We start from the raw sequence: 230,062 nt of genomic DNA on the forward strand, positions 1-230,062 counted from the left end.
CTGACGTGACCTTTCACACCCGCGTCCGTGACGAGAACATCGAGGGGTCGAACCCCTTCCGCTGGGAAGACAAGACAACCGCCGATTATTTTGCTGGAAGGCGTGTGATCCTGTTCTCGTTGCCGGGCGCGTTCACACCGACCTGCTCGACCTACCAATTGCCCGGATTCGAGAAAGGCTTTTCTGATTTCACCGCCAACGGAATTGACGAGATTTACTGTATGTCCGTCAACGACAGTTTCGTTATGAACAAATGGGCGCAGGACCAGGGTCTGCAAAACGTCAAAGTCATCCCTGACGGTTCGGCAGAGTTCACCCGCAAGATGGGTATGCTGGTCGACAAAGACAATCTGGGTTTCGGCATGCGTTCGTGGCGCTATGCCGCCATCGTCAATGATGGCGTGGTCGAGGCCTGGTTCGAAGAGCCCGGCCTGATGGACAACTGCCCCGACGATCCTTACGGCGTCTCGTCGCCGGAAAACCTGATGGAACATCTGCAAAAGGCGGTCGAGCCGGAACTGGCCTGAACCACTGTTTGAATATGAAAAGGCCCGCTTTCGGCGGGCCTTTGGCGTTTTCAGTGACGCTAACCAATCATGCGGTCGCGTTCGGCTTGTTCCAGGTAATGCCGTTTGAGCCGCTGTAAGGCGATACGCAGGACAATTTTGCCGGACCGGGCAGACCACCCCATACGTTTCTCTGCCAACTCCAACCCCTCAAGGTAGCAGCAGCATCTCAAGGCAACATCACTTAGCCCTGGACCCAGATCAGACAACGCGCGTGCCACACGATCGCGTGCGTCGCAAAAGCCCCGCCCCCCATGCGCATCGCTGTCGTGATTATTTCGCCCCCCAGCCGTCAGGAAACGATCCCAGTTCTGCGTGACCTGAGGTCCGATTTGCGCCAACTCAAAATCTTCGCGCAAACGTTCGCCCGCTTTGACAAGCGTGTCGTCCAGAAACGGTTTTCCGTCCCTGTCCCTGCGCCGGGCCAACGCAGTCAAGGGGCTTTCCGTGGCGCTATAGCGAATGCGACTGACGCCCTGCGCGGAACTACCGAGCGGTTTGGTCTGAAACCCGCTTTGCGCTTCGGCAAAGCCCGGTTCTGTCCCGGACCGGGCTTTATTCTCTGCCTGCGCAATCAAGTGGCTCAGCGCTGTTCGCCCCGCCGTCGTGATCCGATATCGCGAGATACGCCCCGGATTGTCGCAGGCAATCCAGTCTTTCAAAGCCAGTGCCTGCGCGATTTTACAATCGACAACCGCTGTTCTGGTTGCCGCGTTATCGCCCGTGTCGCGGACAACAACGGCCTTGTCCATTTCCTCAGCCACTGCAAGCACAGATCCGGCCTCGCTCAGACGTCGCAGGATGCGTAGGGCTTCGTGTTCGAACTCCTCTTCCTTTGCCGCCTCGTCTTGCGCAGCAAAGGACCTGCCGCCCTCACACGACACCGAAAAATGCGTTTCAGCAAGCGATTGCAAAGCCGCATCCACCAACGGATCATCGCGACGCATCTCAATACGCCGAATTTGCCTGAGGATCGTTGAAGCATGGCATCCGGCTGACCGCGCAATGTCGCGGATCGAGCGGCCGGTTTCGGTATGGGCAAGGTATCGTTGTGCCCCTTCTGGAACCCATGCCGGAATGGTGAAAGCCATGTTGTTTTCCATCTTTATTTGCCCTCGTCGACAAAACAAACTGTCACTTTTCGCCCTCGGAATGCGGGTTAACCAATTCTAACTAGAGGTCCATTCGTTACTCGTTCGTTAACCGCCCAAGGCACGAACCAGATTTGATTCAAAAAGATAAACAGTCGTGAAACCATCGTTCGGCCAGACTGATACTCAGGCAACACCCGCTTAGGTTGTGTCACAAAGCCCCCAGAATTCTTCACGAAAAGGGATACACCACATGCAGGACCTGATGACGATGATCACAACCCTTCGCCGTCCACGTATGCTGACGCGGGCCGCCAAATTCGGGGCGCAGGATTACAATCGGGACCGGCATCTGCAACGTATCTTGGGATACGGTTCGCTGCCGGGTTCAGGTCAGGCGCTGCTTCGTTTGATAGAGATGGAAAAGGAAGTGAATGCACAACGCAAAGACGACGACGCTGCCTATTCACTGGTGCGTCATCTGGACTTGCTTATTGCATTGTTGGGTGAGGCGCAGCTGTATCAGGCCAGCCGCGCCCACGCTTTTCAGTAATCAGGCGAATGCATCCGGCATGGAAGCTTTTTTCTCAGCAATATAGGCTTCCAACGCCGCAGCTGTATCCGGGTCCATCTGCGGTTGCTGGTAATTGGCCAGCAAATGTTCGACCCGCGCAGTTGCCAGCGTGCGCGTATCCCGTGCGCCCTCTTCCTGCCAGGTTTCATAAGGTTTGTAGTCCAGCAGTTCGGATTTCCAGAAGGCGTCCTTGAAGTTCGCCTGGGTGTGGGCACAGCCAAGATAGTGACCGCCTGGGCCGACTTCGCGGATCGCGTCCATGGCCTGCGCGTTGTCATCATATGCGATACCTTTGGCCAGCGAATGCAGAACGCCCAATTGATCTGCATCCATGACGAACTTCTCGAAGTCGGCCACCAGGCCGCCTTCCAGCCAGCCGCAGGAATGCAACATGAAATTCACACCAGACAACAGGCCCATGTTAAGCGAGTTTGCTGTTTCATAAGCGGCCTGAGCGTCCGGCAGCTTCGACCCGCAGAACGAGCCCGACGACCGGTATGGCAGGTTCAGGCGACGCGCCAACTGGCCTGCACCATAGGTGATGTGGGCTGCTTCAGGCGTGCCAAAGGTGGGCGCGCCCGAGTTCATGTCGATCGACGAGACAAATGCGCCAAAGATTGCAGGTGCGCCTGGACGGACAATTTGGCTGTAAGCCACACCTGTCATAACCTCGGCCAAAACCTGCGTCAGGGTACCGGCAACCGAAACCGGAGCCATCGCACCGCCCACGATAAAGGGCGAGATGATGCACGCCTGGTTGTTGCGGGCATATACCTCAAGCGAGCCCATCATCACGTCGTCGAAGGTCATCGGTGAGTTGATGTTGGTCAGCGAAGTCATCACTGTGTTTTCCTGCACGAACTCCTTACCGAACAGGATCTCGCACATTTCGACCGAGTCCTGAGCCCGGCTGGGGTCGGTCACCGAGCCCATGAAGGGTTTGTCAGACAGCGTCATATGCGCCTTCAGCATGTCCAGGTGGCGCTTGTTCACCGGAATGTCGGTTGGTTCGCATACGGTACCGCCCGAGTGATGCAACCATTTGGACATATAGGCCAGTTTCACGAACTTGTTGAAGTCGTCCATGGTCGCATAACGACGGCCACCTTGCGCATCGCGCACAAACGGAGGTCCGTAGACCGGAGCAAGAACCATGTTGCGACCGCCGATAACCACCGATTTCTCGGGGTTGCGGGCGTGCTGTGTGAACTGGCTTGGAGCAGTCTTGATCAACTCGCGCGCAAGGCCGCGCGGGATGCGAACACGTTCCCCATCAACATCGGCACCGACTTCACGCCAACGTTCAATCGCAGCGGGGTTGTCGACGAAGTTAACACCGATCTCTTCCAACACGGTTTCCGCGTTGTTTTCGATGATTTCAAGCGCCTCTTCATTAAGGACCTCGAAATTCGGAATGTTACGTTCGATGTATTTCGCGGTCTCTATTCTGACTGCGGTGCGCTCGGCTCGGCGGGCGGCGCCACCGCCACCTCTTGCCCTGCGCCGGGTGTTTGCCTCTGCCATGAGAAAATCCCGTCTGGTTGGTTAGATTGAAGCTTTAGATACAGGTTTACCGAATCGCAGGCATCGGGATTGCGGCGCTCTAGGGGGAAAAGCGACATTGCCACCCTACTTGGCGGTGAACATCACGTCAAAGTTCATCAGGCTTCCGAAACGCTATCCCACTCAATACTCTCGATACTCGGTTCCAGCATAAGTGGCGCAACCACCTTGTGCTGAAGCTCTTCGGGGTGGTCTTCCATCGAAACCAAAACCGCGATTGTTTGCGACCCGTCTGCGCCGTCTCCTTTTTCGAACCCCACAATTCGAATGTCATTTTGGGCCAGAGCCTTCAGAACCGCGACACGCGCATCGGCCTGCGTCTCTTCCTTGCATTGCAGCAGAATCTTGAATTCTTGCGTCAACGGAACCCCGGCCCGTGTTGTACGCTTGAGCCATTTTACCAATGGCCTGAGACCCAGGTTCACGAAAATGACGAAGCCCGTCATCATCAAAGCGAACAGCCAAGCCCCCGTCCCCGCCATCATTCCAACCGCCGCCGAACACCATAAGGTTGCGGCCGTATTCAGACCGTGGATCGTGAAGCCGTGACGAAAGATGATCCCAGCCCCTAAAAATCCAATACCGGATACGACCTGTGCCGCCACTCGGGTTGGGCTGACTTCATCCGGAAACAGCGCAGAAAACACAACAAAGGCCGCAGCGCTCAGGGCCACCAGTGCGTTTGTGCGCAAACCCGCCATCCTCTGTCGGACTTGCCGTTCCGACCCGATCAATGCGCCGCAAAACAACGCCAGCGCCAGATTCAACGCAGCAATTTCTATCGAAATCGGCAATTCATGATCCTTATCCAGACGAATCCAGACTAGGATTCCATCCGGTTGTCATATTTTTGTTACAAAACTTTTACAATTGGCTTTTTTCCGGTCCTGAAAATCCACAGGAATTGGATGTCGCCCTTGCGAATTGAGCGGGCTTGCCCTAAGGCGCAGGCATGACCCAGACATCCCATGACCGCCTTCTGATCATCGACTTCGGCAGCCAGGTGACGCAGCTCATTGCCCGCCGCCTACGTGAGCTGAATGTCTACTGCGAAATCCACCCATATCAGAACGTCACGATGGATTTCGTGCGGGAAATGGCCCCGCGCGCCGTGATCTTCTCGGGTGGTCCCGACAGCGTGACACGCGAAGGTTCGCCTCGCGCACCGCAAGAGATTTTCGACTATGGCGTACCAATTCTGGGCATCTGTTATGGCCAGCAAGTGATGATGCATCAACTGGGCGGCAAGGTGGAAAGCGGCCACGGCACTGCTGAATTTGGTCGGGCTTTTGTCACCCCTGAAAACACCTTGGATATTCTGGACGGCTGGTTCGTCGATGGGGATGAGCAGGTCTGGATGAGCCACGGCGATCACGTCAGTGAAATCGCGCCTGGGTTTGAGGTCTTTGGCACCTCGCCCAACGCGCCTTACGCCATCACGGCTGACGCATCGCGCCACTTCTATGCAGTGCAATTCCACCCCGAGGTCCACCACACGCCCAAAGGTGCTAAACTGTACGAGAATTTCGTCAAGCTGGCGGGTTTCAAGGGCGACTGGACCATGGGTGCATATCGCGAAGAGATGATCCGCAAAATACGCGAACAGGTCGGCGATAAGAAGGTCATCTGCGGTCTGTCCGGCGGGGTCGACAGCTCGGTCGCGGCGATCCTGATCCACGAAGCCATCGGGGATCAGCTGACATGTGTCTTCGTGGACCACGGTTTGCTACGTAAAAACGAGGCCGAAGAGGTCGTGGGCATGTTCCGCGACAACTATAATATTCAGCTGATCCATGCAGACGAAACCGAGTTGTTCTTGGGCGAACTCGAAGGTCAGAGCGACCCGGAAACCAAGCGCAAGATCATCGGCAAGCTGTTCATCGACGTGTTCCAGAAACACGCCGACACCATCGAGGGTGCTGAATTCCTGGCTCAGGGTACGCTCTATCCGGATGTCATCGAGTCGGTGTCCTTCTCGGGTGGGCCTTCGGTGACCATCAAGTCGCACCACAACGTGGGTGGCCTGCCGGAAAAGATGGGTTTGAAACTGGTCGAACCGCTGCGTGAACTCTTCAAGGACGAAGTCCGCGCACTGGGCCGTGAACTCGGACTGCCGCAGAGCTTCATCGGCCGCCACCCCTTCCCCGGACCGGGCTTGGCAATCCGCTGCCCCGGCGAGATCACCCGTGAGAAGCTGGAAATTCTGCGCGAGGCCGATGCCGTTTATATCGACCAGATTCGCAAGCATGGCTTGTATGACGAAATCTGGCAGGCGTTTGTCGCCATCCTGCCTGTACGCACCGTGGGTGTCATGGGCGACGGTCGTACCTATGACTATGCCTGCGCGTTGCGGGCCGTCACCTCAGTCGACGGTATGACCGCTGACTACTATCCGTTCAGCCATGAGTTCCTGGGCGAAACCGCCACGCGGATCATAAACGAGGTCAAAGGCATCAACCGATGCACCTATGACATCACATCGAAACCGCCCGGAACAATCGAGTGGGAATAAACCAGCCACATTGAGCACGGGCGTTTTCTACTCAACACTCAGGACCAATAGTGTTGGGAAATTCGGATTTGCAGATACGTTGATCGCTTTGATCCACGTTCTGCAAATCGAATGCACCTGCAACCAGAGCCGATGCGCAGTAGATCGGGTTTTGGAAAACCGCGTAAACTCTGTGAGTTATGCTATTTAACTGCTGTCGCCCAGCGGTATTGTTTTTATTGTAGCGCATTTGGGCTTTTCCATACCTAAACGACCATTGACCCGTTGACATTCGGAATGCCTAAGAGTGCTGTGTAGGCGCACCCGGATCAGCAGATTTATCGTGACACAGCCACAAGCAAAAACACTTCAAGCTGCACTCTGGATGACCGGTGCCATTGCCTCTTTTTCATCCATGGCCGTTGCCGGGCGCGAGTTGAGCCTGACCCACGACACTTTCGAGATCATGATGTACCGCAGCATCGTGGGTTTCTTTACCGTGGCTGTCGTTTTAACCGTCACAGGCAACTGGACGCAGGTTTCAACGGAACGCTTGGGATTGCACGCCATACGCAACACACTGCATTTCACAGGACAAAACCTGTGGTTCTATGCGCTTGCGGTGGCCCCGTTGGCGCAGGTCTTTGCGCTGGAATTTACGCAACCCCTCTGGGTCATTCTGCTGTCCCCTCTGTTTCTCAAAGAACGCCTGACCCCGCTTAAGATTGTAGCAGCGCTTATCGGATTTGCAGGCGTTCTGATCGTCACCCGACCCGGCTCGGCACCGCTGAGCCCCGGCCTTGTTACCGCGGCGCTGTCGGCGATTTTCTTTGCCTTTACAACGATCACCACCAAGAAACTCACACGATTCGCCAGCATTGGGTGCATCGTTTTCTGGTTAACGGCCATGCAGGCTGTATTGGGGGCTGTAGCGGCGGGTTTCGATGGTCAGGTTTCACTGCCGAACGCAACCACGGCCCCTTATCTTGTACTTGTAGGGTTGGCCGGATTGCTGGCCCATTTCTGCATCACCAATGCGCTGGCCATTGCCCCGGCCACCGTCGTCATTCCATTCGACTTTGCCCGGCTTCCCACGATAGCGGTCGTTGGCATGATCCTTTATCACGAACCCATCGACCATTGGGTTCTAATCGGTGCTGCGGTCATTTTCTCTGGCATCTTTTTAAATACTTGGTCTGAAAATCGTAGCAATTTGGCAACAACTTCAAACATGAGTCGAACCAAGTAACGCTCCGTCACCAGTTGACCTTAAAGTAACCAAAAAGAAAGTATCGTGCGGAATACAACGGGCAGGCGATCTATTCACTCACTACAGTCGCCAATAAAACCCGCAGGAGACCTACAGGGAGGACAGAATGAAAAGAACATTACTCACAACCTGCGCGCTGTGCGTTGGGGCCGCGACAGCCCATGCAGGTGGCCTTGACCGAAGCGGTCAGGGGATCAATTTGATTTTCGAAGAAGGCTCGGTCGTGCAGTTCCGTCTTGGATATACCAATCCAAGCGTGACCGGAACAATGCCTGCATTAGCAGGTCCAAACATTGGTCAACCTCAAGACTCTGGCGAGGTGGCGAACGACTTTTTTACGCCGCACCTGGGCTACAAGGCGGCGCTGACCGAACAGCTTGATTTCGCGATCATGTATGATCAGCCTTTTGGCGCTGACATCCAATATGCAGCTAATTATCCACTGTCGATCAACCCAATTCCCGGTGGTCGGTCGGACGTTCTGAGGGCAACGGCGGACACGGATGCGATCACCGCATTGTTGCGCTATAAGTTCGACGGAGGCTTTAGTGCCATCGGCGGCATTCGTGCGCAGCGCGTAAAAGCGTCAGTCACCGTACCACTTGCTGCGGGCTATAACGTAGACACGAACGCCGACACAGCATTTGGGTACGTAATCGGTGTAGCCTGGGAAAAGCCTGAGATCGCGGCCCGCGTCTCTCTGACCTACAACTCGAAGATCAGCCATGATCTTTCGCAGACAGAATCTCTGAACCCACCGCCAATTCCCCCAATTCCTCCGGGAACGGTTGCAACCTTCAACACCAACAGCGAAATTGAAACGCCCCAGTCCATCAATCTGGACTTCCAGACAGGTGTTGCCCCCAAAACCTTGCTGTTCGGATCGGTACGTTGGGTCGACTGGCCACAGCTGGTTTACAACCCGCCAAACTATCCACCGACCAGCAACCTTGTTGACTATGACGATGCCACCTTCACCTACTCGCTGGGTTTGGGCTACCAGTTCTCGGAAGAGTTCTCCGGCGCTGTGACTCTTGGCTACGAGTCGTCTCAAGGTACCCCGGTTTCAAACCTCGGTCCGACCGATGGTTTCTGGAGCATCGGCGTAGGCGGCACCTACTCTCTTGAGAATGCACAGATTTCTGGCGGCATTCGCTATACGGATATTGGCGACGCAACAGCAGACGGCGCTGGTCCCGGTGCGCGCGCAACATTCACAGGCAACAGCGCCTGGAGTGTTGGGTTCCAGATCACATACGCTCTGAACTGATCGCCACCATCTCAGTACATGTCAAAGCCCCGCTGTTTCAGCGGGGCTTTTTCGCAAGAACCGGGTCGCGGTATAAGCCCCTGGATGAGACAGTGACGCCATGAGTGCTCAAAAACACCTCTCACCCCGCGCCTGGGTCGAGCTTTTACTGCTTGGCATCATCTGGGGCGCGTCCTTTGTCTCGATCCGAATCGCGCTGGACACGATTCCAGTCATGACGTCCGTTCTGCATCGCACCTTCTGGGCCATGCTGGTGCTTTGGCTTGTCGTATGGGCCCAAGGGCACAAAGTGCCGCGTGCGCCTCGGGTTTGGGGTGCGTTTCTGATCATGGGGCTGCTCAACAATGCCATCCCCTTCAGCCTCATGGCTTGGGGGCAGCTCTACATCGACACCGGATTGACCGCGATTCTGAACGCAACAACCGCCGTTTTTGGAGTGCTGGTTGCAGCACTGTTTTTTCGCGATGAACGCCTGACAAGGTCGCGTCTGTTTGGCGTATGTCTAGGCTTTATCGGCGTCACGATTGCCATCGGGATTCAAAACTTCATTGGGTTCAGCCTGCAAAGCACAGCGCAGCTTGCGGTACTGGCAGGAACAGTTTCGTACGCCTTTGCGGCCGCGTGGGCCCGATACGCTTTGTCCGACCTCCCACCGATTGTTGCTGCGGCTGGCATGTTGACGGGATCGACCATTTTGGTCCTTCCGCTGACACTTATGATCGACGGCTGGCCAAGTCTGGTTTTGCCAGCCGTCACCTGGGCTGCCATCGCATATTATGCGATCGTTGCAACCGCCGGGGCCTATCTGCTGTACTACCGTGTTCTGGCCATGGCCGGCAGTGGCAATCTGATGTTGGTGACACTGGTTATTCCCCCTGTCGCCATCGTTCTGGGGTCATTACTGCGCGGTGAAGCCCTGCCCCCCAATGCCTATTTGGGCTTTGGCATTCTTGCCACGGGTCTTTTGGTACTCAATCGCTCTGGCCGTCGTGATTGACGTCGTCCGTTGCCCGATTTAGCAAAGGCAAAAATAGGGACGACAGCTCACCATGATTTACACCTCCGCCGAAGACTGGCGCACCGCCCGCCGCAAGAAAGTGCTGTTCTTTGGCATGTCTGGCCTGGGCAAGACCTATGTCTCTAACATCCTCAGGGATTCTGGGAACTGGTTCCACTATTCGATCGATTACCGGATCGGCACACGATACATGGGCGAATACATCACCGACAACGCCAAGGCCGAGGCTATGAAGGTTCCGTTTCTACGAGAACTGCTGTTGTCGGATTCGATCTTTATCGGCTCGAACATTTCGTTCGAAAACCTGACCCCAGTTGCCACCTATCTTGGCAAACCAGGCAATCCGGCTCTGGGTGGGCTTGAGATGCCAGAGTACCGTCGCAGACAGGAACAGTTCCGCCTGGCTGAAATTCACGCCCTTCTTGACACCGAGTATTTCATCGATCGTGCTGAACGTTTGTATGAATACCCGCATTTTATTTGTGATACGGGCGGTTCGATCTGCGAATGGGTCGACCCCGAAGACCCCAAGGATCAGATCTTGTCAGAGCTGTCCCGTCACACTCTTATGATCTGGCTGAAGGGTGATGAAGGACACACAACCGAATTGGTACGCCGGTTCGATAAAGCACCCAAACCCATGTCTTATCAAGCCGACTTTCTGACCCGCACATGGGCCGAGTATCTGGATCAAAAAGGGTGCGCAGAATCCGATGTAAACCCCGATGATTTTGTCCGCTGGACCTATGCACAGGCTCTGGCGCACCGACAGCCTCGCTATGAGGCGATGGCCAAAAACTGGGGCGTGACGATTGCCGCAGATGACATTGGTAAGATCCGCGATGCGGCTGATTTCGATGAGTTGATCGAGCGCACCCTTGAGACCGAGCCCAAGAACGCCTAACTAGCAGTTTTCCTTATTCTCTTCGAAGTCTAACACATGCCCATCAAAATCCCATCTGATCTTCCTGCTTTTGACGTCCTGACGAAAGAAGGCGTCATGGTCATGGATGAAGATCAGGCCATGCGTCAGGACATTCGACCTTTGCGCATCGGGTTGTTGAATCTGATGCCCAAGAAAATCCAGACGGAAAACCAGTTCGCCCGCCTGATTGGTGCGACGCCCTTGCAGATCGACCTGTCCCTGATCCGCATGACGGAACATCGTACCAGGAACACTGCGGCAGAACACATGTCGGAGTTTTACCACCCCTTTCAGGAGGTCAAAGACCAGAAGTTTGACGGTCTGATCATTACGGGTGCGCCGATCGAGCATCTGGAATTTGACGACGTCACCTATTGGGAAGAGATCAGCAAGGTCTTCGAATGGACGCAAACGAATGTTCATTCCACCTTTGGTGTCTGCTGGGGCGGTATGGCGATGATCAACCATTTCCACGGCGTGCGTAAACACATGCTGGATGCCAAGGCCTTTGGTTGTTTCCGCCACCGGAACCTGAACCCGGCCTCGCCGTTCTTGCGTGGGTTCTCGGATGATTGTGTGATCCCGGTCAGCCGCTGGACGGAAATGAAACAAGATGAAATTGATCGCGCCTCTGGTCTGAATACTCTTCTGGGTAGCGATGACGTGGGCCCTTGTCTGGTCGAAGATCCCGAGCACCGTGCACTCTATATCTTCAACCATTTCGAATATGACAGCGATACGTTGAAACAGGAATATGACCGGGACGTTGCCAATGGCACGCCAATCAACGTGCCGGTCAACTACTACCCGGATGATGACCCTTCTAAGACGCCACAGAACCGATGGCGCAGCCATGCGCATCTGCTGTATGGCAACTGGATCAACGAGATCTATCAGTCCACACCTTTTGATATGAGTAAAATTGGCAAGTAAAGCTTTGATATCCATTGGTCTTATCGTTTTAGGCCTGGCCGTGTTGACCGCTTGGCGCAGCGCCAGGAATGAGGCGATGGCCGAGGCAGCCTTTCCGCCAGAAGGTCATTTCCTGGATGTCGACGGCATCGCCGTTCATGCCGTTGTCATGGGAGAAGGCCCGGATGTCGTTCTGATCCACGGATCCAGCGGGAACACACGTGACATGACCTTCGCGCTGGCCCCCATTCTGGCGCAGAACTTCCGTGTCATCGTGTTTGATCGTCCTGGTCTGGGTTATTCTGAAAGCTTTAACCCCAACGGTGAAACTATCATCGAACAAGCAGATATTCTGCAACGTGCAGCGGCTCAGCTTGGGGCGGATAAACCCATCGTTGCAGGCCAAAGCTATGGCGGGTCGGTCTCGCTTGCCTGGGCTGTGACGCGTCCTGATAACATCTCGGCCCTTGTTCTGATCGCCCCCGCTGCTATCCCGTGGGAAACACCTTTGGATGGGTTCAACCGGCTGGCCTCAACCACCGCAGGCAATGCGCTGGCCCTGCCCCTGATCAGCTCGTTCATACCCGACTGGTATGTCACCCAAGCGCTGGACAAAGTGTTTGCACCGCAATCAGCGCCCAAGGGATATGCCGAACACTTCGGTCCCGGGCTAACGATCCGGCAGGGTTCGATGCACGCAAACGCCAAACAGCGCGCCAATCTGTTGGATGAGATCACACGCCTACAGCCAAGATATAGCGAGATTTCCGCGCCGACGGAAATCGTTCACGGAACCGCCGACGACACGGTTGGTCTTGAATGGCATTCAGAACGCCTGATCGACCAGATTCCCGGGGCCGAACTTATCGAGTTGCCCGGTATCGGACATATGCCACAGGTGGTCGCCGCCCCGGAAGTTGCAGCCGCAATAGATCGTGCGGCACAGCGCGCAGGTTTGCGTTAGTCAGGGCTCTAATCCATAGTAAGATATGGATTTTATCGCGAGGTGACATATGGCCCGGTCCGAAAAAGGTTCAATCGAAAGATATTATCAAAAAGACGCTCCCAAAGCGGTGCGGGAAGAAATCAAAAAATCAGGAAAAGGGGATATTCTGAACGTCTCTTACCCCTATCGCGAGAAAATGAAGACCAAGGACTATGACGATCAGATGGATCTTCTCCAGATCGAGCTGGTCAAGATGCAGTCCTGGGTGAAAGAAACCGACCAGCGGGTGGCGATCATCTTTGAAGGTCGTGACGCCGCCGGCAAAGGTGGCACCATCAAACGGTTCCGTGAAAACCTGAACCCGCGCGGCGCGCGCAACGTAGCACTTGCCAAACCTTCAGACGCGGAACGCAGCCAATGGTATTTTCAGCGTTATATCTCTCACTTGCCTGCTGCGGGCGAAATCGTGTTCTTTGACCGAAGCTGGTACAACCGGGGTGTCGTCGAGAATGTTTTCGGGTTTTGTACACAGGAGGAACGTGAGCGGTTTTTCCGTCAGGTTTTGCCGCTGGAAATGGGTCTGGCGAATGACGGCATTCAACTTTTCAAGTTCTGGCTCAATGTCGGGCGTGCAGAGCAGCTGAACCGCTTTTTGGCGCGTGAAACAGACCCTCTGAAACAGTGGAAGCTTAGCCCGATCGATGTGGCGGGGCTGAACAAGTGGGATGAGTATACACAGTCGATCTCGGAAACGCTGACCAGATCGCACACCGACGTATGCCCTTGGACGATTGTACGTTCAGACGACAAAAAACGCGCACGTCTCGCTGCCATTCGCACCGTGCTGCACGCGTTGGACTATGATGAGAAAGACAAAAAGAGCATCGGAAGGATTGATCCAAAGATTTGCGGTGGCCCGGATATTTGGGATGCATAAACCCTCGTTTCATCGCGTCCATATGGTGGCAAAGGTTGGACGGTCGCACATGTATGCGCTATCTCGTTGCTTTTTAACACTGAATCAAAACAACTGAGGGCTGGATGACGAAACGCGGTTATCACCACGGGAACCTGAAACAGGCTTTGGTCGAGGCCGCCTTGTCCCTGATCGAAGTAAAAGGCCCGACCGGTTTCACTCTGTCCGAAGCCGCAAAAACCGCCGGAGTGACGCCCGCAGCTGTATATCGCCATTTTCAGGGGCGCGAGGACCTGATTGCCGAGGCCGCGCGGCAAGGGTTCGAGATGTTCGCTGACCTCATGCAATATGCCTATGACAAGGGGCAACCGTCAGCGCTGGCGGCATTCGAGGCAACCGGACGCGCCTATCTGGCCTTTGCCCGCAAGAACCCCGGCTATTACATCGCCATGTTCGAGAGTGGGATTTCGTTAAACCGGACGACCGAGCTCTCGCTGGCGGCCAATCGCGCCAAATCGGTTTTGGAAAAAGCAGCGGCGGACCTGTCTCAACATATTCCGCCAGAAAAACGCCCACCTGCATCAATGTTCAGCGCTCATATCTGGGCGATGAGCCACGGTGTTGTTGAACTGTTCGCGCGCAACACGGGCGCGACTTCACCTTTCCCACCCGAAGAATTGTTGGAAAGTGGAATTGGCATTTACCTGCGCGGTCTTGGCCTCATTCCGCAGGACGACTGAAACAGGTCAGAGCAACCTGTTGCCCTGTGGCATGCTCAGACCTGAGGTCACATTGATCAGGTCCATCTCGCCGATACCCTTGATGTCGACACACCCAAGGTCAGAAACCTGAAATTCGTCGATCAGCGCATATTTCATCTCTTCCGGGGCCACGATATTCATCGGGTTGGCAAATACTTGCAAGCGGGAAGCAATATTCACAGCCGGACCAAAAACGTCATAGACATATTTTTGAATACCGACGACCGATCCGACCGCAGCCCCCATCCCCAAACCGATCCTGGCCTGCCATTTATGCGGGTGGCTTTCGTTCCGGCGCTCCAGATAACGCAGAAAACGTACGGCACAATGTGCAACGGCCGTGGCGTGATCCGGGGTTGGGTCAGGCATGCCGGACACCGCCAGATAAGCGTCACCAATTGTCTTTATCCGCTCGCACCCGAATTGCTCGACGATGCGGTCAAAGGCTGTGAAAATATCGTTCAGCTCACTAAGGGTCACGGTCGGATCCGTTTTGGCAGCAAAATCGGTGAACCCGACAAAATCCAGCATGACCACCGAAACCTGCTGGTACAGCTGCGGTGTCACGACACCAAAGGTCTTAAATTCTTCATACACAGCTTTTGGCATCAGGTTCAGCAACAGACGCTCCACCCTCTCCTTTTCGCGCTCAAGTTCTCGGGTATTGCGCTCGACCATAGTGGAATAGCTGTCGATCATGCTTTCCAACTCGCGAATGCGCGTGATGTTTTGACATTCGACAATCAGCACCTGTTCAGAAAGACCATTGGCCAGAGACACTGCCACCGCAAAGATCAACGTTCGGCGTTTTGGTTTGATCTGAAGTTCGACGGAATACCTAAGGCCAGATTGTTTGACATCCTCCAGCTCTTTGGAGTCGAGGTCCGGCAGAATGTCTGTAAGCGTATTGCCTTCTTCTGGTACCCCAAACCATTCCGCGAAAGGTCCGTTGTGAAACACAAACTCCAGATCCGAGGCACGAACCACGGCGACACCAACACCAATGGCACGCAACAGTTGCTCATTGATTGCCAGTATGCTCATGCCGCTGTCCGGACGACGATGATGGACCGTTTGCCCTCAATTGCAGCCAGCGCTGTTTTGATGTCATTGTCCGACATGCCATGAACGCTCAGCGCATCGCCGAACAGTTCCGCCATGACGTCGAATTCATCGTGCGAGATGTTCAGATGCCGATGAACAGCTTCAATTCTGTCGTCGTTGAAGGATGCAGGACCGCCGATTAACGAAGACACAAACTTCGTCTGATGGTCGATCAGACGGGGCATATCGATGTCTTCGAAGTAATGGCCGATTTCGTCAGAATCCAATGCCATCTCATAGAAGGTCATTACTACGCGGCTGATTGTTTTGAAGCCGCCATACTTTTCATAAAGTGTCTGTGCCACACGAATACCCGCGCGTTACTGATCAATAACACCACAAGTCTATATCAATTTGATATTTTTGTTAACGTTTATGATCTACCCGATCCGGCCGACGGAGAACTTTTGGGGAATACAAACCAGAACCGCCACAGGTTTCAGCGGGTGAACAACTTCAAGGGATCAATGCAGCAGATGTAGCAAACGCAAGCGCCGAGATTTAATGACCGCTCCCACCCGTTCGTTCATCACGAAAGTTTCGAAGTTTGCCAACAGTGAAACAACTCGACCAGCACCAGTTCGCCTACTGCCGTCAATTTTAGGAAGGTTATGGCGGAGAGACAGGGATTCGAACCCTGGAGACGGTTTCCCGCCTACACACTTTCCAGGCGTGCGCCTTCGACCACTCGGCCACCTCTCCGTGTCGGCGTTATTTGGACCAATGCGGTTAGATTTGCAAGGCCCCAATGTGGCGAAAAATCGGGAACGGAACAAATAAGTTATTCAGTTCTCACGCGGCTTTCACAACGCAAATACCTGCCCGTTCAGAGGCAGCAGTTACGCAATCACACCTCATCCCCGGTATCGGGATCCAAATCAGCCTCTGTCATATCCACGGGCCTGTTCGAAAGAGTGTTTGGCGTGCTTGGCTCAGGCTTAACAGGCCCCTGCTTTTCATTTTCAGCAGGTTGGAGAGCTTCAGGATTGCGCAACCAAACATCTCGCTGAGCAAAGGGAATCTCAATCCCGGCTTCTGCGAATCTGCGGTTGATTTCATGGTTCATGTCCGATTTCACGGACAATACCCAGTTCACATCACGCAAGATTGCGCGGATCTCGAAATCCAGGGAATCCGCACCAAACCCTTGGAAAACAACGCTGGGTGCAGGGTTGGCCAAAACCATCGGGTGGTTATTAGCAACCTCGCCCAGAATGGTTTCAACCTGTCGCGTATCAGTGCCATACGCTACGCCCACAGGAACGATGACGCGTCCGATCGTGTTGCCACGTGTATAGTTGGTCACCACGCCGCTGATCAAATCCGAGTTCGGAACGATAACATCGGTTCGGTCAAAGGTTTCAATCGTGGTCGACCGAACCGAGATGTCACGGACATAACCCATCATCCCGTTCACATCGATCCAGTCCCCCTTCGAGATCGGGCGCTCGACCAGAAGAATGATGCCCGACACAAAATTGGACACGATCGTTTGCAGGCCAAAGCCGATCCCAACAGACAGTGCACCCGCAACAATGGCCAGCGATGACAAATCAAAGCCTGCCACCATGATTGCGATCAGCGCGGCTATCGTGATCCCGACATAACCAGACCCGGATACAATTGCGTTCTGACCACCGGGGTCGATTTTGGTTTTCGGAAGAAGCGAATTGCGCAAGCCGCTTTGCAACAGTCGCGTCAGGGTGTAGCCGATCGCAAAAACAGCAACAAAGGTCAGGAAATTGGTGGGAGAGATTGTGACGCCACCAATGTCAAATCCAAGCAGCAACCGCGACCATGCTTCCAGCAGATCAGTTTTACGCGCGCCCCAGTATATCGCCAGAATAGGCAACGCGATGATGGCCAGTGCAAATCCAACCAATACCGAAAACAGCGAATCCCGCGCCGCGTCTCCTTGCCCGGTGATCCAACCGTAAACTTGACTGATAAATCGTTGCAGGATGACCAGCGCGCCGATCAGCACAAGTGTTTTCACCGCTGGAAACACGATGGCTTCAGAGGCATTGGTGTACCCGAAGATCGCAAGGACAGGAGAACTGATGCCCAAGAGGAACAACGCCCGACGCAAGAACTCTACGACTTGACTGAAACCCGCAGAGCCGGTTGCAGCAGATTGATCTGAGCTGTCTGTTGATCGAATCTGGCGTATTCGCAAAAGCAACAACGCTGTTGCGACGATAATCGGAAAACTTACGACGGCACGGGTCGCGTCGGAAACGTTTTCAATACGTTCAAACAAAAGCGCCATTCCGTGCAGAACCAACAGCACAGCGAGTAGATCGATATACACGCGAAGTTCGGAAATTCGCGCAGCAGACAACCTTTTGAACCCTTGTGACGCCCCAATCACATATGCTTGACGACCAATCCAGTCATAAAACAAAATGATCGCTGCCCAATAAGGGACGTTTTCCAGAAGCAAGCTTCCCCTCAACCCGGTCACGCCGGTGAGGCTGATTGCTACGACCACGGCCAACACCCCAACCCAAGGCAGCAGAATGCGAAATAGGGATATGGCAAAAGACCATACACCCGTACCGGCACCAGCCAGGGACCTCAAATAATCCCCACCCCGTTCAGACCAACGTTTACCAAAGATGAGCAGTACAGCCGCAATGACCAACAATACAAAGATCGCCAGTCCGCGATCACGAATCTGTTCACGTACGACGTCTGATCGCAGATTGGTTACCGTTTCATTTGTCAGGCTCTGGATTGCTTCTTTGATATCCACCCATGCTGGGCCCCAGTGTGACGGGTTTATCGGCGATGGACCCTGCTCAAAGAATTCTTTTTTTTGCCGTGTGCGCAGGATTTGGTCTATTTCGCTGATCAGCCCATTTGCACGGCTGTAAGCCTCTTCAGATATGATACGCGGCACACGGAGGCTGTTTAGCTGTTCTTCAAGATGGGCCCGAAGCTGAGCTATGTCTTCAGGCTCGGGCGCGTCCCCTTCGGGTTTTGGACCCAAAGCCTTGATTTGACTTTGCAACGTGTTGATACGGTCAGTATTTGCTCCGCGTGCTCGATTGAAGTCGTCCCTGTAATTGTTTATTTCGGAACGTAAATTCTCTAACGCCGCGTCCGAGGCGCGGTTCGCCTCGATCACGGATTCAGCTCGGTCCGCCGTTCTTAGCCACCCCTGGTAGTACTCGCTTTGCCGATCGGTCAACTGCGCATTCGCGCTGCTTGTGAACCCAACAAGGCACAAAAATACCAGGACCAAAAACAGGCGGACCTGTGCCAGCATCACACGTCCTCGAATACGCCGGGAATACTACGGGGGGCCTCTGTCATCCAATCCGGCACAGGCAATTCTTTTTCACGCAGGAATTCCGGATTAAACAGTTTGGACTGATAGCGTGTGCCATAGTCACAGAGAATAGTAACGATGGTATGGCCCGGCCCCAATTCTTTGGCCAGACGTACCGCACCGGCCATGTTGATCGCGGTCGAGCCCCCCATGACCAGACCTTCTTCGCGCAGCAGGTTAAAGATATACGGCAGCGCTTCGTTGTCGCTCATCTGGTATGCGAAGTCCGGTTTAAACCCTTCCAGGTTCTTTGTGATGCGAACCTGACCGATGCCTTCGGCAATCGAGCCCCCCTCCATCGCGATTTCGCCGGTGGTATAATAGGAATAAAGCCCTGCCCCCATCGGATCGACCAGACCGATCTTAACACCCTTGGGCTGCAGCGCCTCGGCCACGCCGGCCAACGTTCCACCAGATCCTACGGCACAGACAAAACCATCGACCTTGCCGTCCGTCTGTTCCCAAATTTCAGGGCCTGTTGTTTCCACATGCGCCTGACGGTTGGCCACATTGTCAAATTGGTTGGCCCAAATCGCGCCATTGGGTTCGGTCTTGGCCAACTTCTCGGCCAAACGGCGCGAGTAATGCACGAAATTGTTGGGGTTGCGGTAAGGCGCGGCAGGAACCTGCACAAGCTGAGCGCCTGCCAGACGCAGCATGTCTTTCTTTTCTTCGGACTGGGTTTCAGGGATGACAATCACTGTCTTGAACCCCATCGAAGCTCCGACCAGGGCCAGGCCGATCCCCGTGTTGCCTGCTGTCCCTTCGACAATTGTTCCGCCGGGTTTCAATTCGCCCCGCGCAATCGCATCCCGGATAATATACAGCGCCGCACGGTCCTTGACGGACTGGCCAGGGTTCATGAACTCGGCCTTCCCCAGGATTTCGCAACCGGTTTCTTCACTGATGCGCTTTAACCGGATCAGCGGTGTTTTCCCGACTGCGTCGGCAAGGTCTCGTGCAATGCGCATGGCGCCCTCTTGTCGTTTGGTATCGAAGAAGATTTACAGCCGCGCCGCCGTGACCACAAGCGTGATAGTCATACACGCAGCCTGTCGCGATGACGGGCCAGCCAGTAAGCCAGAGCAACCAATTGTACGTCCTTGAAAACATGACGGTCTGCCATGTCGATGAACGCGTCGAAAGGCAGGATCTGACTGCGAATGTCTTCGCCTTCGGTATCGAGACCGCCGGTGTTTGTCGTATGGGTCAAATCTCCCAATCCGACATACAGATACATGAAGCCGGTGGATGACCCGCTTGAGGAATAGGCCCCACCCGCGTATTCCAACCGATCGAATTTTACACCGGCTTCCTCCATCGCTTCACGATGCACGGCCTGTTCGGGTTCTTCGCCCGGGTCTATCATCCCTGCCACGGCCTCCCAAAGCCACGGTTCGGGGTCGTTAATCAAAAAAGCGGGTGGCCTGAATTGTTCGACCACAAGCACCGTATCCCGCGCCGGGTCGTAGGGCAGAACGGACACGGCACTACCTTGCATCAAGCTGCCCCGATGCAGCACAGGCCCCATTGAACCATCATGCTGGCGGTGTTGAAGGTCGACTTCCTCCATCCCGAAATAGTTGACATAGGCGCGATCGTGACGATGCACGATGACATCCTTATTTGTATCTCTTGGGTCGCCTGTGCGCCGTTTGTCCGCAAGAATTTTGGCCCAAGCCCGGGTTTGAATGGCGCGAATGTTACCTGCCATCACCTCTGGCTCGATCCTGCCAAAATACGCCATCTCTTCTTCAGCGGCCAAAGCCGTGATGTCACCCAGCCTGTCTGCCCATCCCTGCAAAGACCATTGTCCATCCGGTTCCCAACTACCGGGTGCGGGAAAAAAGACCTTTGCCTCACGCTTGTTTCCGTCGTGCAGATCAACTGTCACAGGGGTCAGGTCGTAGTCGAACGCTCCTTCATAAAATGCCAACCTGGCCAGATCCTCAGACGACAAATCCTGAACAAACACGCCATGCGCGCTGTCGCCAGACAAAGGCAGGATCATCGGGAAATCCTGCCCTTTCACTGCGTGAACAGCGTGATCAGGCAGAACCGCCGATTGAACGGAAATATCTTGTAGCGGACGTCCCAGAACGCGTTCAAGCAAGGGTAAATGCCGAAGCGTTCCGTAGAAAAACAAATCAGACAAATTCAATCTCTCAGGTGGCAGTTCGCATCAGCGCCATTGGCGATGGGCCTGTTCAGTGGCCAGACCAGCGACAACTGCTCCAACGGCAAATGCGATCAAAATTTCGGGGACCATCAGCAACTTGCCATACTCGATACCAATCTGGAAAATGGCCATGACCGCCTCAAACGGACCGCCATATCTATTGCGCATGGCAAGGCGGAACATCTCGTAGCAGCCCTGTACGAACAAGGCCCAAAATACCAACGACGCCACACCTGTCAGGCCGTTGTTGATGCCCGCCGTCCATCCTCGTCCGGCGCGCTTGCCCATGATTGTCCAGCCACAGGCCGCGCCAAGCGCCATGTTTACATAGGTAAAGTACCCATAGTCCTTACCCTCTTCACCATTGTCGATGATCATCCCTGAGACGATGAAGGCCAGCACGACAAGGCAAACAGCGGCAACAAGACGCGAGGCAGTGGGCATATGACGGTCCGTTCGTTAACTTGGTTTTGCTATGGTGATCTGTGTCACATCACAATTGCTTGTGTCAAAGGCCGCGCCACATGCGGTCAAATAATAATTCCACATGCGGCGAAAACGCTCATCAAAACCCATTTCAGCGATCTGGTCCCACTTGGAATTGAACGTCTCGTACCAGCGGCGCAGTGTCAGGTCATAGCTTTTGCCAAACTCTTTGGATTTAACCACGCTCAATCCGGCTTGGTCGATCTGCTGCCGCAGGATCGAGGGGGACGGTAACATACCCCCCGGGAAGATATATTTCTGAATGAAATCAACACCGTTCTTGTAATAGTCCCAGCGATGATCGCCCACGGTGATGATCTGCAATGTCGCTTGTGCGCCAGGCTTCAGCCGGTCACGAACAGTTTCGAAATAGACCGGCCAGTACTTTTGACCCACTGCCTCGAACATCTCGATTGAAGCAATACCGTCATACAAGCCCTTTTCGTCGCGATAGTCTTGCAACTTGAACTCCACCTGACCATTTAATCCTGCGTTGTCAATGCGTTCCTTGGCGAATTTAAACTGTTCCTGGCTGATGGTCAGACAGGTCACACGCAGACCACGCTCTTTGGCCGCATATTCCGCAAACCCACCCCAGCCGCAGCCGATTTCCAGAATATGATCGCCGGGTTTGACGCCCATCTCATCCACAAGGCTTGCATATTTGGCGGTCTGTGCCTTTTCTAAACTCTCCTGCCCGGTCTCGAAAATCGCACTGGAATAGGTCATGGTTTCATCCAGCCAAAGGCTGTAGAAATCATTGCCCAGATCGTAGTGGTACGAGATGTTCTTTTTCGCCTGCGTCCGGTTGTTACGGTGCAACCAGAACCGAAGCCGCTCGTAGGCTTGCACTAGGAATTTGCCGGTAAACCCGTCATACACGGTCTCGGATCCCAGATGCACAAGGTCCATGAACGAGCGCAGGTCGGGCGTGCTCCAGTGGCCATCCAGATAGGCATCGGAAAAGCCCAACTCGCCCTCTCGTACCAGGCGCGCAAAGATATCGCCGTCATGAACGTGGACCTCAGCAACCGGCCCCGGCTTGGCTCCTTCGGCGCGGAATGTGCGACCATCGGGTAAAACGATATCAAGCCGCCCGTATTCCATTTTGGTCAGCATCTTGAAAACTTGAGCAAAATATCTGGGCAAGTCTTTTTGCCCTTCAGTCGTCGTCAGGATCATCCGCTCTCCCCTTTGCGGTGTCGATATTAAGCTAGGCCGCGATTTTGTTTCTGGCAAGTTTTCAATTCCTTAGTGGGTTTTTCGGCTTTCATAAGCGCCAAGCGCGCGGCTTCGACCCTCTGCCAAAGCAACAACTGGCGCTGGGTAGTCTGCGTCCTCGTGCAGGTTCCAGGACCGGGGGACCGCTTTAAAATAGGAACGGGCCGTTGCGCTGGGTTTTCTATGGCCTTCGGCAATCCAGCGCCTCAGATAAGCGCCGTCCGGGTCAAATTTCTCAGCCTGCGTCTGAGGGTTGAAAATCCGGAAAAACGGCGCGGCATCAGGGCCAGAACCCGCCACCCATTGCCATCCCATCGCGTTGCAGGCCGGATCCCAGTCGATCAGGCACTCCTCGAACCATTGCATCCCGATTTTCCAGTGTGTCATCAGATGCTTGGTCAAATAGCTGGCCACGATCATCCGCGCCCGGTTGTGCATCCGGCCTGTCACATACATCTGGCGCAAACCAGCATCGACCACAGGGATACCGGTTCTGGCCTGTGTCCATGCAATAACGTCCGGATGTTCGGGGTCCGTGTTCCACGGAAAACTATCCCATTCTGGCTTCCAATTGTCGCTTAGCAGATGCGGCGTGTGGTACATAAGGTGATAGGCAAACTCACGCCACACCAACTGACGCAAGAAAGCCTCGGTGCCCGAAACCCCCATCAAAGCAGCTTGGTGGACCCGGTGCCAAACCGTGCGCGGGCCAAGCTCGCCCAGCGACAGGTATTCAGATAAGTTCGATGTTCCGTCCTGATCCAGCCGGTCACGCTGGCTGGAATACTTTGAAACGCGGTCCAGAAACTCGTCCAGATGATCGCGGGCGGCCTGCTCGCCAGGTTGAACGAAAGGTCGCACAACGGCTGCGCCCCGGTTCATTGCACGCCCCATCTGCCACGCGTTCAGATCCTCAGTTGCAGGCCAGGTGTCAGGTGATTGCAAACGCGTCACCTTCGCAGCGGGCGCAGGAACGTCCCGGCCCTGAACCGCGCGCCACATGGGGGTGTAAACGCGAAAGGGCTGACCGGCCTTGGTTGCGACTGTCCAAGGCTCAAACAGCAAATGCCCGGCAAAGGACTTGGCTGTCACACCTTGCTCGGTCAACGCGGCCTTGATCTCTGTGTCACGCTCAATCGAGGCCAGATCATAAGAACGCGACCAATAGACCGAAGTGGCGCCGGTCTCTGCCACTATGTTTTGCAATTGAGCCAGCGCATCCCCGCTTCGCAGGATCAAACGGCTGTCCAGTCGCGCCAATCCCTCGGCAAGCGCGCCCAATCCTAACTCAAGACGCCATTTTGGTGCCGAACCCAGGCGTCCAACAAGGTCATCGCAAACAAAGACCGGAATAACCGGGCGACCACTCTCAGCCGCTGCTGTTAAGGCTGGATGGTCCGACAGGCGCAGATCCCGCCGGAACCAAATAATGATCGGAGTTTGCCCGTGTGCCATGTTTGCCCTGCTGTTTTCTTCGTATACGAAGGCTCAGGGATAATGGATCACAAAACGCGTTCAAGCGCCTCTAAAAGTTGATCAATTTCCTGTTGCGATGTGTAATGCGTAAAGCTGACCCGAAGCACGCCCTGTGCCGGGTCAACCCCCATGGCTTGCAACGGGCGCACGGCATAGAAGTCTCCGCCACCTGCCATAACGCCGTGTTGCGCCAACTCTGCGGCAACAGTTTCAGCCGGTCGATTTAACGACATCGCAACTGTTGGCGCGCGCCGAGTGGCGTCAGATGTGCCGATCAAACGCACTGCGTTGCGATCCTTGACCGCGTCCAGCACCGGCTGCAGCAAGGACACTTCCTGACCGCGCATCAGGTCATGTACAAAAGCGCCTTGTGCGGCGGCATCAGAGATCGGCCCGCCATGGTGCGCACTCAGCAATTCCACATAATCCGCCATGCCCGCACAGGCAGCGATCTGCGCGTGATCCGGACCGGCCGGGGTGAACCGTTTATACAAAACGTCACCGTTAAAATAATGCGCCTGATTGGGAAGCAACTCTCCTATTGTGCGTCGGATGACCATGCAGCCCTGATGCGGGCCATAGGTTTTATAAGTCGAAAACAGGTAGATATCTGGCCCAAGGTCACCAACATTCGGAAAACCATGCGGGGCGTACGAAACGCCGTCAACGCAGACAAACGCGCCTGCCGCGTGGGCAATTGCGGTGATTTCCGTCACTGGATTGATCTCACCTACAACGTTTGAACAATGCGGGAAACAGACCAGACGCACCCTTTCGTCCAGCATATTTTCAAGGTCTTCGGGCTTTAACGAACCGGTTTCAGGGTCAATCTGCCATTCGCGAATTTCGATCCCCTCATCGGCCAATCTACGCCAAGGGCCAGAATTTGCCTCATGATCCTGATTGGTCACGACGATGGCTTCGCCGGGCTTCATCCATTGCCGGAACGCCTGCGCCAAAACATAGGTATTTTGCGTGGTCGAAGGGCCGAAACTTAGCTCATCGGTGTCGACCCCCAGGATTGCGGCCATACGCGCTCGTGCTTCATACATTTCGGCCCCTGCCAAACGGCTGACCTCGTAAGGCGCATAAGGCTGAACTTTGCGTTGCGTGTAGAACCGCGTCAGTCGGTCAATCACCGGTTGACACGTGTACGACCCACCGGCGTTTTCAAAAAAAGCCTGACCTTGCAAGCTGGGTTCGGAAAAAGCTGGGAATTGCGCCCGAACAAAATCGATATCAAGAGAGCTCATGCCTCTTTGCTCCTTAGTTTTTGCAGTCAGATCAATGAGATGCCCGCTCATGTTTCCAGACACCTCAGAAATCATGGCAGGTCTTCCAGCCCAGCCTGTCGTTACGCCGAAGAAAGGCGCACCACACGGCAGCTCTTTGATAAGAAAGAGCAGTAGTACTTAGACAGCCGCTTCCATAACCGTCAAGTCGCTGCAAAAAAAAGAAAACCCCGGAAAGAACCCGAGGTTTACATCGCGCGTTGGAACGGGATTTAGCCCTGAACTTTGGTGTACGTCCCCTCGCCCGCCAAAATGCCACGGAAACCACCGGGCTCATCCAAGCCGAAAACGATCAGGGGCAGGTTGTTGTCCCGCGCCAGCGCAATCGCCGAGGCATCCATAACACGCAGTCGCTTAGCCAGCACATCATCGTATGAGACGGTATCATAGCGTACCGCGTCAGCATGTTCTTTGGGGTCTTTGTCGTATACGCCATCAACACCGTTCTTGCCCATAAAGATCGCCTCACACGCCATTTCATTGGCACGCAGGGTGGCGGCGGTGTCCGTAGTAAAATACGGGTTACCGGTTCCGGCTGCAAAAATACAGACCCGCTTTTTCTCAAGGTGGCGCACGGCGCGGCGACGAATGTAGGGCTCGCACACCTCATCCATGCGAATGGCCGAGATCACACGCGTGAACACCCCGATTTCTTCCAGTGCCGACTGCATTCCCAGCGCGTTCATAACCGTGGCCAACATGCCCATATAATCTGCCGTGGTTCGTTCCATGCCCTGAGCTGATCCGCTCAGGCCACGGAAGATATTGCCGCCGCCGATGACCATGCAGATCTCAACGCCCAGATCGTGAACCGATTTCACCTCTTGCGCGATGCGCTGAACGGTTGGTGGGTGCAAGCCGAATCCCTGATCCCCCATCAATGCTTCGCCCGAGATTTTCAGCATAACTCTGTTATACTTGGTTTTCGGGGTTTCTGCGGTTTCTGATGAAGGGGAAAGGCTCATATTGCGCTCCGGGCTGGCACGGGGTTAATTTCCGGCGCAAAATGAAGCAAAAGCTCCGCAGGTTCAATGCGGTTGGTGAGGATCGAGGCAACCGCACATGGCCCAGCAATCAACAGCGCAATTATTTCGACACTTACCCGCCATCCCCGACGACAAACCGGTGCTGATTGCGGGCCCGACGGCGTCAGGAAAGTCTGCTTTGGCGCTTGAGATTGCCGAACGGTTTGGCGGTGTGATCGTTAACGCGGATGCCAGCCAGGTTTATGATTGCTGGCGCGTTGTCTCTGCCCGACCATCCGCCGAAGAAGAGGCCCGAGCCCCGCATCGCCTTTATGGTCATGTCGCATATGATCAGGATTATTCAACAGGTCATTGGCTGCGCGAGGTGATCCCTTTGCTGACCGGGGACAAGCGCCCAATCATCGTGGGCGGCACCGGTTTGTACTTTACCGCGTTGACCGAGGGCATGGCACAGATCCCGGCCACACCCCAAGCGATCCGGTCTGAGGCGGACCAGATACCGCTGCAAGAGCTAATCGACGGAATTGACAACGACACGCGATCCGGTCTGGACACACAAAACCGGGCTCGCGTGCAACGCGCCTGGGAAGTCCAACGCGCCACCGGACGAAGCCTGCTGTCTTGGCAGGCCGACACGCCACCACCGGTTTTGAACCTAAGGGACACCGTGCCAATTGTCTTCGACGTTGATAAGGCTTGGCTTTTGGCGCGAATAGAGCGTCGATTCGATCAGATGCTGGATCAAGGTGCCATCGAGGAAGTGCGCGCCATGCAGGATCGTTTTGACCCCAGCTTGCCCGCGTGCAAAGCCATCGGCGTACCCGAGCTCAGGGCCTACCTGAACGGGTCAATGACCTTGGATCAGGCTCGTGAACGCGCAACGATTGCGACACGGCAATTCGCTAAGCGTCAGCGCACCTGGTTTCGGGCGCGCATGAAAGAATGGAATCACGTCGAAATCTCACCATGATACTAAGCACATTAACGTTGCTGGGATGATCTCCTTAAGCGCCGTCAAGACACTGTTTTTAATGATTTTATTTCAAATCCACAAGTGACCCTTAACAACGGCCGCGCTCGAATCTTTACCGTCTAATGACGACAGACCACGTGTTCAACTTGGCGAGAATGTCGTTTTTGAACGTTTAATGACGAATTCGAACATTGACGTTGGCGGAATTCTGGTGCCGAATACCGTCATGGGGATGCACAGAAACCAAAAATCAAAACCCTTCAATCTGGCGACCGGTAAAAACCGGGTCGCGTAGAACCATAATCAATCAACAAAATCTAATGTCACAGGGAGACATCTATGACGAATGACGTAACCACCAATGACAAGGTACACTGGGCGGCCGAGATGCACGCACAGGAATACCGTGACGGCAAGCTGAGCCGCCGTGAGTTCCTGACCCGTGCCACCGGTCTGGGCGTTACCGCAGCCGCTGCATATGGCATGATCGGCCTTGCCGCTCCTGCTCAAGCCGAAGGCGAAGACGCCAAGAAAGAAGGCGGAACCATTCGCGTTCAACAAGAAGTACGCGCACTGAAAGATCCGCGCACTTATGACTGGTCGCAAATCGCGAACGTCTCACGCGGGACGCTGGAATATCTGGTCGAGTACAACTCGGACGGGACATTCCGCGGCATGTTGCTGGAAGGCTGGGAAGTCAACGAAGACGCAACGGTCTACACTCTGAAAGTCCGTTCGGGCGTCAAGTGGAACAATGGCGATGATTTCACCGCTGATGACGTGGCCCGCAACATCGCACGTTGGTGTGACAAGAGTTCGGAAACCAACTCGATGGCTGGTCGTTTTGCTACGCTGGTTGACGCAGATACAGGTCAGGCCGTGGAAGGCGGGATCGAAGTTGTCGACGCCAACACCGTTAAGCTGAACCTGCCTGCTTCTGATATCTCGCTGATCGCAGGTATGGCTGACTATCCGGCTGCGATCGTACACAGCTCATTCAGCGAAACTGACCTGCTGAACAACGTCGGTACGGGCCCCTACCTGATGAGTGAGCTGGAAGTCGGTGTGAAAGCGGTTCTGACGCGCAACGAAGATCACACCTGGTGGGGAGAAGAGGTCTTTGGTCGCCCTGCTTTGGACAGCATCGTATACACCGACTATGGAACCGACCCGTCAGCGTGGCTGGCGGCACTGGAGTCCGACGAAGTCGACATGCTGTATGAATCAGTTGGCGAGTTCATCGACGTGATGGACGGACTTGGCTATGTGAAGTCCGAAGTGGTCACGATGAACACCATTGTTATCCGGCCGAACCAGCTGGCCGAAATTGATGGCAAGCAAGTCTACGCGGACAAGCGCGTGCGTAAGGCTTTGCAAATGGCCGTTGACAATTCGGTCTGCCTGGAATTGGGCTTTGGTGGCCGCGGCACGCCTGCCGAAAACCACCATGTCGGCCCGATTCATCCAGATTATTACGAACTGCCACCGCAGAAAGTGGATCCTGAGGGTGCACGCGCCCTTATGGAAGAGGCCGGAATGGCCGATTTCGAACATGAGCTGATCTCGATCGACGACGACTGGCGCCGGAACACAACCGACGCCGTGGCCGCGCAGCTGCGCGACGCGGGGATCAAGGTCAAGCGGACCGTTCTGCCGGGCAACACCTTCTGGAACGACTGGGCAAAGTACCCCTACAGCTCGACCAACTGGAACCACCGTCCGCTTGGTGTTCAAATCTGGGCACTGGCCTATCGGACAGGCGAAGCGTGGAATGAATTTGGCTGGTCCAACGCCGAGTTCGACTCAATCCTGACGGAAGCTCTGGCGATCGCAGATGCGGACAAGCGCCGCGAAGTCGTCGCCAAGGGCGAGGCCTTGATCCAGGAAGAAGGTGTAACCATCCAGCCCTATTGGCGTGCGCTCTATCGCCATATGAAAGATGGTCTGGTCGGTACTGACATGCACGTGTCGTTCGAACATCATCACTACAAGTGGGGCTGGGCCGCTTAACGCCAGCCTGCTTCTCACAAGGGGCGCCTGATTGGGCGCCCCTTTCCAGCCGCAGACCTGCCGACACGGGGTCGGATGTCCGAGGCCAGAAAATGGTCCACTGATCTGCGGAACACCCGAACAACAGGGGCCAACATGGGACTTTTTATCCTCCGACGGTTTGGCGTGATGCTACTCACAGCACTCTGCCTGACTTTCGTGGTCTTCTTTTTGACCAACCTCTACCCGAACCTTGAAAAGCTTGCCAAAACGCAAGGCAACCAGCGGATGTCTGACGAGCAGGTCGAAACATGGCTGGGGAATCGTGGCTACCTTCAGCCAACGCTGATCAAGTATGGTCAGTGGCTTGGCGTGATGCCGGGCTTCACCAAAACACTGGAAGACGGCACATTCCAGGGCACCTGTGTGCGTCCCGGTTTGACCGAAGAAGATACGCCCCGCTATTGCGGCGTCCTGCAAGGGGATTGGGGGTATTCCACTGTCTTCAAGGATGAGGTCGGAAAGATCGTCAGCGTCCGTCTTGGCAACACCGGCTATCTCATGTTCTGGGTTTTGGTCCTGATGGTTCCGTCTGCACTTTTAGTCGGAGTTCTGGCTGGGATGCGCGAAGGATCCGCGTTGGACCGGTCGCTGTCGACATTCTCTATCATCACGACCGCGACGCCTGAATACGTGTCGGGCGTGATCTTCATCGCGATTTTCACCTCGTCGACCGTTGGACTAAAATGGTTCAAGGGAACAGCGACATCAGCGATGGAAAACCCGACTTTCGAGAACTTCTTCCTGCCGGTACTGACCATCTCACTTTACGGGATGGGCTATATCGCCCGCATGACCCGCGCCTCGATGACCGAGGTGATGACCGCGCAATACATCCGGACCGCGCGGCTCAAGGGGGTGTCCTTCAGCAACATCGTCATGAAACACGCGCTGCGCAACGCGCTGATCGCGCCCTTCACCGTCATCATGCTGCAGTTCCCGTGGCTGCTGAATGGCGTCGTGATCGTCGAGACCCTTTTCAACTACAAGGGCTTTGGCTGGGCACTGGTTCAGGCGGCGGGCAACAACGACATTCAGCTTCTGCTGGCGATCTCGGTCGTGTCGGTCTTTGTGGTTCTGTTGACTCAGCTGATTTCGGATATCGGCTATGTCTACCTTAACCCGCGCATTCGCATTTCTTAAGGAGGGATAGATTATGGAACCACTTACCTGGACCGGCTCTATCGCCTTCCTGAATCCAATCCTGTTGCTCGCACTCGCCGCACTGGCGCTTTCGATCATAGTCTGGATCGTCGCGAGTATCTTTTTGCCTGAACAGCAGATCACCGTAAACTCGGATGGCTCTGTCAGTTCAAGCGGTGGGCTGCGAGGCCTCATCCAAACGGCGCTTCACTACAGCTTTCTGGCCAGCGTCGGATTGTCGGTTGCGTATCTGCTGCTGGGCATTTTTATGGGGACCAATGCAGGGATCATCGGCGCGATGTCGCAACAGTTCCTGCCTGTTTGGGTAGCACTGATCATCATGTTTGCGTCGTCCATCGCCTTTAAACGGCGTCTTGGATTGTACGGCAAACTCTATGACAGCCCCATCGGCATGATCGGTTTCGGTCTTGTGATGTTCTGGGTGTTTACCGGCATCTTCGGCGCAATGGACATGATTGTGACGCATGACCCGCTGACGCAGCTTTCGGGCATGAAGAACAAGGTACCTGGCACGCCTCTGCCAAATCTGGAAGACGGGCAATATGCCTGGTACCTGCTGGGCGGTGACAATCTGGCCCGCGACGTCTTCAGCCGAATGGTAAAGGGCGCGTGGATCGTGGTGCAAATCGCGCCGCTTGCCACGATGTTTGCCTTCATGGTCGGCATCACTCTGGGTCTGCCCGCAGGATATTATGGCGGTCGTCTGGACACGTTCCTGTCGTTCTTGGCCAACCTGATCCTTGCCTTCCCAGTGATCCTGCTGTTCTACCTTCTGGTAACGCCCGAGATCGTCGCGACTGGGGTACCGAACTATATGGCCGCGGTGCTGTTTGTATTCCCGATCCTGTTCCTGGCAGTTTTGCTGAACTCTCGGTTCTATACACGTCCGAAATTCCGGACGCCGCTTCTGGTGGCGGTGCTGGGGATCACGGTCTGGCTGTACCTATCGCTGATTTCGACCGGTGGGTATGTGATTAATACCGATGACTATCGCATCTGGGGCCTGCCGACATATCTGGATCTGTTCGACATTCCGGGCGGTATTCTGGTGGTGTTCGTTTCAGTGGTCTTTGTGAACTCGCCTACGGTGTTCCGTATCGTGCGGGGTCTGGCGCTGGACATCAAAACCCGTGATTACGTCGCGGCGGCGCAAACTCGTGGCGAAGGACCGTGGTACATCATGCTGTGGGAAATCCTGCCCAACGCTCGTGGTCCACTGATCGTCGATTTCTGTCTGCGTATCGGTTACACGACCATCCTGCTGGGAACCTTGGGCTTCTTCGGACTGGGCCTTCCACCTGAAAGCCCGGACTGGGGTTCGACGATCAACGAGGGGCGTAAGCTTCTGTCGATCTACCTGCACCCTGCCCTTCCGCCTGCCTTTGCCCTGCTGTCGCTGGTTCTGGGTCTGAACCTGCTGGCTGACGGTCTGCGCGAAGAAAGCCTGAAGGACTGATGTGATCGAGGCCGGGGGCTCTGCCCCCGGACCCCCGAGGTATTTTTAGCCAGATGAAGGGGATCCCCGCATTTGGTGAGGAGTAAACAAGATGAGCAAAATGGCGGATTATGACGGCCCGATCCTGGAGATCGACAAGCTGTCTATCTCATTCTTTACCCGCCTGCGGGAAATTCCCGCCGTGATGGATTTCTCAGTCAGTGTGCAGCCCGGCGAGGCTGTGGGATTGGTCGGTGAATCCGGGTGCGGTAAGTCAACCGTGGCGTTGGGTGTCATGCAGGATCTTGGCAAGAACGGTCGGATCGTCGGAGGGACGATCAAGTTCAAAGGCAGGGATCTTTCAGAAATGTCGGCGGAAGAGTTGCGCGATGTTCGCGGCAACGAAATCGCGATGATCTATCAGGAGCCGATGGCATCGCTGAACCCGGCGATGAAGATCGGCAAACAGCTGATGGAAGTCCCGATGATCCACGAAGGCGTCAGTGCGGAAGAAGCATATTCACGAGCACTGGAAGTGGTGACGGATGTGCGCTTGCCTGACCCGGAGCGAATGCTGAATTCTTTCCCGCATCAGCTTTCTGGCGGTCAACAGCAACGCATTGTGATTGCGATGGCGCTGATGTCGAAACCGGCGCTGCTGATCCTGGATGAGCCAACAACCGCTTTGGACGTGACAGTCGAAGCCGCCGTTGTTGAGCTGGTCAAGGATCTGGGCAAGAAATACGGCACCTCTATGCTGTTCATTTCGCACAATCTCGGGCTGGTTCTGGAAACCTGCGACCGGCTGTGTGTGATGTATTCGGGCGAAGCGGTCGAACGTGGCTCGATCAAGGATGTGTTCGACGAGATGCAGCATCCTTATACACAGGCGTTGTTCCGGTCGATCCCGCTGCCGGGGGCCGACAAGAATTCGCGTCCGCTGGTGGCCATCCCCGGCAACTTCCCCCTACCCCATGAGCGGCCTCCGGGGTGTAACTTTGGCCCGCGCTGCGACTACTTCGAAGAGGGGCGCTGCGACGCAAAAGACATTCTGATGGAGGCTGTGCCAGGAAATGACCGGCACCATACGCGCTGTCTGAAATTCCAAGAGATCGACTGGAACGCACCGATCACGGTAGGCGAACAGAAAGAGAAAGGCGAAATCGGGCGGACTGTTTTGAAAATGGACAACCTCAAGAAATACTATGAGGTTGCGGCAAACGCTCTGTTCGGTGGCGGCGAGACGAAAGTTGTGAAAGCCAACGAAACGCTCAGTTTCGAAGCACATGAATCCGAGACGCTGGCCATCGTGGGTGAATCCGGTTGCGGCAAATCTACTTTTGCCAAGGTGCTCATGGGGCTGGAAACGGCCACGGATGGTCAAATCCTGTTGGACAATCGGAATATCGAACAGGTGCCCATCGAAGAACGGGATGCCAAGACGGTTGGCGAAGTTCAGATGGTGTTCCAGAACCCGTTTGACACCTTGAACCCCTCGATGACCGTCGGGCGTCAGATCATTCGAGCGCTCGAGATTTTTGGGGTTGGAAACTCTGAGGCCGAGCGCAAGAAGCGGATGCTGGAGCTTCTGGATCTGGTGAAGCTGCCGCGTGCATTTGCGGATCGGATGCCGCGCCAGTTGTCCGGTGGTCAGAAACAGCGCGTGGGCATTGCGCGCGCCTTTGCGGGTGATGCTCGTATCGTGGTTGCGGACGAGCCTGTCTCGGCCCTGGACGTGTCGGTGCAGGCAGCTGTGACCGACCTACTGATGGAAATCCAACGAGAGCATAAAACCACCTTGCTGTTCATCAGCCACGATCTGTCCATCGTGCGGTATCTCAGTGACCGGGTCATGGTCATGTATCTGGGTCATGTAGTCGAACTGGGCACGACCGATCAGGTTTTTGCCCCGCCCTATCACCCCTACACCGAAGCTCTTTTGAGCGCTGTTCCAATCGCCGATACTTCGGTCGAGAAGCAGCATATCGTGCTTGAAGGTGATATTCCCTCAGCCATGAACCCGCCGCCAGGCTGCCCGTTCCAGACACGATGCCGCTGGAAAACCGAAGTGCCGGATGGGCGTTGCGAGTCGCATGTTCCGCCGGTGCAGACCTTGGCAGATGGGCATCAGGTGAAATGCCATCTGGCCGAAGACATTCTGGCGCGGATGGAACCGGTGATCAAAGTCGCTGCGGAGTAACCTTGCCAATAAGACTTAGAAAGGGCCGGTCATTGACCGGCCCTTTCTGGTAGTGCCGCGTTTTGCGGGGAGACAGGCGGCGCTTAGGAATATGCGTGAGTGGTGTCCCGATTTTCCTCAGCCTGTCATGACATTGTTGCCGAAATGCATGAACTCTTGGTTCATTCCGGCAACGTCACCGGCCTCTAGCTGCAAGCTGGCGCTTTCGAGCATTTTGTAGCTTTGCTGCCCCTTCACCCAATCGTCAGCCGATTGCAACGTGGTCAGTGTGTAGGATGTGACTTCGTTCAGGTAATGGGTGGGAATGATAACCTTGGGCTTAAGTTTAGAAACGATATCATTGCCTTGCTCAAAGCTGAGAATATGTTCCGATCCGTCCACCGGCAATGTCAGAACATCCACCTGTCCAATGGCATCCCAAAACTCCTGCGGCGGGTTGTGACGATTGTCGCCCCAGATCAGCGTGCGAATTCCACCGGTTTCCACCAGATAGACCACCATATCCATGTGACCCACATTGTTCGGCGGACAGGCTTCTGCCCCGAACTCGGCCAGCGCATTGGTCCAATCATACCACCCGGGTGCAACGCAGGCGTGCTTGTCTGCAAAACCAGTGATCTTGAGATCGGCGAACTCAAATTTGCCAACCATCCGGTCCAGCACCATGGTCGAGCTTGGCCGTTCGATGGCGTCATGGTCAAAATGCGCGTGGGTCGACAACGTGATATCCACCGGGATCTGAGGAAACTCGTTGCGGAACCACAAACCCCACGCCCCTGATGGATCATCGCGCCACGGGTCAAACAGAACGGTCGCCCCGTTGGGTGACGTGATTTTGATGGCGCAATGACCGTAATAGTCGATCCCTACCGTTCCGGTGCTGGCCTGCCCGGTCGATCCCTGCAGATCGATGACGTGGTTATTGTTTCCCGGTTGCAACCAGGCTTGAGACTGCGCCTCAGCCGGTTTTGCGCCCAGTACTGAAGCCGTCGCACCAACGCCGGCAGCCCCTGCGGCCATAAAAAATGATCGACGTGAAAGCCCAGGTGCCAGGTGATCCTTGTCCCCGTTCAGGATGGTCGGTTTCAGATCTTTGCGATCCATTTAATGTACCTCTCTGTTGGACGTGTGCGATTTGCCCGCACCCCATCACAGAGGGTAACAAGCCAAAGCATGTTGGCTCAGACCGGAAAATTAGGGGTGGAATATGGGGGCAATCCCCATATTCCACCATCACGAAATTGAGAGAAGATGGCTGCGCAGGTTCTGGTCGCGCCCATCAAGGCCTAATTTGCGGCGAATGTTGTTGCGGTGAAAGTCGATTGTCGAAGTCTCGCGCGACAGCGCCTTTGCGATGTCCTTGGTAGTCTTTCCAAACATCACCATCTGGGCAATTTCCATCTCGGTCGGGGTCATCGCCGCAAACGCATCTGTCAATTTGTCGGACAGCGACGACGTGATCTCGTTCAGGTTATTCTCAACCAGGTCGAGGTAAACACTCTGCGCCTCATCACCTGCCAACTGCGCTCGAACCTTATCCAGATAGGGCAGCACCCGGCTACGCACCTGTTCGACAATCTCCATGTCACGGCTCTTGCGATCATCTTCAAGACTGGACAGCAACACGCGCAACGCCGTGTTGGCTTCCTGTAATTCACGCGTGCGATCCGAGACCCGCGTTTCAAGCTGCGCAAGTGTTTCATTCAGTTTCTCTTCCAACGCGCGGCGCAGATAAACCTCTTGCAACAAAGCCAAATCCGACTCGACCATGCGCGCAAACTGCGTCAGCCCTTCGCGGAACAGCAATGCCCGGCGGTTTTGTTTGCGATCTAGAACGCAGATTGTTCCGAACACGGATCCATCGGGCCATTTCAGCGGCAGACCGATGTAAAACGTCATGCCGTGTTCCAGATCGTCATTGTCCGACCAGACCGGGTCACAGGTGGCATCCTCGACCACCAGCTCTCCGTCCCGCTGCAGAACGCCCTGACAATAGAGTTTGGGATTCAACTGGAAGGTCAATCCGACCGGATAGGGGTTTTCGGGATGATCTGAGGTGATAAGAACCGCATGGTCAGGCGCATCGGTTTTCATGATCAGGCTCGCGGGCACATCTGCCAACTCGGCGACCAGATCAACCAGTTGCTGCCAGTTGGCCAGTGTTTCTTTGGGAATTTGCGGGTGGTCAACAGGCATGAGGGGCCTCACCAGTTACTGGGCGGTACCCTCTCAGGTTAGTTGGACGAGCCGCACGGAATCAAGAATTGGACGCTCTGCGTCGCAGCATCCGGGCTTACCCGCCCCAGATGACCTTCACATAGTTCTGCGTTTCTTTATACGGCGGAATACCACCATGTTTTTCAACCGCTTTGGGACCCGCATTATAAGCAGCCAAAGCCAGTGGCCAGGATTTGAACTTGCGATACTGCCAGGACAGATATCTGGCCCCGCCTTCCAGGTTTTGTTTGGGATCGAGCGGATTTACACCCAAAAGCTCGGCGGTCTGAGGCATCAGCTGCGCCAGTCCCAGCGCGCCTTTGTGAGATTTCGCCTGCGGATTCCATCCGCTTTCCTGTTGTACAAGGCGCAGGAACAAGTCCTCGGGGATGTTGTGAAGCCTCGCAGCTTGCTTCGCCAGGTCCAGATACTGACCCCGGTACTTTCCGGTATAGCGTTTGCTGACCTGCGCGCGGGACGTTTTGGGTTTGAGACGCTCAGAATCCCGATACTGAGTGGCCGCGCGTGAATCCAAAACTTTGGATTGCTTCAGAAAAATATCCTTACGGCTTTTGGTGGACAGCGTTTGCGCCTGCACGGGCGCAACAGCCAGCACAAGGCAGACAACAGTAAACCCAGCAACCCAAGAACGCATCAATGCCAATCCTGCTCGATCAGAAACCAGTCGGAGTATAGGTATTCCCGACAAAAATGAAAGCTTGGTAAACATCAAAGTAAGACTCTTGTTGAACACTGTTGTATCAACTGTGTTTCAACCACGATGCAGGCCGTATAGGGTCACACGAAACAAGCCGCGCCGGATTCGGTGCATATACGCGAAACAGAACGAGGAATTACATGGCGGGTTCAGTCAACAAGGTCATTCTGGTAGGTAATCTTGGCCGCGACCCCGAGGTTCGGTCGTTTCAGAACGGCGGCAAAGTGTGCAATCTGCGCATTGCCACCTCGGAAAACTGGAAAGACCGCAACACAGGCGAGCGTCGCGAACGTACAGAATGGCATTCGGTTGCCATCTTCTCAGAGCCTTTGGCCCGCATTGCCGAGCAATATTTGCGCAAGGGCAGCAAGGTCTACATCGAAGGTCAGCTGGAAACCCGCAAGTGGCAGGATCAATCCGGTCAGGATCGTTATTCCACCGAAGTTGTCCTGCGCCCCTATCGAGGTGAACTGACCCTTCTGGACAGCCGTGGCGAAGGTGGCGGCGGAAGTGGCGGTGGTTATGGCGGCGGCCAAGCTGGTGGCGGTTACGGCGACCCTTACGGTGGCCCGTCCAGCTCACCAGCGCCTGCATCAGGTGGAATCGACGACGACGAGATTCCGTTCTAATCGAAACGGAGACACGACATGACATGGTCCTTCTCTCTCGGCCGGTTGCTCGGGTCCGAACTGAGGGTCCATGTCACTTTTCTTTTGCTTTTAGCATGGGTCGGCTTTGCAGCCTATTCCGCGGGCGGTCTGCCCGCCGCCATAGACAACCTTATTTTTGTTCTGGCGCTTTTTGCTTGTGTGGTTGCGCATGAATTTGGCCATGCCCTCATGGCCCGGCGCTATGGTATCAAAACCCCTGACATAACTCTGCTGCCAATCGGTGGACTGGCTCGGCTGGAACGCATGCCGGAAAAACCCATGCAAGAGGTCTATGTGGCGCTTGCGGGCCCTGCTGTGAATATTGTCATCTGGATCGTACTTGTTGCCCTTGGCGCAGGGACGCCATTTGAAACTTTTGCGCAGATCGACTCGCCCGGTACCGGGTTGTTGGACAGGTTGGCCTATATCAACCTGCTGTTGGCCGCTTTCAATATGATCCCCGCCTTTCCCATGGACGGAGGGCGGGTGTTCAGGGCCCTGTTGTGCTTGCGCATGGACAGGGTCAAGGCAACGCGTTTGGCCGCAATAGGTGGCCAGATCGTCGCCATCGGCCTTGGCTTTCTTGGTCTTAGCACCGCAAACCCCATCCTTGTCCTGATTGCGGTGTTCGTTTTCATCGCAGCCAACGCAGAAAGCCAGGATGTTGCATTGCGGTCCGCCGCCCGCCGCGTCTTGGCCCGGGACGCGATGATCACCGAGTTTCACGCCTTATCCCCCAGCGACACGCTCAGCACGGCGGCGCAAGCCGTCATTCATACGACACAGCACGAATTTCCTGTCCTGGAGGATGATCGTGGCCTGCTGGGTTTCGTAACCCGGGATCGCCTGTTCGCCGCTCTGGCCAGCGATCAGCCCCGATCAACCTCTGCGCTTTCGGTGATGGATGCCGATATTCCCTCAGTCACCCTGACCACTGGGCTAGAAGAGGTGCTGGAGCATCTTCACAAAGGCGCTCCGGCCATCGCTGTTGTCACCCATGGCGGGCGCATGGTGGGCTATATCACGCGTGAGAATATCGGTGAACTCATGGTGATTCAGGGCCGCTAGGACCCTGTTTCACGCCGCTGCCAAAGCGTCTGACAGGACTGAGAGAACGGCGTCTTTCGGAACATCAGACGTAACAAAAGCCTGACCGAGGCCGCGCGCGAGGATGAAGCGCAATTGCCCATCCACAACCTTCTTGTCCTGCCCCATCAGTTCCACCAGCGCGTTGGCACTTGGAAGGTCTCCAGGAATATCAGCAAGATCGGTTTTCATCCCCATCGCGCGTAGATGCGCCCGCACCCGGCTTGGGTCTTCCTGCGAACACAGGCCAAGACGCGAGGACAGTTCAAACGCAAGCGCACAGCCGATGGCGACGCCTTCGCCATGCAGCAACCGGTTGGAATACCCTGTTGCCGCCTCAAGCGCGTGGCAGAACGTATGCCCCAAGTTCAGCAAAGCACGATCACCCTGTTCGGTTTCATCCCGAGCAACGATATCGGCTTTCATCTGCACTGAACGGGTGACGGCCCGCACGCGTGCCGCCATGTCTCCGGCGGACACGCTTGGGCCGTTTTGCTCGAGCCATTCAAAGAATTCCGCGTCACCCAGCAGACCGTATTTCACGACCTCGCCATAGCCCGACAGAAAATCCCTCTGGGTCATGGTTCCCAGGACCGAGGTATCGGCCAAAACCAGCGATGGTTGATGGAACGCCCCAATCAGGTTTTTTCCCTGAGGCGCATTGATCCCGGTTTTGCCGCCAACCGAGCTGTCAACTTGCGCCAGCAGCGAGGTAGGGATCTGCACAAACCTGACCCCGCGGCGCAGGACAGCCGCAGCAAAACCTGCAAGATCACCAATGACCCCACCACCCAAAGCCACAACCACATCCCGGCGCTCGACTTTCTCTGCCAGCAGCCATTCAACCGCGCGTTCAAAATGTGGCCAGCTTTTGGTGGCCTCGCCCGCAGGCAAGGCCAAGGCAGTCATCTCGACACCGGCGGCGTTGAGACCCGCACGCAGAGCGTCCAAGTGCAACTCAGCCACGTTCTCATCGGTCAGGACGGCCACTTTGGGGCGCGGCAATAGTGGGGAAATCCACTCTCCTGCCCGCGCCAGAAGATCCGGGCCGATCTCGACATCATACGAACGGTCGCCCAGATCCACATGTACTGTTTGATGCATTACTTCTGTTCCAAAACATCGGGGCGCGCCAGCAACGCTGCGACAACCCTGTCCACCATATTCTCGATCGAGGTTTCGCCATCGGACTCGACCGTCAAATCCGCCTCGGCGTAAACCGGTACGCGCGCCTCGTAGAGGGCTTTTAATGTCGCATACGGATCTGCGGTTCGAAGCAACGGGCGCGTGTCCTTGTGGCGCACCCGGTTCCACAACACGTTCAGGTCAGCCCGTAGCCATACCGAGGCGCCCTGCTGGCTGATCGTTCGCCGGTTTCCCGGTTGCAGAAATGCCCCGCCGCCAGTGGACAGGACACCCTTCTTCTCTTCCAGCAAGCGGCCGATAACCTGCGCTTCCTTTGCCCGAAAAAACGGTTCTCCGTCCCGTTCGAAAATTTCCGGGATGGTCATGTTGGCCGCTGATTCGATCTCGGCGTCGCTGTCCAGAAACGGAACGCCCAAGCGCGCCGCCAAAGCGCGGCCCACAGCAGTCTTGCCTGCCCCCATCATCCCGACCAAAACCACGGTTTTGTGCAGATCAAACCTGCCCTGTGCGTCTGCGATGTGCGTGTTATGCTTAATTTCGCTCATTTCTCTGTGAATGACGTGATCTTAGGAAAAATGCCAGTTATAACTTGGCCAAAATCAAAAATTGAGGCAGCGTGGGGCCATGGGCCGTCTGATCAAATTCGTGATATATGTTCTTTGCCTGGGTTTCATTGGGCTGGTGGCTTATGCCTATGTCGGTCCTTTCTTTGGCGCGGATTTCTCAGCACCCCAAAGTGAAATCCGCGAACCGGTCGTGCTGGATGTCGACTAAACAGGCGCTTTTTGCCGTCTTTCTGGCAGGATCGGCACAGGCGCAGGACCCTTTGTCAGCCATCGATTGGCTGTCGAATCCGCCCGAAAACCTTCCCGGAACCGTTCTGCTAGAGCCCCCGGTCGCCCAAAACGGCGCATTACCGGACATCGAGGTGACGTCGCTTGAGGCTCTGTCGCGGCCGTTGGGTCTTGTTTCGTCCACCGTTACGGGACTGCCGATCGACCTTTGGAAAGGCAGTGACCCCGCTCGCCTGGCTGAGCTAATCTCCAAAATCCCTGTTCGTGACAATCCTGCCATGCAGCGCTTGCTGTTCACGTTGCTCTTGTCCGAATCCCGCGCCCCGTCCGGGCCTGATGCGCAAGAGGTGCTGCTTTTGGCCCGCCTGGATCGGCTGATGCAGTTGGGTGCAGCAGATCCTGTACAATCCCTTGTGCAATTGGCAGGACCGACGGATACCCAGGAGCGGTTTCAACGCTGGTTTGACGCAACTCTGCTGACCGGGGACGAAGATCGCAGCTGCACCGCCCTGATTGCCCAACCTCATCTGTCGCAGAACTATGCGGTGCAGATATTCTGCAAAGCACGTCGCGGGGATTGGGCGTCTGCGGCGCTGACACTCGAAGCGGCGCACGCACTAGAACTTCTGCCGCCCGAAGAACTTGCTGTTCTTGATCGGTTTCTAAGCCCCGAGCTTTATGAGGGCGCAGCCTATTTGCCGCAGCCCGAAGACCCGGACCCGCTGAGTTTCCGGCTGTTCGAAGCCATCGGGGAACGCCTGCCATCCGCCCCTTTGCCGCGTGCTTTTGCCAATGCAGATCTGCGGGACGTCGCGGGCTGGAAGGCTCAGATCGAAGCCGCAGAACGGTTGACGCGGATCGGTGCTTTGACCCCAAATCAGCTCTTGGGCCTGTATACCGAACGTGATCCCGCTGCTTCTGGTGCAGTCTGGGATCGTGTCGCAGCCATCCAACAATTTGAAAGCGCGCTGAATACGGGCAATGCCGACGCCATCGGAAAGACTCTGCCTACAGTCTGGCAACAGATGCGCAGCGTGGGACTTGAAGTATCCTTTGCCGACCTTTTTGCCGAGCGCTTGTCGCAGGTAACTTTGCCGGTGCCCGCCACCGAAAACCTGCGCTGGCGCATCCTCATGTTGTCCGACATGTATGAGCGTGCAGCCCTTGCTACGCCCAACAACGGGACCGACACATTGTTCCTTGCGGCACTTGCGCAAGGCGATCCCGGACGCGCTGTTTCCCCTTCCCCCTTGGCAGATGCCGTCGCGCAGGGATTCGAGTGGTTGGCACCTGTGCCCAGCGACATCGACGCGTTGTTAGCCAACGGTCAGTTGGGCGAAGCCATTTTGGAAGCGATGCAACTGTTTGCCCATGGCGCGCGCGGCAATCTGGTGGATCTGGCCGGAGCAATCGCAACCTTCCGAAAGGTGGGGCTTGAGGACACGGCCCGCCGTGCCGCGCTGACGCTGCTGATCCTGCAAGAGCGGTGACCATGGGCGGCCCAGCATCCAACGAGCTATGGATCTCAACCTTCCTGCAAGCGCAGGCGGCTGAACTTGGCGCGGCGACAAACACGTTGCTGGCTTATGGGCGTGATCTGAAAGATCTTGCCGCGTGGCTGGAGCACCGAGCCACAGGGTTTGAACAGGCCGACCGCGACCAAATCGAAGCCTACCTAATCGACTGCGATGCGCAGGGCTTGTCCCGTTCCACCCGAGCGCGACGTCTTTCGGCCATCAAACAACTCTATCGATTTGCCTTCGAGGAAGGTTGGCACGATGTGAACCCGGCCATTCAGATCAAAGGTCCCGGGCGACAGAAACGTCTTCCCAAAACTTTGGGTGTGCCCGAGGTGGACCGCCTTCTTGAAGCAGCGCGCCAAACCGGACGCACCCAGTCGGACCGGTTGCGTAACACTTGCCTGATGGAACTGCTTTACGCCACGGGAATGCGCGTGACCGAACTTGTGTCCCTGCCCGTTTCCTCGGCGCGCGGCGATCCGCGTATGCTGCTGGTGCTGGGCAAAGGTGGCAAGGAACGCATGGTGCCATTGTCCCCACCTGCGCGGAATGCATTGGCCGATTGGCTGACCGAACGGGATGAAGCCGAAGAGCAGACCGTTGAGAAAGGTGGCCAAAGGTCCCGCTTTTTGTTCCCGTCGCGCGGGAAATCGGGCCATCTGACGCGACACAGGTTCTTTCTGCTGGTCAAGGAACTGGCCGTGCACGGTGGTGTTTCACCCGAAAAGGTTACGCCGCACACGTTGCGACATGCCTTTGCCACGCATCTTCTGGCAAATGGCGCTGATCTGCGTTCGATCCAGACCCTGTTGGGTCACGCCGACGTCGCAACAACCGAGATTTACACCCATGTTCTGGACGAACGTCTGGCGGAACTGGTGTTGCAGCATCACCCGCTGAGCAAAGACCCCAAGAAAGACGAGGGCTAAGCCCTTGATCCGGCGGGGTCGCATCCCCATAACGGATGCAGAACTCTAGCTCTCAAGGACCTATGGAACCCTCACCTTCTCTGATCGACAGCACTTTCTGGTTTACCTCTGGTGCTATCCTCCTTTTGCTCGTCTTGTCCGGCTTCTTTTCTGGCTCGGAAACAGCGCTTACGGCCTCTTCTCGCGGAAAACTCAGGGCGCAGGCCGACAAAGGATCACGCGGGGCAAAAAAGGCGCTCGAGATCACCGATGACAACGAACGTCTGATCGGATCGGTTCTACTGGGCAATAACCTGGTCAACATTTTGGCGGCGTCGCTGGCGACGGCGTTGTTCACACGCTTGTTCGGCGAAAGCGGCGTGGCCTTGGCGACACTGGTGATGACATTGCTGGTTCTGATCTTTGCCGAAGTGCTGCCGAAGACCTACGCCATCACCAATTCTGAAAAAGCTGCATCTGCGGTTGCACCAATCATCAGCGTGGTTGTGACGGTGTTTTCGCCCATCGTTGCCGCTGTGCGATTGCTGGTGCGCGGTGTCTTGCGCCTGTTTGGGGTGCAGATCGACCCCGACAGCAACATTCTGGCTGTTCGTGAAGAAATTGCCGGCGCCCTGCAACTGGGCCATTCCGAAGGCGTGGTAGAAAAGGAAGACCGCGACCGTATTCTGGGCGCACTGGATTTGGGTGACCGCGCGGTGGAAGAGATCATGTTGCACCGCTCGAATATCGAGATGATTGACGCCGACGCCGCGCCCGAAGCGATCCTTAAGCAATGTCTGGAAAGCCCGCATACGCGCCTTCCCGTCTTTCGGGATGAGCCGGAAAACATTGTGGGTGTTGTGCATGCCAAAGACCTTTTCCGCGCGATGTATGCGCAAGCCGGTGGCAGCGATGGCGGCACTGACCGTCTGGCCAGCTTTGATATCGGTAAAGTTGCCAATGACCCCTATTTCGTGCCGGAAACCACCACTCTGGACGACCAGATGCGTGAATTCCTGCGGATGCACAGCCATTTTGCACTGGTGGTCGACGAATACGGATCTTTGCGCGGACTGATCACGCTGGAAGACATTCTGGAAGAGATCGTAGGCGAAATCGCAGACGAATTTGACATTGATGAAGAAGTGCCTGTCACCCGCACCGAAGACGGGCAGTACCTTGTCGAAGGCGCAATGACCATCCGTGATGCCAACCGGGCGCTGGACTGGTCACTGCCGGATGAAGAGGCCAATACACTTGCTGGGCTGGTCATACACGAAGCACAAATGATCCCCGTCGTGGGTCAGGTGTTTTCGTTCCACGGGTTCCGCTTCGAAGTGACCGATCGCGAAGGCAATCGTATCACCGCTTTGAAAGTCCGCCCGCTGTAAGGCGTCGCGAAAACCGGTGCCCCAAATCAGGGCACCGGTCGCAATCTCTACCTCAGGCGAACCAGGTACGGCTGGCGACATAGCCGTCCATAAGGTCGCCATTGGCGTGCGCGCCCCAGCCGGTCACCTTATCCGAGTAGCCATCGATGAACTGGTTGAACATCGGGTTGATCAGACCACCTTCTTCCCAGACGATCCGGGCCATCTGACCATAGAGCTCTTTGCGCTTGGTCTCGTCCAACTCGGAACGCGCCTTCAAGAGCAACGCGTCGAACTGTTCGTTTTTGAAACGCGTATCGTTCCAGTCGGCAGTGGAAAGATAACCAACCGACCACATCTGATCCTGCACCGGGCGACCACCCCAATAGGACGCGCAGAACGGCTTGTTGTTCCACACTTCGGACCAGTACCCATCTGCGGGCTCACGCTGAATCTCCAGCGGGATACCCGCCTCTTGCGCTGACAGTTGGAACAGTTGCGCGGCGTCAACGGCACCTGCAAAAGCGGCATCCGAGACATGCAGTACGATAGGCGAGCCATCATGGCCCGACGCTTTGTAGTGCTCGGAAGCCTTGGCCAGATCAAAAGCGCGCTGTTCCATCGTATCATCGAACAAAGGATAGGCTTCATTGATCGGTATATCGTTCCCGACCGAGCCGTAGCCGCGCAATACATTCTCGACCATCTGTTCGCGATTGATCGCGTATTTCAGCGCCAGACGCAGGTCTTTGTTGTCGAACGGAGCGGTGTCGCAATGCATAACAAAGATGTAGTGCCCGCGGCCCGATGTGGCGTTGATGTTGATGCCAGGCGCGCGCCCGAACAGTTTCGCGGTCCGTGGTGGGACGATGTTCATCGCGTGAACCTGACCTGACTGCAAAGCCGCCGAACGAGCGGTGTCATCATTCAGAACCAGAATCTCGTGGCTGTCATAATGGCCGACGCTGTCATCCCAGTGGTTGGCGAATTTTTCGAACCCATAGAGTACGCCCGGTTCGTCCGCGACGACCTTGTATGCCCCGGTCGAAATGCCTTCGGCCGGATTGTCCATGCCGCCACCCGGTTGCATGACCAGGTGGTAATCCGACATCAGATACGGCAGGTCCGCATTTGGAGTGGTTAAGGTGACGACCACATAGTCACCGTCGACCCGGATATCCTCGATCCCACGCATGATCCCTAACGCACCGGATTGAGCATCCTCGTTCGAGTGACGCGCCAACGTCTGTTGAACATCCTCTGGCGTCAATGTCTTTCCGTTGTGGAACTCTACTCCCTTGCGGATGCGGAAAGTCCAAACCTTGCCATCCCCGGACGCTTCCCAGCTTTCAGCAATGCTTGGGGCAATGCCGCCATCTGCGGTGACAATCGTCAAAGTGTTGCCAAAGGCGCGCAAAGCCTTCGCAGTCACGTGCGACGTCGACAGGGCCGGGTCCAGAGTGTTGGTGCTTTCTCCTCCTTTCAGACCCAGAACAAAGTGCCCCCCTTTCTTGGGCGTATCCGCCAGCCCGGATTCAGCCCAAATGGTGCTGGCTACAGCCGCGCTCAGGCCCAGGGCCGCAGATTTCGCCATGAACTCACGGCGGCTCAACGCTTGGGGGTTGAGTTCGAATTTACTCATTTCATTTCCTAACTGAGAGTCTCACGAAGGTGCAGTCGCAGCGCCTTTAGATTGATTCTGTAACGGGCGCGTGACCGACCTTGGGTGCGTTTATCCAGCCTTGCGCATGACTTCCACGACAAGTTTTGTCGCGTTTGGCATTGCGCTCAGTAGCGCCCTGCGCACACTGGCGGAAATCAATCGGAGGTCTTTATGAAACTGCAAACCCGCGTGGTGGTCATTGGCGGCGGTGTCGTCGGTTGTTCAGTCCTGTATCACCTGACCAAGCTGGGCTGGTCGGATGTCATGCTGCTGGAACGCTCCGAGTTAACCAGCGGATCGACCTGGCACGCGGCGGGCGGGTTTCACACCCTCAACGGCGACACCAATATGGCCGCGCTGCAGGGCTATACCATCCGACTGTATAAAGAGCTGGAAGAAATCACAGGCATGTCCTGCGGGTTGCACCACGTCGGCGGCGTGACCCTGGCCGACAATCAGGACCGTTTTGACATGCTGCTGGCCGAGCGCGCCAAGCACCGTTTCATGGGGTTGGAAACAGAAATCGTCGGGCCGGACGAGATCAAAAAAATCGCCCCGATCACCAATACCGATGGCATCATCGGCGCGCTCTACGACCCTCTCGATGGGCATCTTGACCCCTCGGGCACCACACATGCCTACGCCAAGGCGGCGCGGATGGGTGGGGCCACGATCGAAACCCATTGCATGGTGCGAGAAACCAACCAGCGCCCGGATGGCACATGGGATGTGGTGACCGACAAGGGGACGATTCACACGGAGCATGTGGTCAATGCAGGCGGTCTCTGGGCGCGCGAGGTGGGCGCGATGGCGGGTATCTACTTCCCTCTGCACCCGATGGAACACCAATATCTTGTCACGGACTCGATCCCTCAGATCGAGGCGATCATCGACGCCGGTGGCGAGCATCCCCATGTGATGGACCCGGCGGGCGAAAGCTATCTCCGGCAGGAAGGGCGCGGCCTTTGCATCGGGTTTTACGAGCAACCCTGTAAACCCTGGGCCGTCGATGGAACACCTTGGGAGTTCGGCCATGAACTGCTGCCTGATGACTATGACAAGATCACCGACAGCATCGAATTTGCCTACAAACGTTTCCCAGTTCTCGCCGAAGCTGGTGTGAAGTCTGTAATCCACGGGCCGTTCACCTTCGCACCCGACGGAAACCCTCTGGTCGGGCCGGTTCCCGGAATGCGCAACTACTGGTCGGCTTGTGGCGTGATGGCCGGGTTCAGCCAGGGCGGCGGTGTTGGCCTGACGCTGGCGCAATGGATGATCGAAGGCGAGCCCGAACGCGACGTGTTTGCCATGGACGTGGCCCGGTTCGGCGACTGGATCAGCCCCGGTTATACCCGCCCCAAAGTGATCGAGAACTATCAGAAACGCTTCAGCGTCGCCTACCCGAACGAGGAACTGCCCGCAGCGCGTCCCAACCGCACAACGCCGATGTACGACATCTTCAGTGATCTGGGCGCGGTTTGGGGCCAGCAATACGGGCTCGAAGTCGCCAACTACTTTGCCCAAGGAGAGGAGCCGGGGTTCGAGACCCCATCGTTCCGACGGTCTGACGCGTTCGATGCGACAGGTCGCGAAGTGCGCGCTGTGCGCGAGAACGTGGGTATCAACGAGGTCCACAACTTTGGTAAATACCGGATCACCGGACCATCGGCGCGGGATTGGCTGGACCGGATCATGGCTGGACGTATGCCAAAACCCGGCCGCCTGTCCCTGACACCGATGCTCTCGCCCAAAGGCAAACTGATCGGCGATTTCACCGTGTCGTGTCTGAGCGAAAACGAGTTTCGACTTACGGCCTCATACGGCAGCCAAGCGTTCCACATGCGCTGGTTCTTACAAAATGTGCAGGAAGGTGTATCCATCGAGAACATCAGCGACCGCTTGAACGGGTTTCAGATCGCAGGCCCCAAGGCAACACAGGTGCTGGCCGCCTGCACGCGTGACGATCTGAGTGATTTCCAGTTCCTCGATGTCCGCCGTATGACAGTTGGCATGACCGATTGTATCGTTCAACGTGTCAGCTATACCGGCGATCTTGGGTACGAGATCTATTGCGATCCGATGGCCCAACGACAACTCTGGTGGGCATTGTGGGAAGCCGGGCAAACACATGGCATGGTTCCCTTTGGGATGCGCGCGATGATGAGCCTGAGGTTGGACAAGTTTTTTGGCTCGTGGATGCGAGAGTTCTCGCCTGATTACACCGCTGCGGAAACCGGGTTGGACCGCTTCATCTCCTTCCGCAAGAACAGCGACTTTATCGGCCGCGCCGCCGCCGAGGCAGACCGCGCGGACGGAAGCGCCCGCACATTGGTTGCGTTTGAAGTCGATGCACAAGATGCAGACGTCAACGCCTATGAGCCGATCTGGCTGGACGGTTCGGTGGTTGGCTTCTGCACGTCGGGTGGCTTTTCTCACTTCGCGCAGAAATCCATTGCGATGGGGTTCTTGCCTTCTGAGCGTGTGTCAGACGGGCTTGAGGTCGAAATCGAAATCCTGGGGCAGATGCGTAAGGCCCGGGTGATCTCGACGCCCTTGTTCGATCCGGACGGGGCACGCATGAGGGGATGACACTGCGCTTTACCGGCGGCATGGTGGCTGCATGACTGATGTTCCCATCATACTGCTGGCCGCCGGTCAATCCAGCCGCATGGGCGGCGTGGACAAGTTGATGCAACCAATCGACGACACCCCGCTGCTGAAGCGATCCGCACGCACGGCGCGAGCTGTAGGTCCCGTATTAGTCGCCCTGCCCCCAAAACCGCATCCTCGATATGAGGCGCTAAAGGGTTTGGACGTTCTTCCGGTGCCGGTCGCTGAAGCCGCAGAGGGAATGAATGCAAGCTTACGGGCGGCGATGCGACATGTTCCGCCGGGTGCAGAAGCTGTCATGGTATTGCTCGCAGATCTGCCTAACCTGACTCAGGTCGATCTGCGCGCGGTTTTACAGGCACGCGATGCCCACCCGGAAAACCTCATCTGGCGTGGGGCCACTGCAAATGGCAAGCCGGGCCATCCAGTCGTCTTTGACCAATCGCTCTTTGATCAACTCTCGGGCCTACGGGGCGATGAAGGCGCGCAAAAGGTGGTCCAGGCACATGCACAAAAAGTGTACCTGCACCGCCTGCCCGACCGAAATGCGTTGCTGGACTTGGATACACCCCAAGACTGGGACGTTTGGAAAAAAAACCGTGCCCCGGAATAAACTCGGCCCGGTCTGTTAAGACCGGGCCGTTGCCCAAAACAGGACTACCACTTTTCTCAATCCCAAAAGTCCGGCCAGTGCGCCGTCAAAGCACGCTGACTAAATAGCCGCCAAACCTAAACAAGACCCCCTCGTTAACACGCCGCTAAAACTCTCGGTGATCGAGTGAACCAGCAGCGCCCCCTAGCGCTTTTGGCTCCCCCTCACTTGGGCATGTTCATCCTCACTGATCTGATCGTTCAAAACAATGTAAAATTGGAGGGAATGGTTAACTTGGCTCAACTCTGAATGGTTTTTGGGCAACAACGCCATTTACGACGATCAACCCTAGGGCGATTTCGAATTTATGCACAAGATAACGATTCGAGATTATGCGCAAACTTATTCGCGATTTCACCTCGCACACGTTACATTTTTGGTGTCAAGGCCGACCAGCAGCCTTCAAACACACAACCATTGAGGGAGCAGCTATTTTCCCCATCCTGCTGACCAATCATTGTCAACAAAACAAAAATAATTCAACGGTTTTGAGAGTTTGACGTCGATTTCAGCAACAATCCTCCGATTCGCACGACTCCGACCCGTCAATTTCGACGAATCCAGTCTGACGTCGACCGTCACAGAACATCGCCTTTGTGGCGAAATTAAGATTTCTTCACGTATCCCTCAGGAAAGACCAATCCTGGTGCTGCATCTCTTGCTTTAACGCGCAGTCGAATCTGCGCGACACATACAGGAGACAGAAATGAGCATCCGCAAATCATCGCTTTTACTTCCCCGAACCTCCAACTGGATGGGCATCAGCGCCCTAGGGGCCGCGCTGTTGGCGACAACAGCCATTCCGTCCGTGGCGGACGAGGCACTGGCTGATCTGGTTGAAACCGTTTCCCCTTCGGTGGTGACCATCATCGCGGAGCAGGACAATGTACCTAGCGCAGCGCCTGGGCAAAACTTCGACTTTGACGGGCACCCATTTGGCGAGTTCTTCAAGCGATTTGGTGCGCCCGAAGGTTTCAATGCACCCCAGCGCGGTCCGGCACAGGGCTTAGGCTCGGGCTTTGTGCTGGATGAGGCGGGATATATCGTCACCAATCATCATGTCGTAGACAACGCCTCTACCGTTACCGTTCGGCTGAGTGATGATCGCAGCTATGAAGCCGAGGTGGTCGGCACCGACCCGCTGACCGACATCGCCGTTTTGAAAATCGACCCGGACACCGCGCTTCAGGCCGTTGAACTGGGCGACAGCGATGTCATCCGTGTCGGCGAAGACGTCGTGGCCATCGGCAATCCCTTTGGCCTCAGCTCCACAGTGACCACCGGCATCGTCTCGGCAAAAGGTCGCAACATCTCTGAAGGCCCCTATGCAGAGTTCATTCAAACCGATGCTGCGATCAACAAGGGCAACTCGGGCGGCCCCCTGTTCAATATGGAAGGCGAAGTTATTGGCGTGAATTCAGCCATTTATTCGCCCAGCGGTGGATCCGTTGGATTGGGCTTTGCCGTGACTTCGAATATCGTCCAGCATATCGCAGCCGACCTGCGTGACGATGGCCAGGTCAGCCGTGGCTGGTTGGGCGTTTCGATCCAAAACGTCAGCCCACAACTTGCTGCCGCTTTGGGTATCGATGCCTCCTCTGGCGCGCTGGTGTCCGATGTTGTTTCCGACAGCCCGGCGGATGGTGTTCTGAAGCAAGGCGATGTGATCCTGACGTTCAACGATGAAGCCGTAGACTCAAGCAGTGACCTGCCCATTCTCGTCGGCACGACCAAAGTTGGCACGGACAGCACTCTGACGGTTTTGCGTGATGGTAAGCAGGAAACGCTGACTCTGACCGTCGGTCAGCATCAGGCAGCGTCTGCCCAACCTGATACACCGGTCGAGGCTGAGGTTGCAGGTACGACACTGGGTGTCACTGTAGCCCCGCTGACTGAAACGGTACGTGCCGAGACGGGCATTCCCGAGACTGTCGACGGTGTTGTCGTCACGGATCTGAAACCCGATAGCCCCGCCGCAAAGGCCGGTCTGCAGCGTGGTGACGTGATCGTCAAACTGGGCAACCAAGAGACGTTCACACCCGATGCTTTGAAGGCGGCGCTGGACAGCGAAAAGACCGATCCGGCCCTGGTGCTGATCAATCGCGGCGGTAGTCAGATCTTCGTCGCAGTCGAACTCGCCTGATCAGGAAACCGGGCGCGCCGCTTGATGGGGATTTTCGGCGCGCCTCACCCGGCAGATCAGAATTGTCCACTGTCTGCCGGGCTTGCCGGGTGCGTGCCCAGCACCCGGCAAGATCCCCCGAATTCAATGTGCATCACCTGAATATTGTGTTTAAATCCCGATAGAAAGGAGCCAGACCATGAGCCGCCGCCTGTTGATCGTGGAAGATGACGCTGACACCAGGGACTTCATCGCCAAAGGGTTCGGCGAAGAAGGCTATGTGGTCGAAACCGCCGCAGATGGGCGCGAAGGGTTGTATCACGCCACAGATGGCGGGTTTGACGCCATTGTACTGGACCGGATGCTGCCGGGCTTGGATGGGCTGTCCTTGATCAAGTCACTGCGGGCAGCCGGTTTGAAAACACCCGTCCTGATGCTGACAGCCATGAGCGCGGTGGATGAACGGGTCAAGGGCCTGCGCTCGGGCGCAGACGATTACCTGGTCAAACCGTTTTCCTTTCAGGAGTTGCACGCCCGCATCGAGGCTCTGCTGCGTCGTCCTCAGGAATCCGAAGAAACACCGACACTCACCTGCAAAGACCTTGAGATGGATCTGTTGACCCGCAAGGTTACTCGCGCCGGGCACGAGATCACCCTCACCCCGCGCGAGTTCCAGATCCTCGAATATTTTCTGCGCCGTAAGAACCGTGTGGTGTCGCGCACCATGCTGCTTGAAGGCGTTTGGGATTATCACTTCGATCCAAACACAAATGTTGTCGACGTCCATATCTCAAAGCTGCGGCGGCAGTTGGATGAAGGCGGCGATGCCCCCCTGATTGAAACCGTTCGCGGCGCGGGTTACATGATGTCCGATGGATAACCTTTGGCTTTCCCTAAACAATTCCAGAACACGGCTGGTCGCGACCAGCATGTTTCTCAGCACCTTTCTGACTGCGTCGGTACTGGCCGTGGTGTACGTCACCGCAAACCGAAGCATTGAAGCCGAGACACGCTCGGTCGTCTCGGCCGAGCTGACCGGGTTGGCGGATGAATATGAACGGCGAGGTCTGCTTGGGCTGATCACCGCAATCGAACGTCGCCTGCCAAGCGCCTCTGAACGCGACGCGCTTTACCTGTTGACCGACCGGCTTGGGGTCAAGCTGGTGGGCAACCTGAAATCCTGGCCTGTCAATGTTGCAGCAGGCAGTGGTTGGGTCGATCTGGAGCTTCGCCGCGCCGACAATGACCAGCTTGTCCCGGTCTCTGCTGCATCGATCCGCCTGCCCGGCGGAGAGCGTCTTCTGGTTGGGCGCGACGCCGCCACGCGTCAGCAGTTTGACCGCGTCTTGTTCCGATCCGTTGCACTGGCGCTGGGGATTGCCTTTGTGCTGAGCGTGATTACCGGCTGGCTGTTTACACGCCTGGTCTTTGCACGCCTCTCGGACATAGCTAGCACAGCAGAAAACATCGTATCAGGCGATCTATCCAAAAGAATGCCCCTGCGCGGAACCGGCGACGAATTCGACCAGGTCTCGGGCACTTTGAACAACATGCTGGATCGGATCGAAGAATTGATCAGCAACCTGCGCACCACGTCGAATTCCATCGCGCATGACCTGCGGTCTCCATTGTCACGCCTGCGCCAGCGCGTTGAAGCCCTGTCAGAGCCGGGAAAAACCGATTTGGAACGAGAAATCGATGTCGCCCGCGCTACGGCAGAAATTGACCACGTGCTGCGCGTGCTGGCACAGCTGACCGAGATTTCGCGCGCCGAAGCCGGGCTTGGGCGCGAACAGTTTGAAACCATCGACTTGCAGCACCTCGTCGGCGATGTTGTCGAACTTTACGACCCGGTGGCTGCCGATCAGGGCATAACACTCGAGGTGACTGGCTCAGCCCCCCCAATCGAAGGGCACCGCCCTCTATTGTCACAGGCCCTGTCCAACCTGCTTGAAAACGCGATGCGATATGCGCCTGCGGAGTCGACCATCACGATTTCGCTGGATACCGAAAACGGTTTTGCATGTCTGCACGTGCGCGACCAAGGCCCGGGCGTCCCACCTGAAGAACTGGATCGCCTGCAACTGCCTTTCGTAACGCTTGACCCTGCGCGTACGGAGCGAAACGCCGGGCTGGGTCTGGCATTGGTCGCAGCGATTTCGCATATGCATGGCGGAAGGTTTGCAGCCCAAAATTGTGATCCTGGGCTGAAGGCGACGATCTATCTGGCGCAGAATCCCTAAATCGGGATACCGTTTGTTGCCATCGTCTTGTTCTTAAAGCGTTTGTCTTCTGTTACATCCGCCCCGAACCAATCAGGTGGTACAAAAGCTTCGGCATCATCCTCCGAGTCGAATTCGACCTCAACCAGGCGTAACGGCGCCAGATCACCGGAAAAAATATCCAGCTCGAACATGAGCCCATCCGGCAAACGCCCGGTGTAACGCTCTTTCTCGACACGGCGGCCTTCTGTTTCGGGCCAGAAGGTTTCAAACTGTTCCGCTGTGATTTGTGCCTCGCGCTCAACACGGACCAGACCACCGCCGCCTTTCAGTGTCAGGAAAAACGCATCGTCCTTCTGCCTCAACCGCAACTCAGTCGAGTCGTCAGGCGCGGTCAAGTAACCCTGTCGCACAACGGATTTCTGCGCGTTGCTCAGGTCCGGCGCGGCTGCCACCAGAAACTTGCGCTCGATTTCTTTGCTCATTGGGTTGAAACCACTCCGTTTTCCAGTTCGTCGAACAGCGCCCGATAGGCCACACAGGCTGCACTGCGCCCGGCATAGGTGCTGACGGGCGCTCGATGCTGACCCATCTTTTCAATATCCGCAGCAAATGGAACCGCCGTTTGCAAAAACCGTTTAGGATATAGCTTGCGCATCGAGGCCATTGTCTCCTGATGTAAAACCTTTCGTTTCTGCACCATCGAAAAGAACGCACGCAACTTCTTCTTGCGCAGCTTGTGTTCGTCGAAAAAGCGTACCAATTGATCAAACGTTCGCTCGGACAGAGTCGTGGGGATGACGGGAACAACGATTTCATCTGCCGCCTTGAAGATGTTTTCAGACAGGGTGGAAAAGTTCGGCGGACAATCCAGAAGGACCACGTCATAATCGCTGCCGGCGGACACCAGCGCCTTTTTCAAGCGTGAGCGCTTGTTGCGCATTCGGGACAAGAAAACATCGAAATCGCGGAAGGTCAGATTTGCGGGCAACACGTCCAATCCTTCGAAATCGCTGGCCCGGATCGCTTTGGTAAACCGTTCCACGTCCTCGAAAAACCGCGCGTCCGTCAACTTTTTGGACGGCTTCACGCGAAAATAAAAACCCGACGCGCCCTGAGGGTCTAGATCACACAGCAAAACCTGCTTGCCTGCCTGTGCATATGCATGAGCCAGGTTCACCGAGGTCGCGGTTTTGCCGACACCGCCCTTGTTGCTGTAGCAGGCAATGATCTTCATTCCTCACTCCTCTTTGTCGTGAAACAAACTGCGGAACAGATTTCGGGTTTCGGGGCTGTCAAAGTGTTGGAAACTGGCGATCACACGGCTGCGTTCGGATTTTTGGCGTTGATCCAGCACGGCAATCAATCCACCAACGGCCAGGCCAACCTGGGCGTCCACACGGCCCTGCGTGTTGCTTTGCTGAGAGACAAAGGCCAGCAAAGCCTCTTGCTGGACGGAATAGTCATTAAAAAGACCCAGATTATCCTGAAGCTTTTTCAAAGGCTTGAGGATCAATTTAAATCCCTTTGCGTCAAAGAGAGGTGCAAAGAATTCCATCAGATAGCGCAGTTTCTTACAGTCGATGCGCAGGTTATGAACCGTTTCGTCCGGGGTGTCATCGGTGATGCCGCGTGCGATTTTGCATACCTTGCGATAGCGTTTCCAGATCAGCGCGCAGGCATAGTCGTACGCGCCCCGATCCGCATTTGGCCCGGGTTGCAGTTGACCGATGCCGTCGAACGTTTCGATCAAATGCTTCATCGAGGTGGCATAGGCTTTGCTGCGCAATCTGCGAGACAAGCGCGACAATTCTTGCCCGCGCTCTGACTGGAACCGGTCGAACATCGCTTGCAAACCAGAATGAAGATGCTCTGGTATTAGATTGAAATACATATCTTTTTCCAAAAGATACACGTCCAGATCACGCATGCGCCCGGTCGGTGCCATAATATCTGAAAACACTCGTTTAAGCTCGACGGTTTGATCTTCGGAAAAGACGCCTTTGAACAGGCTGATCACAGACCGGATCTTACGTAGCGAAACACGGTAATCGTGCAAAAACTCTGTATCAATGTCGGCAACCATACCGCTTTCGTTTTGCCGGGCAACCTTCAGATATGTGTGAATAATATCTGCTGCGACTTCGATGGACGGTTCCGCTCTTCCCAATTGGATATCGGGCTTGGCGCGATAGGTCTCCATGCCAGGAAACAACCCGGCATACAGCGCTTCAACATCCTTCGCGCAGTCTGGCAGATCGGCAAAGGCTGTACTGACCTTTTGATATGTCCGTTCGTACCCGCGCAACCTCTGAAGCCGGACAAGCGTGGCCTGCCCCGAGGTTGAAGTCATTGACCAGATCACCCCTCTGACCTGGGTCTTTTGCAATTCATCCAGCACAACAAAGTTTTTTTCTTCTAACTTACCGGCCCCAATCTGCATGAGGGCTCTGAGCTTTGGAAAATCACGCAACGCCGCCTGCACTTCACCGCTCGGCAGATCCTGAATGAACCGCCCCTTGCCTGAGCAGTTCTGGAACAATGGGCGCTGTTCCTTTTGCAGCAATTGCAACGCATCACCGATTTCGATCAGCATCCAACCCTTGGCCCGCAAAGATTGATCATGGCAATCCAGCAATGAAAAAGGTTTGGCCTCGCTGTCCTGTTCAACAACAACAGAGAACCCCGGCAAGGCGGCTTCAACAGCGGACGTGTCCATCACAGAGGGCAGAAAAAACAGGTCTTCAAACGCCCCGGGCATCCTCCTTGCGGTTGATCCACCTCTGGTCTTTTTGTGTTCTGACACTCGACCCTCCGCGATAGCATAGCCTTATGCAATCTCAAGCTTGGAAAAACTTCAAGACATTCCGCTTTGACCATGCGTAATCCCCGGGTGACAGGGGTCAGGGATAAACGTAAAACGAACGAATGAGCGACCCTGTTTCATCGATCCGAAACCTTGGCCCGGCTTTCGAACAAGCCTGCGCCCGTGCGGGTATTCACTCGGCTGAAGAATTGCGTGATCTCGGGCCGGATGAAGCCTATGCCCGCCTGCTCAAAGCAGGCACTAAGGCCCACTTCATCGGTTACTCCGTGCTGGTGATGGGCTTGCAGGGCCGTCCGTGGAACGATTGCAAGGGTGAAGAAAAGAAGGCCCTGCGTCAACGCTTTGACGCCATAAAGTCAGGCAACAGTGCCGCGCCGGAAAATAAGATGATCGCCGATCTGGATGCCATTGGCGTGCGCGTTGCACCACAAGATCTAAAGCAAATCTGAACAAAAAAGGCCGCCCCAGTTGGAGCGGCCCAATGATTTGGCAGAAGCGTTGGCTTAGCCAACAAGTTCGATGCCCGAGAAGAAGTACGCGATCTCAACCGCTGCGGTTTCCGGAGCGTCCGAACCGTGGACCGAGTTTTCGCCAACCGATTCCGCGAACTCGGCGCGGATGGTGCCAGCGGCTGCGTCTGCGGGGTTGGTTGCGCCCATGACTTCGCGGTTCTTTGCAATGGCGCCTTCGCCTTCCAGAACCTGAACAACGACCGGAGCCGACGACATGAACTCGCACAGTTCGTCATAGAACGGACGCTCGGCGTGCACTTCGTAGAACTTGCCAGCTTGCTCTTTGGTCATGTGGATGCGCTTTTGCGCGACGATGCGCAGGCCGGCCTCTTCGAACTTGGCATTGATTTTGCCAGTCAGGTTGCGGCGGGTTGCATCGGGTTTGATGATCGAGAATGTGCGTTCCAGTGCCATATCGGCCTCTCCTTACAATGTGGCGCGGGGCCCGCGCCGAAATCCATCGCGCGCCGCGTATCACGGTCTTTGGCTTATGAAAAGTGTTATGATGGCCCGTTCGCCGCTTTGGGGTTCAGAATGTGTCAGGCAGCGGGTCGATCCAATCCAGACGACGAACATAAACTACGGCCAACAACCCGGCAAAGCTGCACGCCCACATCATGCCCAGAACCAGAAAGGGCCCGTTTTCAGGGCTGACAAATGCACCCGTCACCGAGGTCAGGATAGCCCCAAGCGCCACGATCATTGCCCCAGACAGCCCGGCTGCGCTGCCCGCCAACTTAGGGCGCACGGACATGATCCCTGCAGTGGCATTTGCATTGGTCAGGCCATTGCCGAATCCAACGCAGATGGCCGATCCGAAGAACACCCAGACTGACCCCAGGCCAGTGAGAAACAGAAGTAATCCAAGGAATGGCCCGGTCGAAGCCACAACCCGGCCGATCAGGATCATCGTGGTCAGGCGTGTCCGCGCCGCTATCCGACCGGTGACGAAGTTCCCGACCATGTACCCACCGGTTATGATGCCAATCCCAAGACCCAACATCGCCGGGCTTAGATCGAACCAGGCAGCCGCGACCAGAGGCGCGCCAGTGATAAAGCTATAGAATCCACCAATCGAAAACGACGCACACAAGGCGTAACCCCAAAACCTGCGGGCGCGAAACAGATCCGGATATTCGCGCAGTTGGGCAGTAAAGGTAGAAGAACGGTTCGTGTTGGTTTCGCCCATGTCAAACCACAGCAGAACCAGCACCCCTGCACCCAGCAACGTGTAAAGCACAAACCCCGAGCGCCAACCAAAAAGCACATCCAGCCCGCCGCCCAGCATCGGCCCAAGCATCGGCGCCAAAGCCATGGCCATCGTCACATAACCCAGTTTGCTGGCCGCCTCGTTCGGCGGATACTGGTCTCTGATTGATGCGCTGGACAGAACCGACCCGGCCACCACTGCGGCCTGCAAAAGACGGAACCCCAGGAACACCCAGATCGACTGGGCCAGTGTGCATCCGATTGAGGCGATGACGAAGAAGGTCATGCACATCAACAGTATCGGTCTGCGCCCGAAGCGATCAGACAGCGGCCCCATGATCAGTTGCAGCACGGCTGAAACCGCCAGATACCCGGCAACTGACAGGTTCATCAGGCCGTAATCCACGCCGAAATCTTCGCTCATGTGGGCCAGCGACGGCAGGAACAAGTTCAGCGACAGCACCGACAACGCAGTGGCAAAGATCAGCGTGATCAGATGAGGGGGCGTTTGGGCCGCGCGCATTGGAAAAACCGATCAGAAAAGCAAACGACACAGCGCTAACACATTGAATGAGGCTTGAACATGCCAAGCCGCTGGCGGCGGCATCACGCCTCTGCTAAGAGCGGCCCATGCTACGGATCGAAGACATCACCTATGCCGTTGAAGGCCGCCCTTTATTTGACGGCGCAAGCGCGACCATACCAGACGGGCACAAGGTTGGCCTTGTGGGCCGGAATGGTACCGGCAAGACCACTCTGTTCCGCCTGATCCGGGGGGAACTGGCGCTGGAGTCCGGCAATATCTTGGTCCCCAAACGCGCTCGGATTGGTGGTGTGGCGCAAGAGGTGCCCTCGTCTGGCGTCTCGTTGATCAACACGGTTCTTGCCGCTGATACAGAACGCAGCACCCTGATGGCCGAGGCTGAGACGGCGGATGACCCGGCCCGCATTGCCGAGATCCAGACCCGCCTTGCCGATATCGACGCTTGGTCCGCCGAGGCGCGCGCAGCCTCAATCCTCAAGGGGTTGGGTTTTGACGACGAAGACCAGTTGCGCCCGTGTTCCGATTTCTCGGGCGGCTGGCGGATGCGTGTCGCTTTGGCGGCGGTGTTGTTTTCGCAGCCCGATCTGCTGTTGCTGGACGAACCGACCAACTATCTGGACCTTGAAGGTGCTCTGTGGCTGGAAAGCTATTTGGCCAAATATCCGCACACGGTGATCATCATCAGCCACGACCGAGGGTTGTTGAACCGTGCTGTCGGCTCGATCCTGCATCTCGAGGACCGCAAGCTGACTTATTACGCGGTGCCTTATGACAAGTTCGCCGAACGACGCGCCGAACGTCTGGCGCAGGCGGAATCCGAGAACGCCAAGGCGAAGGCACGCATCGCGCATTTGCAAAGCTTTGTAGATCGCTTCCGCTATAAGGCGTCCAAGGCCGTTCAGGCCCAATCCCGCCTGAAGATGATCGAGCGCATTCAACTTGTCTCGACCCCGCAAGAGGCCGCCCTGCGCGCGTTTTCCTTCCCCGAACCCGAAGAACTGTCGCCGCCGATCATCCAGATCGAGGGCGGTGCGACAGGCTATGGCGAGACTGAGGTTCTGCGCCGCCTGAACCTGCGGATTGACCAGGATGACCGGATTGCCCTGTTGGGCAAGAACGGTCAGGGCAAATCAACCTTGTCCAAGCTTTTGTCTGACCGCCTGCCCCTGATGGCGGGCAAGATGAGCCGTTCCAACAAGCTGCGCATCGGCTATTTCGCACAGCATCAAGTGGATGAGCTTTATGTGGACGAAACGCCATTGGACCACCTGCGCCGTCTGCGTCCTGACGAAGCGCCGGGCAAGTGGCGCTCTCGGCTGGCTGGATTTGGACTGAACGCGGATCAGGCCGAAACCGAGGTTGGTCGTCTGTCCGGTGGCCAAAAAGCACGCCTTTCGCTGCTGATCGCCACGATTGATGCGCCGCATATGCTGATCCTGGATGAACCGACCAACCACCTCGATATCGAAAGCCGCGAGGCTCTGGTCGAAGCACTGACCGCCTATTCCGGTGCAGTCGTGTTAGTCAGCCACGACATGCACCTTCTAAGCCTTGTCGCGGACCGGCTTTGGTTGGTCTCGGACGGGACAGTCAAACCCTTCGACGGCGACCTTGAAGCGTACCGATCTTTGTTGTTGGCGCGGGACAAACCGGTCAAAGAAAAGCCGCAAGTCAGCAAGTCCAAACGCCCCTCGCGCGAGGCTATGCTGGCCTTGCGGGCCGATTTGCGCAAATGCGAGGATCGGATCGAGAAGCTGACGGATATGCATGACAAGCTTTCGGCCAAACTGTCGGACCCGGCTTTGTATGAAGACGACAGGATCAACGATCTGGAAACCTGGAACCGCAAATTCGCGGAAGTGACCGAGGCGATGCAAAAGGCCGAAGCACTATGGGTTGCTGCGGCAGAACGGCTGGAACAGGCAGAAACAGCATGACAACACCGATCAAGGATACCAACGCTATGATTGCCGGTATGCATCCTGTTTTACAGCCTGGTGAGTTTGCCTTTGTTGTCTGGTCAGAAAACGAACCCTGGCCAGAAGGCACGCGTGCGAGCTGTGTCGAGGCTGAGGGGTTGTCTCTCATCGTGCCAACCGCACAGGCGCCGCAGGATGCCGTCGCAATGCGTTGCATCACATTGCAGGTTCACTCTTCGCTGGAAGGTGTCGGTTTGACCGCAACCGTATCCGACGCGCTGGCTCAGGCTGGCATTCCTGCAAACATGGTCGCTGGGTATCACCACGATCATGTCTATGTGCCTTCAAACCGGTCGAAAGACGCCCTGAAAATCCTGCAGGCACTGCAACGGAGCAGCAATTAAAATGGACAGTGCATTCTTAATTACCGCGTTCACAACGCTCTTCGTTGTCCTGGACCCACCTGCGCAAACACCGATCTTTGTGGCGTTGACTCAGGGGATGGATTGGCACACGCGCCGATCCATTGCGATCCGGGCGTGCCTGACGGCAGGCTTCATTCTGGCTTTGTTTGCCGCTTTCGGTGAAGCTCTTCTAGGATTTGTCGGCATCTCGATGGAGGCGTTTCGCGTTGCGGGGGGCGTTCTGCTGTTCCTGACCGCGCTCGACATGCTGTTTGAGCGCCGCACCAAACGCCGTGAAAGCAGCGCCGAAGAAGAGGAGCACCCGGACCCATCAGTCTTCCCACTGGGCATTCCGCTGATCGCTGGCCCCGGCTCGATTGCAACGATGATCCTGCTTGCGGGCCAGCAGCCCGGCATTCAGGGTCTTGCCGTTGTTATTGGCGTCATGCTGGTCGTTCTGGCGATGGTATTCGTGATGTATCTGACATCCGGCGCAGTGGCGCGCGTTCTGGGCAAGACCGGTCTGAACGTTCTGACCCGGCTGTTGGGGATGTTGCTGGCGGCGCTTTCGGTACAGTTCATTCTGGATGGCCTCAAAGCCTTTGGTTTTGCCGCATAAACCCCCATATACCGTAGTACTGACCGAAGTGGGGATACCCGAATGGAAGACGTCAACATAGGACAACTGGTCTATCTGGTCGTGCTTGGCCTGGCGGTTGCTTTCTGGTTCGTCTCGCAAAACCGCCAGTCCCTGAACAAGACGTTGCAGCAGGTAATGGCCTGGGTGTTCATCTTTGTCGGAGTCATTGCCGTCATCGGCCTGTGGGAGGATATCCGGTCCTCGGTTGGCCCCGCCCCGCAGATGACCGTTTCAGGCGAGACGATCGAGGTGCCCCGCGCCTATGATGGCCATTATTACCTACCCGTTTTGGTGAATGGTGAGCCGATCAACTTTCTTGTCGACACCGGTGCCAGCCAGATTGTTCTGAGCGCGCAGGATGCGGAACGTGCAGGTATCAATCCTGATCAACTGAATTATTTCGGGCGCGCCCTGACTGCCAATGGCGAGGTGCGCACGGCTCCGATCCGGCTGGAAACCCTGACGGTTGGCCCCATCACCGATCAAAACGTTTCGGCCTGGGTCAATGAGGGTGAGCTGCACAAATCCCTGCTGGGGATGGATTACCTGCATCGGTTTTCGAACATCCACTTCGCAGACGGGCGCATGATCCTGTCACGCTGACCTCTTCAGGGCTGCATTCGATCATTGAGAACAAAATAAGAACATGCTAATCTGCCCGCATGTCTGCCCATCTTCTCGATCAAAAACCCGCGCGTGCTGCTCCGGGGTTAAACCTGCATAATCAGATCACCCTGCAACTGGGCCGCGTGCACGAGGCATGCGGCCCCGCCCGGCGCAGCTTTGCTATGTGGCTGGCTGGCCAGGCGCAGGGGCCCGTACTGTGGATCTCTCCCGCGTGGGAGCCCGGCCAGCTGAACCCGGACGGGATGATGCCCTTTGCCGATCCGGCCCGGTTCATCTTTGTCCACCCCACCCGCGCCGAAGATCTGTTGTGGTGCATGGAAGAGGCGCTGCGCAGCGGGGCGATCCCGTTGATCATCGGCGACCTGCCGGGCGCGCCGGATCTGACACCGGTGCGCCGGATGCATCTGGCCGCCGAACAGGGCGGCACGATGGGGCGGGCTCCGCTTGGCCTGCTGCTGACACCCGGTGACGGTGGCGCGCAAGGGGTCGAGACACGCTGGCACATGGCTGCCGCCCATCAGGGCGAAGCAAGACGCTGGACCCTGACCCGCCGCCGGGCCCGCGCCCTGCCCCCGGTCACATGGCAGGCCACCATGACTGCGGCCCGCGCCGGTTTACACCTGAAGCGCACCGAAACAGAAGACGCTGTGACGTGAACACAAATAGCTCACGCAAGATGTGACTGGTCAAAACACCTACCGCACCCTAGCGTCACCGCATGAGCCACCCGATCCACGACAGCCGCTATTCCTGGCTTCGCCTTCTGATCACACTCGCCATTGCAACAGTGGCGAATGTGGGGATGTGGGCGGTGATCGTGGTCATGCCCGCAGTCGAGGTTGAATTCGGCGCTGGTCGCGCAGAAGCTTCAATGCCCTACACGCTTACGATGATCGGTTTTGCCCTGGGCAATATGTGGTTGGGTCAGTTGGTAGACCGGCTGGGCGTAACCATGGCCCTGATCGGCGCAGCCATCTTGAGTGCCCTAAGCTATGTGCTGGCAACGCTGGCACCAAATATCATGCTGTTGTCTGCCGCGCATCTTCTGCTTGGGTTAGGCACGTCAATTGGATTTGGCCCACTGATCGCCGATATATCGCATTGGTTCATGAAACGACGCGGTATTGCCGTTGCGTTGGTGGCCAGCGGAAATTACCTGTCCGGAGCTATCTGGCCCACCATGCTGTCGGGCATTCTGGCGCGCGATGGATGGCAACAGGTCTATGTGACATTAGCCGTTCTAACACTGCTCGTCGTTATCCCACTGTCCCTACTCCTACGCCGCCGGGTCCCGGTCGAGGCACACAGTACGGCCGAAGCCTCTGCCCAGATCAACGCACGCAGTGCAGGTGTATCACCTCGCACACTGCAATATATTCTTGGCTTGGCTGGCATTGGCTGTTGCGTAGCTATGTCCATGCCGCAGGTCCATATCGTCTCTTACTGCGTCGGGTTGGGATATGGCCCCGCGGTGGGCGCCGAGATGCTGTCACTAATGTTGTTGGGTGGTGTCGTAAGCCGCTTGGTCTCGGGCCTTCTGGCCGATCACCTTGGTGGGGTCATGACCCTTTTGATTGGCTCAGTCCTGCAATGCATCGCGCTGTTCTTGTTCCTGCCCTATGACGGGATGGTCTCGCTTTATTTTATCAGCCTGATGTTCGGGCTGGCCCAGGGCGGCATCGTGCCCAGCTATGCCTTGGTTGTCCGCGAGTACATGCCTCCGCAAGAGGCAGGCGCGCGGGTCGGATTTGTTTTGATGATGACCATTCTTGGCATGGCCCTTGGCGGCTGGATGTCGGGCTGGATTTACGACCTCACCGGAAGCTACCAACTGGCATTCGTGAACGGTATTCTCTGGAACGGGCTGAACATCGCGATCGTTCTGATGCTTCTCAAGCGATCCCGCCCCAGACGGGAAAGGGTCATGGCATGACGTTTGTAAACCGCCGTACTGTCCTTGCCGGGCTTGCATCCCTGCCCTTCGCCCGACCGTCGCTTGCCGCACTTAGCCCCTATGTTCTGTCGACAACGGACACCAGGGTTGGCTTCAGTTTCAACCTTTCAGGCGTGATGCAGTCGGGATCCATGCCGATACGCTTCGCCAACGTCCAGGTCGATACGCGCCAACTACAAAACAGCCAGGTCACCGTAGTGCTGGATGTCAGCAAGGCCAGAACTCGGTTGCCCTTTGCCCGAATGCCCATGCTTAGCCCCAGCGTACTGGACGCCAAACAGCACCCGACGATCCGTTTTGTCTCAACAAAAATTGAGCTTGGCGCGCAAGGGCGTATCTCGGACGGGGCCCGCATAACCGGCGATTTGACCGTCCGCGGTGTAACGCGCCCCATCACGCTGAACGCCAATCTCTATCGCAAGGCAGGCACTACGGTTGACGACCTGACAAACCTGTCTATCGGTCTGACGGGGGCCTTGAACAGGCATGATTTTGGCGCGTCGGGTTATCCCGATCTTGTTCGGGACAATGTCGGTCTGAACATCCACGCCGAGATCAGTCGTGCAAGTTGATCCACAAAGCGCAAAAACGACTCGATAAAGTCGAATAGGTGCGCGCATTGTGCGGCAATGACGCCAATCTGAGATCACTATGCGTACCATTATTTCCTTTGCCGCCCTTTTCCTTTCAGCCATTCTATTGCAACTGTCGACAGGCGGGGTTGGCCCGCTTGACGCCATATCCGGCATCACCCTGGAATTCACGACCGAACAGATCGGTCTGCTGGGATCGGCTCATTTTATCGGCTTTTTCGTAGGGTGTTGGTGGGCCCCACGACTGATGGGCAGCGTCGGACATTCCCGCGCCTTCGCCGTCTGTACTGCATTGGGCGCGATGGGGCTGATCGGCCACACCCTAACCAACGATCCCTATATCTGGGCCATCCTCAGGATCGCATCAGGAACATGTATCGCAGGCTGCTACACTGTGATCGAGGCTTGGCTGAACGCAAAGGTCACGAATGAAACACGCGGACGGGCGATGGGCACCTACCGGCTTGTTGACCTGGGCGCCTCGCTTGGCGCACAGATGATCATCGCGGTTCTGCCGCCAGCATCTTACGTGTCTTATAACCTGTTGGCGATCCTGTGCTGTGCCTCGCTGCTGCCGCTGACGCTGACCCGAGCGAACCAGCCGCCAACACCCAACACACAGCGCTTGCGGCCCAAGCTGGCTTGGGCCTGTTCCCCTCTGGCCGTCGCGGGTGTGATCGTTTCAGCGCTCAGCTCTGCGTCCTTCCGAATGGTTGGCCCGGTCTACGGGCAAGAGGTTGGTCTGGGCATTGACCAGATTGCTTTCTTCCTTGCTTCGTTTGTTTTGGGCGGAGCCCTGGCGCAATACCCGTTAGGCTGGCTGGCTGACAAGTATGACCGACGCTGGGTTCTGATCTGGCTGTCGGCCGCTGCTGTACTGAGCTGCGGGATCACGATGGCCGCCAGCGGCGCTGGGACGGTTGGGGTGATGCTGGCCGCCGGGTTCTTTGGTCTGACGACCTTTCCGATCTTTTCGCTGTCTTCGGCCCACGCGAATGACTTTGCCACCAGTGAAGAACGGGTCGAGCTGTCCGCTGCATTGATGTTCTGGTACGCTTTGGGCGCTATTGCATCGCCCTATATTTCCTCGACACTGATCGAACAGTTCGGCCCCGGCGCTTTGTTTGCATTTGTGGCCGTCGGACATCTGGGATTGATCATCTTTGGTCTTGCGCGGATGCGCTCTCGCCCAACGCCAGAAGAGCGGACGAACTATGTTTACGCTCCGCGCACATCCTTTACCGTCGGGCGCCTTCTGAAACGCTCACGGGAAGAATAATAAAGGGCCGGGAAATCCCCGGCCCTTTTGTTGTTTGTTCGCATATTATTGAGTCGGCAGCGTTTCTTCCTCGACAACATCGACCATTTCTGCGGGTTCCGGCGTCGCCTCTAGCGCGCCGTTCACTACTCCGCCGACACCGTTTTCCATCGACAGACCCAGCTCCTCGCCCAGCTTCTTGAGCGCGGGCATCTGCACAGCCATGCCCATGATCGAATCCAACGCTTGATTGACCACCGGCTTGTCGCTGTTGGCCGCGCCACCGCCTGAAGCACCGGCACCGATCCCACCAACCTGATAGATTTTGATCGAATCGATCTTCTCGGCCGGTTTCACCATTTCCGAGATGATCGACGGCATGGTTTCAATCCTGGCCATATCGACCTTCATGCGGATCTGCGCAGCAGAAAGAGCGTTGTCGGCTTCAACAATGGCGCGCTTACCTTCCGCTTCGGCCAGCATGTCATTTTTCTTCGCCTCGGCACGGATGTTCAACGCATCTGCTTCGGCCTGAGCTTCTTCACGACGCGCTTCGGCACGGTCTGCGGCTGCCTCTTTCTCGGCCTGCGCGGCCAGACGGATCGCGGTCGCCTGACGTTCCGCTTCGCGCGTCGCTTCGATCAATACGATCTGTTTCTGGCGTTCGGCCTCGGCCACTTCGCGGGCGGTCACGACGGCTTCGGTCGCCTTTGTCGCCTCGGCCCGGGCGAGGTCAGCAGATGCACGCGCACGGCTTTCCTCTTCGGATTTCTGCGCGATGATGATCTGACGCTCCTGCTCGGCCACTTCGATCTCACGTTCTTTCGCAATCTCAGCATCGCGGATCTTGCGCTCGCGCTCGATCTCGGCCCCGCGGATGGCTTCTTCACGGGCGATCCGGGCACGTTCGGTTTCGCGCACCGAATCTTCGGTCCGCGCCGCAATCTCGGCCTCTTGCGCCACGCGCAGGGTTTCAACCTTCTGAGTCTGCTCGATCCGCGCCTGTGCCTCGTCCTGCTCGATCAGCAGTTTCTGACGCTCGGCCTCCATCGCGGCCCGGCGTACTTCAACCTCGGCATCCGCATCAATCTGCGCGCGCTCTTTTTTCGAGGCTGCAATCACCTCGGCCAGTTTGCGCATACCCACAGCGTTAAAGGCGTTATTCTCGTCCAGTGCTTCGAACGGCGTCTGGTCAAGCGCAGTCAGCGACACGGATTCCAGCGACAGGCCGTTCTTCAACAGGTCTTCGGACACTGCGTTCTGCACCTCTTGCACAAAGTCAGCGCGGTTTTCGTGCAGCCCGTCCATGGTCATCTGCGCGGCCACGGCGCGCAAACCGTCGATCAGTTTACCTTCGATCATCTCGCGCAGTTGTTCGACGTCAAACGTGCGTGAGCCCAGCGTCTGCGCGGCGCGCGCGATTCCCTCTTCCGTCGCCATGACCGAGACGTAGAATTCGACACCCACGTCCACGCGCATCCTGTCCTGAGTGATCAGTGCAGCCTCGCCGCTGCGTTGCACTTCAAGGCGGAGGGTCTTCATGTTGACGGGGCTGACCTCGTGCAACAGCGGCACGATGACCACACCGCCGTCCATGATAACTTTTTTACCGCCCGCCCCGGTTTTCACCAGGCTCACTTCGCGGGTCGCGCGTTTATAAAGGCGGCCAAGTACAAGGCCGATGAATAGCAGGACGGCCAGAATGGTGACGACCGTAATCGCCAGGAATGAAACTTCCATGCAAAATCCTTCGATTTAAGAGTTGATAATTTGGTTAGTCCGACAAGCCGACCAGAACGAACCGGTCCCGCCGTCTGTCGCGCAGCACCAGAACGTCAGTGCCTTGCTCAAGGATGTCTTTGTCTTGCAGCGGCTCGGCGCGCAGGTGATGGGTGTTTCCGAACCGGTCCATCACCCTCACCTCTGCCGCGCGTCCGCGAGACGCCGTCCCTTGCGAGATCACGCCGCGACGGCGGGCCAGCATCCTTTCGGACATCGCCTCAGTCTCGGTCTTCGGCAACAGGCGGGCGAACACGGTACCAAAGCCGCGCGCAAACCACAGACCGAATGCAGCTGCCGGGATCGCAGCCATCCAGCTTGGCAGATCAAAACCCAGCAAATCGCGCAGCGCCAATTGCAGGCCGATGCCCGACAGACCAAAACCCGCCAGCAGGACCACAAGCCAAATCATGAATGGCACTTTGCCAATCCCCAACCATGCCATCGACCCGGCAGCGGCGGCATCAGGCACGTCCGTCTCAATCTCGGCCAGTTCGAATTCGCCCAGATCAATGTCAGCATCTATGTCGAGATCGAAGTCTGCAACATCCAGATCCGGGACGTCCACGGCATCCAGATCGACCTCGCCCTCGCCTGCCAGCAGGCTTCCACCCAGCACCAGAGCAATCAGCTCTAGGGCCAGCAGGCCAAACAGCAGCGCAAGCGCCATGGTAAAGGGCACAAATGCACCCTCAAGCAAGAAGTCGAACATTAGGAATATGCCCTCGTTTTTGTATACCTTTGTATACACTCAATATGGGTAGTCATAATAAAAATACAAGAGATCGTGATTCTATTTTCAACCTATGGGTAGTGTAGACACCTGTTTAACTGCAATCGCTACTCAATTGATAAAGCGTTTTTTGACTGGATCGTGGCATTTCAGGACATCCACGCAAAACCCGGCCTTTTGCTGGCGGGTTACATAAGGTAGACGAGCGCGCAGACAGTTACGTGGACACGCAAAATGGCTCGGATTCTCATCACCTCGGCGATCCCTTACATCAACGGGATCAAGCACCTCGGCAACCTGATCGGCTCGCAACTGCCAGCCGACCTGTACGCACGCTACCAGCGTGGCCGGGGGAATGAGGTCATGTTCCTGTGTGCCACGGATGAACACGGCACGCCCGCGGAACTGGCGGCTGCCAAAGCCGGTAAGCCCGTGGCCGAATACTGCGCTGACATGTACGCGGTTCAGGCCGATATCGCCAACCGGTTCGGCCTCAGCTTCGATCACTTTGGCCGCTCGTCCAGTGAACAGAACAAGCGCCTGACCCAGCATTTTGCAGGCAAGCTGGACGACGCCGGCCTGATCCGTGAGGTCAGCGAGAAACAGGTCTATTCCAACGCGGATGGTCGGTTTCTGCCCGACCGCTACATCGAAGGTACCTGCCCCAATTGCGGGTACGACCGCGCACGCGGCGATCAGTGCGAGAACTGCACCAAGCAGTTGGACCCGACCGACCTGATTGAGCCACGCAGCGCGATAAGTGGCTCGACCGATCTTGAGGTGCGCGAGACCAAGCATCTGTATCTGCGCCAGTCGGCGATGAAGGATCAACTGGATGCGTGGATCGACAGCAAGACCGATTGGCCGGTCCTGACCACATCAATTGCCAAGAAATGGCTGCATGATGGCGACGGTCTTCAAGATCGTGGCATCACCCGCGATCTGGACTGGGGCGTTCCGGTCAAAAAGGGTGACCAGGACTGGCCCGGCATGGAAGGCAAGGTCTTCTATGTCTGGTTCGACGCCCCCATCGAATACATCGCCTGTGCCAAGGAATGGGCGGATGCCAGCGGTAGAACCGATGCCGATTGGGAGCGCTGGTGGCGCACCGACAAAGGCGCAGAAGACGTGCGTTATGTGCAGTTCATGGGCAAGGACAATGTCCCCTTCCACACCTTGTCTTTCCCGGCCACCATCCTGGGCACGAACTCGCACAATGAAGACACCGGATCATCCGAGCGCTGGAAGCTGGTCGATTACATCAAGTCTTTCAACTACCTGAACTATGATGGTGGCCAGTTCTCGACCAGCCAGGGGCGCGGCGTGTTCATGGATCAGGCGCTTGAGATCCTGCCCGCCGACTATTGGCGCTGGTGGCTGCTGAGCCATGCGCCTGAAAGCAGCGACAGTGAGTTTACGTGGGAAAACTTCCAGCAATCGGTGAACAAGGACCTGGCGGATGTACTCGGCAACTTTGTCAGCCGCATCACCAAGTTCTGCCGCTCGAAGTTTGGCGAAGCAGTGCCGGAAGGCGGCAGATTTGGCGAACGCGAAAACGCTCTGATCGACGAGTTGACCCGCCGCGTCCGCGCCTATGAGGACCACATGGAAACAATGGAGGTTCGCAAATCCGCTCAGGAATTGCGGGCGATCTGGGTTGCGGGCAATGAATATCTTCAGGCCGCTGCCCCATGGTCAACCTTCAAGGAAGATCCGGAACAAGCTGCGGCTCAGGTGCGTCTGGGGCTGAACCTGATCCGCCTTTATGCTGTTCTCAGCGCGCCGTTCATTCCCGATACCTCGGCCCGAATGCTCAGCGCGATGAACACGCTGGACACGGGATGGCCCGATGACTTGGCCGCCGCATTGGACGCGCTGCCTGCGGGTCACGCGTTTACTGTGCCTGATGTACTGTTCGCCAAAGTCTTGGATGAGCAGCGTGAAGACTGGCAGGAAAAATTCGCTGGCACACGCAACTAATCTTGTTGCATGCTGACAGTATTCGGGGGGCCGCGTGGCCCCTGTTTTGCTTTTGGGCATGATCAAAGTGAACACCTAACATGGTCAAAGCGAAGTAATTTTTCGCACCAGTGCCAACAGGTTCAGGCGTCATCACGCTTGAGAAACCATGTCAAAAAAGTCATCCTGATGCGAAGTTCTTCCGACTCGGGCCTCCAATACGGCGGGCCCGGCATCATTTGTTTCTGTCACGCACGAGGCTTTCGCCATGTTCCCAACACGTTTCTCATCCAACCGGATCAGCAGGCCTCTGGCCACAGCGTCCCTGCTGTTGTCTCTCGGATTGGCGTATCCGGTTGTCGCACAAGAGGAAGGCGCACCCCCCAAAGTCTCAATTGCGGCAGCCTATACCCAAGAAATCACGGATGAAGCCTCGTTCATCGGGCGTGCTCAGGCAATCAACAAGGTCGACATCGTGGCCCGAGTGAACGGGTTTCTCAACAGCAGGGAAGTCGAAGATGGCGCTACAGTCAAAGAGGGAGACCTGCTCTTCACCATCGAACCCGACCTGTATGAAGCGACGCTTGAAGCTCGCAAGGCCGATTTGAACCGGGCCGAGGCCAATCTGGAACTCGCTAAAGTCGATCTTGCGCGCAAGGAAGAACTTTACAAACGCGATGCCACACCAGAGTCGGAACGCGACATCGCGCGCGCCAACGAGTTGGTTGCAGAAGCAGAGGTCAAGGCAGCGAATGCCGCGATCCAACAAGCCGAGCTTGACCTGAGTTATACGCAGATCCATGCGCCATTTGATGGGCGTATCGGCAGCATCACGACCAGCGTTGGTGACGTGGTCGGTCCAACCAACCCTCCATTGGTCAATATCGTTAGCGAAACACCAATTTACGTGAATTTTTCCCTCAATGAAAAAGTATTCACGACGGTTTTGGAATCTTATGGCGAAAACTCGGCCTCTTTGGCGGAAAGCCCGCAAAGCCCCAATGTTCACGTGATCCTGCCAAATGGAAGCGAGTTGGATGAAACCGGAAAAATTGTCTTTGTCGATAACCGCATCGACCCTTTGACAGGCGCAATCAGGGTCCGGGCGCAATTCGACAATGCCGCCCGTCTGATCCTGGACGGCGCCTTCGTGACCGTACAAATCGAAGCGCTGGAGCCAACCTTGCAAGTTCTGGTGCCTCAGGCCGCCTTGCAGCGTGATCAGCGCGGCGAGTTCGTTCTGGTGGTCAACGACAAGCAGATGGTTGAGCAACGCTACATCACCACCGGCGACGCTGTTGGCACAGCCATCATTGTAAAAGAAGGCCTGCGCGAAGGTGAAAGTGTGATTGTTGAGGGCCTTCAACGCGTTCGCCCCGGCGTGGCTGTTGACGCGGTCGTTGCCTCTGAACAGCCAGGAGAATAACTGATGTTCTCAGCCCTGTTCATTAGCCGGCCAAAGCTGGCGCTTGTCATCTCGCTTGTGCTGACCATCATGGGCGGCATTGGCTATTTGGTTCTTCCGGTGGCGCAGTTCCCGGATATCACTCCGCCCGTGGTCAACGTCTCTACCACTTACACCGGTGCAAATGCGGAAACGGTGGAAAACACCGTCGCCGCGCCCATTGAGGCACAGGTCAACGGTGTGGACGACATGATCTATATGACGTCCAGATCGTCTGATAACGGATCTTATTCGCTGGATGTCACCTTCGAGGTCGGCACCGACCCCGACATCGCATCGGTCAACGTACAAAACCGGGTGGCGCAGGCAATGTCTTCGCTGCCAGCCGAAGTGACATCGTCGGGTGTGGTCACACAGAAATCATCGACCAACATGCTGATGCTGGTCACGTTGACGTCGCCCGATGGCACCTATGACAGCGTATTCCTGTCCAACTACGCCTCGATCAATCTGCGAGACGCGCTGGCGCGTGTGCAGGGCGTTGGTAAGGCGGACGTTCTGACCAACCTGGAATACGCCATGCGGATCTGGATGGACCCGGACAAGATGGCCGCTCTGTCCATCACGCCGGGCGACGTGATCAATGCGATCCGCGAACAGAACATAGAAGTATCGGCGGGTTCGATCGGCGCCCCTCCGGTGCCCGAAGGGCAGACGTTTCAATACACGATCAAGTCCAAGGGTCGCCTCACATCCGCCGAAGAGTTCAGCGATATCGTAATCCGCACAGGTGAAGATGGCGCGATCGTGCGCGTGAAAGACATCGCCCGAACTGAACTTGGCGCGCAGTTCTATTCGGCCTCGGGCTATTTCCAGGCCGTTCCAGCTACTGTGATCGGTATCTATCAGGCACCCGGCGCGAATGCGCTGGCCGTGTCCGAGCGCGTGGAAGCCGAACTGGAACGCCTGTCTCGCTCCTTCCCGACGGACGTGGAATATGACGTGCCCTTCAACACCACCGATTTTGTCGAGGCATCGCTGAGTGACGTGGTCTCGACCTTGATCCTGACCTTTATTCTGGTGATTTCGGTTGTATTTGTGTTCCTGGGCAGTTGGCGCGCCACGATTATCCCGGCCGTCGCAATCCCGGTGTCTTTGATCGGGACCTTTGCATTCCTTTTGGCCTTCGGCATGTCGTTGAACACGATCTCTCTGTTTGCGCTGGTTCTGGCCATTGGAATCGTGGTGGATGACGCCATCGTCGTGGTCGAGAACGTAGAGCGCATCATCGCAGACGAAGGTCTGCCCCCTGCCGAGGCAACGCGTAAGGCGATGGGCCAAATCACCGGTCCAGTCATTGCAACCACACTGGTGTTGCTGGCCGTGTTTGTACCGGTAACTTTCATGCCTGGCATTTCGGGGCGATTGTATTCGCAGTTTGCTGTCACTATTTCGACCGCGGTTGTGATTTCGTCCATCAACGCCCTGACTTTGTCCCCTGCACTCTGTGGGCTGGTTTTGCGTGCGCGCTCGGGCCCGCCCAAGGGGCTGCTGGCTGTCTTCGAAGGTTTTATCGGCACAATGCGCAACGGCTATGTCGCCATTGTGCGCAAACTGCTGGTTTTTCCGGCCATTGCGCTGGCCATTGTGGTTGGACTTGGCATGGGTACAGGGACGATCATGTCGAACACCTCGGCCGGGTTCATTCCGCTTGAGGATAACGGCTATCTCTTTGTTGATGTCCAACTGCCCGACGCCGCCACGCTGGAACGGACCGAGGCCGTGACTGCACGCCTTGACGATCAATTGCGTGAAATCCCAGGTGTGGCCAGCACGGTTCTGGTCAATGGCTTTTCGCTGCTGAACGGCACGATCACCAATGGCGCTGCGATCTTCGTGAACCTCGACAACTGGAGCGAACGGCAGGAGGAAGACCTAAGCGCCGATGCCATCCTGGCCAAGGTCCTTGCCATCTCCAATGCCGAATCCGCGGCCTCGATCGTGGCCTTCAACCCACCGCCTATTCAGGGCTTGGGCATGTCGGCTGGTGTCGAGATGGAGGTACAGCAAACTGGCGGCGGCTCGCCTCAGGATCTGGCCTCAGCCGTGGGATCCTTTGTCTATGCTGCGAACCAGCGGCCCGAGATTGGGCAGGCTTACACCACCTTCAGGGCCAACGTTCCACAGCTATTCGTGGATCTGGATCGTGAAAAAGCCAAAACGCTGGATGTGTCCGTCGCCGAGGTATTCCAGACGATGCAGGCACAGCTTGGATCGTATTATGTCAACGACTTCAACCTGTTCGGACGCGTCTATCGCGTCATGATACAGGCTGATGGGACCTATAGGGACAATGTCGATGATATTGCGAACCTTTATGTCCGCTCGCAAAAGGGCGATATGGTTCCGTTGGGCACACTGATTGACGTTGAAAACGTGTTGGGGCCGGTTCTGTTGAAGCGACATAACCTGTTTCGCTCGGCCACAGTGACGGCAGTGCCCGCACCAGGCCTTTCCAGTGGTGACGCTATCACAGTGATGACTGAGGAATCGGCCACCGCCCTGCCCCCTGGTTACACGTTCGAATGGACCGGTACGGCGCAGCAACAGCTGGCCTCAGGCAGTCTGGTGATCATTATCCTGGGCCTCGCAATCCTGTTCGGATACCTGTTCCTGGTGGGGCAGTACGAAAGTTGGACATTGCCGGTTTCGATCCTGTTATCTGTGGTCGTGGCCCTATTTGGGGCGGTTGCGGCTGTCGCTATCGTCGGCAGTGACATCAACCTTTATACGCAGATCGGTATGATTATGCTTGTTGGGCTGGCCTCAAAAAACGGTATTCTGATCGTTGAGTTTGCAATGGAGCAACGCGCCAATGGCCTGTCAATCAAAGAGGCTGCAACCGAGGCTGCGCATCAGCGGTTCCGCGCCGTGATGATGACCGCCCTGTCCTTCCTCTTGGGTGTTGTGCCCCTCTTGGCGGCGAACGGAGCCGGTGCTGCAAGCCAGAAAGCGATTGGCGTGGCGGTGTTCGGCGGCATGTTGGCGGCGACGCTGATTGGTGTGATCGTGGTTCCGGTGCTGTATGCCCTCATGCAAAGCATGAGGGAATGGCTGAAGGGCAGCAAAAACGATCCCGGCCCGACCGAGACTGCCACCTGAGCCTCAAAAACCCCGCCTCAACGGCGGGGTTTTTTCTTAGGGTGATCTTGCGCGACGACGGCTGGTAACCTCGTGGATCACATGTTTCGCATCGGCTGGAGGTTCCTGCTCGATTCTGCGATATTCTGATCCATCCCTGCGCCGTGTAAGCAGCCCGCAAGAAATCATCGTGCGCCGCAAGGTGGCCGGATCGTCAAAGGAATGTTCAGCGTTGAGGCACGCGTTAACCTCGGCCTCATGCAAGGATGCACCTGAGGGTAAAGCGGCCCAAACAGCCCAGAGTGCAAGGTTTTGCACCGAACGTTTCGAAGGCCAAAGCTGCAACCTGCCGTTTGAATCGAACAAACGCAGTGCGCGTTCCACTGCTCGCGCATTGGGTGGTGGTGGGTCCGAGCGCGCCTGTAATCGGCGACTGGCGGCGCTGTCGGCTCGCATATGTTGCACATTCTGATAACCGGCTGCGCGTGCCACCATGTTCATCAGTTTTAAGTGCGAAGGGCTGGCCCCTCCCAACTGGATGGCCAGGGTACGAACAAACGGGGTTAGATCATCCACATGCAAAGGTACTGGTGTCTTGCTCATCACACATCCATATCGGGCGTTCTGCGCATTCGTTGGCCGCTGACCTGACGAAGCAACGCCCTGAGTGTTGCGATGTCAATCCTGTCCTAAAGGCAGGTTTAGCGCTCTGAAACAGAGCAGCGGCGCCTCGGTGTCTGCCGACCGTGCCCGATGGCTAGCATAACAGCGGTCGATCGCCAAGGGGCATGCGCCCCTGTTACGCGGCGCGGCGCTCGGCCATCCAACCATCGATCCGCGCGATCTGTTCGTCGTTTAGCCGAAGCCCCAGCTTGTTGCGTCGCCAGACGACGTCTTCGGCGGTGCGCGCATATTCCTTGTCCATCAACCAAGTAACCTCTTGCGCGGTCAGGGTTGCGCCAAAATCTTCACCCAGGTCAGACGCTAGTTTAGCGCCAGCAATAACTGCGGGCGCCTCGGTCCCATAGGCGCGGATCAACCGAGCTGCCCATGCTGCGTTCAGAAAAGGATACTCCGCCAGAAGTTTGCTTTTCAGGGCATCTACGGCATCCACCGGAAAGTCGCCGCCGGGCAAGGCAACTCCGGCAGTCCAGGGTTTGGGCAGGTCTGGAAAGAACTCAGCCACCTTTTCCAACGCGCTTTCTGCGAGCCTGCGATAGGTGGTGATCTTACCGCCAAATACGTTCAGGACCGGTGCCCCACCCTGAGCGTCAACTTTCAGCGTGTAGTCGCGCGTCGCTGCTGTCGCGCTGCTGGCCCCATCGTCATACAGCGGGCGCACGCCGGAATAGGTCCAGACAATATCGTCGCGGGTCACGGCGCGTTGGAAGTATTTCGAAGCGAAGGCGCATAGATACTCCTGCTCGGCCTCGGTACATACCGGCGCGGTGGACGGATCCGGATGATCCTGATCGGTTGTGCCAATCAGGGTGAAGTCCTGTTCATAGGGAATGGCAAAAATAATACGGCCATCTTCACCCTGAAAGAAATAGCACTTGTCGTGATCGTACAGCCTGGGCGTCACGATATGGCTGCCACGTACCAGCCTGACGCCCTCGCGCGAGTTCACGCGGATCTTCGTCTGTATGATGTCGCCGACCCACGGGCCACCGGCGTTGATCAGCATTTTGGCCTGAATTACACGGGTCTGATCGCTGTCACGATCCCGAACAGTTACCCTCCACAGATCGTCCACCCGCTCGGCCGAAATCACCTCGGTCCGCACCATGATCTGCGCACCACGCGCCTCAGCGTCGCGTGCATTCAGAACCACCAGGCGGGAATCCTCGATCCAACAATCGGAATACTCATAAGCCGTTTCGAATCTATCCTGTAGGGGGGTTCCTTCTGCGGCCGTGCGCAAGTTCAGCGACGTGGTTCCGGGCAGAATTTTGCGCCCGCCCAGATTATCGTAGAGGAACAACCCCAACCGGATCAGCCAAGCCGGACGCCGCCCGCGCATCCACGGCATAACTGTGCTAAGCAATCGCGATGTCGGTGTCTCGGAATCGAACCGCATATCCGCGTGGTAAGGCAATACAAAGCGCATCGGCCAGCTGATATGAGGCATGGCCCGCAGCAGGGTTTCACGTTCGATCAGTGCCTCGCGAACAAGCCGGATTTCAAAAAACTCCAGATATCGCAGCCCGCCATGAAACAGCTTAGTCGAAGCAGAAGACGTAGCAGACGCCAAATCGTTCATTTCCGCAAGCATAACGGACAGGCCCCGCCCAGCAGCGTCCCGTGCGATGCCACAGCCATTAATGCCGCCACCAATGATGAAAAGGTCTGTGATCTGATTATCCGTCGGCTGCATATCCCTTGATTCCTCGCAAGGCCTGATCAGGCGTATTAGCCAGAATACCATTCGTATGGTCAATGTTTATGTTCGTTTATTTTCTTTTTGCAACGCTGATATGAAATTTTCACAGCCCTTCTTGCCAATTCCCTAGAAAAGAACAAAAACGAAAGAGCGCATTGCTTTGGATCTGCCCCATGTCTCTTTCGTTCCGCCAATCCGACATTCTGGACATCGCCAGCATTGAAGGGCGCGTCACGGTCGAAGGGTTGGCCGAGCGGTTTGGCGTCACCGTACAGACGATCCGGCGCGACCTGACGGAACTTGCGGATGCCGGGAAACTTGACCGGGTTCATGGCGGCGCGGTTCTACGCTCGGGCGTGTCCAATATCGGTTATGACGACCGGCGCGCGCTGAATGCGGATGCCAAAACCCGCATCGCGCAGACCTGCGCCTCTGATATTCCGGATGGTGCCTCAATCTTCATGAATATCGGCACCTCAACCGAGGCCGTAGCACGGCAATTGCTGAGCCATAAGAATCTGATGGTCGTGACCAATAACATGAACGTCGCCAACATCCTGATTGAAAACCCCGACTGCGAGATCGTCGTGGCGGGCGGCGTCTTGCGACGTTCGGATGGCGGGCTGATCGGCAATCTGACTGTTTCGACGATACAGCAGTTCAAGTTTGACCTGGCCGTCATCGGATGCTCGGCACTGGATCGAGACGGAGATCTGTTGGATTTCGACTTCCAAGAGGTTCACGTCAGCCAAACGATCATCGCACAAGCCCGGCGTACCTTTCTGGTGGCAGATCATTCAAAGTTTCAACGTTCAGCCCCTGCGCGGATCACATCGATGTCCGAAATCGACAGGATTTACACAGACGTTCATCTGCCGGGTGATCTGCCGCAACACTGTCGGGAATGGCAAACAGAGGTCGTTCTCTGCGCGCAGTAGCTTTCACGCTTCAACGTTTGGGTGAATTGCGCAGCTTGTCAGATGCCGATCGACCTGACACTATTCACTGTAATTACAATGTGCACGGGAAGGAAGGACCGGGCCATGATTGCGTTATTGTTTCTGCTGTTTACCGTCACAATGGGGCTCAACTATTTCAACCTGACGAAGACCGGGGGTTTGCTGTTTTTCGCCACGTTGGCGCTCAGCATCTATTGGTTGAAATTCCACGCCACCAGCCAATTGACCATTCAACTGTAAAGGGACCGTTATGACACCTGAACTGTCCCGAACCCTCAATGCGATCGGAATGCTTGCTGTCAGCCTCGTTCTGGTTCTGGCATATGTTTACCAATTTGCGCTCTATGAACTGCCCTGCCCGCTTTGCCTGTTGCAGCGGGTCGGTTTTGTGGCCGTGGGGGTTGGGCTTGGCCTGAACCTGCTATACGGCGCAAGACCCCACCATTATGCGATTGTTCTGATCGCTGCGCTGTATGGGGTCTCGGTTTCGATCCGTCAGATCCTGCTGCATATCGTACCCGGAACAGGCCATTACGGATCACCGGTTCTGGGGCTTCACTATTACACATGGGCAGCAATCGCCTTCTTCCTCGTCTTGCTGGGCACGGCAGTCATGCTGTTTTTTGAGCGTCAGTACGACCACGACGCGTCTGCAGAGCCGAAATTTGGAGGCAACAAACTGGCCAAAACTGCCTTTTTCGTCATGCTGGCGCTGGCTGTGCTGAATGCCGGGTCAACCCTTCTGGAATGCGGCCCCGGCATCTGCGCTGACCCGCCTACAAGCTACAAATTGATTGACGAACTGGACGCGGACGACGGAGGATAAGACAACCTTCGCCCGAAGAGGAGGCACGAGCATGGGACTATTGGGGCAGCCGTTAGGCTATTACGACTATCTGACATTTGTTGCGCTGATCCTGCTTCTTGCAGCGGTGATGGGTGTGTTTCTGTTTCTCATGGGGCTTCCGGGGCGGATCGCTATCAAGCGCAATCACCCGCATGCCGAAGCCGTCAAGATCATGGGATGGATGGGGTTTTTGGCCGTGGTTCCATGGGTTCACGCCTTTATGTGGGCGTTCCATGATGGCGTTACAGTGGACATTCGCCGGGGCCCGGATGAAGAGAAAGACGCCATTCGCGACGAAATCAAACGTCTGGGCGGCAAGGTCAGACCTGAGTATAAGGATCGTCTGGAGACAGACAACACGCAGAAAAGCTAAGGCCGAAGGAAAGAAATACCTATGTTCGTTGCCCTCGGCATCACGCTTTTTTACATCATTTTTGTCTGGCTCATCTTCTTCAAGCTGGAACTTCTGAAATTCAATATTGCCTGGGGCATCGTCTCGTTCTGGGTGGGCGCGCATCTGCTGCTGATCTTTCTGGTGGCGCTTCGGTTTTTTCAGCCCTTCTCGGCAGACAGCCACGTGGTGCGTTCGACCATACAGATCGTGCCCAAACTGACGCAGCCAACAATATTGACCGAGGTACTGGTCGAGCCGAACACTCAAGTCACAAAAGGCGATCCGCTTTATCGCTTTGATGACACGGTGTTTTCTCTGGCGGTGGACAATGCAAAGGCCCAACTGGTCGCGGCCGAGCAGAATGCCAAAATCCTGGAACAGGATGTGATCGCGTCGACCGAAGCTGTAGAACGCGCAAACGCGCAACTAGCCTATGCGCAGACCCAACAAGCCCGCTATGAGAACCTGGTGCCCGCTGGCGGAGCGCGGCAAGACGATCTGGACCGTTGGAACGAGCAGGTGACCGAAGATCTGGCTGCCGTCAAACAAGCGCAGGCCAATCTGGAAAAGGCACAACTGGCTGTGGAATCGCAGATTGACGGCGTGAACACGGGTATTCTTCAGGCTCAGGCCCAATTGGCCGAGGCCGAGTACTTTCTGGAAAACACCACCATCTATGCGCCTGAAAACGGGATGATCGTGTCACAGCAGGCACGTCCCGGTCTGGTTGTCGGCGACGTCCGATTGGGCGCAATCGCGAGCTTCGTGACCGAAGACAACCCCTATATCCTTGCCACCTTCCGTCAACAGAACCTGAAATTTGTCGAACCAGGACAAGAGGTTGAAGTAGCGCTGGACCTCTATCCCGGTGAAATCCTGACGGGCAAGGTCGAGGCGATCTGGTGGGCCACCCGGCAAGGGCAACTCATCCCGTCGGGCCGCCTGCCGGGTTTTGAACTGCCCAAACTGCCCGGTCGGATTGCCGTACAGATCACGGTCGACTTGCCTGAAGGCCACACTTTCCCCGCTGGTGGCCATGCGGCCGTAGCGATCTATACCGGTATGGGCAAAAGCTTTGAGTTCCTGAGGCGCATCAATATCCGCCTCTATTCCTTCGCCAACTTCATCCGCCCGCTGGATATCTGAGGATGCGCGCCATGACACTCCGCCGGTTGCTGGGAACTGCCCTTTGCGCTGCTAGTCTGGTGGCTTGTGCGCCAGTGGGGCCGGATTTCGTGCGCCCGAACTCTCCGGTCGTGAAGCAATGGATCGAGGTGAACACCCCCAGCACCGGCCAAAGCGGCCTGACATCGCGCAGCGCGCCCGTGGTGAAATGGTGGGAGACGTTCAATGACCCCACCCTCAACAAGCTGATTGCGGAAGCTTATGCGCAAAACCTGACCCTTCAGGTTGCGGGTGCACGTGTGTTGCAGGCCCGTGCACAGTTGGGCATCGCATTTGGTGAGCTTTACCCGCAATCCCAGGCCATTGGCGGGTCGTTGCAGCGACGGCAGATCAGCGACAATCTTGGACCCATTGCCGATATCAACCGCATCATTCCGCTGGATACCGAATTCTCGACCTCGCAAGTCGGCTTCGATGCCCAGTGGGAGCTGGACGTCTGGGGCGCACAGCGGCGCGGGGTGCAGGCCGCGCGGTCTAATCTGGCACTTCAGGTGGCCAATTACGACGACGCTTTGGTGACACTGACCGGGGATGTGGCGGCCTTGTACGTCAATATTCGTGCGTTACAGGAGTCGCTTGCGGTCGCCCGCGAAAACATCAAGTTGCAGCAGGAATCTGCAGATCTGACCCAATTGCGTTTCAACAACGGTGTCACCACCGAGTTGGACGTGCAGGAGTCTACCGCCCTTCTCAACAACACCAAAGCTTTGGTGCCCGAGCTGGAAAGTGACCTGCAACAAACCAAGAATGCCCTGGCCGTGCTGCTGGGTGTCACGCCGTCCCGGATGACCAGTTTGTTGGGGAACTCGGGCCGCATCCCGTCCGCGCGGACAAATGTGGCTGTGGGTGTACCCGCCGAACTGCTGCGCCGCCGCCCGGATGTGCGGGCCGCGGAGCTGGCCGCAGCAACGCAATCCGCGCAAGTTGGTATCGCGATGGCGGATCTGTATCCGCAATTCGTTCTGTCGGGGGCAATTGGCCTACAGGCTTCGGGCGGGCGCGACCTGTTCAGTGGCAACAGCACCACCGGTCTGGCCAGCGCCGGTGTGGTCTGGAACGTGCTGAACTATGGCCGCATCAAGAACAATGTCCGCGCGCAGGATGCCGCCTATCAGGCGCTGATCGCCAATTACCAGAACACCGTGCTGACTGCGTATTCCGAGGTTGAAAGCGCCATGGTCGCTTATGCGCAGGCACGCAAACAGGTTGGGTTCTATCAGCAAAGCGTCGACGCTTCGCGCAAGGCGGCTGAGATTGCAGTCAGCCAGTACACGGACGGCATTGCCAGCTATTCGCGCATTCTGAACACGCAAACCGCGCTGCTACGCTCACAAGCCAATCTAATCGAAGCGCGTCAGCAAGTGTCCAGCAATCTGGTCGCGGTTTACAAAGGTTTAGGCGGCGGTTGGCAGATCCGTCAAAATCAGGAGTTTCTGCCCGAGACCGTCTTGGCCGAAATGGCCTATCGTACCGACTGGGGGGATCTGCTGCAGAAAACCCCAACCGGTGCCAGCCTGAACTGAACCTACTTTGTCAGACCGCGCAGCCCGCCTGAGATCAGGATATTGACCTCATAAAGGATACGCGGCGCGGCCAACCCGCCGGGGCTGGCCAGATAATTCGGGCTCCATTCCGGGTCGAACTTCTGCTTGAAGCTGCGCAAGCCTTCGAAATGATAAAACTGTTCGCCGTGCTCATAAACGAACCCGCCGATCCGGTTCCAGAGCGAGGCATGTTGCCGGTTTTCTATGCCTGAAAACGGAGCGGCCCCCAGCGAGAACCAGTGAAAGCCCTGTTCCGCGCCCCAAACCATCATTTCGGCAAACAGTGCATCCATCACAAAGCTGGGGCTGTCCGGCTCATACCGCATCAGGTCCAGCGACAGTTCGGATTTGTTGCCGCCTTGGAATAGGTTGGCGAACGCCTTGATCTTGCCTGTGTTTCCATCGCGCAATACCGCGTGGTCGAAATAAGACAGGTACTGATCGTCAAAGCCTCCAAGCGCAAATCCTTTTTCGGCACCGGCCTTTTGCTCGAGCCAATGATCTGAAATCTCGCGTAATTCCGGCAGAACCGGTGCCAGTTTTTCTTTTGGGATAATCTCGAACACATAGCCTTCCCGCTCGGCCCTGTTCTTGGCCTGCCGGAACCGTTTGCGCGACTTTCCGTCCAGCGAGAAATCTTGCAGCGGCACCCGCGCGACCTCACCAATTTTCAGGATCGACAGGCCCAAATCCAAAAAGGTCGGCAGGTATTTGGTCGAGACACTATAGAACGCGCACAGCTTTCCTTCACGGTCCGCCATTTCCCGAAGCTGCCAGATCAATTGGCGGCCAGCGGCCTCATCCCCTACTGGCTCTCCTTTTGAGATCACCGCGTTGCCCGTATCGGCGTAAGCGATGAAGGCCGTTTCATCCGGTGAGATCAGGAATTGCTTGTCACCGGTCAACGAGATCTGGGATTCAGTATCATCACTCTCCATCACCAGACGCTCGACGACCTCGGGAATTTCGGTGCGTTGCGGTGTCGGGATCTCACGCCCAAACAATGAGTTCACAGCGACCACGCCAACGATCACGGCAACAACGAGGCTCGAGCGTAAAAAGCGAGAGGCGTCGCCATTCCATGCAAACTCCCACCACAAAGCGTTTTGGTATTCCACATGGGAATACGCGAACAGCCCGATCCAGAAGATCACGGCAAGCAGCACCACGACACTGATCAGCCATGGGATGTTCAGGCGGAAAATTGATGCCCCACTGACCCGGTAAAACACGCCACGGAACAAGGCCAAAACGCCTATCGTTCCCAACATCGACACCGCTTCGTGCATGTCTAAGCCCTTGGCAAGCGAGGCAAAGAATCCTGCCACCATCAGCAACATCGCAACTATCCAAGCGCGGTAGAGCTTGCGGAACAATCCGCGTGACACCAGCAAAAGCAGAACTCCGATGGCGCTTCCTACCAGATGCGAGGCTTCGACAAAGGACAGCGGCAAAACGTCTTTCAAAACACCAAGGTTCTGTGAACCGGCAGGCAGCGCCCCTGACACCAGCAGGATCACCCCGGCCACCGCTGCGACTCCGGCGGCAACAATGGGCACCATGGGGCGGATGGCCCGGTATACCCAGGTCGCGGCCCCACTTATCCTTTGGCGTTGCGTCAGCGCCGACGCTACCGCAATTGACAGGCTCGCAACAACAAACGGGACAAACGTGTAAACCACACGATAGAGCAGCAGCGCGGCAATAACATCCGACCGCCCCGATGCACCCAGCCCCGCGATCAGCGTAGCCTCGAACACGCCAATCCCGCCCGGAGCGTGGCTGAGGATGCCCACAGCAATGGCCGCGATATAGATTGTGAAGAAGTACGGATAGCCAACCCCCAGATCGTCCGGCATCAGAACATAGAGCACCATGGACGCGCCAAACAGATCGCCGATCGCGGCCAGCGTCAGAAGGCTGGCAAGCTTTCCACCCGGCAAATCGAAACCAACGCCTGCGAAGGACAACCGCCTGCCCCCGCGCGACAGCCAAATAAACAGGACGACCAATGCCCCCAGCAGCGACAGCCCGATGGCTGTTTCCACCGTCGGGCTGACCGGCACCACCTTGGATATGCCGTCAGGATGCAGGGTCAACAGCAGGCCCAGTATCAACACCAGCCCCATCCAGAACGCCACCCAAGAGGTCGCGATTACTCCGGCCACACGTCCCAGATCCAGCCCCAGCGACGCATAAATCCGGTACCGGATCGCAGTACCGGTGATGTAGGAAAAGCCAAGGCAATTTGATACGGCGTAACCACTTGCCCCTGCCATTCCAGCCACAGGCAAGGGCACTTTGCCCTCTGCCACGCTTTGCACCGCAAAAACATCATAGAGCGACAGAGAAAGAAAGCTGAACGCCGTCCAGCAAAGCGCGAATAGCATCAGCTTCCATGACGTTCCAGCGATATCGGTCTGCACATCCGACCATTTCACATGCGCCGACAGATCGTGCAAAACAGTCAGGGCGATTGCGGTGATCACAACGGGTATTGCGATGCGCAGCCAAGGCTTTTCCAGCATCGCCGTCATACGTTCCGCCCAATGCACAGCCAGAGGTTCGTCAGTTTTCTGCGAAGTGGTCATCCTGCACGTCCCTGCCTGTTTGCCGCGCCAGACAGTCTGCTGAATATTCAGACATCATCTGCCCTAAAACTCTGACACAAATTGTTTTCATCTCAAAGTGCTAGAGCCGCCCCTTGCGCGTGGACAGCAGCAAATTCGTCTCGGATCGCGTGATACCGTCAAAGCGGCGGATTTGAAACAGGACCTCATCCAGCTCGGCCAAGGTTTCGGTACTGATTTCTGCGATCAGATCCCAGCTGCCATTGGTCGAATGTATTGCTGTCACCTGCCGCAAGGCTGCTATCCGCGCCATGACGCGTTCTGTCCCGCGCCCTTCAATCTCAAGCATCATCAAACCGCGTACCGGGCTTTGCGCCAGATCCCTGCGAGTCAGGACAGTGAAACCGACGATTTCTCCGGATTGTTTCAGGCGCTGCAACCGACTGCGCACCGTGGTGCGCGTTACACCCAGCGTTTCCGAAAGCTCGGACAGACTGGCACGCGCATCACGTTGCAACGCATTGAGCAGTCTATTATCCAAATCGTCCATATCTTTTTCTCGTTAAGGATTTTCTCGACCCATTTTGAGCAATTTGCTGCCTTCACGCAAGACACTCTGCCAGCCTAAATGGACACATGGACATGAAGAAAATAATTCTCATCGGCGCGCCAATGGACGCTGGAAAACGTCGTCAGGGATGCCGGATGGGTCCGGACGCTTATCGTGTGGCCGGGCTGCAAGAAGCTTTGACCGATCTTGGCCATTCTGTTCAGGACCAGGGCGACGTGACCCCCGAAGAAACTGGCATGCCCGAACACCCGCATCTTTTTGCCCTGCCGGAATGTGTCGGCTGGACTCGGGCTCTTAGCCAAGCTGCACAAGCGGCCGCTGGTCGGGGCGTGCCCATCTTTATGGGCGGTGATCACGCGCTGTCCATGGGCACTGTCGCGGGCATGGCAGCCTACGCCGATCAGGTGGATCGGCCTTTGTTTGTGTTGTGGTTGGACGCGCATAGCGACTTTCACACACCGGACAGCACAGGCAGCGGCAACCTGCACGGAACTCCCGTGGCATATTTTGCTGGAAGACCGGGTTTTGACGCTTTCCCGCCCTTGCCTGCGGTGGTCCCGACGGATCGCGTTGGCATGATCGGCCTACGCTCTGTCGATCCGGCTGAGCGGCTGGCGTTGGAACAGAATCACGCGATGTTGGCCGACATGCGCAGCATCGACGAACACGGGATCAAGGCCCCTTTGATGGCCTTTCTGGAACGTGTGCGCGCAGAAAACGCTCTGCTGCACGTGTCGCTGGACGTCGACTTCCTCGATCCCGCTATAGCTCCAGCCGTAGGTACAACGGTTCCAGGCGGAGCGACCGAGCGCGAAGCCCATCTGGCGATGGAGCTGCTACATGAGAGCGGGCTGGTCAGTTCGCTGGATCTTGTTGAATTGAACCCGTTTCTGGATGAACGCGGTCGCACCGCCAAACTTATGGTCGATCTGGCCGCCTCACTTATGGGCCGCCGCATCTTTGACCGCCCCACCCGGAGTTTCTGATGACCCAACCTTCTGACAAGGCCCTCGTGCCGTTTGTATCCGTCGACAACATGATGCGATTGGTTCATCACATCGGCGTCGAACAGATGATCACGCAGATCGCCGCACAGATCGAAGCCGATTTCAAACGTTGGGAGAGCTTCGACAAAACCCCACGCATTCCGGCGCATTCACCGCATGGTGTGATCGAGCTGATGCCAACCTCGGATGGTGAGGCCTACGGCTTCAAATACGTGAACGGCCATCCCAAAAATACTTCGGAAGGTTTGCAAACGGTCACGGCCTTTGGTCTGTTGGCGGATGTTTATACCGGCTATCCAACACTGCTGACCGAAATGACGCTGCTGACCGCACTGCGCACAGCGGCAACCTCGGCACTGGTCGGGCGCTATCTCGCCCCGACAAACGCAACCACCATGGCAATGATCGGCAACGGCGCGCAGTCTGAATTCCAGTGTCTGGCATTTAAGGCAATGTGCGGCATCAGTACAGTCCGGCTCTACGACACTGACCCTAACGCAACCGCAAAATGTTCGAAAAACCTGCGGGGCAAGGGTTTGACTGTTGTTCCCTGCACGACGCCAGAAGAGGCCATCGAAGGTGCCCAGATCGTCACCACCTGCACGGCAGACAAAAAATACGCAACCATCCTGACCGACAACATGGTTGGCCCCGGTGTTCACATCAATGCCATCGGTGGCGACTGTCCGGGCAAAACAGAACTGCACCGCGATATCCTGCTCCGCTCGGACATTTTCGTTGAATACCCGGAACAGACCCGTATCGAAGGAGAAATTCAGGCGCTGGACGAGGATCATCCGGTGACCGAGATGTGGCAGGTCATCAACGGTACCGCCAAAGGGCGCGTAGATGATCGCCAGATTACGTTGTTCGACAGCGTAGGTTTCGCGATCGAAGATTTCTCGGCCCTGCGCTATGTGAAACAAGCGATTGAAGGCACAGGTTTCTTTGAGCCTTTGGACATGCTGGCCGATCCGGATGATCCGCGCGATCTGTTCGGAATGCTGATGCGAGCCGGGTAAAACGCAGTCATGGGGGCTCTGCCCCCGCCGCGCTGCGCGCGCCTCCCCCGAGGTATTTTCGGCCAGATGAAGATCGGATCCCTTGCTTCATCTGGCCCAAAAATACCTCGGAGCGCGAGGCAGAGCCTCGCTCCCCTGCTAACCCGCAAGCGACGGCAGGTAGAGAACAATCCCCGGGAATGCCACAAGCAATGCGATGGTCATCGCATCGGCGATGAAAAACGGCGTCACGCCTTTAAACACATCCTGAACGCTCAGGTCCGGGCGCACCCCGGCCACGACAAAGCAGTTCAGCCCAATGGGCGGCGTGATCAGGCAGAACTCGGCCATCTTGACCACCAAAATACCAAACCAGATGGCGCACATCGGGCCGGACATGCCAAAGGCGCTGTCGGCTGCGCTCACAGTTTCACCTCCGTTCAGCGCCATGACCGCTGGATAGACGACGGGCAATGTCAGCAACAGCATCCCGATTGCATCCATGAACATGCCCAGCACCGCATAGGCCAGAAGGATGCAGATCAGGATCATCATCGGGGACATCTCAAGCCCGGTAATCCAGTCGGAAAACGCACCAGGAAGGTCTGCGAAGCCAAGAAACCGCACATAGATCAGAACGCCCCAGATGATCGAGAAGATCATGGCCGTCAGCTTGGCCGTTTCCAAAAGCGCGGATTTGAATTCCTTCCAGCGCATTCCATGAAACAGGGCGAAACAGAACACAATGAAGGCCCCGATTGCGCCGCCTTCCGTAGGGGTGCCCCAGGCTTTGTCTCCGAACGGGTTGTAGACAAAGCAAATGATGATCAGGATCACGGCCACAATCGGAATGGCGCCTGGTAAAGCGGAAAAACGCTCTTTCCAGGTGAAGCCAGTAACAGGTGGACCGACGGTTTTGAAGATCACTGCAATCCCGACAATCAGCAGGCCATAGATGATTGCAGAGAACGCACCCGGTATGAATCCGGCCAGCAGCAGCTTGCCGACATCCTGCTCGACGATGATGGCGTAGATCACCAGAATGGCCGAGGGTGGGATAAGCGAGGCCAGTGTTCCACCCGCAGCGACAACACCCGCTGCAAAGCGTTTGTTATACCCCACCTTCAACATCTCAGGGATAGCAATGCGAGCAAAGACGGCAGATGTGGCAACCGATGCCCCGGATACGGCAGCAAAACCGGCGGTGGCGAAAATTGTGGACACGGCGAGCCCACCCGGAACCCAGGCCACCCAGCGTTTGGCGGCTTCGAATAATGCGCGCGTCAGGCCAGCATAGTAGGCCAGATAGCCAATCAGGATAAAGGTCGGGATCAGGCTGAGCGTATGAGCTGCAACCTTAGAATGCGGAACCTGCCCCGCGGTCTTGACCGCAACCGTCAAGGCTTTGCCAAACCGGTCCGGGTCATAGCCAAACTTGGCCCAGAATATCCAGACCAGCCCAACCAATCCCGCCAGCCCTGCTGCGAAAGCCACTCGCATGCCGGCAACGACCAGAACCAGCAGACCGCCTGTGACCCATAGGCCAATATCAATCGTGTCCATGTTCTAGTCCTGCCCTTCGAACTGTTCGGCCTCAGCCGCCGCTTGGGCCGCAGCATCCTGAAGAAGCGGTACCGCCACAGGGGTCTCGAGTCCCAGCACAAATGCACGCCCATAGCCCCACACCTGAAGCACCAGCCGCGCGCACAACACTGAAAACGCCACGGGCGCTAACAGCTTGGCCGGCCACAAGGGAATACCGATGTCGATGGAACTGTCTCTGCTCCAGAGCGGCGCACCAAAGTCGAAGGACCGGTCGAAATGGGACCAACTGCCCCACACAAGTGCCAGCATCAACACCAAGATCAGAAGGACCGAGATCAGCTCGAACAGCCACAAGGCCCGGCCGTGAAGCCGCGAGATGACGATATCCATGCGGATATGCCCGCCGTCGCGCTGCACAAAAGAGATGCCCAGGAAAGCAATCAGTGGCATCGCCTGTTCGATCCAGTCGACATAACCGGGCAACGGCGCGTTGAACGCGTTGCGCCCGCTGACCGAAACGACGGCCAGAACCATCAATCCGAAAACCGCTATGCCGCTGATCAATGCAAGAAAGCGTTCAAGCTTTAACAAATGCCGGTCCAGCTGGCTTAGACGGCTACCGTCTTCCAGCACCGTGGCCTGTCCTGCCATTCCGGTGGTTCCTTGTTCTTGAAAGTGAACCGGGCACCCGACGGGGCACCCGGTCTAAAAGATCAGTTACCGCCGCGCTGCTGCTTCAAAGTGGTTTGAACCAGATCATACAGGTCTTGCGCCGGCAGCCCCTGTTCCGTCATGTCTGCAATCCATTTCTCTCGGATCGGATCTGCGGCTTTGGTGCGGAATTCCTCGATCACGGCGTCGTCGATCATCACCTTCTGCACACCCTTTTCTTCGAGGACACTGTCCCACTGTTCGAGCAGACCGCCATAGTTCGCCAGGTAGTGATCAATCGCCTCGTCAATTGAGCTGTCCAGCGCTTCGCGATGCTCGGCAGGCAGTGCTTCATAGGCGTCGATATTCACAACCACGGGACAGTTCACCGTGCCAGGGTTCAGGTTGGCCGTCCACCAATCAGCCTCGTTGATCGTGCCGAAAGACAAGTGTGCATGCTGGGCGAAGGCCACTGTATCCACAACACCCGATTCCATTGCATTATAAGCTTCGGTTGCCGGGACTGAAGTTGGCACACCACCCACAGCCTCGAACGCTTGGCCCAAACCGCCCGTTGCACGGACACGCATTCCGTCGAACTTAGCCAATTGGTCGCGGGGTTCGCCCGTACCCACGATATTATACTGCGGCATGGGCGAGGTCATGATGATACGGGCATTCCACTGCGCCATCTCATCTTTGACCGCCGGGTGATCATATACAGCGTGGCTTACAGCAACCTCTTCTTCAAGATTGTTTACACCAAGGAACGGCAGTTCCAGAACGGTGATCGCCCGGTTCTTGTCGCGGTGATAGCCAGCGCAGAACTGAGCCATTTCAAAGGCCCCGATTTCGATACCATCCAGGTTTTCGCGTGGCTTGGACAGGCCACCATAGCTGACATTGATCGTGAACTCTCCATTTGTCTTTTCGCTGACAAGCTCGGAAAGCTTTTCGACATGTTCCGTAAATGCGCGGCGCTTGCCCCAGACGGATGCATTCCACTCGGTCGCGGCAGCCTCGCTGACAAACGCAAAGCTCAAGGCGGCGACGGCAGCACCGCTCAACATATTTTTCATGATTTTGTCTCCCTTTGGTGCGCCTCTTCCCGAAGCGCTTGCAACGAAGCTAGCGCCAACATTCGGATGTGCCAACCCTCAGGGTCGCATGTGTTCCTAGATCCGAGACCACAAGGAACACCTGGCCAAGTTTGCCGACCGTAGAAACGCGCGAAACCACCAGGAGTAATCGTTACATTTATGTCTCTGTTAAATAGTAATTTATTCAATCTAGACCGAAAATTTTTACAAAAATAAGCAACGCGCCGAAATTTCTTTACAAACAAATCCAAAGATTACGGCAATTTATTTATTTATTTTCTGAACCCGGTAATACTTTGACCGGGGAGGAACGGGATCGACTTTGCTGAACAATCGGGCAAAAACGACCCAACGTAATCCAGTCCAGAGGGAGGAGCCTCAAAGATGACCACCGCTGCCCAGGCAGATGCCAAGACCTATCCGCCATCCGCAGACACTGTTGCTCGTGCACATGTCGATGCTGCGAAATACGCAGACATGTACGCCGCCTCAATCTCTGACCCCGACACGTTTTGGGGTGAGCAAGGCAAGCGCGTCGATTGGATCAAGCCCTTCTCACAGGTAAAGGACGTCAACTACGACTTCGGATCGGTCAAGATCAACTGGTATGCCGATGGCACGCTAAACGTTTCGGCCAACTGCTTGGACCGCCATCTAAAGACACGTGGCGACCAAACAGCCATCATCTGGGAGCCGGACGATCCAAATGATCCGGCGCAGCATATTTCTTACGCCGAACTGCACCGCCGCACATGCCGGATGGCCAATATTCTGGAATCGCTGGGCGTGCGCAAAGGCGACCGTGTTGTCATCTACCTGCCGATGATCCCCGAGGCCGCTTATGCAATGCTAGCCTGCGCACGGATCGGCGCCATTCACTCGATCGTTTTCGCTGGCTTTTCGCCCGACGCGCTGGCGGCGCGGATCAATGGCTGCGACGCCAAGGTTGTGATCACAGCGGATGAAGCGCCACGTGGCGGCCGCAAGACACCGCTTAAGTCAAACGCCGATGCCGCCCTGCTGCACTGCAAGGACTCAGTGAAGTGCCTTGTCGTCAAGCGCACTGGCGGACAGACCACATGGATCGACGGACGCGACTATGACTACAACGAAATGGCGCTTGAGGCGGACGACTACTGCGCGCCCGCCGAGATGAACGCCGAAGATCCGCTGTTCATTCTTTATACATCCGGTTCAACCGGACAGCCCAAGGGCGTTGTGCACACCACCGGCGGCTATCTGGTTTATGCCTCGATGACGCATGAGATTACCTTCGATTACCACGAAGGCGACGTGTACTGGTGCACGGCGGACGTCGGCTGGGTCACCGGACACAGCTATATCGTCTATGGCCCGCTGGCCAATGGTGCGACCACGTTGATGTTCGAAGGCGTTCCGACCTTCCCAGATGCTTCGCGCTTTTGGCAGGTCTGTGAAAAGCACAAAGTGAACCAGTTCTACACCGCGCCAACCGCGATCCGTGCGCTGATGGGACAGGGCAACGAGTTTGTCGAGAAATGCGACCTGAGCGATCTGCGCACACTGGGCACTGTGGGTGAGCCGATCAACCCCGAAGCCTGGAACTGGTACAATGACGTCGTCGGCAAGGGCAAATGCCCGATCGTTGACACATGGTGGCAAACGGAAACCGGCGGTCACTTGATGACCCCCCTGCCCGGCGCACACGCAATGAAGCCCGGCTCGGCCATGAAGCCCTTCTTTGGGATTGAGCCTGTCGTTCTGGACCCTCAGTCGGGTATCGAGATCGAGGGCAACGGCGTCGAGGGTGTTCTGTGTATCAAAGACAGCTGGCCCGGTCAGATGCGCACCGTCTGGGGCGATCATGAGCGGTTCGAGAAGACCTATTTCTCGGACTATAAAGGCTACTACTTCACCGGTGACGGCTGCCGCCGTGACGAAGATGGTGACTATTGGATCACCGGCCGCGTCGATGACGTGATCAACGTGTCCGGTCACCGCATGGGCACTGCCGAAGTCGAAAGCGCGCTGGTCGCTCATGCCGCAGTCGCTGAGGCTGCCGTGGTCGGCTATCCCCATGAAATCAAAGGACAAGGCATCTATTGCTACGTCACCTTGATGAATGACCGCGAGCCTTCGGATGAGCTGCTGAAAGAGCTGCGCACCTGGGTCCGCACGGAAATCGGCCCGATTGCCTCGCCGGATGTGATCCAGTGGGCCCCTGGCCTGCCCAAAACACGTTCGGGCAAAATCATGCGCCGTATCCTGCGCAAGATTGCCGAGAACGACTTTGGCAGCCTGGGTGACACGTCGACACTGGCCGACCCGTCGGTTGTCGAAGACCTGATCGAAAACCGTGCGAATAAGTGAGGACGTGATGGACGCTGCCACGATCACCACTCCCGCCGTTCTGATCCTTCTCGGCCCTCCGGGCGCCGGGAAGGGCACACAGGCGCGAATGCTGGAAGAGAAATTCGGGCTGGTTCAACTCAGCACCGGTGACCTGCTGCGCGAGGCCGTTGCGGCGGGTACAGAAGCTGGTCTTGCTGCCAAAGCCGTCATGGAAGCGGGCGATCTGGTCAGTGACGACATCGTCATCGCCATCCTGCGTGACCGCATGGCGCAACCAGATTGCGCCAAGGGTGTCATTCTGGACGGCTTCCCTCGCACTACGGTTCAGGCCGAAGCGCTGGACGGACTGCTTGCGTCGAACAATCAGAAGATCAACGCCGCGATCAGTCTTGAGGTCGAAGACGCTGAAATGGTGATCCGCATCTCGGGTCGCTACACCTGCGCCGGCTGTGGCGAAGGCTATCACGACACGTTCAAAAAGCCTGTCGAAGACGGCAAATGCGACAAGTGCGGTCACACTGAATTCAAGCGCCGTGCGGATGACAATGCCGAAACCGTGGCATCAAGGTTGGCAGCCTATCACGCGCAAACAGCGCCATTGATCACCTATTACAAAGGCCATGGCGTGCTGCAACGCACCAACGCCATGGGCAAGATTGAAGACATCGCCCGCGACCTGGAGGAAATCGTCAGCGGCGCGATGAAGTAAGGGGAGGAGATCGGCCGCAAGGCCTTGATCCTTAAAAGAATACTTCAATGAACCGCCTTGGCGGAACAGAGAAGTTTTGCCGGACGTCACGGGGCGTTTGGTACAATCGAGAAGCGGTCCGCGTCACTGGAGGAATTGGGCACGGGCCGCCCAACGAGGAAGCGAAGGAGGAACCCGCGATGGCGGATCATTCAACAAACTCCGCGCAGGCGTCCGAAGCCGATAAGGGCTATTGGCAAGCCAACCTGCGCCTCATTTACATCAGCCTCGCAATCTGGGCGCTGGTGTCGTTTGGATTCGGCATTCTGCTGCGTCCATTGCTGTCGGGGATCGCCGTTGGCGGAACCGATCTGGGCTTTTGGTTCGCACAACAGGGATCGATCCTGGTCTTCTTGGTGCTGATCTTCAACTACGCCTGGCGCATGAACAAGCTGGACGCCGAATTCGGCGTAGACGAAGAATAAGGGAGAGCGGGGATTATGGATCAGTTTACCATCAACCTGCTGTTTGTTGGCGCATCATTCGCGCTATACATCGGCATCGCGATCTGGGCCCGCGCGGGTTCCACATCGGAGTTCTACGCCGCCGGTCGCGGCGTTCACCCGGTCACCAACGGTATGGCGACAGCGGCGGACTGGATGTCTGCGGCCTCGTTCATCTCGATGGCGGGCCTGATTGCCTTTACCGGCTATGACAACTCGACATTCCTGATGGGTTGGACCGGTGGCTACGTGCTGCTGGCTCTGCTGCTTGCGCCTTACCTGCGCAAGTTCGGCAAATACACTGTCTCGGAATTCATCGGCGACCGTTTCTACAGCCAGACCGCACGCGTTGTTGCGGTGATCTGTCTGATCGTTGCGTCGGTGACCTACGTTATCGGTCAGATGACCGGTGTTGGCGTGGCCTTTGGCCGCTTCCTTGAGGTGTCGAACACGTCCGGTCTACTGATCGGTGCTTGTGTGGTCTTTGCCTACGCGGTGTTTGGCGGGATGAAAGGTGTGACATACACCCAGGTTGCTCAGTACTGCGTGCTGATCACAGCCTACACCATCCCGGCGATCTTCATCTCGCTGCAGCTGACCGGCACGCCGATCCCTGCTCTGGGTCTGTTTGGTGACACCGCAAGCGGTGAGCCCCTGCTGACCAAGCTGGATGCAATCGTGACCGAGCTGGGCTTCAACGAGTACACCGCCCACCATTCGAACACGCTGAACATGGTTCTGTTCACGCTGTCGCTGATGATCGGTACCGCCGGTCTGCCGCACGTGATCATGCGCTTCTTCACCGTGCCGAAAGTATCTGACGCACGTTGGTCGGCTGGCTGGACTCTGGTCTTCATCGCGCTGCTGTACCTGACCGCCCCTGCGGTTGGCGCAATGGCACGTCTGAACATCACCGACATGATGTGGCCCAATGGTGGCATCGAAGGTGGCGCTGTCTCGGTCGAGGAAATCGACACCGATCCGCGCTATGACTGGATGAAAACCTGGCAGAAAACCGGTCTTCTGGATTGGGAAGACAAGAACGGTGACGGCAAAATCCAGTACTACAATGACAAGTCCGAAGCCATGGCTTCCATTGCGGAAGAAAACGGCTGGGTCGGTAACGAGCTGACCAAGTTCAACCGTGACATCCTGGTTCTGGCCAACCCCGAAATCGCCAACCTGCCGGGTTGGGTGATCGGTCTGGTCGCTGCCGGTGGTCTTGCGGCTGCTCTGTCAACCGCTGCGGGTCTTTTGCTAGCGATTTCGTCAGCGGTGTCCCACGACCTTGTCAAAGGTGCGATCAACCCGCAAATCTCTGAAAAGGGTGAATTGCTGGCTGCTCGTATCGCAATGGCCGTCGCCATCGTTGTCGCAACCTACTTGGGTCTGAACCCACCCGGATTTGCGGCGCAAACCGTGGCCCTGGCCTTTGGTCTTGCGGCAGCCTCGATCTTCCCGGCGCTGATGATGGGGATCTTCTCGACCCGCATCAACAACACCGGCGCGGTTGCAGGTATGCTGGCTGGTCTGGTTGTGACCCTGGTCTACATCTTCCTGCACAAGGGCTGGTTGTTCATTCCGGGTACCAACTCGTTCACCGATGCTGACCCGCTGCTGGGTCCGATCAAGTCGACCTCGTTCGGCGCAATCGGTGCGATGATCAACTTTGCGGTTGCCTACGTTGTTGCAGGCGCGACCAAAGAGACTCCGCAGGAGATCAAGGATCTGGTCGAAAGCGTACGCATTCCCCGTGGTGCGGGCGCAGCTCAGAACAAATGAGCTTGATGCGGTCGTTGGTTCTTGCCTTCGACCGCGTCTTTCGATCCACTGTTCCCGCCCAGCACATCACTGGGCGGGATTTTTTAACCAGAACACCGGAGACGACACATGCCCCTGTCCCATGACGAAATAGCCCGGTTTCTGAAATCCGTTCATCCCTATGACGCGTTGCCTTCCGACGCCCTGGATCAGATCGTCAAACAGATCGAGGTCTGGGAAGTTGAGGAAGACGCCTCGGTCTATGAGCTGGGCCACAAGTTACCCGGGGTGTTCGTGATCTATGAAGGACAGGTCGAAATTACCGATGAGAACGGTGCCATCGTCTCTCATCTGGGTCTGCGCAATTCCTTTGGCGAAAGGGGCCTGCTGAAAGACGGCAAAGCCGCCACCAAAGCCCGCGCGCATACGCCGTCAGTTCTAATGGTTCTGCCACCGGATCTGGTCCGGAGTTTGATCGATAACCATGATGTTGTGGCAAAGTTCTTTGACCGCACACGTGGCGACCGCAGTGGTCCGCAAAGCCTGGCTACCAGTTCGATCGACGTATTGATGGCGCATAACCCGGCCACCTGCCCCGCTGACACGTCGGTTCAGGACGCCGCGCGGATCATGCGCGACAAACATATTTCGTCGCTCTGCATCACGGACGGTGAAAGCTTGCAGGGCATTGCGACCCTGCGGGATATCTCGGGCAAATACGTTGCAGACGGCCTACCCGCCTCCACGCCCATTTCTGAAATCATGACCGCGAACCCGGTTACATTGTCGCCCAGCGATATCGGGTCGGATGTGCTGCACATCATGATGGAGCGCGGCATTGGCCATATCCCGATCTCCGAAGGCGGTCGGCTGGTCGGGATCGTGACGCAGACCGATCTGACCCATTATCAGGCCGTGAACTCGGCCGAGCTGGTGCGCCGCATTGCGCAGGCTGACACGGCCGAAGAAATGGCACGCGTGACCGAAGAAATCCCGCAGCTTCTTGTGCAACTGGTTGCTGGCGGAAACCGGCACGAAATTGTCACCCGACTGATCACCGATATCGCGGATACAGCCACGCGGCGCCTATTAGCGCTCGCCGAAGCTGAACTGGGCCCGCCCCCGGTTCCGTATCTGTGGCTGGCTTGCGGATCGCAAGGTCGGCAGGAACAAACCGGCGTATCGGATCAGGACAACTGTCTGATGCTGGATGACAATGTGACCGACGCAGACATGGCCTATTTCACCAAGCTGGCGAAATTCGTCTCGGACGGGTTGGACATTTGCGGGTATTTCTACTGCCCCGGCGACATGATGGCGACCAATCCGCGCTGGTGTCAGCCGGTGCGCGTCTGGCGCGATTATTTCACAGGATGGATCGCCAAGCCAAACCCAGAGGCGCAGATGCTGGCCTCGGTTATGTTCGATCTGCGCCCTATCGGCGGCGCGTTTGAGCTGTTTGCCGACCTTCAGGCCGACACACTGGCAGCGGCCAGAGCGAACTCGATCTTTGTGGCGCATATGATTTCGAACTCGCTGAAACACACGCCCCCGCTTGGCCTGCTGCGCGGGTTCGCCACCATTCGCTCGGGCGAACACCGCAATACGCTAGACCTCAAACACAATGGTGTTGTGCCCGTCGTAGATCTGGCCCGGATATACACGTTGCAGGGCGAGCTGACCGAAGCCAACACCCGTGCCCGCCTGAAAGCGGCCGAGGCCAGCGGTGTCCTCAGCCCGTCTGGGGCTCGGGATCTGCTGGACGCTTACGACCTGATCGCTGAAACCCGGCTGGAGCATCAGGTTCGGCTGGTTAAATCAGGTGAAAAACCCGACAATTATCTGCCGCCGTCCGATCTTTCGGACTTTGAGCGAAGTCATCTACGCGATGCATTTGTTGTGGTAAAAACAATGCAATCGGCGGTTGGCCACGGCAAGGGTATGCTGGGCTAAGACCCCCTAGAACGGAGAGACCACATGTTTCTGGAATTGATCGGCACTATCTTTGCGGGCTTCGCGTTTGCGGGCGTCGTGCTTGTGCTGAACAAGCTGACCGGTGGGCGCTTGCCGAAATGGACCACTCCGGTTGCGGCGGGTCTGGGCATGATCGGCATGACCATTGCCAGCGAGTATTCCTGGTATGACCGCACACGCGATCAACTGCCGGATGAAATGGCCATCGTGCAAGAGGTCGAAAGCCGTGCTTTCTATCGCCCCTGGACATACGCGGTGCCCTTCGTCGATCGTTTTGCCGCCATTGACACGATATCGGTTCGCAGCAATGAAAATGTTCCAGATCAAAGACTTGTCGACCTATACTTTTTTGGCCGCTGGGCTCCAGTTTCAAAAGTGCCGGTAGCTGTCAACTGTGTTGAAAATAGCCGCGCCAATCTAGCAGACGGTGCTGAATTCGCTGATGACGGTCGGTTGATTAACGCGGACTGGATTTCAGCCGAGGCCAACGATCCAATCATCGAGACCACCTGCGGGGTCTGATCATGCTCACCAATTTGAGCCTTAGGCTCAGGATTTTTTTATTCTTCTGCTTGCTGGCATTCGGCGGGATTGCGATCAGCGCAGTTGCGCTGTGGATTTCCTATGCCCGCGCAGGAAATCCCGACCTTTTGGGTGACTTCATTTTTGCAGAAATCCTAATCGCGTTTGGGCTGCTGGCTTTGATCGCAGGTGTCTGGCTGCTGTTTGACGACAATATTGCCAAGCCAATTGAACGCCTGTCGGCCCAATTACGGGCCCGAGCGCATGCCGGGGTCAGTACGGATCTGGACATGCAGGCTGCGCGCTATCTGGGGGATCTGGCCCCCGCAGCGGCAGGTCTGGCGGAACAACTCGCGTCAAACGCCATGCGAACCGCCGAAGCCGTAGCATCGGAAACTGCGTACTTAGCAGCAGAGAAACAACGTCTCACCGCCCTGCTGACCGAGATACCGGTCGCTATGTTGCTGGCCAGCCCAAAGCATCAGATTGTGCTGTATGATGGTCAGGCCGCCGAGGTTCTGGCCCAGATTGCACATCCTCGACTGAACGCGTCGCTTTTCGAGTACATCGAGGCCACAGGCCTGACGGATGCCTATGCCAAAATGGGAAAAACCGGCAAAGACGTGTATTGCACGCTGAACAGCGTAGATGGCCGGCAAACCTATTCTGCGCGGATGAAGCCCTTGGGCGACGCGCCCGGCTACATGCTGGTCTTCGAAGACAGTGCCGCCCAAATGTCCCCTGATGAGGCGCGGCCTCTGGTTTACGATTTTGAGCTGCTCGACACGCCAGGGGATGACGCGTTTGAAAATCGCACCTTGTCGGATCTGTGTTTCGTCGTCTTCGACACCGAGACCACCGGACTGCTTCCTCATAAAGATGAAATCGTTCAGATCGGCGCGGTGCGCGTGCTCAACGGCAAGATCGTTCAGGGTGAACATTTGGACATGCTGGTGGATCCCGGCATTCCGATACCACCTGCTTCGACCAAAGTGCACAAGGTCAGTGACCGTATGGTTCAGGGCGCACCCGACATCACTGAGGCCGGGCGCGTATTTCATCAGTTCGCCCGCGACGCGGTGATCGTGGCGCATAACGCACCCTTCGATATGGCGTTCCTGCGTCGTCACGCCAAGCGGATGGAGGTCGAATGGGATCACCCGATCCTCGACACGGTTCTGCTGTCTGCCGTGCTGTTCGGAGCCAGCGACACACACACGCTGGACGCGCTGTGTGAACGGCTGGAAATCACGATCCCCGAGGCCCTGCGCCACACTGCGCTGGGCGATGCGGTCGCCACGGCCGAAGCGCTGGTCAAGATGCTGCCGATTCTGCAGGCACGCGGCATGACGACCTTCGGTGAAGTCATAATCGAAACACGAAAACACGGGCGCTTGCTGGAAGACCTGAACTGACAGCTTAAATTGCAAGCAGCAGTCAGCTTTTCATGGACAATCCGAGCCTCGCGTGGCACCTGATGCGCGGCCAAGGAATACGCGCGCAATGACCGAAAAGACTTTCATACCCACCCCGGAACAAAGCCCGGCCTTTCGCGAGGCCCTGGGGTGTTTTGGCACCGGTGTCACTGTGATTACCACGCAAACCGAAGGTGGACCGCGCGCGATCACCGTGAATTCCTTTGCCTCGGTCTCATTGGACCCTCCGCTGGTGTTGTGGTGTCTGGCCAAGGAATCGTTCCGTTTCGACGCTTTCAGCAGCTGCGAACACTATTCGATTCATGTGATGGCACAGGATCAGCAAGAGCAGGCGCTGCTCTTTGCGCGTGACGGCACAGACTTCTCACATGCAGATTGGACTGAGGATGAGACCGGTCGCCCGCAATTGACCCAATGTTTGGCGCGGTTCGATTGCCGTTTGCACGCCCGTCATGATGCCGGTGATCATCTGATCATCGTGGGACAAGTGGAACAGGTAATGTACCGCACCGGCAAAGGCTTGATCTTCAAACGCGGCCAGTTCGGCGGATTTGTCGATCTGATCTAGTCGTCGAGGGATCCATGAACTGCCAAAGCCTCAAGCTGCGCATCCTGCGGCGTGATCACACGATAGGCTTCGTGCACGCCAGTTTCAGACAGTTCTCTGGCCACGGTCAACAGCGTGTTGGGCGCATGATCTTCGCACAGCTCTGACATATGATCGACTTCCGCCTGCGCCACGCCAAGCGCAGCCTCAACTGAAGGCGCACCATAGAACTGCACAAAATGGTCGGCCAGATTGCGGGCGATCTGATCTTTCTCTGCCGGTTCGATCTGCGTCACGGCCACAAATGTCACGCGGCCAAAGGTTTCAAGACCCAGCCAGCCATTCGCAAAGGCCTGACGCGCCTTGCCTTCAAGATCTGCATCGCTCCAATTCGAGAACTCGAACCCGCCAGACACACACCATTCCCCGGTGCGCGCCGGAGAATGAAACACGTTCATGTCGCTTTCGTCGAAGTGAATTGCTCGGGCCAGTTTCATCTTCCGTTCTCCAACACTTCGGTCAGGGGACGCAGGTGCGTTTCGGATCCGTCCCGGATCAACATTCCAAACCGTTCATCCGTACCCAAAAAAACACCGCCATGATCCAGCGGATCTCCTACACCGCGCAGCAAACCCATCCATTCAGCGTGCAGCGGCGCGTTACCATCTTCCTGCCAGCGGTTCAGCCAGGTCAAAGTATGACGCGACCAGCTTTCTACCAATTGTGTGGCGGATACGTCTGCACATCCCTCGTCGTAAAGCGCGGTGACATCTGGTGTTTCACCCGGGGCCTCGCTGGTTTGCAGCAGCGCCAGTTCCCAACCTACGATCAACCAGTCCGGCTCCTGATCAGCGGATACATCCGAAGAGGTCACCCGAAACTTCCCGCATTTTGCGCCATTCACGCAGATCAATCCGTCCCAGCCCAAATGCACAGCAACCTCTGGCGGGGCTAGAGCGCCCAGCGCGTTCTGAAACCCTACGGCACACAGTGGCAGCATTGCCATCGCGTCCTGCAACGGCACCTCAGGCGCAAAGACGATGGCAACGCGCAGACGGTCGGCCTGAATGTTGTAAACGACCGTTCCCGCGTCGCATCCCAGCGCGGCCATTGCCTGCGCCATGTCAAACGGGTCTTCCCCACCCTGAACCGGGTGACCCGTCAACAAAGGGGGAAAGACCGGCTGGCTCATGCGAAACCGTTTGAGATCAGGTCGCGTGCGATCTTGCGGAACGACTCGGCCTGTGGACTATCGGGCTTGCTGACCACGATGGGCGCGCCTCCGTCAGCGGCCACGCGGATGTCCAGATGCAGTGGGATTTCACCCAGCAGCGGTACACCCAGAGATTCCGCCTCGGACGCAACACCGCCATGACCAAACACATGTTCTTCGTGCCCGCAGTTGGAGCAGATATGGGTCGACATGTTTTCGATCATGCCCACGATCGGGGTTTTGAGCTGATTGAACATATCGATCCCCTTGCGGGCGTCGATCAAAGCCACGTCCTGCGGGGTTGAGACCACGATGGCACCGTCCACCTGGAACTTCTGGCTCAGCGTCAGCTGCACATCGCCCGTTCCCGGTGGAAGGTCGACGATCAGAACGTCCAACGCGCCCCACTGCACCTGCCCCATCATCTGTTGCAATGCGCCCATCAACATGGGTCCACGCCAGACAACAGCCTGACCTTCGTTGGTCATCAACCCCATGGACATCATGGTCACGCCGTGATTGCGCAAAGGCAGAATGGTTTTGCCATCGGGGCTGGCCGGGCGACCGGACACACCCAGCATCCGGGGCTGCGACGGACCGTAAACATCCGCATCCAGCAGACCGACGCGCCGTCCTTCAGCGGCCAGCGCACAGGCAAGGTTTGCAGAGACAGTGGACTTACCGACACCGCCCTTACCCGAAGCAACAGCAATAATCCGATCAACACCCGGAACGGCCTGCGGCCCGGTTTGCGACGGTTTGGGTTTCGGTTTCAGATCCGGCGGAGCCTTGTCGGAATGCGCGGTCATCATCGCCGATACATTGGCCACACCGGCGACCATCTGCGCGGCTTTCTCGGCCGTCGCTCGCACGGGCTCCATCTTTTCCGCGTGCTTTGGATCAATCTCAAGCACAAATCGTACGGTATCACCTTCGACATTCAGCGCACGCACGATACCTGCGCTGACAATATCTTGACCAGACACCGGGTCAGTGATCTTTTTCAGGTTCGCCAGAACCGCGTCACGAACACTCATGCCTTGCCCCCTTCGATATGCCCGTGTGACAGGGGCGTGCGTGTCACCAAATTCTGGTCGCCGCTCATTGCATGTGTCTCCGTCTCTTTCAGTTTATTTGACGCACCGCGCCCTGCCCCGTTAGGCTGAGCCATGCGCTTTGTCCTCTTGTGCCTGAGCCTCACGTTCTCTGCCACCCCCTCCTTGTCTCAGGAGGCGATTGGCCTTGCGGCCCCGGCCGAGGTGAAAGACTCGGGTCTGTTGCAACATATTCTTCCTCGCTTCTCTCTCAAGACCGGGATTCGCGTTATTGCGGATGACACAGGTGTTATGGTCCTGAATCCCGCTCCGCCCGGCGATCCGGTCTTTGCCCGCGATGATGTGATCTACCATCTGACCATCGAAGACAATAAGCGGCAGGCCCGCTTTCGCGATTGGCTGCGTTCGGATATTGGAAAGCGCACCGTTGAAAGTTTTGCGCCAGCACAAGGCGCGCCCTTTACCGCCAGCTTCGATCTGACGGTCACTGAGTCGGAGGAAACCGTTGACGGTAATTCCGTGCTTGGCGAAGAACTGTCGATGACCCATTGCGGACGATGCCATGTGATCGGACCCAAAAACCGAATGAACGGGCTGGGCTCGACCCCATCGTTTGCCGTCCTGCGCGCGATGCCGGACTGGTCCGAACGGTTCGAGGCTTTCTTTGCTCTCAACCCCCATCCTGCGTTTACACAGATCGACGGACTGACGCCGCCATTTGACCCCGAGCGCCCTTCTCCGATCCATCCTGTTGAGATGACTCTGGACGATCTCGATGCAATCCTCGCGTTTGTCTCGCGGATGAAAGCCGCAGATTTGGGGGCTCCGCTGCAGCTTCAATGATCTTTTCTATCTGAATAATAATCGTCAGTCGTAACGACCCGTGGTTTAGGCTTTGACTGGAAGGGATTGTCCTGCTGCTGAAACTGCACCTTAACCCGGCAATTGTCGCACATCTGGATCATCCGCGCCTGATCCGAACTGGCAAACATCGGGTGTGTGCCCGAAAGCTTTTCCATGATCCGCTCCACAGTGGATTTCACCCCAAACAACGCACCGCATTCAACACAAGCGAAAGGTTCTTCTTCGTTGAGTACCTGCTGGGACAGGGCCGCATCGCTCAGATCAAGCTGTGGAACCAAAGTGATTGCCTCTTCGGGGCAGATCGTCTTGCACATTCCGCATTGCAGGCAGGCATCCTGCTGAAAGTTCAGCTGCGGCTTGTCCGGATTGTCGATCAAAGCCCCTGATGGACACAGCGACACACAGCTGAGGCACAGGGTGCAACTGTCCGTGTTCACCGCAACCGCACCATAGGGCGCGTTATCGGGCAGTGGCAATGGAGTGTCTGCCTGCGGATTTAGCGCCTGCGCGGCCAAGCGTGTGATCTGTCGACGGTTCCCCAATGGAAGAACCGGTTCGGCCAAAGGTTGCGGCACGTCTTGACCATAGAGCAGATCAGACATGGCGTCCGGATCAGCCTCATCAATCAGTCCAATCCCATCAGCGCCTGCGATCGCGCGCGCCAGAGCAATCTCGTGGTCCAGCGAATCCCGTTCGGTTGTGGGTGCAAGCAATACATCCACACGGACAAAACCATGCGCCAAAGCGGCAAGCATCTCGGCGTGGCCAAAACCGGATATAACATTTAGTTCCAGCGGGATAACATCCGAAGGCAAACCACGACCAAAGCGCGCAGCCAACCGGATCATCTCTGCCCCATGCGCATCATGAATCAAAAGCCGGGGCGCGGCCCCTCCTGCTCGTCGATAGGTGCGCGCCAGGACGTGCATCCGGGACAACAGCGCCGAAACGGTCGGATCCTCGTAAGTGATCGCCGTCGACGGACACAGTGCGGCACACGCACCGCATCCGGCACATACCATCGGGTCGATGCTCACATGCTCACCCGCTGGTGTTATCGCCCCGGTCGGGCAGATATCCAGACAGTTTGTACAACCCACCTGTTCCGCCCGTGAATGCGCACACAAGGATTCTTCCAATCTCACGTACAAAGGCTTTTCAAAGGTACCAACAAGCTGAATGGCCTCAAAAGCCAGGCGTTCAACGGCCACCACGTCTTTTGGATCAGCCCTCAGATACCCTTCGCGCTTGTTGGGGGCCTGGACGAACGGCGCGCCGCCTGTCAGGTCCAGAATAATGTCGCAGGCAGATTGTGCTCCGTTCCTGGGCTCGGTCCAGGCAAAGGCACCACGCCCGCCCGGCACGACCTGTTGCACGGCGTCCAGACGCAGTGAAAACCCGCCCAGCGCCCCTGACACGGACTTCACCCGTCCGCGTACCACATCGAAAGCGCGCGAGGTCGGCTCTGCCTGATCCGTAGCCAGAACAGTCACGGCCAAAGTTCCCACCAACTTCTCAGCCAGATCAAAACCCACCGCGCCGGGGCCAACGATGAAACAAGTTCCTTCGCTGATAACATCGACGCTGGGTGTGACGGGCTGCGGCAACAGCGCCTCAGCCGCCAGTGCAGCCATCTTTGGCGTTGCATCCGTACCCTGTTCAGACCAACCCGCACGGTCGCGTAGGTCGAAGAAGCCAGGCACGTCGATATCCAAATCTTCGGCAAGGGACTGGAACACGTCCTGCTCTTGCAGGCAGGCGATCACGGTATCTCCGTCTTGCATCAGTTCGGCAGCAGATTGCAGTTGGGTCGTGCAAAGCGCTGTATGCACCTTAGAACAACTAACACCACAGGCGCTTTCGATCCTGTCGGGATCCAATTCCTGAGTTCCTGCGCAATCGCATAGCAGTAGTTTGGTGCCCATTTTCCCTCCCGCGGGATGCTCTCCCCATCCCATGAACCTTAGGCTGTACGCACATCCCGGCAACTTCAACCCCCTGCCGTGCGCAGTTATTTACCCCTCATTCGCGCAGAAAATCGAAGGAAACAAACGCGTTTTCGGCTCCGTTCACGCAGTTGCGACCAAAACATACGACCAAAGTCTAAGGACACAGGCTTGGCACAAAGACACAATGTGTACCATAGTGTTCATGCAAAGGCAGGGGAGAGCCTTTCGGGGAGGAGCCAGTGGCCAAGGCCGCAAGCCAGATCGAAATGCCAGTTGGCGTCATCGTGCGCAAGAAACCCGGGATCACACGTTGGGCCCGATGGAGTTGGCGTGCCATAGCCGTTTTGCCGGGTGCTGGTCCTGCCGATTGGCAGGAATTGCGTCGTGAAGGCGATGCGGTTGAATACCATGCAGCCACCCTGCCCCTGACCCTTTGGGCGGATGAGACCGAAGCCTACATGGTCAACCTGTCAGACGGACAACCCTCGCTTTATCTGGTGTTGCGGGATGAATTGAAGGGGGACGTCCCTTTGAACGCGGTGCTTATCACGGCCTCGCCTTTTGAGGGGCAGGACTATGCCGACACAGGTGAAGAGATCGTCGAAAAGATCCCCATGACCGAAGGGCTGATTGCCTGGGTGCGGGATTTCGCGCTCAAACATCATAAAGACGAAGTTTTCATCAAGCGCCGCCGCGACAAGAAACGCACGGATTTGGTCGAGGACGGCAAGGGCGACCCACGGATCAGACAGGCCTCGGATGTCTACCGCGCACCTCGGAGGCTTGTGCAATGACCCAGGCGCGCGATTTCTGGTCCCGTCGCAAGGCCGCCGTACAGGCAGAAGCCGAGGCTGAGGTCATAGCGGCAGAAGAACACGTCATAGCCGCACAACACGCCGAACTGGAAGAAAAGACTGACGCCGACATTCTGGCCGAGTTAAACCTGCCTGACCCGGATAAATTACAGGCGGGCGACGATGTCACGGGGTTCATGGCCAAGGCGGTGCCTGATCGGTTGCGTCGCCGGGCCTTGCGCCGGTTGTGGCGACTGAATCCGGTTCTGGCCAACGTGGACGGTCTGGTTGATTACGGCGAAGACTATACCGACGCAGCTTGTGTGATCGAAAACCTTCAGACCGCCTACCAGGTGGGCAAAGGGATGCTGGCCCATGTCGAGGCCTTGGCCGCAAGTGAAGACGACACCGAAGAGGAAACCCCCTCGGAGGATGAACCAATGTCCGAACCCTCGGTCGCCATGGAAGAAACAGAAGCCGCCCCCACAACACCTGAAGTGGATTTGGCCGAAGCCTACACGCAGGAAGAGGTCGAACTGCCCCCGTCCCCGCGCCGCATGAGATTTGAATTCGAAGGATAACCCATGACCGCAGATAACGCGCAGACTTTAGACATTTCAGCCGAAGACCGGCTGCGCGCGGATTTTTACAATTTTCTGGGTTTGCTTTTGGCCGGCCCGCCTGATCAGTTGCTTCTGGACCAGATGTCGGGGCTGAGCGGAGACGACACTGATCTGGGCCAAGCCATTCAGGCTATGGCGCGTGTTGCCAAGGTGACCAAGCCCGCCGCTGCCGAGCGTGAGTTCAACGCGCTATTCATTGGTTTGGGACGTGGCGATTTGCTGCCTTACGCCAGTTTTTATCTGACCGGGTTCCTGAACGAAAAACCTCTGGCGCAATTGCGCAATGACATGGCTGTACGCGGGATCACCCGTGCGCAAAACGTGTTTGAACCCGAAGACAATATCGCCTCGCTTATGGAAATGATGGCCGGGATGATCGTGGGTCGCTTCGGATCACCGGCCACACTGGAAGATCAAAAAGCGTTCTGGAACAAACATATCGGCCCCTGGGCCGCGCATTTCTATTCGGATTTGGAAGCCGCCGAAGCGTCGGTTCTCTATGCCTCGGTCGGCACCGCCGGTCGAGTGTTCATGGAAATCGAACGCGAGGCCTTCCGAATGACGGCGGCATAACCCGCCACTCGCCAGCGTCTGAATTGGCGCTAAATCGCAAATGGGAGAGGAGAAGCCCATGAGCAAGACCAAGGAAGAAGGCGCAACGCGCCGCGACTTCCTCAAACTGGCCGGAACCGCAGCGCCTGCTGCCGTTGCCGCCGCCAGCCTGAGCGGTCAAGCCGAAGCAGCCGAGCTGCCGACGGATGAAACCCGCATGCAGGATACAGCGCATACCCGCGCCTATCTGGAAAGCGCGCGCTTCTAAGCCGCCTCGACTGCGCCCGGCGTACCAGCCGGACGATGTCACTTACCCGACTGACGGTTGCGATTGGCCCTGAAGTCGGTTTCGCAGTTACCAAGCCAGCCGTGATCCTCATGGCGAGCAAGGGAGGAAAACAATGCTTAGGAAAAAGACCAACGGGGTTGCGAGACGCCCCCAGCGGACAAGTATCCTGTCCCAGATCGGCGAGAAAACCGTCGATCGCCGCGCATTCCTGCGTGGCTCGGGCCTGACGATCGGCGGCCTTGCCGCGATCAGCGCCACGGGTGGAACCGTGACGCCTGCCAGCGCCCAAACAGCGGCCAACACCGCCGTTGAGAATATCAAATCCGTATGCACCCACTGTTCGGTCGGCTGTACCGTTGTTGCCGAAGTGCAGAACGGCGTCTGGATCGGGCAGGAACCCGGCTGGGACAGCCCGTTCAACCTGGGTGCACACTGTGCCAAGGGGGCCTCCGTCCGCGAGCACGCCCATGGCGAACGTCGTCTGAAATATCCCATGAAAAAGGAAGGCGGAGAGTGGAAGCGCATCAGCTGGGAAGAGGCGATCAACGAGATCGGCGACGGCATGATGAACATCCGTCAGGAATCCGGGCCGGACAGCGTGTATTGGCTGGGCTCAGCCAAGCACAATAACGAACAGGCCTATCTGTTCCGCAAGTTCGCCGCCTACTGGGGCACGAACAATGTGGACCACCAGGCCCGTATCTGCCACTCCACCACTGTTGCGGGTGTTGCGAATACATGGGGCTACGGCGCCATGACCAATTCGTACAATGACATCCACAACTCACGGGCCATCTTCATCATCGGCGGCAACCCGGCCGAGGCGCACCCTGTCTCGCTGCTGCACGTTCTGCGCGCGAAAGAGCAGAACAACGCACCGCTGATCGTCTGCGACCCGCGCTTTACGCGCACCGCGGCGCATGCGGATGAATATGTCCGCTTCCGTCCCGGCACAGACGTTGCTCTGATCTGGGGCATTCTGTGGCACATCTTCGACAATGGTTGGGAGGACAAAGAGTTCATCCGCACCCGTGTCTGGGGAATGGACCAGATTCGCACCGAGGTTGCCAATTGGAACCCGGAAGAGACCGAGCGTGTAACCGGCGTGCCCGGCTCGCAGCTCAAGCGCGTTGCCCGTACCATGGTCAACAACCGTCCCGGCACCGTGATCTGGTGTATGGGTGGTACGCAGCATACCAACGGCAACAACAACACCCGCGCTTACTGCGTGCTCCAGCTTGCTTTGGGCAACATGGGCACTTCGGGGGGTGGCACCAACATCTTCCGTGGTCATGACAACGTGCAGGGCGCAACGGACCTTGGTGTTCTGTCCCACACCCTGCCTGGCTATTACGGCCTGTCCAAGGGTGCATGGGGTCATTGGGCTCGTGTCTGGGGTGAAGATCCCGAATGGCTGGCGGGCCAGTTCGCCACGATCAAGGACAAGGAAGGCAAGGATAAACCGCTTCAGAACGAGCGCGGCATCCCGGTCTCCCGCTGGATCGACGGTGTTCTGGAAGACCCGGCCAACATGGATCAGGACAACAATGTCCGCGCCATGGTTCTGTGGGGCCACGCGCCCAACTCGCAGACCCGCATGACGGAAATGAAGACGGCGATGGAGAAGCTGGACATGCTGGTCGTGATCGACCCGTATCCCACCGTCTCGGCCGTGCTGCATGACCGCACCGATGGCGTCTACCTGTTGCCCGCCTGTACGCAGTTCGAAACCCGTGGCTCGGTCACGGCATCGAACCGGTCGCTACAATGGCGCGACAAGGTGGTTGAACCGCTGTTCGAAAGCCTGCCGGACGAGGTCATTATGGCCAAGTTCGCCAACAAGTTTGGCTGGGCGGATCGGTTGTTCCGCAATATCGAGATGGACGATCCGGAAACCCCCAATGTTGAAAGCATCACGCGTGAGTTCAACGCGGGTCTCTGGACCATCGGATATACCGGTCAATCGCCAGAACGTTTGAAAAGCCATATGGCCAACCAGCACACGTTCGACAGAACCACGCTGCAAGCCATTGGTGGGCCCAACGACGGCGAATATTACGGTCTGCCCTGGCCCTGCTGGGGAACACCGGAGATGGGTCATACGGGGACACCAAACCTCTATGACATGTCCAAACCGGTGGCCGAAGGTGGCCTGACCTTCCGTGCGCGCTTTGGCGTGGAGCGGGATGGCGACAACCTGTTGGCCGAAGGGGTCTATAGCGTTGGATCGGAAATTCAGGATGGATATCCCGAGTTCACGATGCAGATGCTGATGGACCTTGGTTGGGATGGCGATCTGACGGCCGAGGAACGCGCAGCCATCGACGCCGTTGCGGGACCAGAGACCAACTGGAAAACCGACCTGTCCGGCGGTATCCAGAGGGTCGCGATCGAGCATGGCTGTGCGCCCTTCGGGAACGCCAAAGCCCGCGCGGTTGTCTGGACCTTCCCGGATCCGATCCCACTGCATCGCGAGCCGCTTTATACGAACCGGCGCGACCTGGTGGAGGACTATCCGACCTACGAGGACCGGCACGCATATCGCCTGCCCACCCTTTATGCTTCGATTCAGAAGAACGACTTTTCAAAGGATTACCCGATAATCCTAACGTCAGGTCGTCTGGTCGAATATGAAGGCGGCGGGGATGAAACACGGTCGAACCCGTGGCTGGCCGAGCTTCAGCAGGACATGTTCGTCGAGATCAATCCACGCGATGCCAACAACCTTGGTATTCGCGACGGATCACAGGTCTGGGTCGAAGGTCCTGAAGGCGGCAAGGTCAAGGTGATGGCGATGCTGACCAACAGGGTCGGTGCCGGCGTGGCCTTCATGCCGTTCCACTTTGGCGGCCATTTCCAGGGCGAGGACCTGAGGGAGAAATACCCGAAAGGTGCCGATCCCTATGTGCTGGGTGAAAGTACCAACACCGCCCAGACCTATGGCTATGATTCCGTGACCCAGATGCAAGAGACCAAAGCGACTCTTTGCAAAATCTGGTCAGCGTAAGGGAGGAGAAGAGAACATGGCAGCAAGAGCAAAGTTTCTCTGCGACGCCGAACGCTGCATCGAGTGCAATGCCTGCGTCACCGCGTGTAAGAACGAACACGAGGTGCCGTGGGGCGTGAACCGCCGCAGGGTGGTAACGATCAATGACGGTGACCCGGGCGAACGCTCGATTTCGGTGGCCTGTATGCATTGCTCGGATGCGCCCTGCATGGCGGTGTGCCCGGTCGACTGCTTCTATCAGAATGAAGAAGGGGTCGTACTACACTCCAAGGACCTGTGCATTGGTTGTGGTTATTGCTTCTACGCGTGCCCGTTCGGCGCGCCGCAATACCCGCAGGCGGGCAACTTCGGATCGCGTGGAAAGATGGACAAATGTACCTTCTGCGCTGGTGGTCCCGAGGAAACGCACTCGACCGCAGAGTTCGCCAAATATGGTCGCAACCGGATCGCCGAGGGCAAACTGCCCATCTGCGCCGAAATGTGTTCCACCAAGGCCCTGCTCGCTGGTGACGGCGACGTTGTGTCGGCCATCTACCGCGAGCGTGTTGTCGCCCGTGGCTTCGGGTCCGGCGCATGGGGTTGGGGCACCGCCTACGACCAGAAAGACGGCTAGGACCGTCTTTGATGAACCAAACAGGCGACCCGCATCCGTGGGTCGCCTGATCAGGGATTTTGACCGAGGTTCAGATGTTCCGCTTACTCATCGCATTGCTGTTCACCATTGGGCTGGCACAGGCCACCGTTGCGCAAACAAACGAAGCTGGGGAACCAGCCACCACGAATGAGCGCGCCTCGACCGGTGGTGCGACCACGCTTGAGGATATTCAAGCGCGTCAACGCGGCGAAAAAGTAGATAACACCTATCGCTCGGAAAACACTGGCCAAGGCAATGTCGAAGGCCTTCTGGGCCAGTTTGGACCCAGCGGCGTATCGTCCGACAGTGATGTATACCGCGCGCTGCGCTTTGGCTCGGCGGACGTCACCGTGTCCTCGCGCGGACCTGCCGACAGTGTGCTGATCCAAGACGGCGGCATTTGGTGGTGGGAATTCCGCACAGGGCCGTTACGCGAATATGGCGGTTACATCATCGCTGGAATGCTGGCCATCATCGTTCTGTTTTTCCTGATCCGAGGCAAGATTCGCATCGACGGAGAAAAGACCGGCCGTACCGTTCTGCGCTTCACCAGTTTTGAACGTTTCGGGCATTGGCTGTTTGCAGGATCATTCATCGTGCTTGCGATCACCGGCCTGCTGACACTCTATGGCCGCGACTTCCTGATTCCGATCTTCGGCAAGGAAGGTTTCGCAACCATCGCGCAAGGCTGCAAATGGCTTCACAACAATCTGGCATGGGCCTTCATGCTGGGGCTGATCATCATCACGGTGAATTGGATTGCCCATAACATCCCCAACCGCACAGACCTGAAATGGCTGGCTGCCGGTGGGGGTTTATTCAGCAAAAACAGCCACCCACCCGCCAAGAAATTCAACGCAGGTCAAAAAATCATCTTCTGGGCCTGCATACTGCTGGGAGTCTCGATCAGCCTGTCCGGCCTGTCGCTGCTGTTTCCGTTTGAATTGCCGATGTTCGCCAAGACCTTCTCGGTTGCCAATGCCACCGGCATTCCACAGGCGCTTGGTCTGAACCTGCCCGTGCAAATGTCGCCTCAGGAAGAGATGCAATACGCCCAAGTCTGGCACGTGATGGTCGCTTATGTCTTCATCGCCATCATCATCGCGCATATCTACCTCGGCTCGGTCGGGATGGAGGGCGCGTTTGATGCAATGGGTACTGGTGAAGTCGAAGAGCAATGGGCGCGCGAACACCACTCGTTGTGGCTGGAAGAGGTGCAGGAAAAAGAGGCTGGCAAGGCAGCGGCCTCACCCGCCGAATAGATGCGCTGGCTGATCCTTGCCTGTGCGTTGATCCCCCTGCCCGCATGGGCGGAGTTCTTCACGCTCAAAGGTCATGGCGGGCCGATCATGGGTATCGCAACGGCCCCTGATGGACGGATCGCAACAGCCAGTTTCGACAATTCTGTCGGGCTATGGTCGGACCAGACACCCGAATGGCTGGAAGGTCACGAAGCAGCCGTCAACGCGGTCGTCTTCAACGGTACAGCAATTTATTCCGCCGGAGACGATTTTACCCTCCGCCGCTGGCCGGGCGGAGAGATCGTCGGCCAACACAAAGGCAAGATCGTTTCTGTGGCTGCCTCAAAAACGCATGTCGCAACGGCCAGTTGGGACGGAACAATCGGATTATGGCCCGTCGATGGCACTGCCCCCGCCCTGTTCGGCCCCACGGGCAGTGGCGTGAATGCGGTCACTTTTTCACCGGATGGATCAAAGCTTTTTTCCGCTGGCGTCGATGGGTCCTTACGCGTGTGGGATGTCGCAACCGGCGAAGAAACGGACCGGCTGGTTGAGCACGGATTTGGCATCAACGAATTGATTTTCAACGCGCAGGAAAACTGGATCGCCTATGGCGCGGTGGACGGGGTGACGCGCATCCTCGATCTGACAACCGGTGAAGAACGCGACTTCACTCTGGACCGCCGCCCGATCCTGGCCCTTGCGCTCAGCCCGGACCGAAGCCTTTTGGCGGTCGGTGACGGCGAAGGCTATATCATGATGATCGACACGACCGAATGGCGCATCACGCAGGATTTCCGCGCAACGCTGCGCGGACCGGTCTGGGCGCTGTCATTCTCTGATGATGGCCAGAACATCCATGCAGGGGGCATAGACGCGGCGATGTACAGCTGGCCCGTGGGTGCGCTGTCGGATCAACAGCAAATGGCTTCGACCGAGCCCAGTTTTCTGAAAGATCCCGACGAAATGGAGAATGGCGAACGTCAATTCGCCCGCAAATGCTCGATCTGCCACAGCCTGACACCCGAAAGCGAACGTCGGGCGGGTCCAACACTGCACGGTATCTTTGGGCGACCCGCCGGATCGCTGCCGGGATATTTGTACTCGGATACGCTGCAAGACTCTGATATTGTTTGGAATGAACAAACAATAAATGCCCTTTTCGATAAGGGGCCGGATCATTACATTCCGGGGTCGAAGATGCCGATGCAACGGATTACAGAACAGCAGGACCGGGACGACCTGATCGCTTTTCTGCGCCGTGCGACGGACGACCAGAACTGAACCGGAGGAGACTATGAAAGCCTTTTTAGCCGCGGTTGTCGCGATGGTCGTGATTACAGTTGCAGCCCCGACGACGTTGGACCAGATCGGGTTCAGCGCCGCGGACAGCACATCTGGTTCTGCGGTGCGCCTGGACTGAATGTCTCAATACCTGACCACCCGCGAACTGGCCGATCTTTTGCGCATTGGCGAGCGTAAAGCCTATGACCTTGCCTCATCCGGCGAGGTGCCTTGTGTGCGCGCCATGGGCAAGCTTTTGTTCCCACGGGCCGAGATCATCGCCTGGCTCAACGCGTCACGGTCTGGGCCTCAAGTGGCGGAACCGCCCCTGCCCCCGATCGTTGCTGGCAGCCATGATCCCCTTCTGGACTGGGCATTGCGCGAAAGCGGATCGGGGCTGGCAACGTATTATGATGGCTCTTTCGACGGATTGACACGATTGAGCGAGCGCAGCGCGCAGGCCGCTGTGCTGCACATCCACGAGGACGGAGGGTTCAATACCAAATCCCTGCGCGACTCATTGGGCGAAGCCCCGGTGATCCTCTATGAAGTCGCCCGTCGAGAACGCGGTTTGTTACTGGCACCGGGCGCATTGGACATCAGATCGTTCCAGGACCTCAAATCGCGACGCATCATCCTGCGGCAAGACAGTGCAGCCAGCCAGCACTTGTTCAATGCGCAACTTGAAGCACATGACCTAACTTACGACGATTTTAACATTTTTCCCGGCCGCGCACGCACCGAGGAAGAGCTGGCCATTGCCCTGCACGATCAAAAGGCCGAAGCAGGCTTTGGACTGGGTGCCTTGGCCGGGCTGTACAACCTCGGCTTTGTCCCCACCCATTCCGAAAGGCTTGACCTGGCGATCTGGCGCAGATCGTTTTTCGATCCGCCGATGCAAAAACTGATGTCGCTGCTACGCTCGGATCATTTCACACAACGGGCCCGCGAATTCGGCGGTTATGACCTGTCGGGCCTCGGTACGATCCATCACAATGGTGCCAGCGGCTGATCCTCCGCCAACCGCTTCATCTTTTCAGAAATACTCGCCCCGCAGGTGTTGGCTGCAGGCCAACTTATTGGGCATTGGGGAAAAACACCTGCTGTCCCTCCAGCCTGAAGGACGCGATCGCCTCCTGCCCGTCCGGCCCCGTCAACCAGTCGATAAAGCGTTGACCGGATGCCGCCCGCACATGTTGGTGCTTTTCCGGGTTCACAAGGATCACACCGTATTGATTAAACAGGCGCGGATCGCCTTCGACCAACACCTCTAGATTGCCTCTGTTGCCAAAAGACAGCCACGTGGCCCGGTCTGTAAGTGTATAGGCGTCCATGCCCCCGGCCACGTTCAGGGTCGCGCCCATACCCGATCCGGTTTCACGATACCACGTGCCGGAAGCACCCTTTGGATCAAGCCCGGCAGACGACCAATGGCCCAGCTCGGCCTTATGCGTCCCACTGTCATCGCCACGCGATGCAAAAGGGGCTTCGGCCTCTGCAATGGCCGTCAGAGCAACCAGTATATCGGTGCCTCCACGAATACCGGCCGGGTCAGATTTTGGGCCGACCAGAACAAAATCGTTATACATCAGGTCTTTTCGCTCAACGCCCCAGCCGTCCGCGACAAATTTCTCTTCGGCTGGTTTGGCGTGGACCAGCAGAACGTCCCCGTCCCCGTTGACTGCATTGCGAATGGCCTGACCTGTTCCAACCGCGACAACGCGCACATCTATGCCAGACTCAGCCTCGAACCACGGCAATATGTGTTCCAACAGTCCAGAATTCTGCGTCGATGTCGTGGATTGAACAACAATGAACGGCGTTTCTGCTGAAACCCCCCCTGCCGATAGGCCAAGTGCAACTGCTGCTGCCCGAATAAATGCCCGGAACATCATGTTCTCCGTCTTTTCTTATTAAGTAACCAACCCACCCGCCAGATAGCGACGCGATGCTTCGCTTTCGGGGGCATCCAATACCTGTTTCGCGGGCCCATGTTCTACCACTTGACCGCCCTGCATCATGACAATATCCGCAGCCAAACGTCGCGCCTGTCCGATGTCATGTGTCACCATAACGATCCGCACCCCACGTGCCGAGGCGCGCCGGATCATCCGCTCGATCATTTGTGTGGCGCTCGGGTCCAGGGCACTGGTCGGTTCATCCAGAAACAGAGTTTCGGGCTCAGTCGCCAGGGCGCGCAGGATTGCCAGCCGCTGCGCCTCACCCCCGGAAAGTGAGCGAGCCGGCTGTCGCGCCTTGCCGTCCAGCCCCCCTTCGACCAGCAATTCGGCGATGCGTTTTTTTCTGTCTGTGCGCCCCATACTCTGACGCTTTAGAACAAAGTCCAGATTTGCAGAGACCGAACGACGCAACAAAACCGGTTGCTGGAACACCATAGCCTGGCGCGCCTTTTGTGCCGTGCTCAGCGGAAGTCCGTCCTGGACGACGCGCCCACGATCCGGTGCGATCAGACCATGCAAACAACGCAACAGCAGGCTTTTGCCTGCGCCGTTCGGACCAAGGATGAGGGTTGGTCCGGGACCATCCAGAACCAGCGACGGCACATCCAGCAACGAACGGCCTTTGCTGCGAATCCGAAGATCTTTGACCTCAAGGCGGCTCACCAAGTTGCAGATGCCATCACGCATGGCGCAACCCCTCTTGCTCGGCCTTCAAGCTTACGGCGCTGACCATTGCGTTCACCGCCACAGCAATCCCGATCAGGATCGCCCCCAATGCCAACGCCAATGCGAGGTTTCCCTTTGAAGTTTCCAACGCGATGGTTGTGGTCATCACGCGCGTCACGTGGTTGATGTTGCCCCCGACAATGATCACCGCGCCAACCTCGGCGATGGCGCGTCCGAAGCCTGCCAGCAAGGCCGTAACCAAGGCCAGCCTTGCGTCCCACAACAAAACCGGAACCGAAGCCAGCCTGGACACGCCTAGGGATCGCAACTGTTCCGAATACTCCTCGGCCAGCATCTCGATCACCTGCCGCGTCAATGCCGCGACGATTGGTGTGACCAGCACCACTTGCGCGATAATCATCGCAGTCGGCGTGTACAAAAGTTGCAGTACACCCAAAGGGCCTGAACGGGACAGCATCAGATAGACCAGCAGGCCCACGACCACGGGCGGGAACCCCATCAGTGCATTCATCAGCACGATCAAAATGCGTCTTCCAGGAAACCGGGCAACGGCCAAAGCAGCCCCCACAGGCATCCCAATCAGCGCGGAAATCAGCACGGCAAACAGTGAAACCTTCAGAGACAACAGCACAATCGCCCAAAGCTCTGAGTCCCCATGCAGGATCAGAGAAATTGCAGAGTTGAATTCTGATGCAAAACTTTGCATTTTCTACCGTGATGCCTGCGTTTCGTACGAAATGCGTTTATTTTCAGATAAATACTACTCTGTTTTTCGAATGAGTACAGACACAAATCCGGCATAGGAAATATGAAACGCGGCCCCAATCGGGACCGCGTTGAAATTGTTCGGATTGACAACTTGGATCAGTTCAAGGCTGCATCCGTGATCTGGTGCGTCCAGGCACCTTCGGGCTGCTTGGTAATTGCCGGGTTCTCTGCAGAAACGGCCGAGAGCAGTGTTTTCACTGTCTGCTCGTAGTCAGCGGGATCCAGCGCACCGTCTGATCCTTCAATCAGTTTTGCGACCTCACCCATCATGTAAACCTGATGGTCCAGCTCCTGCGCGCCGGTCTCATCGAATTCCAGCACGATTTCGGCGGCCTCTTCCTGATTTTCAGCTGCATATTTCCAGCCCTTCATCGAGGCACGAACGAACCGTTCCATCTTGTCGACAAATTCAGGATCACTCAGGTTCTCTTCCATGACATACAGGCCGTCCTCGAGCATCCCAAAACCCATCTGAAGATAGTTGAAAGTCACCAGCTCTTCGGGCGTGATACCGGCCTGAAGGATCTGGCGGTACTCGTTGTACGTCATGGTGGAGATGCAATCCGCCTGCCCCTGAATCAGGGGATCTGCGGAAAACGCCTGTTTTAGAACAGTAACCCCGTTCTCGTCCGCGCCATCCGTTTCGATGCCCAAGGACGCCATCCAGGCATAGAAGGGATACTCATTGCCAAAGAACCAAACACCCATGGTGCGGCCGGGGAAATCCTCGGGCGTTTCAACGCCGGTGGACTTCAGGCAGTTGACCTGAAGCCCTCCGGTTTTGAACGGCTGTGCAATGTTTACCAGCGGAACACCGCGTTCACGCGCAGCCAAACCAGCGGCCATCCAAGTGGTGATGACGTCGGCACCACCTCCAGCAATAACCTGTTCCGGTGCGATGTCCGGACCGCCCGGTTTGATTGTGACATCAAGCCCTTCTTCGTCGTAGAAACCTTTCGCTTCTGCTACAAAGTAGCCAGCAAATTGCGCCTGCCCGACCCATTTCAACTGCAACGTCACTTCGTCCGCCGCAAGCGCCGTAGTGGCTGCCAAACTGAAGGCGGCAACCGCCCCGCTAAGTAGCTTGTTCATCTTCATATCTCCTAGTTGCTTTTGGTTGCCCCGTTTTCGAGGTCTGTTGAATTATTCCTTTTCTTATCCACGTTGTGACGGATGCCAAAACGTCACGACCTTCTCGATGCCTGCGACGAGGCCATAAAAGGCGGTGCCGGCAAGCGCTGCCACCACGATCTCGGCCCAGACCATATCAAGCGACAGCTGGCCTACGCTGGTAGAAATCCGAAAGCCCATCCCCACGATTGGCGAGCCAAAGAACTCTGCCACAATGGCTCCGATCAAAGCCAAAGTTGTTGAAATCTTCAACCCATTGAAAATGAAAGGCATCGCCGCAGGCAAACGCAGTTTCACAAAACTCTGCCAATAGGTTGCGGCATAAGTCTCCATCAGATCGCGCTGCATCGCCGTGGCTTCACGCAACCCGGCCACGGTGTTGACCAGCATCGGAAAGAACACCATCACAACGACCACCGCCGCTTTGGAATGCCAATCAAACCCGAACCACATGACCAGGATCGGCGCCGTTCCAACGATGGGTAGAGCTGCTACGAAATTCCCCACAGGCAAAAGACCGAGGCGCAGGAAGTCCCACCGATCCACAGCAATGGCCATAAGAAATGCCGATCCACAGCCGATGACATATCCGCTGAGCGCACCTTTCAGAATTGTCTGAACAAAATCCGCCCACAGAATGTCAAGGCTACCGGCAAAGCGCAGCGCGATGGCGGAAGGTGCTGGCAGGATGACCAACGGAACCTCTAGTCCGCGCACCAACAGCTCCCACGCACCTACGACGGTCAGCCCGAAAATCACCGGCGCCAGAAAGCGTACGATCCGACTGTCCGCCTGCGGTCCACTGGCCAGGCGGCTGTTCAACCACCAGCCAAAAGCCCACAGCAGCAGAGCAAAGATAACCAACATCATTGCGCCATCCCCATCCGCTTCAGGACCATCCGCTCAACCAATCCGAGCAATCCAACCAGACAGGCAGCCAGAATGGCGGCCGCGAACAAGGCCGACCAAATCTGCACCGTCTGGCCATAGTAACTGCCAGCCAGCAAACGAGCACCCAGCCCGGCGACGGCCCCTGTCGGCAGTTCCCCCACGATTGCGCCGACCAAAGACGCCGCGATACCGATTTTCAACGACGTGAAAAGGTAAGGCATCGACGCAGGCAAGCGCAGTTTCCAAAAGCCTTGCGACCGGCTGGCATTATAGGTTTGCAACAGGTCCAGTTGCATCGCATCGGGGCTGCGCAGCCCTTTGACCATACCAACGACAACCGGGAAAAAGCTAAGGTAAGCCGATATGATGGCCTTGGGGATTATCCCCTGAACGCCAACCGAATACAGGACAACAATGATCATTGGTGCCAGTGCAATAATGGGGATCGTCTGGCTCACAATGGCCCATGGCATGACAGACAAATCCATCACGCGGCTATGAACGATCCCCACAGCCAGCAAGATGCCCAACCCCGTGCCGATCACAAAGCCAAGCATCGTCGCGCTGAGCGTCACCCAACCATGATAGATCAACGATCGTTTCGAGGTGATTTTCTTCTCGACAGTCGTTTCCCACAATTCAATCACGACCTGATGGGGCGAAGGCAAACGGGGTTTTTTCTTTTCCCACGCGGCGGGGATCGCAAACGTGTTGTTTACCACCAGCCCAAACTCGCCCAAGTCGCGGCGCGCGCTTGCAGTGGGCGGCTGAACCTCGGCCCCGCCACGCTCAAGCTCACTCAGAACACCTTTGATATTCATCGGAACACAAGCCGCGTACCAAATCAGGGCGATTACAGCGACAACTGTGAGTATGGCAACGACCTGCTTCATGCGTGCCACTCCATGCGATAGACGGGCACAGTGTCTGGCGGTACCGGAGGCTCCTCTACGGTCACTTCAAACCCTTCGCGGCGGTAAAAGCGCTGCGCCGCGGTGTTGGGCCTGTGGGTCGTCAGCCAAAGAAACCCTCTTCCCTCTTTGGCGATATCGATGAACCGCTTGCCGATGCCTTGCCCCGTTCGGCTGCAATACAGCGCGCCAATCTTCTGCTGCTCGGGATCAACCGACATATAGCAATCGACCGGATCACCGGCGACCCAGATCTCACGACTTTCGAATGCATCCCGGATCAGGTTCGCCAGTTCTTCCACCGGCAATTCCTCGGGCATCCAATCTGTTTGCGTCGCCCAGTCGTGAACGACCTTGGCGCAGGACTTGACGTCACTTGGCACGGCGCGTCTGATCTTATCTGCGTTCAGTTCAGTCGTCATAGGAATGCCCCGCCCGCAGCCCATCCCTCACGCGATGCGCGACCTCGATGAATTCCGGCGTGTCACGAATGTCCAATTGCCGTTCTCTGGGTAAAGGGCTATCGATTACATCCGTGATCCGCCCCGGTCTTGGGCTCATGACCACAATCTTGGTACTAAGATACACCGCCTCGGGGATCGAGTGTGTCACGAAGCCAATTGTCTTCTCGGTCCGTGCCCACAGCGCCAAAAGCTGTTCATTCAGGTGATCGCGCACAATCTCATCCAACGCGCCGAACGGCTCGTCCATCAGCAGGATGTCGGCATCGAATGCCAAGGCCCGCGCGATGCTTGCGCGTTGCTGCATCCCACCGGATAGTTGCCAGGGAAACTTCCCCCCAAAGCCAGCAAGATCAACGAGTTCCAGGACTTTATTCACCCTCTCATCCTGTTCGGCGGCGGAATATCCCATGATCTCAAGCGGCAACTTGATGTTCTTGGAAATGGTACGCCACGGATACAAACCCGCCGCCTGAAACACATACCCATAAGCCCGTTTCCGACGCGCCTCATCGGGGGTCATGTCATTTACAGTCAGCGTGCCACCCGTAGGTGTTTCCAACGCCGCGATACAGCGTAGAAACGTGGTTTTGCCGCATCCGGACGGCCCGATAAAACTGACAAAGTCACCCTTGTCGATTGTCAGGTTCACGTCCTTGAGCGCGTGAACTGGCCCATCGTTGGTCTGGAACGTCAGGTCCAGCTGCCTTGCCTGGATGACGGGCTGGGTCGTGCTTTCAGTGTTCATTACTTTGCCTTGAAAAGAGTGGTGTCAGGGCCGCCTGCAAAGCGGCCCAAACAGATCAAACACCGGTGGCCGGTATACCCGTCCGCTCAACGGGCCGTGGTGCCGTCAGCTCTTTCCAGGTGCTCAGAGCCTTATGGACATGGGTGTTGGCGTCACGCGCCACAAACTTCCCGTGACCTTCCTGAGTCCTGATCTCTCCATCATGCACCGCTACCGCACCACGGGTCAGCGTGAACCGCGGCAACCCGCGCACTTCCTTACCCTCAAAGACGTTGTAGTCGATCGATGATTGCTGCGTCTCAGCCGAAATCACCTTGGCCTTGTTTGGATCCCAAACCACCAGATCAGCATCAGCGCCGACCAGAACCGCACCCTTTTTAGGGTAGCAATTCAATATCTTGGCGATGTTTGTTGATGTAACAGCGACAAATTCGTTCGGCGTCAGTCGTCCCGTATTCACACCATAGGTCCACAGCATGGGCATTCGGTCTTCCAACCCTCCGGTCCCGTTCGGAATCTTGGTGAAATCCCCTACGCCATAACGTTTTTGCTCAGTCGTAAACGCACAATGGTCCGTCGCAACAACGCTCAGCGTTCCAGATTGCAAACCGTTCCACAGGCTGTCCTGATGCTGCTTGTTGCGGAACGGAGGGCTCATGACCCGCCGCGCAGCGTGTTCCCAGTCGTGATGGAAATACTCGCTCTCATCCAGGGTCAGATGTTGGATCAGTGGTTCGCCCCACACCCGCTTGCCCTGCATCTTGGCGCGCCGAATAGCCTCATGTGCCTCTTCGCAAGAAGTATGCACCACATAAAGCGGAACCCCGGCCATATCGGCAATCATGATGGCCCGATTGGTAGCCTCACCCTCGACCTGCGGCGGACGGGAATAGGCGTGCGCTTCGGGTCCTGTATTGCCCTCAGCCAACAGCTTGGCGCTCAACTCGGCCACAACGTCGCCGTTTTCGGCATGAACCATTGCGGTTCCACCCAATTCGGCCAGACGCTTGAACGACGCAAACAGCTCATCATCATTCACCATCAGCGCGCCTTTATAGGCCATAAAATGCTTGAACGTGTTGATGCCACGCGTCTCAATCACAGTCTTGATATCGTTGAACACCTGCTCGCCCCACCAGGTGACCGCCATATGGAACGAATAATCACAATTCGCACGCGTCGATTTGTTGTCCCAGCGTTTCAACGCATCCAGCAGACTTTCACCGGGGTTGGGCAGAGCGAAATCCACCACCATTGTTGTGCCACCAGCCAAAGCCGCACGCGTGCCGCTTTCGAAGTCATCGCTGGAATAGGTGCCCATAAAGGGCATCTCGAGGTGAGTATGAGGATCGATCCCACCCGGCATCACATAACAGCCGGTGGCGTCCAACTCCTTGTCGCCCTTCAGATCCATTCCGATTTCAGTGATCACACCACCTTCGACCAGCACGTCCGCTTTGTACGACAAATCCGCAGTGACGACGGTTCCGTTCTTGATAACAGTGCTCATTTCAAACTCCCTGATGCGGTCTGCGCCGCTTGCTTCATCTGGCTAAAAATACCTCGGGGGAGTCGCCCATCGGGCGACGGGGGCAGAGCCCCCTATTCCACGATTTCAGCCGTCTCGACGACGGCGTGCAACAGAACATCCGCCCCAGCCGAAGCCCATTCCTTGCTGATCTCTTCAGCCTCGTTATGGCTTAACCCGTCCACGCATGGGCACATGATCATCGCGGTCGGGGCCACGCGGTTGATCCAACAGGCGTCATGCCCCGCACCCGAGATGATATCCGTATGCGAATATCCCAACCGCTCGGCCGCGTTGCGTACGGCGGACACACAACTATCATCGAATTTCACCGGATCGAATCCACCAACTTTTTCGAATTCGATCTGCAAGCCCATGTCTTCCACAATGTCTTCGGCCGCCACCCGCAGACGGTTCTCCATGTCCGTGATCACATCCAATTCGGGCGAGCGGAAATCGACCGTAAACACTGCCTTTCCCGGGATCACGTTACGTGAGTTCGGATGGACATCGATATGACCAGCCGCTCCCACTGCGTGCGGCGCATGAGACCACGCGATCTCGTCCACTTTCTCGAGAATACGCGCCATCGCAAGGCCCGCGTTCTTACGCATCGGCATCGGGGTTGACCCGGTATGGGCATCCTTGCCGGTCACGGTGATTTGGGTCCAGCTCAGCCCTTGCCCGTGCGTGACAACGCCAATATCCTTGCCCTCGGCCTCCAATATCGGGCCCTGTTCGATATGCAGCTCAAAAAACGCATGCATTTTTCGCGCGCCGACTTCCTCATCGCCGCGCCAGCCAATGCGGTTCAGTTCATCCCCAAACTTTTTGCCCTCGGCATCCTCGCGATCATACGCCCAATCCTGCGTGTGCATTCCTGCAAACACGCCCGAAGACAGCATGGCGGGCGCATATCGCGTGCCTTCTTCATTGGTCCAGTTGGTCGCCACGATTGGATGCTTTGTTTTGATCCCAAGATCGTTGAGGGTCCGGATGATCTCGAGCCCCCCCAGAACACCCAAGACACCGTCATACTTCCCGCCGGTCGGCTGCGTATCCAGATGCGAACCGACATAGACCGGCAACGCGTCAGGGTCCGCCCCTTCGCGGTGGGCGAACATATTGCCCATCTGGTCCAAACCCATGGAGCACCCAGCTTCCTCGCACCATTTCTGGAACAAAGCACGGCCTTCGGCGTCCTCGTCCGTCAGGGTTTGGCGGTTGTTACCTCCGGCCACACCGGGGCCAATCTTGGCCATCTCCATCAGGCTGTCCCACAACCTGTCGCCATTGATCCTGAGATTCTGCGCCGGAGCTGCCATGTTCATCTTCCCTGTTTGCTTGCGATTTGGCTCGCTTTTGGTGTCTTGATTTGACCATCTGGTCAAACTCACGCTATCACGGGTTCGAGATCAGTCAAGAAATTGCGCGGCACAGCTTGAATTTTCACTGAATTCCGCGCCTATAGTCGAAAAAAGAGACACGCTGAAAACATGCCGAAAGACCGCGCACCGACTCGCATTCAGAAAAAGAACCGTGCTGCGATCCTCGAGGCCGCCCTGAACGTGTTTTCAGCACACGGGTTTCGCGGATCGACCGTGGATCAGATTGCCGCCGAAGCCGGACTGAGCAAACCAAACCTGCTGTACTATTTCCCTTCGAAAGAGGCGATCCATACTGAACTGCTATCGGGTCTTCTGGAAACCTGGCTGGCCCCTTTGCACGATCTGGACGAGGATGGCGATCCGATGGAAGAAATCCTGGCCTATATTCGGCGCAAGTTGCAAATGAGTCAGGAGTTACCACGCGAAAGCCGCCTTTTTGCCAATGAACTGGTTCAGGGCGCGCCACGTATCCACGAGGCTTTGTCCAAGGATCTCAAGGAACTGGTTGACGAAAAAACCGTGATCCTGACGCGCTGGATGGATCAGGGCAAAATCGCGCGGGTGCACCCCTATCACCTGATGTTTTCGATTTGGGCGCTGACCCAGCACTACGCAGATTTCGAAGTTCAGGTGCGTGCGATCTTGGGGGAAGAGGATCCGTTTGAAGGGGCCGACCCTTTTGTGGACACCCTGTACCGAAAGCTTTTGACCCCTTGAAAAAAGGGGCCGCAAGAACGGCCCCTTGATGATCTTTCCAAATCGGTTCATTCGGCTGCCTTGGCCATCGGATTGTTCGGATGCGTCGTCCAGTTCGCATAGGTCGGCTGCACCTCTTTACCTGTGCGCGGATCTACTTCACCCGGTGCCATCGGCACCATCGAGATACAGTCTTCAACCGGGCAGACATCAACGCACAGGTTGCACGCCACGCATTCTTCGTCGATCACTTCGAACACGCGGTCCTCCGACATCGAAATCGCCTGGTGGCTGGTATCTTCACAAGCCGCATAGCAACGACCACATTTGATGCACTGGTCCTGGTCGATCTTCGCCTTGGCGATGTAATTCAGGTTCAGATACTGCCAGTCGGTGACATTGGGCACGGCTCGACCGATCACCTCGTCAATGCTGCTGTACCCTTTTTCATCCATCCATTCGGACAGACCGGCGGTCAGTTCGTCGATGATCTTGAAACCATAGGTCATCGCAGCGGTGCAAACCTGCACTGTGCCACAACCCAATGAGATGAACTCGGCCGCGTCGCGCCATGTGGTGACGCCGCCAATACCGGAAATCGGCAGGCCATGCGTGGCCTCGGCCCGCGCGATCTCGGACACCATCGACAGTGCAATCGGCTTCACCGCAGGGCCACAATAGCCACCATGGCTGCCCTTGCCGTCGATTGAGGGTTCGGGGCTGAACGTATCCAGGTTGACGCTTGTGATCGAGTTGATCGTGTTGATCAGCGACACCGCATCGGCGCCACCGTTCTTTGCCGCAGCTGCCGGTTTACGGATATCGGTGATGTTCGGCGTCAGCTTCACGATGACCGGGCGGTCGTAGTACTGCTTACACCAGCGTGTGACCATTTCGATGTATTCCGGCACTTGTCCCACAGCCGAGCCCATTCCGCGCTCGCTCATACCGTGCGGGCAGCCAAAGTTCAGTTCGATCCCATCCGCGCCGGTTTCGGCAACGCGCGGCAGGATGGCCTTCCATGCCTCCTCCTCGCAGGGCACCATGATCGAAGCGATCAGTGCGCGATCCGGGTAATCCGCTTTGACCCGCGCCATTTCCTCGAGGTTCACTCCCAATGGCCGGTCCGTGATCAATTCTATGTTGTTAAGACCAAGCAACCGCCGATCCGCGCCGTATATCGCGCCATAGCGCGGGCCGTTCACGTTCACGACCGGAGGACCCTCGGCCCCCAGAGTTTTCCAGACAACACCGCCCCACCCGGCCTCGAAGGCGCGGCGGACGTTGTATTCCTTGTCGGTGGGCGGCGCAGAGGCCAGCCAATACGGGTTGGGGCTGGAAATGCCCAGAAAGTTTGTCGTCAGATCGGCCATGGCTTCTCCCTTCCCGGCTCAGCCGGATTTCTTGAAAATCATTTCGGTCGGGCGAATGCGCCCGGCTTTGAGGTTAGTGACGTAGTTTTGGAATTTCTCGGGCGCCGTCTCGCCCATCATTAGGTGGATCCCCAGCGGCGCGGGGCCGCTTTCAGCGATCTTGGCAAAGACATCTTCGAAGAACTGAAGCGCGAAATCGGTGCGGTCGGTTTGGGTCTCAAGTTCCAGCCCCGCCGCCACTGCTGCGTCTTTGTACACATCCGGCGCGTGCACGAACGAAGTCTCCGGCAAAGTGGACCAAGGGAGTGGGAAAGCCAGCGGCTCGTCCACGTCTCCGCCCATAACATCGAACAAGGCAAAAGTTCCGCCCGTGGCCAGCACCCGCGACACTTCAGCAAACAGTCCGGCCTTGTCTTCGATGTTCATGCCCACATGCATCATGACTGCAAGGTCAAAACCCGCATCCGGCACAGGCATGTCCAAGGCACTGCCCACATGAAAAGTGGCCTTTTCCGAATGCCCGACCAGATCGCTCAACACGGTGGCCGTTTCCACAAATTCAGGCGTCAGATCGACCCCGGTTACCGACGAGTCAAAACGATCCACGATATAACGCGAGGTGCCACCTATACCGCACCCCACATCCAGAACGCGGGTTGCATGGGTCGGCGACAATTGAGCAAACAGGTTATCGGTCGCCAGAACACCGCCCGTGTGGAACTCATCCCCTGCCTTCAGATCAGCAACGGTGGCCGCGTCCGGGTCAATACCGCTGGCCTCAAGCGCCGCGCGGACGCGTTCGGTCAGGGCACCGGTGGTGTAGTGTTGAGCAACAGCTTGTTCGATCTGGGACATGAGAATACCTCAGCAGCGAAAGGAATGGGGTGAATACCCCACCCTATCACGAAACGAGTGTCGCGTGGATGTCCATCGCTGCATCCCGCCCTTCGGCAACCGCTGTCACGGTCAGGTCTTCACCCCCCGCCGCACAGTCCCCACCAGCCCAGACACCCGACATTGAGGTGCGTCCAGCCCCGCTGACAGCAATCTTATTGCCGTCCAGCGTCAGCCCTTCAGGCGCGCCATCCAGCGTCTGACCGATGGCTTTGAGCACCTGATCTGCTGGTAGGCGGATTGTCTCGCCGGTTCCAGTGAGTTGACCGTTCTGGCTGGAGGTATATTCCAGTTCGATCTCAGCAGCAGTTCCGTTTCCATGCACGGCAACCGGCTGCACATTGGTCAGGATTCGAACGCCGTGCGAGGCGGCAAGGTCCTGTTCATACCGGCTGGCGCCCATAGCGTCGCGATCGCGACGGTAGGCAATGGTGACATGTTCAGCGCCCAACAGCTTAGATTTCACAGCAGCATCTACCGCTGTCATGCCGCCGCCAATGACGACAACGTTGCGACCAACGGGCAGGTTTACCAGTTCATCTGCCTGCCGCACGTCCGAGATGAAATCGACCGCAGCACGAACGCCATCCTTTTCAACACCGCCTGCGCGCAGGGCGTTCACCCCAGCCAGGCCGATGGATAGGAAAACCGCGTTGTAATTCTCAAGCAGGCCATCCAGCGAGATACTGTCGCCCAGCACCGATCCGGTCTCGATCGCAATCCCGCCGATTTTCAGCAGCCAATCCACCTCGGCCTGCGCAAAATCATTGGTCGATTTATAAGCGGCAATCCCATATTCGTTCAGCCCGCCCGGCTTGGGCTTGCTTTCATGGATTACGACGTCATGGCCCAACATGGCCAGACGGTGGGCGCAAGCCAGCCCTGCAGGCCCTGCCCCAACAACAGCAACAGTCTTGCCCGTAGGTGCCGCCCTTTCGAATGGGTGCGCGCCAGAGGCCATGATGTCATCGGTCGCAAAACGTTGCAGTCTACCGATCTCAACCGGCTTGCCTTCTGCAGCCTCGCGCACACAGGCTTCTTCACAGAGCGTTTCGGTTGGACAGACCCGAGCGCACATGCCGCCCAGAATGTTCTGTTCCAGAATGGTCCGCCCTGCCGACTGTGGCTGCCCCGCCTGAATTTGGCGAATGAACAACGGAATATCGATATCCGTCGGACAGGCTGTCACGCATGGTGCGTCATAGCAGAAATAGCATCGATCAGCGGCAACGGCGGCCTCATGCGGGGCCAGTGGCGGATGCAGATCGGTGAAATTCGAGGTCAGCTCATCGCTGGAAAGCCGCCCAGCGACGATGCCGGGTGCCATCTGGCCCTGTGCCATCACTCTACTCCCTGTAGATATGTTTGTTATGACCTCAGCTTGCCACAAAAAAATTTTTTATCAATTGGTAAAATTTATCAAAAGGTCAAAAAAGTGAAAAACCCGGGCAAAAAGCCGGTTTTCCTCCGGCTTTGTGTAATTTTGAGACTAAGAAACCTCAGTCATTGTGATGAGATGATCGGACTCGGTCCCAACCCGCGCGCCGCGATGGCCGGCGCTTGCGTACCAGGCGGTAAGTGCAACCGATCCATTTCTCGAATATCTCGTCATTTTCGGTTGATCTGCCGTCAATGACAAAGGCCTTTGTGCCTTGGTCAGCGCTCAATTCAGCTGTTTCACATGACCACCTTGAAAAAATGAGATTACCCGGCAGTGCATTCAGCTTTCGGCTTTTGACGGTTCGGGTCAGGTGTTGTACTCCGGGACGAAGGGTGCCGGATCGCGCACACATCAGGAACGGGCGCAGATGCAGGCAAATACACAGAAATTTAACATTGCTGTTGTCGGACAAAATAATCGCCTGCAATACGAAGCCCTGCTGTTTGCCGCATCATTGCGGCACAGCTCGCCGCGATTTGAAGGCAAACTGTTTATTGCCACGCCCAATTCGGGACCACGTTGGAACCAGAACCCCAGCATTAAGGACGAAGACGTTCTCAAAGCGCTGACGCAATTGGATGCCGAAGTTCTTCCCTTTGATTCGCATGTCTTTGGCGAAAGCTACCCATACGGCAACAAGATCGAGGCCCTTTTGGCCTTGCCCGAAAATGAGCCCTTTGTGTTCTTTGACACCGACACGCTGATCACCGGTGACATCACAACTGTACCCTTTGACTTCGACCGTCCTGGCGCATCGTTGAAGGTTGAGGGGACATGGCCAAAACCAACGCTCTACGGCCCCGGCCTCGACGGCATCTGGCGAGCGCTATATCAGCGGTTCGGGCTGGATTTTGAAAGCTCAATATATGTCAGCCAACCCCATGATTACTGGCGGCGGTATCTGTATTTCAACGCAGGCTATTTCTTTTACAAATGCCCGAGGGTTTTTGGTGAACGCTATCTGGACTATGCCAAAGCGATCCGAGATGAACACATACCCGAACTGACGGGCCAAAACCTTGATCCATGGCTGGATCAAGCTGCCCTTCCGCTTGTGATACATTCATTCGGCGGAGGTCGGGATGCGCTGCCCGAAGGCCTGCTTGATGGCTCTGTCAGTTGTCACTACCGCTTGTTCCCACTGCTCTACGCCCGCGAAAGTGATCATGTGATCGACGTTCTGGAGGCCGTTGTGGCTCCGAACAAGGTCAAGAAGGTCCTCAAACAGTATGACCCGCTGAAAAAGTTGGTCCTGCAAGGGAAAGGCGCAAGAATCCGGGCTCTGTTTGATCAGGACAATCTTCCGCGGCGCGAACAGGCCATTCGCAACACGATCAAAAGCAAAGGGTTGTGGCTGCGCTGACAGGATCGTTGTGCGCAAGCGCGCATTCACCTAAAGATTCAGCAACACAAGTTCCAACAGGAGATTTTCAAGATGTCTGACGGCCCCACCTACGGTTTCGACACGCTGCAGATTCACGCGGGCGCCCGCCCCGACCCGGCGACCGGAGCGCGCCAGACACCGATCTATCAGACCACGGCCTATGTCTTTCGCGACGCCGACCATGCGGCGGCACTGTTCAACCTACAAGAAGTGGGCTTTATCTATTCGCGCCTGACCAACCCAACCGTCGCGGTTTTGCAGGAACGCGTGGCCACGCTTGAGGGTGGTGTTGGGGCCGTGTGCTGCTCATCTGGTCACGCGGCGCAGATCATGGCGCTGTTCCCCTTGATGGGACCGGGCTGCAACGTTGTCGCCTCAACCCGTTTGTACGGTGGAACGGTCACGCAATTCAGCCAAACCATTAAACGCTTTGGCTGGTCAGCCAAGTTTGTCGATACAGATGATCTGGACGCGGTGAAGGACGCAATCGACGAAAACACCCGTGCTGTATTCTGCGAATCCATTGCCAACCCAGGCGGTTATGTCACCGATATCCGTGCCTTGGCGGACGTAGCTGATGCAGCTGGCATTCCGCTGATCGTCGACAACACCTCGGCCACGCCCTACCTGTGCCGTCCCATTGAACACGGTGCGACACTGGTTGTGCACTCGACCACCAAGTATCTGACCGGCAACGGAACTGTCACCGGTGGGTGCGTCGTGGATTCGGGCAAGTTCGATTGGTCGGCAAATGACAAGTTCCCCTCGCTCAGCGAACCGGAGCTGGCTTATCACGGGCTGAAGTTCCACGAAACCTTTGGTCCGTTGGCATTCACCTTCCATGGTATTGCCATCGGTCTGCGCGATCTGGGCATGACAATGAACCCGCAAGCCGCGCATTATACGCTGATGGGGATCGAAACCCTATCGCTGCGCATGGAACGCCACGTTGAGAACGCCCAGAAGATCGCGGCCTGGCTGGAAGCGGATGACCGCGTGGAATATGTCACCTATGCGGGTCTGCCCTCGTCTCCATATCACGACCGGGTCAAATCGCAGTACAATCGCGGTGCCGGTGCGCTGTTCACCTTTGCCGTCAAAGGTGGCTATGACGCCTGCATCAAACTGGTCAACGCGCTCGAGATTTTCAGCCACGTGGCCAACCTGGGCGATGCACGCTCGTTGATTATCCACTCGGCCTCGACCACCCACCGTCAGCTGACCCCGGAACAGCAAGAAGCCGCTGGCGCAGGTCCGGGTGTTGTGCGCGTGTCCATCGGAATCGAAGATGCTAACGACCTGATCGCCGATCTTGATCAAGCTCTGGCTAAGGCAAGCGCCTGACGATGGCCGGGCATGACACTAACGACCTTGGCCAGCCCATCGGCCTGCCGGTTTCGGGCGAGTTTCCGCGCCCGACCCCGCCGTACACTCCGATGGAAGGACGGTACTGTTCTGTCGTGCCTTTGGACGTGAACAGGCATGCGCCCGGACTTTTCCGGGCGTTTGCCAATGACAGGGATGGTCGAAATTGGACGTACCTGCCCTATGGCCCGTTTGACAGTGAGGCAAAGTTCGAAGACTGGGCGCGCACCAACTGCATGGATGCGGACCCGATGTTTCACACCGTTCTGGACGGCGAAGGCGTACCGGTCGGCATGGCCTCATACCTGCGGATCGAGCCCGCTGCAGGCGCAATTGAGTTGGGGCATATCCACTTCTCACCTCTGCTTCAGCGCAAACCACAATCCACCGAAGTCATGTATCTGATGATGAAGCGGGTGTTCGATGAATTGGGCTATCGCCGCTATGAATGGAAATGCGACGCACTCAATGCGCCATCGTGCCGTGCGGCAGAGCGGCTGGGCTTTAGCTTTGAAGGGATTTTCAGGCAAGCGACCCATTACAAAGGACGCAACCGTGATACTGCGTGGTATTCGACTATTGATAGCGAATGGCCGCGCATTCGGGATGCGTTCGAAGCCTGGCTTTCACCGGACAATTTCGATGCAGCGGGCCAACAACGCAAACCGCTGATGGCCCGTGCGAAGGCACTATCTTAGTCCGAAATCTCGAATTCCATCGAGACACTGACCGAGACTGAAACCTCTCCGCCTGCAACAGGGACCCCGCCCGCATCAGCCATGCTCATGGCGCGCATCTCGGCCATCGGGCGGACACCAGCCACACGTTCCGAGATTGTCTGGACCGCGCCAAGCGTGACACCGGCCGCCTGCGCCAACTGCTCGGCCTTGGCGGTGGCTTCTCCTACGGCTTGCGCACGGGCCTGCGCCTCAAGCGGTTTGGGATCCTGCACACCAAAGCTCAGCCCGCCGAAATCATTGGCACCGTCCTGAATGACCACATCCATGATCGTCCCCAACTGTGTCAGATCGCGAACCCGCACAAAAACCCGGTTCGACGCGGTGAACCCTGTAATTTCGGGCTTTTCGCCATTCTGCCCATGCCGTCCCGACCAAACTGGTGACAGCGACAAATCTCGGGTTTGAACGTCCCGGTCTTCGATGCCCATATCGGCCAGCCGCGCAAGGACTTTGGCAACCGCGTCCGAGGTCGCCTGCATGGCCGCCCCGGCCTCGGCATTTTCGTTTGTTACACCCAAGGTAATCGTCGCCATATCCGGCGCGATTTGCACCGTCCCGCTGGCGTCCACGGTGATGCGACGTTCTTCCGCATGGGCTGCGCCTGCGGCTGTTGCTGCCATCATCGCGGCCAGAAAAGCGAATGTCTTCAAGGTTATCACTCCAATTTGTTCTACTTTAAGATGGGTTAGCGGACCGTCGCCATACAAGAGCAGACCCAGCCTTTTTCTTTCCCTCGGCGGGTTCCTGCTTTAATGTCGGTCTGCGAATGCAAAGTCGTTTGCATTGACGATGATAATTATGGTTCCTCCGGATTATGAAACCCGCCTTTGCGCTTTCTTTTTCTACAACCGGAATAACTCTGCATCACCAATCGGATGACGATTGGTATGTTGTCGGCTCGATTCCGCTGGATGCTGAGGACCTGCCCGAACAAATGCAGGCGTTGCGGGAAAAGGCCTTTGCGCTGGAAAACGATCTGAGTTGCAAAGTCGTATTGCCAGCAGATCAGGTGCGCTTTCTGGACGTCGAAACCGGAGAGTTACCGCCCGACGAGCGAGAGGCACGTATTGAGGCTGCATTGGCCGATTCGACCCCGTATGCCCTGTCTGATCTCAGCTACGACAGCCAAACAATCGGCAGCACAAGCCATATCGCTGTTGTCGCCAATGAGACTTTGGCCGAAGCGCGAAGCTTTACCGCAGGCCATGGATTTGTGCCGACACTGTTCAGCGCCGAAGAAAGCGCTGGGTCTTTCCCGCGTGAGCCAGTGTTTACAGAGCAACCTGATCAGCCGCATGCAACACTGACCTCAGAGCCCGATGAAGCGGATTCGCACGATGAGGCAGACACCCCCGGCCTGCCCGCTCATCCTATTGCGGGCACAGTTGCGCCGGAAACATTTCGAGCGCCTGACACGTCCCCCGCAGCACATGCCACCTCAAGCCCTGCCTCCAAGCGGTATGCCATTCCAGCTTTTGCTGCCGTAGTTCTTCTGAGCGGAGCTTTTGGCGCATGGTTGGCTTCTGGACCCACGGATCAACCAGAGCAGGCTGAACTGAGTCCTACTGCACCGGAAGTCTCATCGTCCGAGGCCCCTCCTGAGCCGGAGCCAGAGATCGCGGTCGTCCAGCCAGAACAAACCTTCCTTCCTGAATCGTCAGAGGAAACGTCCGAGCAGGCTGAGCTGAATTCAGATGCACCGGACCCCGAGGTCGCCCCTGAGCCAGACCCTGAGGTGGCAGCTGTCGACGCCCAGCAAAACACGCCCCCCGAACCACCAGCGGAGGAGGCTGAGGCACAGCCAGAGTTGTCACCTACGGACGCGGCGATCCTTGAGGCGCTCAAGGTTGCTCCGACACCGGTCGAACCCATTGCTCAAGACCCCGACGCCCCAAAGGAAATCCTTGCCGAGACTGGCATTGACGTATCACCCCCCGCACCTCTGCAAGAACCGGAAATCGCTGAGCATGAAGACCTGTACCTGACATCCATCGACAAGTCTGATCTGTCCACAGATGCTGTCGCGTTACCACCCGCATCAAGTTTCGACACGGACGAACCATTTCAGAGCGACGATTTACCCAGTGTTGCAGGCTCACGTTTCGATCTGGATGACCGGGGACTTGTTGTTCCCACACCCGAAGGCGCGTTGAATCCCGAAGGGATCACTGTGTACCTGGGCCGCCCTTCCAAAGCGCCGCCTCAGGCACCGCTGCGGTTCGAAGAAGAACCTGTTGTTGAAGAAGTTGATCAACGGCTGGCTGGTTTGCGCCCCAAACCGCGCCCCGGCGACATTGAAGAGACCTTCGAACGTCAGCAACTGGGCGGCCAATCGCTGGCGGAACTTGCCGGAAAACGACCCAAAGCGCGCCCTGCAGGCCTGGAAGCCCCAGAAGAGGTCGAAGTTCCTGTTTCCGAGCTGGCCATTATGCGCGTTCCCCGACCTAAGCCGCGACCGGCTGGACTGGTTGCTGCCAGACCGACCGTCGCGAAGCCGTCCACTCTGGCATCAACAGCGGCACTTGTTGAAAACTCTGACGACGCAGAATCTTTTCAACCCAAGACCGTGGCACCCAAGATACCTTCGACCGCATCAGTCGCCCGGCAGGCTACTATCGACAACGCCATCAATCTGCGCAGGCTGAACCTGATTGGCGTTTATGGCACGCCTGCCAACCGCCGTGCCTTGGTCCGCCTGCCCAGTGGCCGGTACAAGAAACTGAAGGTTGGAGACCGCATCGACGGTGGCAAGGTCATCGCCATAAGCGATAGCGAACTGCGGTATCAGAAAAAAGGCCGTAACGTGACGCTTTCGATGCCCCGCAGTTGAGCGTCAAAACGCCGGAGATTACCCCGGCGTTTCGCGTAAGTTTCAGGCTGCAGAGATCTCGCCACTTTCGATCTGCTCGCGTTCGATGGATTCGAACAGAGCCTGGAAATTGCCTTCACCAAAACCGTCATCCCCTTTGCGCTGGATGAACTCAAAGAAGATCGGGCCGATCACGGTCTTTGAGAAGATCTGAAGCAGAATGCGGGTCTCACCGCCGTCCACAACCCCTTCACCGTCGATCAGGATGCCGTGCTTCATCATGCGATCAAGCGGTTCGTCATGATCCGTCACACGATCTTTCGACATCTCGTAATAGCCCCGGTTGGGTCCGGGCATGAATTTCAAACCATTCTCGGCAATCGCGTCGGTTGAGGCATAGATGTCCTCGCTGCCCACAGCGATGTGTTGAATCCCTTCGCCCTTGTACTTCTTGAGGTACGACACGATCTGCCCGGTCTCACCCCGGTCTTCGTTGATCGGAATTCGGATGCGACCGCAGGGTGATGTCAATGCGCGGCTGAACAGCCCCGTGAACTTGCCCTGAATGTCGAAGAAACGAATTTCACGGAAGTTGAACAAGTCACCATAGAACTTGAACCACTTGTCCATGTTACCCTTGTAGACATTGTGGGTCAGGTGATCGAGATAATAGAACCCTTCGCCACGCGGCTTGGATTCCTTGATCCACTCGAATTCCTGATTGTAGGGCGAAGTGTCGTAATACTGGTCGATGAAATAGATCAGCGATCCACCAATGCCCTTGATAGCAGGAACATCCATCGTTTTGTCATCTGCGTCATAGGGCTCGGCCCCTTTTGAAACAGCGTGTTCATATGCTTTTTGCGCGTCGACCACGCGCCACCCCATCGCCGGGGCGCAAGGGCCGTGTTCGGCCACGAACTTGTCCGCAAAACTCTCTGGATCAGCATTCAGGATATAGGTGACATCCCCCTGCTGCCAGAGTTCGACCAGCGGCTTGTCCTTGTGCCGGGCCACCAGATCGAACCCCATCTTGGCGAACAGATCGCGCAGTTCTTGCGGTTCGGGATGGGCAAATTCAACGAATTCAAACCCGTCGGTTCCGGCGGGGTTTTCTTCACTGATCACTGATTTCGGGGCGTTGTGCGGGAAAGGACCCATGGCGCGTCTCCTTTGAAGACAGGAAGTTTTTTTGCTGATTCAAAAATATGACTTTCCAGACGCTGTTTCTGCGCATTGTTTTCGTGTAAACTCAAAGTAGACGCGTAAAACGCGCATGAATCGCAAAAAATTCGGGATTCCTCCGCACGTGCTGGATGCTACTGACAAACGTCTTCTATCTGCCTTGCAAAAGGACGCACATCTGACCGCGCACCAACTGGGTGAAATGCTGAATCTCTCACCCAGCCAGGCAGGTCGACGCCGACAACGGCTTGAGGCCGAGGGCTATATAACAGGTTATGCCGCCCGGCTCGATCCGCTGAAACTTGGCTTGCAGGTTCAAGGCTTTGTTCAGGTTCATCTGGGTACACATGGCCCCGAACAATCCCAGAGCTTTGCCCGCATGGTCGATACCCGCCCCGAAATTACCAGCGCCTGGACGATGACAGGAGAGGCAGATTACCTGCTGCACGTCTATTGCGACGATCTTTCCGCCCTCAACAGCTTGCTCCATCAGGTCATCCTGCCGCATCCTGCTGTTGCCCGTGTCCAAAGCCAGATAGTGATGGACCAACTAAAACGCGACGCCCCCCTGCCCACCTGAACGGGCTCACGAGGAGACTCATGGACGATTTTCTATACCAGGCTTCGATCTATCTGGCTGCGGCTGTGATTGCGGTGCCTCTGTCCGCAAGGCTGGGGCTTGGGTCGGTGCTGGGCTATTTGGCCGCCGGGATTATCATTGGACCGATGCTGGGGCTGGTCGGGGCCGAAACGGAAAACCTTCAACATGTCGCCGAGTTTGGTGTTGTGATGATGCTGTTCCTGATCGGGCTGGAGCTTGAACCTCGTGCCCTTTGGGACATGCGCGACCGATTGTTGGGTCTTGGGGGGCTACAGGTCTTTCTTTCAACCGCGGTGATTGCTGCGGTGGCGATGTATGCAAACCACCCGTGGTCCGTTGCGTTGGCCGTTGGGTTGACCCTGTCGCTGTCGTCGACCGCTATCGTCCTTCAGACCTTGTCTGAAAAAGGTCTGATGCAGACAAATGGTGGTCGCGCGACGTTTTCGGTGCTTTTGACGCAAGACATCGCAGTCATTCCAATATTGGCCATGCTTCCGTTGCTCGCCCTACCTGCGATGCCTCACATCGAAGCAGACGGTTCGATTGATCGGGGGGCGGGTGATCTGCATGACGCGGGTCATCACAGTCTGTCCTTGGTTGAAGGATTGCCGGGCTGGGCTGTCACACTGGTCACGATTGGCGCAATTGCTTTTGTCATTTTGGCAGGCGTCTATCTTACCCGACCTCTCTTTCGATTTATACACGCTACGCGCCTGCGCGAAATGTACACCGCTCTGGCGCTTATGATTGTGGTCGGTATTTCTTTCCTGATGACGCTTGTTGGGCTGTCGCCCGCTTTAGGCGCGTTTCTGGCGGGTGTCGTGCTGGCCAGCTCAGAGTTTCGCCATGAAATGGAAAGCGACCTTGAACCGTTCAAAGGGCTGTTTCTTGGGCTGTTCTTTATCACGGTTGGGGCCGGGATCGACGTTGCCTATTTCTTCGATGACCCGCTTGACCTGATCGGCTTGGCACTGCTTGTGATCCTTGCAAAAGGCATCATCCTGTTTCTGGTCGGTAGAGCCTTTAAGCTGCGAGGCCGAGATCATTGGCTGTTCACATTGGGGTTGGCACAAGCCGGTGAATTTGGTTTCGTTCTGCTGGCCTTTTCGACGCAGCAGAACGTTATCCCGCCTGACCTGTCACAGAAACTGCTGATGATCATTGCCCTGACGATGCTGATCACCCCGCTTCTGTTCATCATCTATGACCTTCTGTCCCGAAAAATAAGCGATACGTCCAAAGAGCCTGAACCTGATGAGATCGACGAAAAAGGCCCAGTGATCATTGCTGGCATTGGCCGGTTTGGTCAGATCGTGAACCGGCTGGTGCGGGCCAGCGGCTTTAAAACGGTGGTTCTGGACCATGATATCGAAACCGTCCAGCTGATGCGCCGGTTTGGTGTAAAAGGCTTTTTGGGCGATCCGACGCGTCCTGAACTGTTGCGCGCTGCGGGGTTGGAAAAAGCCTCGGTCCTCGTGGCGGCGATGGATGACCACAAGCAAGTCACGCGACTAGTCAGTTATGCCAGACGACAGCGCCCTGACCTGCACATCATCGCCCGCGCCCGCGACCGGACCCACGTGTACGAGCTGTACCAAGCTGGTGCCAACGACATCGTGCGCGAACTGTTCGACAGCTCGTTGCGCGCAGGCCGTTATGTACTGGAGAATATAGGGCTGAGTGAGTATGAGGCCGCGCAAGCTGAACAGACCTTTTACCACCACGACAGGACGTCTGTTCGTGATTTGGCTGAATTGTGGGTTCCTGGCCTGCCAACAGCCGAAAACAAGAAATACATCGAGCGCGCTCAGAAACTGGAAAAGGATCTGGAAACTGCGCTGCTCGAACTGGCGGAAGAACACGCCAAGAAATCTGCCTGACCCAAAACCCCGATTGGGTCAGGCAAGTCATTACCCGTCGGATACCCCAGCCTCGGCAAAGGTGGCCATACCTGAATGGCAGGCCACGGCGCTTTTGAGGATGTTGATCGCCAATGCCCCGCCAGATCCTTCGCCCAGCCGAAGACCAAGGCTTAACAGCGGGTCTTTGCCCAGCCGAGACAATACGGCACCATGTGCCGCTTCCGCGCTTTGGTGCCCCGCGACAGCGTGATCCAGCGCGCTAGGCGACAGCTTCCAAAGGCACGCCGCAGCAGCAGAGCAGATGAACCCATCCAGAATGACCGGAATGCGCAACACGCGCGCGGCGGCAATCGCCCCGGCCATCGCGGCAATCTCACGCCCTCCAAGGCAGCGCAGAATCTCCAGGCCATCTTCTGACGCATGTTTCGCGACGCCCTCTGCTACGACACGGGTTTTATTGGCCAGCCCTGCATCGTCGACACCGGTGCCACGCCCGGTCCAATCCTCGGCATCCCCACCAAACAGTGCGCAGGCGATAGCCGCTGCTGGAGTGGTGTTGCCAATACCCATCTCGCCCACAACCAGCAGATCGGCCTTCGGATCAACGGCCTGCCAACCGGTACGCAAGGCACTCAGCAGATCTTCTTCGCTCATGGCCGGGGCCTGGGTGAAGTCCACAGTGGGTCTGTCCAGCTCAAGTGCATGCACATTCATTGTCGCACCTGCTGCCTTGGCCAGCTGATTGATCGCCGCGCCGCCATGTTCAAAGTTCATAACCATCTGGACGGTCACTTCCGGCGGAAAGGCCGATACGCCCTGTGCCGTAACACCATGATTTCCGGCAAAGACGATGACCTGTGGTGCGGTAATTTGCGGGCGGGCATCCCCACGCCAACCCGCATACCAGATCGCCAAATCCTCAAGCCGACCCAACGCGCCGGGCGGTTTAGTCAGTTGTCCGTTACGCTCACCCGCGCCATGCACCGCAGCGGCATCCGGACCCGGAGCTGCAGCTAGTGCAGCACGGAACGCATTCAAATCATTCAGTTCAGGCAACATAAAAGCCTCATTGCATCAGAGTGGTGCAGTGTGTTTAACCGAAGCACCGAAACCGACAAGACCCCGAAAGGCACGGGCGTGCATAAAAACGACACGAAACCCTTTTCTCTGCGGGATATTCGGCTGGCGCTGGTCCTTCTCACCCGCCTGCCCCTGCCGCGTTTGCCGGATCCAGTGTTTTCTCGGCAAGCTCAGGCAACCTGGGCCTTTCCGATTGTCGGTCTGCTGGTTGCAGGACTCGCATGCCTTGTGGGCTGGGGCGCGCTGGCGCTGGGTTTACCTGTTCTGGCGGCGGCCGGTCTTTTACTGGCCACGCTGATCGCAACAACCGGGGCGATGCACGAGGATGGCCTGGCGGACACGTTCGACGGCCTGTGGGGCGGGTTCACCCGCGACCGCCGGTTGGAGATCATGAAGGACAGTCATATTGGGACTTTCGGCGTGCTTGCCCTGATCGTGTCTCAGCTGGTTCGAATATCGGCTATCGCTGCTTTGCTGACGGCTGATGCGGTGGGCGCAGTTTTAGCCGCCAGCATTGTCTCGCGGGCGTTGATGCCTGCAGTGATGGCTGGATTACCTCACGCGCGCAAATCGGGCCTGAGCCATTCCGTCGGAAAACCCCAGACGATTTCCGTCATCGCTGCACTTGTTCTGGCGGTGGCACTCGCCCTGCTTCTTATGGGTGTGGATGCAATACCTGCGATGGGTTTTGCGGCAGCCAGCGCAGCAGTTTTGGCCGTTGTCGCCAAGAAAAAGATCGGCGGCCAGACCGGCGATATTCTTGGGGCCACGCAATTGGTGTCCGAGATAACCTTTCTGCTGGTCTGCGCCGCGCTGGTTTAAGACGCGCCCCCGGTCTCGATGCGCAAGGTGCCGCCGCAATGTTTGCAATGCACAGCGTCCGGGTCATGTCGGAATAAGCCGCAGCTTGGGCATTTGTGGCGAACCTTTTGAGGCATGAAAATCGCCTGCGCCAACCGGACAAAAAGCGCCACACCCACCACCATGATAAAAACCGAGAACAGCTTACCCCCTGGCGTAGGCAAGGTGATATCGCCGAACCCGGTGGTCGTTAGGGTAGCCATGGTGAAATAGAGCGCGTCAATATAGGGCGTTTGCGAATCTGCGGGAATAAAGAACACCAGAACGGCGGTCGAAGTTGCGAAGACAAAAACCATCAGGTTGATGGCGGCGATCACCGCGTCTTCGTGGGTGCGGAAGAAATTGCTGTCGCGTCGTAAGTCCCGCAGCAGGTGGTAGGAATGGATCAACCGCAAGGCGCGTAGAATCCGCAAAAACGCAAGGTTGCCCGTCAGGAACGGATCAAGCACCAGAGAGACGATAACAACGATATCCGCCAGCGTGTAAATCTGGCGCAGCAGCTTCCAACGGTCCTTGGCGATCCAAAGCCGCGCTGAGAAATCCAAAAAAATCACAAAGCCAATCAGCAGGCTTGCGACCGTGACGCCCGACCCCTGAGGAAAATGAGCGGTGGCGACAAAGAAGATGATCGACACAATATCGAAAAGGATCAGACCATAACGAAACCAGACCGAAATCGGGTCGTGCCCGATATACAGGTATTTCACCGTCTGCTTCATATCCACCCTGTATCATGCTGCATACACAGTGAAATTAACGACAGTTGTGCAAATCACCAAGCCACGAAAAAGGCCGCCCCAATTAGAGCGGCCTTAATCACGATTCTCTTGCAATCAGGCGGCGCGCGAGGTCAGGACTTCGTCTACCTGCTTGGCGGCCGAAACTTCGCCAGCACCGGAAACAGCTGCAACCTCACGTGTCAGGCGTTCCAGAGCAGCTTCGTAAAGCTGACGCTCGGAATAGCTCTGCTCGCGTTGATCGTCGGTGCGATGCAAATCGCGGACAACTTCGGCAATCGAGATAAGGTCGCCCGAGTTGATTTTCTGTTCATATTCCTGGGCGCGGCGGGACCACATGGCGCGTTTTACCTTGGCCTTGCCCTTCAATGTCTTCATCGCCTGGCTGATGACATCTGGCGAGCTGAGCGACCGCAAACCGGATTCGGTTGCTTTGTTGGTCGGCACCCGCAGTGTCATTTTGTCTTTCTCAAATGAGATGACGAACAGCTCGAGCGAGAAACCCGCAACTTCCTGCTCCTCAATCGAGATGATCTGACCCACGCCATGGGCGGGATAGACAACATAGTCGTTGGGGCGGAACTCAAGCTTTTTCGACTTTGTCATTCAGTTTTTTCCTTGCTTACGGACCGGGACACAGACAACAAAAGCACCACGTGCCGGGACTGTCTCAGCCCCGTCAGGCGGCGTTTCTGTCATAAATTCAGTACTCCAAAGCGAGCATACTTACGGAGCGCATCCCAATCTCGGTCATCATATGAAAACTGAGTATATCACAAAAATACGACACCCGAAAGTTTACCCAAAGGAAAATATTCGAATTACCTGCGCGCACAATGCTTTATTTCAAGATCTTCGCGCTGTGCCGTGCGCTTTCTTCGCGAATCGCTTAGCCGCCTTCGCCGGGTGCTTCAGAGAAATACTTCTCCATCTTACCCTCTTCACCGTCGCGCTCTTCAGCGTCGGGAAGCGGGTCTTTCTTTGTAACAATCACCGGCCACTGTTCCGAGAACTTGCGATTGAACTCAACCCATTGCTCCATTCCCGGCTCAGTATCCGGGCGGATTGCGTCTGCCGGGCATTCCGGTTCACAAACACCACAGTCGATGCATTCGTCCGGGTGAATAACCAATGTATTCTCACCTTCATAGAAACAGTCCACCGGGCACACTTCGACGCAGTCTGTGTATTTGCAGGCGATACAGTTTTCGGTGACAACATAGGTCATGAGCGGATTCCCGTTTGCGGTTCGTTCGACTAGCTAATTCAGTCTGGCCCGCTCTTCAAGATGGGATCAGCGATCTTCTGTGCGAGAAAGATCAAGAGCGCGCCGATCCTTCTTGGTTGGACGACCTTTTCCTTCGAACCCCGGATTTTTAGGAGGCACGTCCTGTTTTTCCGTCATATCGAAGTACAGCGTTTGCGCCTCGGGGGCCGGACCGCGGCGTTCGCCCAGTTTTTCTACACGCACAACCCGCACGATACGGCCCTGGGGAAAGGTCAGAACGTCTCCGGATGCCACGGCTTGCGCCGGTTTGAGCACCCGGTTTCCGTTCAATCGGACATGGCCGCCACTGACCTGCTTGGCTGCCAGGCTACGGGTCTTGAAGAACCGCGCCTGCCACAACCATTTGTCGATCCGCAGCTTGGCCTCGGCCATCTTGTGTCAGTTGCCGTCTTTCAAACCCATAAGCGCCGCAGCGAATGGGTTGTCGGGATCAATGGCCTTTTCCTTTTTCGGAGGCCGTGACGAGAAGGTCTTGGCACCCTGAGGTTTGCCGCCCTTCTTGCCGTGCGGCTTGCCGCGACCGTCCTGGGGTTTGCCACGGGGCTTGCCTTTGCCCTGCCCCTGCTCGCGGCGCGGGCCACGGTTTTGCTGGCGTTGACGGCCCCAGGTGAAGGTATAGAAAACCTCAACCTCGGGCTCATCCGGTGCGGCGTCAGGCGCTGGTGCCTCGGCTGCCGCCTCGGTGCTTGTCGTGGCCTCGTCTGATGCCTCGGCGGGTGCTGCAACCTCGTCGGTTGCAACTTCTGCAGTTGGCGTTTCTTGCGCGCTGGCTTGATCAGAAGACTCAGTCGCAGATGTTTCCACCGGCGCCTGTTTGAGTTTTTCGCGCTCGCCACGCTCGGCCTTGTAGCCCAGGCCCTGCATCAGGTCTGCGAATTGTTCCAACGTCATGCCGGTGATCGACAGCATGTCCGGCTTGGCTTCGAACCCTCCCCGGCTGTCTTCGGCACGCAGCATGTCAGCCAGACGTTCCAACATGTCGATCCGGATCGAACGTTCGCCCGCATCGCGGTAGCCGCACATAGTGTCATAGCCCTGCGGCGCGTCCTTGGCGACGGGCACAGTGACCAGACCCGGAGGCGGCGCTTCGGGGAATTCCTGCAAACCGCTGGACAAGCCCCACAGCACCAGACGCAGGCGTGTAGGCGCGGGTTTCAGCAGCAGCGGCATGAAGATCGTGAATTGGCCAAACCGGATGCCATGCTTGCGCAGCGCGCCACGGGCATCCTGATCCAAATCCTTGACCTCTTGCGCGACTTGACCGCGTGGCAGAACGCCCAAGGCTTCTACCATGCGAAAGGCAAAGCCCTTCGCCAGTCCCGTCAGTTCTTCGTCGCGCGACAAGTTCAGCAGCGGCTCGAACAGCGCAGCGACCTTGCGGTCGATGAAATGCTGCAACCGGCGCTGCACTTTCTGTTCGACATCCGGCCCTGCGGCCTCATCCACAAAAACCTCGACCATTGGCTTGAGAGGCTCTGCCCCGGCAACCAGCTTGCCGACGGCGTATTCGCCCCACATCAGGCCACCCTGATCCGTGAAATCAATTTCGGTATCGGGCGCATTGTAGAAGCGATCGGCGCGCAGATGGAATTGCGGCGCGAGTGCTTGCAAAGAAGCCGATTTCAAAGCTTTTGCCTCGGTCCCTTGCGCGCTTTTGTCCGGTGTAAACCGGAACCCTTCCAGACGACCGACGAATTCGCCTTCGACGGTCACTTCACCCTTGTCATTTACTTCGGCCAAAAGGGCCTCCTTCTGTTTGAGCCGGCGCAGCAAAACAGATGTACGCCGGTCCACAAATCTTTGAGTCAAACGATCATGCAACGCGTCTGACAGTCTGTCTTCTACAGTGCGTGTTTCGTCACGCCAATGCGATTCGTCACGGACCCAGCCGTTTCGTTGCGCAACATATGTCCAAGTGCGAATATATGCCAACCTTTTGGACAACGTATCAATGTCACCCTGGGTCTGGTCGATACGGCGAATCTGCCGCGCCATAAAATCATCCGGGATCGATCCGCGCTCGTGCAGGTGACCATAGATCACTTCAAGCAAGCTGGCGTGTTCTGCGTGGCTGATGCCGCGAAAATCGGGGATTCGGCACACGTCCCACAACAAACGGATGGATTGCGGATCGCTGGCGCGGGCTACGACCTCGGTCACTTGCGAAAGAGATTTGAGCGCGTTCAGGTCATCCGCAGGGCGCGCTTTGATCAGATGCTCATCATTTGGGCTGACCTCAAGCGAAGTGATCAGCGCGTCGATGGAGCCGAACCGCAAGGCGGCATTCCGCCAGTTCAGCTTTTTCATCGGCGTAAAGCGGCTGTCCATGATGGCCTGCGCCACACCTTCGTCCAGCGGCAGGGCCTCGCCCGTCACACCAAAGGTGCCATCAGACATCCCGCGACCGGCCCGGCCCGCAATCTGCGCCAGTTCATTCGGGGCCAGTGGGCGCATCCGGCGGCCATCAAATTTGGTCAGAGATGAAAACGCGACATGATTCACATCCAGGTTCAGCCCCATCCCAATGGCGTCGGTGGCAACCAGATAATCGACTTCGCCGTTTTGATAGAGGTCAACCTGAGCATTCCGCGTTCGTGGGCTGAGCGCCCCCATTACAACGGCCGCCCCCCCTTTCTGACGGCGCAGCAATTCCGCGATGGCATAAACATTGTCGACCGAAAATCCGACAATGGCGCTGCGTGCAGGCATCCGGCTGATCTTCTTTGACCCAGAATAGACCAGTTGAGACATCCGTTCGCGCCTTACGAATTGCACTTCGGGAACAAGCGCCGCGATGGGGCCGCGCATAGTGTCAGAGCCTAGGAAAAGCGTCTCGTTCGTGCCACGGGATCGCAGCAGACGATCTGTAAAGACGTGGCCGCGTTCGGGATCGGCACAAAGTTGGATTTCGTCGATCGCAACGAAATCTGCCCCCATGCCTTCAGGCATGGCCTCGACCGTGCAGACCCAATACTGGGTGCGCGGCGGCACGATGCGCTCTTCACCCGTTACCAAGGCCACAACCGACGGGCCACGAATGGCAACGATCTTATCATAGACTTCGCGCGCCAGCAGACGCAGCGGCAAACCAATCACGCCGGTGCGGTATCCCAGCATCCGTTCGATTGCGTAGTGGGTTTTACCTGTGTTTGTCGGGCCCAATACGGCCACTACTCGGGATGACCCGCTCACCATTGCCCCCTGCCCCAGACCTTACAGCGCTGCGCCTTCAACCTGAGGCTTCAGTCGATTCACCGCATTGGTTACTTCTTCATGATGGGGATGTATAGCCAAGGCCCGCGAATACGCGTCATAGGCTTTCTGAGGCTCTCCGATAATCTCAAAGATCAAACCCAGCCCATATATTGCCTCATAGTGGTTGGGGTTGAGGGTCAATGCATGCTCCAGATCAGCAGCCGCCATTCCGAACCGTTCAATTCCGAAAAAAGCCGAGGCACGTACATGCCAGCCTTCCGCAAATTCGGGTGCGTGATCTGTCAACGCTGTCAGATGATCCAATGCGGCGTCTACGTCTCCGTTTTCAAGCGCTTCGCGCCCTCGTTCCAACAACAGATCCGCCGAAGCTGAACCGGACTGTGCCCACAGCGCCTGCAACTGCCGATCCAGAGCCATAGCCTGTTCGGGCGTGGATTGGGCCAGTTGCTGCAGCAGCGCGTCTTCATCCCGCAAATCCGCCTGTTGCGCGAAGCAACTGGTGGAAAACGTGACTAGGACAACAAGTGCCGCAACGGTACCTTTGAGATTGTGGATTGCAATGCTCATAACAATCGTCAGTGTAGCGTTGCGACCGGGGATGTCCATTCACGGCGCACTAACAAAATGAGGAAAAGCATGAGCGAGATTCTTGAAAAGGCGGCAGCCGCGCTGAATGAAAAACTGGAAGGCGGCGCATTCGACGCCTCGGCCAAGTTTGCTATCGCCGATCTGGGCGCAATCGTGTTGGACGCAGACGGCGCGCGCGTCAGTGACGATGATGCGGACGTTACAATGAGCGCTGACGCCGAAACGTTCGAGCAAATCCTCAGCGGTGAGCTGAACCCTACGGGTGCGTTCATGTCGGGCAAGCTGACCATTGATGGCGACATGGGCGTTGCTATGAAACTCGCATCGGTGTTGGCCTGATGGAATTGACGCCGGCCCCTTTTTTTGAAGACGTGGCCGGCGGTCCCGCCGGTGGGAGCGCCCACTGGCTGATGACTTCTGACCAGATTCGAATCCGTGTGGGTCATTGGCGACCCGAAGGCGATGCGCATGGCACGGTGCTGATGTTTCCCGGTCGAACCGAATATATCGAGAAATACGGAAGCACCGCAGCCGAGTTCATCCAACGCGGCTTTGCCATGCTGGCGGTTGATTGGCGCGGTCAGGGCCTGGCGGACCGTTTGCTGGACAACCCTCGTATTGGCCATGTCGATCAGTTTACAGACTACCAGCATGACGTTCAGGCGACGCTAGATCTTGCCCGTGCGCTGGATCTGCCGAAACCCTGGAATGTGATCGGACACTCAATGGGCGGTGCTATTGGGTTACGCGCCGTGATAGAGCAGAAGTGCTTTGCCGCCTGTGCTTTCACCGGACCGATGTGGGGTATTTTCTTCACCCCGGTTATGAAACCCCTCAGTCGTGTGACAGCCTATTGGGGTACGGCGCTTGGTCTTGGTGAAAAGACACCTCCGACCACAACCCTGGAAAGCTATGTCCTGTCGCAACCGTTTGAAGGCAACATGCTGACCCGCGATGCGGCGATGTTTAAGATGATGCAGGATCAACTAAAGGCCCATCCCGAACTGGCGCTTGGTGCGCCTTCAAACCTTTGGCTGCGCGAGTCGCTGGACGAATGCACCTGGCTGATGGAACACCCCGCCCCAGACACACCTTGCCTGACCTTTCTGGGCAGCCACGAACAGATCGTCGACCGCAAGGCGATACGCACACGTATGGAAAACTGGCCAAACGGCACGCTTGTCGAAATCCCGGATGGCGAGCATGAAGTGTTGATGGAGGCACTGGAAGTGCGCGGTCCGGTTCTGGATCAGCTGGCCGCGCATTTTCAGTCCAACCCAACCGGCTAGGCCGTGGGCTGAAAAGATCGGCCCCTTTGCCCACTCAAAGGACTGTCCGCTTGTGATCCGGTCGCGCCGGCCCTAGATGTTTGCAAAAGATATCTACAAAAGGTGATCCATGCGCGACCTTCCCTTTCCCGTCCGTGACGCAAACGCAATGGGCGGTGCCGACAACCTTGGTAACCTTCCGGAATGGGATCTGAGCGATCTCTACACCTCGGAAGAAGCGCCCGAGCTTGAGCGTGACCTGGGCTGGCTGGAAGGCGAATGCGGCGCCTTTGCCGCGGATTACGAAGGCAAACTGGCCGAGCTGGACGCAGCCGGCTTGCTGAATTGTGTACAGCGCAATGAAAAGATCAATTCCATTGCCGGACGCATCATGTCCTTTGCTGGTCTGCGCTATTATCAACTGACCACGGATTCCGAGCGCGCCAAGTTCCTGTCAGACATGCAGGAAAAAATCACGATTTTCACCACGCCGCTGGTTTTTTTCACTCTGGAACTCAACCGTATCGACGACGATGTGCTAAAGGCTCATTTCGACGCCAATGCCGATTTGGCACGCTACGAGCCCGTTTTCCGCCGCATCAGAGCGATGAAGCCTTACCAGCTGTCCGATGAGCTGGAAAAATTCCTGCACGATCTGGGCGTTGTAGGTGATGCGTGGGAACGTCTGTTTGATGAAACCATAGCTGGACTGACCTTTGACGTTGACGGCGAAGAGCTGAATATCGAAGGCACCCTGAACCTGTTGACCGAGCAGGATCGCTCTAAGCGCGAAGCGGCTGCGCGGGAACTGGCATCGGTGTTTCAGGACAACATCAAAACCTTTGCCCGTGTTCACAACACACAGGCCAAGGAAAAGGAAATCGTCGACCGCTGGCGTAAAATGCCCACCGCGCAGACCGGGCGTCACTTGTCAAACGATGTAGAGCCCGAAGTGGTCGAAGCGCTGCGCGAGGCAGTTGTGGCCGCCTACCCCAAGCTGAGCCACCGTTATTATGAGCTGAAGCGCAAATGGCTCGGTCTGGATGTGATGCAGGTCTGGGACCGCAACGCGCCCTTGCCCATGGAAGACACGCGCGTCGTCAATTGGGACGAAGCCGAAAAGACCGTCATGGACGCTTACAATGCCTTCGACCCACGCATGGGCGAGATCGCATCGCCGTTCTTCTCAAAGGGCTGGATCGACGCGGCGGTGAAGCCTGGCAAAGCGCCAGGTGCTTTTGCGCACCCGACAGTCACTGATGTCCACCCCTATGTGATGCTCAACTATCTGGGCAAACCACGTGATGTGATGACCCTGGCGCATGAGCTGGGCCATGGCGTGCATCAGGTGCTGGCCGCCGATCAGGGTGAGATGCTGTCCTCTACCCCGCTGACGCTGGCTGAAACAGCCTCGGTCTTTGGCGAAATGCTGACCTTCCGCAAGATGCTGGATCAAGCCGAAACCCCGGAACAGCGCAAGGTGCTGCTGGCCGGTAAAGTTGAGGACATGATCAACACCGTGGTCCGCCAGATTGCATTCTACGATTTTGAATGCAAGCTACATGCGGCCCGTCGCGAAGGCGAACTGACCCCGGATGACATCAACGCATTGTGGATGAGCGTTCAGGCCGAAAGCCTTGGCCCGGCATTTGAATTCATGGACGGGTACGAGACCTTCTGGGCCTACATCCCGCATTTTGTCCACTCACCCTTCTATGTCTACGCCTACGCCTTCGGTGATGGCCTCGTGAACGCGCTTTATTCGGTTTACGAAAGCGGAGCGGACGGGTTCGAAGACAAGTATTTCGAAATGTTGCGCGCGGGCGGATCGAAGCATCACAAGGAACTGCTGGCCCCATTCGGATTGGACGCGAGCGACCCGAAGTTCTGGGACAAGGGCCTGTCGATGATTTCTGGCTTTATTGACGAGCTGGAGGCGATGGAAGGCTGATCATTTTTGGTTCTTGGTTGTAAGGAATATGGCCAGGATAATCAAAACAGCCCCAAGGGCCGCAATTGGAGTGATTGTGGCCCCCAAAAACAAGGCTGAGTTGATGAAAGTAAATACGACGGACGCCGCGAACATCAACGTGGCTGTCAAGGTTGAAACCCGAGCGGCCGCCTCATACCAAAGGTAATAGGCCAATGCGGTAGGCAGGACGCCTAACAAGGTCAAAAACAAGACGTCGTTGGCTGTTGGCAGCTTAAACAAAAAAGCTGCCAACGGCAGCAACAGCACGCCCGCGCACAGGAAAATACCGAAAAGGAAGTTCAACCGCTCTTCTGTTGATTTTGAGCTGCGCATTGCACGGCTGCTGGAAACTAGAAACACTGCCCAGCTTAGCCCGGCTCCGATTTCCAGAAGATCGCCATAAAAAGGGTCTCCGCCGCCCTGAAAATCCCGGTAAACTGTTAGGAAAACTCCCAGAATTGCCAGCGCCGTGGCCAAGACATCTGCACGTGTCACCTGCGTGTCGGAAAAGAAATACAAGAAAATCAGAACAAAGAACGGAGCAGTATTCTCCAGTACCATGGCACTTGCCGCGCCTGTGTATTCAAGGCCAACATGGAATAGGATGTAGTTGATCACCGTCGACAAGACTGCGAGCCGAAAGTTCCAATCGCCCAACTTAATCGATACTGAAACCCGCATCACACGTAACATGCAATAGATCGCCAGAGCGGCGACAAACAGACGTGTTACAGCGATTTGCAGCCCGCCCAGATCGCTGGTCAGATAACGTACAATAACGCTGTGCGTGCCCCAAAGGAGCGCTGCCAGGAATCCCAGAACCAGACCATTTTGCGTCAGTTTGGTGCTGAGCATCGCTTTGTTCCGATTACTTCAACTGACTGTCTTTCGAACCTCGACGATTCACTCCACCCCTCAATTTGAACGCGCCATCGCGTTCTTGCTGGCAATCGAGGCAAAGTTTGACGCCCGGCAGTGCGATGCGTCGCTTTTCGGGAATGGGTTCTTCGCATTCCGCACAATGTGTCAGGCTTTCCCCCAAAGGCCGCTTTTGTGCCTGCATCCGCGCCAGCTCATCCGAAATCGACGCTTCGATCTGTTCGCTTACCGCGCCGTCACGCGCCCAACCTCCGGCCATGGCTCACCTCCTGAAACACAGGAGGATACGATAGCCGGTGCTTGAGCCGCTTAGCAAGTTACAGCGGCTCTGCGCCGACAAATACGCGGTCGATCATCTCTTGCGTGCTGCGCGAAAACTCCAGTGGACAGGGATAGTCCACCCCTTCGCGGACCGAACGGCAGAACGCCTCGACCTGTAGTTTGTAGTGGTCCGCACCGGGGAAACGGGTGATCTGAACCTCTAGCCCTGGACGATGCAGTTCGACTCGTGCCTCGCCGAACACTCGGGCATTGAAAGGGGTTGTCAGGCGGATCAGGCCCTGCTCGCCATGGAACACCATTTCCTGATGAGGGTGCGCGCGAATGGATACGTAGGCGGAATAGGTGAACCCCGGGAACTGGGCCCGGATTTCCGTAAAGACATCGATGTCATCCTGCCAACGGATTGCAGATTGTACGGACACGGGCTCTTCCCTGGTGGCAAAGCGTGCACCGCCGATCACATAGACGCCGATATCCCGCAAACCGCCGCCGCCGGTTTCAGCGCGGTTACGGATGTTCCCGGTATCCGCCCGATTGTCAAAACTGAACGCACCGGTCACATGCACCAAATTCCCGATGGCCCCATCCGCGATCAGATCACGGGCCAATTGCCATTGGGGGTGATGCACGATCATGTAAGCTTCGGCCACAAGCAGGCCGGTTTGATCGCGTTTGGCGATCAACGCGTCGAACTCATCTGCGCGCATAGTCATCGGCTTTTCGCATAGCACGTGCTTACCAGCGTCAAGGGCCTTCAGGCTCCATTCGACGTGCAAATGATTGGGCAGAGGGATGTAGATTGCGTCTATCCCTGGGTCCGCCAACAACGCGTCGTAACTGTTGTGAACTTGGAGGTCAGGGCAAAAAGACAGAAAAGGGTCCGCCTTTGCCGCGTCAGAGGTCGCCAGGGCCGCCAACTGCGCGCCGTAGGCGGAATGGATCGCTGGCGCCATATATTCCCGCGCAAATTTCGCGGCCCCCAAAACGCCAAACTGAACAGGTCTTTGCATCGCGCCCTCCCTATTTGTCCACGCCAATTTGTTCAATCATCGCAAGAATAAACGATGTGACGCTTTCAAAATGTCATCGAAATAAAGCACGCCTTTCCCGTAGCATGCAAGCTGGCCCGCCGCCACTTATTCACTTTTCCTGATCCGTTTCCGTGTCTGCCCGTAGCAAACATATCGACAAGTGCGCAGCGCAATTATGTCTGCCGCTTGTCTTGATCAGACGTAACCAATTGGGTGGGAGAAACCAAAAACGATGGATATGCAGACGACAACCAAGGATCAGCAAACCATAACCGGGATTGTCCTGAACAGCGGCGCGCCGGGCACCTTTGACGAAAACCCGGATGACTTTGACATATTGCGTGAAGCAGCGATTGCAGCAGGGCTTGTCGGAACATTGGATAGCCCTGAAGTGGATTTGACGGTCTTCGCACCGAAGGATTCAGCGTTCATAAATTTGGCCCAAACCCTTGGCTTCGCGGGCGATGACGAGGCGGAAGCGCTGAATTTTATCGTCAAGGCACTCACGCTTCTTGGTGGCGGAGATCCTTTGCCCTTGCTGACCGATATCCTCAAGTACCATGTGGTTGACGGAGAATTCACCAAGGACGCCGTGGTTGCGCTGGGTAACGGTGCTGAGATTAACACCCTTCTGGGATCATCTCTTGAACTGAACCTGGAAACGTCACCACCGAGCTTGGTTGATGCGGACGCTGCTATTACTGACCCAAACCTGGTTGCATTTGACGTGGATGCGTCCAATGGGATCATTCACGTGCTGGACGGCGTGCTGCTTCCGGTATCGGTATCAAGCATACTGGGTCAGCAAAATACCGATTTCATTCTGGGTGATGACACTGACGAGTTCATTTTCACCGGGAAGGGTCAGGATTTCATCCATGGCGGTGGTGGTCGCGATGTTATCAAAGCGGGTAAAGGCAATGACGTAGCTCTTGGCGGCGACGGGAATGACATAGTTTTTGGCGGGCGCGGCAAGGATATTTTGCGCGGCGATGATGGCCACGATAAAATCTATGGAGGTCGCGGCGCTGACCTGATCGATGGCGGTGCTGGCGATGACATCCTGATCGGCGGACGCGGCAAGGATACTTTCGTCATGGAGAACGGAGGTGGGGACGACTTGATCCTCGATTTTCGCGCTGGCAAAGACAAGATTGATCTGTCCGGATATGACGGGATTACCAGCTATGAAGATATCGAAGACGACATCTCTGGTGGGTTCTTGCGCACAGAGATTGAATTGGACGATGGCGACAGCATCGTACTGACTGGTGTTCGCCCAGGTCAGCTCTCTGAAGACGATTTTGTTTTCGTTTGAAGCGAAACAAACCAGCCCGCAGAGATTGCGGGCTGGTTTTTCGGTCAGCTGGTTGCCAGCATGCCTTTTTCACGGGCCAAATCCCGCATTTTCTTTTGCAGTTTTTCAAACGCGCGCACCTCGATCTGACGGATACGTTCGCGGCTGACGTTGTACTGCGTGCTCAGCTCTTCCAGTGTCACCGGCTGATCCATCAACCGGCGCTGGGTCAGGATGTCCTTTTCCCGATCGTTCAGAACATCCAGTGCTGCGGTCAGCAACTCGCGGCGGGCTTCCAATTCATCGCGCGCCTCATAGTCACCCGCCTGATCGGCATCTTCATCTTCCAGCCAATCCTGCCATTGCATCGTGCCCTCGCCTTCGGACCCAACGGTCGCGTTCAGCGAGGCATCCCCACCGGACATACGGCGGTTCATGCTGATGACTTCCTCTTCGGTCACACCCAGATCATTGGCGATTTGAGCGACATTTTCCGGTCTCAGATCGCCTTCCTCCAACGCGCCGATACGAGCCTTGGCCTTGCGCAGGTTGAAGAACAGCTTTTTCTGAGCCGAGGTTGTACCCAGCTTCACCAATGACCACGACCGCAGGATATATTCCTGAATCGAGGCGCGAATCCACCACATGGCATAGGTCGCCAACCGGAAGCCTTTTTCAGGATCAAACCGTTTGACCGCTTGCATCAGGCCCACATTTGCCTCGGAAATCACTTCGGCCTGCGGCAGGCCATAGCCGCGATAGCCCATGGCGATCTTGGCTGCCAGACGCAGGTGAGATGTCACCATCTTATGCGCGGATTCGGTGTCCTGCTCTTCGACCCAGCGCTTGGCCAGCATGTATTCTTCTTCCGGCTCCAGCAGGGGAAACTTGCGGATTTCCTGCATATAGCGATTCAGGCCGCCCTCGGGCGTCGGTGCGGGGAGATTTGCGTAGTTTGCCATTATGATGTCCCTCCGACAAATGTTTAAGTCTTTAACATAGGATATGGGTAAGGAACCCTGCCTATTCAAGAGGTGCTGTTATCAGTCTGAAATTAAACTTCTGTTAAGGGAAGATAAGAAACTCTTTCTCACGGGACTTTGCTTATTGTGACACTGGTTTGCGCAGCCCTGCAATCAGGGATTTCATATCTTGCGGCAGGTCAGCCTCGAACCGCAGGTTTTCGCCGGTCACCGGGTGTTCGAAGCCCAAAACCGCTGCATGAAGGGCCTGACGCGGGAAATCGCGGACAGATTCAGCAGCCGAAAGCGAAAACGCCTTGGCAGACAGCTTGCGCTTGCCGCCGTAAACTGGGTCTCCGACTAGCCCATGCCCTGCATGAGCCATATGCACACGGATCTGATGGGTGCGTCCGGTTTCCAGCCAGCATTCGATCAAGGCCAGCCCTGCGGGTGTACCAAAACTCTCAACAACCCGTGCACGCGTTACTGCGTGGCGCCCCCCGTGAAACAGAACCGCCTGCCTCTGACGGTCTGTCTTGTGCCGCGCAAGCTGCGTGGTCACGCGCATGATGTTGCCGGGTTCGAAACTGACGCCTTTGACACCGCGCAAACGTGGATCGTTTGCGTCCGGCACTCCGTAGCACACGGCGCGGTAATACCGTTCGACACTATGGGCTGCGAATTGCTCGGCCAGGCCGTGGTGTGCAGCGTCCGATTTTGCCACCACCAAAAGGCCACTGGTTTCCTTGTCGATCCGATGCACGATGCCCGGACGTTTTACCCCACCAACACCTGACAGATCATCCCCGCAATGGTGCAGCAACGCGTTCACCAGAGTGCCGCTTGGCGAACCCGGCGCGGGATGCACGACCATGCCTGCGGGCTTGTTCACAACGATTACGTCCGCATCTTCAAAGACAACCTCAAGCGGGATGTCTTCGGGGCCGATATGGCTGTCTTCGGCCTCGGCCACGACGATGGTAATATGTGCTCCTTCCGAGACTTTTGCCTTAGGGTCACGTGCTTCGCGCCCGTCGATCTGAACCGCACCCTCTTCGATCAGACGCGCCAACCTGGTGCGCGACAGGTTTTCACCGTCTGGCACATCCCTCGAAAGCGCCTTATCAAGGCGTGACGGCGGATCAGCCGCGATCTGAAACTCAATCTGGCGGGTGCCCATGACTGTCCCTTCCGAACCCCAAGAACCGCAGGAAACACCGCAGCTGCGATTGCTGCGGCGGATGGTCATGTTGTTGACCGCGGTGATGATTGGCGGGGTTCTAGTGACATTCGCCCTGATTGTCATCCGCCTATCGGACCGCACCCCCACCCTTCCGGATCAGATCGAGTTGCCGGACGGCGCGAAGGCCCAGGCGCTGACCATCGGCTCTAACTGGTATGCAGTTGTCACGGATGACAACCGTGTTCTGATCTTTGACAAAACGACCGGAAAGCTGCGCCAAGAGATTGCTGTTGAATGAGCCTGAGCAACATTTGATCCGCCTACTGGATCTTTAACGCAGGCTAACTGGCGTTTGGAAACAAAGATGTTCCGACCCATGCAGCGCCCAATTGCTGATCCAGCGCATCTGAGCGTATCTTCTGCTTTCCCGCAGTTGGAGACAAAGCAACTTCGCGCAAGCAGATCTTTTCCCCGACCAAGCACAAGTTTATTCTGGCGAATTCGACATCTTTTGCCAGGGTTTCAGCGATCTGAATCATGTCATTGAATTGCGCAGGCTGCGGCTCTGTATCCGAACTGCTAGGGAAAAAAAGCTCTTGGGCCAGATAATTGTATTCGCGGTCGTGTAACATCTGAATGCGTCCGCGCGCGCTGTCTCGATCTACCTGCACCAAAGTCACGCGCCCGGCAATTACCCAGAACTGCCATTCAGTGACAGACTGTTCACCAACAGTCTGATCTTGTTCGATCCAATAGGATGGCTTGCTGGTAACGCGCCACCAATCACCGGTCCAAAAACCCTCTGGCGTTTTGGTCTTGTGCCACGCCGCCATCTGAGCGTTCGCCTCATTACGCTTAGCATCGTCCATTGGAAGCGACAGAGAAATCTGGTGCGATGCGCTGGCTGAGCCTTTCAGGCTATACTGCCCAGGCTCGCATTCAAGCTTGTCCGGCAAGCCCGGAACATGTGCATGCCACACTCGATTAGGCACGGTCAGGCGATCCGGCAGCCTTTCAAAAGCCATGTCGTTGTCGGCGATGAACGCTTGTGGGACAGCCCCCAAAAGCTTCATGACCAACAGCTTTTCCATAAATGTGCTTGGGTCACAGAGATCGGGTAGATGGCGATGGCTTTCGGCGAAATTGAACATAGCCAACGCGAGCGCATTCAGCCGCGCTGCATCGCTGCGGTAGTGATCCCAGCCTCGCAAAAACCCCTGAGGCGGTGGGTCGTTTACACCAAAGAGATTGCCAGCAGTGATCTTGTCCAACTCGGCCTGTGCTGCCTTCAGATAGTCTTCCCGGTCGGACAGCAAGGCCGTTGACATTGCCCCACCCGTAGCCTTTCGAATATCTTCGGTTGTTGCGCGAAGCCCAGGCAAATTTGCCGGAAACTCGATCGGCTTGGGTCCTTTTCTGCCATGGCGCGGCAAAGGCGCATCGCTGGCGCGGATGCCTAAGTTCCGCAGGCGCCTGTCGAGGAAGGAATGCCGTTTGATCCCATTGGCGATCCACCACCGCATTCGGCGGCCCCACAAATGCACGGCAAGAGTATTTTCCTTGATATAGGTCTCTCTGAATTCTCGAACGTGAATGTCGTTGGCTTGCCCTGCCTGACGGAACGGTAGCGGATAAAACACGGGGATTGGGCTGGCATGCTTCAACTCATCGTGTTGACGCAGATACCAGGTCATAACGCCCGGACCGTAAACACTGTGTTCCTGATCTGAAGCGTGCGGCAACTCTCCAGCACTCTTCATGCGCTCCAGCTCTTCCCGTTCTTCTCCTTCAACCCAAGGGCGGATGGGGTACGGGTCCTTGCTGTAGTCGATATACGCGTCTAGCGCCGGACTGTCGGCTGGCAGCCGCATCACAGCATTGCAAATCGTGTCTCGGTTGTAATAGCCAAAGATATGATCTATTTTTGGGATCGAAGCCAGCGCCACAACATCCGTGTCACACCACAGGAAGTCCGTCTTTTTCATCAACTGAAGTCTGAAAATGTCAGATTGCGGTACAGGTGTTTTGAATTGATTGTTCATAATGAACTGTTTCGGCTCATGCACCTCGTTGGCAGATACCAATTCGACACCAGAAGGCACGTTTTCCACCTGACCGTAGTGAAACAGAACCACTCTGTGCCCTTGTTCGACAAAGGACAACATGCACATCTGTTCCAGAAAACTCAGACGCCCTTCCATCCAGAGCATCCCAATCGTCGGCAGAGAGCGATCCGCAGCCATTTCAATATTCTCCGAGGGGGGGTCTGTTAGGATTCTGATCGATGTTCATCGGGCACAGGAATGGGCTTTGCTGAAAGTCGTTCCCGCACAGTACGGTCCTTCTTGACGAATTCCACAGCCGGTTTGGCGAGCAGTTTCTGGTACAGTTCATGATAGTCAGGTTGCTTCAGAAGATCGTTAATCAGTGCCTTATGCCAACGGAACGATTTTCTGTGTAACCGTTTGAGGCGGTCATCTGCGCGGAACTCTTCCAACACGGCGTCTACCTCATCCTTGTATCGCAAGATCGTTGCGTCCTGCGCACCACCTCGGTTCCAACGATCCCAATAGTCCGTTCCAAGGGTCTGAGACGAGTGGTTCGCCCTGCCCCGGCTGCGCTTGGCCAGATAAGCCTGGGTGGACCGAACCGCATAATGGTTGATTTGCGCGACTTCGAAACCAAACGGAGGTGCGACGTGATTGCCGAAGGGTGCCGGTTCCTTTGCGTGGCCACCTGGGACCGACCTGAAGACGGCCGCCTGAAACTCGGCTCTGGGATGAGGGTTGTGCAATCCATAGCGTAGATACACATCGCCCTGTCGAAACATGGATTTTACAAATCGGCGCCCGGCCCCGCCCTGTTCATAGTCCAACTCACCATCAAAGAACTGCTGCGTGATGGGCATATCGCGCAACACATGTCGACCGTTGTTGGAAAAAATCTTCCACGGGATCGAGATGACGTCGACACCGGGCGTTGCTTCGATCAGATCATCAACTTTGTGATTACCAACGTGGATATTCAGAAATTCATCCGCATCGCCCACGTGAATCCATTTGGCGTTTTTCACCACTGGCAAACGGCGCGCCTGCCTAAGGGCGGAACGATGAATACCGCCTGTTCCAACGCGATTTTTGTGAAACTCGACATGGCCCAAGTCTTGTAAACGGCGCAGTATTTGGTTTGTGCCGTCCGTACAGTCATTTGTGTAGACGATTATTCTGTCGAACCCCAACACCTTGTGATGGGCGACCCATTCCAAAATATAGGGCCCTTCGTTCTTCATCGCAGTGATGAGAATTTTTTCAGGCTTGACCATCGTTGTCACTCGATCCTACCGCTTAGCCAGTTTGCCCTTTACTGTCATCCTGCGGCACAATCTTTTCGATGGCGATCTGAGCGCCGGCAATAGCCCGGATACGCAGGGCACGTGGATGTTTGCCCAGAAACTCATTCACCGCACGGATCACGCCGTCACCCCACCATCCGCGACGGTGGTAATCGTCAAAGGCCATGATCCCGCCGGGCTTGATCTTGGGAAACAGCGCCACGAGGTCGGCAGTCACGCCTTCATAGGAGTGGTCGCCATCGACATAGGCAAACGAAATGCTTTCGTCATCGAACAATTCGAGCGCAGGGACAGAAAAGTCTCGGATAATGCCAACCTTGCCTTCTTCGATCTCTTTTTCAAAAGATTTGACCACCTTCTGGAAGATGGCCTCCATCTTTTCATCTTCGGTTCGGCCGACAAACGCAGTGGTGTGCGACTCTTCCCCGATGTGTTTCCACGGATCGATAAGAAACAGCTGACTGGGCTCAAGCAGTTTCAAAATGGTCGGAGAGAACTCACCCTGCCAAACACCGATCTCAACTGCTACGCCCCCTTTGGGAAGGCGCGACAAGAACGTGCGGCGGATCGCTTCCTTGGTATTCTTGCGCTTGGTAACCTTGTCGGCTTTAGGCTTTTCCTTATGCCCCGGCACGGCACCGATGATTTGGGGTTCGTTTGCCATCTCAACCTCGTTCTGCTTATGCGGCGGGCACTACCGAACAGCGTCCATCCAGCCTTATTCTTTTTTTGATCGCTACCATGTCAGCCGCGCAAGAGCCAGAAGCTTGGCTTATTCTTTATTGAGCGGAGGTAATTTGTCGATCCCAAGCCACGGTGGTTCCAGGCTGGTGATCCTATAGCTGGCAGCGTTGCCCGCAAGAAACCTGTTAATTGCTGCGGACATGCCCGAGTACGAACCTTTGCCGCGTCTATAAGACGTAAAAGCAATGCTTCCACCTGGTGCCAAAACCCTGTCTATTCGCCTCAGTAGCTGCAGCATCACACGCTCTGCCCGGACGCCGCGAATGATCACGACGCCAACGCTTTGATCCTCGAACAGTTTCAGCATCAAGGCTGGCATCGCCCGGTATACACGCAGCTTTCCCGACAGAATGGGTTCGCGGAAATACTCGAGAAATGCATAAAATGCACGGTCAAGCGCCTGCAAATCAGCGTCTTGCGTTGTGTCCACACAAGCAAACCCGTTCCACGACAAGCCCCAAGGCGCAATAATTGTCAGTTGCGCCACAGTTCCCAAATCCAGGATTTCCTGCACGATTTCTGTTTCGACCTGACCAATCAGCACCCAAGACTTCTTGCCGCTGATCGACTTGAGGAATTTCTGACGTTGCTTCGCCGTTCGCTCGACTTCTTTGGCGGGCGACGGCAACAAATCAGTATCTTTGGGATCAAACGGTAGATCGACCTGCTTTGGATCTGTGATCTTGGAATGTTCTGCTGCCGCTTGTTCAAAATCCAAAGGCGTTTCCAGGGAATCCAGGCGAACAAACCACGGATAATTCATCGACTTGGCGTTTCCGGCAATTGCCATTTGACCAATCCGGTTCCACTTGGCGACCTGAGCAAAACTAACCGCTGGGTCTTTGTACATCTCAATGTCAAATGAAGCATTTGCTTCTTCCAGAACACCAAGATCCAGAGCTTTTAGATACTGCCCGCTGCGAAAGTTCCGATACCTCTGAACAAAGCCCTTGGCAGCTTCTGTTTCACGGATCGTGGCAATCTTGGACTTGTGAAACTTCACTGCGTTTTCATGAAGGTCTCTCAATACGTTGTCTTCATACAAACGTGTGTGAAACTCACGTAGGCGGCTCAGCTTTGTCAGGATCGACCGCTCTTCGACCACATTAAAGCAGTGCATGTGCCAGTAGGCCCGCCCCGTCGCTTCCATCTTTGGGTGAAAAGCCGTTGTGTTCACATCCCCTCGAAGCCGTTTCATCAAATAGCTTTCGATAGATCTGACGGCATAGTGGTTCATTCGGAACAACGTGGTTCCGAAGGCTGCTCCTGTTGTCGTGTACGCCCAGCCTCGCCGACGCATGGCAGGCGGCAGAGGATCTCCGTCACCATCCACCCATGCAAAATTTTCGGCCTTGCCCCGAACAGGACCGCGCGGGCGGTGTGTATTGATCGCGTGATAGGACCCGTTGTTGCGGGTCAAAGACTTAAATGCGCGCACATTCTGCGGCATGACCATTCCCAGCTCGCCCGCACGCGTGAACTGCTCAACAACGAACCGGTCCTCGAATTCAACAATCCCGTTGTGCCCGAACATCTGCCACAGTGCCGCAAACCCATCAGCATGTGGCAAAGCGCGAAACAAGTCGTCCAGCGTACCGTCCCCGATACGGATATCCAGAAACTCGTCTACGTCACACACGAGAATCCACTCGGCCTCGGACGACCAGGGATGTTGCATTGCGTTGGCATAGGCCGATGCCTGAGGTCCAAATTTCCACGGAGCCGGATTATCAATATGCGCCAGGAACCCAAGCTCTTCGCACCTTTTCAGGATGGCATCCGTCCCATCCGAACAATCATTCGAGTTAACGATAAAATGCGTAAAACCGATCGAGAGATAGTAAGCGATCCACTCAAGAATAAACGGCCCTTCGTCTTTCATCGTGGATACGACAAGTCTCATTTTCATTATCCCGTGACTGTTGACCGCAAAACCTCGGTACGATTTAGCTTGCTGCGACCGAGCGCAGATCCAACTAAGCGCTTGGTTTTGTTACGTCCCCCAACAGCCCTTTTCAAGAGCGTCAGAGAAACCGCTCAAGCGTCGATCTACTTGGCCTCCACCATTCAGATCGCACGAAAAGAACTGCCCGCCCCGGCGCAGTGAAGTTTTTACACAGCTTCACACTGATTGGGTACGAAGCATTAAGCACGCTGACGGTTCAGCCGATGGTGACCGGATGAGCAAATGTGCGCGCGATGGTACGGTATTCAACGCCTTCAATCGGAACAGGGCTTTGGGCGTCACGCAACAGCAAGTTTGTGACACCGCCTGGCAAGGCATCGTCAAATGTCGAAGCGCTATAACCTTTTGGATTGCTCGCCAGCGTAGCAAACAGCGCTTCATCATTTGCAAACGGCCGCATCGGTTTTTGCCGCATTGCGTCTGCATATTTCTTGCGGAATTCGTGAGCACTTTCCACAAGTCGACGGCTTGCCCGCAATATCCCGAAACGACAGGACATCTTTTGAGAAAACTGATCAAACATCTCATGCTGCATCGACGCCATTCGACGCGGCCCTGCTCCGACCAGTACAGATGTCAGCAAGTCCTGATCACAGGCCTCAAGCTCGGCAAAAAAGTCCCTGAGGTCCGGCCAGTTCGGAAGCAGATCGTTGTCAGAAATCAGAAAGTAATCAATGTCAGGCGCGGCCTGCATCGCTCGATACAGCGCGTAGTCACCAAACCGCCAACCAACCTTGTTTATGTCGAGCAGCTGATTTTCTTCAATCCAGGTCTGGTCGACGCGTAAAACCTGTTCATCGGGTAAATCAGGCGGTGCAGAATTTGTGGCATCATATACAACACAGACAGGTCCCGGAGCCGCTTTCTTCCAGATAGAATAAAGCCGGGCTTCGTTCTCGGTCCACTTATGAGTGCGAAACACGAACATCGTCCGTTTTTTGTGTTCTGGATGGATCTGTTTGCTCAAAGCTTGCGTGGCAGCACTATCTGCCCATGCACCTACACCGTACAGAGCACGTTCTTGCGGGCGCGCCAAAAGGTTAAGGTTGACACCATACCGTCGTATCGAATGCAAAACGCGGTACCCGTGCGAATGCAGTAATTCAAGCGCATCCTCGTAACTACCTTGAAGAACTTCAACCAGAATATCCGGGCGGCTTGTCGAGAGAGTTTCCCGTAACCCCCTGAGAACGTTTAACTCCATTCCCTCCACATCGGTTTTAATAAAATCGACTTTCTCTGGCATCATGTCGTCGCCTGGGCGAAGACGGATACTTGGACCATCGCTTTGAGAACTCACCCGGCCCGCACCCAGGTTGTTGACTGGGTAGTCAATTGTGAAGCCAACTATGCCGTCATCAGACACGCAAAACTCGACACAGGACAAGTCCGACACTGACTCGAGTTCATTTAATACAATGTTTTTTTTGAGGATGTCGCACGCAACCGGGTTCGGTTCGAATGGCACAATTTTGGAAGGATTCAGAAATTTCCCAACGAAAACGGAATGGTTTCCGACGTTTGATCCGATATCACAAAAAACGCCCCGGCCGGGAAATTCTTCTCGATGAGAAGCAGTTCTTCCAACTCGTACAGATGGCCAGAAAGATGTCGACGCTGGATATGATCACGGGGATTAGAGATGTGAAATCTTAGCGCCGTATCCCGAAGTTTGACCTCGCCAACTTGATCAGTTTCCATCCAGATCACCCTTTCATCTAGTCATACTTGCATTGAACCATCAAGGACTCTTTGCGGCCCGCAATGCGCGCAGCAAGCGCCTTAGACAAAGCAGACTGCCAAGGAAAGTTCTACGCCCAATTAACACCACGCCTAATATCTGATGTTCGGATCATCACGCGAAACATCCCAAGGAAACCATCCAACAAGGATAGTTTAGCCGACGGAGTGATTATCAGACTGACGTGTTTTGTGAGTTTGGTGCGGTCGAGATGCGTTGACATGTTTTCTTAAGCCACCTCAAATCTTCTATATTTTTACATATTATCAATGCAATAGGTCTATCACCTAATCCAAGCTATTGCATACAATTCTACCCTATTCTACGTTTCAAAGGTGGATAATCGGGTGGATACTATGGGTGCCAGAAACAAACTCACTGCTACCCAGATCAAGCATTTTGGTCCGGGCAAATACAACGACGGCGCAGGGCTGTGGCTACACAAGCGGCACGACGGAGGCGGTCAATGGTTCTTGCGCGTAACGATTCATGGACGCCGCAGAGAAATGGGTCTGGGCGGATTGTATGATGTCAGCTTAGCTGAAGCACGAGACGAAGCGGACCATTGGCGTAGCGTTGCCCGATCCAACAAAGACCCGATAAAGGAACGTGCTCGTATCAGACGAGAACAGGAACGTGGTGACCACACTTTGGCTAGTGTCACGGAGGAAGCATTCAAAGCTCGTCAGGCTGAGTTGAAGGGTGATGGTAAAGCGGGGCGTTGGCTTTCACCCCTGACACTGCATGTTTTACCCAAGCTTGGTCGTGTGCCGATAGAGGAGATTGATCAACAAGATATCAAGAACACCCTCGCTCCGATTTGGCACACGAAAGCCCATACGGCCCGAAAGGCAATCGATCGCCTCGGGATCGTGTTGAAGTATGCAGCTGCGCTTGATCTGGATGTGGATTTACAGGCGACTATGAAGGCCCGTGCGTTGCTGGGCAAACAGCGCCATGAGACACAAAACATCCCGTCAATGAAGTGGGAAGACGTGCCAGCCTTCTACAGCAGCTTGGACGAACCTACTGTTGGCAATCTTGCCTTGCAGTTCCTGATCCTCACAGCGGCTCGTACAAGCGAAGTGCGGTTCTGTCAGGAGGAAGAGATTGACGGTGACATCTGGACGGTCCCCGGTAAGCGCATGAAGGCGGGAACGGAACACAGGGTTCCCCTGCCCCAGCAAGCGCAGGACGTGCTCGATCAGGCTCGCACATTGTGGCAACGGAATGGGTTTTTCTTTTGGAGCCGCAAGACCGTGATCTCTGACGCTGCCATGTCAGGCATCATGAAACGGCGCGAGATGACGGAAAGACCGCACGGATTCCGGTCCAGTTTCCGGACGTGGTGTGCAGAGGCAACAGACACGCCCCGCGAGATCGCCGAAACTGCTCTAGCACATAAAGTGGGTGGCAAGGTCGAAAGGGCCTATCGCAGGACCGATTATATCGATCAGCGCCGCGAACTGATGCAAAGATGGGCCGATCATGTGGTGGGGGCTAAGTGATGGCTGATAAACCTTGGAAACCAACTCCGTGGGAAGAAATGGACCGCAAATCGAAGGCTGGTCTGATGGGACTAATAGCAAATGACTACAAGACCACAGGGGACATGATCTGCCTTATATACGCATTGGAAAAAGCAGATTTTTTTGGGCATGATGAGTTGCCTAAGGCGATAATAGACCTCCTAATGGATCGATTCCATCCAAAGGGCCAGAAACTGCGCTCAAATCAAAAAGACCAAGTCTTCACAATGGTATTCAACCTCGAAATGGCCAAGAATGGTGGGAATAAATCGGCAGCTTACCGAAAGATTGCCGATCTGTTCAAAGAAGAGCCTGATGCGGTAAAAAAGAGACTCAAGCGCTACAGTAAAAGGCTCTAAAAATACCCGAGTTCTGACAATGAATTTTTTCCGAAGGGACAGAAATAGTAAACTTGTCCCAAGACAACTCTCAGCTAGCTCATTCAAACTCCAGTCAGTCTAAAAAAACTACTGGAGAGGTCTGTTATGCCCGCAGAGTATCTAAAAGATCAGGAAGTTGCTGATTTGCTAGGCATCGGCAAGTCCACAGTGTGGAAGTACATTCACGAGGGAGTGCTTCCCAAACCGGTGAAAATCGGAGGATCAACTCGGTGGCGTCGCTCCGAGATTTTTACGCACCTCGAACAACAGCCTTAAGCCCCCTGAACTGAAACCGGCCCGCTGACCAGTGTCAAACGGACCGACCTCAATCACTCTCCTAAAAGTGTGGTATTATGATACCTTATCCGCATCCACAGTGCAATAGCGCCTCGCCGTTGGCTGAACACAATCAATTCATTCTGACAAACCAGAATAAGGAACCTGTCGGATCTGACGGCAAGAACATCAACCACCTCAATCCGGACAATTGGATGTCGTGGCAAGAAGCGACCGACAAGGCCGCTCAGACGGGGTTCGAGCTTGCCTATGTCATCACCGAGGACAGCCCGATTGTCTGCGTAGATATCGACAAATGCATCGATCCGGTGACGCGACAGTACGATGAGCGGGCAATGAGGTGGTTCGGGATCTTTGGTGATCGCGCCTACTGCGAGATGTCGAGATCCGGCCTCGGTCTGCACTTCTGGGGTATGGCCGAGCAAGGTCTCGGCAAGGTGTTCTATAATCGGATCAAGGATGAGTATGAGTTCTACGAAAAGGACCGCTACATCATTCTCGGTCAGGCTATTCAGGGGCAGATGACCGACATCACCCCGGATCTCAAAGCGAACCTGAAACCCCGCCCTGTGGCCACAGCGTTGCCTGAGACCGGCGCGGTGCCGGAATATACCGGGCCGACCGACGACAATGAGTTGCTGAGTATGGCAATCAACAGTCGCGGATCCGCTGCGGCTACGTTCGGCGATGCACCTCGGTTTGTTGATCTCTGGAACGGTACGGGTCTCGACAAATGGTATCCATCCCAGACCGACGGGAAAGAGATCGACTATTCTCGGGCCGACAGTGCGCTCTTGTCACAGCTTGCCTTCTGGACGGGCCGAGACACAGCCCGGATGGAACGTCTGTGGTTGTTGTCACCAATGGCACAGAACCGCCCGCCGCTGTCGATGAAGAAGCTAGAACGGACAGACTACCGTACAAAGAGCGTCACAGGGGCCGCTGCGCTCGCAAATGCGGTGTACACCAAGCCACGGGCCGTTTTACCCGGCACGGAAACAGATCTGCTTCGTTCTTTTCCAGCAAGTAGCTTTCACGGCAAGCCAGTTCCAGAACGTTCGTGGCTCGTCCAAAACTGGATTCCGGGTGACAACGTAACTCTTTTCTCCGGATCCGGCGGCGGCGGCAAGAGCACCATCGCACTACAACTCGCGGTGTCCACAGCGACCGGTTCACCGTGGCTGGGAAGGCCGGTTCGGAGGGGCAAGGTCTTGGTGCTGTCAGCCGAAGATCCCGCCGACGAACAACATCGCCGTTTGTCACCTATTGCACAGCAATACGGTCTTTCGTTGGATCAATTAAGCGATCTGCACTTAGTTGATCGGGCTGGTGAGGATGCGGTTCTCGCCTCACAGTGTGGCAACACAGGTTTACGTGAGACATCTTTGTTCTCGAACCTGGTTAGCCTTGTTGAGTCGATTAAGCCGGTTCTGGTCGTGATCGACACTCTGGCTGACACATTCGGCGGCAACGAGAACGACCGTGTTCAGGCACGCCGATACGTTTCGATGCTGCGTGACGTAGCGATGCGCAACAACGCGGCTGTGGTTATCTTGTCCCACCCATCCTTAAGCGGAATAAGCTCCGGTTCTGGCTTAAGCGGATCGACTGCTTGGGACGGTTCGGTCCGATCCCGTCTCTATCTGGAACGAATTGCTCAGAACGAATACGAACCCGATCCTGACATACGCAGGTTGAGCAACAAGAAGTTGAACTACGGGCGTTCGGGCTCCGAGATCACGGTTCGATACGTCAACGGGGTTTTCGTTCCCAATCAAACCCACAGTGCTGACCACGAAGTTGCCGCAAAACAAAAGTTTCTGGAATTGCTCAATTGGCACATCGAGCACGGCATCGAAGTTGGTCCTAACAACGGACCGAATTTCGCCCCAAAGAAATTCGCTGAACACTCTGAAAGCCAAAGTTTCACTAAAGCTGTGTTCCGCGATGCAATGAACTCGCTTTTGAGTTCAGGTCAGATAATCGTCGCAGAAGTCGGACCGCCCTCCAGAAGAAAGAGCATCCTCGCACTTCCGGAACCACAGGGGCAAGCGTGATGAGAGTGTTTTTGAGCCTTCGAACTCGCTTCGAACACCATTTATCGACCTTCGAACGGACTTCGAACACCCCTTCAAACTTGCTTCGAACACCCTTCGAACGGTGTGTTCGCACACCCCCATACCCCCGAGTGTTCGAACCCGCCCCTTCAGGGGGCGGTTCAAACGAAACCACAGTTCGTGCCGCAACTGTGGACATCAACGTAACGCGGCAAAACATTCAGAAGGAACTTCAAAATGAGTAACGAAGAGAAACCAAAAATGAACCGCGATTATCGTGATGCGAAGTTCGATAAAGAATACGAACTTGAATGCTTAGGAATCGATATAGCCGCCGGGTATTGGGAAAAAGAAATCTGCGGGTACATGGACGGCGTAGTTAGTAGGGTTCCGGTTGAAGACGTAATCACCGCGCAACGGATTTGCGAAACGCTGACCAGAATCTCGGTTTTCATTGCCGGTCAATACCGTCTGGATCCGAAGGTCATCCTTATAGAGACCCTTACACAAGTTCCATCAATGATCCGTGCAATGGAAGTAGATCCGGGAATAATCCCCGAAGCCGTTCCGAACCCGCCGCGTCCGTTACGTGAACTAAGCCAAGAGGAAATGATTGAACTGGCAAGGCCGCTGGTCGAAACAAGCCAAGGTCTGGAACTGACAGGAAGTGATCTGCAACACATTGCTATGGTGCATCTGCGGATTGCTGCTGAACTGCTGTTCAGGGTCGCAGGCAATGCCCGTTCCGTTGCGATCATGATCGGCGTGTTTGGTCTGGGTGTAGATCATTGGGTTGATAACTCGATCATGAAGCCGACCGATCACTGACGTGGAAGAAGGACCAAAAGGGTGTGGTATCTAGCGATCATCTGCGGTCGCGCGTTACCCACCCCTCCTCACAACTCTCAGAGGGACCCAACTTGCGAGCCGTCAGACCAATTCCATTGAGCTACATACCTTGCGAACAGACCGTCGACAAATATTGATAATGATTGAGTAAAACCCCCATTACATGACTTGAACTTCTAACCCAAACGGTAGATCTTCGCTAAGATTTTTAGACTTTTTTGATCCCATGCGATACTGAGCCGAGGGAAAACTCTTATGGATGATGATCTCAAACGCCTTCAAAAAAGGATTGCGGGCGATGGCCCGGCAGAACGGCAAGTTCTTCTTATGAAGCTTATGCACGAATTTGAAAACGCACCGAAATTTGCTGGGAGTTATGTTTCTGATGCCAACTCACAGGAGCAGCGTTGGATTGCACGTATTGGAGCCTTGCTTAGTCGCGTTAGCCTTGAGCACAAGATAGCATTTCAGGGTACACGCAGCACAATGGTCTCGTACTGGATGGTTGTGGGAGAGCAATTTCGGCAACACTTGCTTGCAGCTGCCGAAGAAATAAGGCTTGAACTCGAATTGGATGGGCACGAAGAAATCGGCCAAGTCTACGAAGCACAACACCAGTACAGTTTTTTGCGTGACCTAAAGGGCATTATCTTGGGTGCACAAGACGAGGTATTCATTGTCGATCCGTACTTAGACGGCAAAGCATTTGATACCTACCTGAGCCCCGTCGGAAATAGCTGTAATATAAGGTTGCTTTGCAGCAAGTATTCGAAAGATGTTGTCGGCCACGTCGAAGCTTTCAAGGCTCAGTACATAACTTGTCCGGAGATCAGGAAGGGTAAAGACCTTCATGATAGGCTTGTGATAATTGATGGTTCGGACTGTTGGGTTGTTGGTGGTTCGATTAAAGATGCAGGCAAAAAACCAACATACCTTTTGCCTCTACAGCCGAGCATCGCCCCAGAAAAGATCTTAATTTACGAGAATATCTGGTCAAAATCACAGCCGATGAATTAGCATTCACCGTCAATTCATCATGGGTAAGATTTCGTTGGTAAGCACGAACAATATCGGGATGAACGTAAGTACCGAAACAGTGAAAGCTTTTAGCGCGGAACGATGAACAGGTGACGCCTTGCCACATAGATTTTGCACGGTGATGTTCACCAATAGAAAAGGCCAAGCTAGAATTGCGAAAAGGATGAACAAGATTGCTATTAGTGCTTTTGCAACAAACAACGTAGCAGAGGTCATTTCCTCCGATTCTGCGTCGGCTTCTTCAAGAATCTTTCTAATGCTTTTTAACGGTGTGTAGTCGTCAGCGGATAAATAAGAGCGATTAAAAACTGCTGACAACACAATGTAATCAACAAACCAAAACGGTACCTTGAATGGTACCCACTGAAGCAACCAAGTCTTCAACGCTCTCCAATGGTTCATTACACCAAATTCAAACCAGTCTTTCCACTCAACAAACGCATCTGACAACCCCGCCAAACCTAACCACGAAAGAAGTATCGCGACGATCACGGATGGCCGCCAAATTGGCTTTTTTTGTTCAGTCACTCAATGCACCCAGGAAATGTCGTGTGATGCATCGCAAAAATTTTGCATAAGGTCAAATAGAACAGACCGGCTCGCGCCGGTCTATTCCAGTGCTTAGATACCTGTGATTACACAGAAGCTCTCTGGATGGCGCACCGCCACGTCAAACCACGCATAGGCGTAGATGTTGACCACACCGGTGCTTGCGTTTGTCACCTCGTCGATCACGAAGTCGACGCCGCCCCACTGACCAATAAAGACGTCTGAGAACTTACCGAGCAAAAGCTTGTCGGCTGGCATATGCGTCGTCTCATACGCTGCCGAGTTCATGATCCGACCAGCAGAGATCGTGTTCATGTCGCCAACTGATGGCTCGTCCCCAAGAACGAACTGGCCGGACCCAGCATCCTTTAAGGTCGTCCTCAGTATCTTTGCTACGTCAGGATGCGCGAGCCACGCCATATTGCCGTCTGGAACCACGTTGTCGGTCATAATACGAGACCAAGCGTCAACGACCTCACCCCACGCGACGGCACCTGCACTGGCGGCAGCAAACGAGTTAATAGCTGATGCCTGCAAGATACCTTCTGGTTCCGGTACGACGCCCGACCCGTTGATGACCGCTGCGTCCAAGGAAATGGCGAACTGCCGGTTGATGCCCTGACGGACCAAATAGTCGAGCTGAGGCAACCCCTGCATCAAAGCCTGACGCGTGAACGAGACACGCGCGGCTAGCATTGTCGCGGACAGTGTCACGTTGTCAAACGTCGGATTGCCTTCACTGATCGAACCACCCTCCGCTATCCACGCCGCGCTGGGACGGCCCGTCTCGCGAGGGATGCTTATATCGCGGGACAGCCCACCCAACACCGTAGCGCCCGCCTGAATGGCTGTGGACGCTGCTCCAAGCGACTGCACGAACAGGTCCGGACGGTGCTCGATATCCACAAGGGGGCTCGCGCCTGTAGTGGTCATCATCGGAGCCCGCACAGCAAGCGCTTCAGCCGGCACAACCGTGCCGCGCGAACCACGGGTTTCCCGTGTCAGTTCGGCAGATATCCGGCGCTCCGTTTCAGCTTCGCTCCAATCGTTCGACAGCTTGCCACGAATGAACCGACCTAGGTCAAAGTCACGCTTTGACTCGTGACCGTAAGTTGGTGGAGCATAGCTGTTGGAAACCGGCTCAGCAGTCTCAAGCTTATCCAGTACCAGGTTACGGAACTCCGTAAGTGAAGTTCCCTTCTCCACGGCGCTTTCGGCTTCCTGCGCCATGTCGTGACGCATACCGAGTTGCATGATCTGAGCGGCATCCTTGGCCGACAGTTTTTCCTGAGTAGTAGTGTTGCCCATGTTTCTCTTCTCCAAAATGGGCAAAGTTTCGGTTGCGTGTCGCCCCACACCGACGGTCATGTCAGCCGGGATACTCACAATCGAAACTTCAATCGGACGCCACTTGGTAACGCGGATTTCCCCTCCGGTTTCCTCGACCTCCTCGATAGCGTAGCCGATTGAGACGTTCTGGCGGATGCCGTCACGAATATCGGCCAACACATCGCTCGCCTTCCCGCTCTTACCGAGCCGGATGTTTGCGCGCAGCGTCGATCCGTCGAGCCACGCGGTTTCAACCACTCCGATCTGCAATTCGGAATTGTGGTCAAGAAGCACCGGTGCGCGTCCGGAAGTAATAAATTCGAGATCCACTGCTTCCTTGGAATGAACAAGCACCTCTTGATACCCACCTCGTGCAACTGGCGTTTCACTCGAAACGGCCATTGCCACGCGGCGATCATCCACTTTGGTCGAATTTTCCACGACCAATTCAATGGAACGAAAATGCTTTGTCATCTTTGCACCTCAAGCAACCTCCATGTATTATGTTAAATTAATACTCATATGTTCTCAATAGGTTAGACATGAAACACACTCTTCCGACGGTCGAGGGACTGAACCAGAAAGACGCTGCTAGATTAGCTGGGATGCATGTAGATACATTTAGAAAGCTGCTGAATGGCGAATATCCACCACCAAAGAACTCCCACGGGTACTATGAACTCGAAGCACTCGGTCAGTGGATACGGGACAAGGCCTATCGGGACAAAGTTTTACCTGTGCTGACGGCTGAATCGGATCAAGCCAAACTTGATCCAGCGCAGGAACGGGCACGCAAAGACCGCGCGTTGGCTATTCGTACGGAAACGGAGAACATGGTCCGGTCTGGTCAATTGTTGGAATTGGACACTGTAACCGCAGCCGCGTTCGACATGGTTTTCCGGGTGAAAGCCCGATTGCTAAGGATACCCGCAGTCGCTGCAAACCTGCTAACAGGCATCACCGACAGAGTGGACATTCAAGAAATTATCGAGCGTGAGATTCGGAATGCGCTCGAAGAAATGTCCACGGACTGGACCAGCCCAAAGGTGGATAAATAGGTGGTTAATATTCAGATAATATGCTCTAAAACTTTGATTTTAATATAAATTTATGGATATGATGGTGCGGTCGAGAAGACTCGAACTTCCACGGGTGTTACCCCACAGCGACCTCAACGCTGCGCGTCTACCAATTCCGCCACGACCGCACTACCTGTGACTTGGTAGAGCGGCGTATAGACGTTGGCGCGCACGATGTGAAGAGGCAAAAACGCTCTGGTTTAAATTACTCGGAAGCAGACCTATCTAGCTGAATGATCACCACACATCCGATCTGACAGGAACCGCAAATGACCTCAACCGAGAACCGCCCCATTGTACAGATCGACATCGTTTCAGACGTGGTTTGCCCGTGGTGCATTGTTGGCTTTAAACAATTGGACACGGTCTTGCAGCAAATGGGCGTGTTGGCCCGGCTGCGCTGGCATCCGTTCGAACTGAACCCGAATATGCCACCCGAAGGTCAAAACCTGCGCGAGCATGTCATGGAGAAATACGGAACCACCGCCGAACAAAGCCAGCAAGCGCGGGACAGACTCACTTCGATTGGCGCAGAGCTGGGGTTTACGTTCAACTTCGGCGACGAAAGCCGGATGGTAAATACGTTTGCCGCACATCAGTTGCTGGATTGGGCAGAAGGGCAAGGTCAGCAACACCCGCTGAAGCTTGCTCTGTTTGATGCGTATTTTACCCAGCAGAAGGACGTCTCGGACTCCGAGGTTTTGCTGGATGCCGTTCGATCAGTCGGGCTTGATGCGGAAGCTGCTCGGCAAGCGCTTGAGAGTGGCCAACACACGGGCCCCGTGCGCGAGAAACAGCAATTCTGGACCAGCCGGGGTATTTCCGGCGTGCCGTCCATGGTGTTTGGCGGAAAATACCTGCTGACTGGGGCACAAGGGAGCGAAACCTATGCCCAAGTCTTGCAACGATGTCTGTCTGAGGCCGCCTGACCCCTTTCCCTGACCGCTTTGCACAGATATGAGGCCGGCATGGAATGGAAAATCACCGATGGTCTGACCAGCTATGACGACGCCGTGGCCTTCATGGAGGCCCGCGTTGCCGAAATCGCACGCGGCAACGCTGAAGAATGCGTTTGGCTGCTGGAGCATCCGCCATTGTATACTGCCGGCACCTCAGCCAAGATCGAGGACCTAACCGATCCTGATCGGTTTCCGGTCTATGAAAGCAAACGTGGCGGTGAATACACCTATCACGGACCGGGTCAGCGTGTGGCTTATGTCATGCTGGATCTCAACAAACGCGGACGGGATGTGCGCCAGTTTGTAAAGCAATTGGAAACCTGGGTGATCTCGGCCCTGGCTGAATTCAATGTACACGGCGAGATCCGCGACGGACGCGTTGGAGTTTGGGTTCGGCGGGACGACAAGCCGCTCACGGTGACGGGCAAGCCGGCGGAAGACAAGATCGCAGCCATTGGTCTGCGCCTGCGCAAATGGGTCAGCTTTCACGGCATCTCGATCAACGTCGAGCCAGACCTGGAGCATTTCTCGGGAATCGTCCCCTGCGGGATCAGCGAATACGGCGTGACCTCTCTGGTCGATCTGGGGCTTCCTGTGACCATGGCTGATCTTGATGCCGCGTTAGAGAAGACATTTTTGGATGTCTTTGGTTCGAATGACGGGTGAGTCACCCTGTATCTCAGCAAAGCGAATCGGTGATATCATGCGAGCTTCAAAACAATACGCTCAAGCGGTTAGCTCTGTTTCCGACACCTGAAGCAATTAACCGTGTTTAAGCCGGGTTTATCGTTTTTTTTAGACATTATTTAACTCAACTAGATACAAAGGGGCCGTTAACGAGTAGTATGAAACTGCCAATCAAGAGTGAGTGGTATGTTAACCGGTGATCCAGGGCTCGCCCTCGAAATCCGAGAAGTGTTTGGTTACGAGTCTGCCGTTCCGACCCCAAATCGGAACGGCAATTCTCTTTCCCCTGATTGATACGCGCTTAAACGCCGCGCCCTTTGATGGGGTGTAGGTCCGAAATTCGTTACGGCGGATAACTGAAACTCAGCTTTACAATGCGGCTTTGATCTTTTCGGCGTGCTGCGCGATCTGGTCGAAATCACCCATCTTTCCGGGCGGGCGCATCGACACGTCTTCATGACGCGGCAGGACATGGAAGTGCAGGTGGAAAACTTCCTGCCCGCCTGCGGCTTCGTTGAACTGTTGGATCGTCACTCCGTCTGCATCAAATGCCGCCTTCGCTGCTTGTGCCATTTTCTGCACCGTCTTCATCACGGCAACCAGTTGCTCGGGCGTGGCGTCCAGCACATTGCGGCACGGCGATTTGGGTATCACCAGCAAATGACCGTCCGAACGCGGCATGATATCCATGAAGGCCAACGTCTCATCATCCTCGAACACGCGGGTCGAGGGGATCTCATTGCGCAGGATTTTGGCAAAGATGTTGTCGGGATCGTAGTCAGCCATATCAGGTCTCCGGATTGCGGGTGTTGGCGTAGTTCTGAGACGCCTGCCCATGACGGTCAAGGCGGAACTCTGCCAAACGCCCTTGCGGGCCACCATCTGCGGCTTGAAAACCGGGCAGACATACCCAGATAAGCGCTGTTCGAGACACAAAAACAGCGTGACAGCCCCCTGCCCGCGACAATTAATCTTGATCCAGATCAAACTCGGCCATTGAAGGTACCCTCTTCGCAATCTAAAACCAGCAGGAATCCCGCGCGTTGGAGAGGTCCGACTGCGCGGTGCAGTTGCAACAGGAGGCACCTATAATGGCAGACGCAGCCATTCATGGTCACGACCATGAAGACGAGCGCAGCTTTTTCCAGCGCTGGTTCATGTCGACCAACCACAAGGACATCGGGATTTTGTACCTGATCGTTTCGGCCCTGGCCGGTCTGATCTCGGTAGCGATGACCGTATACATGCGGCTTGAACTGATGCACCCCGGTGTTCAGTACATGTGCCTGGAAGGCTTCATGGCCGACCCATGTACCCCCAACGGACATTTGTGGAACGTTATGATCACCTACCACGGTGTTCTGATGATGTTCTTCGTTGTCATCCCGGCGCTTTTCGGCGGATTTGGCAACTATTTCATGCCGTTGCAGATCGGCGCGCCGGATATGGCGTTCCCGCGGATGAACAACCTGTCCTTCTGGCTTTACGTCGCCGGTACTTCTCTGGGTGTGGCCTCGCTGCTCAGCCCCGGTGGTAACGACCAGCTTGGTTCAGGCGTAGGCTGGGTTCTGTACCCGCCGCTGTCCACGACCGAGGGCGGCATGTCCATGGACCTTGCGATCTTCGCCGTGCACGTATCGGGCGCCTCCTCGATCCTCGGCGCGATCAACATGATCACCACCTTCCTGAACATGCGTGCCCCGGGCATGACCCTGTTCAAGGTGCCGCTGTTCAGCTGGTCAATCTTCGTCACCTCTTGGCTGATTCTGCTGTCGCTGCCGGTTCTGGCAGGCGCGATCACCATGTTGCTGATGGATCGCAACTTTGGTTTCACCTTCTTTGACCCTGCTGGTGGCGGTGACCCGATCCTGTATCAGCACATCCTGTGGTTCTTCGGCCACCCGGAAGTGTACATCGTGATCCTGCCCGGTTTCGGCATCATCAGCCACGTGATCGCTACCTTCGCGCGCAAGCCAATCTTTGGCTACCTGCCGATGGTTTGGGCGATCATCGCGATCGGTGTTCTGGGCTTCGTTGTGTGGGCGCACCACATGTACACCGTTGGCATGTCGCTACGTCAGCAGGCCTATTTCATGCTGGCAACGATGGTTATTGCTGTTCCGACTGGCGTTAAGGTCTTCTCGTGGATTGCGACCATGTGGGGCGGCTCGATCGAGTTCAAAACTCCGATGCTGTTTGCCTTCGGCTTCCTGTTCCTGTTCACCGTTGGTGGTGTGACCGGTGTGGTTCTGTCGCAGGCCGGTGTCGACCGTGCTTATCATGACACCTACTACGTGGTGGCACACTTCCACTATGTGATGAGCTTGGGTGCCGTCTTCGCAATCTTCGCTGGCGTGTACTTCTACTTCTCGAAGATGACAGGCCGTCAGTATTCCGAGTTCTGGGGCAAGGTTCACTTCTGGATGTTCTTCATTGGCGCCAACCTGACCTTCTTCCCGCAGCACTTCCTGGGCCGTCAAGGCATGCCGCGCCGCTATATTGACTACCCCGAAGCGTTCGCTCAGTGGAACTTCGTATCGTCGATTGGCGCGTTCATCTCGTTCGCTTCGTTCCTGCTGTTCTTCGGCATCGTGTTCTACGCTTTGTTCCGTGGCGCGAAAGAGACGCGTCCGAACCCGTGGAACGAATACGCCGACACACTGGAATGGACCCTGCCCTCGCCGCCGCCCGAACACACGTTCGAGCAGCTGCCCAAGCAGGAAGACTGGGACAAGGGCCACGCGCACTAATCCCAACATGATCCAAAGAAACCCCGCCCAAGTGGCGGGGTTTTTCTTTGCGCGGACCCGACGTTCGCCAATCAGGACAAAATCGGGTATTATATCAGTGCAAGACAGCCGGAGGGTCGTCTATGCCTGAAATCGACTTTTGGTACTCGATCGGCAGTACTTATAGCTACCTAACCGTGATGCGTCTGGACGAGTGGTGCGCCGAACATGACGCCACAGTGAACTGGCGGCCGTTTAACGTGCGTACCGTGATGTCGACCCAACAGAACATTCCGTTTACCGGAAAGCCGGTCAAATCGGCCTATATGTGGCGCGATATCGAGCGCCGTTGCGCCAAGTACCACATTCACGCCAACCTGCCTGCGCCCTACCCTGTTTCAGACCTGGCTCTGGCCAATCAGGTCGCCGTGCTGGGAATGATCGAAGGTTGGGGTAAATCCTTTACCCAGGCGCTGTACCGTATCTGGTTCGAAGAAGGGATTGAAGCCGGAAGCGAGAACGCCTTGTCCGAAGCCCTTTTACGATGCCAGCAAGACCCCAGGTTGGCGCTGGGACGGGCGCGCAGTGATGACGTCACCGCAGCGCTTGAAGCCGAAACAGAAACAGCTATGAAGCTGGGCGTATTCGGCGCCCCAAGTTTTGTCGTCCGCCAAGAAGTGTTCTGGGGAGATGACCGTTTGGACGATGCCCTGTCCTGGGCGCGTGTCGGTCACGTCATCTAGTCAAAACCCGTCGACACAAGACAGTCCTGCGCTATGTTCCCGATATGCCGTATACATGGAATCAGACATCCGAAACGGAACAAGAGCTGCGCCTTTGGCCGCATAACTCTCTGCCTCCGCGCGGAGCTATGATCACTATACTTTCGGTGTTCCTGTTTGGCCTTATCCCTTTGCTGGCCATGCTGGGGTCCGTGGTTCTGTGGGGGCTATTACCCTTTCTTCTGATCACGGTATTTGGCCTTTGGCTGGCCATTCAGACCAACTATCGCGCACGCAGCGTTTTCGAGGTTCTGACGCTGTCTGATACGCAAGCGCATCTGGTGCATTACACACCCGGCAAAGACCAACAGGAATGGTCCTGCAACCGCTTTTGGGCGAGGACAGAAATGCACGAGAAAGGTGGACCCGTCCCTCACTATGTCACGCTTGTCGGTGATGGGCGCGAGGTCGAGATCGGTTCGTTTTTATCGGAAGATGAGCGGATAACGCTTTATGACGAACTAAGCACAAGACTGCGCGAACGGGTCGCGCAGTAGGTCATCGTTCATTTTGTTTTTTCAGCAGTTGCCGTTTGACGCTGCGCAAAGGTGATCTTTGACCATCGGGCCCACTTTGCCAAAATCCATCTGTCCGGTGTAACGAGTCTTCAATTCGCCCATGACTTTACCCATGTCTCGGATGGATCCGGCCCCGGTTGCGGTGATCGCAGTCTGAATCGCCTTTGACACCTCGTCATCATCCAGCTGCTTGGGCAGAAATTCCTCGATGACCGCAACTTCCTGCATCTCGCGTTCGGCCAAATCCAAACGGCCGCCTTCTTCATAGGCACGGGCGCTTTCTTTGCGTTGCTTTGTCATTTTACCAAGGATTTCAAGTACCTCAGCATCGCCGCAACCCTTGGCCTCTTCATTGTCCAAGGCGCGCGCGGCGATGTCACGGTCCTTGATAGCCGCGTTGATCAACCGCAACGTCGACAGACGCTCGGCCGCTTTGTCTTTCATTGCTTGCTTCAGGGCTGTGTTCACCCGTGATCGCATGTCCATTTGGTTTGTCCATCCCCATGACAACGGAACCCCGACCATATCTAAACAAAAAGCCTGATACAACAGGAAGCCATTACATCTAAGTCTTTGAAAAACAACAATAGCCAAAAATTTGAACAGGCTTGACCCACGCGCCTAACCCCCTTAGGTATGCGCCGGTTTACCTTGAAGGAGAGTCGCGCCATGGCCCAGAACGCCCCGTCCAAGCCCACCGCATGTCTGGCATTGGCCGATGGTACATTGTTTTATGGCAATGGCTTTGGCGCCACCGGGCAGACTGTGGCCGAGCTGTGCTTTAACACAGCCATGACAGGCTATCAGGAAATCATGACAGACCCGTCATACGCCGGTCAGATCGTGACGTTCACCTTCCCGCATATCGGCAATGTCGGCGTGAACCCCGAAGATGATGAAACCGGCGACCCGGTTGCTGCAGGCATGGTTGTAAAATGGGATCCGACCGAGCCCTCGAACTGGCGATCGGCCGAGGAGCTCAAAGGCTGGTTGGCCCGTCGCGGACGGATCGCGATCGGCGGCGTCGACACCCGCCGTTTAACACGTGCTATCCGTCAACAAGGCGCACCTCATGTTGCTTTGGCCCATAACCCCGAAGGCAATTTCGACATCGAGGCACTGGTTGCAGCCGCCCGTGGGTTTGCCGGTCTGGAGGGCATGGATCTGGCCAAGGATGTGACCTGTGCTCAAAGCTATCGCTGGGACGAAATGCGTTGGGCCTGGCCTGACGGGTATCAGCGTCAGGAAGCCCCGGTGCACAAGGTTGTGGCCGTCGACTATGGTGCAAAGCGCAACATCCTGCGTTGTCTTGCGTCAGCTGGGTGTGATGTAACGGTACTGCCCGCAACAGCCACTGCCGCCGAGGTGCTTGCCCATCAGCCTGATGGAGTGTTCCTGTCGAATGGCCCCGGCGATCCGGCAGCGACCGGAGAATACGCTGTGCCTATGATCAAAGAGGTACTGGAGACCACCGATCTGCCTGTTTTCGGCATCTGCCTCGGCCACCAAATGCTGGCACTGGCCTTGGGCGGTCAGACAGTCAAGATGAACCACGGCCACCACGGCGCCAACCATCCGGTCAAGGATCTGGATACCGGCAAGGTTGAGATTACTTCGATGAACCACGGCTTTGCGGTTGATGCTCAGTCTCTGCCCGATGGCGTTGTGGAAACCCACCAATCTTTGTTTGACGGGTCGAACTGCGGGATTCGCATGACAGATCGGCCCGTTTATTCGGTGCAGTATCACCCGGAAGCATCCCCCGGGCCTCAGGACAGTTTCTATCTGTTCGAGCGTTTCGCTGACGCCATGGAAAAGAAAAAACAGAGCGCATAACTCTCAAGCTTTGCAGTGTTAACGGCACGTTAACCTTGATCGAACAACCCTGAGCACGGGTAACTGTGCCAGGGTTCTTTTTATGGTTGAGCTTAATCTCCAAAATTTCACAGCCGCTTCTCCGATCCCCGCTCCCGGATTTCGAAAACCGCTGGGCACCTGTCTGGTAGAAGCCGAAACTCTGACGCAGTCGGAACTCGACCACGCCTTGCATTTGCAATCCCAGCAAAACGCGCCTTTGGGCGAAATTTTGGTGGGTGAAGGATTTGCCACCCGGCAAGACATCTTGCATGCCCTGTCTGTCCAGTCCGGCTGGCAGATTGCGAACTTGGAACAGATCCCGCCCATGCCGGGGCTGTGCGACCTGAAACCAGTTGGCTTTTGGTTGAAACACAACGTCATTCCGTGGATGCGCGTGGGCCCGCTTCTGTTGGTTGCGACAGCGCGTCCGGATCGGTTTCCAGCTGTCACAAACAACATGCGGGATTGCGACTACACGATCATTCCAGTTCTTGCGGCTTCTGATCAGATCGACCGCACTATTGCCCGACAGTTTTCGCGCCCTTTGGCAGAGGCTGCAGAAACACGGGTTGATGCGGATCAGAGTTGCCGCAACTGGACGATTGGGTCGCGCATCGTACCGTCTGTTTCAGCGCTTGGAATTATTGCGTTGTTTTTTGCTTTCCCGTGGTTTGTGTTGGCGACCCTGCTTGCCGCGGCTGTGGGAACTTTAATTCTCTTTGCTGTTCTTCGCCTTGCCGGTACTTTTGCCTATTTGCGCCACAGCTTTCGTCAGAAGCCAGAAGCGTCTGATGCAGCTGTCACCCTGCCACAACCCTGCGTTTCGATCATGGTTCCCCTTTACAAAGAACGCGAGATTGCGAATGCGCTTGTCCAACGGCTCAAACGCCTGACCTACCCCAAGGCGCTCTTGGACGTTATCTTGGTGCTGGAAGAAAAAGATGAGGTCACGCGCGCAACTTTGGCGAAGATTGACCTGCCCAGCTGGATGCGGATTGTCGAGGTGCCAGAATTGGACGGGCTGACCACCAAGCCGCGCGCCATGAACTATGCCTTGGACTTTTGCCGCGGCGACTATGTGGGTGTCTGGGACGCCGAAGACGCACCGCAGCCGGATCAGATCGAACGGGTCGTCGCGCATTTTTCCCAGGCTCCGCCCGAGGTCGTGTGTCTTCAAGGCAGTCTGGATTACTACAACCCACGCACAAATTGGCGTTCACGCTGCTTCACCATCGAATACAACAGCTGGTTTCGCATCATTCTGCCCGGAATTGCGCGCTTGGGGCTTGTCGTCCCGTTGGGTGGGACAACGTTTTTCTTCCGTCGAGACAAGCTGTTGGAATTGGGAGGCTGGGATGCACACAACGTGACCGAAGATGCTGACCTTGGCGTTCGGCTGTGCCGGGCCGGATACCGAACCGAACTGGTGGACACTACAACTTATGAAGAGGCAAATTTTCGCGCCTGGCCTTGGGTGAAACAGCGCTCACGCTGGCTCAAGGGCTTTATGGTGACGTATCTTGTGCACATGCGCTCAGCAAAAAGACTATTGCGCGATCTGGGCGCCGCGCAGTTTTTGGGGCTTCAGGCGTTTTTCCTAGGCACGCTGGGTCAGTTTTTGCTGGCCCCTGTTCTGTGGGTATTCTGGCTCTCAACGTTGGGGCTTTCCAATCCGCTGGCACCCGTTTTGCCACAGAATCTGACTACGGCGCTGGTGCTGTTGTTTTTGACGACTGAGGCGTTGAATATCTGCGTTGGCTGTCTTGCCGTTTCGGCACGAGAGCGGCGTTTTTTGTTGCCCTGGGTTCCCACCATGGCTTTGTACTACCCCTTGGGCGTGGTTGCAGCCTACAAAGCTCTGTGGGAGCTGGCAACGAATCCATTCTTCTGGGACAAAACCCAACATGGGCAAGCCAGCGAAGATCAGCCGCTGGCCTGATACTTATTTGTCGCGCAGGCTTGCGTCCTGTTTCAGGCGCGTCATGAACGCGATCGAGATATGATCCTTCAGCGCTCGAGCCGCTGCCTCTTCATCCCTTGCGGCAATGGCTTCGACAATGCCCTTATGCTCACTTTGGGCGATTTCACCACGCCCCTGCACCGCCAGAGAGGTGGTTGCCATCAACGCCATTGTGCGATGCACAAGATCAAGTTGCTGCACCAGATAGCGATTATGAGACGCCAGATGGATCTGTTCGTGGAAGCGCCGGTTTGCACGCGACAATGCCGACGGGTCATCAATCAGCTTGTCATCTTCGACGACCATCTCCTGCAGAACCTTGATCTCTTCTTCGGTCGCATGTTTGGCCGCAAGGCTTGCAGCCAACCCCTCCAGTTCCCGACGTACGATGTAAAGCTCGGCCATCTGGTTGTGATCCAGCGACGCCACGATCAGCGACCGGCCGTCCCGTTCCAACAGTGACTGTGTCTCGAGCCGTTGCAACGCTTCGCGGATCGGCGTGCGTGACACTCCGAACCGTTCGGCCAGCTCGCTTTCCACCAGACGATCACCGGGTTTGTAGACACCCACGTCGATAGCTTCGAGTATCAGGCTATAGGCATCCTTGGTTGGGGATCGGGTCTGGCTCATGGGGTTCATTATCTCCTCGTTCGGACATGTCTATCCGTCCAAAGGGGGAACGATCAAGTAGAGCATTGAAAACACCGCGCCCGCGCCCTACACCCTGCTTATGGTCAAACCGGCTTTTTCTCATGTCACACAGTGGGTGTTCGATCTGGACAACACCCTGTACCCGCCACACATGCGTCTGTTCGATCAGATCGAGGTGCTGATGACGGATTATGTCATGCGGGCCATAGGTGTGGATCAAGCCGAGGCGGACCGTTTGCGGGCGCATTACTGGCGCGAATACGGCACCACGCTGGCCGGTTTGATGGCCGAACATGATCTGGACCCCGACCCGTATCTGCACGCAGTCCATCAGGTGGACATGAGCCATATGGACCCAGATGAAGACCTGGCCGATCACATACGCGCCCTGCCTGGGCGGCGCATTGTCTACACCAATGGCAGCGCCCCTTACGCTGAACGCGTGCTGAATGCGCGCGGCCTTTCCGGGTTGTTCGATGCAATCTATGGCGTTGAGCATGCAGGCTATCGGCCCAAGCCCGAAAAAGCAGCCTTTGAGGCCATCTTTGCCCAGGATGGTATCCAAGCTGAAAAAGCCGCCATGTTCGAGGATGATCCGCGCAATCTGGCGGCTCCGCACGAGATGGGAATGCGCACAGTGCACGTGGCGCCTGACCCGCATGACGCAGATCACATCCACCATCACACGGACGATTTGACCGCGTTTCTGGCTCGCCTGCGATAGGCTGTCACACTGCGACGATCCGCACATTCTGCACCTGCATCCTCGTCCCTATATGCACGTCAGCGACGAACAGATGGAGACCTCAATGACCGCGATCGAGATGACCGGCCGCCTGCCGATTTGGCAGCGCCTTTTCTTTGCAATCCCTGTATTCGGATGGCTGGCCCGCGATGCGGTCAATGGCAAGGCAGAAGATCTGTATTACACCGCCGGTGCGATTTTCAGCATGTGGGGCTGTTCCATCATGTTGTTCGGCCTGCCCGGTCTCTTCATTCCTGCCTTGATGATGGTGCCGGTGATGTTTTTGATTCTCGTCCTGATTTCTCGGGGCTGAGGCACGGGACAGGATGTCACTTGGCGCTTGGGGTCGAACCGAACTAGGTTCTGCCCAAACCGATGAGAGGCGCCATGACTGACAGCTGTGACATCCTGATTTCCGGCGGCGGCATCGCTGGCCTGACCGCAGCAGCGGTTTTCGGAACAGCAGGCTTTGACGTGATCTGCGTGGACCCGACCCCTCCGATCACTGAGCGGGATGTGGACGGATCGGACCTGCGCACCACTGCCTTTCTGCAGCCCGCGCACGGATTGCTCGAACAGTGCGGGCTTTGGGCGCGTCTGGACGCTCATGCAGCGCCTTTGCAAATCATGCGTATCGTAGACGCAGGCGGTGACGTGCCCGAACCGCGCGTTGTGCGCGATTTCAATGCCGCCGACATTTCTGATCAACCCTTTGGTTGGAACTTGCCCAACTGGCTGCTGCGCCGGGAAATGGTGGCGCGACTGGCAGAACTTCCCAATGTCGATTTCCGCCCCGGCACAGGTACGACCAGCCTATTCACCCGCACCGCCGAAGCCCGCGTTGGGCTGAGCGATGGCAGCCGCGTTCGGTGTAACCTGGTGCTGGCCGCCGATGGCCGCAATTCGCCCATGCGCGATGCCGCCGGGATATCGGTTCACACAACACGGTATGGCCAGAAAGCGCTGGCTTTTGCCGTCACCCACCCCATTCCGCATGAAAACGTTTCAACCGAGATTCACAGATCGGGCGGGCCGTTCACGCTAGTCCCCTTACCCGATTGGCAAGGGCAGCCGTCCTCAGCCATTGTCTGGATGGAGCGTGGTCCGAAGGCAATCGACCTTCTGAACCTCGAGCCTGAAGCATTTGAGGCCGCAATGACCGAACGATCCTGCGGGTTGTTTGGCCCCTTGAAGTTGGCGTCGCGCCGGACGATCTGGCCTATTATCAGCCAGTCTGCTGAGCGGCTGGCTGGCGAACGCATTGCCCTTATGGCCGAAGCGGCGCATGTGGTGCCGCCGATTGGCGCTCAGGGGTTGAACATGTCTTTGGGTGATCTGCGCTGTCTGCTGGATTTGGCACAGGCCCGTCCCGAAGGATTGGGCGATGCTCAGATGCTGGATGCATACCACAAGGCCCGCCATACCGAGGTCGAAATGCGCGTCAGGGGCATCGACCTGTTGAACCGCGCCTCGATGATCGAGGCGCGTCCGTTGCGTGACGCACGGGCCATGGGGCTGAGCGCGCTCTATTCTCTGCCGCCCGTACGCAAGACACTGATGCAGATGGGCCTTGGCGTCCGCTAAGGCCCGGTTCGTTTACAGAACCTGATCCAGCACCCGTTTCAAGCGCGCAATGGTTGCGTCCACATCATAAAGCTTGTCGAGCCCGAACAGACCCAGGCGGAAGGTGCTGAACCCCTCGGGTTCATCACATTGCAGGGGCACGCCAGCAGCAATCTGCATCCCCAGCGCTGCAAATTTCTTGCCGCTCTGAATGTCGGGGTCCGAAGTGTAGCTGACCACAACGCCGGGCGCGCCAAAACCGTCAGCAGCTACTGAAACGATGCCCTTGTCCTTCAGCATTGCCCGCACACCATCTCCCAACGCCCATTGCGCCGCGCGCAACTTTTCGAACCCATAGTCTTTGGTCTCAGCCATGGTATCGCGGAAAGCCAACAATGCGTCCGTGGGCATGGTTGCATGATAGGCATGACCACCGTTTTCATACGCCTGCATAATCTGACGCCACTTTTTCAGATCAACCGCAAAGCTGTCGGAGTTGGTCTCTTGCAACCGGGCTTCGCCCCGCTCGGACAACATGACAAGGCCAGCACAAGGCGATGCGCTCCACCCTTTTTGCGGGGCAGAAATCAGAACATCGACACCGGTCTCCTTCATATCTACCCAGGCGCAACCGGATGCGATGCAATCCAGTACCATCAATGCTCCGACCTCATGCGCCGCATTCGCCAGCGCGGCCACGTAATCATCCGGCAAAATGACTCCTGCCGATGTTTCGACATGCGGGGCAAAGACAACACCCGGCTTTTGTGACCGAATGGCTTCGACAACTTCGTCAATGGGTGCGGGCGCAAACGGCGACGGGCTGGAATTGCCTGTCTGACGCGCCTTCATAACCGTGGCACTCTGCGTCAGGGCCGCGCTTTCAATGATTTGACTCCATCGGTACGAGAACCACCCGTTCCGAACCACCAAAACATCCGTCCCCCGCGCAAACTGACGGGCGACGGCTTCCATGGCATAAGTACCGCCGCCGGGAATGACCGCAACGCCGTCTGCGTTGTATACCCCCTTCAACATGTCCAAGATGTCCCGCATGACCTGCTGGAACTTCTGGGACATATGGTTCAGCGAACGATCGGTGAATACCACCGAAAACTCTTGAAGTCCGTTCGGGTCAACGGTGTCCAACAACGCAGGCATTCTTGATCCTTTCCAAAACTCTTCCGAGAACCTGATCGTTTTGCCTTTGCCCGTAAAGTACTTTCACGACAAAAAGTGACGTTACGGCATGTCACACAGATTTGTACAAATCTGCGCCAAATCTCGCCAACACCACCACATTTGACGCCAACTAGTGTCACCTTCCCCTTTACACTTCTAATTGCTTCTGAACAGATGCACACACTTTATACTTGAAGGGATAATTCTACCCGTGACTATACAAAAGCGGATCAGCTTCCAGTCCGTTCGAGACGAAGTTAAACGACGTATTGAAAGCCGTGTCTGGCCACAAGGGTCTCTTTTGCCAACGGAAACACAGTTGGCAGACGAATTTAATTGCGCGCGTGCCACAGTGAACCGCGCCCTGAGGGAATTGGCCGATCAGGGGTTCGTCGAACGCAAGCGTAAAAGCGGAACGCGGGTCAAGAAAGAACCCAGCAAACACGCCAAGCTTGAATTCTCACTCGCACGACAGACGATCGAAAGCCAGAACGCAACCTATCGGTATGCTCTGGTCGAGCGGAACGTGGTGGAAAGCCCTCGCTGGCTGTCTTCACAAATAGATATTTCTCGTGACAAGCGCGTGTTGCATGTCACCTGTATGCACTACGCGGACAACCGACCGTTTCAATTGGAAGAACGCTGGATCAATATCGATGCAGTTCCAGAAGTGGAAGATGCCGACCTGTGCGCACAGGGCCCACATGAATGGTTACTGAATGCCGCGCCGTTCACCGAAGCTGAAGTTGCATTCTGCGCCATTTCTGCCGATGCAAAACTGGCAGAGTTCATGGGGACGACGACCGGCACATCGATGATTCAGATGGAGCGCACCACCTGGAAAGAGGACAAGCCGCTGACCTTTGCCCGGATGACACATCATCCCGGCTACTGTATCCGCACCAAATACTGAGGCGTTTCAGCCAAGGGGCCCAGGCAAGCGTTCTTCGCTGAGCAAAACGTTTGCTTCAACATCCCCTGCACCGGGCAACGTCATGATTCGACGTCGTAATACGCGCTCAAAGTCAGACAGGTCCCGCGCAACTACGCGCAGGCGATAGTCATATAGGCCCAACACGTGCTCGACTGTCTGGACCTCGGGGATGGCACTCACGGCGCGCTCAAAGTCCTCAAGATTGATCTGCCCTTTGCGGCCAAGTTTGATACCCAGAAACACCGTCACCCCGAAACCCAACGCCTCGGCGTTCAGACGCAAGCGCCGCCCCTTGATAACTCCTGCTTCCTCCAGTCGCCGGATTCGGCGCCAGGTGGCCGGTTGCGACAATCCAAACCTGCGACCCAAGGCACCGGCACTCTGTGTCGCGTCCTGTTGCAGGACACGCAGCAGGCGTCGATCAATTTCATCCAACTCGATCATACAGGTAACACCTCATCGCTTTTGACCCGCGCGATGTGCATCAGCGTCTCGATATCGGCGATATGGGGCAAGGTCAGGATACGGTTGCGATACAATAGTTGGTAATGGTTCATATCCTTCGCAATGACCGACAGTCGCACGTCCACCCGACCCAGAAAGGTCTGGATCTCGACCACCTCCGGTACATTTCGCGCCGCTTCGGTGAAATCGTCAAAGGCACGCGCCTGTGTCTTATCCAGAGTAACGCGAAGCGAAACTTCGACCGCATAGCCCATGGCAGCCCAGTCAATCACGACCTCTTGTCCTTGTATGATCCCGGCAGCCTGCATCTTTTCAATCCGCCGCCAACAGACCCCAGCGCTGATCCGGCACAGATCGGCCAATTCCGCAGTGGTCAGGCTTGGGGTAGCCTGAAAATGACGCAAGATGCGACGATCAATGTCATCAAGCATGATTTTTTCACATTTTGTAGTTCTGAAGAATTATTCTTCACCTTTTTCACAAAAACTCAAGCTCAACACTATCGCCAATACGCGATCAGGCATGTAAAACCGCCGCAATCTAACCAGAAAGGACCGGCGAAATGCGCGTCTATTACGATCGCGATTGCGATATCAACCTGATCAAAGACAAAAAAGTGGCCATCCTGGGCTATGGCTCGCAGGGTCACGCCCACGCGCTGAACCTGCGTGACTCGGGTGCCAAGAATCTGGTCATCGCCCTGCGCGAAGGTTCGCCTTCGGCCAAGAAAGCCGAAGCGGAAGGTCTGGAAGTCATGGGCATCGCCGAAGCGGCGGCCTGGTGCGACGTCATCATGTTCACCATGCCCGACGAGTTGCAGGCTGAAACCTACAAGAAATACGTCCACGACAACATCAAGCCGGGTGCTGCGATCGCGTTCGCTCACGGCCTGAACGTCCACTTCGGCCTGATCGAGCCGAAAGAAGGCGTCGACGTCATCATGATGGCCCCCAAAGGCCCCGGCCACACCGTACGTGGCGAATACACCAAAGGCGGCGGCGTGCCCTGCCTGGTCGCCGTTGACAATGACGCGACAGGCAAAGCGCTGGAAATCGGCCTGTCCTACTGCTCGGCCATTGGTGGCGGTCGCTCGGGCATCATCGAAACCAACTTCCGCGAAGAATGCGAAACCGACCTGTTCGGTGAACAAGCCGTTCTGTGCGGCGGTCTGGTCGAACTGATCCGCTGCGGCTTTGAAACGCTGGTCGAGGCCGGTTACGCGCCAGAAATGGCCTATTTCGAGTGTCTGCACGAAGTGAAGCTGATCGTTGACCTGATCTACGAAGGCGGCATCGCCAACATGGATTACTCGATCTCGAACACAGCCGAATACGGTCAGTACGTCACCGGCCCGCGCATCCTGAAATACGACGAAACCAAAGCGCGTATGAAAGAGGTTTTGAACGACATCCAGCAGGGTAAATTCGTTCGCGACTTCATGCTGGAAAACGCTGTTGGCCAGCCGACCATCAAAGCGTCGCGCCGCGCGAATGACGAGCATCAAATCGAAGAAACCGGTGCCAAGCTGCGCGGCATGATGCCGTGGATTTCGGCCGGCAAAATGGTCGACAAAGAAAAGAACTAAGCCTGACCTCTGTCAGCACAAGGGCGGCCCCGGTGGTCGCCCTTTTTCGTTTGCACAAAAAAGCGGCGCAGCACATAAACACCCGGTCAGATTAACCTTTTTTCAGTTTCACGCAGCCCCGACAGGAAAACCGATGGTGCAACAGCCAACAAAACAGGATTGGAGCGGTGTCTTCACGCTGGGCCTGATCTGGGGCGCGACCTTCATGGTCGTGGCCATGGCGCTTGAAGGCTACGGCCCGATCACGGTCGCGACCTCTCGGACAACTCTGGGCGCTGTGACCCTGCTGCTTTTGATGTGGGTGACCGGTCGCAAACTGCCGGTTCTGACACCCGCTCTTAGCACTTCGATTGTGCTTATCGGTGTCCTGTCCACGGCCGTGCCTTTCATGCTGCTGAGTTGGGGGCAGCAGTTTGTACCATCCGCCTTTGCAGGGCTGTCTATGGCAGCTGTTCCGCTGATGGTGCTGCCGCTGGCCCACTTCTTCTCGGATGAACCCCTGAATCTGCGCCGTTTTCTGGGGGTGTGCCTTGGGTTTTCAGGCGCATTGGTGCTGATCGGCCCCGGCCTTGCACAATTGGGCCAAGGGGCAGAGCCCCTCGCGCAGCTGGCCTGCATCACGGCAGCCCTGTGTTACGCAAGCTCATCTGTGCTGACCCGACGCTGTCCACCTGTCGACCCTTTGGTTTTGGCTGCCCTGACGCTGGTTGTAGGAGCTATGCTTCTTCTGCCCATAATGCTGGTCACCGAAGGTCTGCCAACGTGGCAAGGGCCACGCCCGACGATCGCTTTGATTGTGTTGGGATTGGTCCCAACCGCTTTTGCCACCCTCTTGCGCGTGTCGATCACCCGCAGCGCCGGATCGGTCTTCCTAACATTGGTGAACTATCAAGTGCCGATCTGGTCGATGGTGTTCGGCGCATGGATCCTGTCCGAGGCCCTGCCCCTGCGCTTTTACATTGCCTTGGGTCTGATCCTGACCGGCATGGCGATCAGCCAATGGTTCAGCCTGCGCAAGGTTTTGCTCGGACGTTAACCCGTAGCAGCTTCGACCTCGGCCACGATGCTATCGACAACTTGTGTCAGCAGCCTGTCGTCTTCGCACTCGGCCATGACCCGGATCAGAGGCTCGGTCCCGGATTTGCGGATCAGCAACCGGCCCTGCCCGTTCAAACGCGCTTCGGCATCGGCAATAGCAGCCTGGACGCTCTGAACCTCCAGCGGGGTTTGACCGCTTGCATAGCGCACGTTTTTCAGCAACTGCGGCACCGTTTCGAACTGTTTCGACAGATCCGACGCCTTACGCCCCGATAGAACCATTTCCGCCAGAAAATGCAGACCGGCCATAAGTCCGTCACCGGTGGTGGCATAATCGCTCATCACGATATGGCCGGATTGTTCACCGCCAAGGTTGAACCCGCCTTCCCGCATCCGCTCAACCACATAGCGGTCGCCAACGGCCGTGCGCTCCAGACGCAGCCCCTGCCCTGTCAAGTGGCGTTCGAGGCCCAGATTGGACATCACCGTCGCCACCAGGGCATCGCCCTTCAGCTGGTCCGATTTCTTCCATGCCGTCGCCAGCAATGCCATTAGCTGATCGCCATCGGCCACTTGACCAGTTTCATCAACCACAACAACCCGGTCTGCATCGCCATCCAGACAGATGCCGACATCTGCCCCATGGGCCACAACCGTTTCTGCGGCCAGTTGCGGCTTTGTCGATCCGCAATTGAGGTTGATGTTCTTGCCGTTGGGCGCAACACCAACTGGAATGACATCAGCACCGAGCTCCCACAGGACCTCGGGCGCAGTGCGGTGGGCCGCACCGTTTGCGCAATCGATGACCACTTTCAGACCATCCAAACTCACGTCACGGGGCAAGGACGATTTCACACGCTCGCCATAACGAAACCGCGCATCATCGACACGACGCGCCCGGCCGATATTCTGCGCCTGCGCGGGCCGGACGCCTTCGTCGATCAGTTTTTCGATCTCGATCTCTGCCTGATCGGACAGCTTATAGCCGTCGGGTCCAAAAAACTTGATGCCATTGTCTTCAGCCGGGTTGTGACTGGCCGAGATCATAACCCCAAGATCAGCGCGCATGGACCGCGTCATGAGCCCAACAGCAGGCGTTGGTACGGGCCCCAGAAGCAGCACGTTCATACCCGTCGAGGTCAGACCCGCCGTCAGCGCGTTTTCCAGCATGTAACCGGACAGACGTGTATCTTTACCGATGACAACCCGGTGCACACCTGTCGCGTCGCGGCGAAAGTAACGCCCAACCGCAGCCCCGATGCGCAAGGCCATTTCCGCCGTCATCGGATGCGTGTTGGCGGTGCCCCGCACCCCGTCAGTTCCGAACAGCTTGCGCATACGTGTCACTCCGTGATTTGTCGTGAGACCGGATTACCGGACAGCAGCCCACAGGCGCAAGGCCTGAGAGGTCTCGGCCACGTCGTGCACGCGAATGATTTGCACGCCCTGAGACAATCCTGCCAAAGCCACCGCAATTGATCCCGGTGTACGCGCTGTCTTGCGCGGCTCCTGCCCGATCGAACCAATGAAACCTTTGCGTGACACGCCCAGCAGGATCGGGCAGCCCAAACCGTGAAACAGGCTGAGATTGCGCAGCAAGGTCAGATTGTGGTCTTCGGTCTTGCCGAAGCCAATCCCTGGATCAACAATGATCAGATCGCGGCTGAGGCCAAGGCCCTCCAGCACAGCAATCTGGTTCTCCAGAAAGTCATACACATCCAGCAATACATTGTCGTAGTGCGGATTGTCCTGCATCGTGGCCGGGTCGCCCTGCATATGCATGACACAAACAGGTGCGCCCTGCGCCGCACAAAACGGTGCCAGATCAGCGTCAAAGGTAAAGCCTGAGACATCGTTCACCAGCCCGGCCCCGGCATCGCAGGCAGCTTTGGCCACACTGGCCTTGCGCGTATCGATTGAGATCAGAGCGTCCGTTTCTGACCGTATCGCTTCGATCACAGGGCGGGTGCGGGCAATCTCTTGTTCGGCCGGAACAAAATCTGCACCTGGGCGCGTGGATTCCCCACCGATATCCAGAATGGTCGCCCCTTGCGTAACCATTCCAGCGGCGGCCATACGGGCGGCTTCCGCCGAGCTGTGGACGCCGCCATCCGAAAAACTGTCTGGCGTGGCATTCAGAATGCCCATGATATGCGGCACCTGCATGTCCAGACCTGCAATGTCTGCCCGCGCCTGGGTCAAACGGTCCAGATGGTCTGAAGGAACCTCTGATACCGCAACAATCTCACGGTCCCCCCCGCGCCGCAGAGCTTCAACATGGGTAAACCAGAGCGATTGCCCTGCCAGCGGAACGGCACCTGCAGGGCGGGCCGGGCCATTTTGAACCAGTGGCCTGTAGTAGATGCTCACAGCTGGGCCTGATCCACGGCAACGGCGCGCAAAGGCGTTTTGGGCTCTGTCGGCAATGCGCCGCCGATCACCATCATCTCGCTCGCTTCAAAGGTCGCAGCGAACCAAGCCGCAAGGGCCACTGCATCCGATGGTGCGGCAGACGGGCCATCCACAGCGTCCAAAACGATCTTGGACGGGGCCCAGACGCAAATCTGGCCGTTCTTCATCGCCCAATCCAGTTCCGTCCGGGTCGAAACCACAACACAACGGTGATCTCGTGCCGCCAGAACCCAAGCATTCTGCTCAATGGCCAGCAAATCAATACGGCGCTGCGTCATCGCGTGGCCAGTTTGGGGCGCAGCCAAATCCGACGCCCCAACGCACAGGATCAATGGACGCTGACGGTTTTCCAACTGGTCAATCCAACCGGTCAGGTTGTCCGAAGAAATGGCTTCGTTCGACAGGTACACAAGGCGCGGATGCGGGCGTTCTTCCTCGACCACGTCGTGATGAACCGAGTCCTTTCCGCGCACGATTTCGACCCCCAACGCCCCCGGACCACGATCCAGCTTTTCGATGCGAACAAAAACCCTTACGGCTTGGTGTTCGAGCAAGATGCGTTCGGCCACACGCTCGGCCAGCGTCTCAAGCAGGTTCAATCTTTCTGCGGCCAACTCAAATGCAATTGCTTCGGTGACGCGATCATAGGACAGGATGCGGTCCACGTCGTCGTCAATATCGGCGGCCAGCGGGCGCACCTCGACCACGATATTAAAACAAATCCTTTGGGTGGTTCCTCGCTCAGCCTGAAAAGCACCGATCTCAACTTCGACGATGTGGTCGCGCAGCGAAATCCGATCCAGCGGCCCCCGGGGTGAGGTTGCCTCGGATCTCTCGGACGGGTGTGCGAATGCCAGGCGGATTTCAGAACTCATAGGTCAGGCCTTTTTGGGCTCGTTGCAAAGTATGCCTACTATAGGCGTTGCGGGGGCCTATAGCACTTATACAAACGCCATTCCAACCGCCGATTGCGGCGTCAGGTTACCCGAAACCAGCTCATCATACCGGATGCGGCGTGTCCTAGCATATGGCAATGCAACAGCCAGCCCCCCGGATTGTCCGCGACCAAAGCGATCTGACGAGTCTGCCCTCGTCCAACCAAAACAGTATCCCTCCAGGGGCCAAGCGACCCATCACCCAGAATCAGCCTGAAGTGATGACCATGCAAATGCATCGCGTGCGGAAATGCCGTTTCATTTACGAATTCAACACGGTGTAGACTGCCGATTTCTGCATCCAGAAACGGATCCTCAGGGCGTTCAGCACGGCCATTTAGCGCCCAGAACCGGCCAAGCTGCGCCAACTCTTGCCCCGACAATTCAGTTTCACCAAGTCTGGCGCTTTCCAACCATCGCATCGCGCCGCCTTGCAAAACCATTCTGTGCAAAGGCGCGTCTTCAATATTATTGATTTCCGGCAAAGGATTAGGCGGCAATGCTGACACGCTCTGCCTTTGCGCCTTTGCAGCATCGCCTGTAACGTCGAAACGCGCCAGACCAAAGGCACCGTCCCTTTCTACACTAACGAGACTTGCTGTATCACCTTCGGTGACAACGTCGACAATCAGATCCGCACGCTGTGCAGGCGCCAGTGGAAACGATCCTGACAGTTCCAACGGAGTTTCCAGCGGCATTCCGTCCAAAGCAACGATCCACCCGGACAGACCATCAATATCCAGATCATAGATCCTGGCGTTAGAGGCATTGATCAAGCGCAATCGAAGCCGTTGATGTCTTTGCACAGAAAACGCTGGATCAAACGACCCGTTTACGGTGACGATATTGCCAAGCCGACCTGCGTGGCTCAGGTCATGGCCGTTGCCGAAATCGTCTGTTATCTGAGCCGTTTCCGGGTCTAACCGCCAATCATCCAGCATCAGTATCAGGTCCTGATCGACATCTGGCGTTTGTGCCTCCTCGACGATCAGCGGCCCGTAAAGGCCCCGTGCAACCTGCTCCATTGACCTGTTGTGCGCGTGATACCAATACGTACCCGCATCAGGAACGACAAAGTCGTAATCAAATGAACGGCCCGTTTCGACCACATCCTGCGTTAGGCCCGGCACACCATCCATCGAATTGTCTATTCGGATTCCGTGCCAATGGACCGAAGTCGGCTGAGGTAGCGCGTTCAACAGTTGGCGCTGAACGCGCGCGCCCTGCCCGACCCTTATGGTGGTTCCCGGAACAGTGCCATCGAAGCTCCAAACTGTGGTGTCAGGAAACCCGTCGGGCGCAACGCGCTGCTGCGCCTCGCGCGCCTCGAGCATCGGATATCCGGCCCGGGCCGCAAACGGCAACAGAGACGCTGCCGCCGCAGTTTTAAGTATGTGCCTTCGAGTAAATAGCATTACGGGCCTCCTGGCCCGTAATATAGACTGCAACTTGCATCGCGCCACCAAGCTTCCAGCGCGGGTGCGTCAATCAGTTGCTCGCTGTCCGGTAGTTGTGGCGATAGAAGATATGCACACCAATCCGCGCGGTCTGTTTGTAGACACGTGACCACGATGGACGAACTGCAGTGGTGTGGTAATGGGTTGCCCCTTCGGTCAGTTCTTTTGCGACGCCATCAATCGCCGCACGGGCCACTTTCGACACGCGCTCATAGGCTTTCTGTTCGTGGATGACCTCTTTGCGGCCATCGCACGTGTATGTGAATTGGCACTGGTATTTTTTCCCTGTGCCTTGGCGGATGACACCGCACAACGAATCCGGGAAACGACCGCTTTTGACACGGTTCAGGATCACTTCAGCCACAGCGAACTGACCGCGGACGCTTTCACCACGCGCTTCAAAATACAACGCCTCGGAAAGGCACTTCCAGTTGTCGTCACCAGCTGCTTTAGGTTGCTGATCAAGCCAATCCTTGGAATAGGTCACTTCAACAGGCTCAGCGGCTTTACGCGGCTGGAACAGCTGGAAATAATCGCGAAACCGTTGGCCAGGCAATTCGTTACGGGCCACAAGCTCTTGCTTTGCGGTTTCGGTTGCTTCCCTCTCGGCGAAGGACGCACTTGGCAGCACGGTTGCCGCCAATGTGGCAGCAGCCAGTATATAACGTAGCATCAGATAACCTCGCACAGGCACTTCACGCGCCATACCCTCCCCCGGCGGGCGCGACGAGGCATCTAACGCAACCAGACGCAAAGGTCCAGCCTTTTGAAAAAAGCAAGTGGAAAATCGCCCGTCGCGAAGAATTACTTCGCCCACGAGTGACCATGTACCCCACTAATCCTTGGGATACCTGGTCCTGTCAACCCCCAAGTCTGGACGAAATCGCCAGTTGAGCGGCAGCCAGCCGAGCCACCGGAACCCGGAACGGAGAGCACGACACGTAGTCAAACCCCAAATCCCGGCAAATGGCGATTGATTCGGGGTTTCCGCCATGTTCGCCGCACACAGACAGGGTCACGTCAGGTTTTGCAGCGCGCCCTCTTTCCGCCCCCAGTTTCAACAATTCCCCCACCCCATCGGGGTCAAGGACATGAAACGGGTCTTCACCAAAGACACCCTGTTGCACATAGGCCGACATGAATCGACCGGCATCGTCCCGCGACAGGCCATAGGTCATCTGCGTCAGGTCGTTTGTACCAAAACTCATAAATGCCGTTTGTGGGGCGATCTCTTCCGCGCGCAAACAGGCGCGTGGGGTTTCGACCATTACGCCCAGCCGATAGTCGAACTCCTGCCCCTGTTCCGACGCAACAGCCGCCGCGACCGAGTCGATGCGGGATTTGACCAACTCAACCTCGCGCTTTGCCGAAACCAGTGGGATCATCACCTCGGGCACGACCGCGGCACCGTTCTGGCGGGCCTCCAGCGTGGCTTCAAATATTGCGCGCGCCTGCATGTCATAGATTTCGGGAACGGTCACACCCAGTCGGACGCCACGCAGGCCCAGCATCGGGTTGTACTCGCTCATGGCCGCAACCCGCCGCTCAACATCCGAGACTGGTAAGTCAAGCGCTTCGGCCAGTTCCCTTTGCCCGCTGCGGGTGGTGGGCAAAAACTCGTGCAACGGAGGGTCGAACAGTCGAATGCAGACAGGCTTACCTTCCATGATCCGGAAAAGTTGCACGAAATCTTCGCGTTGCATTGGCAGCAGGCGTTCCAGCACTGCCGCCCGACCGGACGAGGTTTGTGCAAAAATCATTTCGCGCATCACGATCAGACGACCAGGATCAAAGAACATATGCTCGGTCCTGCACAGGCCGATCCCCTGTGCCTCGAAATTCCGGGCTGTTTGCGCATCCGCAGGCGTGTCAGCATTGGCGCGAATATCAATGTCACGCTCTGCATCGGCCCAGGCCATAAGCGTCTGAAAACAATCGTCCAGCGCCGCCTCGAGCATCGCAGGCTGCCCTGCCAGAACCTGGCCCGAGCTGCCATCGATGGTCAGAACATCGCCGGTCTTGAAGACACGCCCATCCTGAGCGGTCAGCATCTTTTTCTTTGTTTGAAACCGCATGTCGGACGCGCCGACGATACAGGGCAAACCAAGGCCGCGCCCGATCACTGCCGCGTGGCTGGTCATCCCGCCTTTTTCCGTCAACACAGCCACGGCCGCATGCATCCCGCGTACATCCTCGGGCGAGGTCTCGCGGCGCACCAGAACACAGGCTTCACCACGCGCGGCACTGGCCTGCGCCTCAGCCGAGGTGAACACGATCTTGCCGGTCGACGCACCGGGACTGGCCCCGATGGCCGTCGTCAGCACGTCGCGCTTGGCGTCAGGGTGCACCTGACGGTGCAGTAATTCGTTCAGCGCATGAGGGTCCACACGCATGACCGCCTCTTGCTGCGGAATTATGCCATCCTCGGCCAGTCGCACTGCGATCCGCATGGCCGCACGGGCGCTGCGCTGCACCCTCACGCCGTCCAGAATGTGTACGTCACCATTTTGAATGACGAACTCAACCTGCATCTCTTCGCGCAGCTTTTCGCGCATCAAAGCGGCTTGTTCCTTGAGTTCTGCAAAAGCCTTTGGCGCCACTTCCTCAAGCGATGGTCCGCGCGGGTCTTTCTCCAAGAACAGCGCGGCAACGTCTTCGCCCAGAGCATCCCGACCCTGACTCTGGCTCAGGTAGCGTCCGGTGATCTGCGGCATCCCGGTTGTGGAATCGACCAGTTGCAAGACACCGGAACCACATTCCCCTTGCCCTACACCGGGGATCATCTCTTGAATGACCAGCCCAAGCCCGGCATCCGCCGGAGCCCCTTTGGCCTGCCGCAACAAGCGCGCCGAGGTTCCATCCCATGCGCGCGCCATCGACCGCAGAACACCGATCAATTGCTCTCCGCGATCCTGTGGAAAGGCTTCATCGGTTTCGTCTTCATAGGCCCGCAACGACTGGCTCAGACCTTCACTCCCGTCCAATTCGATGTCATCGAACAGATCGGGGTCCAGACGCGCCACGTGGATTGCATAGCTTTGCACAAATCTCAGATACAGCGCCGCTGCAGCCTCGGCCCCCATGGTTTCGGAAAGGTCCACATAGCACGCATCGTTCATTCCGATGTTTAGAACCGCACCGGGCCCGCCCCAATCCGGGTCTTCGGAACTGGGCCGAACGCATAGCAACGTCGTCGGGTCAAACTGTTCCAGGATCGCGGCCAGATCCGGAATTTCGCCTTCGGCGATTTGATGTACGGACTCAAAAGACAGGGCAACCGTGCGCGGCACCGGTAGGTCGAGGCGGACCAGCCGTTGCAAACACTTGGCCCGCCCGCCATGAGTGTTCGCCATGACAGGAGCGTCGGACGTTATGAGCGTAGTATGCGGATTATTCTGCACTGCAGCACCTTTTGGTTTGCGTGCAGCATAAGCGGTTGCGCCTTTCGCGCAAGGGTGTTGTGGGCGCGCATTTGCAGCGCGCCCAGTTATTTAGCCCTCAATCCGGGTCAGATCAGCCACGCTGGAACAGACCTGCCGGATCTGGCTAAGTAGGTTCAGACGGTTACGCCGGACAATGTCATTGTCGGTGTTGACTTGTACATCCTCAAAAAATGCATCTACCGGTCCGCGCAGCGCAGCCATGGCGGCCATTGCGGTCGGGAAATCCTCGGCCTTCAACGCCGGTTCGATCTGCGCCTGCGCCTGATCCAACGCCGCGAACAGCGCCTTTTCGCTGTCTGTCTCGGCAAATTTCACATCCGCACCATAGGAGTATTCGACCCCGTCCTTCTCTTCGGCCTGCGTCAGAATGTTGTTGGCGCGCTTAAAGCCCTGCACGAGGTTTTCGCCGTCCTCGGTCGCGATCACCGCGTTCAGAGCACGGGCGCGTTTGACCAACAGGTTGAGGTCGTCATTGCCATCCATCGCGATACAGGCGTCGATGATGTCGTGACGGATGCCCTCGTCGCGGAGGAAGACTTTGAGGCGATCGTGGAAGAAGGAGAGGAGGTCGTCTGACGTGTCAGGTATTTTCTTTTCCAGGCTCAGGAAATCGCTATTGGGCAGCTCTCCCAGTTTCTCTTTAAACGTCTGGAAAGCCGCGCCAAATACGCCATGCTCTGCAATTTCGTCCAACAGATCATTGATGCTTTCAGACCTCAATGCATTGTTTGAGGCGCTTTCCGCCCGCACCAATTGACTGTCAAAGTATCTGTCCAAGTGAAGTCGCAAATTGTTATCCAGCACCAACCGAATAATCCCCAACGCCGCACGGCGCAGCGCAAACGGGTCTTTCGAGCCGGTCGGCTTCTCATCTATCGCCCAGAACCCAGTCAACGTGTCCAGCTTGTCGGCCAGCGCCACGGTCACCGACGGCGGTGCAGTCGGTACGTCGTCCGATGGACCCAGCGGCGAGTAGTGTTCCTGCGCCACGGCGGCCACGGCGGCGTCTTCGCCTGCGGCTTCGATGTAATAGCGTCCCATAAGCCCCTGAAGCTCAGGGAATTCATAGACCATCTCAGAACTCAGATCGGCCTTGGCCAGACGCGCGGCTTTCTCGGCCTGATCGGTATCCGCACCGGTCACCGGGGCCAGTTCGCGGGCTAGCGCGGCGATACGGTCGATCCGTTCGGCCTGTGTGCCCAGCTTGTTGTGGAAGGTTACATTCTCAAGCGCACGGGTCCATTGGGCGATGTCCGATTTGGCGACACGCAGGTCGTTCTCCCAGAAGAATTTCGCATCCGCCAAACGGGCCGACAGCACCTTCTGGTTCCCTGCCAGAATGGTCGCGCCATTGTCGGCGGTTTCGCGGTTTGCAACCGTGATGAACCGTTCGATCCGACCCGTTTTAGGGTTCTTCACGGAAAAGAACTTCTGGTGTTCCTTCATCGAGGTTTGCAGCACCTCAGGCGGCAGGTCGAGGAATTCGTCGTCGATCTGCCCCATCAGCACCACCGGCCATTCAACCAGCCCGGCGACCTCTGCCAGCAGGCCCCTGTCTTCGACCACCTCCAGTCCGGCGGCAAAAGCCATGTTCTGGGCGTCGTTCCAGATATGCTCGGCCCGTTCGTCGGGCGACAGCAGGACAAAGGCGCGTTTCAATTGGGCGGCGTAATCGTCAAACGATGATACCGAAAACCGGTTCGGCGCCATGAAGCGGTGGCCTGCGGTTGTGTCCCCAGATGTGATGCCCTCAACCTCAAGCGGCACGACCTGCGCGCCTGCCTCATCATTCAGGATGCACAGGATCGAATGTAACGGACGGACCCAACGCAAAGGGCCATTGCCCCACCGCATGGATTTGGGCCAGGGGAAGTTGCGGATGGTGGTTTCCAGCACCTCAGCCACAATGTCAGCCGCCGGGCGACCCGCCTTTTCGATGGTCGCAAAGTAAACTGCACCTTTGGGCGTGTCGCGCTCTTCCAACTGATCGCGGGTCAGGCCAGCGCCACGCAGGAACCCTTCGATAGCTTTGTCCGGCGCGCCAACTTTAGGGCCTTTGCGTTCCTCGCGGATCGTTGGGCTTTCCGCCAGCAGGCCTTCGACCGCCAGCGTCAGGCGACGCGGCGTGGTCAAGGCAGCGGCCCCAGCATAGGTCAAACCACCCTCAACCAAACCATCGGTGATCCGCTTTTTCAGGTCCTCACCGGCGCGGGTCTGCATGCGCGCGGGGATCTCCTCGGAAAACAGTTCGATCAGCAGGTCAGGCATTGTCGGTCCTTAGAAATTGACGATCGTCTGAATGACGATGGCATTAGCGATATCCACAAAGAAGGCGGATACAAGGGGGAGCACGATAAAGGCAATAGGAGATGGGTCATATCGCCGTGTCACACCGGTCATATTTGCAAAAGCGGCGGGTTTCAGGACCAGCCCAGCAAGGTTATTCAGCTGTCAGGACGCTCAGGACACTCTTCTCCGACGACGGTGCCGTCATAGGCCTTTTCGCCACAATTGTTCAAAACGTGCCAAACAAAGCCTTTGCCTTCTTGGGTAACAGCCACGATGCGATCCACACCGTAATGCACGTTTTTCTGACCAATGAACGCCTGCGCCTTGCCTGATTTCAAGTCATCAGCCAGGGCCACTGCATCGTAACAGTCAAACCAGCCCGGAGCCGTCAGCGGCTTTGCCTCATCCGCTGTCAGGTAGGTGGCCCGCAACTCTTCCAGCGCAGCATCGGTTTCAAAACAGGCGCGATACCGGATAGGAGAGCTGTCTGCGTCGATGGCCTGAAAGGATGTATACGAAATAGCCACCGGGGGCTGGGCCGCGTCGATCGACAGAAACACATCCTCACCCGGAATGGGCTCAACTTCATAGTAATACCCGTAGACCTGAAGGTAATACATGCCAGTGCCTGCAACAGCCGCAGACATGAGCAGGATGATTGCCAGAATTTTTCCAGTCATCTTTCGATGCTTCCCCTTATGCAGGTACTTCCAAGTGTTTCAGAAATAGGCCACGTTTCTCCGCAGAACAGAACGAACCGAGGCGAACCTTATGGAATCCACTCTTGCCGTTGGATTTTTCGGCGCACTTTTTGCCATTATGAACCCAGTGACGAACCTGCCCGTCTTTCTGAGCGTGACGCAGAATCTGTCGGCATCCGATCAGCGCAAGGTTGCGGTTAAGACGTCCCTCTATTGCCTGATCCTTGGCGGGGCGTTTGCAGCTATCGGCAGTCAGGCGCTGGGCTTGTTCGGAATAACGGTTGACCATTTGAGAGTCGCGGGTGGTCTGGTCGTCTTGATGATCGGTTTGAACATGTTGAACGGCAACGAAAGCAGTTCGCACCATGGAACCGATGACGAGAAAGAAGAATATCCCGCGGCTGAAACCGTCGCCTTTTACCCTTTGGCCTTTCCCATTCTTGTTGGCCCCGGAACCATCACGACCTTGATCCTGTACGCACACCACGTGAAGAAACCTGTTGAAGCAATTGTTTTTGCAGGTGTATTCCTTGGCGTCGTCGCCCTTTTGCTGATCACGTTCTGGAATGCGGCATGGCTGGCTGAACGCCTTTCTGGCAACGCGCGCGTGATCATGAGCCGCTTCATGGGCATGATCTTGTCGGCCATCGCGATCAGTATGATCGCTGACGGCCTGAAAGCGTTGTTGCCGGGGCTGGCCTGATTGGCCCATCAGGCTTGGAACCCAGCCGCCTCGGTCTGAACGAACGCATCCGCACATTGTTTCGCCAGTGCTCGTACACGGCCGATGTAGGCCTGTCGTTCCGTCACCGAAATCACGCCCCGCGCGTCCAGCAGGTTAAAGATATGGCTGGCCTTGATGCATTGATCATAGGCCGGGTGCGCCATGATGATGCGCTTTCCGGTTTTTGGATCGTCATGCTCTTGCGCCAGAATGGCGGCGCATTCGGCCTCGGCCTCTTCGAAATGACGCAGCAGAACTTCGGTGTCGGCCACGTCAAAGTTCCAGCGGGCGTATTCCTCTTCGGTTTGCTTGAAGATGTCACCGTATGTCAACGGGCTGGGGGACTGCGGATCATTGAACGGCATGTCCATTACGTGGTCGATGCCCAACACATACATGGCCAGACGTTCCAAACCATAGGTCAGCTCGCCCGAGACGGGCGCGCAATCATGCCCGCCCACCTGTTGAAAATAGGTGAACTGGCTGACTTCCATTCCATCACACCAGACTTCCCAACCCAATCCCCAGGCACCCAAGGTGGGGCTTTCCCAGTCATCCTCGACAAACCGGATGTCATGCAGGTCCATGTCGATGCCGATGGCCTCGAGGCTACCCAGGTAAAGCTCCTGCAGATCGGGCGGGCTGGGTTTGATCAGAACCTGATACTGGTAATAATGCTGCAACCGGTTGGGGTTTTCGCCGTAACGCCCGTCGGTCGGACGGCGCGACGGCTGAACATAGGCCGCGGCCCAGGCCTTGGACCCCAGCGCCCGCAGAGTGGTCGCGGGATGGAACGTCCCTGCCCCGACCTCCATGTCATAGGGCTGCAGAATTGCGCAGCCCTTAGAGGCCCAATAGGTCTGAAGCCGCAGGATAATCTCCTGAAATGAACGCGGTGCGCTGTTCGGTTCGGTCATAGCATTCCCTCTGGGCATCCTTGCGCCCGGTTCCGGTCGGTTTGGCCCTTCCTATGCAAGGGGCCAAGGGGCGTCAACGGGGCTTTGGTGCTTGGTTGTATCTGCGCGGCCACACCGCAAATTCCCCGTATTCGCGGCATGGCAATTGGCACCTGAAATCGCGTATTCTGCGCCAAAGCACAAACATTGCAGAACACAGGCAGACAATGACACGCGTATTTAAAGCATTTCTATTATTTCTTGTGGTCGGCCTGCGCGCCGCTTCCGCGCAGCAAGACCCTGGCGTATGGGTTCAGATCGAAGCGCAGCCGACGCTGCAAGAGGCTCAGGAACGCGCGCAGGCTTACGCCCGCGCCTTGCCGGATGTGAACGGCTTCAGACTGAACAGCGGATGGTATGCGGTCGTGATCGGCCCCTATGCGCGGCCGGATGCCCAACAGGTGCTGAGGGTCTATCGATCCGAGGGTCAAATCCCCCGTGACAGCTTCATCGCCTTTTCCAGCGGACTGGGGCAGCAATTTTGGCCCGTCGGCGCAAACGTACTGAATCGCGGCACCATAGCGGCACCCGTCGCGCCGATTGCTCAGGCCGAAGACACCCTGACAATCGCACCCACTCAGGATGCGGATGAAACCCGCGCTCAGGCCCTGCAATCCGAACGTTTGCTGACCGCGCAAGAGCGCAAGGATCTGCAAACTGCGTTGCAGGCAGCAGGGTTTTACAACTCGACCATCGACGGGGCCTTCGGTCAGGGAACACGCCGCTCAATGGGCGATTGGCAACGTTTCAATGGGTACGAGGCAACCGGCGTTCTAACAACTGCGCAGCGCAAAGCCTTGATAGACGACTATAATGCGCCACTGACAAGCGTTGGGATGGCCCAATACAAGGATGACGCGGCTGGGATCACGATGGACCTGCCTTTGGATGCTGTCCGCTTTGATCGCTATGAAGCCCCCTTTGCCCACTTCAACAGCGCATCTGACCTGAACGCAAAGATGCTCTTGATCAGTCAGGACGGCGACAAGCGCACGCTGCGCGCCTTGTATGAGGTCATGCAATCGCTGAAAATCGTTCCGCTTAACGGCCAGCGCGAGCTGAGAGGAGACCGCTTTACCCTTGAAGGGCGCGGCAATGGTGTTGTGTCCTTTACGCAAGCGCGCCTGACAGACGGCAAGATCAAAGGCTTCACTTTGGTCTGGCCCGAAGGGGACGAGGCGCGCCGCCTGCGGGTTCTTTCGGCTATGGCCTCCAGTTTTACCACCACAGACGCGGTGCTCGACGCTGCTGCAGGTGCAGATGCCGCACAAAGCATTGATCTGATGTCCGGCCTGCAAATCCGTAAACCGCGCCTGTCTCGTTCCGGTTTCTTTGCGGATGAAAAGGGAACCGTTCTGACAGTTTCGGAAGCCGTCGAGAATTGCACGCGGATCACTCTGGACGGGGATCAGGAGGTGCAGCTTGCCAAGGCCGATAACGACATTGGCGTTGCGGTTTTGCGTCCGACCAAGGCGCTGGCGCCGATGAGCGTGGCCGCTTTCAGCGCTGCCCTGCCGCGTCTTCAATCCGACGTCGCGGTTTCGGGCTTCTCATATCAAGGGGCTTTGGGTGCCCCGACTCTGACATATGGGCAAGTCGCCGATGTGCGTGGCCTGAATGGTGAGACAGGTGTTAAACGCCTGGCCTTGAACGCGCAGCCCGGTGATGCAGGCGGCCCGATCTTCAATGACAGCGGCAATGTGGTCGGGATGCTGTTGCCCACACCATCCGAAGGGCGCAGCCTGCCGGCTTCGGTCAGTCTGGCGGCCACGGGCGAGCGGCTGACAGAAATCCTAACTCAGGCTGGCGTGTCCGGTCAGTCCAGCGAAGAAACCACACAGATTTCGCCCAATGAATTGAGCCGTCGCGCAGCAGGCATGACAGTTCTGGTGCACTGCTGGGAATAAACCCCAGCCACCAGCAAGTTTCCAAGCGCCGCGCACCCGCGCGGCGCTTTTTCACAGAATGTCTGGCGTCACATGGATAAGCGTCGGGACCGGTGCGTCGAAGGCGGCGCGGGTGGCGCTCTGCATTTCTGCCAATGTCGACGGTGCCGCCGACAAGGCTCCGAAAGCCTCAGCCAATTTGCAGAAATCCGGGTTTCGGGCCACGACTGCATTCGGCGCGATCTGGCTGCGCACCATGCTGTCTTCAATCTCTTTCAGCTTGCCATTGTCCCACAAGATGATCGGCAGTGACAAACCCAGCTCAACCGCAACGCCCAGTTCCTGCATCGTGTAATGGAACCCATAGTCCCCCGCGATAACTGCCGTTGGCTTTCCGCGTCTGGCCACGGCCCCACCGATCCCGGCAGGTAACCCATAACCGAGGGTGCCAAACCCCGTTGGATGATGCCAATGATGAGGATAAGCCATATCCCAAACCTCTTTCGCGACATAGGCGAACTGGGTCATATCTGAATAGATCATCGAGTCGGCCGGCATAACTTCGCGCAAAGCATCCGCGATCGGCACGATTCCGGGCCGTTCCGCGTCCACCTCGGCGCGCCAGCTTGCACGGGCCTCGGCTACTTCCTCGGCCGACCAGCCACGTGCAGGCTTCTTGTCCTCGGTGGCCTGCCACAACGCACGGGCAAAACTCTGGCTGTCTGCTTGCAGCTTGATGGCGGCGCGGTGGTGATCAGACAAAACCTCCGGATCCAGATCCACACGGATTAGCGGTGCTTTATGCCCCAACTCATGCCGCCATAAATCGACTTCTCCAAGCTCCGCCCCAACGACAATTACCAGATCAGCCGAGGCAATGACCTCGGCGCTTCCGGGACGTGGCAGCATGGATCCGAAGTCCAACGGATAGTTCGCCCCGACCAACCCGCGCCCAGCATAGGTGGTAAAGCACGTAGCCCCCAGCTGCGTCAAAATCTGCCGCCAATCGTTGGACTTGCAGCCCCCACCCAAGATGAACAAGGGCCTGCGCGACTGATTCAGCATCGAGACAACGGACGAAACGTCTGGCGGCAAAGCCTTGGTGCGCAACGCAGGCTGGTTGGGGAACGGTGCAGGTTCGGCATCCGCCTCCAACTGCGCGATTGGCACCTGAATATGTTTGGGACGTGGCCGTGACAGCTCGAATTCCTCAAAAGCGCGTTCCACCAACCCATATGCAGCGGTCGCGGAGTCGGCCTGTACTGACCAATCAGCAACCGTTCCAGCTGCTGCGCGTTGGTCTTTCATTTGATGCAACTGACCCCGCGCTGCGTGCGTTTCATCAAGGCACGATGACAGCACCAGCATCGGGACGGAATCGCTGTAGGCCTGACCGATTGGAGTCATGATGTTGCACAGACCGGGCCCGGTGATGACATAGGCGACACCCGGCTTACCGGTTGCTCGCGCGTAGCCATCAGCCATGAACCCAGCGCCTTGCTCGTGCCGGGCCAGAACATGAGTGATACCAGCCTCTTCGATGCCGCGATACATTTCCTGATTGTGGACGCCAGGAATACCGAAAATCACATCCACGCCACGATCCTTGAGCATATGCGAGATTTGCGCGCCAAGGGGTCTTTGCATCAGTTTCTCCAAAATTGAACGGTGAAGATCGCGTAAACGGCCAGGAGTTCGAGACGCCCAACCAGCATTCCGATTGTCAGCAGCCATTTGGCCGTGTCATTGAGACCCCCGAAATTGCCTGACGGTCCGATCTGACTGCCCAGACCGGGGCCGACATTGGCCAAAGCGGTCGCTGCGCCGGATACTGAAGTGATGAAATCAAGCCCGGTCAGGGCCAAGGCCCAGGACAACACGCCCATCGACAGAACGAAAAACATGAAAAAGCTCATCACCGAGGTCAAGACATCGCGCCCCACGGGCCGCCCGTCATAAAGCGGTACAAACACCCCGTGCGGGGACCTGATCCTTTTGATCTGAGTTTTGATTGATGCAAGTAGCAGTTGGTAACGGAAGATCTTGATTGAACATGCCGTGGATCCGGCGCAGCCCCCGATCAGTCCAATCAAGAAAAATAACATGACGGGAAAACTGCCCCACCCCATGTAATCGACGCTGGCATATCCGGTGCCCGAGATGATCGAGGTGATGTTGAAAAGAGATTCGCGAAACGCCTGTTCCCAATGTTGCGGAAAGACCGATGTCAGAAAGACGGTCATGATAATGACTAGCACCAGAACAGTCGCCAAGAAGGCGCGGATCTGGCTGTCTTCCCACAAGGAAGAGGTGTGACCATTGGCAAGCTGTACATACCGCACGAAGGGAAGAGCTGCCAAAATCATGAACACCGCTGCCGCATATTCCACCGGACCCGCAAATGTCGCGAATGAGGCGTCATAGTTAGCAAACCCACCCGTCGCGATCGTTGTCATCGAGTGGACCGTGGCGTCGAAAAAACTCATCCCAAGCGCGGCATAAACCAACCCACACACCACGGTCAGAAACACATAGATCAGGGAAATCTGGCCAGCGATCTCTTGCGCACGTGGAAGGATTTTTCCCATGGTTTCAAACCCTTCCGAACGGAAGATTTGCATACCACCAACCCGCAATTCCGGCAGGAAAACCATCGCAACCACGATGATGCCGATGCCGCCTAGCCATTGCAGAATACCACGCCACAGCAAAAGCCCCTGCGGCAGCGAATCAAGCCCGCTTATGACCGTTGAGCCTGTTGTCGTAAGCCCCGACATGGCCTCAAAATAGGCATCGACAAAGCGCAGCTCGGTTTCACCAAAAAGGAACGGGATCGCACCAAATACCGGCAGCGCAACCCAGACGCCGGTCGTCAGCAAAAAAGTCTGCCGGATGGTCAGCCCCTCGCCCACGCCGTTGGAACAGCTCATCGCCAGAACTGATCCGGTCAGCGTCGTGATGATCGCGCTTTCCAAGAACACATGCCATTCGCCACGCCCTTCGATCATGTCGGCAAGCATAGGAAACAGCATGGTCGCCCCAAGAATGGCGACCAGCAAGCCAATCACATATCCGACCGGGCGAAGATCCATCATGACGCGCAGCGTTGGCGCGCCAACCCGACGGTGTCAAGCAGATGATCCGAGTTAAGTGTCGGATTTCGTCTCTGTCCCAGGCATCGCCGGAGGTTTGGACGGAGCCCGAGTTCTGCGCGTCTGCGGTTTAGGTTGCTCAGCCGCCGGTGCCGGTTTCGTTTGAGCCGCAGAAGGCGCGGGTTTCGGCGCGGCGGCTTTGCGCGTACGCGATGCAGGTTTCGCCTGTGTCGAAACGGCTTTTTCAAGCGGGGTCGTCTTTTTGGGCTCAACTGCAGGTGTCTTGCTCGCAGGTGCTGCAGATTGGACTGAGGTTTCTTTTGCCGGAGCGGTTTTGGCGACAGAAGACGTTGCAGGTGCCGCCTTTCGGGCAGCGGGTTTAACGGGCTTTGTGGCGGCGGCAACCGGCTTTGCTGCTGCTTTCGGCTGAGGTGCCGGTTTTGGCGCAGGTGCAGGCTTGGCTTTGGCGGCAGGTTCAACCTTAATTGTGGCAGCAGCACGTGGTTTCGCGGAAAACTCAACCGTTTTGGGCTTAGGTGCCACCACAACACTCTTCTTCACAGGTTTTTTTGCGCGCGTCGTCTTCTTGGACGCTGCTTTGAGCGCACGTGCTCCGGCTGGTTTTGCTTTGACCGCCGCCTTTTTGGCTGGTTTCTCAGTGACCGGTGCCGGGGCAGATGCAGCCGCGTGTATGGTTTGCACGGGTGCCATTGGCAACTCGAACGCAGACCGAGTCATGATCTGCATGATCTTCATCTGGTTGGCCATCGCATAGCCTGCCACTCGCAATGCCGCAGCCTGAAGCTCCAGTGAATGGGTAATCGGATTCATTACATGTTTCTCCTGTAAAACCGATGCAGCCCGAGTTTTTGGAGTAAGGCACCCTGCCCACGCAGACACGCCGCGCGGCGGTTGGGGTCTTGCAGTCCAAGGCGTGTCACGTCTCGGTGTCCTTTCGGGGACGCACACCTTCCCGAAGGCAGGCATGCGTCTGCTGCATTCCCTTCGAACATACAGGCAAAAAATGCGCATTTGCAGCATTTTTGCTGCATTGCGGCGAAAGAACGCTGATCGACGTAATCCCTGATTAAATTCTAACCGCTTACAGCGGGGAACTCACCCAACATGAAACAGGGTTGTGAACAATCTCGGGTCCAGACTGGGCACCTCAAAGGTTGAGCCTTCGGTCAGAATCGACACAGCGTCATGGCTGTGCAGGCTCTCTTGGTGGCTAGCCACGATACGGAAATCGCCCACGTGGTGATCAGCTAACAATTCGGCGCAGAACAGGCGCGCAGCATCTTCGACAAAGATCGGGTTGGCGGCGTTCAGCTCGGCAAACGCCTGCTCGTCTTCGCGTTTGACCATGACCTGTGTCTCGGTAGGAACCGCTCTGCGGCACAGCGCGATGAGGTCTTCGAACCACAAACAATCCGCGTCGCAATCCACAACCACTGAAATTCGCGCGACAGAGCGCTGAGAATGCGGGGTTGCAAGCTGTCCGCGCATCGACCGCGCATGTTCGCTCAGTTCCAGAGAGCACGGACAAGTTGAGGAATAGACATAGTCCAGATGCATGATCTTTTGACGCACGCCGTTCTGTTCGACCAGTTCCAAGGCTATGTCGTAATACTGATAGCCTTCCAAACCCGAGCGCAGGCTCTTTACTTTATCCGGGTAAGAAAACCGCATCTGAATGCGGGCATCAAAGCTGTCCAGATCGGTCATGTAGTCGTCGAGCGCCGCTTCCATCACCTCGAAGCTGAATGTACGTTCTGCATGTTTGTAAAACGACCGCATGATCCGGGACATGTTGATGCCCTTTTTCTCGGCCTCCAGACTAACAGTACCTGTGATCGACGTCTCAAGCGTCAGGTCATCGCCCTGTTTCCGGTGAAACCGGATCGGAAGGCGGAAATTCGAGATGCCCACATGCTGGATTTGCTGTTTCGCCCCACGGATCAGGCTAGACGGGCCATTCTGCAAGTCCGGCAATGACGACCTGTAAGCTGCATCTACTGCAAAATCCTCTGGGTACTCGCGTGAGAGCGAAGGATAATTTACAGCGGCCACCCCCGGCACCAGACGCGCGATGGCCGGGTCCAACTGACTGATTTCAGACACAGACGCCATTTTCGCCCACTGCCGCAGCACACTCAGGGCTTCGGCGGCTTTTTCACGGTCTGGTGTTTCATCAATGTCGCGCGGGTGAACGTTCATCGGCTGCAGTTCCTCGAGTGATCGTCGGACTATATACGACTGAGGTTCGTTTTCCAGTCTATCCCGATACGTTGCCATTAGCAGTCCGGATCGAAAAAAGTGGCGCGAAACCGTCAATTTGCAACGGTTTGCGCCCTTTATTGGTTCTATCGGCAGGACAGCACCCCGTCCGAATGGGTTTTCAAGCGGCACTCGGACGTCAGGTAATGCCCCGACGATAAAGGTGCGCGCTGGAACTGGTTATTTCTGCGAGACTTCCAAAGCCTGCTGAATATCAGCCAGCAGGTCATCTGCGTCTTCCAAACCAACGGAAAAACGAATGAGTCCTGACGAAATGCCCAACTCAACTTTCTGCGCTTCGCTCAGGCGTTGGTGTGTCGTCGTCGCCGGGTGCGTTGCGATGGATTTGGCGTCGCCCAGATTGTTGGAAATCACCGGGATCGTCATCGCATTCAGAAACGCAAAGGCAGCGTCTTTGCCGCCTTTGATGTCCAGCGACAGAACTGTGCCGCCCTTGCCGCCAAGCTGCGATTGCACCAGCGCGTTCTGCGCATGAGTTTTCAGACCGGGATAGAGGGTACGCTCCAGCGCCGGGTGCCCTTCAAGCGCTTCAGCAATCTTTTGCGCGCTGTCGGCCTGTGCATTTACGCGCAGCGCCATGGTTTCCAGGCCCTTAAGCATAACCCAAGCATTAAACGGGCTCAGCGCACCGCCGGTATGCTTCAGGTATGGCTCGACCGTGCCGCGGATGAAATCCCGTGTACTGATGATCACACCGCCCAGCGCGCGGCCCTGACCGTCAATGTGCTTGGTTGCTGAATAAACGACGACATCGGCACCCTGTTCGATCGCACGCGAAAAGACCGGTGTCGAAAAAACGTTATCCACCACGACAAGGGCGCCAACGGCATGAGCCAGTTCCGCAACCGACGCGATGTCGATCACTTCCAGCGTCGGGTTCGACATGGATTCAAAAAAGACAGCCTTGGTGTCCGGGCGGATCGCCGCTTTCCACTGCTCCAGGTCAGTACCGTCAACAAAAGTCACGTCGACGCCAAAGCGGGTCAGGATGTTTTCGACGATATACAGACAGGATCCAAACAGCGCCTTGGCGGACACGATATGGTCACCAGCCTTCAGCATCGAGGTCAACGCACCGTTGACAGCCGCCATGCCCGACGCCGTCGCAAAGGCGTCCTCGGCCCCTTCCAGCGCCGCGATGCGTTGTTCGAACATCGACACGGTTGGGTTGCCATAGCGCGCATAGATGAACTCGTCGGGGCCACATTCCAGAAAACGGGCCTCGGCCTGTTCTGCGTTTTCGTAAACGAAGCCCTGCGTCAGGAAAATCGCCTCGCTCACCTCGTTGTACTGACTACGACGGATGCCGCCATGGACGGCTTGGGTGCGTTTGTTCCAGTTCTCGCTCATCTCATTCCTTTCAGCCTCTGGCAGAGGCAAACAAAAAACCCCAGACGCGGCCAAGCGAAAGGGGTCTTTCATCCTGACCTTTTAGCGGTGTTGTTTAGCGTGGCCCGCAATCCGGTAACAAATCGCCACGTGGTCTGTGATGTTGGCCTTACGCCGCACATGCAGAGTCGTCAACCCCGACAAGCCCGTCGTCACAGATCTGTAATCAAAGGTCCGACGGGCCTTCCCTGCGATGGTATCGCCCGAAGTCACAGCTTTTTGCGCTTCGCCTGCCGCAAGCCCTCTTGCCGATTGCGCAGAAACCCTCATGATCTTTTCAACCTGAGGAGAGACCATGATCGATCTGTATTTCTGGCCCACGCCAAACGGCTGGAAAGTGTCCATCGCCCTGGAAGAGATGGAGCTGCCCTACAAGACTCACCTGATCAATATCGGCAAAGGCGATCAGTTCGACCCGGAGTTTCTGAAAATCGCCCCCAACAACCGGATGCCTGCTGTCGTCGATCCCGATGGCCCTGACGGTGCGCCCGTTTCCGTGTTCGAAAGCGGTGCGATCCTGATGTACCTGGCCCGCAAGACCAAGCGCTTCTATGGCAAGACCGAGCGGGACCAGATCGCGGTCGAAGAATGGCTCATGTGGCAGATGGGCGGCGTCGGACCAATGGCCGGTCAGGCGCATCACTTTCTAAAATACGCCCCTCAACTGGACCCACCACAGGACCTGCCCTATGCAAAGGACCGTTATCGCGCCGAGGTCGCCAGGCTGTACGGTGTGCTGGATCGTCGGCTGGCGGACAATGAATATGTTGCAGGCGATTTCTATTCCATCGCGGATATGTCGATCTGGGGTTGGGCCAGTCTGTGGGAAGGGCAACAGCACAAGATCGACGACACACCCCATTTCGCCCGCTGGCTTGAAACCGTAGGTGCCCGTCCCGGCGTTCAGGCCGGTCGCGCGTTGTATGCAGACCTGCGCGGCGATCACAGGGACAAGCAATCGCAAGGTGTTCTGTTCAAGCGGTGAAAAGGATCTATGGCGAGTGTTGAACCCTTACGAGGCCTACACCGAGATTTGAGGATTTGCCACTTCTGCAAATCACGCTCTGCACCAAGCACATATTCCTAATCAAGCACCAAGCGGCGGGCGAGCGGACGCAAACCGTTTTTGCTGAATGCCAAGACCACGGAGTTGTTGCCCTGAAAGTGGTTCTAACGCACTCTTCCTCGGACGAGGGAGGTGGCGGCAAATGCGAAACATCAAAGAAGAAACACTTGATCCAGATGACTGGAACGCCGCACGGGCCCTAGCGCACGTCATAATAGATGAAGCAATTGACCACCTAGAGCAGGTGCGAGAACGCCCGGTTTGGCAACCTATGCCCGATGATGTCCGCGCGCATCTGAAACAGGCTTTGCCGGAAGACCCATGCACATTGGAACAGGTCTATGGCGACTATAGGGAATTCGTACGTGCTTATCCGATGGGTAATATTCACCCCCGCTTTTGGGGGTGGTACATGGGAGCAAGCAACTTCACCGGGGCATTGGGTGATTTCCTTGCCGCCGTAGAAGGAAGCAACCTAGGGGGCGGGAACACAGGCGCGGCACAGGTAGAACAGCAGGTTGTCGATTGGTTAAAGGAAATCGCTGGCTTTCCTGAAAGCGCCAGTGGAACCCTGACCAGCGGCGGGTCAATGGCAAACCTGATCGCGCACACGGTCATCCGTAACCTGGCCGCCGGTTTTGATGTGCGCGAAGAAGGTGTTTCTGCTTTGGAAAAGCCGCTGCGGTTTTACGCATCCGATCAGGTCCATAGCTGCCACCAAAAGGCGTTGGAAACCCTCGGCCTTGGCTCAAAAGCGCTGGTTGAGATACCAAGCGACGACCGCCAGAGGATTCAACTCGACGCGCTCGAGGCCGCAATCTCTGAAGACCGTGCGAAGGGGTTGCAGCCAGCTTGCGTGATCGGGACGGCGGGCACCACGAACACCGGAGCCATAGATGACCTGACCGCACTTGCGGATCTTTGTGATCGAGAGCGGCTTTGGTTTCACGTGGATGGATGCATAGGCGGCGTATTACGTCTTGCACCCGACCACGCGCATCTTGTGAAAGGGATGGAGCGGGCCGGCTCGGTTGCAATCGACCCTCACAAATGGCTGCACGCACCTTTCGAGGCTGGAGCCGTTTTGATCAAAGATGCCGAGGCTCATTTCGCGACCTTCGAAATGCATGGTGCCTATCTTCAATTGCAGGAACGCGGGATGATCGCAGGAAAATTCCTTGCCGATTACGGGCTAGAGCTTAGCCGTGGTTTCCGAGCTCTAAAGATTTGGATGGCGCTGCGGGAACATGGTGCCGCAAAGTTTGGCCGCCTCATCTCACAAGACATCGCCCATGCACGCTATATGGCGCAACAGATAGAAACTCATCCAACGCTGGAACTTGTTGCTCCGGTAGACCTCAACATCGTGTGCTTCAGATATGTGGCGGCGGATGAGAGTGCAGCGAAGACTCTCAACACAGAGATTATGCTCCGGCTTCAGGAACGCGGCCTTGCCGTGGCGTCTGACACAACTGTCCAAGGCAGGCACGGGCTTCGCTGTGCCTTCAACAACCATCGAACGAGACGCGACGATATTGATGGCTTTTTGCTTGACGTAGTTCGAGTTGGTGAGGAGGTTCTGTGCGAAAACAACCCCTAAGGTCACTGCGTGCCTTGGGGCGACCCTATGGCATATTTGTGCCTCTTGGGTTCAGAGCGCGATCACCTGCCGTGATAGCTTTGCCCGCACTACGGTCAGTCAGCGAAACTTGAACTCAGGTTCTACAAGGAATCCCAATGGTTTGCTGCCACGATTCCCACTGCGCAGCGCTGTGACATTTCTTCCGTCCACGCGCATCCGGGATGTCAGGACCAGGGCTGGCCGCCCTACTGCTTTTTCCTGGACCTGGTCGACGGGTCGTTTTGCAAAATCGGACAAGAAATCGTTCGGTACTCCAGAACGCCTTGATCGAAAATTCGGAATCTTGTGCTGCTGTTTTTCCGGTTCTTCCAACGACAGCGATTGCAGGTCCCTAAATTTTGATCGGTATGCCTCAGCGGCTTCAAGGTGCTTTTTCTCGAACGCATAGACGTTCTGAGCTTCTTCGATCATTCTGGCGGCGTGAATGCACCCCTTGGACCGCACAAGCTCTGAGAGTTCGGCAATACGGTCAGAAATCAGGTTGCAATTCAGAACGACGGCTTTTTCGAACGATCCATGTTGTTTTACGTTGGGCATCTCGAGTGGCTCAGACAAGACGTTGAGTGGTGCACGATCAAACCTGATCTCGGACACAGGCTGAGGCGTAACAACACACGCAATTACCTGCCCTGTGACACAGAGTCGACCAACACGCACCAGATTGGCGGAAAGACGCCTCTTATGCGCTTTGGAATTAGACACCACGTTTGGGCAAACCCAAGCGCAGTTTTGTGCTTAGGTGCCAACCTGCTGAAACCAGATCAAATTTACCTTTAGCGTACACGCCGCGTGAACATGATCATCCGCCGCCGAAAACCGAGGCGAGTATCACCCAGGTACTCAGAACCATCCATGTTCCCGTGATCAGCCAAAACATAAACGGTCGATTCGAACGGTCAATTGGCTCGACAAAATCAGCACGCCCTGATTTCAGCGCCAGCCAAGTCCAGATCAGAAACAGCACGCCCCAAAACACCTGCAAATCCATAATCACAGCAAGCCAGACACAAACCAACGCAAGCAGGGACTTCCAAGCCAAACCATCAGTTGTGCTTCGGGCCGCCGCACGTGGGCTTTCACTGACCGCAACAGTATCCTGACCTACATTCTGGATCATGAAATGAGCCCCTTGCCGATCTGAAACCAATGCACGACCTTCTGGCAAGTCATTATGGTGACGCCCATCCCGGACTTTGATCTGCCGAATGGAATCGTCCTCCGACTTGACGCCAAAACAGGGCATCCAATAGCGAAATTTTCCGCGGATGGCCTCGGGCACCTCTTCGGCCTCAGCAACCACGCTTCCGTCAGGATGACGTATATCATAGCGCGGCCATGGGCTTGCCGAGCTCTTCTCAAAGCGCCACCCAAACAGGTCCGCATAAAACGGCGCGATCAGTTTGATATCAGGAACGTGGTGAAAACGGCTTATGACCTTACCAGCACCCGGTGCTCCGGCCTGTATGTCTGGACCCTCATACATCGTGAACCCGGCACCGGATGGATCCCGAACCAGCGCGATACGCGCCGCGTCGCCAAAGGTTTGAGGCTTCACTTCGATGATGGCGCCCTGATGTGTCCGGGCTTGTTCGACCTTTGCGTCCAGATCATCGACGTGCACATACGACATCCAAAAAGACGGCATGTTCATTTTCGCCAAACGATCCGGCATCGGGAAAACGGCCGCCACCTCCTGCCCGCCGATAGTGGCAAAGTCATAAGTGTCTTCTTCACCAAATGCCCAATTGAATATTCCGGCATAGTCCACTCTGGCAGCGCGCATGTCGTAGGTGGACAGGTCCGTCCACAGAAAATGTCCGTTTGCCATCGCGCCCTCTTTCCTGCTTCGATCCTATCCGAGCTATGACCGGCAAAGCGCCCTGTCCAGAGGCCGTACTATACACAGATTGCTTTAATGCCCTTCCCCCTGCACCAGCATATCCAACATGCCCGAGATATCTTCGATCTCTTCCGCGATTACATGAGTCACCGAATGCGCCCGCTGCATCCGGCCCGTCACCTTAAGCAAGCGACCTGAAATCACCGCGCGGCGAAATTGTTCGTAGATTTTGCGCCACACCACCACATTCACGATCCCGGTCTCATCCTCAAGCGTCAGAAAGATCACCCCCTTGGCCGTCCCCGGCCTCTGCCGCAGGATCACCAGCCCGGCCACGGCCACGCGCGCGCCCTCGGGCGGTGCTGTCAACTGATTTGACGGCAAACAAGATGGCGGGCGTGGCCAGTTCCGACTGGAAACCACAGAATGAACAGGGGCAACAAGCATGAGAACAAAAATAGAACAAACACCAAGAAAGTCCAGACACGGCCTCAGGAGTCGCAAATGAGGCTGGAAAGACCTAAATGCCTTGACTAAGGAAGAATTCGAACATCGCAAAAGGAAGACGCACGCAATGGCAAAGATCACCTATGTCGAGCACGGCGGTACCGAACACACTGTCGAGGTCGCCAACGGACTGACCGTCATGGAAGGGGCCCGTGACAACAACATTCCCGGCATCGAGGCCGATTGCGGCGGCGCCTGCGCCTGCTCGACCTGCCACGTCTATGTCCACCCCGACTGGGTCGAAAAAATACCGGGCAAGGATGACATGGAAGAAGACATGCTGGACTTTGCCTACGAGCCCGACCCGGCCCGCTCGCGCCTGACCTGCCAGATCAAGGTCACCGACGCGCTGGACGGTCTGATCGTGCAAATGCCAGAAAAACAGATCTGATGCATTCCAAAGCGCCGCGTCCCTCCCGTCGCCTTTGGTGGCGTCGGACACGCGGCGCACTGACATCTCTGTGCCTTTGGGGATCGACCTTAGGCACCGCGACAGCTGCCGATCAAATCAAAGCGGCCAAATTCACAGAACCGACCACACGCTACGCGCACGGGGTCTTGGGCGACACTGTTGAATATGGTGCATTGGAACTTCGTGTTCAAAACACCGGCTCAAACCCAAAAACCGTAATCGTTCGCCTGCCGCAAGATCGCGTCTTCGAAGATCTCACACCACGACTTATCGATATTGATGCAGACGGAACTTTCGAAGCGATTGTCGTTGAATCTCAGGATCAACAAGGCGCGCAGCTGGCCATTTACAACGCAAGCGGCGCAAAAATCGCCTCCACACCTCATATCGGCACCCGCTTCCGCTGGCTCGCCCCAATCGGAGCAGCCGATTTGGACGGAGACGGCAATATCGAAATCGCCTATATCGGCCGTCCGCACCTTGCCAAAACACTGCGCATCTGGCGCTACAAAGACAACGCCCTGACCCAGATCGCTTCGATACCCGGTCTGACCAACCACAAGATCGGTGAGGATTTCATCTCGGGCGGCCTGCGCACCTGCGGCGAACGCCCAGAACTGATCGTGGCCAGCGCCGACTGGTCACGGATCATGAGCGTTTCCTATGACAATGACTGGACCAAAATCGATCTCGGCCCTTTCAAAGGCCCCAACAGCCTCGCACAGGCCTTGAACTGCTGATCCGCCTCTTCATCTGGCTAAAAATACCTTGGGGGTGAGGCCGCAGGCCGAGGGGGCAAAGCCCCCTGCCCGATCACTTATCCAATGCACGCCACCCTATATCGCGTCGGTAAAACCCTTCGGGCCAATTCACACCATCAACCATCTTGTACGCCCGTTCCCGCGCCTCTTGCAGCGTGTCACCGCGCGCAGTCACGTTCAACACTCGCCCACCGGCGGCCTGCACCTGACCCTCAACAGCCTTGGTACCGGCATGGAACACCATGTTGCTGCTGTCTTCGGGCAAAGCATCCAGCCCCATGATGACCGAACCCTTTTCATAAGACCCCGGATAGCCTTTGGCCGCCATCACAACCGTCATCGCGTGATCATCGGCCCAGTTCACCCGCATATCGCCCAGCCGCCCTTCGGCTGCGGCATGCATCAAATCCATCGCTTGCGCACCAAGGCGCATCATCAGCACCTGACACTCGGGATCGCCAAAACGCACATTGTATTCCACCAGGCGTGGTTGTCCGTCCTTGATCATCAACCCAGCGTAAAGGACTCCCTGAAACGGCGTGCCGCGACGCTTCATTTCTGCCATGGTCGGGCGCACAATCTCTTCCATTGCGCGCGCTTCGACCTCAGCACTCAGCACCGGTGCCGGAGAATACGCGCCCATGCCACCCGTGTTCAGCCCGGTATCGCCTTCGCCAACACGCTTGTGGTCCTGAGCCGTCCCGACAGAGAGAATGTTCTCGCCATCGCAAAGAACAAAAAGCGAGGCTTCTTCGCCTTCCATGAACTCTTCGATGACAACTTCCGCACCAGCACCGCCAAAAGCGCCGCCGAACATGTCGTCAATAGCGTCCAGTGCGGTTTGTTCATCCATCGCAACAATCACGCCCTTGCCTGCGGCCAGACCGTCAGCCTTCACCACAATCGGCGCGCCTTGTTCGCGGATATAGGCCTTGGCAGGTTCGGCTTCGGTGAACCGGGCATAAGCTGCGGTGGGCGCGTTGGCCGCGTCGCAGATTTCCTTCGTAAAGCTTTTCGACGCTTCCAGCTTCGCCGCCTCGGCGGAGGGACCAAAAACCAGAACTCCGGCCTCGCGCAAGCGATCAGCCACCCCGGCAGCCAAAGGTGCCTCGGGTCCGACAATCACAAAGTCAATCGCGTTTTCTTCGGCGAAGCTGACAACAGCCCCGCCATTTTCAGTATCCAGCGCTGCACAGTCCGCGATCTGAGCGATTCCGGCATTGCCCGGAGCAACGATCAGACGGTCGCATTTTGGGTTTTGCAACACCGCCCAGGCGAGACTGTGTTCGCGCCCGCCGCTGCCGAGAATGAGGATGTTCATGAATGCTCTCCGATCTGCTTGGCCTTGCCTGCGCGGCGTTCTAAGCTGGCCCGGCATTTGAAACAAGGCGCTGAAATGTCCGATCTGCTTGATGACCCGATTCCGGGCCAAAATACCCCCGAATACACCGTTTCCGAGATCTCGGGAGAGGTGAAACGGACGCTCGAAGGCTCTTTCGGGCGAATCCGAGTGCGGGGTGAGGTCGGGCGCGTATTCAAAGCGCGTTCCGGGCATTTGTACTATGACATCAAAGATGACCGGAACGTTCTGGCCTGTACAACTTGGAAAGGGCAGATTTCCGGCCTGTCTGTTGTGCCGGAAGAAGGGTTGGAGGTTGTCGTCACCGGGCGCCTGACCGCATTTGGCGCGCAATCGAAATACAATCTGAATGTCGATGAGGTATCCGTCGCCGGACAAGGCGCATTGATGGCCTTGCTGGAGAAACGCAAGAAACAGCTTGAAGCCGAGGGTTTGTTTGCGCCCGAGCGAAAGAAGCCGTTGCCCTATCTGCCGAATATCATCGGTGTGGTGACATCGCCTTCGGGTGCTGTGATCCGTGACATTCTTCATCGCCTCAGGGACCGGTTCCCGCGTAAGGTGCTAATCTGGCCCGTGGCCGTCCAAGGGGCGAATTGCGCACCAGAAGTCGCCCGAGCTATTGAAGGGTTCAACCAATTGACGCCTGGCGGAGCTTTGCCCCGGCCCGACCTGATCATCGTCGCCCGCGGCGGCGGGTCTATCGAGGACCTCTGGGGCTTTAACGAAGAGGTCGTCGCCCGCGCCGCAGCTGCCTCGGACATTCCGCTGATCTCAGCCGTCGGGCACGAAACCGATACAACGCTGATCGACTTTGTCTCGGATCGTCGCGCGCCCACGCCCACTGCCGCAGCAGAGCTTGCCGTGCCCGTCCGCATGGAGTTGCTTGCATGGACCGGAGAGCAAGGTGCGCGGTTGTCCCGTGCGGCAACGAATGCAGTTCAACGCCGAACGCAAAGGCTGCACGATCTGTCCCGCGCCTTGCCGCGTCCGGAAACCCTGTTGAACACCCCACGCCAACGCCTTGATTTGATTGCAGATCGCCTGACACCCGCCTTGACCCGTGGCGTTCAAAACCGCCGTCTGCAAGTCGTCGAACTGTCGGCCCACCTACGCCCCTCGACCCTACGCGGTTTGGTAACAACGCGTCAGGAGTCACTGCGCAACCTGTCGTCACGCCTGTCTCTGCGCCCGATTCAGCGCGAGATCGACCAGCAGCGGCAGAGCCTTGCCCGGCTTAACGATCGAATGAACACCGCTCAGACCACGCGGCTGGAACGCCTTCAGCAACGACTTGAGGCCACCGACCGCCTGCGCGAAACGCTCAGTTACAAAGCCACTTTGGAACGGGGATATGCGGTCGTCCGTGCGGACGGCGACGTGATTACCACCAAAGCCCAGGCGGCCAAACATGCGGCGCTTGAGATCGAGTTCGCAGATGGCATTCTCAGCACCGGCGCCACGGCAAAACCGACGCCCAAGAAACCCAAACCGGACGCCCCGGATCAGGGATCACTGTTCTAAGCCATGCTGACCATCTGGGGCCGTAAAACGTCATCGAATGTTCAGGCCCTGATGTGGTGTGTCGGTGAGTTGGGGTTGGATTGCCGCCGCCACGATCTGGGACACGGGTTCGGAGGGCTGGACACTGATGAATTCCATCAATTGAACCCAAACAGAACCATCCCTGTCATACGCGATGGCGACCATCCGCCCCTCTGGGAAACCGGTGCAATTCTCCGCTACCTAGCCAATTCATACGGGACTCAAAGGTTTTGGCCCCGCGATCCGGTGCACCAGACCGAAGTCGATAAATGGGCGGAATGGGCCAAGATTAACGTCGCGATGGCATTCACCGTGCCCGTGTTTTGGCAGGTTACCCGAATCCCAAAGGCGGAACAGGACCAGCAGGCAATCGAACAAGCTGTGACCACTTTGGAAAACAAGCTGACACTTGCAGACGCTCAACTGTCCCAACACGCCTTCCTGTGCGGCACCGACCTGACCTTGGCCGACATTCAGCTGGGGCACGTTCTGTATCGCTATTACGATATCGACATATCCCGCGCAGCGCTCCCAAACCTGCGCCGGTATTATGAGACACTGGCGGAAAGGTGTGCCTATCAGAACCATGTGATGATCAGTTATGAAGACCTGCGCGTGCCCTGATCACACACCAACCTCAGGCCCATAGCACACCATTTCCTCGCCAAGTTCTTCGGCCTCATATAACTCCGTTGCCTCCGGGTTGCCTTCAAACTGCGCAACCAGACCGCCGCCAGATTGCGTAAAAACCCAGCATTGAGGGTCGAGTCTGTCTTCGTAGACAAAGCAGATCTGCTCGTCCCTTTGATACCAGACGCCTTCTTTGCAATTGCCATCCAGAAAAGACCAGATCACACGCCGGTTCGGCAGATACCGTTCAACCCCGTATACCTGACCCTCGAACCCGTAGAACAGAGTTTTGCCCTGCGTGTAGCTATCGAATTCCGGTCCAGACAACGGGGTCTGGGCCGCAACGGATTGCGCAGCAAAGCCTGCGAGAATCATCCAGTATCTAAGCATAAGTACATTCTGCCAGAAGCGCTTAAGCTGTGCCATTCACCCTTTGCCTCTGGGTTCATCACAGTTCCCTTAACTCAACGTAAGCGCTTGATTTCAATATTCACCTCGGATGAAGTCGTTTGGAAACTGTCGGGGGACCCATGACCAACGTACTCTTTTGGATCGCTCTCGGCTGTGCCCTTGGCTATTTGCCGCTGACAGCGCGCCCGGCCTCAGCCTTGCGCACGGTATTGAAAACCGCTTCCGTGGCTGCCTTGACCATGATCGCCTTTTTGAATGGCGGACCCTGGTTGCTGGTTTTGGCGCTCATCTTATGCGCAACGGGCGACGCACTGTTATCGCGCGAAACGGATGCCACGTTTATGTCGGGCATTGCCGCCTTTGCCGGCGGACATCTGGCTTACATCACGCTGTTCATGACCTACCCGACCAGTAACGCTGGCCTAATCTGGAACGCGCCCGCAACGGTATGGTCTCTCGTCATTCTGGGCATCATCATGGCCACGACACTTGCACCCCACGCCGGTGATCTGAAAGGGCCTGTTCTGGCCTATATCCCCATCATCCTTGGGATGGGTATCACTGTTCTGGCACTGCCGGACACGGGCGCTTTGCGGTGGGCTTTTCCCGCCGCCATCGCCTTCATCGCGTCCGATCTGGTCCTTGCGACTGAAAAGTTCCTGCTGCCACCAAGCCATCCGGCCCTCAAGGCAACGCCCTATTTGGTCTGGCCCCTTTATTGGGGCGCACAGCTTGGTTTTGTCCTTGCATTCGCGTGACCCTTTGCAACTGCCGCAAATCCGCATTAGGTGAAGGGAACACCTGCGGAGACACTACATGGCGTTTTTCTCAAAGCTAAAGGATAAGCTGTTCAAATCCTCCTCTCGCCTGGAAGAGGGGCTGGAAGCCATCGTCGAAGATGGCGGCGAGGAAACGACCGCGCCTGACCCGGTGATCCCCGAACCAAAGCCCGAACCGCAACCGGTCCCCGAGGTTCCGGAACCCGCGCCGGTGCCACAACCTGTTGAGCCGCCCGCCCCAATCCCTGCCGATCCCACGCCGGTCGCGCCTCCACCCGAGATACCGGAATCCAAAGGCATCCTGAACCGCCTGTTCAATCGCGGTGGCACCACAACGGAAATACGCCGCACACTCGATGACGACATGCTGGAGCAACTCGAAGAGCTGCTGATCGCCTCTGACATGGGTGTCGACACGGCCTTGCGCGTCACCTCGAACATGGCCGAGGGCCGCTTTGGCCGCAAACTTTCAACACGTGAAATCAAGCAATTGCTGGCACAAGAGGTGGCCCGCGTGATGGAGCCGGTAGCCAAGCCCCTGCCGATCTATCCCAAACGCCCGCAAGTGGTGCTGGTGGTCGGCGTCAACGGCTCGGGCAAGACCACGACCATCGGCAAACTGGCCAGCCAGTTCAAAGAAGCGGGCAAGAAAGTTGTCATCGCCGCCGGTGACACCTTCCGCGCCGCGGCCGTTGAACAACTGCAAGTCTGGGGCGATCGGGCCGGGGTTCCTGTGCTGACCGCGCCAGAAGGCTCGGACCCCGCCAGTCTGGCGTTCGATGCCCTGACCCGCGCACAGGCCGAAGGTGCCGATCTGCTGATGATCGACACAGCAGGCCGTTTGCAAAACCGTGCTGACCTGATGGAAGAGCTGGCCAAGATTGTCCGCGTCATCCGCAAGGTCGATGACACAGCGCCGCACAACACCCTGCTGGTCCTCGACGCCACAACAGGACAGAACGCCCTGAGCCAGGTGGAGACTTTCCGCAAGCTGGCTGACGTTTCGGGATTGGTCATGACCAAATTGGATGGCACCGCCAAAGGCGGCGTACTCGTCGCTTTGGCGGACAAATTCGGCCTGCCCATCCACGCCATTGGTGTGGGCGAACAGATCGACGATCTCGCCCCCTTCGACCCCGAAGAATTCGCCGCCGCCCTGACCGGTCTCGACAAAGGCTGATCCGCCCCTTCATCTGGCTAAAAATACCTTCGGGGGTCTGGGGGTGGAAAACCCCCAGCCTCACCGCCCAGCAAAAGGTTGGCATCTTTGAGTAACTGGCTGATCTCATTGGAAGGGACCGAAGCAGGCCACCAGCTTGCGCTTGGACTAGCCCTGATGGCGGCTTTCCTTCATGCCGTGTTTGGGGCTCTGCAAAAGGGGCGTCATGATCCGTGGCTTTCTCGTGGGGCCATTGATGCCAGTTACTGCCTAATGGCCGCGCCTTTTGCCTTCTTTGTGGTGCCTTGGCCCGAACCGCATATGTGGCCGATCTTCGCGCTCGTCTGGCTGATTCATATCGCCTACAAGACACTTCAGGCCATGGCGTATACCAAAGGCTCCTACACGGTTGTCTATCCGGTCGTGCGCGGAACCGGGCCATTGTTCACCGTCATCGGCGCATATCTGTTGTTCGGCGAGACGTTCACGACAGTGCAGTGGCTGGGCGTGGCAACCCTGCTTGCCGGCATATTCGGGTTGGCCGCATACAACTTCCGATTTCTGGAAACCAACCGCGACACGCTGGGTATCGCGCTGGTCTTGGCGATCATCACCGGCCTCTTTGTGGCGCTTTACACCACGTATGACGCCTACGGCATTCGCGCCACCGCCGACCCGTTCACCTTTCTGGCCTGGTTTTTCATGATTGATGGCGCAGCCATGCCCATCTATGCCTTTCTCAGATGGCGCGCCATGATTGACCGCCCAGCTGTCGGCCCCCTGATGTTGCGCGGGCTGGCAGGAGGCCTGATCGCTCCGGTGTCTTTCGGAGCAATCATGTTGGCCACCCGGTTGGATAAAGTGGGCGAGGCCGCGGTTCTCCGCGAGACCTCAACCGTCTTTGCGGCATTGATCGGCTGGCTTGTGTTAAAGGAGACCGTCGGCCCCCGGCGTATTGCCCTGATGGCATTGATTGCACTTGGTGCCGTAATAGTTGAAATGGGCGGGTAAACAGCAGGATATACAGATGACAGGCAAAAAAGACATCAACCCGTTTCTCAAACAGGTGCTCGAGCTTGGCCCCCCATTGGCCTTCTTCTTCATCTACCTGCGCCTGCGCGATGATAGTTTTCTGATTGGTGGCGTCGAGTATTCCGGCTTTATCGTTGCAACGATCATCTTTGTCCCCCTGATGCTGGGCGCCATGGCAATCCTGTGGTACCTGACCGGCAAACTCAGCCGGATGCAAATATTCACCGCATTCATGGTGCTTTTCTTCGGTGGCCTCACCGCTTGGTTCAATGACGAGCGGTTCTTCAAGATGAAGACCACGCTGGTCTACGGCCTGTTTGCCCTGATCCTGGGCGTCGGCCTGTTGCAAAAGAAATCTTATCTCGCCTATGTTTTGGAAGAACTGCTTCCAATGAAGCAGGAAGGCTGGATGATTCTGACCCGCCGACTGTGTGGCTGTTTTGCTGTTTTGGCCGCCGCAAACGAACTTGTCTGGCGCACGATGTCTACCGACATGTGGGTCAAGATCGAGACCTTTGGCTTTCCCATTGCCCTAATGGCTTTTCTGATGCTGCAATTCAGCATGTTGCAGCACTATATGGAGGACCCGGAACAGAAATAGCTCCCGTCACATCAGCCAGGTCCGCCAAAACAAACAAAATTCTTGGATAATGAGCCGAGCTATGTGAAATTGAGTGACTACCCACTCACTCACCTCGCCCAAGATCGGTGCATACATGACGGCCTTCCCCAACAGCGGCTTCCTTTCCGAAGCTTCCGACGGGCTCAGAGAAATGCTTTCGGCTCAAGCGACCGAAATTTCCCTGGCCCAAGGCGACACACTTTTTGAACAAGGCGACGAGGGCGACGCGCTCTACGCAATATTAGACGGCACGCTTGAAGTGTCTTTTCTGGCCATGAGCGGGCGCAAGCTGACCCTGACTCTTATGCGCCCCGGCGAAGTTTTTGGCGAAATAGCCCTGTTCGACAATGGCCCGCGCACAGCAACCATTGCTGCGGCCGAAGCCTCGCGCGTTCTGCGTGTGCGCCGCAATGACGTCTTGAAACAGATCCGGCGACATCCTGATCTCGCAGAGGATTTAATCCGGCTGGCCGGATTGCGGATGCGGTACATGGGGTCTCAGTTGAACGAGCAGGTCTTTTTGCCCATGCCCATTCGACTGGCGCGAAGGCTGCTGCAACTGTCTGGTTTGCAGGACAACCCGTCCGAACGCATTACGCTGTCGCAAAGCGAACTGGCCGAGTTTGTCGGGGCGACGCGAGAAGCGGTGTCCAAAACAATCTCTGGATGGAAACGTGACAATGTCGTGGAAGCGTCCCGCGGCGGATTGCTGATTCAGGACTTTGCAGCATTACGTGAGTTAGCCGAATCCGACCTGATCTGAGTCGGTGTGATCTTGTTCACAGACCCACGTTCCAACATGACCTAGGGTGAAGTTGTTACCGTAGGAGGTCAGAGAATCATCCCCGATATCTGTCCACTGACCTCTCCCTGTATCTGAGCCATACGCAACTATTGCGTATGGCTCATTTTTTTTTGCTGGTGTTCCTGCCCACAATACCGGGCGAACAACGAAAAAGGCCGGGATTTTATCCCGGCCCCTTGCTCTTATTCCTCCAGGCTCAGCGCCACAAACCGTGGATCCCCGCCCCTGCGCACCAATAGCAGCAAAGACTTTCTGCCAGCTTCGCGCGATTCTTCCATCCGCTGCTCCAGATCTCCGATGGTTTCCACTTTTTGCTGCCCTGCCTCGGTGATCAGATCACCAGCCCGCAACCCCTTGGCATAAGCCTCGGACGCCTGATCGACGTCAGAAATCACCAGACCTTCGGCATCCGCATCCAGGCCCAGATCTTCGCGCAACGTATCCGTCAATGGTGAGATGGTAAGACCCAGAATATCCGCATTCTCATCAACCGGGGCCTCCTCAGCTTCCGGTTCGCCGGTTTCGGCACGTTCTGCGTCTTCACGACGACCCAACGTAACCAGCACAGTCTGGGTACCGCCATCACGGTGCACGATCACGCGCACGGCCTTTCCGACTTCGGTTTCGCCTACCTGACGAACCAGACCGCGTGTATCCTCGACCTCGACACCATCAAAACTGGTGATCACGTCGCCGGCCTTCAGCCCCGCCTCTTTCGCCGGGCCTTCCGGTACATCGCTGATCAAGGCACCGCCGGGCTTCTCAAGCCCCATGGCTTCGGCCATGTCCGGTGTTACGTCCTGAATACGCACACCCAACCACCCACGGCGCGTTTCGCCAAACTCACGCAACTGATCAACAACTTTGACAACAACGTTCGAGGCCATCGAAAAACCGATTCCGATTGAGCCACCGTTTGGTGACAGGATCGCAGTGTTCACGCCTATCACTTCACCATCCATGTTGAAAAGCGGACCGCCCGAGTTGCCTCGGTTGATTGCGGCATCAGTTTGAATGTAGTCGTCATAAGACCCGCTGAGTTCCCGGTTACGGGCCGATACGATACCAGCCGAGACGGAAAAGCCCTGCCCCAGCGGGTTGCCCATGGCGATCACCCAATCGCCCACGCGCGCAACATCGCTGTCCCCGAAGGTTACATATTTCAACGGACCGGACGCCTCGACCTTGAGCAAAGCGATATCGGTTTTCTCATCAGTTCCGATGACTTTGGCTACCAGCTCTTTCCTGGGCTGACCGTCACCCGGGAAGAATTCCACAAGGATTTCATCGGCCTCGGCAATGACATGGTTGTTGGTGACAATAAACCCGTCTTCCGAGATCACGAAACCCGAACCCAAGGCGTTGCTGCGGCGCGGAGCGTCGTTGTCGTCGTCGCCGTTTCTATCCTGAAACTCGCGAAAGAAATCCTCGAACGGGGAACCTTCGGGCACGATGCCCTGCGGCCCTGTTTGGTTTTCGATCAGTGTGCTCGTGGTGATATTCACCACCGCAGGGCTGATCTTTTCGGCCAACGGTGCCAGGCTTTCGCCCCTTGCCTGTGCGGCAACAGTTTGCGCCAGCAAAAGCAGCGAACCGGCAAAGGCCAGCCACATCAGCCGCATCCAAACACTCACTTCGTCCCACCGGACGGATACACTGCGCGCTTTCGCCTGCACTTGAGCTCTCCTTGTTGACATTCTTGCCAGAACCGCCGGTACACGGTCTGTCTTGTCAACCAATGTAGTCAGTTTGGTCGGGCTAGCAACTCGGGATCGCGGGGAAATCACCGCCAAGTGAAGCTCTGGCCTCAAAAACCCAGTTGATGCGCGCCCCAAAGCAGGATCAACCCGCTGATGACGCATAGCAGCCCCATCAAACGGCGCGCCTGTTCAGGTATTGACCGGAACGCTTCGAGCATACGCTCGATAAGCGAAGGGGCCAGCGCATAGGCCAGCCCCTCGACAATCAGCACCAGCCCGAAAGCCAGAAGGATCATACCCATTACTGGGTCGCCTGCCCTGTGGGCGATTTCAAGTAGTTGAAGAACTCGGAATCCGGGCTCAGCACCATCGAGCTGTTGCTGCCACCCAGCGCACGCTCATAGGCGGACAGCGAGCGGTAGAACTCGAAGAATTCCGGGTCTTTACCAAAGGCTTCGGCGAAGATCGCGTTGCGTTCGGCATCGGCCTCACCGCGAATGATTTCGGCTTCACGATTGGCGTCCGAGACCAGTTCAACCACGGTCCGGTCGGCTTGGGCGCGAACACGCTGCGCCGCTTCGTTACCGCGGGCGCGTTCGTCGGTTGCTTCACGTTCCCGTTCCGCCTTCATCCGGTCGAAGGTTGCCTCAAGGTTGGCTTGCGGCAGATCAGTCGCTTTCAGGCGCACGTCGATCACATTGACGCCCAGCGCTCGCGCCTCGGCGATGGCGCTGTTACGGATGCGCAGCATAAGCGCCGCACGGTCCGAGCTAAGGATGTCGCGCGAGGATACCGAACCCAGAACTTCGCGGGTTTCAGCACGCAAAATGCGGTCCAGACGATCTTCGGCAACCGGAATGCCACCAACACCAACGGCTTGACGGAACTGCTCCAGATCTGAAATCCGGTAGCGGGCAAAAGCGTCAACCACCAAACGCCGATCATCCAGAGGTGTTACTTCAAGCGGCTGCACATCGATAGAAAGGATGCGGTCGTCGTAACGCACCACTTCCTGGATCAACGGGATTTTGAACGCCAGACCAGGCTCTTCCTTGACCGTGACAACCCGGCCAAATTGCAGAACCAGTGCCCGCTCGCGTTCATCCACGATGAAAATCGAAGATAAAACGCCAACAATCGCGAGAAAGACGACCGGCAGGATAAATGTCGTTTTACGCATCAGTTGCTCTCCTGTCCGGAATTGCGGCGAAGCTCATTGAGCGGCAGATAGGGTACAACCCCCTGCCCCTGACCAGTAGAGTTCTCATCCAGAATGATTTTGTCCACGTCACCCAGAACCTGCTCCATCCGTTCCAGATACAGGCGCTTGCGGGTCACATCTGGCGCTTTAGAGTATTCTTCCAGAACCGCGCTGAAACGGCTGGCCTCACCCTGTGCGCTGTTGATCTGCTGGGCACGATACGCTTCGGCCTCTTCCAGAACCTGAGCAGCCTCACCACGGGCTTCGGCGAGCACACGGTTCGCGTAGGCGTCCGCAACATTCTGCAAGCGGTCACGTTCCTGAGCAGCGGCCTGAACATCACGGAAGGCAGCAATCACGTCTTGCGGCGGGTCAGCCTTGTCAAAGTTCACACGAACGATGTTCACGCCCGAGTCGTAGCTGTCCATCGTTGCCTGTATCAGTTCCTGCAGGCGGTCGGCGATAATACCACGATCCCGGTTCAGAATCGGTGCCAGTTCGCTCTGCGCGATAATCTCACGCATCGCAGATTCCGACACGGCGCGAATGGTTTGGCGTGGATCGCGC

At 56.5% G+C, this 230,062-nt stretch carries 214 protein-coding genes, 2 tRNA genes, 1 pseudogene and 1 riboswitch (2 of these 218 only partly in view); of the genes and pseudogenes, 112 read left to right on the plus strand and 105 right to left on the minus strand.

The features are described 5' to 3' along the window. Positions 1–527 carry the 3' portion of a peroxiredoxin gene (locus GS630_RS07715; RefSeq protein WP_171619140.1) on the plus strand. The gene continues 22 nt to the left of window position 1, outside the view, so only the last 527 of its 549 coding nucleotides appear in the window; the start codon falls outside the window, past its left edge; its stop codon occupies positions 525–527. Positions 528–586: 59 nt separating this feature from the next. On the opposite strand, the gene GS630_RS07720 is transcribed toward GS630_RS07715, so the two are convergent. Then, positions 587–1,669, minus strand: coding sequence for a DUF6456 domain-containing protein (locus tag GS630_RS07720; protein WP_171619142.1), 1,083 nt, complete (start codon positions 1,667–1,669; stop codon positions 587–589). A 241-nt stretch (positions 1,670–1,910) separates the two neighbouring features. Between GS630_RS07720 and GS630_RS07725 the strand changes: the two genes are divergently transcribed. Then, positions 1,911–2,210, plus strand: coding sequence for a DUF6477 family protein (locus GS630_RS07725; RefSeq protein ID WP_171174369.1), 300 nt, complete (start codon positions 1,911–1,913; stop codon positions 2,208–2,210). Here GS630_RS07725 and GS630_RS07730 read toward each other — a convergent pair whose 3' ends face one another. Both GS630_RS07730 and GS630_RS07735 read right to left on the minus strand, forming a co-directional pair. Next, positions 2,211–3,755: a trimethylamine methyltransferase family protein gene (locus GS630_RS07730; RefSeq protein WP_171234154.1), complete on the minus strand. Its 1,545-nt coding sequence runs from the start codon at positions 3,753–3,755 to the stop codon at positions 2,211–2,213. A gap of 137 nt (positions 3,756–3,892) precedes the next feature. Beyond that, entirely contained in the window at positions 3,893–4,588 is a 696-nt protein-coding gene (locus GS630_RS07735; protein ID WP_171234153.1) for an MgtC/SapB family protein, read from the minus strand. A 158-nt stretch (positions 4,589–4,746) separates the two neighbouring features. Here GS630_RS07735 and guaA point away from each other — a divergent pair, with 158 nt between their 5' ends. The 9 genes from guaA to GS630_RS07780 all read left to right on the plus strand — a co-directional run bounded on the left by guaA (position 4,747) and on the right by GS630_RS07780 (position 14,282). Continuing rightward, positions 4,747–6,306: a glutamine-hydrolyzing GMP synthase gene (guaA, locus tag GS630_RS07740; protein WP_171619144.1), complete on the plus strand. Its 1,560-nt coding sequence runs from the start codon at positions 4,747–4,749 to the stop codon at positions 6,304–6,306. Between the two features lie 364 nt (positions 6,307–6,670). Next, the gene (locus GS630_RS07745; protein WP_171176193.1) at positions 6,671–7,534 is read left to right on the plus strand and encodes a DMT family transporter; all 864 of its coding nucleotides are present in this window, start codon (positions 6,671–6,673) and stop codon (positions 7,532–7,534) included. A 127-nt stretch (positions 7,535–7,661) separates the two neighbouring features. Further along, positions 7,662–8,825, plus strand: a complete 1,164-nt coding sequence (locus tag GS630_RS07750; protein ID WP_171174378.1) for an OmpP1/FadL family transporter — start codon at positions 7,662–7,664, stop codon at positions 8,823–8,825. A gap of 100 nt (positions 8,826–8,925) precedes the next feature. Further along, complete coding sequence (locus GS630_RS07755; RefSeq protein WP_171234151.1) at positions 8,926–9,822, plus strand: DMT family transporter; 897 nt, start codon at positions 8,926–8,928, stop codon at positions 9,820–9,822. Positions 9,823–9,874: 52 nt separating this feature from the next. After that, a complete protein-coding gene (locus GS630_RS07760; RefSeq protein ID WP_171234150.1) occupies positions 9,875–10,747 on the plus strand; it encodes an ATPase in 873 nt (290 codons plus the stop codon). 36 nt (positions 10,748–10,783) lie between these two features. Further along, positions 10,784–11,701: a homoserine O-succinyltransferase gene (gene metA / locus GS630_RS07765; protein ID WP_171619146.1), complete on the plus strand. Its 918-nt coding sequence runs from the start codon at positions 10,784–10,786 to the stop codon at positions 11,699–11,701. Then, on the plus strand, positions 11,691–12,644 hold the full coding sequence (locus GS630_RS07770; RefSeq protein WP_171619148.1) for an alpha/beta fold hydrolase: 954 nt from the start codon (positions 11,691–11,693) through the stop codon (positions 12,642–12,644). The genes metA and GS630_RS07770 overlap by 11 nt, the downstream gene beginning before the upstream one ends. A 49-nt stretch (positions 12,645–12,693) precedes the next feature. Continuing rightward, a complete protein-coding gene (gene ppk2, locus GS630_RS07775; protein ID WP_171174389.1) occupies positions 12,694–13,563 on the plus strand; it encodes a polyphosphate kinase 2 in 870 nt (289 codons plus the stop codon). A 104-nt stretch (positions 13,564–13,667) separates the two neighbouring features. Continuing rightward, the gene (locus GS630_RS07780; protein WP_171619152.1) at positions 13,668–14,282 is read left to right on the plus strand and encodes a TetR/AcrR family transcriptional regulator; all 615 of its coding nucleotides are present in this window, start codon (positions 13,668–13,670) and stop codon (positions 14,280–14,282) included. Between the two features lie 6 nt (positions 14,283–14,288). Here GS630_RS07780 and GS630_RS07785 read toward each other — a convergent pair whose 3' ends face one another. The 11 genes from GS630_RS07785 to pyrH all read right to left on the minus strand — a co-directional run bounded on the left by GS630_RS07785 (position 14,289) and on the right by pyrH (position 26,360). Next, the gene (locus GS630_RS07785) at positions 14,289–15,347 is read right to left on the minus strand and encodes an adenylate/guanylate cyclase domain-containing protein (protein ID WP_171174393.1); all 1,059 of its coding nucleotides are present in this window, start codon (positions 15,345–15,347) and stop codon (positions 14,289–14,291) included. Continuing rightward, positions 15,344–15,712, minus strand: a complete 369-nt coding sequence (locus tag GS630_RS07790) for a group 1 truncated hemoglobin (protein ID WP_171174395.1) — start codon at positions 15,710–15,712, stop codon at positions 15,344–15,346. Before GS630_RS07790 ends, GS630_RS07785 begins: the two co-directional genes overlap by 4 nt. A gap of 307 nt (positions 15,713–16,019) precedes the next feature. Further along, positions 16,020–16,109 (minus strand) — tRNA-Ser (locus GS630_RS07795). A gap of 145 nt (positions 16,110–16,254) precedes the next feature. Then, a complete protein-coding gene (locus GS630_RS07800; protein ID WP_171174397.1) occupies positions 16,255–18,678 on the minus strand; it encodes a DUF3772 domain-containing protein in 2,424 nt (807 codons plus the stop codon). Continuing rightward, on the minus strand, positions 18,678–19,712 hold the full coding sequence (locus GS630_RS07805; protein ID WP_171174399.1) for a cysteine synthase A: 1,035 nt from the start codon (positions 19,710–19,712) through the stop codon (positions 18,678–18,680). The genes GS630_RS07800 and GS630_RS07805 overlap by 1 nt, the downstream gene beginning before the upstream one ends. Positions 19,713–19,780: 68 nt before the next feature. Next, positions 19,781–20,896, minus strand: coding sequence for an NUDIX domain-containing protein (locus GS630_RS07810; protein WP_171619154.1), 1,116 nt, complete (start codon positions 20,894–20,896; stop codon positions 19,781–19,783). Positions 20,897–20,923: 27 nt separating this feature from the next. After that, positions 20,924–21,364, minus strand: a complete 441-nt coding sequence (locus tag GS630_RS07815; protein WP_171174403.1) for a TrgA family protein — start codon at positions 21,362–21,364, stop codon at positions 20,924–20,926. A gap of 15 nt (positions 21,365–21,379) precedes the next feature. Further along, positions 21,380–22,588 (minus strand): cyclopropane-fatty-acyl-phospholipid synthase family protein, encoded by a 1,209-nt coding sequence (locus GS630_RS07820; RefSeq protein ID WP_171174405.1) that lies wholly within the window; start codon positions 22,586–22,588, stop codon positions 21,380–21,382. 69 nt (positions 22,589–22,657) lie between these two features. Beyond that, positions 22,658–24,082, minus strand: coding sequence for a deoxyribodipyrimidine photo-lyase (locus GS630_RS07825; RefSeq protein WP_171711940.1), 1,425 nt, complete (start codon positions 24,080–24,082; stop codon positions 22,658–22,660). Between the two features lie 47 nt (positions 24,083–24,129). Beyond that, a complete protein-coding gene (locus tag GS630_RS07830) occupies positions 24,130–25,356 on the minus strand; it encodes an aminotransferase class V-fold PLP-dependent enzyme (protein ID WP_171619158.1) in 1,227 nt (408 codons plus the stop codon). A 251-nt stretch (positions 25,357–25,607) separates the two neighbouring features. Then, positions 25,608–26,360 carry a UMP kinase gene (pyrH, locus tag GS630_RS07835; RefSeq protein WP_171174412.1) on the minus strand — a complete coding sequence of 251 codons (753 nt, stop codon included), beginning with the start codon at positions 26,358–26,360 and terminating at the stop codon, positions 25,608–25,610. A 97-nt stretch (positions 26,361–26,457) separates the two neighbouring features. Between pyrH and miaA the strand changes: the two genes are divergently transcribed. From miaA to GS630_RS07860, 5 genes are all read left to right on the plus strand, one after another. After that, entirely contained in the window at positions 26,458–27,351 is an 894-nt protein-coding gene (miaA, locus tag GS630_RS07840) for a tRNA (adenosine(37)-N6)-dimethylallyltransferase MiaA (RefSeq protein ID WP_171619160.1), read from the plus strand. Between the two features lie 342 nt (positions 27,352–27,693). Then, positions 27,694–29,364 (plus strand): ABC transporter substrate-binding protein, encoded by a 1,671-nt coding sequence (locus tag GS630_RS07845; RefSeq protein WP_171174416.1) that lies wholly within the window; start codon positions 27,694–27,696, stop codon positions 29,362–29,364. A 135-nt stretch (positions 29,365–29,499) separates the two neighbouring features. Then, positions 29,500–30,546: an ABC transporter permease gene (locus GS630_RS07850; RefSeq protein ID WP_171619162.1), complete on the plus strand. Its 1,047-nt coding sequence runs from the start codon at positions 29,500–29,502 to the stop codon at positions 30,544–30,546. Positions 30,547–30,559: 13 nt separating this feature from the next. Next, entirely contained in the window at positions 30,560–32,023 is a 1,464-nt protein-coding gene (locus tag GS630_RS07855; RefSeq protein ID WP_171174420.1) for an ABC transporter permease, read from the plus strand. Between the two features lie 91 nt (positions 32,024–32,114). Continuing rightward, a complete protein-coding gene (locus GS630_RS07860; protein ID WP_171619164.1) occupies positions 32,115–34,202 on the plus strand; it encodes an ABC transporter ATP-binding protein in 2,088 nt (695 codons plus the stop codon). 117 nt (positions 34,203–34,319) lie between these two features. Here the strand turns inward: GS630_RS07860 and GS630_RS07865 are convergent, their stop codons facing one another. The 3 genes from GS630_RS07865 to GS630_RS07875 all read right to left on the minus strand — a co-directional run bounded on the left by GS630_RS07865 (position 34,320) and on the right by GS630_RS07875 (position 37,074). After that, positions 34,320–35,306, minus strand: a complete 987-nt coding sequence (locus tag GS630_RS07865) for an MBL fold metallo-hydrolase (protein ID WP_171174424.1) — start codon at positions 35,304–35,306, stop codon at positions 34,320–34,322. A 129-nt stretch (positions 35,307–35,435) separates the two neighbouring features. Then, positions 35,436–36,398, minus strand: a complete 963-nt coding sequence (locus GS630_RS07870) for a LuxR C-terminal-related transcriptional regulator (RefSeq protein ID WP_171234138.1) — start codon at positions 36,396–36,398, stop codon at positions 35,436–35,438. Positions 36,399–36,495: 97 nt separating this feature from the next. Further along, complete coding sequence (locus GS630_RS07875) at positions 36,496–37,074, minus strand: lytic transglycosylase domain-containing protein (RefSeq protein ID WP_171174435.1); 579 nt, start codon at positions 37,072–37,074, stop codon at positions 36,496–36,498. Between the two features lie 203 nt (positions 37,075–37,277). On the opposite strand from GS630_RS07875, the gene ssb reads away from it, so the two are divergent. Both ssb and GS630_RS07885 read left to right on the plus strand, forming a co-directional pair. Then, the gene (gene ssb / locus GS630_RS07880) at positions 37,278–37,766 is read left to right on the plus strand and encodes a single-stranded DNA-binding protein (protein WP_171174437.1); all 489 of its coding nucleotides are present in this window, start codon (positions 37,278–37,280) and stop codon (positions 37,764–37,766) included. 18 nt (positions 37,767–37,784) lie between these two features. After that, positions 37,785–38,855 (plus strand): site-2 protease family protein, encoded by a 1,071-nt coding sequence (locus GS630_RS07885; protein WP_171711942.1) that lies wholly within the window; start codon positions 37,785–37,787, stop codon positions 38,853–38,855. A gap of 9 nt (positions 38,856–38,864) precedes the next feature. On the opposite strand, the gene aroB is transcribed toward GS630_RS07885, so the two are convergent. After that, the gene (gene aroB, locus GS630_RS07890; protein ID WP_171619168.1) at positions 38,865–39,977 is read right to left on the minus strand and encodes a 3-dehydroquinate synthase; all 1,113 of its coding nucleotides are present in this window, start codon (positions 39,975–39,977) and stop codon (positions 38,865–38,867) included. Further along, positions 39,977–40,564, minus strand: a complete 588-nt coding sequence (locus tag GS630_RS07895; RefSeq protein ID WP_171174443.1) for a shikimate kinase — start codon at positions 40,562–40,564, stop codon at positions 39,977–39,979. Before GS630_RS07895 ends, aroB begins: the two co-directional genes overlap by 1 nt. Positions 40,565–40,643: 79 nt before the next feature. Here GS630_RS07895 and GS630_RS07900 point away from each other — a divergent pair, with 79 nt between their 5' ends. The 4 genes from GS630_RS07900 to GS630_RS07915 all read left to right on the plus strand — a co-directional run bounded on the left by GS630_RS07900 (position 40,644) and on the right by GS630_RS07915 (position 44,632). Beyond that, positions 40,644–40,793, plus strand: a complete 150-nt coding sequence (locus GS630_RS07900) for a hypothetical protein (RefSeq protein WP_171174444.1) — start codon at positions 40,644–40,646, stop codon at positions 40,791–40,793. Next, on the plus strand, positions 40,783–42,303 hold the full coding sequence (locus tag GS630_RS07905) for a hypothetical protein (RefSeq protein ID WP_171174446.1): 1,521 nt from the start codon (positions 40,783–40,785) through the stop codon (positions 42,301–42,303). Before GS630_RS07900 ends, GS630_RS07905 begins: the two co-directional genes overlap by 11 nt. 2 nt (positions 42,304–42,305) lie before the next feature. Beyond that, the gene (locus GS630_RS07910) at positions 42,306–43,262 is read left to right on the plus strand and encodes a site-specific tyrosine recombinase XerD (protein WP_171174448.1); all 957 of its coding nucleotides are present in this window, start codon (positions 42,306–42,308) and stop codon (positions 43,260–43,262) included. A 62-nt stretch (positions 43,263–43,324) separates the two neighbouring features. Then, positions 43,325–44,632, plus strand: a complete 1,308-nt coding sequence (locus GS630_RS07915; RefSeq protein ID WP_171174450.1) for an HlyC/CorC family transporter — start codon at positions 43,325–43,327, stop codon at positions 44,630–44,632. A 52-nt stretch (positions 44,633–44,684) separates the two neighbouring features. Here the strand turns inward: GS630_RS07915 and GS630_RS07920 are convergent, their stop codons facing one another. Then, a complete protein-coding gene (locus GS630_RS07920) occupies positions 44,685–46,253 on the minus strand; it encodes an ABC transporter substrate-binding protein (protein ID WP_171619170.1) in 1,569 nt (522 codons plus the stop codon). 192 nt (positions 46,254–46,445) lie between these two features. On the opposite strand from GS630_RS07920, the gene GS630_RS07925 reads away from it, so the two are divergent. The 5 genes from GS630_RS07925 to GS630_RS07945 all read left to right on the plus strand — a co-directional run bounded on the left by GS630_RS07925 (position 46,446) and on the right by GS630_RS07945 (position 53,901). Further along, on the plus strand, positions 46,446–48,863 hold the full coding sequence (locus GS630_RS07925; RefSeq protein WP_171619172.1) for an FAD-dependent oxidoreductase: 2,418 nt from the start codon (positions 46,446–46,448) through the stop codon (positions 48,861–48,863). A 31-nt stretch (positions 48,864–48,894) separates the two neighbouring features. After that, entirely contained in the window at positions 48,895–49,497 is a 603-nt protein-coding gene (locus GS630_RS07930) for an NTP transferase domain-containing protein (RefSeq protein ID WP_171619174.1), read from the plus strand. Positions 49,498–50,242: 745 nt separating this feature from the next. After that, on the plus strand, positions 50,243–51,679 hold the full coding sequence (locus tag GS630_RS07935; protein ID WP_171619176.1) for a Do family serine endopeptidase: 1,437 nt from the start codon (positions 50,243–50,245) through the stop codon (positions 51,677–51,679). A gap of 178 nt (positions 51,680–51,857) precedes the next feature. Next, a complete protein-coding gene (locus GS630_RS07940) occupies positions 51,858–52,538 on the plus strand; it encodes a response regulator transcription factor (RefSeq protein ID WP_171237464.1) in 681 nt (226 codons plus the stop codon). A 49-nt stretch (positions 52,539–52,587) separates the two neighbouring features. After that, on the plus strand, positions 52,588–53,901 hold the full coding sequence (locus GS630_RS07945) for a HAMP domain-containing sensor histidine kinase (protein WP_245223147.1): 1,314 nt from the start codon (positions 52,588–52,590) through the stop codon (positions 53,899–53,901). Here the strand turns inward: GS630_RS07945 and GS630_RS07950 are convergent. From GS630_RS07950 to GS630_RS07960, 3 genes are read right to left on the minus strand one after another with little or no spacing between them, the layout of a single operon-like run. Beyond that, positions 53,898–54,365 (minus strand): CYTH domain-containing protein, encoded by a 468-nt coding sequence (locus tag GS630_RS07950; RefSeq protein ID WP_171174464.1) that lies wholly within the window; start codon positions 54,363–54,365, stop codon positions 53,898–53,900. The two genes, GS630_RS07945 and GS630_RS07950, sit on opposite strands and share 4 nt — an antisense overlap. After that, entirely contained in the window at positions 54,362–55,117 is a 756-nt protein-coding gene (locus GS630_RS07955) for a ParA family protein (RefSeq protein ID WP_171174466.1), read from the minus strand. Before GS630_RS07955 ends, GS630_RS07950 begins: the two co-directional genes overlap by 4 nt. A 3-nt stretch (positions 55,118–55,120) precedes the next feature. Then, on the minus strand, positions 55,121–56,641 hold the full coding sequence (locus GS630_RS07960) for a CHAD domain-containing protein (RefSeq protein ID WP_171711946.1): 1,521 nt from the start codon (positions 56,639–56,641) through the stop codon (positions 55,121–55,123). Positions 56,642–56,808: 167 nt separating this feature from the next. Between GS630_RS07960 and GS630_RS07965 the strand changes: the two genes are divergently transcribed. Continuing rightward, on the plus strand, positions 56,809–57,156 hold the full coding sequence (locus GS630_RS07965; protein ID WP_171619182.1) for a TfoX/Sxy family DNA transformation protein: 348 nt from the start codon (positions 56,809–56,811) through the stop codon (positions 57,154–57,156). Positions 57,157–57,210: 54 nt separating this feature from the next. Here the strand turns inward: GS630_RS07965 and ndk are convergent, their stop codons facing one another. Both ndk and GS630_RS07975 read right to left on the minus strand, forming a co-directional pair. Continuing rightward, positions 57,211–57,633: a nucleoside-diphosphate kinase gene (gene ndk / locus GS630_RS07970; protein WP_155143779.1), complete on the minus strand. Its 423-nt coding sequence runs from the start codon at positions 57,631–57,633 to the stop codon at positions 57,211–57,213. Positions 57,634–57,748: 115 nt separating this feature from the next. Beyond that, the gene (locus GS630_RS07975) at positions 57,749–58,951 is read right to left on the minus strand and encodes a multidrug effflux MFS transporter (protein WP_171237461.1); all 1,203 of its coding nucleotides are present in this window, start codon (positions 58,949–58,951) and stop codon (positions 57,749–57,751) included. A 107-nt stretch (positions 58,952–59,058) separates the two neighbouring features. Here GS630_RS07975 and GS630_RS07980 point away from each other — a divergent pair, with 107 nt between their 5' ends. The 8 genes from GS630_RS07980 to GS630_RS08015 all read left to right on the plus strand — a co-directional run bounded on the left by GS630_RS07980 (position 59,059) and on the right by GS630_RS08015 (position 66,388). Beyond that, entirely contained in the window at positions 59,059–60,909 is a 1,851-nt protein-coding gene (locus GS630_RS07980; RefSeq protein ID WP_171237460.1) for an ABC-F family ATP-binding cassette domain-containing protein, read from the plus strand. Further along, a complete protein-coding gene (locus GS630_RS07985) occupies positions 60,906–61,295 on the plus strand; it encodes an ACT domain-containing protein (RefSeq protein WP_171619186.1) in 390 nt (129 codons plus the stop codon). The genes GS630_RS07980 and GS630_RS07985 overlap by 4 nt, the downstream gene beginning before the upstream one ends. Position 61,296: 1 nt before the next feature. Continuing rightward, positions 61,297–61,914 carry a MarC family protein gene (locus tag GS630_RS07990; protein ID WP_171174478.1) on the plus strand — a complete coding sequence of 206 codons (618 nt, stop codon included), beginning with the start codon at positions 61,297–61,299 and terminating at the stop codon, positions 61,912–61,914. A gap of 42 nt (positions 61,915–61,956) precedes the next feature. Further along, the gene (locus GS630_RS07995; protein WP_171619188.1) at positions 61,957–62,538 is read left to right on the plus strand and encodes a TIGR02281 family clan AA aspartic protease; all 582 of its coding nucleotides are present in this window, start codon (positions 61,957–61,959) and stop codon (positions 62,536–62,538) included. 59 nt (positions 62,539–62,597) lie between these two features. Continuing rightward, on the plus strand, positions 62,598–63,218 hold the full coding sequence (locus tag GS630_RS08000; protein WP_171174483.1) for an ImuA family protein: 621 nt from the start codon (positions 62,598–62,600) through the stop codon (positions 63,216–63,218). Positions 63,219–63,280: 62 nt separating this feature from the next. After that, positions 63,281–64,495, plus strand: coding sequence for a CynX/NimT family MFS transporter (locus GS630_RS08005; protein ID WP_171237457.1), 1,215 nt, complete (start codon positions 63,281–63,283; stop codon positions 64,493–64,495). Next, complete coding sequence (locus tag GS630_RS08010; RefSeq protein ID WP_171174487.1) at positions 64,492–65,088, plus strand: YceI family protein; 597 nt, start codon at positions 64,492–64,494, stop codon at positions 65,086–65,088. The genes GS630_RS08005 and GS630_RS08010 overlap by 4 nt, the downstream gene beginning before the upstream one ends. A 79-nt stretch (positions 65,089–65,167) precedes the next feature. Continuing rightward, positions 65,168–66,388, plus strand: a complete 1,221-nt coding sequence (locus GS630_RS08015; RefSeq protein WP_171237455.1) for an MFS transporter — start codon at positions 65,168–65,170, stop codon at positions 66,386–66,388. Positions 66,389–66,433: 45 nt separating this feature from the next. Here GS630_RS08015 and GS630_RS08020 read toward each other — a convergent pair whose 3' ends face one another. Together GS630_RS08020 and GS630_RS08025 are read right to left on the minus strand one after the other, a co-directional pair. Next, positions 66,434–68,107, minus strand: a complete 1,674-nt coding sequence (locus tag GS630_RS08020; RefSeq protein WP_171619190.1) for a flotillin family protein — start codon at positions 68,105–68,107, stop codon at positions 66,434–66,436. 34 nt (positions 68,108–68,141) lie between these two features. Next, the gene (locus GS630_RS08025; RefSeq protein ID WP_171619192.1) at positions 68,142–68,858 is read right to left on the minus strand and encodes an OB-fold-containig protein; all 717 of its coding nucleotides are present in this window, start codon (positions 68,856–68,858) and stop codon (positions 68,142–68,144) included. 255 nt (positions 68,859–69,113) lie between these two features. On the opposite strand from GS630_RS08025, the gene metG reads away from it, so the two are divergent. The 3 genes from metG (at position 69,114) to GS630_RS08040 (ending at position 75,405) form a co-directional block, all read left to right on the plus strand. After that, positions 69,114–70,859 (plus strand): methionine--tRNA ligase, encoded by a 1,746-nt coding sequence (gene metG / locus GS630_RS08030; RefSeq protein ID WP_171619194.1) that lies wholly within the window; start codon positions 69,114–69,116, stop codon positions 70,857–70,859. Positions 70,860–71,106: 247 nt separating this feature from the next. After that, positions 71,107–72,264 (plus strand): efflux RND transporter periplasmic adaptor subunit, encoded by a 1,158-nt coding sequence (locus tag GS630_RS08035; protein ID WP_171174496.1) that lies wholly within the window; start codon positions 71,107–71,109, stop codon positions 72,262–72,264. Between the two features lie 3 nt (positions 72,265–72,267). Continuing rightward, on the plus strand, positions 72,268–75,405 hold the full coding sequence (locus GS630_RS08040) for an efflux RND transporter permease subunit (RefSeq protein WP_171237451.1): 3,138 nt from the start codon (positions 72,268–72,270) through the stop codon (positions 75,403–75,405). A gap of 36 nt (positions 75,406–75,441) precedes the next feature. Here GS630_RS08040 and GS630_RS08045 read toward each other — a convergent pair whose 3' ends face one another. Both GS630_RS08045 and glpD read right to left on the minus strand, forming a co-directional pair. Then, positions 75,442–75,987 carry a DUF2087 domain-containing protein gene (locus GS630_RS08045; RefSeq protein ID WP_171619196.1) on the minus strand — a complete coding sequence of 182 codons (546 nt, stop codon included), beginning with the start codon at positions 75,985–75,987 and terminating at the stop codon, positions 75,442–75,444. Between the two features lie 196 nt (positions 75,988–76,183). Further along, positions 76,184–77,761, minus strand: a complete 1,578-nt coding sequence (gene glpD / locus GS630_RS08050; protein ID WP_171237449.1) for a glycerol-3-phosphate dehydrogenase — start codon at positions 77,759–77,761, stop codon at positions 76,184–76,186. Positions 77,762–77,940: 179 nt separating this feature from the next. Here glpD and GS630_RS08055 point away from each other — a divergent pair, with 179 nt between their 5' ends. The 6 genes from GS630_RS08055 (at position 77,941) to GS630_RS08080 (ending at position 82,675) form a co-directional block, all read left to right on the plus strand. Then, a complete protein-coding gene (locus GS630_RS08055; protein WP_171619198.1) occupies positions 77,941–78,705 on the plus strand; it encodes a DeoR/GlpR family DNA-binding transcription regulator in 765 nt (254 codons plus the stop codon). Positions 78,706–78,810: 105 nt separating this feature from the next. Further along, positions 78,811–78,966, plus strand: a complete 156-nt coding sequence (locus tag GS630_RS08060; RefSeq protein WP_171174506.1) for a DUF5993 family protein — start codon at positions 78,811–78,813, stop codon at positions 78,964–78,966. Between the two features lie 10 nt (positions 78,967–78,976). Then, positions 78,977–79,552, plus strand: coding sequence for a disulfide bond formation protein B (locus tag GS630_RS08065; RefSeq protein WP_171619200.1), 576 nt, complete (start codon positions 78,977–78,979; stop codon positions 79,550–79,552). Positions 79,553–79,583: 31 nt separating this feature from the next. Next, entirely contained in the window at positions 79,584–79,946 is a 363-nt protein-coding gene (locus GS630_RS08070) for a DUF3302 domain-containing protein (RefSeq protein ID WP_171174509.1), read from the plus strand. 21 nt (positions 79,947–79,967) lie between these two features. Next, positions 79,968–81,113, plus strand: coding sequence for an HlyD family secretion protein (locus GS630_RS08075; protein ID WP_171234103.1), 1,146 nt, complete (start codon positions 79,968–79,970; stop codon positions 81,111–81,113). 11 nt (positions 81,114–81,124) lie between these two features. Then, positions 81,125–82,675: an efflux transporter outer membrane subunit gene (locus GS630_RS08080; protein WP_253285852.1), complete on the plus strand. Its 1,551-nt coding sequence runs from the start codon at positions 81,125–81,127 to the stop codon at positions 82,673–82,675. Between the two features lie 2 nt (positions 82,676–82,677). Here GS630_RS08080 and mprF read toward each other — a convergent pair whose 3' ends face one another. Further along, positions 82,678–85,287 (minus strand): bifunctional lysylphosphatidylglycerol flippase/synthetase MprF, encoded by a 2,610-nt coding sequence (mprF, locus tag GS630_RS08085; protein WP_171619206.1) that lies wholly within the window; start codon positions 85,285–85,287, stop codon positions 82,678–82,680. Between the two features lie 100 nt (positions 85,288–85,387). Further along, a complete protein-coding gene (locus GS630_RS08090; protein WP_171174517.1) occupies positions 85,388–85,816 on the minus strand; it encodes an Lrp/AsnC family transcriptional regulator in 429 nt (142 codons plus the stop codon). An 86-nt stretch (positions 85,817–85,902) separates the two neighbouring features. Here GS630_RS08090 and rocF point away from each other — a divergent pair, with 86 nt between their 5' ends. Then, positions 85,903–86,823, plus strand: coding sequence for an arginase (rocF, locus tag GS630_RS08095; RefSeq protein WP_171619208.1), 921 nt, complete (start codon positions 85,903–85,905; stop codon positions 86,821–86,823). Continuing rightward, positions 86,823–87,866 carry an ornithine cyclodeaminase gene (locus GS630_RS08100; RefSeq protein ID WP_171174521.1) on the plus strand — a complete coding sequence of 348 codons (1,044 nt, stop codon included), beginning with the start codon at positions 86,823–86,825 and terminating at the stop codon, positions 87,864–87,866. The genes rocF and GS630_RS08100 overlap by 1 nt, the downstream gene beginning before the upstream one ends. 138 nt (positions 87,867–88,004) lie before the next feature. Here GS630_RS08100 and GS630_RS08105 read toward each other — a convergent pair whose 3' ends face one another. From GS630_RS08105 to dctP, 3 genes are all read right to left on the minus strand, one after another. After that, positions 88,005–89,408, minus strand: a complete 1,404-nt coding sequence (locus tag GS630_RS08105; RefSeq protein WP_171619210.1) for a TRAP transporter large permease — start codon at positions 89,406–89,408, stop codon at positions 88,005–88,007. A gap of 3 nt (positions 89,409–89,411) precedes the next feature. After that, positions 89,412–90,041 carry a TRAP transporter small permease gene (locus tag GS630_RS08110; RefSeq protein ID WP_171174525.1) on the minus strand — a complete coding sequence of 210 codons (630 nt, stop codon included), beginning with the start codon at positions 90,039–90,041 and terminating at the stop codon, positions 89,412–89,414. A 62-nt stretch (positions 90,042–90,103) separates the two neighbouring features. Then, a complete protein-coding gene (gene dctP / locus GS630_RS08115) occupies positions 90,104–91,120 on the minus strand; it encodes a TRAP transporter substrate-binding protein DctP (protein WP_171174527.1) in 1,017 nt (338 codons plus the stop codon). Positions 91,121–91,525: 405 nt separating this feature from the next. Between dctP and acs the strand changes: the two genes are divergently transcribed. From acs to GS630_RS08155, 8 genes are all read left to right on the plus strand, one after another. Continuing rightward, positions 91,526–93,490, plus strand: coding sequence for an acetate--CoA ligase (gene acs, locus GS630_RS08120; protein WP_171619212.1), 1,965 nt, complete (start codon positions 91,526–91,528; stop codon positions 93,488–93,490). A 7-nt stretch (positions 93,491–93,497) separates the two neighbouring features. After that, positions 93,498–94,181: an adenylate kinase gene (locus tag GS630_RS08125; RefSeq protein ID WP_171619214.1), complete on the plus strand. Its 684-nt coding sequence runs from the start codon at positions 93,498–93,500 to the stop codon at positions 94,179–94,181. A gap of 179 nt (positions 94,182–94,360) precedes the next feature. Then, entirely contained in the window at positions 94,361–94,645 is a 285-nt protein-coding gene (locus GS630_RS08130) for a DUF4212 domain-containing protein (RefSeq protein ID WP_171174533.1), read from the plus strand. Positions 94,646–94,660: 15 nt separating this feature from the next. Continuing rightward, a complete protein-coding gene (locus GS630_RS08135) occupies positions 94,661–96,445 on the plus strand; it encodes a sodium:solute symporter family protein (RefSeq protein WP_171174535.1) in 1,785 nt (594 codons plus the stop codon). Positions 96,446–96,553: 108 nt separating this feature from the next. Then, the gene (locus GS630_RS08140; protein WP_171619216.1) at positions 96,554–98,377 is read left to right on the plus strand and encodes a DUF294 nucleotidyltransferase-like domain-containing protein; all 1,824 of its coding nucleotides are present in this window, start codon (positions 96,554–96,556) and stop codon (positions 98,375–98,377) included. Positions 98,378–98,401: 24 nt separating this feature from the next. Further along, entirely contained in the window at positions 98,402–98,920 is a 519-nt protein-coding gene (locus tag GS630_RS08145) for a hypothetical protein (protein WP_171234094.1), read from the plus strand. A 2-nt stretch (positions 98,921–98,922) separates the two neighbouring features. Further along, a complete protein-coding gene (locus tag GS630_RS08150; protein ID WP_171619217.1) occupies positions 98,923–100,335 on the plus strand; it encodes an exonuclease domain-containing protein in 1,413 nt (470 codons plus the stop codon). An 88-nt stretch (positions 100,336–100,423) separates the two neighbouring features. Next, complete coding sequence (locus GS630_RS08155) at positions 100,424–100,924, plus strand: flavin reductase family protein (protein ID WP_171174543.1); 501 nt, start codon at positions 100,424–100,426, stop codon at positions 100,922–100,924. Here the strand turns inward: GS630_RS08155 and GS630_RS08160 are convergent. Genes GS630_RS08160 through GS630_RS08175 form a run of 4 tightly spaced genes read right to left on the minus strand, consistent with a single transcriptional unit; the run spans position 100,921 to position 103,287 of the window. After that, a complete protein-coding gene (locus tag GS630_RS08160) occupies positions 100,921–101,400 on the minus strand; it encodes a DUF6505 family protein (protein WP_171174545.1) in 480 nt (159 codons plus the stop codon). The genes GS630_RS08155 and GS630_RS08160 overlap by 4 nt on opposite strands. Next, positions 101,397–102,095 carry a biotin/lipoate--protein ligase family protein gene (locus GS630_RS08165; RefSeq protein WP_171619219.1) on the minus strand — a complete coding sequence of 233 codons (699 nt, stop codon included), beginning with the start codon at positions 102,093–102,095 and terminating at the stop codon, positions 101,397–101,399. Before GS630_RS08165 ends, GS630_RS08160 begins: the two co-directional genes overlap by 4 nt. Further along, positions 102,092–103,153, minus strand: coding sequence for an Mrp/NBP35 family ATP-binding protein (locus tag GS630_RS08170; RefSeq protein ID WP_171174549.1), 1,062 nt, complete (start codon positions 103,151–103,153; stop codon positions 102,092–102,094). Before GS630_RS08170 ends, GS630_RS08165 begins: the two co-directional genes overlap by 4 nt. Next, positions 103,150–103,287: a hypothetical protein gene (locus GS630_RS08175; RefSeq protein ID WP_171174551.1), complete on the minus strand. Its 138-nt coding sequence runs from the start codon at positions 103,285–103,287 to the stop codon at positions 103,150–103,152. Before GS630_RS08175 ends, GS630_RS08170 begins: the two co-directional genes overlap by 4 nt. Between GS630_RS08175 and GS630_RS08180 the strand changes: the two genes are divergently transcribed. Then, positions 103,286–104,014, plus strand: a complete 729-nt coding sequence (locus tag GS630_RS08180) for a hypothetical protein (protein WP_171619221.1) — start codon at positions 103,286–103,288, stop codon at positions 104,012–104,014. The two genes, GS630_RS08175 and GS630_RS08180, sit on opposite strands and share 2 nt — an antisense overlap. Here the strand turns inward: GS630_RS08180 and GS630_RS08185 are convergent. After that, positions 104,008–105,960: a 4Fe-4S binding protein gene (locus GS630_RS08185; protein ID WP_171174555.1), complete on the minus strand. Its 1,953-nt coding sequence runs from the start codon at positions 105,958–105,960 to the stop codon at positions 104,008–104,010. The two genes, GS630_RS08180 and GS630_RS08185, sit on opposite strands and share 7 nt — an antisense overlap. Before the next feature lie 263 nt (positions 105,961–106,223). Here GS630_RS08185 and GS630_RS08190 point away from each other — a divergent pair, with 263 nt between their 5' ends. From GS630_RS08190 to GS630_RS08230, 10 genes are all read left to right on the plus strand, one after another. Then, positions 106,224–106,778, plus strand: a complete 555-nt coding sequence (locus GS630_RS08190) for a DUF3305 domain-containing protein (RefSeq protein ID WP_171619223.1) — start codon at positions 106,224–106,226, stop codon at positions 106,776–106,778. Further along, positions 106,775–107,359: a DUF3306 domain-containing protein gene (locus GS630_RS08195; RefSeq protein WP_171711949.1), complete on the plus strand. Its 585-nt coding sequence runs from the start codon at positions 106,775–106,777 to the stop codon at positions 107,357–107,359. The genes GS630_RS08190 and GS630_RS08195 overlap by 4 nt, the downstream gene beginning before the upstream one ends. A gap of 3 nt (positions 107,360–107,362) precedes the next feature. Beyond that, positions 107,363–107,974 carry a molecular chaperone gene (locus GS630_RS08200; RefSeq protein WP_171619227.1) on the plus strand — a complete coding sequence of 204 codons (612 nt, stop codon included), beginning with the start codon at positions 107,363–107,365 and terminating at the stop codon, positions 107,972–107,974. A gap of 58 nt (positions 107,975–108,032) precedes the next feature. Beyond that, positions 108,033–108,221 (plus strand): ubiquinol-cytochrome c reductase iron-sulfur subunit N-terminal domain-containing protein, encoded by a 189-nt coding sequence (locus GS630_RS08205; protein WP_170376587.1) that lies wholly within the window; start codon positions 108,033–108,035, stop codon positions 108,219–108,221. 133 nt (positions 108,222–108,354) lie between these two features. Next, the gene (locus GS630_RS08210) at positions 108,355–111,249 is read left to right on the plus strand and encodes a formate dehydrogenase subunit alpha (RefSeq protein ID WP_171619229.1); all 2,895 of its coding nucleotides are present in this window, start codon (positions 108,355–108,357) and stop codon (positions 111,247–111,249) included. A gap of 16 nt (positions 111,250–111,265) precedes the next feature. Beyond that, positions 111,266–111,862 carry a formate dehydrogenase FDH3 subunit beta gene (gene fdh3B / locus GS630_RS08215; RefSeq protein ID WP_039530246.1) on the plus strand — a complete coding sequence of 199 codons (597 nt, stop codon included), beginning with the start codon at positions 111,266–111,268 and terminating at the stop codon, positions 111,860–111,862. Between the two features lie 74 nt (positions 111,863–111,936). Further along, complete coding sequence (locus GS630_RS08220) at positions 111,937–113,145, plus strand: formate dehydrogenase subunit gamma (RefSeq protein ID WP_171619231.1); 1,209 nt, start codon at positions 111,937–111,939, stop codon at positions 113,143–113,145. After that, positions 113,146–114,408, plus strand: coding sequence for a c-type cytochrome (locus tag GS630_RS08225; protein WP_171237431.1), 1,263 nt, complete (start codon positions 113,146–113,148; stop codon positions 114,406–114,408). A gap of 13 nt (positions 114,409–114,421) precedes the next feature. Next, positions 114,422–114,547 carry a hypothetical protein gene (locus GS630_RS22505; RefSeq protein ID WP_256368496.1) on the plus strand — a complete coding sequence of 42 codons (126 nt, stop codon included), beginning with the start codon at positions 114,422–114,424 and terminating at the stop codon, positions 114,545–114,547. Further along, a complete protein-coding gene (locus GS630_RS08230; protein WP_171237430.1) occupies positions 114,548–115,420 on the plus strand; it encodes a helix-turn-helix transcriptional regulator in 873 nt (290 codons plus the stop codon). It begins immediately after the preceding gene. A 64-nt stretch (positions 115,421–115,484) separates the two neighbouring features. Here the strand turns inward: GS630_RS08230 and GS630_RS08235 are convergent, their stop codons facing one another. The 10 genes from GS630_RS08235 to GS630_RS08280 all read right to left on the minus strand — a co-directional run bounded on the left by GS630_RS08235 (position 115,485) and on the right by GS630_RS08280 (position 124,819). Further along, the gene (locus GS630_RS08235; protein WP_171619233.1) at positions 115,485–116,300 is read right to left on the minus strand and encodes a substrate-binding domain-containing protein; all 816 of its coding nucleotides are present in this window, start codon (positions 116,298–116,300) and stop codon (positions 115,485–115,487) included. Between the two features lie 21 nt (positions 116,301–116,321). Continuing rightward, complete coding sequence (locus GS630_RS08240; RefSeq protein ID WP_171237428.1) at positions 116,322–117,056, minus strand: ATP-binding cassette domain-containing protein; 735 nt, start codon at positions 117,054–117,056, stop codon at positions 116,322–116,324. Then, positions 117,049–117,762, minus strand: coding sequence for an ABC transporter permease (locus GS630_RS08245; RefSeq protein WP_171174576.1), 714 nt, complete (start codon positions 117,760–117,762; stop codon positions 117,049–117,051). The genes GS630_RS08240 and GS630_RS08245 overlap by 8 nt, the downstream gene beginning before the upstream one ends. A gap of 158 nt (positions 117,763–117,920) precedes the next feature. Then, positions 117,921–118,916, minus strand: coding sequence for an ABC transporter substrate-binding protein (locus tag GS630_RS08250; RefSeq protein ID WP_171174578.1), 996 nt, complete (start codon positions 118,914–118,916; stop codon positions 117,921–117,923). Positions 118,917–118,979: 63 nt separating this feature from the next. Then, positions 118,980–119,825 carry an ABC transporter permease gene (locus GS630_RS08255; protein ID WP_171174581.1) on the minus strand — a complete coding sequence of 282 codons (846 nt, stop codon included), beginning with the start codon at positions 119,823–119,825 and terminating at the stop codon, positions 118,980–118,982. After that, positions 119,822–120,739: an ABC transporter permease gene (locus GS630_RS08260; RefSeq protein ID WP_171619235.1), complete on the minus strand. Its 918-nt coding sequence runs from the start codon at positions 120,737–120,739 to the stop codon at positions 119,822–119,824. The genes GS630_RS08255 and GS630_RS08260 overlap by 4 nt, the downstream gene beginning before the upstream one ends. Continuing rightward, complete coding sequence (locus GS630_RS08265) at positions 120,736–121,179, minus strand: GNAT family N-acetyltransferase (protein WP_171174585.1); 444 nt, start codon at positions 121,177–121,179, stop codon at positions 120,736–120,738. The genes GS630_RS08260 and GS630_RS08265 overlap by 4 nt, the downstream gene beginning before the upstream one ends. After that, the gene (locus tag GS630_RS08270; RefSeq protein ID WP_171619237.1) at positions 121,169–121,966 is read right to left on the minus strand and encodes an ABC transporter ATP-binding protein; all 798 of its coding nucleotides are present in this window, start codon (positions 121,964–121,966) and stop codon (positions 121,169–121,171) included. Before GS630_RS08270 ends, GS630_RS08265 begins: the two co-directional genes overlap by 11 nt. Positions 121,967–122,021: 55 nt before the next feature. Further along, on the minus strand, positions 122,022–123,476 hold the full coding sequence (gene hydA / locus GS630_RS08275) for a dihydropyrimidinase (protein WP_171174589.1): 1,455 nt from the start codon (positions 123,474–123,476) through the stop codon (positions 122,022–122,024). A gap of 92 nt (positions 123,477–123,568) precedes the next feature. Beyond that, positions 123,569–124,819: a Zn-dependent hydrolase gene (locus GS630_RS08280; RefSeq protein WP_171711951.1), complete on the minus strand. Its 1,251-nt coding sequence runs from the start codon at positions 124,817–124,819 to the stop codon at positions 123,569–123,571. Between the two features lie 171 nt (positions 124,820–124,990). On the opposite strand from GS630_RS08280, the gene GS630_RS08285 reads away from it, so the two are divergent. After that, positions 124,991–125,599 (plus strand): TetR family transcriptional regulator C-terminal domain-containing protein, encoded by a 609-nt coding sequence (locus GS630_RS08285; protein WP_171174593.1) that lies wholly within the window; start codon positions 124,991–124,993, stop codon positions 125,597–125,599. A 47-nt stretch (positions 125,600–125,646) separates the two neighbouring features. Here GS630_RS08285 and preA read toward each other — a convergent pair whose 3' ends face one another. Genes preA through GS630_RS08300 form a run of 3 tightly spaced genes read right to left on the minus strand, consistent with a single transcriptional unit; the run spans position 125,647 to position 129,187 of the window. Beyond that, entirely contained in the window at positions 125,647–126,951 is a 1,305-nt protein-coding gene (preA, locus tag GS630_RS08290; RefSeq protein WP_171619241.1) for an NAD-dependent dihydropyrimidine dehydrogenase subunit PreA, read from the minus strand. An 18-nt stretch (positions 126,952–126,969) separates the two neighbouring features. Then, positions 126,970–127,806 carry a methyltransferase domain-containing protein gene (locus tag GS630_RS08295; RefSeq protein ID WP_171619243.1) on the minus strand — a complete coding sequence of 279 codons (837 nt, stop codon included), beginning with the start codon at positions 127,804–127,806 and terminating at the stop codon, positions 126,970–126,972. 46 nt (positions 127,807–127,852) lie between these two features. Then, positions 127,853–129,187: an NAD(P)-dependent oxidoreductase gene (locus GS630_RS08300; RefSeq protein ID WP_171234075.1), complete on the minus strand. Its 1,335-nt coding sequence runs from the start codon at positions 129,185–129,187 to the stop codon at positions 127,853–127,855. Positions 129,188–129,653: 466 nt separating this feature from the next. Here GS630_RS08300 and GS630_RS08305 point away from each other — a divergent pair, with 466 nt between their 5' ends. The 3 genes from GS630_RS08305 to GS630_RS08315 all read left to right on the plus strand — a co-directional run bounded on the left by GS630_RS08305 (position 129,654) and on the right by GS630_RS08315 (position 132,733). Continuing rightward, a complete protein-coding gene (locus GS630_RS08305) occupies positions 129,654–130,649 on the plus strand; it encodes a hypothetical protein (RefSeq protein WP_171619245.1) in 996 nt (331 codons plus the stop codon). A gap of 72 nt (positions 130,650–130,721) precedes the next feature. Next, positions 130,722–132,014, plus strand: coding sequence for an O-acetylhomoserine aminocarboxypropyltransferase/cysteine synthase family protein (locus tag GS630_RS08310; RefSeq protein WP_171174604.1), 1,293 nt, complete (start codon positions 130,722–130,724; stop codon positions 132,012–132,014). A 2-nt stretch (positions 132,015–132,016) separates the two neighbouring features. Next, the gene (locus GS630_RS08315; protein ID WP_171619247.1) at positions 132,017–132,733 is read left to right on the plus strand and encodes a GNAT family N-acetyltransferase; all 717 of its coding nucleotides are present in this window, start codon (positions 132,017–132,019) and stop codon (positions 132,731–132,733) included. On the opposite strand, the gene GS630_RS08320 is transcribed toward GS630_RS08315, so the two are convergent. Next, complete coding sequence (locus GS630_RS08320; RefSeq protein WP_348540077.1) at positions 132,730–133,434, minus strand: SIMPL domain-containing protein; 705 nt, start codon at positions 133,432–133,434, stop codon at positions 132,730–132,732. The two genes, GS630_RS08315 and GS630_RS08320, sit on opposite strands and share 4 nt — an antisense overlap. 155 nt (positions 133,435–133,589) lie before the next feature. Between GS630_RS08320 and GS630_RS08325 the strand changes: the two genes are divergently transcribed. Further along, the gene (locus tag GS630_RS08325; protein WP_171619251.1) at positions 133,590–135,605 is read left to right on the plus strand and encodes a hypothetical protein; all 2,016 of its coding nucleotides are present in this window, start codon (positions 133,590–133,592) and stop codon (positions 135,603–135,605) included. Between the two features lie 42 nt (positions 135,606–135,647). On the opposite strand, the gene hppD is transcribed toward GS630_RS08325, so the two are convergent. After that, positions 135,648–136,745, minus strand: coding sequence for a 4-hydroxyphenylpyruvate dioxygenase (gene hppD, locus GS630_RS08330; RefSeq protein ID WP_171174612.1), 1,098 nt, complete (start codon positions 136,743–136,745; stop codon positions 135,648–135,650). Positions 136,746–136,893: 148 nt separating this feature from the next. Here hppD and GS630_RS08335 point away from each other — a divergent pair, with 148 nt between their 5' ends. Beyond that, the gene (locus tag GS630_RS08335) at positions 136,894–137,349 is read left to right on the plus strand and encodes an Lrp/AsnC family transcriptional regulator (RefSeq protein ID WP_171091132.1); all 456 of its coding nucleotides are present in this window, start codon (positions 136,894–136,896) and stop codon (positions 137,347–137,349) included. A gap of 20 nt (positions 137,350–137,369) precedes the next feature. Further along, positions 137,370–139,250 carry a monovalent cation:proton antiporter-2 (CPA2) family protein gene (locus GS630_RS08340; protein ID WP_171174614.1) on the plus strand — a complete coding sequence of 627 codons (1,881 nt, stop codon included), beginning with the start codon at positions 137,370–137,372 and terminating at the stop codon, positions 139,248–139,250. Positions 139,251–139,280: 30 nt separating this feature from the next. On the opposite strand, the gene cobT is transcribed toward GS630_RS08340, so the two are convergent. Next, on the minus strand, positions 139,281–140,291 hold the full coding sequence (gene cobT / locus GS630_RS08345; protein ID WP_171174616.1) for a nicotinate-nucleotide--dimethylbenzimidazole phosphoribosyltransferase: 1,011 nt from the start codon (positions 140,289–140,291) through the stop codon (positions 139,281–139,283). A gap of 30 nt (positions 140,292–140,321) precedes the next feature. Here cobT and cobS point away from each other — a divergent pair, with 30 nt between their 5' ends. Continuing rightward, the gene (gene cobS, locus GS630_RS08350) at positions 140,322–141,134 is read left to right on the plus strand and encodes an adenosylcobinamide-GDP ribazoletransferase (RefSeq protein ID WP_371809053.1); all 813 of its coding nucleotides are present in this window, start codon (positions 140,322–140,324) and stop codon (positions 141,132–141,134) included. On the opposite strand, the gene GS630_RS08355 is transcribed toward cobS, so the two are convergent. The 6 genes from GS630_RS08355 to GS630_RS08380 form a co-directional block, all read right to left on the minus strand. Beyond that, positions 141,131–141,892, minus strand: coding sequence for an ion channel (locus GS630_RS08355; RefSeq protein WP_171237413.1), 762 nt, complete (start codon positions 141,890–141,892; stop codon positions 141,131–141,133). The two genes, cobS and GS630_RS08355, sit on opposite strands and share 4 nt — an antisense overlap. Before the next feature lie 114 nt (positions 141,893–142,006). Next, on the minus strand, positions 142,007–142,516 hold the full coding sequence (locus GS630_RS08360) for a CarD family transcriptional regulator (protein ID WP_171089457.1): 510 nt from the start codon (positions 142,514–142,516) through the stop codon (positions 142,007–142,009). A 283-nt stretch (positions 142,517–142,799) separates the two neighbouring features. After that, positions 142,800–143,138, minus strand: a complete 339-nt coding sequence (gene fdxA / locus GS630_RS08365) for a ferredoxin FdxA (protein ID WP_074735041.1) — start codon at positions 143,136–143,138, stop codon at positions 142,800–142,802. A gap of 66 nt (positions 143,139–143,204) precedes the next feature. After that, the gene (locus GS630_RS08370; RefSeq protein ID WP_171174622.1) at positions 143,205–143,570 is read right to left on the minus strand and encodes an RNA-binding S4 domain-containing protein; all 366 of its coding nucleotides are present in this window, start codon (positions 143,568–143,570) and stop codon (positions 143,205–143,207) included. Between the two features lie 6 nt (positions 143,571–143,576). Then, positions 143,577–146,393, minus strand: a complete 2,817-nt coding sequence (locus GS630_RS08375; RefSeq protein ID WP_216599745.1) for a DEAD/DEAH box helicase — start codon at positions 146,391–146,393, stop codon at positions 143,577–143,579. An 18-nt stretch (positions 146,394–146,411) separates the two neighbouring features. After that, positions 146,412–147,020, minus strand: coding sequence for a tetratricopeptide repeat protein (locus GS630_RS08380; protein ID WP_171174626.1), 609 nt, complete (start codon positions 147,018–147,020; stop codon positions 146,412–146,414). 30 nt (positions 147,021–147,050) lie between these two features. Here GS630_RS08380 and GS630_RS08385 point away from each other — a divergent pair, with 30 nt between their 5' ends. The 3 genes from GS630_RS08385 to GS630_RS08395 all read left to right on the plus strand — a co-directional run bounded on the left by GS630_RS08385 (position 147,051) and on the right by GS630_RS08395 (position 150,221). Then, the gene (locus GS630_RS08385) at positions 147,051–147,341 is read left to right on the plus strand and encodes an SCP2 sterol-binding domain-containing protein (RefSeq protein WP_171174628.1); all 291 of its coding nucleotides are present in this window, start codon (positions 147,051–147,053) and stop codon (positions 147,339–147,341) included. Next, positions 147,341–148,291, plus strand: coding sequence for an alpha/beta hydrolase (locus tag GS630_RS08390; RefSeq protein ID WP_171711953.1), 951 nt, complete (start codon positions 147,341–147,343; stop codon positions 148,289–148,291). The genes GS630_RS08385 and GS630_RS08390 overlap by 1 nt, the downstream gene beginning before the upstream one ends. A gap of 109 nt (positions 148,292–148,400) precedes the next feature. After that, a complete protein-coding gene (locus tag GS630_RS08395) occupies positions 148,401–150,221 on the plus strand; it encodes a M3 family oligoendopeptidase (protein WP_171174632.1) in 1,821 nt (606 codons plus the stop codon). Here the strand turns inward: GS630_RS08395 and GS630_RS08400 are convergent, their stop codons facing one another. The 3 genes from GS630_RS08400 to GS630_RS08410 are packed head-to-tail and all read right to left on the minus strand — an operon-like array spanning position 150,222 to position 152,413. Further along, positions 150,222–151,097 carry a DMT family transporter gene (locus GS630_RS08400; protein WP_171174633.1) on the minus strand — a complete coding sequence of 292 codons (876 nt, stop codon included), beginning with the start codon at positions 151,095–151,097 and terminating at the stop codon, positions 150,222–150,224. A 13-nt stretch (positions 151,098–151,110) separates the two neighbouring features. Further along, positions 151,111–151,380 (minus strand): DksA/TraR family C4-type zinc finger protein, encoded by a 270-nt coding sequence (locus GS630_RS08405; RefSeq protein WP_171174636.1) that lies wholly within the window; start codon positions 151,378–151,380, stop codon positions 151,111–151,113. Between the two features lie 58 nt (positions 151,381–151,438). Then, a complete protein-coding gene (locus GS630_RS08410) occupies positions 151,439–152,413 on the minus strand; it encodes a Gfo/Idh/MocA family protein (RefSeq protein WP_171619255.1) in 975 nt (324 codons plus the stop codon). Between the two features lie 253 nt (positions 152,414–152,666). Between GS630_RS08410 and GS630_RS08415 the strand changes: the two genes are divergently transcribed. Continuing rightward, positions 152,667–153,752 carry a fasciclin domain-containing protein gene (locus GS630_RS08415; protein WP_171619257.1) on the plus strand — a complete coding sequence of 362 codons (1,086 nt, stop codon included), beginning with the start codon at positions 152,667–152,669 and terminating at the stop codon, positions 153,750–153,752. 44 nt (positions 153,753–153,796) lie between these two features. Here GS630_RS08415 and rpoH read toward each other — a convergent pair whose 3' ends face one another. Beyond that, positions 153,797–154,693: an RNA polymerase sigma factor RpoH gene (gene rpoH / locus GS630_RS08420; RefSeq protein ID WP_171619259.1), complete on the minus strand. Its 897-nt coding sequence runs from the start codon at positions 154,691–154,693 to the stop codon at positions 153,797–153,799. Between the two features lie 142 nt (positions 154,694–154,835). Next, positions 154,836–155,873, minus strand: a complete 1,038-nt coding sequence (locus GS630_RS08425; RefSeq protein ID WP_171234060.1) for an RluA family pseudouridine synthase — start codon at positions 155,871–155,873, stop codon at positions 154,836–154,838. Here GS630_RS08425 and GS630_RS08430 point away from each other — a divergent pair. After that, positions 155,872–156,174 (plus strand): DUF6476 family protein, encoded by a 303-nt coding sequence (locus GS630_RS08430; RefSeq protein WP_171174647.1) that lies wholly within the window; start codon positions 155,872–155,874, stop codon positions 156,172–156,174. The genes GS630_RS08425 and GS630_RS08430 overlap by 2 nt on opposite strands. 43 nt (positions 156,175–156,217) lie before the next feature. Here the strand turns inward: GS630_RS08430 and GS630_RS08435 are convergent, their stop codons facing one another. The 6 genes from GS630_RS08435 to GS630_RS08460 all read right to left on the minus strand — a co-directional run bounded on the left by GS630_RS08435 (position 156,218) and on the right by GS630_RS08460 (position 163,639). Then, a complete protein-coding gene (locus GS630_RS08435; RefSeq protein WP_171174649.1) occupies positions 156,218–158,119 on the minus strand; it encodes an ATP-grasp fold amidoligase family protein in 1,902 nt (633 codons plus the stop codon). 26 nt (positions 158,120–158,145) lie between these two features. Beyond that, positions 158,146–159,198, minus strand: coding sequence for a glycosyltransferase family 2 protein (locus GS630_RS08440; RefSeq protein ID WP_253285853.1), 1,053 nt, complete (start codon positions 159,196–159,198; stop codon positions 158,146–158,148). 22 nt (positions 159,199–159,220) lie between these two features. Then, a complete protein-coding gene (locus tag GS630_RS08445) occupies positions 159,221–159,892 on the minus strand; it encodes a class I SAM-dependent methyltransferase (protein WP_171174651.1) in 672 nt (223 codons plus the stop codon). 108 nt (positions 159,893–160,000) lie between these two features. Next, the gene (locus GS630_RS08450; RefSeq protein ID WP_171619261.1) at positions 160,001–161,875 is read right to left on the minus strand and encodes a glycosyltransferase family 2 protein; all 1,875 of its coding nucleotides are present in this window, start codon (positions 161,873–161,875) and stop codon (positions 160,001–160,003) included. 259 nt (positions 161,876–162,134) lie between these two features. Continuing rightward, positions 162,135–163,469 (minus strand): FkbM family methyltransferase, encoded by a 1,335-nt coding sequence (locus tag GS630_RS08455; RefSeq protein ID WP_171619479.1) that lies wholly within the window; start codon positions 163,467–163,469, stop codon positions 162,135–162,137. Further along, positions 163,421–163,639: a hypothetical protein gene (locus tag GS630_RS08460; RefSeq protein WP_171619263.1), complete on the minus strand. Its 219-nt coding sequence runs from the start codon at positions 163,637–163,639 to the stop codon at positions 163,421–163,423. The genes GS630_RS08455 and GS630_RS08460 overlap by 49 nt, the downstream gene beginning before the upstream one ends. Before the next feature lie 396 nt (positions 163,640–164,035). On the opposite strand from GS630_RS08460, the gene GS630_RS08465 reads away from it, so the two are divergent. From GS630_RS08465 to GS630_RS08490, 6 genes are all read left to right on the plus strand, one after another. Continuing rightward, positions 164,036–165,187, plus strand: coding sequence for a site-specific integrase (locus GS630_RS08465; protein ID WP_171711961.1), 1,152 nt, complete (start codon positions 164,036–164,038; stop codon positions 165,185–165,187). Next, complete coding sequence (locus GS630_RS08470) at positions 165,187–165,567, plus strand: hypothetical protein (RefSeq protein WP_171711963.1); 381 nt, start codon at positions 165,187–165,189, stop codon at positions 165,565–165,567. The genes GS630_RS08465 and GS630_RS08470 overlap by 1 nt, the downstream gene beginning before the upstream one ends. Before the next feature lie 126 nt (positions 165,568–165,693). After that, on the plus strand, positions 165,694–165,864 hold the full coding sequence (locus tag GS630_RS22580) for a helix-turn-helix domain-containing protein (protein WP_171711965.1): 171 nt from the start codon (positions 165,694–165,696) through the stop codon (positions 165,862–165,864). Between the two features lie 215 nt (positions 165,865–166,079). Next, positions 166,080–167,942 carry an AAA family ATPase gene (locus GS630_RS08480; RefSeq protein ID WP_171711967.1) on the plus strand — a complete coding sequence of 621 codons (1,863 nt, stop codon included), beginning with the start codon at positions 166,080–166,082 and terminating at the stop codon, positions 167,940–167,942. A 237-nt stretch (positions 167,943–168,179) separates the two neighbouring features. Continuing rightward, a complete protein-coding gene (locus GS630_RS08485) occupies positions 168,180–168,770 on the plus strand; it encodes a hypothetical protein (RefSeq protein WP_171711969.1) in 591 nt (196 codons plus the stop codon). 276 nt (positions 168,771–169,046) lie between these two features. Beyond that, a complete protein-coding gene (locus GS630_RS08490) occupies positions 169,047–169,808 on the plus strand; it encodes a hypothetical protein (protein WP_171711971.1) in 762 nt (253 codons plus the stop codon). A 9-nt stretch (positions 169,809–169,817) separates the two neighbouring features. Here the strand turns inward: GS630_RS08490 and GS630_RS08495 are convergent, their stop codons facing one another. Together GS630_RS08495 and GS630_RS08500 are read right to left on the minus strand one after the other, a co-directional pair. Further along, complete coding sequence (locus tag GS630_RS08495) at positions 169,818–170,357, minus strand: hypothetical protein (RefSeq protein ID WP_171711972.1); 540 nt, start codon at positions 170,355–170,357, stop codon at positions 169,818–169,820. Between the two features lie 93 nt (positions 170,358–170,450). Continuing rightward, on the minus strand, positions 170,451–172,181 hold the full coding sequence (locus GS630_RS08500; protein ID WP_171711974.1) for a phage major capsid protein: 1,731 nt from the start codon (positions 172,179–172,181) through the stop codon (positions 170,451–170,453). Positions 172,182–172,249: 68 nt separating this feature from the next. Between GS630_RS08500 and GS630_RS08505 the strand changes: the two genes are divergently transcribed. After that, complete coding sequence (locus GS630_RS08505) at positions 172,250–172,765, plus strand: hypothetical protein (RefSeq protein ID WP_171711976.1); 516 nt, start codon at positions 172,250–172,252, stop codon at positions 172,763–172,765. Between the two features lie 62 nt (positions 172,766–172,827). Here the strand turns inward: GS630_RS08505 and GS630_RS08510 are convergent. Further along, positions 172,828–172,914, minus strand: a tRNA-Leu gene (locus GS630_RS08510). Positions 172,915–173,055: 141 nt separating this feature from the next. On the opposite strand from GS630_RS08510, the gene GS630_RS08515 reads away from it, so the two are divergent. Both GS630_RS08515 and lipB read left to right on the plus strand, forming a co-directional pair. Then, on the plus strand, positions 173,056–173,715 hold the full coding sequence (locus GS630_RS08515) for a DsbA family oxidoreductase (protein WP_171619300.1): 660 nt from the start codon (positions 173,056–173,058) through the stop codon (positions 173,713–173,715). Between the two features lie 39 nt (positions 173,716–173,754). Then, on the plus strand, positions 173,755–174,411 hold the full coding sequence (lipB, locus tag GS630_RS08520) for a lipoyl(octanoyl) transferase LipB (RefSeq protein ID WP_171174664.1): 657 nt from the start codon (positions 173,755–173,757) through the stop codon (positions 174,409–174,411). Positions 174,412–174,801: 390 nt separating this feature from the next. Here lipB and GS630_RS08525 read toward each other — a convergent pair whose 3' ends face one another. Beyond that, positions 174,802–175,218 (minus strand): HIT family protein, encoded by a 417-nt coding sequence (locus GS630_RS08525; RefSeq protein ID WP_171174666.1) that lies wholly within the window; start codon positions 175,216–175,218, stop codon positions 174,802–174,804. Between the two features lie 305 nt (positions 175,219–175,523). On the opposite strand from GS630_RS08525, the gene ctaD reads away from it, so the two are divergent. The 3 genes from ctaD to GS630_RS08540 all read left to right on the plus strand — a co-directional run bounded on the left by ctaD (position 175,524) and on the right by GS630_RS08540 (position 178,440). Next, positions 175,524–177,182, plus strand: a complete 1,659-nt coding sequence (gene ctaD, locus GS630_RS08530; RefSeq protein ID WP_171089416.1) for a cytochrome c oxidase subunit I — start codon at positions 175,524–175,526, stop codon at positions 177,180–177,182. Between the two features lie 122 nt (positions 177,183–177,304). Beyond that, a complete protein-coding gene (locus GS630_RS08535) occupies positions 177,305–177,904 on the plus strand; it encodes a 2-hydroxychromene-2-carboxylate isomerase (RefSeq protein ID WP_171174668.1) in 600 nt (199 codons plus the stop codon). 44 nt (positions 177,905–177,948) lie between these two features. After that, positions 177,949–178,440: a DUF2244 domain-containing protein gene (locus GS630_RS08540; RefSeq protein ID WP_171234051.1), complete on the plus strand. Its 492-nt coding sequence runs from the start codon at positions 177,949–177,951 to the stop codon at positions 178,438–178,440. A 21-nt stretch (positions 178,441–178,461) separates the two neighbouring features. Here GS630_RS08540 and GS630_RS08545 read toward each other — a convergent pair whose 3' ends face one another. Further along, on the minus strand, positions 178,462–178,947 hold the full coding sequence (locus GS630_RS08545) for a GatB/YqeY domain-containing protein (protein ID WP_171174673.1): 486 nt from the start codon (positions 178,945–178,947) through the stop codon (positions 178,462–178,464). Between the two features lie 183 nt (positions 178,948–179,130). Here GS630_RS08545 and carA point away from each other — a divergent pair, with 183 nt between their 5' ends. Both carA and GS630_RS08555 read left to right on the plus strand, forming a co-directional pair. Beyond that, on the plus strand, positions 179,131–180,297 hold the full coding sequence (carA, locus tag GS630_RS08550) for a glutamine-hydrolyzing carbamoyl-phosphate synthase small subunit (protein WP_171237395.1): 1,167 nt from the start codon (positions 179,131–179,133) through the stop codon (positions 180,295–180,297). A gap of 82 nt (positions 180,298–180,379) precedes the next feature. Continuing rightward, positions 180,380–182,257: a glycosyltransferase family 2 protein gene (locus GS630_RS08555; RefSeq protein WP_171619302.1), complete on the plus strand. Its 1,878-nt coding sequence runs from the start codon at positions 180,380–180,382 to the stop codon at positions 182,255–182,257. A gap of 3 nt (positions 182,258–182,260) precedes the next feature. On the opposite strand, the gene GS630_RS08560 is transcribed toward GS630_RS08555, so the two are convergent. Next, positions 182,261–182,908, minus strand: coding sequence for a GntR family transcriptional regulator (locus GS630_RS08560; RefSeq protein ID WP_171174686.1), 648 nt, complete (start codon positions 182,906–182,908; stop codon positions 182,261–182,263). Between the two features lie 100 nt (positions 182,909–183,008). Here GS630_RS08560 and GS630_RS08565 point away from each other — a divergent pair, with 100 nt between their 5' ends. The 3 genes from GS630_RS08565 to GS630_RS08575 all read left to right on the plus strand — a co-directional run bounded on the left by GS630_RS08565 (position 183,009) and on the right by GS630_RS08575 (position 185,258). Next, positions 183,009–183,653 (plus strand): pyrimidine 5'-nucleotidase, encoded by a 645-nt coding sequence (locus GS630_RS08565; protein ID WP_171234048.1) that lies wholly within the window; start codon positions 183,009–183,011, stop codon positions 183,651–183,653. An 85-nt stretch (positions 183,654–183,738) separates the two neighbouring features. Continuing rightward, a complete protein-coding gene (locus tag GS630_RS08570; protein ID WP_171091130.1) occupies positions 183,739–183,987 on the plus strand; it encodes a hypothetical protein in 249 nt (82 codons plus the stop codon). Between the two features lie 74 nt (positions 183,988–184,061). Then, the gene (locus GS630_RS08575; protein WP_171174691.1) at positions 184,062–185,258 is read left to right on the plus strand and encodes a UbiH/UbiF family hydroxylase; all 1,197 of its coding nucleotides are present in this window, start codon (positions 184,062–184,064) and stop codon (positions 185,256–185,258) included. 12 nt (positions 185,259–185,270) lie between these two features. Here GS630_RS08575 and GS630_RS08580 read toward each other — a convergent pair whose 3' ends face one another. Beyond that, a complete protein-coding gene (locus GS630_RS08580; RefSeq protein ID WP_171619304.1) occupies positions 185,271–186,398 on the minus strand; it encodes an aminotransferase class V-fold PLP-dependent enzyme in 1,128 nt (375 codons plus the stop codon). Positions 186,399–186,630: 232 nt separating this feature from the next. On the opposite strand from GS630_RS08580, the gene GS630_RS08585 reads away from it, so the two are divergent. Further along, on the plus strand, positions 186,631–187,332 hold the full coding sequence (locus GS630_RS08585) for a GntR family transcriptional regulator (RefSeq protein WP_171619306.1): 702 nt from the start codon (positions 186,631–186,633) through the stop codon (positions 187,330–187,332). A 6-nt stretch (positions 187,333–187,338) separates the two neighbouring features. Here the strand turns inward: GS630_RS08585 and GS630_RS08590 are convergent, their stop codons facing one another. Continuing rightward, a complete protein-coding gene (locus tag GS630_RS08590; RefSeq protein WP_171174696.1) occupies positions 187,339–187,797 on the minus strand; it encodes an Lrp/AsnC family transcriptional regulator in 459 nt (152 codons plus the stop codon). Beyond that, positions 187,794–188,249 carry an Lrp/AsnC family transcriptional regulator gene (locus GS630_RS08595; RefSeq protein WP_171619308.1) on the minus strand — a complete coding sequence of 152 codons (456 nt, stop codon included), beginning with the start codon at positions 188,247–188,249 and terminating at the stop codon, positions 187,794–187,796. The genes GS630_RS08590 and GS630_RS08595 overlap by 4 nt, the downstream gene beginning before the upstream one ends. Before the next feature lie 131 nt (positions 188,250–188,380). Between GS630_RS08595 and ilvC the strand changes: the two genes are divergently transcribed. Beyond that, entirely contained in the window at positions 188,381–189,403 is a 1,023-nt protein-coding gene (gene ilvC, locus GS630_RS08600) for a ketol-acid reductoisomerase (RefSeq protein WP_171174700.1), read from the plus strand. Between the two features lie 133 nt (positions 189,404–189,536). Continuing rightward, positions 189,537–190,439, plus strand: a complete 903-nt coding sequence (locus tag GS630_RS08605) for a DMT family transporter (RefSeq protein WP_171174703.1) — start codon at positions 189,537–189,539, stop codon at positions 190,437–190,439. Here GS630_RS08605 and glmM read toward each other — a convergent pair. From glmM to GS630_RS08645, 9 genes and pseudogenes are all read right to left on the minus strand, one after another. Then, positions 190,436–191,779 (minus strand): phosphoglucosamine mutase, encoded by a 1,344-nt coding sequence (gene glmM / locus GS630_RS08610; RefSeq protein WP_171174706.1) that lies wholly within the window; start codon positions 191,777–191,779, stop codon positions 190,436–190,438. The two genes, GS630_RS08605 and glmM, sit on opposite strands and share 4 nt — an antisense overlap. Positions 191,780–191,812: 33 nt before the next feature. Further along, positions 191,813–192,811, minus strand: a complete 999-nt coding sequence (gene folP / locus GS630_RS08615) for a dihydropteroate synthase (protein WP_171174707.1) — start codon at positions 192,809–192,811, stop codon at positions 191,813–191,815. Then, positions 192,808–193,728: a dihydroneopterin aldolase gene (locus tag GS630_RS08620; RefSeq protein ID WP_171174709.1), complete on the minus strand. Its 921-nt coding sequence runs from the start codon at positions 193,726–193,728 to the stop codon at positions 192,808–192,810. Before GS630_RS08620 ends, folP begins: the two co-directional genes overlap by 4 nt. A gap of 101 nt (positions 193,729–193,829) precedes the next feature. Then, the gene (locus GS630_RS08625; RefSeq protein WP_171711978.1) at positions 193,830–195,203 is read right to left on the minus strand and encodes a multicopper oxidase family protein; all 1,374 of its coding nucleotides are present in this window, start codon (positions 195,201–195,203) and stop codon (positions 193,830–193,832) included. A gap of 73 nt (positions 195,204–195,276) precedes the next feature. After that, entirely contained in the window at positions 195,277–195,918 is a 642-nt protein-coding gene (locus GS630_RS08630; RefSeq protein WP_171174713.1) for a cell wall hydrolase, read from the minus strand. A gap of 187 nt (positions 195,919–196,105) precedes the next feature. After that, the gene (locus GS630_RS08635; protein WP_171174715.1) at positions 196,106–198,598 is read right to left on the minus strand and encodes a putative PEP-binding protein; all 2,493 of its coding nucleotides are present in this window, start codon (positions 198,596–198,598) and stop codon (positions 196,106–196,108) included. A gap of 138 nt (positions 198,599–198,736) precedes the next feature. Beyond that, positions 198,737–200,956 (minus strand): glycine--tRNA ligase subunit beta, encoded by a 2,220-nt coding sequence (gene glyS, locus GS630_RS08640; RefSeq protein WP_171174717.1) that lies wholly within the window; start codon positions 200,954–200,956, stop codon positions 198,737–198,739. 9 nt (positions 200,957–200,965) lie between these two features. Next, positions 200,966–201,106 (minus strand): annotated as a pseudogene (locus tag GS630_RS22375) (sodium/glutamate symporter); the annotation flags it as partial. A gap of 26 nt (positions 201,107–201,132) precedes the next feature. Continuing rightward, the gene (locus tag GS630_RS08645) at positions 201,133–201,657 is read right to left on the minus strand and encodes a DUF6446 family protein (protein ID WP_171234038.1); all 525 of its coding nucleotides are present in this window, start codon (positions 201,655–201,657) and stop codon (positions 201,133–201,135) included. Positions 201,658–201,748: 91 nt separating this feature from the next. Between GS630_RS08645 and GS630_RS08650 the strand changes: the two genes are divergently transcribed. Next, positions 201,749–202,381: a MarC family protein gene (locus tag GS630_RS08650; RefSeq protein WP_171174720.1), complete on the plus strand. Its 633-nt coding sequence runs from the start codon at positions 201,749–201,751 to the stop codon at positions 202,379–202,381. Between the two features lie 8 nt (positions 202,382–202,389). Here the strand turns inward: GS630_RS08650 and GS630_RS08655 are convergent, their stop codons facing one another. Further along, positions 202,390–203,319 (minus strand): glycine--tRNA ligase subunit alpha, encoded by a 930-nt coding sequence (locus GS630_RS08655; protein WP_171619312.1) that lies wholly within the window; start codon positions 203,317–203,319, stop codon positions 202,390–202,392. A gap of 206 nt (positions 203,320–203,525) precedes the next feature. Here GS630_RS08655 and GS630_RS08660 point away from each other — a divergent pair, with 206 nt between their 5' ends. After that, positions 203,526–205,265 (plus strand): serine protease, encoded by a 1,740-nt coding sequence (locus GS630_RS08660; RefSeq protein ID WP_171619314.1) that lies wholly within the window; start codon positions 203,526–203,528, stop codon positions 205,263–205,265. Positions 205,266–205,316: 51 nt separating this feature from the next. Here the strand turns inward: GS630_RS08660 and GS630_RS08665 are convergent, their stop codons facing one another. The 5 genes from GS630_RS08665 to metZ all read right to left on the minus strand — a co-directional run bounded on the left by GS630_RS08665 (position 205,317) and on the right by metZ (position 211,987). Next, positions 205,317–206,891 carry a 5-guanidino-2-oxopentanoate decarboxylase gene (locus GS630_RS08665; RefSeq protein ID WP_171619316.1) on the minus strand — a complete coding sequence of 525 codons (1,575 nt, stop codon included), beginning with the start codon at positions 206,889–206,891 and terminating at the stop codon, positions 205,317–205,319. Next, entirely contained in the window at positions 206,891–208,339 is a 1,449-nt protein-coding gene (locus GS630_RS08670) for a TrkH family potassium uptake protein (protein ID WP_171619318.1), read from the minus strand. The genes GS630_RS08665 and GS630_RS08670 overlap by 1 nt, the downstream gene beginning before the upstream one ends. Before the next feature lie 51 nt (positions 208,340–208,390). Beyond that, the gene (locus GS630_RS08675) at positions 208,391–209,167 is read right to left on the minus strand and encodes a hypothetical protein (RefSeq protein WP_171619320.1); all 777 of its coding nucleotides are present in this window, start codon (positions 209,165–209,167) and stop codon (positions 208,391–208,393) included. Positions 209,168–209,452: 285 nt separating this feature from the next. Continuing rightward, entirely contained in the window at positions 209,453–210,556 is a 1,104-nt protein-coding gene (folE2, locus tag GS630_RS08680; RefSeq protein WP_171619322.1) for a GTP cyclohydrolase FolE2, read from the minus strand. 240 nt (positions 210,557–210,796) lie between these two features. Next, a complete protein-coding gene (gene metZ / locus GS630_RS08685) occupies positions 210,797–211,987 on the minus strand; it encodes an O-succinylhomoserine sulfhydrylase (protein ID WP_171619324.1) in 1,191 nt (396 codons plus the stop codon). 61 nt (positions 211,988–212,048) lie between these two features. After that, a riboswitch (SAM riboswitch) is annotated at positions 212,049–212,126 on the minus strand. 195 nt (positions 212,127–212,321) lie between these two features. Here metZ and GS630_RS08690 point away from each other — a divergent pair. Both GS630_RS08690 and GS630_RS08695 read left to right on the plus strand, forming a co-directional pair. Beyond that, entirely contained in the window at positions 212,322–213,011 is a 690-nt protein-coding gene (locus tag GS630_RS08690; RefSeq protein ID WP_171174738.1) for a glutathione S-transferase N-terminal domain-containing protein, read from the plus strand. A gap of 223 nt (positions 213,012–213,234) precedes the next feature. After that, a complete protein-coding gene (locus GS630_RS08695) occupies positions 213,235–214,692 on the plus strand; it encodes a pyridoxal-dependent decarboxylase (RefSeq protein ID WP_171619326.1) in 1,458 nt (485 codons plus the stop codon). 99 nt (positions 214,693–214,791) lie between these two features. Here GS630_RS08695 and GS630_RS08700 read toward each other — a convergent pair whose 3' ends face one another. The 3 genes from GS630_RS08700 to GS630_RS08710 form a co-directional block, all read right to left on the minus strand. Further along, on the minus strand, positions 214,792–215,145 hold the full coding sequence (locus GS630_RS08700) for a hypothetical protein (RefSeq protein WP_171174742.1): 354 nt from the start codon (positions 215,143–215,145) through the stop codon (positions 214,792–214,794). Positions 215,146–215,533: 388 nt separating this feature from the next. Beyond that, complete coding sequence (locus tag GS630_RS08705) at positions 215,534–216,562, minus strand: VOC family protein (RefSeq protein ID WP_171619329.1); 1,029 nt, start codon at positions 216,560–216,562, stop codon at positions 215,534–215,536. A gap of 84 nt (positions 216,563–216,646) precedes the next feature. Further along, positions 216,647–217,021 (minus strand): OB-fold nucleic acid binding domain-containing protein, encoded by a 375-nt coding sequence (locus GS630_RS08710; RefSeq protein WP_171174746.1) that lies wholly within the window; start codon positions 217,019–217,021, stop codon positions 216,647–216,649. Positions 217,022–217,148: 127 nt separating this feature from the next. Between GS630_RS08710 and GS630_RS08715 the strand changes: the two genes are divergently transcribed. Then, complete coding sequence (locus tag GS630_RS08715; protein WP_171174748.1) at positions 217,149–217,472, plus strand: 2Fe-2S iron-sulfur cluster-binding protein; 324 nt, start codon at positions 217,149–217,151, stop codon at positions 217,470–217,472. Further along, positions 217,472–218,233, plus strand: coding sequence for a VCBS repeat-containing protein (locus GS630_RS08720; RefSeq protein ID WP_253285854.1), 762 nt, complete (start codon positions 217,472–217,474; stop codon positions 218,231–218,233). Before GS630_RS08715 ends, GS630_RS08720 begins: the two co-directional genes overlap by 1 nt. A gap of 73 nt (positions 218,234–218,306) precedes the next feature. On the opposite strand, the gene purD is transcribed toward GS630_RS08720, so the two are convergent. Then, on the minus strand, positions 218,307–219,575 hold the full coding sequence (gene purD, locus GS630_RS08725) for a phosphoribosylamine--glycine ligase (protein WP_171174750.1): 1,269 nt from the start codon (positions 219,573–219,575) through the stop codon (positions 218,307–218,309). A gap of 75 nt (positions 219,576–219,650) precedes the next feature. On the opposite strand from purD, the gene xseA reads away from it, so the two are divergent. Both xseA and GS630_RS08735 read left to right on the plus strand, forming a co-directional pair. Beyond that, positions 219,651–221,135, plus strand: a complete 1,485-nt coding sequence (xseA, locus tag GS630_RS08730; RefSeq protein WP_171174752.1) for an exodeoxyribonuclease VII large subunit — start codon at positions 219,651–219,653, stop codon at positions 221,133–221,135. Between the two features lie 3 nt (positions 221,136–221,138). After that, positions 221,139–221,780, plus strand: coding sequence for a glutathione S-transferase family protein (locus GS630_RS08735; RefSeq protein ID WP_171711980.1), 642 nt, complete (start codon positions 221,139–221,141; stop codon positions 221,778–221,780). Here the strand turns inward: GS630_RS08735 and GS630_RS08740 are convergent, their stop codons facing one another. Continuing rightward, positions 221,781–222,161 (minus strand): hypothetical protein, encoded by a 381-nt coding sequence (locus GS630_RS08740; protein ID WP_171176199.1) that lies wholly within the window; start codon positions 222,159–222,161, stop codon positions 221,781–221,783. Positions 222,162–222,316: 155 nt separating this feature from the next. Between GS630_RS08740 and GS630_RS08745 the strand changes: the two genes are divergently transcribed. From GS630_RS08745 to GS630_RS08765, 5 genes are all read left to right on the plus strand, one after another. Beyond that, positions 222,317–222,955: a lysoplasmalogenase gene (locus tag GS630_RS08745; RefSeq protein ID WP_171174756.1), complete on the plus strand. Its 639-nt coding sequence runs from the start codon at positions 222,317–222,319 to the stop codon at positions 222,953–222,955. Positions 222,956–223,013: 58 nt separating this feature from the next. Continuing rightward, the gene (gene ftsY, locus GS630_RS08750; RefSeq protein WP_171174758.1) at positions 223,014–224,156 is read left to right on the plus strand and encodes a signal recognition particle-docking protein FtsY; all 1,143 of its coding nucleotides are present in this window, start codon (positions 223,014–223,016) and stop codon (positions 224,154–224,156) included. A gap of 87 nt (positions 224,157–224,243) precedes the next feature. Next, complete coding sequence (locus tag GS630_RS08755; RefSeq protein WP_171619333.1) at positions 224,244–225,146, plus strand: EamA family transporter; 903 nt, start codon at positions 224,244–224,246, stop codon at positions 225,144–225,146. A gap of 16 nt (positions 225,147–225,162) precedes the next feature. After that, positions 225,163–225,768, plus strand: coding sequence for an inner membrane-spanning protein YciB (locus GS630_RS08760; protein WP_171174762.1), 606 nt, complete (start codon positions 225,163–225,165; stop codon positions 225,766–225,768). A 115-nt stretch (positions 225,769–225,883) separates the two neighbouring features. Next, positions 225,884–226,552 (plus strand): Crp/Fnr family transcriptional regulator, encoded by a 669-nt coding sequence (locus GS630_RS08765; protein WP_171176201.1) that lies wholly within the window; start codon positions 225,884–225,886, stop codon positions 226,550–226,552. Between the two features lie 224 nt (positions 226,553–226,776). Here the strand turns inward: GS630_RS08765 and GS630_RS08770 are convergent, their stop codons facing one another. The 4 genes from GS630_RS08770 to hflK all read right to left on the minus strand — a co-directional run. Beyond that, on the minus strand, positions 226,777–228,291 hold the full coding sequence (locus tag GS630_RS08770; RefSeq protein WP_171174764.1) for a Do family serine endopeptidase: 1,515 nt from the start codon (positions 228,289–228,291) through the stop codon (positions 226,777–226,779). A gap of 110 nt (positions 228,292–228,401) precedes the next feature. Next, entirely contained in the window at positions 228,402–228,596 is a 195-nt protein-coding gene (locus GS630_RS08775) for a DUF2065 domain-containing protein (protein ID WP_171174766.1), read from the minus strand. Beyond that, entirely contained in the window at positions 228,596–229,474 is an 879-nt protein-coding gene (gene hflC / locus GS630_RS08780) for a protease modulator HflC (RefSeq protein WP_171174768.1), read from the minus strand. The genes GS630_RS08775 and hflC overlap by 1 nt, the downstream gene beginning before the upstream one ends. After that, positions 229,474–230,062 carry the 3' portion of an FtsH protease activity modulator HflK gene (gene hflK / locus GS630_RS08785; RefSeq protein ID WP_171174770.1) on the minus strand. 554 nt of this gene lie beyond the right edge of the window, so only the last 589 of its 1,143 coding nucleotides appear in the window; its start codon lies off the right edge, out of view — the gene reads right to left on this strand; the stop codon is at positions 229,474–229,476. Before hflK ends, hflC begins: the two co-directional genes overlap by 1 nt.

The organism is Ruegeria sp. HKCCD7303, from assembly GCF_013111185.1.
Lineage (GTDB): Bacteria > Pseudomonadota > Alphaproteobacteria > Rhodobacterales > Rhodobacteraceae > Ruegeria.

What these genes read in the sequence shown, in the direction of transcription:
- GS630_RS08525 (WP_171174666.1), bottom strand. Translation starts at nt 175,218, where the DNA reads ATGGCTGACTACGATCCCGACAACATCTTTGCCAAAATCCTGCGCAAT.
- GS630_RS07720 (WP_171619142.1), bottom strand. Translation starts at nt 1,669, where the DNA reads ATGGAAAACAACATGGCTTTCACCATTCCGGCATGGGTTCCAGAAGGG.
- GS630_RS08145 (WP_171234094.1), top strand. Translation starts at nt 98,402, where the DNA reads ATGTTTCTGGAATTGATCGGCACTATCTTTGCGGGCTTCGCGTTTGCG.
- GS630_RS08155 (WP_171174543.1), top strand. Translation starts at nt 100,424, where the DNA reads ATGACCGAAAAGACTTTCATACCCACCCCGGAACAAAGCCCGGCCTTT.
- GS630_RS07805 (WP_171174399.1), bottom strand. Translation starts at nt 19,712, where the DNA reads ATGCGCATTGCACGAGACCTTGCCGACGCAGTCGGGAAAACACCGCTG.
- GS630_RS08385 (WP_171174628.1), top strand. Translation starts at nt 147,051, where the DNA reads ATGAGCGAGATTCTTGAAAAGGCGGCAGCCGCGCTGAATGAAAAACTG.
- GS630_RS08205 (WP_170376587.1), top strand. Translation starts at nt 108,033, where the DNA reads ATGAGCAAGACCAAGGAAGAAGGCGCAACGCGCCGCGACTTCCTCAAA.
- GS630_RS08425 (WP_171234060.1), bottom strand. Translation starts at nt 155,873, where the DNA reads ATGGGCACCCGCCAGATTGAGTTTCAGATCGCGGCTGATCCGCCGTCA.
- GS630_RS08060 (WP_171174506.1), top strand. Translation starts at nt 78,811, where the DNA reads ATGATTGCGTTATTGTTTCTGCTGTTTACCGTCACAATGGGGCTCAAC.
- GS630_RS07730 (WP_171234154.1), bottom strand. Translation starts at nt 3,755, where the DNA reads ATGGCAGAGGCAAACACCCGGCGCAGGGCAAGAGGTGGCGGTGGCGCC.
- hydA (WP_171174589.1), bottom strand. Translation starts at nt 123,476, where the DNA reads ATGAGCACTGTTATCAAGAACGGAACCGTCGTCACTGCGGATTTGTCG.
- GS630_RS08655 (WP_171619312.1), bottom strand. Translation starts at nt 203,319, where the DNA reads ATGACCGAACCGAACAGCGCACCGCGTTCATTTCAGGAGATTATCCTG.
- GS630_RS08760 (WP_171174762.1), top strand. Translation starts at nt 225,163, where the DNA reads ATGACAGGCAAAAAAGACATCAACCCGTTTCTCAAACAGGTGCTCGAG.
- GS630_RS07865 (WP_171174424.1), bottom strand. Translation starts at nt 35,306, where the DNA reads ATGGATCGCAAAGATCTGAAACCGACCATCCTGAACGGGGACAAGGAT.
- GS630_RS08435 (WP_171174649.1), bottom strand. Translation starts at nt 158,119, where the DNA reads ATGGCTGCGGATCGCTCTCTGCCGACGATTGGGATGCTCTGGATGGAA.
- GS630_RS08200 (WP_171619227.1), top strand. Translation starts at nt 107,363, where the DNA reads ATGACCGCAGATAACGCGCAGACTTTAGACATTTCAGCCGAAGACCGG.
- GS630_RS08440 (WP_253285853.1), bottom strand. Translation starts at nt 159,198, where the DNA reads ATGGTCAAGCCTGAAAAAATTCTCATCACTGCGATGAAGAACGAAGGG.
- GS630_RS08515 (WP_171619300.1), top strand. Translation starts at nt 173,056, where the DNA reads ATGACCTCAACCGAGAACCGCCCCATTGTACAGATCGACATCGTTTCA.
- GS630_RS08285 (WP_171174593.1), top strand. Translation starts at nt 124,991, where the DNA reads ATGCCGAAAGACCGCGCACCGACTCGCATTCAGAAAAAGAACCGTGCT.
- GS630_RS08130 (WP_171174533.1), top strand. Translation starts at nt 94,361, where the DNA reads ATGGCGGATCATTCAACAAACTCCGCGCAGGCGTCCGAAGCCGATAAG.
- GS630_RS08180 (WP_171619221.1), top strand. Translation starts at nt 103,286, where the DNA reads ATGCGCTTTGTCCTCTTGTGCCTGAGCCTCACGTTCTCTGCCACCCCC.
- GS630_RS07895 (WP_171174443.1), bottom strand. Translation starts at nt 40,564, where the DNA reads ATGAGCGAAATTAAGCATAACACGCACATCGCAGACGCACAGGGCAGG.
- GS630_RS07885 (WP_171711942.1), top strand. Translation starts at nt 37,785, where the DNA reads ATGACATGGTCCTTCTCTCTCGGCCGGTTGCTCGGGTCCGAACTGAGG.
- GS630_RS07825 (WP_171711940.1), bottom strand. Translation starts at nt 24,082, where the DNA reads ATGGCACACGGGCAAACTCCGATCATTATTTGGTTCCGGCGGGATCTG.
- glyS (WP_171174717.1), bottom strand. Translation starts at nt 200,956, where the DNA reads ATGCCTGACCTGCTGATCGAACTGTTTTCCGAGGAGATCCCCGCGCGC.
- GS630_RS08700 (WP_171174742.1), bottom strand. Translation starts at nt 215,145, where the DNA reads ATGATCGAAGAAGCTCAGAACGTCTATGCGTTCGAGAAAAAGCACCTT.
- ssb (WP_171174437.1), top strand. Translation starts at nt 37,278, where the DNA reads ATGGCGGGTTCAGTCAACAAGGTCATTCTGGTAGGTAATCTTGGCCGC.
- GS630_RS07845 (WP_171174416.1), top strand. Translation starts at nt 27,694, where the DNA reads ATGACGAATGACGTAACCACCAATGACAAGGTACACTGGGCGGCCGAG.
- GS630_RS07780 (WP_171619152.1), top strand. Translation starts at nt 13,668, where the DNA reads ATGACGAAACGCGGTTATCACCACGGGAACCTGAAACAGGCTTTGGTC.
- GS630_RS07985 (WP_171619186.1), top strand. Translation starts at nt 60,906, where the DNA reads ATGACAACACCGATCAAGGATACCAACGCTATGATTGCCGGTATGCAT.
- GS630_RS07920 (WP_171619170.1), bottom strand. Translation starts at nt 46,253, where the DNA reads ATGAGTAAATTCGAACTCAACCCCCAAGCGTTGAGCCGCCGTGAGTTC.
- GS630_RS08500 (WP_171711974.1), bottom strand. Translation starts at nt 172,181, where the DNA reads ATGACAAAGCATTTTCGTTCCATTGAATTGGTCGTGGAAAATTCGACC.
- GS630_RS08110 (WP_171174525.1), bottom strand. Translation starts at nt 90,041, where the DNA reads ATGGCAGGACAGGCCACGGTGCTGGAAGACGGTAGCCGTCTAAGCCAG.
- GS630_RS08690 (WP_171174738.1), top strand. Translation starts at nt 212,322, where the DNA reads ATGATCGATCTGTATTTCTGGCCCACGCCAAACGGCTGGAAAGTGTCC.
- GS630_RS07900 (WP_171174444.1), top strand. Translation starts at nt 40,644, where the DNA reads ATGGGCCGTCTGATCAAATTCGTGATATATGTTCTTTGCCTGGGTTTC.
- GS630_RS08380 (WP_171174626.1), bottom strand. Translation starts at nt 147,020, where the DNA reads ATGGACATCCCCGGTCGCAACGCTACACTGACGATTGTTATGAGCATT.
- hflC (WP_171174768.1), bottom strand. Translation starts at nt 229,474, where the DNA reads ATGCGTAAAACGACATTTATCCTGCCGGTCGTCTTTCTCGCGATTGTT.
- metG (WP_171619194.1), top strand. Translation starts at nt 69,114, where the DNA reads ATGGCTCGGATTCTCATCACCTCGGCGATCCCTTACATCAACGGGATC.
- GS630_RS08080 (WP_253285852.1), top strand. Translation starts at nt 81,125, where the DNA reads ATGACACTCCGCCGGTTGCTGGGAACTGCCCTTTGCGCTGCTAGTCTG.
- GS630_RS08605 (WP_171174703.1), top strand. Translation starts at nt 189,537, where the DNA reads ATGGTGCAACAGCCAACAAAACAGGATTGGAGCGGTGTCTTCACGCTG.
- GS630_RS08705 (WP_171619329.1), bottom strand. Translation starts at nt 216,562, where the DNA reads ATGGCAAACGGACATTTTCTGTGGACGGACCTGTCCACCTACGACATG.
- GS630_RS08375 (WP_216599745.1), bottom strand. Translation starts at nt 146,393, where the DNA reads ATGGTGAGCGGGTCATCCCGAGTAGTGGCCGTATTGGGCCCGACAAAC.
- GS630_RS08340 (WP_171174614.1), top strand. Translation starts at nt 137,370, where the DNA reads ATGGACGATTTTCTATACCAGGCTTCGATCTATCTGGCTGCGGCTGTG.
- GS630_RS08160 (WP_171174545.1), bottom strand. Translation starts at nt 101,400, where the DNA reads ATGAAACTGGCCCGAGCAATTCACTTCGACGAAAGCGACATGAACGTG.
- GS630_RS08035 (WP_171174496.1), top strand. Translation starts at nt 71,107, where the DNA reads ATGTTCCCAACACGTTTCTCATCCAACCGGATCAGCAGGCCTCTGGCC.
- GS630_RS08405 (WP_171174636.1), bottom strand. Translation starts at nt 151,380, where the DNA reads ATGGCCGGAGGTTGGGCGCGTGACGGCGCGGTAAGCGAACAGATCGAA.
- GS630_RS08410 (WP_171619255.1), bottom strand. Translation starts at nt 152,413, where the DNA reads ATGCAAAGACCTGTTCAGTTTGGCGTTTTGGGGGCCGCGAAATTTGCG.
- GS630_RS07940 (WP_171237464.1), top strand. Translation starts at nt 51,858, where the DNA reads ATGAGCCGCCGCCTGTTGATCGTGGAAGATGACGCTGACACCAGGGAC.
- GS630_RS08210 (WP_171619229.1), top strand. Translation starts at nt 108,355, where the DNA reads ATGCTTAGGAAAAAGACCAACGGGGTTGCGAGACGCCCCCAGCGGACA.
- GS630_RS08595 (WP_171619308.1), bottom strand. Translation starts at nt 188,249, where the DNA reads ATGCTTGATGACATTGATCGTCGCATCTTGCGTCATTTTCAGGCTACC.
- GS630_RS07760 (WP_171234150.1), top strand. Translation starts at nt 9,875, where the DNA reads ATGATTTACACCTCCGCCGAAGACTGGCGCACCGCCCGCCGCAAGAAA.
- GS630_RS07745 (WP_171176193.1), top strand. Translation starts at nt 6,671, where the DNA reads ATGACCGGTGCCATTGCCTCTTTTTCATCCATGGCCGTTGCCGGGCGC.
- GS630_RS08575 (WP_171174691.1), top strand. Translation starts at nt 184,062, where the DNA reads ATGACTGACAGCTGTGACATCCTGATTTCCGGCGGCGGCATCGCTGGC.
- GS630_RS07875 (WP_171174435.1), bottom strand. Translation starts at nt 37,074, where the DNA reads ATGCGTTCTTGGGTTGCTGGGTTTACTGTTGTCTGCCTTGTGCTGGCT.
- GS630_RS07945 (WP_245223147.1), top strand. Translation starts at nt 52,588, where the DNA reads ATGTTTCTCAGCACCTTTCTGACTGCGTCGGTACTGGCCGTGGTGTAC.
- GS630_RS08400 (WP_171174633.1), bottom strand. Translation starts at nt 151,097, where the DNA reads ATGCTCAGCACCAAACTGACGCAAAATGGTCTGGTTCTGGGATTCCTG.
- glpD (WP_171237449.1), bottom strand. Translation starts at nt 77,761, where the DNA reads ATGCAGCCGACGGATAATCAGATCACAGACCTTTTCATCATTGGTGGC.
- folE2 (WP_171619322.1), bottom strand. Translation starts at nt 210,556, where the DNA reads ATGAACGTTCACCCGCGCGACATTGATGAAACACCAGACCGTGAAAAA.
- GS630_RS08140 (WP_171619216.1), top strand. Translation starts at nt 96,554, where the DNA reads ATGCCCCTGTCCCATGACGAAATAGCCCGGTTTCTGAAATCCGTTCAT.
- GS630_RS08565 (WP_171234048.1), top strand. Translation starts at nt 183,009, where the DNA reads ATGGTCAAACCGGCTTTTTCTCATGTCACACAGTGGGTGTTCGATCTG.
- GS630_RS08625 (WP_171711978.1), bottom strand. Translation starts at nt 195,203, where the DNA reads ATGCTATTTACTCGAAGGCACATACTTAAAACTGCGGCGGCAGCGTCT.
- ppk2 (WP_171174389.1), top strand. Translation starts at nt 12,694, where the DNA reads ATGGCCCGGTCCGAAAAAGGTTCAATCGAAAGATATTATCAAAAAGAC.
- GS630_RS08490 (WP_171711971.1), top strand. Translation starts at nt 169,047, where the DNA reads ATGGATGATGATCTCAAACGCCTTCAAAAAAGGATTGCGGGCGATGGC.
- GS630_RS08645 (WP_171234038.1), bottom strand. Translation starts at nt 201,657, where the DNA reads ATGACTGGAAAAATTCTGGCAATCATCCTGCTCATGTCTGCGGCTGTT.
- GS630_RS07910 (WP_171174448.1), top strand. Translation starts at nt 42,306, where the DNA reads ATGGGCGGCCCAGCATCCAACGAGCTATGGATCTCAACCTTCCTGCAA.
- acs (WP_171619212.1), top strand. Translation starts at nt 91,526, where the DNA reads ATGACCACCGCTGCCCAGGCAGATGCCAAGACCTATCCGCCATCCGCA.
- GS630_RS07860 (WP_171619164.1), top strand. Translation starts at nt 32,115, where the DNA reads ATGAGCAAAATGGCGGATTATGACGGCCCGATCCTGGAGATCGACAAG.
- GS630_RS08450 (WP_171619261.1), bottom strand. Translation starts at nt 161,875, where the DNA reads ATGAGACTTGTCGTATCCACGATGAAAGACGAAGGGCCGTTTATTCTT.
- GS630_RS08280 (WP_171711951.1), bottom strand. Translation starts at nt 124,819, where the DNA reads ATGGCAGCTCCGGCGCAGAATCTCAGGATCAATGGCGACAGGTTGTGG.
- GS630_RS07960 (WP_171711946.1), bottom strand. Translation starts at nt 56,641, where the DNA reads ATGCCCGGGGCGTTTGAAGACCTGTTTTTTCTGCCCTCTGTGATGGAC.
- guaA (WP_171619144.1), top strand. Translation starts at nt 4,747, where the DNA reads ATGACCCAGACATCCCATGACCGCCTTCTGATCATCGACTTCGGCAGC.
- GS630_RS07750 (WP_171174378.1), top strand. Translation starts at nt 7,662, where the DNA reads ATGAAAAGAACATTACTCACAACCTGCGCGCTGTGCGTTGGGGCCGCG.
- GS630_RS07990 (WP_171174478.1), top strand. Translation starts at nt 61,297, where the DNA reads ATGGACAGTGCATTCTTAATTACCGCGTTCACAACGCTCTTCGTTGTC.
- GS630_RS08000 (WP_171174483.1), top strand. Translation starts at nt 62,598, where the DNA reads ATGTCTGCCCATCTTCTCGATCAAAAACCCGCGCGTGCTGCTCCGGGG.
- GS630_RS08070 (WP_171174509.1), top strand. Translation starts at nt 79,584, where the DNA reads ATGGGACTATTGGGGCAGCCGTTAGGCTATTACGACTATCTGACATTT.
- GS630_RS08065 (WP_171619200.1), top strand. Translation starts at nt 78,977, where the DNA reads ATGACACCTGAACTGTCCCGAACCCTCAATGCGATCGGAATGCTTGCT.
- GS630_RS08235 (WP_171619233.1), bottom strand. Translation starts at nt 116,300, where the DNA reads ATGTTCCGGGCATTTATTCGGGCAGCAGCAGTTGCACTTGGCCTATCG.
- GS630_RS08740 (WP_171176199.1), bottom strand. Translation starts at nt 222,161, where the DNA reads ATGATTCTCGCAGGCTTTGCTGCGCAATCCGTTGCGGCCCAGACCCCG.
- GS630_RS08055 (WP_171619198.1), top strand. Translation starts at nt 77,941, where the DNA reads ATGTCTCTTTCGTTCCGCCAATCCGACATTCTGGACATCGCCAGCATT.
- GS630_RS08415 (WP_171619257.1), top strand. Translation starts at nt 152,667, where the DNA reads ATGGATATGCAGACGACAACCAAGGATCAGCAAACCATAACCGGGATT.
- GS630_RS08230 (WP_171237430.1), top strand. Translation starts at nt 114,548, where the DNA reads ATGTCTCAATACCTGACCACCCGCGAACTGGCCGATCTTTTGCGCATT.
- GS630_RS07925 (WP_171619172.1), top strand. Translation starts at nt 46,446, where the DNA reads ATGAAACTGCAAACCCGCGTGGTGGTCATTGGCGGCGGTGTCGTCGGT.
- GS630_RS07950 (WP_171174464.1), bottom strand. Translation starts at nt 54,365, where the DNA reads ATGAGCAAAGAAATCGAGCGCAAGTTTCTGGTGGCAGCCGCGCCGGAC.
- miaA (WP_171619160.1), top strand. Translation starts at nt 26,458, where the DNA reads ATGGCCCAGCAATCAACAGCGCAATTATTTCGACACTTACCCGCCATC.
- GS630_RS08720 (WP_253285854.1), top strand. Translation starts at nt 217,472, where the DNA reads ATGCATTCCAAAGCGCCGCGTCCCTCCCGTCGCCTTTGGTGGCGTCGG.
- GS630_RS07930 (WP_171619174.1), top strand. Translation starts at nt 48,895, where the DNA reads ATGACTGATGTTCCCATCATACTGCTGGCCGCCGGTCAATCCAGCCGC.
- GS630_RS08470 (WP_171711963.1), top strand. Translation starts at nt 165,187, where the DNA reads ATGGCTGATAAACCTTGGAAACCAACTCCGTGGGAAGAAATGGACCGC.
- fdxA (WP_074735041.1), bottom strand. Translation starts at nt 143,138, where the DNA reads ATGACCTATGTTGTCACCGAAAACTGTATCGCCTGCAAATACACAGAC.
- fdh3B (WP_039530246.1), top strand. Translation starts at nt 111,266, where the DNA reads ATGGCAGCAAGAGCAAAGTTTCTCTGCGACGCCGAACGCTGCATCGAG.
- GS630_RS08545 (WP_171174673.1), bottom strand. Translation starts at nt 178,947, where the DNA reads ATGGACATGCGATCACGGGTGAACACAGCCCTGAAGCAAGCAATGAAA.
- GS630_RS22505 (WP_256368496.1), top strand. Translation starts at nt 114,422, where the DNA reads ATGAAAGCCTTTTTAGCCGCGGTTGTCGCGATGGTCGTGATTACAGTT.
- GS630_RS22580 (WP_171711965.1), top strand. Translation starts at nt 165,694, where the DNA reads ATGCCCGCAGAGTATCTAAAAGATCAGGAAGTTGCTGATTTGCTAGGC.
- GS630_RS08105 (WP_171619210.1), bottom strand. Translation starts at nt 89,408, where the DNA reads ATGGACACGATTGATATTGGCCTATGGGTCACAGGCGGTCTGCTGGTT.
- GS630_RS08560 (WP_171174686.1), bottom strand. Translation starts at nt 182,908, where the DNA reads ATGAGCCAGACCCGATCCCCAACCAAGGATGCCTATAGCCTGATACTC.
- GS630_RS08220 (WP_171619231.1), top strand. Translation starts at nt 111,937, where the DNA reads ATGTTCCGCTTACTCATCGCATTGCTGTTCACCATTGGGCTGGCACAG.
- GS630_RS08540 (WP_171234051.1), top strand. Translation starts at nt 177,949, where the DNA reads ATGCCGTATACATGGAATCAGACATCCGAAACGGAACAAGAGCTGCGC.
- GS630_RS08355 (WP_171237413.1), bottom strand. Translation starts at nt 141,892, where the DNA reads ATGAAGCAGACGGTGAAATACCTGTATATCGGGCACGACCCGATTTCG.
- GS630_RS08395 (WP_171174632.1), top strand. Translation starts at nt 148,401, where the DNA reads ATGCGCGACCTTCCCTTTCCCGTCCGTGACGCAAACGCAATGGGCGGT.
- GS630_RS08555 (WP_171619302.1), top strand. Translation starts at nt 180,380, where the DNA reads ATGGTTGAGCTTAATCTCCAAAATTTCACAGCCGCTTCTCCGATCCCC.
- xseA (WP_171174752.1), top strand. Translation starts at nt 219,651, where the DNA reads ATGTCCGATCTGCTTGATGACCCGATTCCGGGCCAAAATACCCCCGAA.
- GS630_RS08635 (WP_171174715.1), bottom strand. Translation starts at nt 198,598, where the DNA reads ATGGCGAACACTCATGGCGGGCGGGCCAAGTGTTTGCAACGGCTGGTC.
- cobT (WP_171174616.1), bottom strand. Translation starts at nt 140,291, where the DNA reads ATGTTGCCTGAACTGAATGATTTGAATGCGTTCCGTGCTGCACTAGCT.
- GS630_RS08360 (WP_171089457.1), bottom strand. Translation starts at nt 142,516, where the DNA reads ATGACAAAGTCGAAAAAGCTTGAGTTCCGCCCCAACGACTATGTTGTC.
- GS630_RS07785 (WP_171174393.1), bottom strand. Translation starts at nt 15,347, where the DNA reads ATGAGCATACTGGCAATCAATGAGCAACTGTTGCGTGCCATTGGTGTT.
- pyrH (WP_171174412.1), bottom strand. Translation starts at nt 26,360, where the DNA reads ATGAGCCTTTCCCCTTCATCAGAAACCGCAGAAACCCCGAAAACCAAG.
- GS630_RS07955 (WP_171174466.1), bottom strand. Translation starts at nt 55,117, where the DNA reads ATGAAGATCATTGCCTGCTACAGCAACAAGGGCGGTGTCGGCAAAACC.
- preA (WP_171619241.1), bottom strand. Translation starts at nt 126,951, where the DNA reads ATGGCCGATCTGACGACAAACTTTCTGGGCATTTCCAGCCCCAACCCG.
- GS630_RS08090 (WP_171174517.1), bottom strand. Translation starts at nt 85,816, where the DNA reads ATGGACGATTTGGATAATAGACTGCTCAATGCGTTGCAACGTGATGCG.
- GS630_RS08270 (WP_171619237.1), bottom strand. Translation starts at nt 121,966, where the DNA reads ATGAACACTGAAAGCACGACCCAGCCCGTCATCCAGGCAAGGCAGCTG.
- GS630_RS08325 (WP_171619251.1), top strand. Translation starts at nt 133,590, where the DNA reads ATGAAACCCGCCTTTGCGCTTTCTTTTTCTACAACCGGAATAACTCTG.
- hppD (WP_171174612.1), bottom strand. Translation starts at nt 136,745, where the DNA reads ATGGGTCCTTTCCCGCACAACGCCCCGAAATCAGTGATCAGTGAAGAA.
- GS630_RS08150 (WP_171619217.1), top strand. Translation starts at nt 98,923, where the DNA reads ATGCTCACCAATTTGAGCCTTAGGCTCAGGATTTTTTTATTCTTCTGC.
- GS630_RS08015 (WP_171237455.1), top strand. Translation starts at nt 65,168, where the DNA reads ATGCGTACCATTATTTCCTTTGCCGCCCTTTTCCTTTCAGCCATTCTA.
- ctaD (WP_171089416.1), top strand. Translation starts at nt 175,524, where the DNA reads ATGGCAGACGCAGCCATTCATGGTCACGACCATGAAGACGAGCGCAGC.
- GS630_RS08370 (WP_171174622.1), bottom strand. Translation starts at nt 143,570, where the DNA reads ATGGCCGAGGCCAAGCTGCGGATCGACAAATGGTTGTGGCAGGCGCGG.
- GS630_RS08250 (WP_171174578.1), bottom strand. Translation starts at nt 118,916, where the DNA reads ATGAACAAGCTACTTAGCGGGGCGGTTGCCGCCTTCAGTTTGGCAGCC.
- mprF (WP_171619206.1), bottom strand. Translation starts at nt 85,287, where the DNA reads ATGACCACTTCGCAGAAAACTGACGAACCTCTGGCTGTGCATTGGGCG.
- GS630_RS08735 (WP_171711980.1), top strand. Translation starts at nt 221,139, where the DNA reads ATGCTGACCATCTGGGGCCGTAAAACGTCATCGAATGTTCAGGCCCTG.
- GS630_RS08460 (WP_171619263.1), bottom strand. Translation starts at nt 163,639, where the DNA reads ATGGAAACTGATCAAGTTGGCGAGGTCAAACTTCGGGATACGGCGCTA.
- rocF (WP_171619208.1), top strand. Translation starts at nt 85,903, where the DNA reads ATGGACATGAAGAAAATAATTCTCATCGGCGCGCCAATGGACGCTGGA.
- GS630_RS08005 (WP_171237457.1), top strand. Translation starts at nt 63,281, where the DNA reads ATGAGCCACCCGATCCACGACAGCCGCTATTCCTGGCTTCGCCTTCTG.
- GS630_RS08445 (WP_171174651.1), bottom strand. Translation starts at nt 159,892, where the DNA reads ATGGCAAACGAACCCCAAATCATCGGTGCCGTGCCGGGGCATAAGGAA.
- GS630_RS08570 (WP_171091130.1), top strand. Translation starts at nt 183,739, where the DNA reads ATGACCGCGATCGAGATGACCGGCCGCCTGCCGATTTGGCAGCGCCTT.
- GS630_RS08075 (WP_171234103.1), top strand. Translation starts at nt 79,968, where the DNA reads ATGTTCGTTGCCCTCGGCATCACGCTTTTTTACATCATTTTTGTCTGG.
- ndk (WP_155143779.1), bottom strand. Translation starts at nt 57,633, where the DNA reads ATGGCACTGGAACGCACATTCTCGATCATCAAACCCGATGCAACCCGC.
- ilvC (WP_171174700.1), top strand. Translation starts at nt 188,381, where the DNA reads ATGCGCGTCTATTACGATCGCGATTGCGATATCAACCTGATCAAAGAC.
- GS630_RS07935 (WP_171619176.1), top strand. Translation starts at nt 50,243, where the DNA reads ATGAGCATCCGCAAATCATCGCTTTTACTTCCCCGAACCTCCAACTGG.
- GS630_RS08300 (WP_171234075.1), bottom strand. Translation starts at nt 129,187, where the DNA reads ATGGCACAGGGCCAGATGGCACCCGGCATCGTCGCTGGGCGGCTTTCC.
- GS630_RS08020 (WP_171619190.1), bottom strand. Translation starts at nt 68,107, where the DNA reads ATGGAAGTTTCATTCCTGGCGATTACGGTCGTCACCATTCTGGCCGTC.
- GS630_RS08225 (WP_171237431.1), top strand. Translation starts at nt 113,146, where the DNA reads ATGCGCTGGCTGATCCTTGCCTGTGCGTTGATCCCCCTGCCCGCATGG.
- GS630_RS08765 (WP_171176201.1), top strand. Translation starts at nt 225,884, where the DNA reads ATGACGGCCTTCCCCAACAGCGGCTTCCTTTCCGAAGCTTCCGACGGG.
- GS630_RS08630 (WP_171174713.1), bottom strand. Translation starts at nt 195,918, where the DNA reads ATGCTACGTTATATACTGGCTGCTGCCACATTGGCGGCAACCGTGCTG.
- GS630_RS07755 (WP_171234151.1), top strand. Translation starts at nt 8,926, where the DNA reads ATGAGTGCTCAAAAACACCTCTCACCCCGCGCCTGGGTCGAGCTTTTA.
- GS630_RS08025 (WP_171619192.1), bottom strand. Translation starts at nt 68,858, where the DNA reads ATGTTCGACTTCTTGCTTGAGGGTGCATTTGTGCCCTTTACCATGGCG.
- GS630_RS07905 (WP_171174446.1), top strand. Translation starts at nt 40,783, where the DNA reads ATGTCGACTAAACAGGCGCTTTTTGCCGTCTTTCTGGCAGGATCGGCA.
- GS630_RS08580 (WP_171619304.1), bottom strand. Translation starts at nt 186,398, where the DNA reads ATGCCTGCGTTGTTGGACACCGTTGACCCGAACGGACTTCAAGAGTTT.
- GS630_RS07800 (WP_171174397.1), bottom strand. Translation starts at nt 18,678, where the DNA reads ATGCTGGCACAGGTCCGCCTGTTTTTGGTCCTGGTATTTTTGTGCCTT.
- dctP (WP_171174527.1), bottom strand. Translation starts at nt 91,120, where the DNA reads ATGAAAAATATGTTGAGCGGTGCTGCCGTCGCCGCCTTGAGCTTTGCG.
- GS630_RS08315 (WP_171619247.1), top strand. Translation starts at nt 132,017, where the DNA reads ATGGCCGGGCATGACACTAACGACCTTGGCCAGCCCATCGGCCTGCCG.
- GS630_RS08100 (WP_171174521.1), top strand. Translation starts at nt 86,823, where the DNA reads ATGACCCAACCTTCTGACAAGGCCCTCGTGCCGTTTGTATCCGTCGAC.
- GS630_RS07980 (WP_171237460.1), top strand. Translation starts at nt 59,059, where the DNA reads ATGCTACGGATCGAAGACATCACCTATGCCGTTGAAGGCCGCCCTTTA.
- GS630_RS08715 (WP_171174748.1), top strand. Translation starts at nt 217,149, where the DNA reads ATGGCAAAGATCACCTATGTCGAGCACGGCGGTACCGAACACACTGTC.
- GS630_RS08695 (WP_171619326.1), top strand. Translation starts at nt 213,235, where the DNA reads ATGCGAAACATCAAAGAAGAAACACTTGATCCAGATGACTGGAACGCC.
- GS630_RS08710 (WP_171174746.1), bottom strand. Translation starts at nt 217,021, where the DNA reads ATGCTTGTTGCCCCTGTTCATTCTGTGGTTTCCAGTCGGAACTGGCCA.
- GS630_RS07995 (WP_171619188.1), top strand. Translation starts at nt 61,957, where the DNA reads ATGGAAGACGTCAACATAGGACAACTGGTCTATCTGGTCGTGCTTGGC.
- GS630_RS08165 (WP_171619219.1), bottom strand. Translation starts at nt 102,095, where the DNA reads ATGAGCCAGCCGGTCTTTCCCCCTTTGTTGACGGGTCACCCGGTTCAG.
- lipB (WP_171174664.1), top strand. Translation starts at nt 173,755, where the DNA reads ATGGAATGGAAAATCACCGATGGTCTGACCAGCTATGACGACGCCGTG.
- GS630_RS08535 (WP_171174668.1), top strand. Translation starts at nt 177,305, where the DNA reads ATGCCTGAAATCGACTTTTGGTACTCGATCGGCAGTACTTATAGCTAC.
- GS630_RS08185 (WP_171174555.1), bottom strand. Translation starts at nt 105,960, where the DNA reads ATGGGCACCAAACTACTGCTATGCGATTGCGCAGGAACTCAGGAATTG.
- metZ (WP_171619324.1), bottom strand. Translation starts at nt 211,987, where the DNA reads ATGAGCGAGAACTGGAACAAACGCACCCAAGCCGTCCATGGCGGCATC.
- ftsY (WP_171174758.1), top strand. Translation starts at nt 223,014, where the DNA reads ATGGCGTTTTTCTCAAAGCTAAAGGATAAGCTGTTCAAATCCTCCTCT.
- GS630_RS07915 (WP_171174450.1), top strand. Translation starts at nt 43,325, where the DNA reads ATGGAACCCTCACCTTCTCTGATCGACAGCACTTTCTGGTTTACCTCT.
- GS630_RS08465 (WP_171711961.1), top strand. Translation starts at nt 164,036, where the DNA reads ATGGGTGCCAGAAACAAACTCACTGCTACCCAGATCAAGCATTTTGGT.
- GS630_RS08775 (WP_171174766.1), bottom strand. Translation starts at nt 228,596, where the DNA reads ATGGGTATGATCCTTCTGGCTTTCGGGCTGGTGCTGATTGTCGAGGGG.
- GS630_RS08255 (WP_171174581.1), bottom strand. Translation starts at nt 119,825, where the DNA reads ATGATGTTGGTTATCTTTGCTCTGCTGCTGTGGGCTTTTGGCTGGTGG.
- GS630_RS08505 (WP_171711976.1), top strand. Translation starts at nt 172,250, where the DNA reads ATGAAACACACTCTTCCGACGGTCGAGGGACTGAACCAGAAAGACGCT.
- GS630_RS08305 (WP_171619245.1), top strand. Translation starts at nt 129,654, where the DNA reads ATGCAGGCAAATACACAGAAATTTAACATTGCTGTTGTCGGACAAAAT.
- GS630_RS08195 (WP_171711949.1), top strand. Translation starts at nt 106,775, where the DNA reads ATGACCCAGGCGCGCGATTTCTGGTCCCGTCGCAAGGCCGCCGTACAG.
- GS630_RS08660 (WP_171619314.1), top strand. Translation starts at nt 203,526, where the DNA reads ATGACACGCGTATTTAAAGCATTTCTATTATTTCTTGTGGTCGGCCTG.
- GS630_RS08265 (WP_171174585.1), bottom strand. Translation starts at nt 121,179, where the DNA reads ATGACGACTGAACTGAACGCAGATAAGATCAGACGCGCCGTGCCAAGT.
- GS630_RS08040 (WP_171237451.1), top strand. Translation starts at nt 72,268, where the DNA reads ATGTTCTCAGCCCTGTTCATTAGCCGGCCAAAGCTGGCGCTTGTCATC.
- GS630_RS08310 (WP_171174604.1), top strand. Translation starts at nt 130,722, where the DNA reads ATGTCTGACGGCCCCACCTACGGTTTCGACACGCTGCAGATTCACGCG.
- GS630_RS07975 (WP_171237461.1), bottom strand. Translation starts at nt 58,951, where the DNA reads ATGCGCGCGGCCCAAACGCCCCCTCATCTGATCACGCTGATCTTTGCC.
- GS630_RS08745 (WP_171174756.1), top strand. Translation starts at nt 222,317, where the DNA reads ATGACCAACGTACTCTTTTGGATCGCTCTCGGCTGTGCCCTTGGCTAT.
- GS630_RS07870 (WP_171234138.1), bottom strand. Translation starts at nt 36,398, where the DNA reads ATGCCTGTTGACCACCCGCAAATTCCCAAAGAAACACTGGCCAACTGG.
- GS630_RS08675 (WP_171619320.1), bottom strand. Translation starts at nt 209,167, where the DNA reads ATGAATCCGATTACCCATTCACTGGAGCTTCAGGCTGCGGCATTGCGA.
- GS630_RS07830 (WP_171619158.1), bottom strand. Translation starts at nt 25,356, where the DNA reads ATGAGCTCTCTTGATATCGATTTTGTTCGGGCGCAATTCCCAGCTTTT.
- GS630_RS08125 (WP_171619214.1), top strand. Translation starts at nt 93,498, where the DNA reads ATGGACGCTGCCACGATCACCACTCCCGCCGTTCTGATCCTTCTCGGC.
- glmM (WP_171174706.1), bottom strand. Translation starts at nt 191,779, where the DNA reads ATGCGCAAGCTGTTCGGAACTGACGGGGTGCGGGGCACCGCCAACACG.
- GS630_RS08430 (WP_171174647.1), top strand. Translation starts at nt 155,872, where the DNA reads ATGACTGTCCCTTCCGAACCCCAAGAACCGCAGGAAACACCGCAGCTG.
- GS630_RS07815 (WP_171174403.1), bottom strand. Translation starts at nt 21,364, where the DNA reads ATGCCCACTGCCTCGCGTCTTGTTGCCGCTGTTTGCCTTGTCGTGCTG.
- GS630_RS07820 (WP_171174405.1), bottom strand. Translation starts at nt 22,588, where the DNA reads ATGATCCTGACGACGACTGAAGGGCAAAAAGACTTGCCCAGATATTTT.
- GS630_RS07855 (WP_171174420.1), top strand. Translation starts at nt 30,560, where the DNA reads ATGGAACCACTTACCTGGACCGGCTCTATCGCCTTCCTGAATCCAATC.
- GS630_RS08045 (WP_171619196.1), bottom strand. Translation starts at nt 75,987, where the DNA reads ATGAGCAAGACACCAGTACCTTTGCATGTGGATGATCTAACCCCGTTT.
- GS630_RS08480 (WP_171711967.1), top strand. Translation starts at nt 166,080, where the DNA reads ATGTCGTGGCAAGAAGCGACCGACAAGGCCGCTCAGACGGGGTTCGAG.
- GS630_RS08650 (WP_171174720.1), top strand. Translation starts at nt 201,749, where the DNA reads ATGGAATCCACTCTTGCCGTTGGATTTTTCGGCGCACTTTTTGCCATT.
- GS630_RS08170 (WP_171174549.1), bottom strand. Translation starts at nt 103,153, where the DNA reads ATGAGTGTTCGTGACGCGGTTCTGGCGAACCTGAAAAAGATCACTGAC.
- GS630_RS07725 (WP_171174369.1), top strand. Translation starts at nt 1,911, where the DNA reads ATGCAGGACCTGATGACGATGATCACAACCCTTCGCCGTCCACGTATG.
- GS630_RS08665 (WP_171619316.1), bottom strand. Translation starts at nt 206,891, where the DNA reads ATGCAAAGACCCCTTGGCGCGCAAATCTCGCATATGCTCAAGGATCGT.
- carA (WP_171237395.1), top strand. Translation starts at nt 179,131, where the DNA reads ATGGCCCAGAACGCCCCGTCCAAGCCCACCGCATGTCTGGCATTGGCC.
- rpoH (WP_171619259.1), bottom strand. Translation starts at nt 154,693, where the DNA reads ATGGCAAACTACGCAAATCTCCCCGCACCGACGCCCGAGGGCGGCCTG.
- GS630_RS08770 (WP_171174764.1), bottom strand. Translation starts at nt 228,291, where the DNA reads ATGTCAACAAGGAGAGCTCAAGTGCAGGCGAAAGCGCGCAGTGTATCC.
- GS630_RS08135 (WP_171174535.1), top strand. Translation starts at nt 94,661, where the DNA reads ATGGATCAGTTTACCATCAACCTGCTGTTTGTTGGCGCATCATTCGCG.
- purD (WP_171174750.1), bottom strand. Translation starts at nt 219,575, where the DNA reads ATGAACATCCTCATTCTCGGCAGCGGCGGGCGCGAACACAGTCTCGCC.
- GS630_RS08240 (WP_171237428.1), bottom strand. Translation starts at nt 117,056, where the DNA reads ATGCGTGATGGCATCTGCAACTTGGTGAGCCGCCTTGAGGTCAAAGAT.
- GS630_RS08295 (WP_171619243.1), bottom strand. Translation starts at nt 127,806, where the DNA reads ATGTCCCAGATCGAACAAGCTGTTGCTCAACACTACACCACCGGTGCC.
- GS630_RS08620 (WP_171174709.1), bottom strand. Translation starts at nt 193,728, where the DNA reads ATGAGTTCTGAAATCCGCCTGGCATTCGCACACCCGTCCGAGAGATCC.
- GS630_RS08390 (WP_171711953.1), top strand. Translation starts at nt 147,341, where the DNA reads ATGGAATTGACGCCGGCCCCTTTTTTTGAAGACGTGGCCGGCGGTCCC.
- GS630_RS08670 (WP_171619318.1), bottom strand. Translation starts at nt 208,339, where the DNA reads ATGATGGATCTTCGCCCGGTCGGATATGTGATTGGCTTGCTGGTCGCC.
- GS630_RS08260 (WP_171619235.1), bottom strand. Translation starts at nt 120,739, where the DNA reads ATGAAGCAGGTCGTTGCCATACTCACAGTTGTCGCTGTAATCGCCCTG.
- metA (WP_171619146.1), top strand. Translation starts at nt 10,784, where the DNA reads ATGCCCATCAAAATCCCATCTGATCTTCCTGCTTTTGACGTCCTGACG.
- GS630_RS07965 (WP_171619182.1), top strand. Translation starts at nt 56,809, where the DNA reads ATGAGCGACCCTGTTTCATCGATCCGAAACCTTGGCCCGGCTTTCGAA.
- GS630_RS08590 (WP_171174696.1), bottom strand. Translation starts at nt 187,797, where the DNA reads ATGATCGAGTTGGATGAAATTGATCGACGCCTGCTGCGTGTCCTGCAA.
- GS630_RS07850 (WP_171619162.1), top strand. Translation starts at nt 29,500, where the DNA reads ATGGGACTTTTTATCCTCCGACGGTTTGGCGTGATGCTACTCACAGCA.
- GS630_RS08175 (WP_171174551.1), bottom strand. Translation starts at nt 103,287, where the DNA reads ATGGCTCAGCCTAACGGGGCAGGGCGCGGTGCGTCAAATAAACTGAAA.
- GS630_RS08485 (WP_171711969.1), top strand. Translation starts at nt 168,180, where the DNA reads ATGAGTAACGAAGAGAAACCAAAAATGAACCGCGATTATCGTGATGCG.
- GS630_RS08010 (WP_171174487.1), top strand. Translation starts at nt 64,492, where the DNA reads ATGACGTTTGTAAACCGCCGTACTGTCCTTGCCGGGCTTGCATCCCTG.
- GS630_RS08245 (WP_171174576.1), bottom strand. Translation starts at nt 117,762, where the DNA reads ATGCAAAGTTTTGCATCAGAATTCAACTCTGCAATTTCTCTGATCCTG.
- aroB (WP_171619168.1), bottom strand. Translation starts at nt 39,977, where the DNA reads ATGCATCAAACAGTACATGTGGATCTGGGCGACCGTTCGTATGATGTC.